Genomic DNA, 230686 nt, shown 5'->3' on the forward strand with positions numbered 1-230686 from the left:
GTGTTCCGCGGCGTCTGTGTGGGTCTTTGTTGGGCGGTGGGGGGGGCCCGGGGTGGGGTGGGGCGGGGTTGGTGTGGCCCCGCGCCCCCCCCCCCGGCCCCCCCCCCCGCCGCGGGGGGGGGGCCCTTCTCCGTCAGCTGCTCCGGACGCTCTCCGTCAACTCCGGGCCGGGCTCCGGGCCGCTACGCGCCACCGTTGTGCACGCTGAACGCGCTGCGGCGGGCCGCCCGCGCCACCACCGGGTCCGGGTGGACCGAGGCGACGGCGGTCAGCACCGAGGCCGCCCTCGGGTGGCCCGACTGCCGGGCCCGGTGGAACAGCCGGACCGGCTCGCCGGCCGAGGCGCCCTCTACGTGGCCGACCAGCAGGCTGGTCTCCCCGTGGTCCAGCACCGCCGCGGCGGTGTCCACCCAGAGCCAGGCCGCGTCCTCCGCGGTCAGCACGTCCGAGGGCAGCACCCCCGCCTCGTCCGACTGCTCGGCCAGCCAGAGCAGCGCGTACGGGCGCAGCACGGGCTCGTCCACGGCCGCCCGGACCGCCTGCTCGGCGGTGCCGCCGGCCACCCGGAGCGCCTCGAAGGCCAGGCCGCGCAGCAGCGCGTCCTCGCCGCGGGCGGCGTCCAGCAGCTCGGCCACCGCGCGGTCCACCGGCCGGGCCGCGACCCAGGCCCGGTACTCGGCGCGGGCCGGGCCCGGCGAGTAGTTGGCGCAGGCGTCCAGCAGCTCCAGGGCGCTCTGCTCGATGTGCCCGGCGGCGGTCTGCGCGACGGTGCAGATCTCCTCCAGCTTGGCCCGCACCGCCCAGTGCCCCAGCGGGGAGAGCTCGGCCGCCTCGTCGTGCCGGGAGAGGGCGCCGACGGCCGCCAGGCCGTCCAGCATCCAGTCCAGCACCGCCGCGACCTCGGCCGGGGCGTGCGGGGTGTCGATCTGCGGCTCGCGGCAGGTGCCGCGGACCGCCGAGACGGCGGAGGCGGCGTGCGGCACCGGCGAGAGCGGGCTGGTGCCCGCCGCCACCCGGCGCTCGTCCAGGCCCCGGCGGAGCAGCTCCAGCAGCTCGCTGTCGGGGACCGGGCCGTCCACCAGGTGCAGGAAGGAGAGCAGCTGCGGGGCCTGGTCCACGGCCTGGCCGGCCAGCACCGCGAAGACGCCGCGCATCGCGGCGGGCGGCATCGGGGCGACCAGCGTCCAGGCGTCGAACAGCGCCGACCAGCCGCGGATCACGGCCTCGTCGTCGTGCTCCCAGGCGTGCAGCCGCCAGCCGGGTGCGGCGCCGCCCTCGCGGGCCTCCACCAGGCCGACCAGCAGCGCCTGGCCCCAGGCCCGGGCGGCCGCCCCCACGGTCATCGCGAGGGCCTTGCCGGCGGCACGGGCGTCCTCGGGGAGGAGCTCGCCGCGCTTGTCCACGTGCTCCAGCTCGCCCGCCCAGCGGGCGATCCGGACCGCGTCGGCGAGCATCCGCCGGGCCAGCGGGGCCAGCTCGGAGGGGGCCGGGAGGCCGTCCGGAACCGGCACCCGGCCCCGGCCGGGCTTGGGTGCGGGCGTGCGGCGGCGCGGGGCGCCCGGCTGCACTGTGTCGGGCCGACGGGCCGAACCGGGGAGACGGGTCACCGTCGCACCGGTACCGGTCTTCGGCGGGAGCGGGGCATCACGGTCGCGCGGATTCCGAGACGTCACGCCGTGCAGTCTTCCCCGTGTGTGGGCCTCCTGTCACATCGGCTTTTCGCGCGAGCGGTGCAAACCCGACCGAGAAGGTCATTTCCTCGGTCATTCCTGGGCACTGAAGGCAGGCGGACCGGTAGGGCAGCGACCCAGGGGCGCGGGGAACTGCGCGAAATCGGAAGGCGGCTCACCTGCAGCTTGACCGCCGTCAGCCAGTTGCACGTGCTCCCGTTCCCCCGCGCGCAGTTCCTCGCGCCCCTGGGTCGCTGCCCTGCCGGGCCGCCTGCCTCGTCCGCCTCAGAGGAGCGGGGTGAGCCAGCGGCGGAGGGTTTCGGTGTAGGGGGTGGGGGCGGCGTTCCAGAGGGCGGCGTGTTCGGCGTGGGGGACGGGGTGGAGGCTGACCAGGTCGCCGCGGAGGTCGGCCAGGCGGGCGGCGGCGGACCAGGGGGCGATGGAGTCGTCGGGGCTGTGCAGCAGCAGGGTGGGGACGTGCAGGTCGGTGCCGGAGGCGAGGCGGGCGAAGCCGGCCAGGTCGACGCCGGTGCGGCCCTCGGCGGCGAGGGCGCCGAGTTCGGCGACGGCGGCCGGGACGCCGGCCAGGGCGCGTTCGCGGCGGACCGTACGGGACCAGTCGAGCACCGGTGAGTCCAGCACCAGCCCGGCGATCGACTCCCGCCAGGCGGAGCGGGCGGCGGCCTGGAGCACCATGGTGGCGCCGGTCGACCAGCCGTAGAGGATCACCCGGCCCGCGCCGCTCTCCAGGGCCAGCCGGATCGCCGCCTCGACGTCCTCCCACTCGGTCTCGCCGAAGTGGCTGAGGCCGTCCGGCGGCTCGGGGGCGCCCTGGTCGCCGCGGTAGGTGACGGTGAGGGTGGGGAGTTCCAGCGCGCGCAGGGTCGGGATGACCGGCAGGGCCTGGGTGCGGTCGGCGCCGGGGCCGTGGACCAGCAGGACCCAGGTGCCGCGCTTGCCCGGGGTGTACCAGGCCGGGAGGTCGCCGTACTCGCCGACCGCGATGGTGTCGGTGTGGTCGATGCCGAGGGCACTGCGCGGGTCACCGGTGAGCACCCGCGGGGTGAGCTCGACCTTGGTGCCGGGGTCGAGGGAGCCGCCGTCCACGCCCTCCAGGCGGCGGGTGACGGTCTGCGGCCCGGTGGCCAGCACCTCGCCGACCACGGCGTGGCCGCCGTTCGGCCACTCCAGGGCGTAGCGGCCGGGCAGGGAGGTGGAGGTGCTGCGGGTGATCACCACCCCGCCGGGGGCCAGGTCGTGCACCCGCAGTTCGGGGGCGCTGCCGGGTTCGGGCCGGCCGGGCCGCACCACGCCCTGGGAGGCGCGGCGGCCGATCAGCAGGACGGCCGCGCCACCGGCTCCGACGACGGCGGCGGCCACCATGGCCGCGGTTCCCCAACGCATGGTGCTCCCGGGTGTGTGGGCGGGTCTCGGACGTTGCCGTCCATTCGACCGGGGGCGGGGGCGGGGTGCCACCGGAGTGCCGCCGTACGGGAGCCGGGAGGGCCGCGAGGGCTGGACGGGCCGGACCGGAGCGGACGGACCGTCAGACCGGGATGTCGGTGGGGCGGGAGGCGAGCAGCTGCCAGAACCGCTGGAGGGGCGGGACATCGGGCTGCTGCTGTTCGGCGGCGGCGGGGGCGGCGCCCCAGTGCATCGGGACGACGTGGTCCTGCTGGAGCTCGGCGAGGACGGTCTCCAGGACGGGGCGGGGCACCGGCAGGAGCTTGGCGACCGGCTTCACCTGGCTCTGCCAGCGGCCGTCCACGCACTGGCGCAGGCACTTCTCCAGGGCGTCCTGACGGTTGGTCACCAGGACGAAGGCGCGGAGGGTGAGGCCGAGCACCTGGGCGAGTTCCCAGGACTGCTCGGGGTCACCGGGCCAACTGCCGGTCAGTTCGGCCTGCTCGTAGGTGCGCGGGGCGACGCCGATCCGGCGGGCGGCCTGCTCCTGGGTGAGCTCCCGGGCCACCCGGAAGTCGCGCAGGCTCGACGGGGCGGTGCCCATCAGCTGGACGGGCGGGCACCAGAGGGCGCGGGCCAGGGCGATGAACTCGGTCTCGTCCGGGCGGTACTCCCCGCTCTCCCAGCCGATCACGTGGGTGGGCAGCAGCCGCACGCCGTGGGCGGCCATGCCGGCCGCGACCTGCTCGGGCGTCAGCCCGAGGCCCACCCGGTGGGCCCTCGCGGCGGCGGGTGAGAACGGGACCGGCGTGGGGGTGGGCGGTCTTCGGCGCATGCCCAGACCGTAGGTGCGGGTCGGCTGCCGCCTGCACCCGCTGAACGCACGAACCGGCTTCCCGGGCCCGCCCGTCCGCCTGGAGGTTCCTACCACTACTGACGGATGATCACCCAGGACCGGTAGGAGGTAACGACGGCGAGGAGCGACGCCGGGGCGCGGGGAACTGCGCGCTTCGGGAGGCGGTCCACCGGCAACTGAACCGCCGTCAGCCGGTTGCAGGTGCTGCCGTTCCCCTGCGCGCAGTTCCTCGCGCCCCTGAGGTCGCTGCCCTGCCGCGCCGGTTGCCTCAGTGCATCTTGCCGAAGAGTTCCTCGATGGTGGCCGGGGTGGGGAGTTCGCCGTTGGGGGTGAGGCGGTCGACCGTGGTGGGGAGGTGGGTGGCGAGGGTGTCGGCGGCCTGGTCGGGGGTGATGCCGGCGTTGCGGGCGAGCATCTCGAGTTCGCCGGGTGGGAGGGCGGCGGCGAGTTCGGGACCGGTGACGGGGTGGTTGTCGCCGGTGCCGACCCAGGAGCGGGCCTGGGAGCCGAGGCCGCCCTCCGTCAGCTGTTGGAGCAGGGCGCCGAGCCCGTTGCCCCGCCCGGCGCCGTTCGCGGCGAGCGAGCCGAGCAGGATGGAGAGGAGGTTCCCCGCACTGCCGTTCCCGCCGCCGCTGCCGCCGAGCAGACCGCTGAGGAGTTTGCCGAGATCGGTCATCGCCGTCCCTCTGTTCTTCCGGGTCCGGTGCGGCAGCACTGCCGCGCCACGGCCAGCCTCGCCCTGCCGGGGGTACGCCGCACGGTGGGGCGGACAACCGTGTGACCAAGCCCTCCGCGCCCGTTGTTGACGGCCGGTCGAGGGGCGTGGTGGGATCTTTCAGCCAATCGGAGGCAAGGAGAGGAAGCCGGTGCGAATCCGGCGCGGTCCCGCCACTGTCACCGGGGAGCACGCTCGATCCATGGTCACGACGGCCCGCCCAGGCGGCTGTTGGAAGGCCCGAGGGTGTGTCCGACCCGGAAGCCAGGAGACTCTCGCCCCCGCTACGTCGATCCAGGGCGCGGACCCTGAGTGAGGACACGCACTGATGCCGCCTGCCCGGAGCCACGCCGACTCGCCCGCACCGTGCGCCGTCTGACCCCCTTTCTGCTGGGCGCCGCCGCCGGCTACCTGGCGGACGCCCGCTTCGGCGATCCCCGGCGCGGCCATCCGGTGGCGCTGTTCGGCTCGGCCGCGACGGGGCTGGAGCGCCGGATCTGGCGCGACGACCGGGCGGTGGGGGCCGCGTACACCGCCGCCTGTGTGGGGACGGTCGCCGCCGGGGCCGCGCTGGCCGGGCGTGCCGTGCGCCGCAGCCCCGTCGCCACCGCCGCACTGGCTGCGGCCGCCACCTTCACCGTGCTGGGCGGGAGTTCGCTGGCCCGGGAGGCCCGGACCATCGGGGCCTCGCTGGAGGCCGGGGACCTGACGGCGGCCCGGGAGCGGCTGCCGCACCTGTGCGGGCGGGACCCGAGCGGGCTGGACGGGCAGCAGATCGCCCGGGCCGTGGTGGAGTCGGTGGCGGAGAACACCGCCGACGCGGTGGTGAACGCGCTCACCTGGGGGGCCCTGGCCGGGACGCCCGGGCTGCTGGCGTTCCGGGCGGTGAACACCCTGGACGCGATGGTGGGGCACCGCTCGGCGCGGTACCTGCGGTTCGGCTGGGCCTCGGCGCGGCTGGACGACGTGGCGGGCTGGCCCGGGGCGCGGCTGACCGCGCTGCTGACGGTGGCGGCCGCGCCGGAGCCGGGGACGGCCTGGCGGGTGTGGCGGCGTGACGGTTCGTCACACCCGAGCCCGAACGCCGGGCAGGCGGAGTCGGCCTTCGCGGGCGCCCTGGGGGTGCGCCTCGGGGGCACGCTGCAGTACGGGGAGCGCGTGGAGCACCGACCGGTGCTCGGGGCCGAGTTGCGCCCCGTGGGCGTGCGGGACATCGAACGGGCCTGCGCCCTGTCGCGCCGGGTCGGCGCGCTGGCGCTGGGCGTCGCGCTGGTCGGACGGGCCGTCATCTCCGGTGCGGGCCGGAAGAGCCGTAAGGGGAGGACAACGTGAGCAACGCGCTGCTGGTGGCCGGGACCACCTCGGACGCCGGGAAGAGCGTCGTGACCGCGGGCATCTGCCGCTGGCTGGCCCGGCAGGGGGTGCGGGTCGCCCCGTTCAAGGCGCAGAACATGTCGCTGAACTCCTTCGTCACCGCCGACGGCGCCGAGATCGGCCGGGCCCAGGCGATGCAGGCGCAGGCCGCCCGGGTGGAGCCGGAGGCGGCGATGAACCCGGTGCTGCTCAAGCCGGGGGCGGACGCGCGCAGCCAGGTGGTGCTGCTGGGCAAGCCGGTGGCCGAGGTCGGCGCGCTGGACTACCGGGAGCGCAAGCCGTACCTGCTGGAGCGCTCGCTGGAGTGCCTGGCGGACCTGCGCAGCCGGTACGAGGTGGTGGTCTGCGAGGGCGCCGGCTCGCCGGCCGAGATCAACCTGCGGGACCGGGACATCGCCAACATGGGCCTGGCCACGGCGGCGAAGCTGCCGGTGGTGGTGGTCGGCGACATCGACCGGGGCGGGGTCTTCGCCGCGATGTACGGGACCCTGGCGCTGCTCTCGGCCGAGGACCAGGCGCTGGTGGCGGGCTGGTTCGTCAACAAGTTCCGCGGCGACGCGCGGCTGCTGGAGCCGGGGCTGAGGATGCTGCACGACCTGACGGGCCGTCCGGTGCTGGGCACCCTGCCGATGCTGCCGGGCCTGTGGCTGGACGCCGAGGACTCGCTGGACCTGACCACGGTGGTGGACCGGGGCGCGGTGCGCGGGCCGGTCGGCCGGGACGTGCTGCGGGTGGCCGTGGTGCGCTTCCCGCGGCTGTCGAACTTCACCGACCTGGACGCGCTGGCCCAGGAGCCGGGCGTGCTGGTGCGCTGGGCGACCCGGGCCGAGGAGCTGGCCGACGCGGACCTGGTGGTGCTGCCCGGTACCCGGGCCACCGTGGCGGACCTGGCCTGGCTGCGCGAGCGGGGCCTGGAGCCGGTGCTGCGCGAGCGGGTGGCGGCGGGCCTGCCGGTGCTCGGGGTCTGCGGCGGGTACCAGATGCTCGGCCGGGAGATCGAGGACGAGGTGGAGTCCAAGGCCGGGCGGGTGGACGGCCTGGGACTGCTGCCGACCCGGGTGGTGTTCGGCCGGGAGAAGGTGCTGGCCCGGCCGGTCGGCGAGGCCTTCGGCGAGCGGGTGGAGGGGTACGAGATCCACCACGGCGTGGTGACCGTGGAGGACAACGCCGAGCCCTTCCTGGACGGCTGCCGGGTCGGGCCGGTGTACGGCACCACCTGGCACGGGGCGCTGGAGAACGACGGCTTCCGCCGTGAACTGCTGCGGATGGTCGCGAAGTTGGCGGGCCGGGCGTTCGTGCCCGCGCCGGACACCTCCTTCGCGGCCGCCCGCGAGGAGCGGCTGGACCGGCTCGGCGACCTGATTGAGGAACACGCCGACACCGAGGCCCTGTGGAGAATGATCGAATCCGGCGCACCCGTCGGCCTGCCCTTCGTCCCGCCGGGGGCGCCGCACACCGTGGAGACCGAGCGATGACCGACGTGCGTTACCCCTTCACCGCGATCGTCGGGATGCCCGACCTGCGGCTCGGGCTGCTGCTGAACGCGGTCTCCCCCGCCGTCGGCGGGGTGCTGGTGCGCGGCGAGAAGGGCACCGCGAAGTCGACGATGGTCCGTGCGCTGGCGGGGCTGCTGCCCTCGATCGCCACCGTGCCGGGCTGCCGCTTCGCCTGCGACCCGGCGGGCCCGGACCCGCAGTGCCCGGACGGCCCGCACGCCGAGCCGGCGGGTGACGAACGGGCCGCGTACCTGGTCGAGTTGCCGGTCGGCGTCTCGGAGGACCGGATCGTCGGCTCGCTGGACCTGGAGCGGGCGCTGGCCGAGGGCGTGAAGGCGTACGAGCCCGGTCTGCTGGCCAAGGCGCACCGGGGCGTGCTCTACATCGACGAGGTGAACCTCCTCCAGGACCACGTGGTGGACCTGCTGCTGGACGCCGCCGCGATGGGCCGCTCGTACGTGGAGCGCGAGGGCGTCTCGGTGCGGCACGCGGCCCGCTTCCTGCTGGTCGGCACCATGAACCCGGAGGAGGGCGAGCTGCGCCCGCAGCTGCTCGACCGCTTCGGGCTGACCGTGGAGATCGCCGCCACCCGGGACCCGGAGGAGCGGGCCGAGGTGGTCCGCCGCCGGCTGGCCTACGACGCGGACCCGGCCGGCTTCGCGGCGCGGTTCGCGGCCGAGGAGGACGCGCTGGCCGAACGGATCACCACCGCGCGGGAGTTGCTGCCGCGGGTGGAGCTGACCGATCTGGCGCTGCGTCAGATCACGGCCGTCTGCGCCGCGTTCGAGGTGGACGGCCTGCGGGCGGACATCGTGATGGCCCGCACCGCCGTCGCGCTGGCCGCCTGGGAGGGCCGGACGGAGGTGCTGGAGGAGGACGTCCGCAAGGCCGCCCAGCTGGCCCTGCCGCACCGGCGCCGCCGCAACCCCTTCGACGCGCCCGGCCTGGACGAGGAGCAGCTGGACCGGACCCTGGACGAGCACCGCGACGAGCCGGAGCCGCCGGAGGGCGACGGGCCGGACGACAGCGGCGGCGGCCCGGACGGCGGCGGTGCCCCCGAGCCGCAGGGGGACGCACCGGACGGCAGTGCGGCCTCGGAGGAGCCGTCGGAGGAGCCGAACGTGCCGTCCCAGGGCGGGAGTTCGAACGCGCCGGTGGCCTCCGCCGGGGAGCCGTACCGGACCAGGCTGTTCAAGGTGCCCGGCACCGGGAAGGGCGCCCAGGGGCGTCGCTCCCCCGCCGAGACCGACGGCGGGCACACCATCCGGGCCCGGCGGCCGCAGGGTCTGCTCTCCCGGCTGCACCTGAGCGCCACCCTGCAGGCCGCCGCGCCGCACCAGGTGGCCCGGGGCCGGGACTCGCGGGCGCTGCGGCTGCGCAAGGACGACTTCCGCGAGCAGGTGCGCCAGGGCCGGGAGTCCAACCTGGTGCTGTTCGTGGTGGACGCCTCCGGCTCGATGGCGGCCCGGCAGCGGATGACCGCCGTCAAGGGCGCCGTGCTCTCCCTGCTGATGGACGCCTACCAGCGCCGGGACAAGATCGGCATGGTGACCTTCCGGGGCGCCGGCGCCGAGTTGGCGCTGCCGCCCACCTCCTCGGTGGAGGTCGGCGCGGCCCGGCTGGAGCAGCTGCCGACCGGCGGGCGGACCCCGCTGGCCGCCGGGCTGCTGCGGGCCCACGAGACCCTGCGGATCGAGCGGATGCGCGACCCGCACCGCCGCCCGCTGCTGGTGGTGGTCACCGACGGCCGGGCCACCGGCGGCCGGGACGCGCTGGCCCAGGCCGGTCGGGCGGCCGGGCTGCTGGCCGCGCAGGGCACCGCCAGCGTGGTGCTGGACTGCGAGTCGGGCCACGTCCGGCTCGGCCTGGCCCGCACCCTGGCGGGCCAGCTCGGCGGCCCCGCCGTCACCCTGGACGAACTCCGCGCCGAGGGCGTCGCCGCCCTGGTGCACGCGCACCGCCCCTCCTCCTCCCTGCGAAAGGCAGCCTGAACCATGCCCAAGGGCCAGCCCGAGACCGTCCCCGACGACGGTCTGACCACCCGTCAGCGCCGCACCCTGCCGATCACCGCGGTGCACACCGGCCCCGGCAAGGGCAAGTCCACCGCCGCCTTCGGGATGGCGCTGCGGGCCTGGAACCAGGGCTGGCCGGTCGGGGTGTTCCAGTTCGTCAAGTCGGCCAAGTGGAAGGTCGGCGAGGAGAACGCGCTCAAGGTGCTCGGCGCCTCCGGCGAGGGCGGCACGGTGGACTGGCACAAGATGGGCGAGGGCTGGTCCTGGGTCCAGCGCGACATCGAGTCCTCCGAGGAGGCCGCCAAGGAGGGCTGGGAGCAGGTCAAGCGCGACCTGGCGGCGGAGAAGTACCGCTTCTACGTGCTGGACGAGTTCACCTACCCGATGCACTGGGGCTGGGTGGACGTGGCCGAGGTGGTGGACGTGCTGAAGAACCGTCCGGGCAACCAGCACGTGGTGATCACCGGCCGCTACGCCAAGGACGAGCTCCTCGAACTCGCCGACCTGGTCACCGAGATGACCAAGGTGAAGCACCCCATGGACGCCGGCCGCAAGGGCCAGCGCGGCATCGAGTGGTAGTAGGAAGCACCGAGCTGTGAACATCCCCCGCCTGGTCGTGGCCGCCCCCTCCTCGGGGGCGGGCAAGACCACCGTCGCCACCGGCCTGATCGCCGCGCTCGCCGCGCGGGGCCTGCAGGTCTCCCCGCACAAGGTCGGCCCCGACTACATCGACCCCGGCTACCACGCCCTGGCCGCCGGGCGGCCAGGGCGCAACCTGGACGCCTTCATGTGCGGACCGGAGCGGATCGCCCCGCTCTTCCTGCACGGCGCCGCCGGGGCCGACGTGGCGGTGGTCGAGGGCGTCATGGGCCTGCACGACGGCGCGGCCGGGCGCGGGGAGCTGGCCTCCACCGCGCACGTGGCCAAGCTGCTGCGGGCGCCCGTGGTGCTGGTGGTCGACGCCTCCTCGCAGTCCCGCTCGGTGGCCGCGCTGGTGCACGGCTTCGCCTCCTGGGACCCGGAGGTCCGGCTGGCCGGGGTGATCCTCAACCGGGTCGCCTCCGACCGGCACGAGCAGCTGCTCCGGGAGGCCCTGGAGGAGGGCGGGGGCGTGCCGGTGCTCGGCTCCGTCCGGCGCTCGGCCTCGGTCGCCACCCCGTCCCGGCACCTGGGCCTGATCCCGGCCGTGGAGCGCTCGGAGGCCGCCCTGGCGGCCGTCCGGGACATGGGCGAGCTGATCGCCGCCTCGGTGGACCTGGACGCGGTGCTGGAGCTGGCGCGGACCGCGCCGGAGCTCACGGACGCGCCGTGGTCGGCCGCGGAGGAGGTCGAGGTGGTGCCCGGGCGGCCGCGGATCGCCCTGGCGGGCGGGGCGGCGTTCTCCTTCTCGTACGCGGAGAACGCCGAGCTGCTGGCGGCGGCCGGGGCCGAGGTGGTCCCGTTCGACCCGCTGCGGGACGCCGAACTCCCGGAGGGCACGGACGGGTTGGTGATCGGGGGCGGCTTCCCGGAGATGTACGTCGGCGAGCTGAGCGCCAACGAGGGGCTGCGGAAGGCGATCGCCGAGCTGGCCGCCTCGGGGGCGCCGGTGGCGGCGGAGTGCGCCGGACTGCTGTACCTGGGAAGGGAGTTGGACGGCGTCGCGATGTGCGGGGTGGTGGACACCACCTCCCGGATGACGCAGCGCCTGACCCTCGGCTACCGGGAGGCGGTGGCCCTGACGGACAGCGTGCTGGCCCCGGCCGGGACCCGGCTGCGGGGGCACGAGTTCCACCGCACGGTCTGCGAACCGGGGGCGGGACCGGCTCCGGCGTGGGGCTGGCGGGGGCCTGCGGGGGCGCAGACCGAGGGCTTCGTCGAGGGCTCGGTCCACGCGTCGTACCTGCACCTGCACTGGGCGGGGGCACCGGAGTTGGCGGTCCGCTTCGTCCGGGCAGCAGCCGAACGGGTTTAGGGGCGCGAGGAACTGCGCGAGACGGGAGAGACCGACCCGTGTGCCGGGTACGGACACTCACTTGCAAGTGAATCTCCGTACCCGGCACACGGATCGGTGCCTTCCACAGCGCGCAGTTCCTCGCGCCCCCGAAGCATCACCTTTTCCCGAAGGGGCGCTACCGGAGCGGGAGTTCGTAGATGAGTTCCAGGCCGTCCTCGTCGTCCCACTGTTCGCCGACGTGGGTGAAGCCGAAGGCGGCGACGGTGGCGAGGGAGGCCTCGTTGTCGGGGCTGATGGTGGCGCGGACGACGGTGACGTCGGGTTCGGCGGCGGCCCGGCGGATCATCGCGGCGAGGATCGCCTTGGCGTAGCCGCGGCGGCGGTGGGCGGGGTCGACGCCGTAGCCGACCTCGACCATGCCGCGCTCGTCGGGCGGGCCGTGGAAGCCGGCCGCGCCGATCGGCACGTCGCCGGAGACCACCGCCCGGGTGACCCAGTCGGCGCTGGTGGGGTCCTCGGCGATCTGGTGGTAGCGGCGGCGCCAGGTGCCCCGCATCTTCTCGACGACGGCGTACCCGGCCAGCGGCAGGCCCAGCTCGGCCGTGGCGGCGGTGAGGTCACCGGCCATCAGGAGGCCCATCACGGGGCGGGGCACCTTCACCAGGGTGACCTGGAGCGGGGCGTCGGGGGCGGAGGTCCACGGAGCTGATCGTTCTGTCACGCACGGATGCTCGCCCACCCCGTGGGGACTGTCCAGCGATTATGGGCCGGACAGCCCCCTCCTGAGGGTGCGTCAGTAGGGCTTCACCAGGACGTGGGCGGCGCCGGGGATGCCGATCTTGAGGAGCTCGTCCTCCTCGGGGGTGGTGGGCGTGCCGGTCTCCTGCTTGAGGACGGCGCGGGAGAGCGACTGGACGAACATCGCGCGCGGGCGGCGGCGGGCCTCCCAGGCGGCCAGGGCGGCGGGCACCGACTCGGCGGCGTCCAGCTCCTGGGCGAGCACCAGGGCGTCCTCGACGGCCATCGCGGCGCCCTGGGCGAGGTGCGGGGTGGAGGCGTGCGCGGCGTCGCCGGCCAGCACCACCCGGCCGACGTGCCAGGGCTCGTCCACGGTGACCTGGGAGATCCGGGAGTAGACCACGGCGGCCGGGTCGGTGACGTGGCGGAGCGCCTCGGCGACCGGGCCGGAGAAGCCGGCCAGCCGCTCGGCGAGCTGCTCGTGGGCCCGCTCCGGGTCCGGGCGGAAGTCCTCGGCCTCGGCGAACACGGCGCCCAGGTACATGAGTTCGTCCGTGATGGGGGTGAGCAGCGCCTTGGCGGCCTGGTTCCCGGTGCTCATCACCACGCCCTGGACCTCGGGCTGCCTGGGCACGGTGACCCGCCAGTTGGCGAAGCCGGTGTACTCGGGGCGGTGGCGGTCGCCGTAGAGGCGGGTGCGCAGCGGGGAGCCGATGCCGTCGAAGCCGACCACCAGGTCGTAGCGGGCGGCGGTGCCGTCGGAGAGGGTGACGTCCACGCCCTCGCCGTCGTCGGTGAGGTCGGCGAGGGTGGTGGAGAAGCGCACCGTGGCGCCGGCCTCGGCGGCGGCCCGGCCGAGCAGCTCGGCGAGGGCCGGGCGGGGTATGCCGTTGTTGGCGGGGGCGTCGTCCATCCGGGGCTGCGGGATCTTGGCCAGGGTGGCGCCGGCCGGGTCGCAGATGGTCAGCACCTCCCACGCGAAGCCGGCCTTCAGGCAGTCGTCCAGGACGCCGAGTTCGCGCATCACGTGCAGGGCGTTGGAGGGCTGGATGATGCCGACGCCGAGGGCGTCGAGCTCGTCGCGCAGCTCCACCACCTCGACGGTGTGGCCGCGGCGGGCGAGGGCGACGGCGAGGCTCAGGCCGCCGATGCCGCCACCGTGGACGAGGACGCGCAGGGGTTGTGCCATGGGGTGTCTCCGGGGGGAGTCGGGAGCTGGGGGAAGGGGTCGGTCAGCCGACCGGGAGGGCCATCAGGTGGTCGACCAGGGCGAGCAGCACGTCCCGGCCGAAGGGCCGTTCGCGGATGTCGCCGACCAGCATCGGCACGTGCGGGTCGAGGTCGAGCGCGGCCCGGATCTCGTCCGGGGTGCGGGTGTTGACGCCGTGGAAGCAGTTGATCGCCACCACGAACGGGATGCCCCGGCTCTCGAAGAAGTCGATCGAGGCGAAGCTGGACTCCAGCCGGCGGGTGTCGGCGATGACCACCCCGCCGAGCGCCCCGTTGACCAGGTCGTTCCACATGAACCAGAACCGCTCCTGGCCCGGGGTGCCGAACAGGTACACCACCAGCTCGGGGCTGACGGTGATCCGGCCGAAGTCCAGGGCGACGGTGGTGGTCTCCTTCTGGTCGACCCCGGACAGGTCGTCCACGCCGACGCTGGCGGTGGTGAGGTACTCCTCGGTGCGCAGCGGGGCGACCTCGCTGACGGCGCCGACCATGGTGGTCTTGCCGACGCCGAAGCCGCCGGCGATCAGGATCTTGACGGCGTTGGCGCCCGCCTGGGTGGTCGTCATCTCAGAGCCTCCTCAGTCCCTCGCGTACGGCGGCCAGCAGGCTGCGGTCGGCCCCTCCGGCGGCCCGGGCCACCGAGATCGGGGCGCGGGCGGTCAGCAGGCCCTGCTCGACCAGGTCGCCGAGCAGGATCTTGGTCACCGAGACCGGCAGGTCCAGGTCGGCGGCGACCTCGGCCACCGCGGCGGGGCGGCGGCAGCGGTCCAGGATCATCCGGTGCTCCGGCTGGAGCCGGCCGGGCCGGGCCGGCGCGCCGTGGGCGTCGACCGGCTCCGGCACGCTGGTGAGCAGGGTGATCAGGGTGAGGTCGTCCCGCTCGGGCACGGTGCGGCCGGAGGTGATGGTGTACGGGCGGACCATGCTGTCCGCGCCGTCGTCGCCCTCCTCCTCGTCCCAGTAGGAGTTCACCCGCGCTGCCCGCTCCGGGCGGCGAACGCGTCGAACTCGCCGCGCTGGGCGGTGCCGAGCTTCTGGCCGACCTGCTGCACCAGGTTGTGCATGGCCAGCGACATCACCTCGGCGTCGACGTCCTGGGAGGCGACCACGGCCAGGTGGGTGCCCTGGCCGGCGGCGATGACGAACAGCCAGAGCTCGGCCAGCTCGACGATCACCTGGTGCACCGGGCCGCCGGCGAACAACTGGCCGACGCCGCGGGCCAGGCTCTGCTGGCCGGTGGCGACGGCGGCCAGGCGCTCGGCGTCGGAGCGGTCGATGGTGCGGGAGTGGCTGACCACCAGGCCGTCGTCGGAGAGCAGGACGGCGTTCCTCGTTCCGGCCACCTGGTCCACCAGGCCGTCCAGCAGCCAGTCGAGGTCCTGGTGGGTGGCGGTTGTACGCGTCGTCATGTCCGGTCTTCTCTCGTCGGGATGGTGGTGTGGTGGTTTCCGGTGTCGCCCGAGCGCGCCTCCCGGGACCGCCGCTGGAACGCACCGATGGCTGCTCCGGCCCGTCGGGGGGCCGGTCGGAACAGCGGGTTCTCGTCCCAGCGGGGCGGCACGGGGGCGGTCGGCGGGATGTCGGGGTCGATCCGCAGTTCGTCCACCAGGCTGGCCTGGCGGACCCGGCGGGGCAGCGGCGGTTCGCCGTCCGGCAGGGCGGGCGACGGCGGGGCCGTCGGCTCGGGGCGGTAGGGCTCCGGGTCGGGGCGGTACGACTCCTGGTACGGCGGCTCGGGCCGGTAGGGCTCCGGCCGGTAGGGCTCGGGCTGGTAGGGCTCCGGCCGGTAGGGCTCGGGGGTCCCGTACGGCGCGGGCAGCGCCGGGAAGTCGTGACGGGCCGTCACCGGCTCCCCGACCGGGGCCGCGGGCGCCCCGCCGTGCTGCGGGAGCGGCTCGACGGTGGGGTACCGGTCGTCGTAGGGGACGTACGGGGCCTCCGCCGACAGCGGGGGCAGGGCCGCGGGGACGGGCTCCCGCGCGGGGGTGCCGCCGATCGCGGTGACGCCGGCCAGGGCCTGGCCGCGCGAGCGGGTGGGCAGGCCGCCGGACTGCTGCGGGGCGGCGGCGACCGGACGGACCGTCGGGTCCGGGACGATCAGCTCCTCCGGGACCAGCACCACGACCCGGGTGCCGCCGAAGGCGGACTGGCGGAACTCGACCCGCAGGCCGTGCTGGGCGGCCAGGCGGGCCACCACGTAGAAGCCGAGCCGGATGTCGTCGCCGCGGGCCAGCACGTCGGTGCGGGGCGGACGGGTCATCAGGCGGTTGGCCTCGTCGATCTGTTCCTCGTCCATGCCGAGGCCGCGGTCCTCGACCTCGATCGCCACGCCCCGGCTGACCCGGCCGGCCCGGAGCTCGACCGGGTTCGGCGGGCGGGAGAAGCTGAGCGCGTTCTCGATCAGCTCGGCGAGCACGTGGGCCACCGGGCCGACGGCGCGCTCGGAGATCCAGGGGCTGCCGTCCAGGTCGATGACGACCCGGCGGTAGTCCTGCACCTCGCCCTGGGCGGCGCGCATCACGTCCAGCAGCGGGACCGGCTTGCGCCAGCGGCGGTGCGGGGTGCCGCCGGCCAGGATCACCAGGTTCTCCTCGTACCGGCGCAGGCGTGCGGTGAGGTGGTCGAGGTCGAAGAGTCCCTCCAGCACCTCCGGGTCCTCGTGCCGGCGCTCCAACTCGTCCAGCTTCTTCAGCTGCTGACCGATCAGCAACTGGGTGCGGCGGGCGATCCGCTGGAGCAGCCGCTCGAAGCCGCGGTGCTGGTCGGCCTGGGCGACGGCGGCCTGGACGGCACTGGCGCGGGCCAGGTTGAAGGCCTCGGCCAGCTTGGCCAGTTCGTCCTCGGTGCGGGCCCACGGGTCGGGCTCGATCGCCCGGGCCAGCTCCTCGGGGTCGATCTGCTCGCCGTTGCCGAGCCGCTCGACCACCTCGGGCAGGGCGTTCTCCAGCTCCTCGGCCTGCTCCTGGAGCCGGCCGATCCGGCGGCGCAGGGTGCGGGTGAGCCGCCAGCTGGTGACGGCGACCGCGACCACCGCGATCAGGCCGACCACGGTGGTCAGCAGCAGCCGCAGGGCCAGGCTCATGATGCTGCCCTTGCCCTCCTCGACCACCAGCCCGGTGCGGTGCTCCAGCAGCGCGACCAGCTGCGGGGTGATGGCGTCGACCGACTGGCGCCAGACCTCCTTGTCCACGCCGAGGGCGATCCGGCCGTCCCGGCCGGGGGCGGCCTGCTTCAGCAGCTCCTGCTCGGCGCGGGTCTTGGCCTGCCAGGCCTGGCCGGTGGCGATCTGCTGCCACATCGCGGCCTCGTCGGCGGGCAGGTAGGGCGCGACCTGGGTGGTGAACTGGAAGGTCTGCTCGGCGACGGCCTGCCGGAGCTGCTGGTGGTCGTCGGGGGCGAGCGAGCCGCTCGGCCAGCCCCGGGCCAGCAGGGCGTCCGAGCGGGAGATCATCTCCTTGGCCCAGAACAGGTTCACCAGCGGCTGGGAGATGGTGGTGATCCGGCCGTTGTCGACGTGGCTGAGCGCGGAGAACAGCTTGAGGTCCACCGCGATCAGGTCGGTGTAGTAGCCGTAGACGGCGGCCTGCTGCTGCTCGCTGCCGCTGTTCACCAGGGCCCGCTGGGCGGGCAGCTGGTTGATCGCCTGCCGGGCCTGCCGGACGGCCTCGCGGACCTCCTCGGGCGCGTCGTCGGCCGACACGCCCGAGAGCTTCTGGAAGTCGCCGATCGCCTGGTCGGTCCTGGCCCGCTGCACCCGCAGCGCCTCGGTGACCCCGCTGTGGGTGGCGAGGACGTCGGCGCTCAGGCGCCGCTCCTCCTGGAGGTTGTAGTACACGATGTTGGACGGCTGGCCCGCCTCCTGCGCGAGCAGGCCCTGGGCGGCCTGGCGCTGGAAGTCGAAGAGGAGCTGTCCGCTGGTGACCGCCCAGAGCGCGGCCAGCGCCAGCCCTGGGACGATGGCCAGCACGAGCAGGGTCGCGCGGAGCGACAGTCGGCCCGTGGCGATCCGCCTGGAAGCGCGCGTGCGCAGGGCTGGCTCCTTCGGATATGACACCAGTCGTTCACAACTGGTCGGATCTGATAGGACTCTGACGGATGGATATTAGTCGCACCGCATATCGACGGGTGAAACCACCATGACAGTCGGATGAACGACAGACCGTCACACCCCCGCTGAACTGCCGTTCCGTGCAACCGAACTGATGCCCCACGCGGCACCGACTGGTCCAGACCTCAGTACCGCACCGCACCCACCGGAGACGTGATGAGCCGCCAGCACACCTACACCCTCGCCGTGACCTGGACCGGGAACACCGGCGCCGGCACCGCGAACTACCGCGCCTACGAGCGCTCCCACGAGGTCGCGGCCGAGGGCCTGCCGACCATCGTCGGCAGCTCCGACCCGCTCTTCCGGGGCGACCCGTCCCGCTGGAACCCGGAGCAGCTGCTGCTCGCCGCGCTCTCCCAGTGCCACCTGCTCTCCTACCTGCACCTGTGCGCGGTGAACAAGGTGGTGGTCACCGCCTACGTCGACGAGCCGGTCGGCACCATGGTCGAGGGCGCCGGGGACGGCCGCTTCACCGAGGCGGAGCTGCGGCCCCGGGTGGTGGTGACCGAGCCCGGCATGGTGGAGAAGGCCATCGCCCTGCACGCGGACGCCAACCGGGCCTGCTTCATCGCCAACTCGGTCAACTTCCCGGTGCACCACCGGCCCGAGGTGACGGTCGCCACCGCCGACTGACCGGCATTGACCGCCTCTGGCCAGGCGTGATGGGATTCCGGCGGTTCGTTGGTCGTCCCAGGAGTCCGGAGAAACCCCCGTGCAGCAGCCCTCCCTGGTCATCGGCGTCGGCGGCGGCAGCGGGGTGCAGGGCACCGAGGTGCTGGCCCTGATCGACGCCGCCCTGGCCGGGCTCGGCCGCGACCGCCAGGACGTCGCCGGCCTGGCCACCGTCGCCGCGAAGACCGCCGAGGCCGGCCTGCTGGCCGCCGCCGCCGCCCTCGACGTCCCCCTGGCCGGCTACCCCGCCGAGGCCCTGGCCGCCGTCCCGGTCCCCCGCCCCTCGGGGACGGTGGCGGCGGCCGTCGGCACCCCGAGCGTGGCCGAGGCCGCCGCCCTGCTCGCCGCGGGGGCCGGCGGCCGGCTGCTCACCCCCAAGCGGAAGTCGGCCCGGGCCACGGTGGCGGTCGCGACGGCGAGCCCCGGAGCCGGCGCTGCGGAGCGCGGCCCGGCAGAGCACGGCGCAGCGGAGCACGGCGCGGCCGGGGAGCCGGACCTGCGGCACCACGGGGACGTGGAGGTGCGGGCGGCCGGGCTGGTGGACCTCGCGGTGAACGTGCGGACCGGGACGCCGCCGCAGTGGCTGCGGGAGCACCTGGCCGCGACCCTGGGCGACCTGGCGGCGTACCCCGAGGGGAGCCGGGCCCGGGCCGCCGTCGCGGCGCGGCACGGACGGCCGGTGGAGGAGGTGCTGCTGACCTCCGGGGCGGCGGAGGCCTTCGTGCTGCTGGCCCGGGTGCTGGCGCCCCGTCACGCCGTGGTGGTGCACCCGCAGTTCACCGAGCCGGAGGCGGCGCTGCGCGACGCCGGGCACCGGGTCGGCCGGGTGCTGCTCTCCCCCGCCGACGGCTTCCGCCTGGACCTCGGTGCCGTCCCCGAGGAGGCCGACCTGGTGGTGGTCGGCAACCCGACCAACCCCACCTCGGTCCTGCACCCCGCCGCCACCCTCTCCGCCCTCGCCCGCCCCGGCCGGACCCTGGTGGTGGACGAGGCCTTCGTCGACACCGTCCCCGGCGAGCGGGAGAGCCTGGCCGGCCTGCGCGGTCTGCCCGGCGAGGTGGTGGTGCTGCGCAGCCTCACCAAGACCTGGGGCCTGGCGGGGCTGCGGATCGGCTACGTGCTCGGCCCCGCCGGCCTGATCGCCCGCCTGGCCGCCGCCCAGCCGCTCTGGCCGGTCTCCACCCCCGCGCTGGCCGCCGCGGAGGCGTGCAGCACGCCCGCCGCACTGGCCGAGGCGGAGGCCGCCGCCCACACCATCGCCGCCCAGCGCGCCCACCTGCTGGCCCGGTTGGCGGAGTTCCCGGCCGTCACGGTGCACGGGGAGCCGGCCGCCTCCTTCCTCCTGGTGCACGTCCCCGGCGCGGCCGCGCTGCGCGAGCGCCTGCGCGGGGCCGGTTACGCGCTCCGCCGGGGCGACACCTTCCCGGGCCTGGGCCCGGACTGGCTGCGGATCGCGGTCCGGGACGAGGCCACCACGGACGCGTTCGTCGCCGTCCTGGCGGAGTTGCTGCCCTGACGGAGCCGCTGTCCTGACGGGCGGTCAGCGCCCTGACGGACGGTCAGTGCCCGCCCTTGGGTTCGAGGCAGCCGCCCTCCATGTAGACGCCGTGCACCTCGGCGCTGCCCTTCGGTCCGAAGTGCACCGTCACGCAGGGACCGACACCCGGGACGAAGAGGGCCAGCAGGCCCGGGGCGTAGTCCAGTTGGAGCTGGACGCTCTCCCTCGGGTAGCCGAGGTTCTCCGCCGTGGCCCGGACCGAGGCCTCCCCCGCCGCCATCCCGTCGCGCGGCAGCGCCGCCATCAGCCGGGCGGCGTGCGCCTCGCCCCGGCAGCGGGCCGGGGCGCCGAGCGCGAGAGTGGTCTTGAAGGCCCTGTTCTCCGCGTGCTTGGGGTTCTCCGGCGCGGGGCCGTCCCCGCTGCCGGGGGCCGGAGCGGGCGTCGCGGTCGCGTCGGTGACGGCGGCGCAGCGCAGCGCCACGTCCGGGAAGCGCGCGTCGTGCGCGGCCAGGGCCTCGGTGGTCCGCTGCGCGGCGGAGGCCTGGACCGAGGGCACCATCGCCCCGGACTCGGTCGAGGCCGGCCGGCTGCCGCAGGCGGCCGTGGTCAGGAGCAGCGCGGCGGCGACGGCCGGCAGCAGGAGGCGTCTCACGATGGGGCTCCGGTGGGCTGGGTGCGACAGGGGGCGGCAGGGGCGGCTGGGTGCGGCAGGGACCCGCCGATCATGCCGCACCCGCCGTCCGGCGGTCCTGGGTACCCCTGCTCACCTCACGCCCGGCGCACGATCCCCTGCGCGGTGGCCTCGGCCAGCCAGCGGGGGTACTCCTCCAGCAGGGCGTCGTAGAGCGCGTCCTCCTGCCAGCTGCGCGGGTCGTCGCCGACCGCGAAGAAGTCGGCGTTGTCCACCTTGCGGCCGTCCAGGTCGTCCAACCCGGCCAGGAAGCCGAGCTGTTCGCGGCGGCCGAAGCCGACGAACTTCCAGAACAGCGGCTGCTTGGAGGCCGACTTCAGGGCGCGCCGGGTGGCGCCGCCGTCCGCGGGGTCGCCGTCGGTCTGGAAGACCACCAGCGCCGGGGTGCCGGGGGCGCGGCGTTCGTGCAGCTTGGTCACGGCCTTGATGGCCGGCGCGTAGTTGGTGCCGCCCATGTAGAGGCCGCGCCGGACCTCGTTGATCCGCCCCTGGTGGGTGGCGAGTTCGAGCTCGGTGGTCTTGGCGACGTTGTGGGAGAAGAGCACCAGCGGGACGGTGCCGTCGTCGTCCAGGTTGGCCGCCAGGCCGAGCACCTGCTCGGCGAAGACCTGCACGTCGCCCCGGTCGTAGAAGTGCTCCATGCTGGCCGAGTAGTCCAGCACCAGGTAGACGGCGGCCCGTTGGCCGGAGAGGCCGCGCTTGTGGAGGGAGGCCCCGGCGCTCTGGTACTTCGTCAGCAGTGCGGGGGCGACGGCGGCCACCTTCTCGAAGCTGATCGCGGCACCGCCGGTGACCGGGGCGGGGGCGGCGACGGGAGCGACGGGCGCCGGGGCGGGCGGAGCGACGGGAGCGGGGGTGGGAGTGGGGGCGGGAGCCACGACGGGCGCGGGCACCGGCTCCGGCTGCTCGCCCTCGACGGTCACGCCGTAGTCGGTGGCCAGGGCGGCCAGCCCGCCCGCGTAGCCCTGGCCGACGGCCCAGGCCTTCCAGAGCGTGCCGCGCCGGTAGAGCTCGGCCAGCACCAGGATCGTCTCGCCGTCCGCCATCCCCGGCGGGACGAACTCCAGCGCCGCCGCCGTGCCGTCGCCGATCAGCACCGAGGGCGTGGTCTCCGGCCGGAAGGTGGTGCCGGGCAGCTCCACGTCCACGCTGGCGACCACCACCACGGAGGCCACCTCGGCCGGGATCTCGGTGAGCCGGGCGGTGATCCGGGCCCCGTCGAGGCGCACCCCGTCGCGGTCCGGATTGTTGAAGAAGACCAGGTCCTCGTCGGTCCTGACCTTGCCCCGCCCGTCCACCAGGAGCGCCGAGACGTCCACCGCCACCCCGCCGGAGGTGACCGTGACGGTCACCTCCGGTCCGGTGAGCGTGGCGTTGGCGCCCTTGGCGAGGCTGCTGGTACCCGGCATCTGCGTCCCCCGTGTCGTTCTCGCGGAGATCACAGGGTCACGGCCGGGCGGACGACCCGTCAAGGGAGGTGACGCGCCCGGGGGTTCAGGGGGCGATCGGGAGGCGGCGCTTGTGGTCGGTCAGCCGGTAGCGGTTGACGATCTTCTCGAAGGAGGCGGTGTCGACCGGCTTGCCCTCCAGGAAGTCGTCGATCTCGTCGTAGGTGACGCCGAGCGCGTCCTCGTCGGCCTTGCCCGGGGCGAGGTTCTCCAGGTCGGCGGTCGGCACCTTCCAGACCAGCTCGGTGGGGGCGCCGAGGGCGTCCGCGACGGCGCGCACCCGGCGCTTGGTCAGACCGGTCAGCGGCACCAGGTCGGCGGCGCCGTCACCGAACTTGGTGAAGAAGCCGGAGACCGCCTCGGCCGCGTGGTCGGTGCCGACCACCAGGCCGTCGTGGGCACCGGCCACCGCGTACTGGGCGATCATGCGCTGGCGGGCCTTGACGTTGCCGAGCAGGAAGTCCTGGTGGTGGGCGTCCCGGAAGGTGGTGCCGGAGTCCAGCACGGCGGCCAGCATGGCGTCGCTGGCGGGCTTCACGTCCACGGTCAGCACGTGGTCGGCCTTGATGAAGGAGAGCGCCAACTGCGCGTCCTTCTCGTCCGCCTGCACCCCGTACGGCAGCCGCATCGCGTAGAACTCCGCCCGGTGCCCGGCCGCCCGGGCCCGCTCCACGGCCAGCTGGCAGAGCCGGCCGGCGGTGGTGGAGTCCACCCCGCCGCTGATCCCCAGCACCAGCGACCGCAGCCCGGTGGAGGTCAGCCGCTCGGCCAGGAAGGCCACCCGCCGCTCGATCTCCGCCTCGGCCTCGAACACCTCCGCCACCTCGAGGTCCCGGGCGATCTCCTGCTGGAGGGCACTGGCGGCCGGCTCACTCACGTCTGCTCCTACTGCTGTCACGGCACTCTGTCCCACCCACCCTACTCAGCCCCGTCGCGGAGCCCTCCGGCCCACTCCGCCAGCAGCGCGAAGTGGGCCTCCGTCAGCCCGTACCGGTGGTCCACCCACACCGTCAGCGCGGGCCCCGGATGGTGGGCGGCGATCCACGCGGCGTCCTGCGGCTCCAGCTCGTCGTCCACCCAGGCGAACGGCCGGCCGGCGGCCCACTCGACCACCCGCCGGGTCTTCCAGTGCAGCCCGTCCGGATCGCCGCCGTGCGCGGACGGCCAGTCCACGTACGGGAGCCGGGGCAGCCCGAGCAGCGGCGCGATCCAGGTGTCCGCCTCCCCCTCCCAACTGCTGCACCAGACCGGCTCGTACGGCAGGGCGAGCAGCGCGGGGCCGTGCGCCGGGTTCAGCCGCACCGTCCGGGGCAGCCGCGCGGCGGCGGGGCGGACCGGGTGCGGGGCGTAGCCCTCGGGGCAGTGGGCGGGGTCGGCGGTGTAGGGGCTCAGCGGGCCGTCGACGTCGAGGAGGAGCAGGGGGGTGTCCGTCACGGAGCCGAGTGTGAGGCTTCGGGGGATCGGCCGGGTGACGCGCGGCCCGCGCCACTTGCCGGGCTGGTGGGTCAGTGAAGGCCGCCGGAGGTCCACCGTACGGGTGAGACCGGGTCACCCCTGACGGGGAAGTCGGGCCGGGAGGGCCGGACTTCGGGGATCGGGGGGTGCGGCGGGCGGGATGATCGGGGGCGACCACGACCCGTTTCCGAGAGGTTCCTCCGATGATCCGTAAGGCCGCGACCGCCGTGACCGCCGCCACCCTGGCCGCGCTGGCCTTCGCTCCCGCCACCGCCCAGGCCGTCGAGGGGGAGGACGGGGTGCAGGGCGCGCTGGACACCTCCTGCGAGGAGGTCGGCAAGCTCGGCACCCAGCAGGGGCTGGCGATGACCGCCTTCCTGGCGCAGGACCTGCCGGGCGGCCGGGTGGTGGGGAACTGCACCGCGCACGCCCTCTCCGAGGGCGACGGTCAGCTGGCCTCGCTGCTGAACTCCACCCCGATCCGCTCGGTGGACCTGCGCTGACCGCAGGGGCCGCTACGCCGCCGCCCAGGCCCGGGCGGCGGCGATCCGGGCGGTGGTGGTGGGGTGGGTGGCGAAGAGCAGGACGACCCAGCGCGGCGGGTCGACGTCGGCGACGTTGGTGACCGCGAGACGGCGCTGCATGGCGATGAACTGCTCCGGGTCGCCGGTGAGTTCGAGGGCGTGGCGGTCGGCCCGGGTCTCGATCCGGCGGCTGGCGGCGCACTGCGCGGGCCCGGCCAGGGCGGAGAGCAGGGCCCCGCAGGCGGCGAACAGGAAGAGCGAGCGCGGGTCGGCCGCCGAGGTGGCGCCGGCGGCCGAGAGCAGCGGCTGCCAGGAGGTCAGCAGGCCGAGCAGGACGACCGCGAGGGCGGCGCCGAGGGCGCCGAGGGCGGTGCCGGTGAGGACGTCCCGGTGCTTCACGTGGCCGAGTTCGTGGGCGACCACCAGCTCGGTCTCGCGCGGGTCGGCGGTGGCCAGCAGGGTGTCGTAGCAGACGATCCGCCGGGTGGCGCCGAAGCCGGAGACGTAGGCGTTGAGCGCGGTGGTCCGCCGGGAGGCGTCGGCGACCAGCACCTCGCGCACCCGGATGCCGTCCCGGCGCGCCAACTCCAGGAGGGCGGTGCGCAGTTCGCCCTCGGGCAGCGGGGCGAAGCGGTTGAAGAGCGGCTCCACCACCAGCGGGAAGAGGAAGGAGAGCAGCACCACCAGCACCGCCGCCGCCCCGGCGGCGGGCAGCCACCAGCCGTGCGGGGAGCGGTCGGTGAGGGCGTACAGCCCGTACCCGAGCGGCAGGCCGAGCAGCAGGCTCAGGGCCAGGCCGCGCAGCTGGTCGGCCGCCCAGCCGCCCCAGCCCTGGGTGACCAGGCCGTACCCGCGGCGGATCTCCCGCAGCCGCGCCCCGAACGGGAGCCCGGCGAGCTGGGAGAGCACCACCAGGACGGCCACCCCGGCCAGCACCTCGGCGGTGCGCGAGCCGCCGAACAGGCCGCCGGCCCGGGAGACCAGCCCGGCCCCGGCCGGGGTCAGGCCGAGCGCGAGCGGGAGCAGCAGGCCGGCCGCGCGGGCGCCGAGCGCCCAGGGCAGCTGGGCCCGGCGCAACGCCCGGCCGCGGGCGAGCTGTTCGGGGGTGAAGTCGTCCATGCCGGTAAGAATGCCCGAAGGCCCGCCCTCCCCCGGCGGGGTGGGCGGGCCTTCGGTGACGTTTCGTCAGCCGTGCGGCCGGATCAGACCTGGCCGGCCTTCTCCAGGGCCTCGCAGCAGGTGTTGATCAGGAGACGGGTCACCACGTACGGGTCGACGTTGGCGTTCGGGCGACGGTCCTCGATGTAGCCCTTCTGCTCGACCTCGACCTGCCACGGGATGCGGACCGAGGCGCCGCGGTCGGAGACGCCGTAGGAGTAGACGTTCCACGGGGCGGTCTCGTGCTTGCCGGTCAGGCGGGACTGGATGTCGTCACCGTACTGGTTGACGTGCTCCAGGACGATCTCCTGCGAGGCGCCGAGCGACTCGCAGGCGGTGATGATGGCGTCGTAGCCCTCACGCATCGCCTTGGTGGAGAAGTTGGTGTGGGCACCCGCACCGTTCCAGTCGCCGCGGGCCGGCTTGGCGTCCAGGGTGGCGTCGATGCCGAACTCCTCGGCGGTGCGGTAGAGCAGGTAGCGGGCGATCCACATGTCGTCCGACACGGTCAGCGCGTCGACGGGGCCGATCTGGAACTCCCACTGGCCGGGCATGACCTCGGCGTTGATGCCGCAGATCGCCAGGCCGGCGTCCAGGCAGCGGTCCAGGTGCAGCTCGACGATCTCGCGGCCGAAGACCTCCTCGGCGCCGACACCGCAGTAGTAGCCGCCCTGCGGGGCCGGGTAGCCGCCCTCCGGGAAGCCGAGCGGGCGGGAGCCCTTGAAGAAGGTGTACTCCTGCTCGATGCCGAAGATCGACTCCTGAGCGGCGTACTTCTCGGCGACCTCGCGCAGCGCGGCGCGGGTGTTGGACTCGTGGGCGTCGCCGTTGGTCTCCAGCACCTCGCAGAGGACCAGGATGTTGTCACCGCCGCGGATCGGGTCCTTGACGACCTTCACCGGGTCGAGCACGCGGTCCGAGGCGTGGCCCTCGGCCTGGTTGGTCGAGGAACCGTCGAAGCCCCAGGTCGGGATCTTGTCGGCGTTCGGCAGGACGCGAGTCTTGGAACGGAGCTTCGCGGTCGGCTTGGTGCCGTCGATCCAGATGTACTCGGCCTTGATCGCCATTGCGGTGAACCTCACTGCTTGGGTGGTGGGTGCCCGCGTAGCGTCGCAAGCCGCCGTTTCCCGGTTGTTCCTCCTATGTAACGCCCATGTGAACCAACCGTCCGCAGCGGCACCGGCACCCTCCGACAGTGTCAGGTCCGGAATGCGGGACGGCGATCCCGCCAGGCGGGACGCCTCAGCGCCTGCGGGCGTGGGCCCGGCGGCGGCGGGCGAGGCGGAGCGCGGCGACGCCGACCACCAGCAGCGCACCGGCGGCGGCCAGCAGGGTGCCGGTGCCGCTGCTGCCGGTGGCGGCCAGCTGCTCGCCGCTCCTCGACGCGCTCGGGGACGGGCTCTGGCTCGCCACCGCAGGGACGGCGCGGTTGGCCCTGCTCGGCTCGGCGCCGGGCGAGGCGCTGGACGAGGCGCTCGCGGACGGGCGCGGGGCGGGCACCGGCTTCTCGCAGCTGACCGAGGCGACGGTGATCTTCCCGGTGACCTTGGCGACGTTCAGCTGGAGCGGGTTGAGGTCCAGCCGCACCTCCAGGGCGGAGGCGGCCGCGGTGCCGGTCGTGGTGGCGCGCTTGGAGAAGCCGACGTCCACGGTGCCGACCCCGGGGACGTCCACCCGGGTCGGCCCCTCGACCTTCAGCGTGACCGGCTTGCCGAGCACGGTGATCCGCGCCGGGGAGTCCACCCTGGCGGTGGGCTGCCCGTCCACCGGGCAGGTCGCCTCGGCGGTGAGCGCCTCCAGCGCCAGCAGCGGGGCACCGATCAGACCGGGCGCCCCCAGGTCGGCCCTGGTCAGCTGCACGCGCGCGGAGGAGCCGGTCTCGTCCGCCCTGGTGGTCGAACGGCCCACCTCGGCCCGCACCAGGTTGACCGGCCGGCCCTGGTCCACGCCGGCCACGGTGGTGGTGAGCACCGCGCCGTCCTTGCTGGCCGGGGACTGCACCTTGTTCAGCGAGATGTTCACCGGCACCGCGGCCGTGCGGCCCAGCACGCTGACGTCCAGGTCGAGTTCGGCCGTGACGGCGGAGGCCTTGCCGGGGCTCGGCTCGGCGGCGTGGGCGGTGGGCACCACCAGGAACGCGACGAGGGCGGTGGCGGCGGCGGTGCGGAGGACGGTGCTGTGCGCGGGCATGACGAACGAGACCCCTGTGGAGTTGGCCGGACTGGACGAGTCGCCCAGTCTGGTCCGAACAGTCCGTCACATCAGTAACACTGTCGGTTAGTTCACTCGTTAGGGTTGTTTATGGGGGACCGCCCTATGGGAGGCGCCAGTCGACCGGGGCGGCGCCCTGCTCGGCCAGCATCTGGTTGGCACGGCTGAAGGGGCGGGAGCCGAAGAAGCCGCGGTCGGCGGACATCGGGCTGGGGTGGGCGGACTCCACCGCGGGGACGGGCCCCAGGAGCGGGCGGAGGTTGCGGGCGTCGCGGCCCCAGAGGATGGCGACCAGCGGGCCGCCGCGGGCGACCAGGGCGCGGATGGCCTGCTCGGTGACCTCCTCCCAGCCCTTGCCGCGGTGGGCGGCGGGCTTGCCCGGGGCGGTGGTGAGGGCGCGGTTGAGGAGGAGGACGCCCTGCTGCGTCCACGGCGTCAGGTCGCCGTTGGCGGGCGGCGGGAAGCCGAGGTCGCGGCCGTACTCCTGGTAGATGTTGACCAGGCTGCCCGGGATCGGCCGCACGTGCGGCGCCACCGAGAAGCTGAGGCCCACCGCGTGGCCCGGCGTGGGGTACGGGTCCTGACCGACGATCAGGACCCGTACGGAGTCGAAGGGTTGCTGGAAGGCCCGCAGCACGTCCGGCCCGGCCGGCAGGTACGTCCGCCCGGCGGCGAGCTCGCCGCGCAGGAAGTCCCCCATCCCGGCGACCCGGCCGGCCACCGGCTCCAGTGCCCTGGCCCAGCCAGGTTCGACGATCTCGTTCAGCGGACGTGCACCCATACGGCCCAGCCTATCCGCACCGGCGGACAGCGCTCAGCGCACGATCCGCCCGCGCAGCACCACGAGCTGAGGGTCCGCCAGCACCCGGACGTCCGCCCGCGGGTCCTCGGCGTAGACCACCAGGTCGGCGGGGGCGCCCTCGTCCAGGCCGGGGCGGCCGAGCCACTCCCGCGCGCCCCAGGTGGTGGCGGAGAGCGCCTCGACGGCGCTCAGCCCGGCCCTGGTCAGCTCGGCCACCTCGTCGGCGACCAGGCCGTGCGCCAGCGAACCGCCCGCGTCGGTGCCGACGTAGACCGGCACGCCCGCGTCGTGCGCGGCCGCCACGGTGTCGTAGCGGCGCTCGTGCAGCCGCCGCATGTGGGCCGACCAGGCGGGGAACTTGCTCTCGCCGCCGGCCGCGAGCTTGGGGAAGGTGGCGATGTTGACCAGGGTCGGCACGATCGCCACGCCCCGTTCGGCGAAGGCCGGGATCAACTCCTCGGTCAGGCCGGTGGCGTGCTCCACGCAGTCGATCCCGGCGGCCAGCAGGTCGGGCAGCGACTCGGCCGCGAAGCAGTGCGCGGTGACCCGCGCGCCCTCCTCGTGCGCCGCCGCGATCGCCTCCTCCAACGCGTCGCCGGGCCAGCAGGCGGCCAGGTCGCCGCGGTCGCGGTCGATCCAGTCGCCGACCAGCTTGACCCAGCCGTCCCCGCGCCGGGCCTCCTCGCGGACGTAGGCGGCCAGGTCGCCGGGCTCGATCTCGTGGGCGTAGTTGCGGATGTAACGCCGCGTCCGGGCGATGTGGCGGCCGGCCCGGATGATCCGCGGCAGGTCCTCCCGGTCGTCGATCCACCGGGTGTCGGCGGCCGAACCGGCGTCCCGGATCAGCAGGGTGCCGGCATCCCGGTCGGTGACGGCCTGGCGCTCGCTGGTCTCCGCGTCCACCGCGCCGTGCGCGTCCAGGCCGACGTGGCAGTGCGCGTCCACCAGGCCGGGCAGTACCCAGCCGCGCACCGTCCGGGCCTCCGCGGCGGGCCGGTGGTACGTCACCCGGCCGTCCACCACCCAGAGTTCGTCCCGGACGTCCTCCGGGCCCACCAGCACCCGCCCCTTGACGTGCAGCACCGCACCATCGCTCATGCCCGCACTCTACCGACGGGGAAAGCCGCTGCCGAGGGGACGGAGAGGGCAGACTGTTCGCGAACGTCCCTCCTGCGAAAGGCAGTCCCCCGTGAGCCCCTTCCTCGACCTCCCGCCGCTCGGCGCGGCCCGGTTCGCCGCGATCGAGGACCGGGTCGCGGCGCTGCTGCACACCCGGGCCGACGTGATCGTCATGCAGGGCGAGGCCCTGCTGCCGCTGGAGGCGGCGATCCGCGGCGCGGTCCGGCCGGGCTCCACCGCGCTCAACGTGGTCACCGGGCCGTACGGGCAGACCTTCGGCGGATGGCTGCGCAGCTGCGGCGCCGAGGTGGTGGACCTGGCGGTGCCGTTCACCGGCGCGGTCTCGGCGGCGCAGGTGGCCGAGGCGCTGACGGCCCGTCCGGAGATCGACTTCGTCTCGCTGGTGCACGCCGAGGCCGCCACCGGCAACACCAACCCGGTGGCGGAGATCGCCGAGGTGGTGCGGGACCACGGGGCGCTGCTGATGCTGGACGCCGTCGCCTCGGTGGCGGCCGAGCCGCTGCCCACCGACGCCTGGGGCGTGGACCTCTGCGTGATCGGCGGCCAGAAGGCGATGGGCGGCCCGGCCGGGGTCTCGGCCGTCTCGGTCAGCGACCGGGCCTGGGCGCGGATCACCGCCAACCCGGCCGCGCCGCGCCGCTCCTACCTCTCGCTGCTGGACTGGAAGGAGCGCTGGACGGACGCCGGGCGCACCGTACTCCCGCACGCCCCGGCCCAGTTGGAGATGCTCGCCCTGGAGGCCTGCCTCGACCGGATCGAGGCCGACACCCTGGACGCCACCGTCGCCCGCCACCGAGCCGCCTCGGCCGCCCTGCGCGCGGGCGTCCGCGCCCTCGGCACCCTCACCCCCTACGTCGTCGAGGACCGCGCCGCCGCCCCCGTCGCCACCACCCTGCTCACCCCGCCCGGCCTGGACGCCACCACCCTGGCCACCACCCTCGACCCGGCCCTCCCCGTCCAGTCCGGCGGCGGCGCCCTGGCCGCGACCGTGCTCCGCGTGAACCACTACGGCCCGCACGCCTCACTGGACACCGTGCTGGCCGTCCTGACCGCCCTGGCCGACCACGTCCCGGGCGGCGACGGCCACCTGGAGACGGCCGAGAAGGCCTGGTCCGAGGCGCTCGCGGACTGACCTCCCGTCGGCTCCCAGGGGAAGACGCCGAGGTCGCGGCCGTCGGGGACGGCCGCGTCGTCCAGGGCGGCCCGGAGGTCGCCCAGCGGGCCGCGCCGACAGGCGTGAGCGTCGGTTTTCGGACAGCATGGCGGATTGCGGGCGGGTAACAACTGGCGGCACGGGGCCTGCCAGCAGGGAAGATCTGCGGTGAACTGATGGTCTATCAGAATATTTTACGGCCGGAACAGGTCTGACACGTTCACGCCGAGGCTGCGTAGCCTCTCTGCACGGCGGCCCCTCACCGCCCCACCCCCACCGGTCACCAGGAGCAGCAATGCGTCTTCCTGTCCGTTCCCTCTCCCTCACCTCCAGCCGGGTCCTCGGCGTCGCCGCGCTGGCGGGCCTGCTGACCGCGGGCCAGTTCGTCGCGCCGGGTTCGTTCGGGGCGCTGGCCGCGCCGGACGCCGCCGCCTGTACGTCGGACTCCGGGAACGCCGCCGCCCGTCAGGCCAAGGGCGCGGCCGGCCACGCGGCCGAGCCGAACGCGGTCACCGACGCGCAGGCCAAGGCGATGGACGCCGACCTGAGCGCCCGGGTGGCGCACCTCAAGGCCAGTGCCAACGGCCAGAACCTGCTGGCGGGCAGCGGCGCGCTGGCCGCCACCTCGATCCCGGTCTACTTCCACGTCGTGCACGCCGGGACCACCGGCAAGCTGACCTCGACCGACATCGGCAAGCAGATCGCGGTGCTGAACGCGGCGTACGGCGGCCAGGGCACCGGCAACACGGCGACGCCGTTCACCTTCCAGCTGGTCGCCACCGACTACACCGACAACGCGACCTGGTACAACGGGATCACCCCGGGCTCCACCGCCGAGAAGTCGATGAAGAGCTCGCTGCGCAAGGGCGGCGCCAACGCCCTCAACATCTACACCGCCAAGCTCGGCCAGTCCCTGCTGGGCTGGGCCACCTTCCCGAGCTCCTACAACTCCAACCCGACGGACGACGGCGTCGTGATGCTGGACGCCTCGCTGCCGGGCGGCTCGGCCGCCAACTACAACGAGGGCGACACCGCCACCCACGAGGTCGGCCACTGGCTCGGGCTCTACCACACCTTCCAGGGCGGCTGTAACGGCAACGGCGACTACGTCAGCGACACCCCGGCCGAGAAGAGCGCCGCGTACGAGTGCCCGACCGGCCGTGACTCCTGCGCCAGCAAGCCGGGCGTGGACCCGATCAAGAACTTCATGGACTACACCTACGACTCCTGCATGACCCAGTTCACCGCGGGCCAGGTCACCCGGATGACCAACGCCTGGGCCTCCTACCGCGCCTGACCGACCGTCGGGGCCCCCGTCCGCACCGTGCGGACGGGGGCCCCTGCGCGTCGTCCGCCGTTCGCGGTCCGGACAGCCGTCGGCCGTCTGGATCTCACCCGGGCCGCCGAGGGTTGTCTGTACAACTTGACCCCGGAGGGTGAGATGGAAACGTCCCTGTACTGGCTGCGCGACAACTGCCCCTGCGCCGACTGCCGCGATCCGCGCACCGGCCAGAAGCTGTTCCAGGTGAACGACCTGCCGGAGGAACTGACGATCCGCCGGGAGTCCGAGCAGGACGGCCTGCGCTCCGTCGAGTGGTCGGACGGGCACCTGTCGCCCTACCCGCCCGGCTTCACCGCCGGGGGCGCCCCCGGCGACGACGGCCGCACCGAGCAGGGCCGCCCGCTCTGGGAGGCCGCCGACTTCGCGGCCGGCCCGCCCGAGGCCGACTGGTCCGCCTACCTGGCCGACCCCGCCGAGCGGGCCGCCCTGCTGGGCGCGGTGCGGCGCTCCGGCTTCGCGCTGCTGCGCGGGGTGCCGGTGGCGGAGGGCCGGGTGCTGGAGGTGGCGCGCAGCTTCGGCTACGTCCGGGAGACCAACTACGGCGAGCTGTTCGACGTCCGGGTGGAGCCGGACCCGAACAACCTGGCCTTCACCGACGCGGCCATCGCCCCGCACACCGACAACCCCTACCGCGACCCGGTGCCCACCCTCCAGCTGCTGCACTGCCTGCGCAACGAGGCCGAGGGCGGCGACTCCGGCCTGGTGGACGGCTTCCGGGCCGCGGCGCTGCTGCGCGAGGAGCACCCGGAGGACTTCGCGGTGCTCACCCGCACCCCGGTGCCCTTCGTCTTCCGGGACCGGCGCACCGAGCTGCGCGCCGACCGGCCGCTGATCGGGACCGACCCGCTGGGCCGGATCCGCGAGGTGCGGTTCAACAACCGCTCGATCTCCACCCTGCGCGGGTACTCCGGGCCGGAGCTGGACGCCTTCTACACCGCCTACCGCCGGTTCGCCGCGATCACCCTGCGGCCGGAACTGCGGCTGGAGTTCCGGCTCGGCCCCGGTGACTGCCTGGTCTTCGACAACACCCGCCTGCTGCACTCCCGGACGGCCTTCGCGGCGGACGGCGCCCGCCACCTCCAGGGCTGCTACGCCGACCTGGACTCGCTCGCCTCCACCCTGGCCCTGCTGCACCGTCAGGAGGAGGCGCTGGACCGGATCGCCGGGCTGTTCGCCGGCGAGGGCGCCGGGGAGTACCTCGGCGAGGAGGTCACCATGGCCGAGCACATGCTGCAGGCGGGCGCGCTGGCCGAGGCGGCCGGGGCACCGGACCACCTGGTGGCCGCCGCCCTGCTGCACGACGTGGGCCACTTCGGCGGCACCGGGACGGAGTTGATGGAGGGCCGGGACAACCACCACAGCTCCGCCGGAGCCGACTGGCTGGCGCGGTGGTTCGGCCCCGAGGTCACCGAACCCGTCCGGCTGCACGTGGCCGCCAAGCGCTACCTGTGCGCCGTCGAGCCCGGCTACCGGGAACGCCTCTCCCCCGCCTCGGAGTTCACCCTCCAGGTGCAGGGCGGCCCGATGACCGAGGAGCAGGCCGCCGCGTTCGCCGCCCGGCCCGGCGCGGTGGACGCGGTGACGGTGCGGCGCTGGGACGAGCGGGCGAAGGACGCCGGTGCCGAGGTGCCCGGCTTCGAGCACTACCGCCCGCTGCTGGCGCGGCTGATGGGCTGACGCGGCCGGCGCAGCTGACGGGTTGACGGGCTGAGCGGATTCGGCGGTCGGCCCTGGCTGTCGAGGACAGTCGATCGGCACCGCGCCCCGCCGGCAGACCTGGGAGACCGGCGCGGTGGTCGCACCCCGGGTGAGCGGGCGCGGGGAGAGTGGGTGAGGCCTACCTACTCTCGCCGGCCGTTCCGCCGGTCCGGGGCCGCCCCGCCGGGATCACTCGCCCGCCAGCAGCCTGCGGATCCGCTCGGCGGTGGCCGCGTCCCGGGCCGCCGTGAACGGCAGCGCGTTCCCGCCCGCCAGGCGGAACGGTTCGCCGCTCACCGTGGCCTGGGCGCCGCCCGCCTCGGTGACCAGCAGCAGCCCGGCCGCGTGGTCCCAGGCGTTCTCCCAGTCGAAGGCGGTGGCGTCGAACGCGCCCCGGGCCAGCGCGAGGTACTCCAGACCGGCCGAGCCCCCGGTCGGCCGCAGCCGCACACCCGGCACCCGCAGGCCGAGCAGGGCACGCCTGCGCTCGGGGGTGGTGTACTCGTGGTGCGAGGAGGCGATCTCCAACTCCGCGCCGGGCTCGGCCGCTCCGGTGCTCAGCCGGACACCGTCCAGCCAGGCCCCGCCGCCCAGCACCGCGGTGGCGAGCTCGCCGAGCGCCGGGGCGTAGGTCCAGGAGGCGAGGGTCTCGCCGTGGTGGGCGAGGGCCACCAGGGTGCAGAAGCCGGTCTTGCCGTGGACGAACGGCCGGGTGCCGTCCACCGGGTCGACAATCCACACCGGGGCGTCACCGGCCAGCGCCGCGTAGCGCGCGGGATCGGCGTGCACGCCCTCCTCGCCGACCACCGCCGAGCCCGGCAGGATCGCGGTCAGCGCCCGGGTCAGGTACGCCTCCGCCTCCCGGTCGGCGGCGGTCACCAGGTCGTACGGGCCCTTCTTCTCGGACACCTCGTCAGGGGCGAGGTGCCGGAAGCGCGGCATGATCTCGGTGGCGGCGGCCTCCCGGACCGCCTCCTCGACACGGGGGAGCAGGGCGGCGAGAGTGCTGTCGTCGATCACCGGACCATCAGACCACACGGAGGGCGGCGAACGGACGCACTGCGGGCAACCGTCCGAGGGCCATGCCAGGGGCGCGGGGCGGGAGGCCACCGCCCGGGAACCGCACGCACGAGGGTCGGTCGCACCTGCCGCGATCTGGCCGGTGGGAGGTGGTTGCCCGCGCAGTTCCCCGCGCCCCTGGCTGCTTGCCCTGCCGCGCCTCTCAGTCGTTCTGTCGGGTGTGTCGCGAAAGCGCCGACGAGGCCAGCGAGTTGTGGATGCTGAAGGCGACCGTCCCCGGCAGGTAGCGGTCCTGGGACCACTCCACCGGGGTGCCGGTCGGGTCGGTGGTGCGCCGCTTCTCGCGCAGCAGCGGCGACCCGCGGCGGCAGCCGAGCAGCCGGGCGTCGTCCGCGTTGGCGGCCACCACGTCGATGGTGTGGTCGGCGTCGGTGAAGAGGATGCCGTGCTCGCGCAGCGGTTCGGTGTGGGAGACCACGTCCGGCGGGAGTTGGGCGACCAGCTCGCCGACCCGGGGCGGGTAGACCGTCCGTTCGACCATCACCGGTGTGCCGGAGAGGGTGCGCAGACGGAGCGTCACGTACACCTCGGTGCCGGGCTCCAGCCGCAGTTGCTCGCGCTCGGCCGCGTCGGCCGGCCGCCGGGTGAAGGACTCCAGCCGGCCGCCGGGCTCCTCGCCCATGGAGCGGGCCCAGTGGGTGAAGGAGAGGAGTTCGGAGAAGCTCTGCACCCGGGCGGTGCCGAGCACCACTCGGCGGGTGCCGCGGCGGGAGGTGACCAGGCCGTCGGCGCGCAGCACGGCGAGGGCCTGCCGGACGGTGCCGCGGGAGACGCCGTACTGTGCGGCCAGGGCTCCCTCGGCGGGCAGCCGGCCGGAGTCGCCGTACGAACCGGAGGTGATCGCCTCCCGCAGGTCGGCGGCCACCTTGCGGTAGAGCGAGCCGGCCGTGCTGTCCTGGTCGAGTGCCACGTGCGTCAAAGTCCTTCCCCGCGTTGGGTCCTGGACCGCTGACCGCGTCCGGACGTAGCCGACTGTAGCCGCTGTGGATCACCCCGCAGCGGGCCGTGGTCACCGTTCCCGCATCCGCCCCCTGTACTGGGCCATCCGTTCACCTTCCCGTCACCGTACTCGGGCGTACTTACCCCCGGCAGCCAAGTTGGCTGGCCAACTTGGCGCAGCGTCAGCTACGCCCCCTCCTTCGCTCGTGAACTCCCCTTCCTCAGGAGATCCACCCGTGATCGTGCACCGCTCCCGTGCCGCCGCCCTCGCGGCCGTGCTCACCGCCGCCGCGCTCTCCCTGACCGCCTGCGGCTCGGCCGGCTCGACCGCCAAGTCCGGTGACACCGCTGCCAAGGGCGGCGCCGCCAAGGAGGCCAAGGACGCCACCTCGGCCGCCGACTTCGGCGGCATGGACGCCCTGGTCGCCGCCGCCAAGAAGGAGGGGAAGCTGCACGTCATCACGCTCCCCCGGGACTGGGCGAACTACGGCAAGATCCTCGACGGTTTCAAGGCCAAGTACGGCATCGAGATCGAGGAGGAGAACCCGGACGGCTCCAGCCAGGACGAGATCAACGCGATCAACTCCCGCAAGGGCCAGGACCGTGCCCCCGACGTGGTCGACCTGGGCAGCGCCTTCGCGCTCCAGGCGGTCAAGGACGGCCTGCTCGCCCCCTACAAGGTGGCCACCTTCGAGAAGGTGCCGGACACCATGAAGGACGCCGCCGGCGCCCGGGTGAACGACTACGGCGGCTACATCTCGATCGGCTGCGACGCCAAGAAGATCGGCACCTGCCCGAAGACCTTCGCCGACCTGCTCAAGCCCGAGTACAAGGGCAAGGTCGCGCTCAACGGCAACCCGACCAAGTCGGGCTCGGCCTTCGGTGGCGTCTACGCCGCCGCGCTGGCCAACGGCGGTTCGCTGGACAACATCCAGCCCGGCATCGACTTCTTCGGCAAGCTGAAGCAGTCCGGCAACTTCAACCCGGTCGAGTCCACCCCGGCCACCATCGAGAAGGGCGAGACCCCGATCTCGATCGACTGGTCGTACCTGAACGCGGGTTACACCGACAAGTTCAAGTCGAAGGGCATCGACTGGCAGGTCTCCATCCCGGCCGACGGCTCCTACGCCCAGTACTACAACCAGGGCATCAACAAGTGGGCGCCGCACCCGGCCGCCGCCCGCCTGTGGCAGGAGTACCTGTTCAGCACCGAGGGCCAGAACCTCTTCATGGGCGGCTACGCCACCCCCTCCACCTTCGAGGCCATGAAGAAGGACGGCACCCTCGACGCCGCCGCCGCTGCCAAGCTGCCGACCGTCGAGAAGCCCTTCACCACCTTCCCGACCCAGGACCAGATCACGGCGGCCAAGAAGGTCATCACCGAGAACTGGACCAAGGCGATCGCGGGCTGATCACCGACATGACCACGGCTCCCACCCCGGTGCCGACCCCCGCCGCCACCGAGAACGGTGGCGGCGCGGGGGTCCTCACCGCCGCAACCCCTGCCCCCCGCAAGCGAGTCAGCGCCCGCCGCCCGCGCGGCGGCGCCTGGCTGGCCACCCTGCCGCTGCTGCTGTTCTTCGTGATCTCCTTCGGCCTGCCGGCCGTGGCGATCGTCAGCGGCGCGTTCACCACCTCCAGCGACGCCGAGTCCGGTGCCGGTGCGTTCACCACCGCCAACCTCACCGACTCGGTCCAGGGCGCCTACCGGACCGCCCTGCTGAGCAGCCTCGAGCTCTCCGCGCTGACCGCCCTGCTGGGCACCCTGATCGGCCTGCCGATCGCCCAGGCGGTCGTCACCTCCCGGTTCCGCGCGCTGCGCGAGGCGGTGCTCACCGCCTCGGGCGTGCTGGCCAACTTCGGCGGCCTGCCGCTGGCCTTCGCCTTCGTCGCCACCCTCGGCAACGCCGGCGAGATCACCAAGCTGTTCAACCTGACCGACCACGGCTGGACGCTCTACTCGTTCACCGGTCTCACCATCGTGTACCTCTACTTCCTGGTGCCGCTGATGGTGCTCACCATCACCCCGGCCCTGGACGGCCTGCGGGTGCAGTGGCGGGAGGCGGCGCAGAACAACCGCGCCACCGCCTTCCAGTACTGGCGGCACGTCGCGCTGCCGATCCTGCTCCCCTCGCTGCTGGGCGGCTTCGTGCTGCTCTTCGGGAGCGCCTTCGCCGCGTACGCCACCGCCGCCGCGATGGTCGGCGCCACCGTCCCGCTGGTCAGCCGCTCGATCGCCGACGCGCTCTCCGGCAACGTGCTGGTCGGCCAGGGCAACCTGGCGCTGGCACTCAGCCTGGACATGATCCTGGTCGCCGTCCTGGTGATGGCCGTCTACCTGCCCCTCCAGCGCCGGAGTGCAAAGTGGCTCAGCTGATCTCTCGCCTCCGGATCTGGCGCGGACTGGTCCTGCTGGTCGCCGGGATCTACTTCCTGGTGCCGATGGCCGCCTCGCTCTGGTTCTCCGTCGACACCAACGAGGGCATCGACTTCGCCGCCTACACCGGCCTGTTGAGCGCCCCCGGCTTCACCGAGAGCCTGGTGCTCACCCTGGAGCTGGCCGCGGTCACCGTGGTGGTGCTGCTGCTCCTGCTGGTGCCCGCGCTGATCGCGGTCCGGCTGGGTGCGCCCAAGCTGCGGCCGGTGCTCGAAGTGGTCTGCACCCTCCCGCTGGTGGTGCCGCCGGTGGCGCTGACGGCGGGTCTGATCGGCGTGCTGCGCTGGGGCCCGGACCACCTGATGGACACGCCGTTCTTCCAGACCTTCGTGTTCATCCAGGACCCGGCCTTCCCGCTGGTGCTGGTCATCGCGTACGTGCTGATGTCCCTGCCGCTGGCCTACCGGGCGCTGGACGCCGGCCTGCGTGCGGTGGACGTGCGCACCCTGGTCGAGGCCGCCCGCAACTGCGGGGCGAGCTGGCCGCGCGCCGTGGTCACGGTCGTCCTGCCGAACCTGCGCGGGGCGCTGCTGAACGCCTCCTTCCTCACCCTGGCCCTGGTCCTGGGCGAGTTCACCGCCTCCTCCATCCTCGGCTACCAGCCCTTCGCGGTGTGGATCTACACCGTCGGCAACAGCGAGGGCCAGATGTCGGTCGCGGTCTCGATCCTGAGCCTGCTGATCACCTGGGTCCTGCTGCTCCTGCTCGCCTCCGCGGGCCGCGAGCGACGCGCCAAGACCGCCGCCACCTCCTGACACGTCGTTGGAGACAACCCCCATGAGCACCACCGCAGTCACCACCGGCGCCACCGTCGAGTTCCGCGGCCTGCGCCGGGCCTTCGGCCCCACCACGGCGCTGGACGGCCTGGACCTCACCATCAACCCGGGCGAGCTGCTCGCCCTGCTCGGCCCCTCGGGCTGCGGCAAGACCACCGCGCTGCGCATCCTGGCCGGCTTCGAGACCCACGACTCCGGCCAGGTGCTGGTGGACGGCCAGGACATCACCGAGGTGCCCGCCCACCGCCGCGACGCCGGCATGGTGTTCCAGTCCTACAGCCTCTTCCCGCACCTGACCGCCGCCGACAACGTCGCCTTCGGCCTGCGGATGCGCGGCACCGGCAAGGCCGAACGCCGCAACCGTGCCCAGGAGTTGCTGGAGCTGGTCGGCCTGCCGCAGCACGCCGGCCGCTACCCGCACCAGCTCTCCGGCGGCCAGCAGCAGCGCATCGCGCTGGCCCGCGCGCTGGCCCTGCAGCCGCGCGTGCTGCTGCTGGACGAGCCGCTCTCCGCGCTGGACGCCAAGGTCCGGCTCAACCTCCGGGACGAGATCCGGCGCCTGCAGCAGGAGTTGGGCATCACCACCCTGTTCGTCACGCACGACCAGGAGGAGGCCCTCTCGATGGCCGACCGGGTCGCCGTGCTGCGGGCCGGCAAGCTGGAGCAGTGCGCGGCCCCCGCCGAGCTGTACTCCCGCCCGGCCACCGCCTTCGTCGCGGAGTTCGTCGGCACCATGAGCCGCATCCCGTGCACCCGCGCGGGCTCCTCCGTGGAGCTGCTCGGCCGGACCTTCCCGGTCGACGGCGAGCTGCCCGCGGACGGTGAACTCGACGTCCTGGTCCGGCCGGAGAACGTCGGCCTGGTCCCCTCCGGCACGGGCGCGGCGGTCGTGGTCGGCGCCTCGTTCCTGGGCAGCGCGACCCGGATCACCGTACGGTTGTCCGACGGCACCGAGATCAAGGCCGACCTGCCGACGGAGGCCGCCGCGGCCCTGCCGGTCGGCAGCGACGCCGACGTCACGCTGCCCGACCGCCCGGTGCTGGTCGACCGCCGCACCGCCTGATCCGTTCCTGCCGAAGGTACCGCCATGCCTGCCCTCTCCACCGACAACTCACCCTCCGACGACGGGAGTTCACCGCAGACCGAGCCGACGCCCCGCCCCGCCGCCGTCCTGTTCGACATGGACGGGACACTGGTCGACACCGAGGAACTCTGGTGGCAGGCCGCCGTCGAGTGCGCCGCCGAGATCGGCCTCGTCCTCACCGAGGAGGACCTGCCGGAGGTGCTCGGCCAGGCCATCGAGCACACCGCCGCCCACCTGCACCGCCGGGCCCCCGGCTCCACCGACGAGGCCGCGCTGACGGCCCGTCTGGACGAGGCCTTCGCCACCCGGGTGGCCGCCGAGGTGGTGCCCCGCCCCGGTGCGCTCGACCTGCTGGGCCGCCTGCGCGCGGCCGAGGTCCCGATGGCCCTGGTCTCGGCCTCGCCGCGCCGGGTGATCGACCTGGTGCTGGCCACCCTGGGCCGGGACTGGTTCAGCGCCGTGCTGGCCGCCGAGGACACCCCCCGCACCAAGCCCGCGCCGGACCCGTACCTGGCCGCCGCGGCCCGCCTGGGCCTGGCCCCGGCCGCCTGCGTCGCCGTCGAGGACACCCCGACCGGCGTCGCCTCCGCCCACGCGGCGGGCTGCGCGGTGCTGGCCGTCCCGTCCGCCGTGCCGATCCTGGCCGGCGAACGGATCACCGTGCTGGACAGCCTGGTGCACGCGGACCTGCCGCTGCTGGCCTCGCTCACCGCCGCCGCCACCGGCGCGCGCTGATGCCGTACCTGCTGCTGGCACTCGCCATCATCAGTGAGGTCGCGGCCACCAGCTGCCTCAAACTGACCGAGGGCTTCAGCAGGTTCTGGCCGAGCCTGGGCGTCGGGATCGGCTACGTGCTCTCCTTCGCCCTGCTCGGCCGGGCCCTGAAGCACATACCGGTCTCGGTCGCCTACGCCGTCTGGTCCGGCGCCGGCACCGCCGCCGTGGCGGGCATCGGCGTGGTCGCCTTCGGCGAGCACCTGGGCAAGGCCCAGTGGGCCGGACTGGTGCTGATCATCGTCGGCGTGGTGGTGCTCAACCTGCGCGGCAGCCACTGACGCCACGGCCCCGCAGGCCACCGGACCGCTGCCCTTCCGGCCCCGGTGATGAAGCGTGACCATGCACCTTCTCCCCGGCACGCACGACTCGCCCTCCCTGCGCGTACCTCTGGTGAGGTATTTCAACTCACTTTCCTTGCAAGGGAACTGACGGTCCGTCACGCTCTGGGGACGGGGTGCCGGGGGCACGGAGCCCCCGCCCGGACGAGGGGGGTTCGGATGTACGGACGGGTTCAGGCCTGCCGGTCGGCGGCGGCCGCGCTGCTGCTGGTGGGCGTCGTGGCGGGCGGTTCGCCCGCCCTGGCGGCCGAGCGGGAGGGCGTGGTCCGGCACGCCGGGGCGGCCGACGCGGTGCCGGGCAGCTACCTGGTGGTGCTCAAGGAGGGCACGTTCAAGGGGACTTCGGCCCCGGCACTGGCCGGCCGCTACGGCGGGCAGGTCAAGCGCGGCTTCGACTCCGCGCTGCACGGCTTCTCCGCGCGGCTCACCGAGCGCCAGGCCCGCCGGCTGGCGGCCGACCCGGCGGTGGCGAGCGTGACGCAGGACCGGCGGGTGAAGCTGGACGCCACCCAGACCGAGCCGCCGTCCTGGGGGCTGGACCGGATCGACCGGCACCGGCGGCCGCTCGACAACCGCTACGTCTCCCCCGACACGGGCGGACGCGGAGTGACGATCTACGTGATCGACACCGGGGTGAACATCGAGCACCAGGACTTCGGCGGCCGGGCCCGGTACGGCTTCAACGCGATCGACGGCTCCGCGGTGGCCGAGGACGGCAACGGCCACGGCTCCCACGTCGCGGCCACCGCGGCCGGCACCAGCTACGGGGTGGCCAAGCAGGCCTCGGTGGTCGCCGTCCAGGTGCTGGACGACAGCGGCGAGGGGACGTACGAGCAGGTGATCGCCGGCGTGGACTGGGTGACCAGGAACGCGGTCAAGCCCGCCGTGGTGAACATGAGCCTCGGCGGCGAACCCGACGAGGTGCTGGACGCCGCCGTCCGCGCCTCCATCGCCTCCGGCCTGACCTACACCGTCGCGGCGGGCAACCAGGGCATCGACGCCGACGAGCACTCCCCCGCCCGGGTGTCCACCGCCATCACCGTCGGGGCGAGCGACATCGACGACCGGGCCGCCTGGTACTCCAACCACGGCCCGCTGGTGGACCTCTACGCCCCGGGCGACGAGATCGTCTCGGCCTCCGACGGCTGGGAGGCGGCGGAGGCGACGCTCTCCGGCACCTCGATGGCCGCCCCGCACGCGGCGGGCGCGGCCGCCCTCCACCTGGCCGGCCACCGCACCGCCACCCCGGCCCAGGTGGCGGCCGCCCTCATCGCCACGGCGACCGCCGGCTCCCTGCGCGACCTGGTGGAGGGCACGCCCGACCGCCTGCTCTACCTCGGCCCGCCGCCCGCCACCGGCCCCCACCCGCGCTTCGCCAACCCCGCCGTCCAGCCGGTCCCCGACCCGGGCGTCCTCGACTCCACCATCACCGTGACCGGCGTCCCGGGCCGGGCCCCCACCGAACTGGACGTCGAACTCGACGTCACCCACGACTTCATGGGCGACCTGCTGATCGACCTCATCGCCCCGGACGGCACCGCCTACCGCCTCAAGGACGGGGACTTCGCCTGGGGCGACGACGCCATCAGGACCACCCTCGGCGCCGACACCTCCTCCGAGACCGCCAACGGCGTCTGGACCCTGCGCATCACCGACCCCTGGGAGTACCTCGAAGGCCAACTGAACGGCTGGGCGCTGAAGTTCTGACGCCCTGACGCCCCGGCTCCCTACGGCGCCGCGTCCCCCGGCCCGGCAGCGGTCAGCAGCTCTCCCACCGCCTGCCCGAGCCGGGGTCGCACCCACGCCCCGTCCCGCTCGATGCCCAGCACGCCCCCGAGGAAGACCATCCGGCCCGTACCGCCCGGGTACCGCCACTCGACGGGCACCTTCGAGACGTGCGCCGGGAACTCCTCCTCCGCCGTCGTCCCGGGCCCGAAGTCCCGTTTGGGGCAAGGCCCTTCCGCCGGGTACCGGTGCGCGAAGAAGGCGTTCACCCAGCCGGTGACCTGGTCGCCGCCGGACTCGCTCTCCCACTTGTAGAACGATGACCAGAACTCCCGGTCCACCGGCTGCCCGGCCGCCGTGTCGGCGATCCGGTCGAGCAGCGGGACCAGCCGCAGCAGCCACATCCGCAGGCCCCGGAAGCGCGGCTTCAACTGCCGCGCCCGGGAGGCCAGCAGGCGCCAGTCCGCCTCGGTCCCCTCCAGTCTGATCCGCGGGATGGCGCAGGACGAGACCCAGCGGAACGCGAAGTACGGGCTCACCACGTCCATCAGGGCCACCAGCACCGCCGCCGAGTCCGCCCGGGTCGTGGTCGAGAACTCCGGCTGGAACAGGTCCGCCAGGCGTTCCCCGACGGCCTCCCGCAACGGCTCCCGCACCAGAGCGATCGACCGTTCCCAGTCCGACGAGGGCTCGTCGTCGTGCACCTCGATCGTCCGCCGCTCACCGGGCTCCGCACCGAAGACCCCGGCGTACCGGTCCGCGTCCAGCCGCACGTGGGTGGCCACCTCGTGCACCAGCACGTACCAGAGCACGTCCGGCGAGAGGCTCAGCGGCAGGTGCGCCGTGAAGCAGAGGTGCGCGGCCCGCAGCAGCAGGCTGGAGGTCGGCTCGGCGGTTCCGGCCCGGCGGTCCTGCGGGAACCCCAACTGCCCGGCCGTACTGCGGTGGTGGAACTCCACCGGCTCCCCCACCACCGCCCGCAGGAACGGCTCGTTCCCCACCTCGGCCACCTGCGCGGCCAGCCGGACCGCCCTCGGGTCCTCGGGGACGGGCAGGTCGATCTCGATGGCCATGCTCGTCCTCGGGGCTCGGGGCTCGGGCGGATGCGCGCCGCGATCCTACGCACCGGGCTCAGGCGGAGGCGCGGGATTTCCGGCGGCGGAGGACGAAGGCCGTGGTCCCGGTGACGGCGAGCAGGGCGCCGGCGCCCGCGGTGACGGCGAGGGGGAGGGTCCTGTCTCCGCCCGGGGCGGGGGCGGGGTTGTCGGCCATCGTGGTGCGGATCCAGGAGGCGTACGCGGGCGCGCTGGTGTAGAGACCGGGTCCGTCCTCGCAGGGGACCTTCGGGGCGCCGGGGCCGGAGGTGACGCCGACCAGCTCCCAGCGGTCGTCGCGGCCCTTCTGGAGCTGGGGGCCGCCGGAGTCACCGGAGCAGGCCATGGCCTTGGGCTTGGTGGTGACGGTGCAGAGCCGGGTCGGGCCGGCGTAGCCGGGGGCGCACTCGGACTCGGCGCCCAGGCGGGTGTCCAACTCCTGGAGGCGGTCCGGGAAGCGCCACTCGCCGAAGACCGTGGTGCCGAAGCCGAGCAGCCTGGTCGGGGTGCCGGCCGGGCCCGCCGCGTCGGCGATCCCGACGGGCCGTTCGCCGACCGGCCGGTCCAGCCGGACCAGGGCGATGTCGTCCTGGTTGGCCCCCTGGCCCTCGCCGTTGCGGTAGCCGGGGTGGACGAAGCTGCGGTCGATCCTCCGCACCGTGCCGCCCTCCTTGCGCCGGTCGCCGCCGATCCGCACCGTGCCCTCCAGGACGAGGCCCTCGCCGGTCACGCAGTGGGCCGCCGTCAGCACCCACTGGCGGTCGATCAGCGAGGCCCCGCAGTTCCCGTCGACCAGGCCGAGCGTCGGAGCGGACTCCGGGATGGTGGCCATGAAGGGGTAACGCTCCTCGGCGTCCTGTCCGTTGACGACGGCTCCGGCGGTGCCCGCCAGGGCGGTGGCGCAGGCCAGGGCGGCGACGGCGCCCACGACGGCGGTGCGGACGGTACGGCGGCGGGAGGGGGTCGGGCTGGGCACGAATCGTTCCTTCTGTCCGGGAATCGGTACGTGCCCAGCCTCTCCGTCCGGGATCCACCGGACCACGGGGCCAGCCGGTGTACCCGTACTCCGGGTAGCGGCCCGGAGTGCGGTGGGGCTGTCCCCCGGGTCGTCAGGAGGCCAGCCGGACCAGCATCTTGCCGGTGTTGGCGCCGTTCATCATGCCGAGGAAGGCGGCCGGGGCGTTCTCGATGCCGTCGACCACGGTCTCGCGGCTGGTGAGGGTGCCGTCGGCCAGCCAGGCGGCGGCGCGCGGCACGTAGTCCGCGAAGCGGTCGAACCAGTGGCTGACCAGCATGCCCCGCAGGGTGGCCTGCTGGGTGGCGGCGCGGAAGAGGTTGGCGGGGCCGGGTTGGGGGGTGGTGGCGTTGTAGGTGCTGACGGCGCCGACCAGGGCGATCCGGCCGTCGAGGCGGATCGAGGCGAGGGCGGCTTCGAGGTGGTCACCGCCGACGTTGTCGAGGTAGACGTCGATGCCCTCGGGGGCCGCCTCGGCGAGCTGGGCGGCCACGGAGCCGGCCCGGTAGTCGATGGCGGCGTCGTAGCCGAACTCGGTGGTCAGCTTCTCCGCCTTGACCGGGCCGCCGGCCGAGCCGATCACCCGGGAGGCGCCCAGCGCCCGGGCCAGCCGGCCGGCCACGCTGCCGACCGCACCCGCCGCCCCGGAGACGAAGACCACGTCGCCGGGACGGACCGGGGCGGTCTCGGTGAGCGCGATGTAGGCGGTCAGACCGGTGGTGCCGAGCACGCCCAAGTACGCCTGGACCGGCGCGAGTCCGGGGTCGACGACGGTGGCCGAGGCGGCGTCCAGCACCGCGTGCTCGCGCCAGCCGAGGAAGTGCGACACGGTGGCGCCGACCGGCACCGCCGCCGAACGGGAGGCGATCACCTCACCGACCGCGCCGCCTTCGAGGGCGGCGCCGAGGGCGAACGGCGGGAGGTAGGACTCGACGTCGTCCATCCGGCCGCGCATGTACGGGTCGACCGACATCCAGGTGTTGCGGACCAGGACCTGACCCTCCGCCAGGTCGACGGGGAGCTCGACGGTGGCGAGGGAGAAGTGCTCGGGGCCGGGGGCTCCGACCGGACGGGCGGCGAGGCGGATCTCACGGCTGGTGACGGTGTTGGCCTTGGCCGACATGGGGTGCTCCTCGGGGTTCGCAAGGTTTCCTGCTGACGGGGAACACTCTGCGGGCGGGGTGTTCGGGAACCGTTCGGGCCGGGTTCGGGCCGTTCGGGTCCGGTCCGGAAGCCCAGGCGGTGATGATCGTCTGCATTACGGTGGGGACATGCGATTCGGGGTGCTGGGCGGGGTCGAGGTGCACACGGACGGCGGGAGGCCCGTCGCCGTCCCGGAGGCGAAGGTCCGCACCCTGCTGGCCGCGCTGCTCGCCGCCGCCGGCCGTCCGGCCTCCGCGGAGCGGCTGATCGACGCGCTCTGGCCGGAGGAGCCGCTGCCCGGCAACCCCGGGCGGGCGCTCCAGGCCAAGGTCTCCCAGCTGCGCCGCGCGCTGGAGGAGGCCGAGCCGGGCGCCCGTGCCCTGGTCGAGGCCGTCCCCGCGGGCTACCGGCTGGCGGTGCCGGCCTCGGACGCCACCCGCTTCGGCGAACTCGTCGGGCGGGCACGGGAGTCGGGCCGTCCGGCGGAGCGGCGGACCCTGCTGGCCGAGGCGCTGGACCTCTGGCGCGGCCCGGCCTTCGCTGGCTTCGAGGACCACCCGTTCGCCCGCACCGCCGTCGCCCGGCTGACCGAGCAGTGGCTCTCCGCGCGGGAGGAGCTGGCCGAGGCGCGGCTCGCCCTCGGCGAGTTCGCCGAACTGATCGCCGAAACGGCCGGGTTGGTCGCGGACCACCCGTACCGGGAGCGGCTGCGCGCGGTGCACTGGCGGGCCCTCCACCGCACCGGACGGACGACCGAGGCGCTGGACGGGTACCAGGAGTTCCGGGAGCTGCTGGCCGACCGGCTGGGCACCGACCCCGGCGCCGAACTGGCATCGCTGCACCAGGAGTTGCTGCGGGATAACCATGCGCCGCCGGCGGACCCCCGGCGGCGGGACGGCCTCCCCGCCCCGGTCACCGCACTGCTCGGGCGGGACTCCGACCTCGCCGCGATCCACCGGCTGCTCGACGGCGGACGGCTGGTGACCCTGACCGGCACCGGCGGCGTCGGCAAGACCCGGCTCGCGCTGGCCGCCGCCGAGCAGGCCGGACCCCGGTACCCGGACGGGGTCCGGCTGGTGGAGCTGGCCGGGCACGGGCCCGGCTCCGACCCGGCCGAGCTGGTCTGCGCCGCCCTGGGCATCCGCGACGACGGCAGTTGGGGCCCCGCGCCGGGCCGCGGCACCACGCCGGCCGAACGGCTCGCCGGAGCGTTGCGCGGGCGGCACCTGCTCCTGGTGCTGGACAACTGCGAGCACCTGGTGGAGCCGGTCGCCCTCCTGGTCGGCGCCCTGCTGCGGGCCGCCCCCGGCCTGGTGGTGCTGACCACCAGTCAGGAGCCGCTGGCGGTGGACGGCGAGGCGCTCTGGCCGGTCGGGCCGCTGGACGAGGCGGACGCCGTGACGCTGTTCACCAGCCGGGCCGCCGCCTCCGCCCCGGGCTTCGCCCCCGACGAGTCCGAGCGCACCACCGTGGCGGCGATCTGCCGACGGCTGGACGGCCTGCCGCTGGCCCTGGAACTGGCCGCCACCCGGGTCCGCTCGCTCGGCACGGCGGAATTGCTGGCCCGGCTGGACGACCGCTTCCGCCTGCTCACGGCCGGACGGCGCGACGCGCCCGCCCGCCAACAGACCCTGCGGGCCGTGATCGACTGGAGCTGGGGGCTGCTCACCGAGCCGGAGCGGACCGTGCTGCGCCGCCTCGCCGTGCACGCGGAGGGCTGCACCCTGGACGCGGCCGAACGGATCTGTGCCGGGGGCGCGGTGGCGCGGGCCGAGGTGGTCGACGTGCTGGCCCGGCTGGTCGACCGCTCCCTGCTCACCGTCCGCCCCGGCCCTGACGGCGCGCTGCGCTACCGGCCGTACGAGTCGGTGACCGCCTACGCCCTGGAACAGCTGGAGCTGGCCGGGGAGTCGCAGGACGTGCGGGCGCTGCACCGCGCGCACTACACCGAGCTGGCGGTTCGGGCCTCGGCCCGGCTGCGCGGCCCGGAACAGCGCCACTGGCTGGACCGGCTCAGCTCGGAGAGCGCCAATCTGACGGGCAGTCTGGACGAGGCCGTCCGGGCCGGGGACGCCGGCCAGGCGCTGCGGCTGGTCGACTCCCTGGCCTGGTGCTGGGTGCTGCGCGGTCGGCTCGGCGAGCTGCGGCGGGCGCTGGACTCGGCCCTCGCCCTGCCCGGCGGCCCGCCGCTCGACCGGGCCCGGGCCACCGCCTGGCAGGCCGGGACGGCGGTGCTCAGCGGTGCCGCCACCGACCGGGCCGGTCGCTACGCCGCCGCGCTGGCCGCGCACCGCCCGGCGCGGGCCGCGGATGCCGGCGGGACGGACGAGGCCGGCGGGGTGGTCAGGGCCGGCGGGACGGACGAGGCCGGCGGGACGGACGGTGGTCCGGCGCTGGCCGAGGCACGGTGGTTCCTCGGGCACGCGGTGAGCAGCATCGGCGACCTGGCCTCCGGCGAGGAGCTGACCACCCGGGCCCTGGCCGACTTCGAACGGCTCGGCCACCGCTGGGGCACCGCTGCCGCGCTCGGTGACCGGGCGGTCCAACTGCTGGCCCGCGGCGATCTGGAGGGCGTCCGGCTGCACGGCGAGCGCAGCGCCGCCACCTTCCGCGAACTCGGCGACCGCTGGGGCGAGTTGCGCACCGTCTACCCGCTGGCCGCCCGGGCCGAGATCCTCGGCGACTACCGGCAGGCCGCCGAACGGCTGCGGGACGGCCTGGGGATGGCGGAGGAGCTCGGGCTGGCCACCACCGCCGGGGACCTGCTGGCCGGGCTCGGCCGGATCGCCCTGCTGACGGGTGACCTCGCCGGGGCCCGCGAGCTGCACCGGCAGGCACTGCGCCGCAGCACCGAGCACGACTTCCGGGCCGGCGAGGTGAACGCACAGCTCGGCCTCGCCCTCGGCGCCCGCCGCGAGGGCGACCTGGCCACCGCCGAGGCCCACCTGCAGGACGTGCTGGCCTGGCACCGGGAGGCCGGGCTGGAGAGCGCCAACGCGCTGGTGCTCGCCGAGTTGGGCTTCGTCGCCGAACTGCGCGGGGACGCCGAAGCGGCCCACGCCCACCACCTGGCCGGCCTGGCCGCCGCCCGCACCACCGGCGACCCGCGGGCCCTGGCCCTCGCCCTGGAGGGTCTGGCCGGGGCGGAGGCGCTCTCGGCCGCCTCGGGCACCCCTTCGCACTCGTACCGCCGGGCGGCCGTGCTGCTCGGCGCCGCGGCGGCCGCCCGCGCGGGCACCGGGGCCCCGCTGCCGGCCGCCGAACGCGCCGACGTCGACCGGATCACGGCCGTCGTCCGCACCGGGCTCGGCGCCGAGGCCTTCACCGACGCCTTCGCGGAGGGCACCGGCCTGACACCGGATCAGGCGTTGGCGGGCTGATCCGGCGGCAGGGCGGCGAGGACCCGGGCCAGGTTGTGCTCGACGACGGCGAGCATGAAGGCACGGTCCGGGAAGTCGCCGTCGAGGAGGCGGAGCGGACCGGCCACCAGGGAGAGGCTCATGGCCAGGTCGTAGAAGGCCAGGCGGCGTGGGTCGAGGCCCTCGGCCCGCAGGTGGTGGTAGTGCTCCGCGAAGCGCAGGCGCAGGAAGACGTGCTCCCACTCCGGGTCGAAGAACATCAGGCCCTCGATGTCGATGAGCACCGGCTGCCCCTGACGGTCCACCAGGACGTGGTCGGGGCCGAGTTCGCCGTGGACCAGTGCGTACTCCGAGCGCGGGCGGACCTCGGCGGCCCGCGCGTGCAGCTCCGCCTCCACCCGGTCGCGGACGGCGGCCAGGCGCGGGTCACGGTCAGCGGCCTCGGCCAGGTCGGCGAGGGCGCGGTCGAGGACCAGCTGCTCGCAGGAACTGCCCAGGGAGACACCGCCGTTGTCGATCAGGGCGGTCTTCCCGAAGGCCGGGGCGGTCTGCTGCCGCATCAGGCGGAGGGTACCCGCGAGGCGGGCCAGGACGGGCGCGGCGGACCCCGGGTCCCGTTCGAGGAAGGCCTCCAGGCTCTCGCCGGGGACGTCCTCGACCACGGCGAGGTCCGCCGGGTGGTGGGCGTGGGTGCGGTCGGCCAGCAGCAGGCGGGGCGTGCGGACGCCCAGGGCGCTCAGCCGGCGGTGGGCGGCCAGGAAGAGGCCGAGGCCGGAGGCGTGCGAGAACGGGTCCGCGTGGTCGTCCTCGGTGGCGGTGGCCACGGCGGGCCAGTAGTTCTCGGAGGCGGCCCAGAGGTACACGACGGCGGTGCCGCCGTCGTCGAGCAGGAGCCGGTAGACGCCCTTCTTGCTGCCGCCGCGCAGACGCTCGACGGCGACCGGGCTCCGCCCCGGCCCGAGCGCGGCCCGGGCCACCCCCGCCAACTGACCGACCGTCACGTCCACGAGCACGCTCCTCCGCTGGGCAAAGGCGCGATTCTAGGGGAATCCCGGCTCCGGAAAAGGGGATTTTCCGGCCGGGCCCGGCCGCTACGCTCCCTCGGATGAGCGATGACGCACAGCTTCTGAACGTGGTCGACGTCGAGGCGACCTGCTGGGACGAGCAGCCGCCGCCCGGGGCGGTGAGCGAGATCATCGAGATCGGGCTGACGGTGGTGGACCTGGCCGCCGGGCGGCGGGTGGCGAAGCACCGGATCCTGGTGCGGCCCGCCCGGTCCACGGTGAGCGCGTTCTGCACCCAACTGACCGGGCTGACCCAGGCGGAAGTCATGCGCGGGGTCGAATTCGCCGAGGCCTGCCGCCTGTTGGCGGCCGAGCACCTCGGCGGGCAGCGGGTGTGGGCCAGTTGGGGCGACTACGACCGGCACCAGTTCACCCGGCAGTGCCAGGCCACCCGGGTGCGGTACCCCTTCGGACACCGCCACGTGAACGCCAAGGCCGCCTTCACCGAGACGTACGGCCTGCGCAAGCGCCCCGGGATGGCACGGGCCCTGCAGCTGGCCGCCCTCCCACTGGAGGGACGGCACCACCGGGGCGAGGACGACGCCTGGAACATCGGTGCGCTGGTCCTGGACGTAGCGGCACGCGGCGGCTGGCCCGACGCGCCGCCGTTCGCGGCTCCCGGACCTGTCGGTGGCGCTGGCTAGCATCCGCTCCATGAGAGCTGACGCGACGTTCACCGTGAAGTCCTTCGTCCCGGCCGAGATCACCCCGGCCTTCGAGGTCACCACCGGCGCCCCGGTCGGCGTCGCCACCATGGAGAAGCTCTTCGAGGGCGAGGCCGCCGGCCGCTCCGCGACCGTCTTCACCGCCGCCTTCGACCACGCCACCGGCGTGGGCACCTACATCGCGATGGAGTCCTTCGAGGGCACCCTGCACGGCCGCGCGGGCACCTTCAACTTCGCCCACTCCGCCACCACCACCGGCAGCGACCGCCTCTCCCCCTCCTTCGTCATCGTCCCCGGCAGCGGCACCGCCGCCCTCACCGGCATCACCGGCGCCGGCTCCCTCACCGTCGACCAGGACGGCACCCACCGCATCACCTTCGAGTACGAGCTCGCCGACCGGACCGGCTGAGGGCGGGCTACTCCGGGACGACGGCGTAGGCCTCGATCTCCAGGAGGAGGCCGGGGCGGAAGAGGGCGGCGACCTGGACGGCGGAGGAGGCCGGGGCGTGGGCGGGGTCGAGGTGCTCGTCCCAGGCGGTGCGGACGGCGTCCAGGTGGGCGATGTCGGTGACGAAGATCGTGAGCTTGACCAGGTGGTCGAAGGTGGCATCGGCGGCGGCCAGGCAGTGGCCGATGTTGGCGAAGACCTGGCGGGCCTGGGCCAGGGCGTCGCCCTCGCCGACCAGGTCGCCCTTCTCGTCGAGGGGGACCTGGCCGGACACGTGGACCTGGCGGCCGGTGGCGCTGACCACGTGGCTGTAGCGCGGGCTGGGGTGGACGCCGGGCGGGGTGGTGGTGCGGAAGGTCACGGGGGTTCCTCTCGGGGCGGACGGGCTGTGCGGCCCATCCTGCCCTGAGGGCGTGTCAGTTCCGCCAGTGGGAGAGGGATTCCTTGACGGCGGCGAGCACCGGGGAGTCGGCCGGCAGGATCGCGGAGGCCAGGGCGGCCAGTGGCTGGAGCAGGGCGAGGGCGGCCTCCCGGCCCTCGGTGGTGCCGACGGCGTGGGCGTGGGCGTTGCGGAGCTGGAGGGTGAGCAGGTCGGCCGGGCCGAGCACCGCGGCGGCGTCGGCGGCGATGGCGGCGAGCCGGGCGGTGGCCTGCGGCTGGTGCCACGGGCGGCGGTGCTGGCGGACGGCGAACTGCCGGTAGGCGAACCCGGCCCGGGTGCGCAGGCCGGTCACGGTGAGCGCGGTGCCGTGGGCCGGGTTGCGGGCCAGTGCGAGGTGCCCGCTGCCGTCCACCGCGCGCTGCATCGGCACGGGGGCCTGGTAGCGGCGCGGCAGCGGGTCGGGCACCTGGGCCAGTTCGACCGCCAGGTGGTGGTGGATCAGGTCCAGCGGGAGGTCGGCGGGCCCGTCCGGGACGCCCTCGCGCAGCAGCCGCAGCAGCTCCTCGGCGAAGCGGGTGAGCCCGAGCTCCTTGTTGAGCAGGGCCTTGCGGGCCCGGTCCACGGCGGTGAGCAGGTGCAGGTCGGCGGCGGCCGGCTCGTCGAGGGCCAGCCCGGCGAAGCAGCAGTCCAGCACCGCGATCCGGTGCGCCGCCGTCTGTCCGAGCGCGGCCAGCGCCGCCTCGGCGGAGAGCGCGGTGCGGGGCACCTGCTCCGGGTCGTCCTCGGTGCCGGGCAGCGCCAGGTGCAGGCGCCCGGCCGCGCTGGTCACGCCGTGCCCGGCGTAGTAGAGCAGCACCGTGGAGCGGGCCCGGCCGGCCGCGTCGGCGATCCGGTCCAGCACCTCGCGGGCGCTCTGCGGATCGGCCAGCCGGACCACCCGCTCCGGCGCGAAGGTGCCGTCCGGGCCGGAGAGGTGGTCGGCGAGCAGCTCCATCGAGGCCACCGCCTCGGGCATCGGGGGCAGCCCGGCGTACGTGCCGACGGCGACCAGCACCGCCCAGGAGTCGGCGCGGTCCGGGGCCAGGGTCCAGGAGGTCATCGGGAGCTCACTCGGCGAGGAAGTCCTCGACCTGGTTGAGGAGTTCGGCGGTGTCGGTGGTGGAGTCGCCGGAGATCCGCAGCTCGGTGCCGTCCGGGCGGCGCAGCTCCAGCGAGACGCCGCCGCGGCGCAGCCGGGCCTCCAGCCAGACGCAGAGCGGGCCGATCACCAGCGGGCCGAGCTCGGCGGCGTACTGCACGGCGTCCGCGATGCCGCCCTGCTCGTCCGGGCGGGGCGGGCGGATCCGGTTGCTGGTCAGGCCGCGCAGCTCGGAGTCCCGGTGCAGGTGCTGCTGGAGGCCCTCGGCGTCGTCGCGGACGTCGTCGTCCGTGCCGTCGAAGGCGATGGTGAACTGGGGCATGGTGGCGCCTTTCACTCGGTTCTCACTCGGTTTTCGCTCGGTGGGGGTCGGTCGTGCGTCAGATCAGCGGCGGGAGGCCCGCCGGCCGGACCGGGGACGGCGGCGGCAACGGCGTCTCCACGGGCGGGAGTTGCTCGAAGAGGCGGGCGGTGCGGCCGGTGAACTCGTACGGCAGCCGGACGGCAGCCGCGGCCTCGTCCTGGTCCGCCAGGCCGACCAACTCGTGCTCCAGCAGCGACCAGTTGGCGTCCGGGAGGGCCGGAGGACGGTGGGTGGCGGGCAGCGGATCGGCGCCGAGGGCGGTGAAGTCGGCCCGGGCGCGGGCGTGTTGCTCCGGCGGCAGCGGGACGACGACCCCGCCGACCTGGGCGGCCACCGACTCCGGCAGGCCGGGGTCGACCGGGCCGGCCGAGGCCAGCAGGATCCGCAGGCGGTAGGCCGGGCCGAGGTAGCGGCGGAGCGCGTCGTCGAAGAAGTCCCGGCCGGCCTCGGCCGAGGGGTCGGCCCGGCGGGCCCCCTGCCAGAGCGGACTGCCGGTGCCGGGCAGGGCCAGGACGGCGTAGCTCTCGGCGAACCGGCGCATCGCCGGACCGGCCTCGGCCGGGAGCCGGGCCGGGGCCAGGGTGACGGCCAGGCAGGTGGGGTGCGGCTGCCTGGCCAGGGTGGTCCAGAGCAGCTCCCGGGTCGCCCCGGCCGGGGCGAACGGCGCGGCGGTCACGGCGTCGGCCCGCTGGGCGGTGGGGCGGGCCAGCGGGCGGACCTCGACGCGCTTGCGGATCTCGTACAGGACGGGGGCCGCGGCGCCTTCGCCGACCGGGTCCAACTCGGCCAGCAGGGCGGCGTGTTCGCGCACCGGGGCGGTGGCGACGTGGGCCGGCGGCCGGACGGCGAGCAGGGCCCGGACGGCCGCGGCGGCCACCTCCGGGGTCGGACCCGGGGCGCGGGCCAGCAGGGTGGCGCGGAGCGGGGCGCCGGTGGTCCCGTCCGGGCCGCCGAGACCACCGGTGATCCGCAGTTCGAGGTGGCCGGCGGCGGGCGGGGTGTGGCAGAGCGCGGTGAGCCAGGCGAGTTCGGCCGCCCCGGCCTCCGCCCAGCGGCGGTCCTCGGGGAGGGCGGCGTACCCCCGGTGGTCCGCCAGCCCCGGGGCGGGGGCCAGCCGCACCGCCGCCCAGCCGACGTGGCCGCCGACCCCGTCGGGGCCGGTCAGCACACCGTCCTGAGCGATCGTCACGACCGGTCGGTGGGCGGCGCGGGCAGGACGGGCGGGACCGGCTGCGCGGGGAGGCCGGGCTGCGCGGGAGGCGTCGGCGGCACCGGGCCGAGCGGCGGCGTGACGGGACGCGGCGGCTGGGGGGCGGCCGGCGGAACGGGTGCGGCCGGGGGCACCGGTGCGGTCGGCGGGACCGGCGCAGACGGCGGGACCGGCGCAGTCGGCGGGACGGGCACCACGGGCGGGACGGGTGCGACCGGCGGCACCGGCGCGGACGGCGGGACCGGCGCGGTCGGCGGGGTGACGGTCTTGGTGAGCGGCGGGCCGCCCGGGAACTGGACCAGCGGCACCGAGCGGCCCTCGATCGCCACCACCAGGCCCTCGCGGCAGGCGGCGTGCACCGCCTCGCGCATCGCCCGCACCTGCGCCGTCCTGGCCATCGCCGACTTGATGTCGTCGGTGCCGCGCAGGGCGTCCCGCAGGTACTGGCCCAGCAGGCGGGCCTTGCCGCGGGTGCGCCACATCTGCCAGCCGAGGTAGAGGCCGTTGCCGTAGGTGAAGACCGAGACGTGCGCGGCGCAGTCCCCCTGGGTGAGCGTCAGCCGCCGGGCGATGCCGCCCTGCCCGTTGGGGCCGGAGTCGTCCACCGGGGCGAGCGGGTAGCCGCGCTCCAGCACCACGTTGCGGATCTGCGCGTAGGCGGAGTCCACGTCGGCCCGGGCGTGCAGCAGCACCCGCCACTCGGCGATCGGCTCGGTGAGCCTGCCGAGCAGCATCAGCGCCAGGAAGACCACCACCGAGGCCAGCATCGGGAAGACCACCAGGCCGACCAAGGAGTCCAGGCCGGAGCTGCTGCTGCTCCCGTACGAGGAGTACGGCGAGGGCGCGCCCGAGTCACCGGAGAACGCGATCGGCAGGGCCAGCAGGAAGATCACCAGCCCGGCCGCCCAGGCCAGCACCGCCGACTGCATCCAGAGGCCGAGGATCGCCCGCCCGCTGACCCGGTCGTCGAGCACGGTCTCCACCGGCTCGTGCCGCAGGGTCTTGTCGAGGTAGGCGGCGTTCCCGTCGGCGCCGTCCCATCCGGGTACGGGCACGGCACTGCCGTACGTCATGCGATGTCCCCCTGGCTGTCCGTCAGATCGCTTGCGCGGTGCACATGTTGGCATACCCGCAGGTACTTGTCAGGGGCCCGGGCGAACCGGGCCCTCCGGACGGGACCGGCCGGTGACGCCTGCCCCAGGCGTCCGGGACAGCGGGCCGCCCAGCATGGAGGCCGGGACCGAAGCGCGTCCCGAGGACCCGACGGAGGAGGAGAGGCATGCTGGCGAACCGGACCACCCCGGCCACCGGGTACTCCGACGAACTGATCGTCGCCGACCCCGGCGGCGCCGCCGACGTGCACGCGATGCACGGCGGCAGGAACGTCGCCCGGTGGAAGTGCCTGGCCCGCCGACGCGGCCTGTCCGGCACCTGGGAGGCGATCGAGATCTCCACCCTGCCGCCCGCCACCGAGTGCGGCGTGCACCACCACAGCCGGACCGAGGAGCTCTACTTCGTGGTCTCCGGCGAGGGCGAACTGCTGCTGGACGGCGTCCTGCACACCGTCGGCCCCGGCACCCTGATCACCAATCCGGTCGGCACCCGGCACCGGCTGAACAACCCCGGCTCCGTGGACCTGGACTGGATCGTCATCGAAGTCATCAGCCCACCGGTCGCCGCCGCGCTCACCGGCGACCCCAGCCACACCGGAAGGCCCCTCATGCGCACCGCCACCATCATCGACCTCGCGGCGGACGGCTCCGCCGACCTCACCACCCTGCTCAGCGGACCGCTCCGCGACGCCCGGCTGGTCACCCTCGGGCCCGGCGAGCAGGAGGAGCTCCGCTCGGACGACCGGGAGCACACCCTGTACGTGCTGGCCGGCACCGGACGGGCGGTGGCCGGGACCACCGACGTGCGGCTCGCCCCCGGGACGGCGGTGACGCTGCCGCTCGGCAGCGCGGTGACGCTGCGCTCGGACGGGCAGCCGCTGCGGTACTTCACCGCGAGCCTGGCGGTGCCGAACGCCAAGGACGGGCGACGGGTGACCGAGCGGGGTGCGGCATGATCGTCTCGCGACCGGGGAACGCACCCCGGACCCTTCGGGGCAACACCGTACGGAGCACCGGGCGCTCGCTGGCCCGGCGGGGCTTCTTCCACAGCGAGACCGAGTCGGTGGACCACCTCGACCTGGCACCCGGCAGCCGGATCGACGCCCGGGGACGGGAGGGCACGGAGGAGATCTGGTTCGTCGTCAGCGGCGGCGGCCGCCTCGTCGGCCCGGACGGCTCCACCCTCCCCCTGCGCCGCCACACCCTCGCCGTCTGCCCCCTCGACAGCGGCACCACCCTCCACGCCGGGCCCGACGGCCTCTCCGCCGTCCTGATCGCCGTGGTGCCCCCGGGGCTCACCGACGCCATGCCCATCCGCTACCCCGCCGGCGGCTAGCCCGGCCCGGGTCGTTCGGCAGGGCAGCGGCCCAGGGGCGCGAGGAACTGCGCGGGGCGGAAGACCACTACCGTCGATCGCTCCGATGCGGGCCAGTTGCACGTGCCGCGACCTGAACGGCGGCGATGGCTGGTCGCGCAGTTCCTCGCGCCCCTGAGGTCGCTGCCCCGCCGAGCGACCTGCCTTGACGAACCGTCAGCGCAGGACCCTGGCGGAGAGGTAGTTGCGGCGGCCGAAGCGGGGCTCGTCGACGGCGGTGAGTTCGTCGACCTGGAAGCGGTAGAGGGCTGCGGCTCCGGCGCCGCTCAGGTACTGGCGGCGTAGGTCGGGGTCCTGTCCGAAGGACGGGTAGCGGCCCTGGTAGGCGGCGAACGCCGCCTCTGCGTGGTGGCCCCAGGCCTCGCCGGCCCGGCCGGTGAACTGGATGCCGCGCAGCTGCTCGCCGAAGACCGGCGGGGGGAGGAAGACGGTGGCGGCGGCCCGGGCCTCCTCGGTGAGGTGGAGGCTGTGCCGGGTCGAGCGCTCGCTGACGAAGTAGAGGACCAGGTCCTCGTCGTAGGCGAAGAAGGCGAGGTTGGCGTGCGGTCCGCGCTCGGGGCCGGCGGTGGCCAGGGTGAGCACCATGCTCTCCGCCAGCAACCCCTCGACCCCCTTGGTGAACTCGGCCGCCGGCCAGTCCCCCTGGGTCATCTCCAACCGGAACGCCACGGTTCTCCCCCTCCGCCGTGCTGTACGTGGACCGAGCCGGCCGCGGGGCCTTCCCCGGGGCCGGCTCACATGCTCTCCCCGTGGCCGCGGGCACACAAGGGGCCTGTCAGGGCGCTCACGAGGGGATGGCGTGCGCCCCCGGGCCCGCGCCGAGGACGGGCGCGAGCGCCCCCGCGCGGGCGCGGTCGACCAGCGGGGCGGCGCGGGCGGCGAGCAGGGCGAGCGGGGCGGCCAGCAGGAGGCCGGCGAGGGCCCCGGCCAGGACGTCGTGGGGGTAGTGGACGCCGACCCAGACCCGGGAGGCGGCCATCAGCAGGGCGGCCACCAGGCAGAGCCGGCCGAGCCCGCGCCAGACGGACCAGAGGGCGGCGGCCGAGGCGAAGGCGATCACCGTGTGGCTGCTCGGGAAGGACCAGTCGCCGGGCGGCGGGCAGGCCTCCAGGGTCGGCGGCCCGGGGAGCTGCCGGCAGGGGCGGACCTCCTCGACCAGGCCCTTGAGGACCAGGTTCGCCAGGTACGCGGCCACCACCACGAGCGGGGCCGCCAGTACCCGGGCCATCACCACCGGCCCGCGGTCGCGGGCCCACCACCAGGCGCCGAGCATCAGGAGCCCGAAGAGGGCGAGGCCGTACCCGGACCAGATCCGCACCAGTTGGTCCAGCCAGGGAGGGGCGGCGTGCGCCCAGCCGGTCACCGTGGAGTAGAGGCCCCCGTCGATCGTGCTGCCGTCGAACGCGAGCGGTCCGGCGGTCATCTGAACATCCTTCGAACAAAGCGGATCACACGGACAACTACTACCAGAACGGAGATGAAGACCGGATAACCAGCAAATCACCCAGTTCCGGCAGATGGGGCCGGTCGAAAGATTTCCCAACCCGACCAACGCCCCGGCTCCCGGCCTTAACCTGTCTCCGGTACACCATGTGGACCGACGTGGACCCGACGGGGGAGGCACCGGTTGCAGGAGAGTCATCGAGTGGTCCCGCAGCCCCGCCGAGCCCCTGAGCAGGCGGACCTGCCCGAGCGCTACGAGCGGGCCATGGCCTCCTCCACCTCCCCGCCGGAGGAGTCCGAGGGCGGGCCGAGACCCGAGATCGGTGACTCCTGGGACCGGCTGCGCCGGCTCGGCCTGGACCCGGACCGCGGCCGGGAGGCCCGGCGGATCGGCCCCGCCGAGCTGGAGCACCGCCGCCGCGAGACCCACCTCTCCGAGATCCTCCCGGTGCTCCGGGCCACCCTGCTGCTGCCCACCAGCACCACCCCGCTGATCCTGGCCATCGCCGACGGCGAGGGCCACGTGCTCTGGCACGAGGGCGAGCGCCCGCTGCTGCGCACCGCCGACTCGATCGGCTTCGAGACCGGCGCCCGCTGGGTCGAGGACGAGGTCGGCACCAACGGGATCGGCCTGGCCCTGCGGGTCCGCCGCCCGGTCCAGGTGCACTCCGCCGAGCACTACCTGCGCAGCCACCACAGCTGGACCTGCGTGGCCGCCCCGGTGCACGACCCGCGCACCGGCCGGCTGCTCGGCGCCGTCAACCTCAGCGGCCCGGCCCGCTCGATGGCCCCCTACCTGCTCCAACTCGCCGCCACCGGTGCCCGGCTGGCCGAGGCCGAACTGAGGGCCCGTCAGCTGGAGGCACTGCACCGGCTGCGCACCGTGGCCACCCCGCTGCTGGCCCGGGTGGACCGGCCGGCCGTGGTGGTGGACAACGAGGGCTGGACGGCGGCCACCGTCGGCCTGCCCCCGGTGCCCCGGCTGCGGCTGCCCGCCGAGGGGCTCGGCGGCTCACCGCGGGTCTGGCTGCCCACCCTGGGCGAGTGCGCGGTGGAGCCGCTGGCCGAGGGCTGGCTGATCCGCCCCACCGGCAGCCCCGGCCCGGACGGCCCGGACGGTCCCGGCGACGGCTCGCTGATCACCCTGGACCTGCGCCACGCGGCCCGGCCCGAGCTCACCGTGGAGGGCGCGGTCGGCCGCTGGTCCCACGGGCTCAGCCCGCGCCACGCGGAACTGCTGCTGCTGCTGGCCGTGCACCGGGAGGGGCTCAGCGCGGCCCGGCTCTCCGAGGCGCTCTTCGGCGACCCCTCGCGCACCGTCACCGTCCGGGCCGAGGTCTCCCGGCTGCGCCGCTACCTCGGCGGGCTGCTGGACCACCGCCCCTACCGGCTGACCCCCGCGGCCCGGGTGACGGTGCTGCGCCCGACCGACCCGTACGACCTGCTGCCGACCTCCTCGGCCCCGGCCGTGCGCGAGGTCCGGTCCGGACTGCTGCGCGGGACGCTGCGGCTGCCCGGCGAGGGGATCGGCGGGGATCGTCAGAACCCGTTGAGCAGCTCGCTGAGCTGACCGTCCGTCGGCCCGGCGAGCGCCTCCTCCTCGGCCGACACCACGGCGTAGGTGCGCTCCAGCCAGGCCTGCACCCGGGGCTTGGGCGCCTCCAACAGCGCCCGCCCGTGCGGCGATTCGAGGGCCAGGTGCAGGGTCGAGCCGTGACAGGGGCAGTACGCGGGCCAGAGCTTGACGTCACCCTGCCCGCTCAGACCGGTCAGGCCGTCGCGGAGCAGTTCGCGGGAGAACACCCAGTCCGCCTCGTCGGAGCGGCCGAGGTGGAAGGTGAGCAGCACCTCGTAGGGCCTCTCCGGGTCGTACCGGAAGCGGGTGCGCACCTCTCCCACCGAGTCCTCGTCGAGCGCGATCCGCAGCGTCAGGACCTCCTCCACCGGCCCCGGCACGACGTCGGGTCCGGCCGCCTCGTCGCCCGTGGGGGTGGCGGCGAACGGCGGGTTCGAGGCGGCTGACAGCGGGTCGCGCGGCATGACGATCTCTCCGAGGCGGCTGGGGTTCCGCCCAGACTGCGGCAGCGCCGCTGCCCTTGCAACCGTTGCAAAGGGGTTGCAACACCCGCCCCCGGGCCCCCGATCATCCTGCCGTTCACCGGGTCTGGCGGTCCGTCAGGTGCGCACTGGTAGTCTCAGCTGGCCTCCCCCGTACCCGGACCGCGCACTCCGGCCGCAGCGCGGCAGCGACGACGGCGGGTCCGGTGGGTCGTTCGGTGGGTCGTTCGCTCGGGTCGGAAGTTCGGAAGTCGGGAAGGAGGCGGGCCGGTGCTCCGGGAGCTCCGCGAGAAGGACGGGACGGCGACCGCCGCCCGGCACGACGGGCCGTCACGGCAGGCGCGGCACGGGCGGCCGAAGCCGGTCGGTGCGCGGTTCCGGCTGCCGGGCTTCCGCTTCTCCGGCGCCGCGATGGCGATGTCCACCGTGGTCGGCATCAGCGTGGCCACCACCTGGCTGGTCAGTGAACAGCAGAGCGTCGGACGGCTGCCCGGGGTCACCAACGTCGGCGCCAGCCCGCCGGTGCCCAGCCCCGACGCGGCCCCCGCGCCGTCCGGGCAGAGCACCACCCCGCCGCAGCCCGCCCCCTCCACGGTGGCGCCCGGCCCGCGGGCACTCGGCACCCCCACGCCACCGGTCGCCAACCGGCTCGGCCTCGGCCCGGTCCGGACCGTCACGACCCCGCCGGCGGCGTCGCCGTCCGTCCCGCCGACTCCCCCCACTGCCTCCGCGCCCGGGCCCTCCCCGAGCCCCTCCCCGTCCGCTCCGGCACCGTCGGCGTCGCCGTCACCCTCGCCCTCGCCCAGCGGCAGCAAGACCAGTCCCCCCGGACCGGTCGGGCCCCCGCCGTCGCTGGCACCGACCGGAAGCCCGACGGCGGTCCAGCCGCTGGCCGGGGTGGCCGAGCGCTCCCCGCTCGGGCAGGCCGGGACCAGGCACACCCTGGAACTGACCGTCGGCGAGGAACTCACCGCCCTGCAGGTCGAGTTCCAGCTGGCCCGCCCGGAGGCACTGCCCGGCACGCTGCCGTGGAGCACGCTGCCCGGTGCGGTGCTGACGGTGCTCCAGGAGCGCGGCACCGTCATCTACCGCTTCACCCTGCCGCCCGGGCTGGACGTCGCCCCGGGCAGCTACCTCTTCGCCGTCCACGCCGTCGACCCCTCCCCCACCGCGAGCCCGCTCCCCACCCGGCCCGCCGAGGAGACCTGGTCCGCCTCCGCCTTCAGCCTCCGCCACTCCGCCGCCACCACCACCCGCGGCACCTTCCGCTGAAGGCCCCCGCAGGGCAATCGGCCCGGAGGGCAGCACGCCAGGGGCGCGAGGAACTGCGCGAACCGGAAGGCGGCCCACCGGCAACTGAGGCTCCGTCAGCCAGTTGCACGTGCTGCCGTTCCCCGCGCCCCCGGGGTAGCCAACTCCCCCCAGCAGGGCAAGCGCCCGGGGGCGCGAGGAACTGCGCGAGTACGGAAGGCGACCCACCGGCAACTGACCCACCATCAGCCAGTTGCCGGTGCTGCCTTCCCACCCCGCGCAGTTCCCCGCGCCCCCGGGGTAACCACTTACGTCCCACGCGCCCCTGGGTTCCCCGGAGGGTCAGCCGCGGATGCGGGTGGCGCGGCGGAGGTCGTCGACCTGGTCGGCCAGGGTGCGGCGCAGGCCCGGGGTGAGGGTGTCGTCGGCGAGGACGGCCTCGGCGAGGGCGAGGGTCTCCGGGGTGGACCAGCCGGCCGGGAAGAGGGCGGCGCCGAGGGCGCGGGAGACGATGTCGCCCCGCTCTCCCGCCGCCGGGACCTCGGCGAAGTAGCGCTCCACGTACGGGAGTTGCAGCTCCTCGCCGCCGGACTGCCAGAACCCCTGCGCGACCGCGGTGAGCAGCGCGTTGGACAGCCCGCTCCCGTCGCCGAACAGCAGCCCCCAGGCGGCTTCCTTGGCCTCGGCCGTCGGCAGCGCGGCCCGCGCCCGGGCGGCCCCCTCGGAGGCGGTGGACCCGGGCTCGGCGGCCAGCTCGGCCGCGATGCGGTCCTCGCCGATCACGCCGAGCGCGGCCAGCCGCACCAGCGCGGCCCAGCGCAGCTCCGCGCTGAGCTCGATGCCGAACGCCCCGCCGCCGAGCCACTCCTCCAGTTCGGCCGCCTCCCGCTCGCCGGTGGCGTTGTCGACCGCGGCCCGCAGCGCGGCCAGCCGCAGGCCCTGCTCGGTGTCCTGACGGGCCAGCAGCTCCCGTGCGGCGCCGGCCAGGCGGGCCTGGGCGGCGGTGCGCTCCCGCGGCGCCAGGTAGGGCAGCATCTTGGTGCGGGCGAAGGTGAAGACCGCGTCCACGATGGTGTCCACCGTCTCGCCGGGCAGGTGCGCGGCGACCAGGTCGAGGTACCCGGAGGGCGGCAGCTCGCCGTCCCGGACCAGGTCGCGGGCGTGCTCCCAGAGCACCGCCCGGGTCAGCTGGTCCTCGAAGAGCGAGAGCTTCTCGGTGACGGTCCGCCAGGAGGCCTCGTCCAGGCGGATCTTGGCCCAGGAGAGGTCCCCGTGGTTGGGCAGCAGCAGGGCCGCGCGGGGTGCCCCGGCGAGCTGCGGCAGCGGGGCGGGGGTGCCGGGCTCCAACTCGACCCGGAAGGAGTCCCGGAGCACCGGCTTCCCGTCCGCGTCCAGGTCGAAGACGCCCAGGCCGACCAGGTGCGGGCGGCTGCCGTCCGGCACCAGCTCCGCGGCGGTGATGGTGTCCCCGTCGTGGGTCACGGCGAGCCGCAGGGTGTCCACGCCGGAGGTGCGCAGCCAGCGCTCGGCCCAGCCGCGGACGTCCCGGCCGCTGGTGGCGGTCAGCACGTCGAGGAACTCGCCGAGCTCGGCGTTGCCGAAGCGGTGCCGGGCGAAGTGCTCGTTGATCCCGGCGAAGAAGGCCTCGTCGCCGAGCCAGGCGACCAGCTGGCGCAGCGCGGCGGCGCCCTTGGCGTAGGAGATGCCGTCGAAGTTGCCCATCGCCTCGGCGACGCTCTCCAGGCCCTCGGCGGCGATCGGGTGGGTGGTGGCGCGCTGGTCGGCGTCGTAGCCCCAGCCCTTGCGCTTGATCGCGAAGCCGCTCCAGGCGCTGCGGAAGCGGGTCACCTCGTCGGTGATCCGGAAGCCCAGGTACTCGGCGAAGGACTCGTTCAGCCAGATGTCGTCCCACCAGCGCAGGGTGACCAGGTCGCCGAACCACATGTGCGACATCTCGTGCGCGACCACCATGGCGCGGAAGGTGCGCTCGGCCTCGGTGGGGGCGGAGTGGAAGAGCATCTGCTCGGCGAAGACCACGCAGCCCGGGTTCTCCATCGCGCCCCAGTTGAACTCGGGCACGAACGCCTGGTCGTAGCCGCCGAACGGGTAGCGCTCGTCGAAGAGTTCGTGCAGCCGGTCGAAGGACTGCCGGGTGACCTCGAACAGCTCCTCGGCCTCGCGGTCCAGGTCGGCGGCGAGCGACCTGCGGCCGTGCAGGCCCAGCGGGATGCCGTCGTGCTCGGAGTGGACCGAGTGCAGCGGGCCGGCCACCACGGTGAACAGGTAGGTGGAGAACGGCTTGGTCGGCTCGAACTCCCAGCGGCCCTCGGCCACCTGCTTGCCGGTGCCGTTGCCGAGCACGGTCCAGTCGGCCGGGGCGGTGGCGGAGAGGGTGAAGGTGCCCTTGAGGTCGGGCTGGTCGAAGCAGGGGAAGGCGAGCGGCGCGAGGTCGGGGCCGCAGGTCGCGTAGAGGTAGACCGAGCCGTCGGCCGGGTCGACGTAGCGGTGCAGGCCCTCGCCGGTGGAGGAGTAGCGCTGGTCGGTCACCAGCAGCAGCTCGTTCTCGGCGAGCAGGCCGGTCAGCGGCAGGCGGTGGTCGGCGAGGGTGGCCGGGTCCAGTTCGGTGCCGTTGAGCACCGCGCGGTGCAGGGTCTCCGGCCGGAGGTCGAGGAAGGTCCCGGCGCCCGGCTCGGCGCAGGCGAAGCGGATCGTGGTCGTGCAGCCGAAGACCGTCTCGCCGCGGGTCAGGTCGAGGTCGAGGGTGTAGCCGTGGACCTTGAGCAGGCGGGCACGGGTGCGTGCCTCGGAGCGTTGTAGAGCTGGCATGTCCTGCATGCTTTCCCAGCGGCCGGGGCGGGACAAGCGGCTTTCCGTGCCGACTCGCCGATTCAGCTGAGAGCTTGGCTACGCTGGGCCTTCGCAGCAGCCAGAGTTGATTGTGCATCAGGGATGCGCGTGGAGAAGGAGCAGCCAGTGACGACGGTCCTGACCCAGGGCGGCAACGCGCCGCTCGCCTCGGCCCGGGTGACGGTCGAGGTGACGGCCCCCAAGGCGCTGGACGTCTCGGGGCTGCTGCTCACCGAGGCCGGCAAGGTCCGCTCGGACGACGACTTCGTCTTCTTCAACGCCCCGCACGGCCCCGGGGTGACGCACCGTCCGGCCTCCGGCTCGACCCCCGACGCGATCACCGTGGACACCGCCGCGCTGCCCGCCGGGATCGAGAAGGTGGTGGTCACCGCCAGCCTGGACGACGCGGGCGCCACCTTCGCCGGCACCGAGCCCACCGCCACGATCCGCAACGCCGACACCGGGGAGGTGCTGGTCACCTTCACCCCGCCCCGGCTCACCCGGGAGACCGCCCTGGTGGTGGTCGAGGTCTACCGCCGCGGCGGCGCCTGGAAGGTCCGCGCCGTCGGCCAGGGCTACGCCAACGGGCTGGCCGGCATCGCCACCGACTTCGGCGTCACGGTGGACGACTCGCCCGCCCCGCCGCCGGCTCCCCCGCAGACCGCCGGGTTCGCCGCCCCGGCCCCGCCCAAGCCGGTCACCCCTCCGGCCGTCCCGGCCTCGCTCACCAAGGTCACCCTGGACAAGGGCCGGGTCAGCCTCACCAAGGGCGGCTCCGTCTCGCTGGAGAAGAACGGCAAGCCCTTCCTCTCCGCCGTCCGGATGGGCCTCGGCTGGGAGCCCGCCGGCCAGGGCCGCAGCATCGACCTGGACGCCTCCTGCATCGCCTTCGACGCCAAGCGCAACAAGGTCGAGACCGCCTGGTTCATGAAGCTCTCGGTCTTCGACGGCGCCATCGCCCACTCCGGCGACAGCCTCACCGGCGAGGGCGCCGGCGACGACGAGTCCATCACCGTCCACCTGGACGGCCTGCCCGCCGAGGTCTGCGGCCTGGTCTTCGTCGTCAACTCCTTCTCCGGCCAGAAGTTCACCGACGTCAAGAACGCCTACTGCCGCCTGCTGGACGCCGGCTCCGGCCAGGAGCTGGTCCGCTTCGACCTCACCACCTCCGAGGCCAGCACCGGCGTGGTGATGTGCAAGCTGGTCCGCCAGTACTCCGGCGAGTGGGTGATGACCGCCATCGGCGAGTACGTCGACGCCAAGACCGCCCGCGCCATGGTCAAGCCCGCGGGTGCCATGCTCTGACGGGAATTCAGACATTTCGACTTGAGCGAAACCACCCGATCGTAGGGACTCGACCCCCTTTCCTCCCGGTGGCCACGCCGTTCCTCATAGCGTGGCCACCACCCACTGGAAGGGGGCATCATGAGTGCCATGGCACAAGAGCATCCGGTGCAGGCCGGGCCCTCCGAGGCGGACATCCTCCTCGCGGGCTTCCTGGACCTGGCCACCCCCGAGGGCTTCCGAGCTGAGCTCATCGAGGGAGAGATCGTCGTGACTCCACCGGCAGACGGCGACCACGAGGACTACATCGGCCTGCTGATCGACCAGGTCGGCCAGCACGCGACCGTGCGCATGCAGGTCTCGGGCAACAAGGGCCTGCGGCTGTCGAGCGGCGGTCGCTGCCCGAAGGACCACGCCATTCCCGACGCCACGTTCGCGCCGCTGGAGCGGCGGCTTTTCCGGGGTGCCCCGCCGTGGATGGACCCGGGCGGGGTGGCGATGGTCGCGGAGATCACCTCGTCGAAGGCGATGCAGGACCGGATCGCCAAGCGGCACTGCTACGCCCGGGCGCAGATCCCGCTGTACCTGCTGGTCGACCGCGAGGAGTCGCGGGTGACCGTGTTCGCAAAGCCCGAAGGAGACGAGTACACCGAGGTGCACCTCGCCTCCTTCGGGAAGCCGCTCGCCCTGCCCGAGCCGTTCGGCTTCGAGCTGGACACCGCGGTCTTTCTCTGACCTTGACGACCCGTCAGCCCCGGGTGGCCATGGCGCGGAGGAAGAACGTGAGGTTGGCCGGGCGCTCCGCGAGGCGGCGCATGAAGTAGCCGTACCACTCCTGGCCGTACGGGAGGTAGACCCGCATGGTGTTGCCGGCCTCGGCGAGGCGCAGCTGCTCCTCGGGGCGGATGCCGAGCAGCATCTGGTACTCGAAGCTGTCGCGCTTGCGGCCGTTCCAGTCGGCCAGCTGGCCGGCGATCTTGATCATGTTCGGGTCGTGCGAGGCGATCATCGGGTAGCCCTCGCCGGCCATCAGGATCTTCAGGGCGCGGACGTAGGCCAGGTCGACCTCGTGCTTGCCCTGGAAGGCGACCGACTCGGGCTCCTTGTAGGCGCCCTTGCAGATCCGGACCCGGGAACCGGCGGTGGCCAGGTCGCGGCAGTCGGACTCGGTGCGGCGCAGGTAGGCCTGGAGGACGACGCCCAGCCACGGGAAGTCCGCGCGCAGCTCGCGGGCGATGGCCAGGGTGGAGTCGGTGGTGGTGTGGTCCTCCATGTCGAGGGTCACCGTGGTGCCGGCGTCGGCGGCGGCCGCGCAGATCCGGCGGGCGTTCTCCAGGGCGATCTTCTCGCCGTCCACCGGGAGGAACTGCCCGACGGCGGAGAGCTTGACGGAGACCTCGGCGTCGGCGGCCAGGCCGGTCTCCTTGAGGGCGGCGAGCAGGTGCTCGTAGGCCTCGGCGGTGCCGGCGGCCTGCTCCGCGTCCTTGGTGTCCTCGCCCAGGTGGTCAAGGGTGACCTTGCGGCCGGTGGCGATGAGCTCGTCGGTGGCGGTGACGGCCTGGTCGAGGCGCTCGCCGGCGACGAAGCGCTCGACTATCGCGTGGGTGGGCGGGAACTTCTCGACCACGGTGCGCACCTGCGGGGAGCGGGACGCGGCGAGGAGGGCGGAACGGAGCATCGTGAACTCCTGGAGAAGGTTCAGCAGGTGGGGAGGGGTGAGGGCGGCGGCGTGGGGTTCCGCCGCCGCCCTCAGGGGGGAGTGACGACTCAGACCGGCTGGCGGTCGGGGGGCGGGAGAAGGAGCGGCGTCGGGGTGCGTAGCTCGGCGGCGCCGAGAAGGGGGCCCCTCCCGGCCGAAGGCTGGGGGAGAGTCCATGCGGAGCATCGGCGACCGACGAGAAGCCGGCGAGGTGCGTGCCCCGGCGGCGCGACGCTGCCCCCCGACCGCCGGCCGGTCCTAGCCCATGTGGGGGTAGCGGTAGTCGGTCGGCGGGACGAAGGTCTCCTTGACCGAGCGGGTCGAGGTCCACCGCATGAGGTTCTGCTTGGCACCGGCCTTGTCGTTGGTGCCGGAGGCGCGGCCGCCGCCGAAGGGCTGCTGGCCGACGACGGCGCCGGTGGGCTTGTCGTTGATGTAGAAGTTGCCCGCCGCGTGACGGAGCTTCAGCATCGCGGCCTGGATGGCCTCGCGGTCCTGGGCGATCACGGCGCCGGTCAGGCCGTAGGAGGAGACCGACTCCATCTGGGTCAGCATCTCCTCGTACTTCTCGTCCTCGTAGACGTGCACGGCCAGGATCGGGCCGAAGTACTCGTCCTTGAAGTACTCGGAGGCCGGGTCCTCGCAGACCAGGACGGTCGGGCGGACGAAGTAGCCGACCGAGTCGTCGTAGGTGCCGCCGGCCAGGACCTCGACCTTCGGGTCGGCCTGGGCGCGGTCGATCGCGGCCTTGTTCTTGGCGAACGAGCGGGCGTCGATGACGGCCGACATGAAGTTCGACAGGTCGGTGACGTCGCCCATGGTCAGGCCGTCGACCTCGTCGCGGAACTCGTCCTTGAGCTCGGCCCAGATCGAGGCCGGGACGTAGGCGCGGGAGAGCGCCGAACACTTCTGGCCCTGGAACTCGAAGGCGCCGCGGGTCATCGCGGTCTTCAGCACGGCCTTGTCGGCGGACGGGTGGGCGACCAGGAAGTCCTTGCCGCCGGTCTCGCCGACGATCCGCGGGTAGGTGCGGTAGTTGGCGATGTTGGTGCCGACCTCGCGCCACAGGTGCTGGAAGGTGGCGGTGGAGCCGGTGAAGTGGATGCCGGCCAGCTCGGGGTGGTTGAGCGCGACCTCGGAGACGGCCAGGCCGTCGCCGGTGACCATGTTGATGACGCCCTTGGGCAGGCCGGCCGCCTCCAGCAGGCGCATCAGCAGGTGCGCGGAGAACTGCTGGGTGGGGGACGGCTTCCAGATCACCACGTTGCCCATCAGGGCGGGGGCGGTCGGGAGGTTGAGGGCGATCGCGGTGAAGTTGAAGGGGGTGATCGCGTAGACGAAGCCCTCCAGCGCGCGGTGGTCGCTGCGGTTCCAGACGCCGTCCGAGGAGATCGGCTGCTCGGCGATGATCTGGCGGGCGAAGTGCACGTTGAAGCGCAGGAAGTCGACCAGCTCGCAGGGGGTGTCGATCTCGGCCTGCTGCGCGGTCTTGGACTGGCCGAGCATGGTGGCGGCGGCCAGGGTCTCGCGCCAGGGGCCGGCCAGCAGGTCGGCGGCCTTGAGGAAGATCGCGGCGCGGGAGTCGAAGGAGAGCGCCTGCCAGGCGGGGGCCGCGGCCAGGGCGGCGTCGATCGCGTCGCGCGCGTCGTCCTGGGTGGCGTTGCGCAGGGTGCCGAGGCGGGCCGCGTGGTTGTGCGGCTGGACGACGTGGATCTCCTCGCCGCCACCCATCCGCTGCTCGCCGGCGATGGTCATGGTGAGCTGGATCGGCTCCTGGCCGCCCAGCTCCTTCAGCTTGGCCTCCAGCCGGGCCCGCTCGGGGGTGCCGGGGGCGTAGCTGTGGACCGGCTCGTTCACCGGCGCGGGGACCTGGGTCACAGCATCCATGAGCGCGCGATCTCCTTCTCGTCATGGGGGAAGGCCGGGCGGGGGTCACACGCCGGCCATGAAGAAACGCTAAGCCGCCGGGACCACCGCTTTGCTTGGCCTGGCAGCCAAAGTCGGCCCCTCACCCTTGTACGGGTGAACGAAGCCGCCCGACCGGGCTAACCGACCGGCACTTGGGAGAGTGCCCCGCAGGGGCGCGAGGAACTGCGCGCAGGGGAACGGCAGCACGTGCAACTGGCTCGCGTGCCCCGATCTAGCTCTGGGCCGCCTTCCGAACTCGCGCAGTTCCTCGCGCCCCCGGCATCACCACTCACGCCAGCCCACCGTGAGCTCACCGCCACAGGACGGCGATCACGCCGAGCACCAGGAAGATCAGGCCGTGCACCGTGAGCACGGTGCGCAGCACGTAGGTGGTGTCCACCTTCTCGGCGGTCGCGGTCTCGGTCAGCACCGCCACACCGCCTGACGGAACCTCAGTCCCCGCGGGCCCGGACGGGCCGGGGGCGTTCTCGGCCAGCTGGGCGGCCAGCACCACGCGGGCCACCGCGCCGCCGGAGGCCAGTGCGGCGCTGACGTTCTGCACCGCGACCAGCTGGGCGGCCGGGTAGTGGAGCAGCTGGGCGGTGGCCGCCTGGCTGGAGGCGAACATCGCGTTGGCCCCGGTGTTGGAGCCCGCCAGGAAGCCGCCGACGGCGCCGATCCAGGGGGCCAGCAGCAGGTAGCCGGAGCCCAGCGCGGCCCCGGCGTCGGCCAGCGCCCGGCTCATCCCGCTGGCCGCCAGCAGGGTGCCCAGGGCCAGGAAGACCACGGTGGTCAGGGTGACCTGCCACCAGCGTCCGAAGGTGGCCGAGGTGGCCGGGGGCAGCACCGCGCCGTCGGTGCCGAGCAGCCCGGGGGTGAGCGCCGCGGTCAGCAGCAGCCAGCCGGCCGGGCCGGCCAGCACCGCCCACCAGCCCTCCTCGATCCCGGCCAGGCCGAGCGCGAGCCGGCTCACCAGCAGGCCGGCGACCAGGAAGGCGTACGGGAGCAGCGCCCGGCCGAGCGGGGTGCGGGCCGCGGCGACCGCGGCGGAGCCGCCCAGCCGGGAGACCAGCAGCAGCACCACGACGGTGGTGATGCCGCCGAGCACGCCGGCCAGCGGCATGCCGATGAAGTAGTCCACCGCCCAGACGGTCAGCCAGAGGGTGCCGGCCGCGAGCACCAGCTCGCCGGCCGCGGCCAGCGCCCGGCGCGGGCCGAAGGAGACCACCAGGGCGGCGGCCCCGGCGATCAGGAAGACCGGGGCGGAGAGCAGCGCGGAGTTGATGCCCAGCTCCTGGAAGCCGACCCCGCCGAGTTCGGCGGCGACCAGGCTGCCGGGGGCCAGCGAGCCCCAGGGCACGGTGACCAGGCCGAGCAGGCCGACCACGGCGGCCTTCGGTGCGGACAGGCCCAGCTGGCGCAGCAGCGGGATCGCCACCACCACGCCGATGCCGAAGCCGGTCAGCGACTCGGCGAACGGGGTCACGCCCAGCTGGACCAGCAGCACCGCGCGGGCGGCGGTGCCGGCCGAGCCGCCGATCCAGTCGCCCAGGCGCTTCTGGGTGCCGGTGCGGCTCATCAGCTCGCTGAGCAGGATGCCGCCGAACAGGATGGCGGCCAGCTCCACGATGGTGGGGAGCATGTGCAGCTCAGCCCGGAACAGCTCGCCGGCCGGGTGGCGGAAGGAGGTGAGGGTGACCACCACCGCCGTGGCCAGGGCGGCCAGTGCGGCGTACAGGGCTCGCACCCGGGCGGCCAGCAGCCCTAAGGTGACCAGGATCGGCAGGGTCGCCAGCGCGGCGTTCATCGCGGTCCTCCAGGGACGTTTCGGCGTGGTGGTGGCGCTCGGCGGTCACGGCCACCCCGGGCCGAGAATAGGAACGGCTCGCATCGCCGACGCACGATCGCCCCGAAGCCCGGACAGTCCGGCCGGGACTAGGTCAGGTTGGGGCACTGTGACGGGCCGTCAGGCCGAGCGGTCCTTACCGCGCCGGGCACGAGGATGGGAGACGAGGATGGCCGCCGCCGGGCTGCCGCTGCGCCAGCTGCTGATGTCGCTGGGCGAACCGCTGGTCGAGCTCCAGGCGGCCCCGGCCGGGCTGGACGTGCCGGTGCGGGACGTGGCGATCCTCGACCCGGAGGACCCGGCCACCGCCTCGGCCGGGGAGCTGGTGCTGGCGATCGGGGCCCGCGGCCGGGCGGCGCTGCCGGCCCTGCGGGCGGCCGGACGGGCCGGGGCGGCGGCGGTGGCGGTGAAGCTGGACGCGCCGGGGCAGGCGGACGCGCTGCGCGAGGCGGCCACCGAGGCCGGGGTGGCGCTGCTGAGCGTGCGGCGGGAGACCCGCTGGGAGCACCTGGACTCGCTGGCCCGGGCGATCATCGCCGGGCCGGACGCCCCGGAGACCCCGGAGCACAACGCCGGGGACCTGTTCTCGCTGGCGCAGACCGTCGCGGTGCTGACTAACGGCATCGTCTCGATCGAGGACACCTCCAGCCGGGTGCTGGCCTACTCGCGCTCCTCGGACAGCGACGAGGTGGACGACCTGCGGCGGCTCTCCATCCTGGGCTGGCAGGGCCCGGAGCCGTACCTGTCCAAGCTCCGCGAGTGGGGCATCTTCCAGCACCTGCGCTCCTCCGACACGGTGATCGGCATCGACCCGCACCCGGAGCTGGGCATCCGGCGCCGGCTGGCGATCGGCATCCGGGCCGGGGCGCAGCCGCTGGGCACCATCTGGGTGCAGGAGGGCGCGCAGCCGCTGGCCCCGCTGGCGGACCAGGCGCTGGTCGGTGCGGCCCGGGTGGCGGCGGCCCAACTGGTGCGCCGCAGGCGGGAGTTGTCCGCCGACGTCCGGCTGACCAGGACCCTGCTGACCGGCCTGCTGGAGGGCTCCACCGGCCCGCAGACGCTGGCCACCCACCTCGGCCTGGACCTGCGGCGGCCCGCCACCGTGCTGGCCTACGCGGCCGGTTCGCCCTCCGAGGGCTCCGACCTGGAGCTCACCCGGGCCGAGGTGACCGGCCTGATCTCGGTGCACACCGCCGCCCGGCACCGCTCGGCGCTGCTCGCCCCGATCGACTCCCGGGTCTACGTGCTGCTGCCCGAACTCCCGGCCGGGCTGCCGATGTCCACCGTCCGGGCCTGGGCCCAGGAGGTGGTGGAGGCGGCCAGGGAGCACCTGGGCGTGCCGCTGCGGGCCGCGGTCGGCGCCACCGTGGACGGGCTGGCGGCGGTCCCCGAGTCCCGGGCGCAGGCGGACCGGATCCTGGACGCGATGGGCCGCGGCGGGGTGGCGCTGGAGGTGGCCGCGCTGATCGACGTGCAGGCCGAGGTGCTGGTGAGCGAGGTGCTGGCGCTGCTCCAGGAGCGCGGCGGGCTGCGGGACCCGCGGCTGACCGCGCTGACCGCGTACGACCGGCGGCACGGCACCCGGCTGGCCGAGTCGGTGCTGGCCTGGCTGGACGCGCTGGGCGAGGTGCGGGTGGCCGCCGACGCGCTGCACATCCACCCCAACACCCTGCGGTACCGGGTGCGCCGGGCCGAGCAGCTCACCGGGATCGACCTGGCCCAGCCGCAGCAGCGGCTGCTGGCGATGCTGCAACTGCGGCTGCCCGCCGACGAGGTCTGACACCTCGTCGGCGGGCAGCCGGTACGGCTCTCGCGGATCAGTCGTTGTAGCCGTGGCCGCCGCGGTGGCGCAGACGCCACCACGGGCCGGTGATGGCGACCAGGATGCCGGGCGACTGGATGTTGGCGAACAGGGTCTCGCCGTCCTCGGAGAAGTTCACGCCGGTGAACTCGCTGAACTCCGGCGCCTCGGCGGTGCCGATGTTCAGGTCGTTGCGGGCGATCGGGTAGGTCTTGCCGTCCTCGGTGGTGCCGAAGAGGTGCGAGACGCCCTCGCCGTCCTCGGCGATCACCAGGCCGCCGTACGGCGAGACGGTGATGTTGTCCGGGCCGTCGTAGTTGCCGTGGTCGCCCATGACGTCGGTGTTGACGCCCAGCAGCAGCTTGAGGGTGATGGTGCGGCGCTTCGGGTCGTAGAACCAGACCTGGCCGTCGTGCGCGGCGCCCGGGCTCTCGGTGCGGGCGTAGCTGGAGACGAAGTAGAAGCCGCTGTCCCCCCACCACATGCCCTCCAGCTTGCGGGCCCGGGTGACCTCACCGGCCGCGAACTGCTTGCGGACCGAGGTGGTCTTCGCGTCGCGGTCCTTGACCGTGACCCAGTCCACGCCGTAGACGGTGCCGACCTTGGTGGCGCGGGACAGGTCGTCGACGAAGCCGCCCTTGGAGTCGAAGACCTTGAAGGCCTCCAGCACGCCGGCGTCGGCGGCCAGGGTGCGCAGCTTGCCCTTGCCGTGCTTGAAGCCGGCCGGCGGGGTCCAGCGGAAGAGCAGGCCGTTCGGGTTGGAGGCGTCCTCGGTCAGGTAGAGGTGGCCGCGCTTCTGGTCCACCACGACCGCCTCGTGGGCGTACCGGCCCAGCGCCTTGATCGGCTGCGGGTCGCGGTTGGCCGCCTGGTCGTACGGGTCGACCTCGAAGATGTAGCCGTGGTCCTTGGTGAAGCCGTTCTTGCCGGCCTTGTCCTCGGTCTCCTCGCCGGACAGCCAGGTGCCCCACGGGGTCGCGCCACCGGCGCAGTTGGTGGCGGTGCCGGCGATGCCGACCCACTCGCGGACCTGCTTGCCGCCGTTCTTCACCTCGACGACGGTGCAGCCGCCGGCCGCGCCCGGGTCGTAGACGTGGCCCTCCAGCAGCGGCACCGGGTGCGGCCAGTTGGCGCGGGCGCCGCCCAGTTCGTGGTTGACCACCAGCAGGGTGGCGCCGTGCCGGCCCTCGAAGGAGGCGGTGCCGTCGTGGTTGCTCGGGGTGAACTCGCCGGTGACCAGCTTGGTCTCGCCGGTGCGGGTGATGACGCGGTACTTGAACCCGCGCGGCAGCGCCAGGATCCCCTTCGGGTCGGCGATCAGCTCGCCGTAGCCGACGGCGCGGCGGGCCGCGGCCGGGGCGGTCTCCGCCTCGGCGACGCCCTCGCCGCCGACCGGGGCCGCGATGGCTCCGGGCGCGGTGGCCAGCACCTCGGCGCTGCCGGCGATGAGGACACCGGCACCGATGGCGGTCGAACGGTTGACGAAGTCCCGGCGGGACAGCGACATGTTCACTCCTGTGAGTGTGGGAGGGCGCGACGCCCAGCAGACTCGGCTCCCCCGGTGAACCGGAGGTGAACCCGACGCCTCGTCAGAGTGGTGATTTGCCTACCGTATTCGAACAAACGGAAGCGTGACCACCCGTTCACTCACCGTCCGACCCGCTCGATCCGCCACTGCTCCCAGGCCGTCAGCCAGGCCTCCTCGGCGGCCGGCGCCGCTCCCCGGACCCGCGGGGCACCGCCCAACCAGAGCCGCTCCCAGGCCCGTTGGGCCGGAAGGCTGGGCACCTCGCTGGCGAACACGGTGTACCGGACGACCTCCTCCACCGCGGCCGAGCCCTCCGGGGTACCGACCGCCCAGTCGGTGTTCTGGGCCAGCCGGGTGAGGTGGTTGACCATCGCGGTGACGGCGTCCCCGGCCTCCTCCCTGGTCTCCGAGGCCAGCCGCATCTGCTGCCGCACGGCCGCCTCCCAGCGCACCGCCCCGGCCTCCCCGCGCAGCCGCCGGGGCAGCCGCGGCGCCGTCCGGGCCCGGGCCTGCGCCGCCAGCGCCACCGCCTCCTGCACCGCGTGCTCGATCACCGCCCGGTGCGCCTCCAGCCCGGCCACCGGCGGGAGCTCCCGCTCCTCCAGCACGGCCAGCCGCTCCTGACGCAGCGCCAGCCGGCGCAGCAGGTCGGTGCGGCCCAGCACGTACCGCTCGAAGTCCTCGATCCGGCGCAGCTCCACCCCGCCCGGCGGCACCCCGCGGCCGGTCACCTGGACGGTCACGCCGTCCACCCGCAGACGCCCGGCCCAGACCGGCGGGGCGGGCGGCTCGGCGTCCGGGCGGCGGTCCTCGTGGATCTGCAGCGCCCTGGGCTCGCCCTCGACGGTGATCCACTCGCGCAGCGCGCGGACGGCGCCGGGCCCGTCGCCCTCGTCGACCTCCAACTGCTCGTAGACCCGGTCGCGCTCGTCCTCGACCAGGTCCTCCAGCTCGGGCAGCGAGCGGTGCTCCGCGCCGGGGCGGTAGGTGCGGACGGTCACGTACGGGCCCTCGACCGAACTCCAGTCCCCGGAGCGCACCTCGACCCAGCCGAGCCGGCCGTTGCTGACCTCGTACTCGGCGAGCACGTCACCGTCCCCGGCCGGCCCGCCCTCCTCGGCCGGCCCGCCGTCGGGCCCCTCCCGGTGCAGGCCGTGGGCGTGCTCGGAGCGGTCCACGCCGTAGACCGGGAAGTCGGCGTCCGCGAGCACCCGCCGGCTGTGCTCCTCGTGGTCGGCGTAGAAGTCCTCGGGCTCCTGGGGCCTGGTCGCGTCCTGCCTCTTCATCCTCTGCCGCACCCCCGCGTGCTCGCCTCGCCGTCGCTCGCCGCCGACCCCGCCCCAGGGGAGGCGAGGTCAGAACCCGCCCCACCTTACGGGCCCCGGACCTGCCGGGCCATCAGCTTCCCCCGTACGGTTGGCAGCTCGCGGCTCCGGCCCCGTACGCCCGGAAATGTCAGTAGCCTTGCCTACCCTGGGCGGCATGACCGCAGCCACGCCGTTCCCCGCCCGGATCAGCATCGTCACGCTCGGAGTGAGCGACCTCGCCGCCTCCGAGGCCTTCTACCAGGCCCTCGGCTGGCAGCGCTCCGGCGCCTCCAACGACTCCATCGTCTGGTTCCGCACCGCCGACTCGGCACTCGGCCTCTTCCCCTCCGAGGAGCTGGCCGCCGACGCGGGCGTCCCCGCCACCGGCGAGCCCTCCTTCCGCGGCGTCACCCTGGCGGTCAACCTGGAGTCCCGCGAGCAGGTGGACGCCGCCATGACGCACGCCGTCGAGGCCGCCGGCGCCACCGTGGTCAAGCCCCCGACCGCCACCGAGTGGGGCGGCTACTCCGGCTACTTCGAGGACCCGGACGGCCACCTCTGGGAGCTGGCCCACAACCCCTTCTTCCCCTTCACCGAGGCCGGCCAGCTCGACCTCCCCTGAGCGTGCGGGCCCGCCCCGCGGCGGGCACCACTCCCGGAGGAGACCGCCGCGCCGCTCGGGAGGGCACCGGACCATGGACGCCAACCACTACCGCCTGACCTCGGCCTGGGCCCTGCCCGCCGCCCCGGCCCGGGTCTACGCGGCACTCCGGGACGTCGAGCACTACCCCGACTGGTGGCCGCAGATCCGCACCGTCCGCCGCCTCGACGACCACACCGGCGAACTCCTGATCCGCTCCGTCCTCCCCTACTCCCTGCTCCTGACGGCCCGTGAGCAGCTCCAGGACGAGGCCGCCGGCCTGCTGGCCGCCGAGCTCACCGGCGACCTGGTCGGCTGGTCCCGCTGGACGGTCCGCCCCGACGGCCCCGGCACCCGCGCGGTCTTCGAGGAGGAGGTCCGCCCCGCCAAACCCCTGATGCGCCGTCTGGCCCCCGTCGCCCGCCCCCTCTTCCTGGCCAACCACGCCGCCATGATGCGCGCCGGCCACCGCGGCCTGCTGCGCCACCTGACGGCCTGACACCTCCGGCGGGAGGAGGGGCGAGCAGCCGGGGCCGCCCCTCCCCGACCGACCCGGTGTCAGCCCTTCTGCTGGGAGCGGGCCTTGAAGGCCGCCTTGCGGGCCTCCTTGGCCACCGTGCGGTCGAGGTGGAGCTCGCCGATGGCCTCCAGGACGTCGGCCGTGTACGGGTGGTCGATCCGCCAGAGCTCGCCGAAGAAGCTCGCCGGGTTGGCGGTCACCGGCAGCTCGGCGACCAGCCGCCGCAGCACCTCCGCCTCGCCCTCGCTGGTGAGCAGCTGCGCGGCGAAGCCGTCCACCGTGGTCCAGAGCACCATCGAGCGCTCCGGCGCCACCACCTGCTCGCCCTGCGCCTGCAGCCAGGCCCGGGCGGCGCCGCCCAGCTCCGGGTCGTCCTGCACCTCGGCCGCCGCCGGGCGGGCCGGCTCCCCGATCATCTCCAGCGTCTGCACCACCAGCAGCCGCCGCACCGGCGAGAACGCGTCCGCGCCCCGCGCCGCCGCCAGCAGCTCCCGCGCGGCCGCCGCCGGGTCCTTGCCCGCCAGCCAGATCAGCAGCTCCCGCTCGGGCAGCACGTTGGCGGTCTCGGTGACGGCGCGCAGCACCGTCTCGGCGTCGCCCTGGGCCAGCTCGCCGACCAGCGGGGCGTCGTAGCCCTCCTCCAGCAGCCACTGCCGCACGCCGTACTGGCCCAGCGGGGTCAGCCGGACCAGGCCGAAGCGGGCCGACTCCTCCTCGCTGAGCTCCTCGTCGCCGGCCGCCGGGGAGTCCTCCTCCTCGAACAGCTCGGGGTCGATCGGCCGGTGCTCCAGCAGACCGAGCTCGGCCAGGTCGGCCAGCATCGGGTCGAGGGTGACCATCAGATCGGTGATGTCGCCGAGCAGTTCCTCGTCCGGCTCCTCGCCCTCGGGCACCACCAGCAGCGCGGCCAGCACCCCGAGCGGCACCGTCTCCTCGCCGGGCTCGGCGAAGGCGGTGGTCTCGTAGAGCACCTGGAGCGCCTCGTCCAGCAGCTCGGCCGCCGCCTTGCGGGACTCCTCGACCGCCGAGAGCCGGTCCTCGTCGTCGTCGTCCGCGCCGCCGTCCTCGTCCTCCAGGTCCAGCGAGTCGGCCTCGGCGGCCAGCTCGCGGACGATCCCGGCGGCGGTCAGCCAGAGTTCGAGGACGGTCTCCTCGTCGCCCTGCTCGGCGGCCTCCAGGTCGGGGCCGGGGATGGCCACGTGGGCGCCGGCCTCGGTGGTGCCGATCTCCACCAGGTCCAGGTCGCAGGCGAGCGACCAGGCCCGGACGGCCTCCACCTCGGCCTCCTCGCCCTCGCCGAGCCCGATCAGCCGGGCGGCGGGCGCCCGGTCGGCCGCCGGGAGGTCGCCGAACTCGTCCACCGGCCGGTGCGGGGCGGCCCAGCGGGCCAGCTTCAGCGCCTGGCCGATCAGCGGCACCGCGAGCGCCGCGTCGGCCAGCTCCCGGTCCGAGGGCAGTTCGACCGGCGGCACCAGCACCGCGGCGTCGTCCTCGTCCGGGCGGCCGTGCGCGGCGAACGCCCCGTAGAGGTCGGCCAGGTCGTAGTCGGCGGGCAGCAGGCTCTCGGCGGCCGGGCTGTCCGACGGGTTGTCAGGGGTGCTGCGTCGTCCGGCCATCGTGCTGCGCTCTCCCGGTGTGGCGGTGGTCACTGCCGACCGGATGGTGCCGGTCCGTCAACTCAGCGTAGCCGTCCGAGCCCCCGCCCGCCCGGGCCGCACGCCGAGCGCCACCGCTCCGACCTCGGCACTCGCCCCGGAGGGCCCGCACCTGACGCAGTCCGGACCAGGACTTGCAGAAGTGGCGCAGACGACACCCCGGAGGGCGATTTGCCACCCTTTCGAACACGTATCCTTCACCAGGCGCGCGGTACCACAACCCACGGACCGCACCCAGGGCAACGTCGCCCACCCCCCTCGTTTTCCCCGCCCCACCAGGGCTCCGCCGGCAGGCCACCACCCCAGGCCCGGGCCGCCCTCGGTGGTGCCCGGCCACAGGAGACCCCTGCCATGGCGGACCTCTCCCCCGCCGGCGCCGGACTGGGCACCGCCCAGTTCGAAGGACGCCGGCTCTCGGAGGCCCTGCTCCCCCTGGAGCTCGCACCACGCACGCAGCTCCAGCTCTCCGCGATCAGCCGCTGGAACGCGCTGCGCGGCGTCCGCGTCGGCCTGGTGGCCACGGCCCTGCTGCTCCTGCTGATCGGCGCCAACCTGGCCACCCCGATCTACCCGGTACTGCAGCGTCAGCTCGGCCTCACCGCGCTCGACACCACCATCCTCTTCACCGTCTACGTCTTCGCCCTGGTCCCCGTGCTGGCCGCCGTCGGCCACTGGTCCGACCACCTCGGACGCCGGGCGATGATCCTCCCCGCCGTGGCGCTGGCCGCCGCCGGCGACGCGCTCTTCGCCACCGCCGGCAGCTTCTGGCAGCTGGCCGCCGGCCGGGCCGTCCAGGGCGTCGCCGTCGCCCTGGCCACCGGCGCCGCCGGAGCCGCCCTCGGCGACCTGCTCCCCGACCACCAGACCCTGGCCGCCAAGCTCACCCTGGCCTGCTCGGCCGGCGGCGTCGCCATCGGCCCGGTGGTCGGCTCGCTGCTCTCCTCCGGCGAGCACCCACTGCTGACGCCCTTCCTGGTGCACGCGATCCTGCTGCTGGTGCTCTGCGTCCCGCTCGCCCTGGTCCACCCCCGGATGCCCGGCGGCCGCCGCCCGGCCGCCGCCCCGCCGCGCGTCACCACCCCGGCCCACCTGCGGCCGCGGCGGCTGCGGCTGCCGCGCACCGGGCGCCGCGAGTTCCTGCTCGCCGCCGGGGCCGGCTTCGCCTCCTACGCGGTCTTCGGCGTCTACCTCAGCCTGGCCCCCGCGTTCTCCGCCAAGCTGCTCGGCTCCAGCTCCTCGCTGATCGGCGCGGTGGTGGCCGCCCTGCTGCTCGGCTCCTCCGCGGTGGCCCAGCTGCTCATCCCGCCCACCACCGACCGGGTCGTCATCGCCGTCGGCATGGCCGGCCTGGCCCTCGGCCTCGGCCTGGTCGTCACCGCCGCCTGGACCGGCACCGCCGCGCTCCTCTTCCTCGGCAGCGTCCTCGGCGGCGCCTGCCAGGGCGTGGCCTTCCGCTCCCTCTTCACCACCGCCGTCGCCGCGATGGACCCCGAACGGAGGGGCTCCGAACTCTCCGCCCTCTGGGTCATCGTCTACCTCGGCTCCTCCCTCCCCATCGTCGGCGTGGGCGCCGCGGTCCAGGCCTACGGCCTCCTCCCCGCCGTCTCCGTCTTCGTCGGCCTGGTGGCGGTCGCCTGCCTCGGCCTCGCAGGAGCGGTCCTCAGCGGAAAGAGGTGATGCCTCCGGGGGCGCGGGGAACTGCGCGGGTCGGAAGGCGGCTCACCTGCAACTGACCCACCGTCAGCCAGTTGCAGGTGCTGCCTTTCCACAGCGCGCAGTTCCCCGCGCCCCCGGGGTAACCACCTTCCGCCCGGCGTGACCCCGTGTCGCTAGGGTGCCCTGTCGTGCGATCACTTCACGTCAAGGCAGCCGTCCTGCTGTCAGCCCTGTTCACCGCCCTGATACCCGGCCACGCCTCCGCTGCCGCCGCCGAGCCGCCGCTCAAGGTGGTCACCTACAACATCTGCGGCCAGTCCTCCTGCCAGTCCCCGCTGGCCCCCGCCGACTGGACCGCCGCCATGAAGGCGGCCCTCACCTCCTCCGACCCGGACGTCGTCAACCTCCAGGAGGTCTGCGCCGGCCAGGCGGACCTGCTCCGCGCCGCCCTCCCCGCGTACACGCTCTCGTACCTCAAGGGCCTCGACCTGAGCACCGGTCAGCGCGGCTGCCAGAAGTGGGGCGGCGTCACCACCTCCTTCGGGGCCGCCCTCCTGGTCAAGACCGTCCACCAGCCGGTCTTCCGCAGCCTGGTGATGAAGCCGCTCGACCCGGCCCGCGAGCCGCGCCCGCTGATCTGCGCCAACGCCACCGTCGGCACCCACCCCGTCCAGGCCTGCGACGTCCACCTGGACGGCGGCCTCGGCGGCCTGCGGGCCCAGGGCCTCCCGGTGGTGCTGGACCGCATCCAGGAGTGGGGCCAGGGCCGTCCGACCGTGCTCTCCGGCGACTTCAACGCCGACCCGACCGACCCGAACCTCGGGCTGCTCTACCAGGCGCAGGACGGCAACGGCACCTTCATCGAGGCCGACCAGCGGGACCGGCTGTACTTCCCGCCCGCCTGCCGCCACCTGGCGGACTGCCGCTCCGGCCGGACCACCACCTTCGACAGCGCCCCGAACACCGTGCCGATCGGCGACACCCGCAAGTTCGACTACGTCTTCGGCAGCGCCGCCGCCTTCACCTCCCCGAAGGCCTGGACCGACCCGGCCGGCGGCCTCTCCGACCACCTGCTCTACCGGGCCGAGCTGACCTGGGGTCAGGACACCACCGCCCCGTCGGCCCCGCTGGCCTTCAACTCCCCCGGCCTGATCGGCTCCGGCAACGACTGGGTCAACGCGGTGGACCGCACCGCCGGGGACTTCACCGGCGACGGTGCGCCCGACCTGGTGCTGCGCTACGCCACCGGCACCGTCGTGCTCCACCCCGGCGACGGCAAGGGCGGCTTCGGCGCCGCCCGCCAGCTGGCCTCCGGCTGGACCGGCGTCCGCTCCCTCACCGCCGGGTACTTCGACGAGGACGCCCTCGCCGACCTGTTGGTCCAGTACGACGACGGCACCGCCGCCATCACCGAGGGCCGGGCCGACGGCACCCTCTCCGCCCCGTACCCGCTGCCCGTCCCGGGCGGCCTGCTGAACGCGGTGGACCTGGCGTACGGGCACCTGCTCTCCCCCACCAGCCGCGACCTGCTGGTGCGCTGGGCGGACGACCACGTCAGCGCCCGGCCCGTCGTCAAGACCGGTGGCGCGTACACCGTCTCGGGGGCCGTCACCGTCCGCCCCGGCGGCGCCGACAAGCTGCCCGGCACGGCCGACCTGCTCGCCGGGGACTTCACCGGCAGCGGCTCCACCTCCCTGCTGATCCGCGACACCACCGGGGCGACGGCGCTCTACCCGGCCACCGGCCAGGGCCTGTACGCCACCAAGGTCCCGGTCTCCGACGGCCGCGGCTGGCAGGCGGTCGAGGACCTGGTCGCCGCCGACTTCACCAAGGACGGCAAGGACGACCTGGTGCTGCACTGGGCAAACCAGTACAGCTCCACCGCCCCCGGCAAGGGCCAGACCGAGTTCCTGCCCTCCACCGGCACCACCCCGGCCCTGTTCGGCGCCCCGGCCGTGCTCAAGTGGGCCTCCGTCAGCCCCTGGGGCAACGCCTCCGACGTGCTGACCGCCGACTTCGACGGCGACGGCAACGCCGACCTGCTGACCCGCCGCCCGCGCTCCCCGCTCCGGCTCAACCTGGGCGTGGGCACCGGCGGCTTCGGCGGCTCCCGCCCCGTCCTCGCGGCCGGCTCGCTCTCCGACCTCACCGAGCTCGGCCAGGGCAAGGTGTACGCCACCCAGTCACCGGTCAACCTCTACCGCTGGTCCGACGGCACCCTGCTGGTCGACCGCAAGCGCACCGCCGACCTGACCACCCCCGCCGCCGTGAAGGCCGCCACCAGCCTGCTGGTCCGCTCCTCCGACGACCACGGCCGGGTGGCCGCCTACGAGTACTCCTTCGACGGCGCCCCGCCCACCACCCTGGACGCCTTCCACAACACCCTCTCCGTCCCCCTGGACGGCCTCGGCACCGGCCCCCACCGCCTCACCGTGACCGCCCTCGACCCCAGCGGCAACCGCTCCGCCCCGACCGCCTTCGACTTCACCCGCTCCTGAGCCAACGCCGAAGGCCCGGCTCCCCCTGGAGGGGAGCCGGGCCTTCCTGACGTCGGGTCAGACGTTGAAGCCGAGCGCGCGGAGCTGGTCGCGGCCGTCGTCGGTGATCTTGTCCGGGCCCCACGGCGGCATCCAGACCCAGTTGATCCGGAGGTCCTTGACCAGGCCGTCGGTGGCGGTCTTGGCCTGGTCCTCGATCACGTCGGTGAGCGGGCAGGCGGCCGAGGTGAGGGTCATGTCGATGGTGGCGACGTCGCCCTCGTCGATGTGGATGCCGTAGATCAGGCCCAGGTTGACGACGTCGATGCCCAGCTCGGGGTCGACCACGTCCATCAGGGCCTCGGTGAGGTCCTCGACCGAGACCGTGCCGGCGGTGGTGCCGACGATCTGGACGGGGCCCTCGGCCGGGGTGCCGGCCTCGGTGTCGCTCATGGGTGATTCCTCATCACGTAGTTCAGTCGTTGACGACGGGGTGCTCGGAGAGCGCCTGGGCGGTGGCGTCCTTCCAGGCCATCCAGCTCAGCAGCGCGCACTTCACCCGGGCGGGGAACTTGGAGACCCCGGCGAACGCGACCGCGTCCTCCAGGACCTCCTCGTCGCCCTCGGCCTTGCCCTTGCTCTGCATCAGCTCCAGGAAGGCCTCCTGGATCGCCTGGGCCTCGCCGACCGTCTTGCCGACGACGAGCTCGTTCAGCACCGAGGCGCTGGCCTGGCTGATCGAACAGCCCTGCGAGTCGTAGGAGACGTCCGCGACCACCGGGCCGTCGAGCTTCACCCGGAGGGTGATCTCGTCGCCGCAGGTCGGGTTGACGTGGTGCACCTCGGCGTCGCCGTCGCGCAGACCCTTGCCGTGCGGGTTCTTGTAGTGCTCCAGGATGATCTCCTGGTACATCGAGTCCAGCTTCATGCCGCGCTCACCCCTCAGGCGAAGAAGTTGCGGACGTGGTGCAGACCGTCGACCAGCGCGTCGACCTCACCCGGAGTCGAGTAGAGGTAGAACGAGGCCCGGGTGGTGGCCGGCACGCCGAAGCGCAGGCAGACCGGCCGCGCGCAGTGGTGGCCGACCCGGACCGCGATGCCCTGCTCGTCGAGCACCTGGCCGACGTCGTGCGGGTGGATGTCGCCGAGCGTGAAGGAGATCGCGGCGGCCCGGTCCACGGCACTGCGCGGACCGATGATCCGCAGGTCCGGGACCTCCAGCAGGCGCTCGACCGCGTACTCGGTGATCGCGTGCTCGTGGGCGGCGATCTTCTCCATGCCGATGTTCGACAGGTAGTCGATGGCCGCACCGAGACCGACCGCCTGGGCGATCGGCGGGGTGCCGGCCTCGAACTTGTGCGGGGCCGGGGCGTAGGTCGAGGCGCCCATGGTGACGGTCTCGATCATCTCGCCGCCACCGAGGAACGGCGGGAGGTCCTCCAGCAGCTCCTGACGGCCCCACAGCACGCCGATGCCGGTCGGGCCGAGCATCTTGTGGCCGGTGAAGGCGACGAAGTCGGCCTCCAGCGCCTGGACGTCCAGCACCATGTGCGGGGCGGCCTGCGAGGCGTCGATCAGCACCAGGGCGCCGACCGCCTGGGCCTTGCGGACGATGGTCTCGACCGGGTTGACGGTGCCGAGCAGGTTGGAGACCAGCGTGAAGGAGACGATCTTCGTCTTCTCGGTGATCAGCTCGTCGATGTTGGAGAGGTCGAGACGGCCCTCGTCGGTGAGGCCGAACCACTTCAGCTTCGCGCCGGTGCGCTGCGAGAGCAGCTGCCACGGCACGATGTTGGAGTGGTGCTCCATCTCGGTGATGACGATCTCCGAGTCGGCGTCCACCTTGTACGGCTCGTCGGCCCAACCCAGCATGTTCGCAACGAGGTTGAGGGACTCCGAGGCGTTCTTGGTGAAGATCACCTCATCCCGGCTCGGCGCGTTGATGAACGCCGCGACCTTGTCGCGGGCACCCTCGTAGAGCGCCGTGGCCTCTTCGGCCAGCACGTGCACACCACGGTGCACGTTGGCGTTGTGCCGCTCGTAGTACGCGTTCAGCGCGTCCAGCACCTGGCGCGGCTTCTGCGAGGTGGCCGCGTTGTCCAGGTAGACCAGCTGCTTGTCGTCGTGCAGCAGCCGCTGGAGGACCGGGAAGTCCTTGCGGATCGCGTCAGTGTCCAGGAGCCCGGTCAGCGCCGAGCCGGGATGATGAATCGTCACTCGGAAGCGCCGCCCTTCACGTAAGACTCGTAGCCCTCGTTCTCCAGCTTGTCGGCCAGCTCCGCACCGCCGGACTCGACGATGCGGCCGCCCGCGAAGACGTGGACGTGGTCGGGCTTGATGTACCGCAGGATGCGGGTGTAGTGGGTGACCAGCAGGGTGCCGACCTCGCCGGTCGAGCGGACCCGGTTGATGCCCTCGGAGACGATCCGCAGCGCGTCGACGTCCAGGCCGGAGTCGGTCTCGTCGAGGATCGCGATCTTCGGCTTGAGCAGCTCCAGCTGGAGGATCTCGTGGCGCTTCTTCTCACCGCCGGAGAAGCCCTCGTTGACGTTGCGCTCGGCGAAGGCCGGGTCCATCTGGAGCGCGGCCATGGCCTCCTTGACCTCCTTCACCCAGGTGCGCAGCTTGGGGGCCTCGCCGCGGACGGCGGTGGCGGCGGTGCGCAGGAAGTTGGAGACCGAGACGCCGGGGACCTCGACCGGGTACTGCATGGCGAGGAAGACGCCGGCCCGGGCGCGCTCGTCGACCGACATCTCCAGCACGTCCTCGCCGTCCAGCAGGACGGAGCCGCCGGTGACGGTGTACTTGGGGTGGCCGGCCAGCGAGTAGGCCAGGGTGGACTTGCCGGAGCCGTTGGGGCCCATGATCGCGTGCGTCTCGCCCTGCTTGACCGTCAGGTCGACGCCCTTCAGGATCTCGCGGGGGCCGTTCTCGGCCTCGACGGAGACGTGCAGGTCACGGATTTCAAGCGTTGCCATGTGTACTCAGGACTCCTGGTTGACGGAGACGAGCACATCGTCCCCTTCGATCTTCACGGGATAGACGGCGACCGGCTTGGTGGCGGGCAGACCGTTGGGCTTGCCGGTGCGCAGGTCGAAGCTGGAGCCGTGCAGCCAGCACTCGATCATGCAGTCCTCGACCTCGCCCTCGGAGAGCGACACGTTCGCGTGCGAGCAGATGTCGTTGATCGCGAACACCTCGCCCTCGGTGCGGACGACGGCGACCGGCACGCCGTTCAGCTCGACGCGCTTGGGGGTGTCCTCGGCGAGGTCGTTCAGCGCGCAGGCACGGAGAAAGCTCATCAGACCGCCGCTTCCAGCTCGGCCTCGATCTTCTCCATCAGGTGGTCCTGGATCTCCGGGACGCCGATCTGCTGGACCAGCTCGGCGAAGAAGCCGCGGACCACCAGGCGCCGGGCCTCGTCGGCCGGGATGCCACGGGCCATCAGGTAGAAGAGCTGCTCGTCGTCGAAGCGGCCGGTGGCGGAGGCGTGGCCGGCGCCGACGATCTCGCCGGTCTCGATCTCCAGGTTCGGGATCGAGTCCACCCGGGCGCCGTCGGTGAGCACCAGGTTGCGGTTGTGCTCGTAGGTGTCGGTGCCCTCGGCGGCGGCGCGGATCAGCACGTCGCCGACCCAGACCGCGTGCGCGTCCTGGCCCTGGAGGGCGCCCTTGTAGACCACGTTGGACCGGCAGTGCGGGGTGTCGTGGTCGATCACCAGGCGGTGCTCCAGGTGCTGGCCGGCGTCCGCGAAGTACAGGCCGTACAGCTCGGCCTCGCCGCCGGGGGCGGCGTAGGTGACGCGCGGGTGCAGCCGGACCAGGTCGCCGCCGAAGGTCACCACGACCGACTTGAGCGAGGCGTCCCGGCCGACCAGGGCGGTGTGCTGCGCGGCGTGCACCGCGTCCCGCTCCCAGTCCTGGACGGAGACGAAGGTGAGCTTGGCGCCGTCGCCGAGCAGCAGCTCGACGTTGGCCGCCCGGACGCCGGTGCCGGTGTGGTTGATCACCACGACCGCCTCGGCGAAGGGCTTGACCTCGACCAGCACGTGCGCGAAGGCGGTGCCGCCCTCGCCGTGCACGTCGATCTTGACCGGCTCGGTGAGCACCGTCTCCTTGGGGACGGTGACGACCAGGGCCTGCTGGAAGGCGGAGAACGCCTGCGCGGCGACCCGGTCCACCGGCTTGCCGGCCTTGCCCAGGCGGGCGTCGTCGCGGCCGACGGTCTCGGCGGTGACGCCCTCGGGCAGGCTCAGCTCGATCTTGTCCTGGCCCTGCGCGCCCTCGGCGGCGGTGCCGTCGTGCAGACCGCCGAGGCGGTGCAGCGGGGTGAACCGCCAGTCCTCCTCGCGGCCGTGCGGCACCGGGAAGTCGTTGACGTCGTACGAGGGCTTGACCGCGACGCGGGCGTCGATCGGCTGCTTGACGGTGGCCCGGCCGGTGCCGGGGCCCGCCAGCTGGGCGCCGGCGCCGGCGGTGCCGACCTCGATCGAACCGGCGGTGGTGGAGCCGGAAGTGTTCTGCTCAGCCATGGCTGTTCGTGGTGCTCTCTTCCTCAATCTGTGGGCGGGTGACGGGGGCTGACGAAGGGTCAGCCGACCGAACCCTCCATCTGCAGCTCGATCAGCCGGTTGAGCTCCAGCGCGTACTCCATCGGCAGCTCGCGGGCGATCGGCTCCACGAAGCCGCGGACGATCATCGCCATCGCCTCGAACTCGGTCATGCCACGGCTCATCAGGTAGAACAGCTGGTCCTCGGAGACCTTGGAGACCGTCGCCTCGTGGCCCATGGACACGTCGTCCTCGCGGACGTCCACGTAGGGGTAGGTGTCCGAGCGGGAGATGGTGTCCACCAGCAGCGCGTCGCAGAGCACGTTGGACTTGGCGCCCTTGGAGCCCTCGCCGATCTCGATCAGACCGCGGTACGAGGTCCGGCCACCGCCGCGGGCCACCGACTTGGAGACGATGTTCGACGAGGTGTTCGGGGCCATGTGGACCATCTTGGCGCCGGCGTCCTGGTGCTGGCCCTCGCCCGCGAAGGCGATCGACAGGGTCTCGCCCTTGGCGTGCTCGCCCATCAGGTAGACGGCCGGGTACTTCATGGTGACCTTGGAGCCGATGTTGCCGTCGACCCACTCCATGGTGGCGCCCTCGTACGCGACGGCGCGCTTGGTCACCAGGTTGTAGACGTTGTTCGACCAGTTCTGGATGGTCGTGTAACGGCAGCGGCCGCCCTTCTTGACGATGATCTCGACCACGGCGCTGTGCAGCGAGTCCGAGGAGTAGATCGGGGCGGTGCAGCCCTCGACGTAGTGGACGTAGGCGTCCTCGTCGACGATGATCAGCGTCCGCTCGAACTGGCCCATGTTCTCGGTGTTGATCCGGAAGTAGGCCTGCAGCGGGATGTCCACGTGCACGCCCTTCGGCACGTAGATGAACGAGCCGCCGGACCACACCGCCGTGTTCAGCGCGGCGAACTTGTTGTCGCCGGCCGGGATCACGGTGCCGAAGTACTCCTTGAAGAGCTCCGGGTGCTCCTTGAGCGCGGTGTCGGTGTCCAGGAAGATGACGCCCTGCTCCTCCAGGTCCTCGCGGATCTGGTGGTAGACGACCTCGGACTCGTACTGCGCGGCGACACCGGCGACCAGGCGCTGCTTCTCCGCCTCCGGGATGCCGAGCTTGTCGTACGTCGCCTTGATGTCGGCGGGCAGGTCCTCCCAGGACTCGGCCTGCTTCTCGGTGGAGCGGACGAAGTACTTGATGTTGTCGAAGTCGATGCCGGTCAGGTCGGAGCCCCAGGTCGGCATGGGCTTCTTGCCGAAGAGCTTCAGGCCCTTCAGGCGGAGGTTGAGCATCCACTCCGACTCGGACTTCTTGGCCGAGATGTCGCGGACGACCTCCTCGCTGAGGCCGCGCTTGGCGGCGGCACCGGCGGCGTCCGGGTCGGACCAGCCGTACTCGTAGGTACCGAGGCCCTCGAGCTCCGGGTGCGAAACGGTGTCAGTCATGCGAGGTTCCTCCGCGCGGACGCAGGTACTGGTGGAGTGGACGTACCGGCAGTCGGCACGGCACCGGGCAGCTGGCGTGAAGCAGCCGACGGTGCGGCACCGGGTGCCGGCACATAGGTGGTGCAGACCCCGTCGCCGTGGGCGATGGTGGCCAGCCGTTGCACGTGGGTGCCCAGCAGCTGGGAGAAGACTTCCGTCTCCGCCTCGCAGAGCTGGGGGAACTGCTCGGCGATGTGCGCGACCGGGCAGTGGTGCTGGCAGAGCTGGGCGCCGGCCGGGGCCTTGGGGGTGGCCGCCGACGGCACTCGCCGCACCGTGGCAGCGTACCCGTCGGCGCTGAGCGCCCTCGCCAGGGCCTCGGCCCGCTGGTCGGAACCGGCCAGCTCCAGCTCGGCGCGGTAGCGCTCGCCCTGGCGGCCGAAGCGGGCCCGGGCGAAGGCGGCGACCGCCTCCTCGCCCGCCTTGCCGCCGCCCACCGACTCGGAGATCCAGCGCAGCGCGTCGGCCGCGAGCTGGTCGTAGGCCTGGTAGAAGGCCGAACGGCCGGCGTCGGTGAGGGCGAAGACCTTGGCCGGGCGGCCGCGGCCGCGGCTGCCGTAGACCCGCTGCTCGCGCGCGTCGACCAGCCCGGCGGCGGCGAGGCCGTCCAGGTGGCGGCGGACGGCGGCGGCGGTCAGGCCCAGGCGGCTGGCCAGGTCGGCGGCGGAGGACGGGCCGTGGTCCAGGATCGAACGGGCGACCCTGTCCCGGGTGGCCGGATGGCCGTCCGTCTCCGGGGACGCGGGCACGGCGCAGTCGGGGGCCGCGTGGGCCTCCGGCAGCTGGGTGTGCTCGCGCATGTTTTTCACAACACGATTGTTGCGTAATTCGTTCCGGCTGTTCAAGCCGTGATCCACACCTCACCGATGACATCTGTCACGCAGGTAAGCCTTACCTGACCGGGGAATTGTGATCATCGAGGCCCGGTCCGGGGGCGGGTGTGAGCCCTCTTAGACTCAGCCGCATGCATAGCGAACCAGCGGTCCAGGTCACCGGCCTGGTGAAGCGGTACGGCGCCAAGACCGCTGTGGACGGGCTCGACCTGACCATCGCGCGGGGCAGTGTCACCGCGGTGCTCGGGCCGAACGGCGCCGGGAAGACCACCACCATCGAGACCTGCGAGGGATACCGCCGCCCGGACGCCGGGACGGTCCGGGTGCTGGGCCTCGACCCGGTCACCGAGGCGGCCGCGCTGCGGCCCCGGATCGGCGTGATGCTGCAGTCCGGCGGCGTCTACGCCGGGGCCCGCGCGGTCGAGATGCTCCGGCACACCGCCAAGCTGCACGCCCACCCGCTGGACGTGGACGCGCTGGTCGGGCGGCTGGGCCTCGGCTCCTGCGGCCGGACGACCTACCGGCGGCTCTCCGGCGGGCAGCAGCAGCGGCTGGCGCTGGCGATGGCCGTGGTCGGCCGCCCCGAGCTGGTCTTCCTGGACGAGCCCACCGGCGGGCTCGACCCGCAGGCCCGCCGGGCCACCTGGGAGCTGGTCCGCGACCTGCGCCGGGACGGCGTGACCGTGGTGCTGACCACCCATCACCTGGACGAGGCCGAGGAGCTGGCCGACCGGGTGGCGGTCGTGGACGCCGGCAAGGTGATCGCGGACGGCACCGTGGAGGAGCTCTGCCGCGGCGGCTCCGAGTCCGCCCTGCACTTCGAGGCCCCGGCCGGCCTCGACCTCGGCGGCCTGCGCAAGGCCCTGCCGGACGGCGCCCACGCCACCGAGACCTCCCCGGGCTCCTACCGGGTGGAGGCCCCGCTCGACCCGGCGCTGCCCGCCGCCGTGACCGCCTGGTGCGCCTCGGTGGGCGTGCTGCCCGAGCGGCTGACGGTGCGTCGGCGCAGCCTCGAAGACGTCTTCCTCGAACTGACCGGACGGGAACTGCGATGACCACCTACGAGCCGATGCCGGGCGCCGCCCCGGTCGGGCGGATGCTGCTGGCGCAGACCGCGTTCGAGACGAAGATGCTGCTGCGCAACGGCGAGCAGCTGCTGCTCACCGTGGTCATCCCGACCGTGCTGCTGGTGCTGTTCTCCGCCGTGGACGTGGTGGACGTGGAGGGCCCGGGCAAGCGGGTGGACTTCCTGGCTCCGGGCCTGCTGGCGCTCGCGGTGATGTCCACCGCCTTCACCGGCCAGGCCATCGCCACCGGCTTCGAGCGGCGCTACGGGGTGCTCAAGCGGCTCGGCGCCAGCCCGCTGCCGCGCTGGGCGCTGATGGCCGCCAAGACCGGCTGCGTGCTGGTCACCGAGGTGCTCCAGGTGGCCCTGCTCTCGGTGATCGCGCTGGCACTCGGCTGGTCCCCGCAGGGGAACCCGCTCGCGGTGGCCGCCCTGCTGCTGCTCGGCACCGCCGCCTTCTCCGGCCTCGGCCTGCTGATGGCCGGCACGCTGCGCGCGGAGGCCACCCTGGCGGCGGCCAACCTGGTCTTCGTCCTGCTGCTGCTGGCCGGCGGGGTGGTCGTCCCGCTGGCGAAGTTCCCCGAGGCCGTCCGGCCGGTGCTGGAGCTGCTGCCGATCAGCGCGCTCTCGGACGGGCTGCGCGGGGTGCTCCAGCACGGCGCCGGGATGCCCTGGGCGGACCTGGGCATCCTCGGCGCCTGGGCGGTGCTGGGGCTGGGCCTGGCGGCCCGCTTCTTCCGCTGGGAGTGACCGGCTAGCGCGAGCGGCGGCGTCCGACCAGGACCAGGGCGCCGCCGACCAGCAGCACGCCCGCGCCGGCCAGCGCGATCGGGACGGCGCTGCTGCCGCCGCCGGTCTCGGCCAGCTGCGGGGCGCTCGGCTTGGGGCTGGGCTTCTTGGACGGCGTCGCGCTGGGCGTGGCGGTCGGGGTCGGGGTGGCGCTCGGGGTGGGCGTCGGGGTCGGCGTGGGCGTCGGGGTGGGCTTCGGGCAGGGGGCGCTGGTCGCCGTCTTGATGACCGGGGCCTTGGGGTCCGCGTCGGTGGTCACCGTGAGGGTGACGGTGAGGTCCTCGGTGTGCGCCGCGACCGGGAACTCCTTGCTGTACTCGGTGGAGAACTTCTCCTCCGTCACGACGGCCTTGCCGCCGATCTCCAGCGAGACCCGGTTGGTGAACTGCTCGCCGTAGCCGGACAGCCGGACGCTGACCTTGTCGCAGCCGACCGTCCACTCCACCCCGCGCTCCGCCGTCGCGGCCGTCGCACTCCCGGTCAGCAGCAGCGGGGCCAGAACCCCCGCCGCCAGTACCGCGCCGAACACCCCACGCTGCCGTGCCATCCGCTGTTCCCTCCCGAACGACCTTGTCCGGCAAGGGCCTTGACTCCCCGCACGGACCTTCGAGCGGACTCTACCGGCGGACGGGCACGCCGTCGGCGGCCTTGGCGAAAAAAGCACGCACCCGCCGTTCGGTCCCGAACGGCGGGTGCGTGCTGTGCGGACGGTGCGTCAGGCGCGGCGGCCCGCCCGGCGGCGGGTCGCCACCACGACGGCGGCGCCGGCGCCGACGATCACCACGCCGCCGATGGTCAGCGGCAGCAGGCCGCTGGCACCGGTGAAGGCCAGGCCGCCCCCGGGCGAGGAGGGCGAGGCGCTCGGCGCGGTGCCGCCCGGGGTGCTCGCGGTCGCGGACGGGGTGCCGCTGGTGGAGCCCGAGGGGGTGCCGGAGCCGCTGGGCTTCGGGGAGGTGCTGCCGCCCGGGGTGCTCGGCGACGGGGAGGCGGACGGGCTGCCCGAGGTGCTCGCGGACGGCGACGGGGAGGCCGAGGGGCTCGGCGACGGGCTGCCCGAGGGAGTGACCGGGGGGACCACCGGCAGGCAGCCGGTGAAGGGGTAGTGGTGGGTCTCCGCGCCGCCGGTGCCGACCAGCGACTTGGCGATGACGGAGCCGTTGACCGGGCCGCCCTTGCCGAGGTCGAAGTGGGCGTTCGGGGCGAGCACGCTGCCCGGCCAGGCGTTGCCGCTGTTCTTGGTGACCTTGGTGGCGGTCGGGAAGTTCCAGAGCAGCTTCTCGCGGACGGCACCGCCGGCGAAGCTCTGCAGCTTGTCGTCCAGCATGCCGTTGAGGAAGAAGCCGGTGGTGGCGGCCTTGGCCTGGTCGTAGGAGCCGCCGGTCACCGTGATGACGGTGACGGCGCCGACCGGAACGGTCAGGAAGACCTCCTTGGCCTTCTCCAACTGCTCGGCGGAGACCGAGAAGTGGTTGAGCTTCTGGTCGGTGCCGGTGAGGCGCAGCGCGTTGCCGTCGGTCACGGCCTTGCCGTTGGCGGGCGCGGCGGCCAGCTGGGTCGAGGCGGCCCGCAGCTTGGTGAACTCGGCGGCGAAGTCGATCGGGGACGGGCCCTTGGCGATCTTGCCCTGGTGCGCCTCCAGCTTGCCCGTCAGGGTGCCGCCGTAGACGCCGTTGCCCTTCATGACCTGGACGTTGCCGGAGACGTTCCCGGCCACCACGAAGGCGTTCTTGCCGGGGAGCTTGTCGACCTGGGCGGCGGTCAGCTCGTTGCCGACCGAGAAGGTGCCGCTGAAGTTGCCGCCGACCGCGACCGCGCCCTCGGCGTCGGGGCTGTGCGAGTCGTCGCCCTCGATGAACTCGCCGTAGAGGTTGGCGACACCGAGGCCGGCGCACTGCTCCCCGTTCGGGGTGGCGGTGGCCACCGGGGCCGTCAGGGCGGTGAGGGCGAGGGAGCTGCCGAGCAGGAGAGCGGCGGCGGGGACGGATATGCGCATGTGCAGGTACTCCGCGGTGGGTGCGGCCAAGGTGAGGGAGGTCAAGGCGCACTCTGTCGAGCGGGTGTACCAAAGGTCAAGACCAATGACCGGTTTGGAATCTTTGTCCGGAAAAAGAAAAACTGACGGCCCGTCGGGTGTCCGACGGGCCGTCAGCGGCCTAGCTCAGCGCGGTCAGGCGCGGTGCGCGGCCTTGCGGCGACGGCTGATCACCAGCGCCGCGCCGCCGGCCACCAGGACGGTGCCGATGGTGGCGGTGGTCAGCAGACCGGTGGTGCCGGTGAAGGCGAGCGAGTCGCCGGGGGCGCCCGGGGTGGCCGAGGCGCCCGGGGCGACGACCGCCGGGGAGGAGGAGCCGGCCGACGGCGAGACCGAACCGGACGGGCTCACCGAGGTGGACGGCGAGGCCGAACCGGACGGGCTCACCGAGGTGGACGGCGACGGCGACGGCGAGGTCGAACCGGACGGGGACGGCGACGGCGAGGTCGAGCCCGACGGGGACGGCGACGGCGACGGCTTCGGCGAGTTGGACGGCGAAGGCGACGGCGAGGGCGACGGCTTGCTGGTGGCCGGGCAGGTGTGCGACAGGTTGAACCAGCTCACCTCGCCGCCCTTGACCGTGGCGGACGCGGAGACCAGCTTGGCGCCCGCGGCCGAGGCCACGTACGCGTGCTTGTTGGTCGGCGGGCCGAAGGTGGTGACGACCTTCTCGCCACCGGGCTCGAACTTCACGGTGAGCTTGACGAAGTCCGTGCTGTTGCCCGGGAGGACGAAGTGCCAGCCGTCCTGGGTCGGGCCGACGCCCGCGCACTCGGCTTCCTTGTTCCCGTAGCCGGAGGCCGTGATCGGGAGGTCCTTCTCCTGGTGGAGCGGGATGTTGTACGTGCTGCCGCCGGAGGCGAACGCCGGGCCGGCGGTCGGCAGGGCGAGCAGCCCGGTGGCGGCCACCAGGGCAGCCGCACGGAGCGGGGAGGTTATGCGCATGGGTTACCAATTCGCTGTGGCGTGACGGAGCGCAAAGGCCCCGAAATGGTGGCTCAGCCTGCTGGATTGTGCTATCAGCGGTCAAGCTGCGGAACGGCTCCCCAGACAACGATCCGGACACGCCCACCGGGGCAAGGGCACTCCCCCCACGAACGACCGCACACGGTGGGCCCGGCACCCGGATGCGGGTGCGGCCCGTAAGGCCGCTTACAGTGATTGACGTGCTTACTCCCTCCGCCCTGCTCGCCGAGCGCTGGCACCCGACCGCCGAGACCGTCCGCCGGGCCGCGCTGGCCGCCCTGGTGATGAGCGTGGTCATCGTGGTGACCGGCGGCGCCGTCCGGCTGACCGCCTCCGGGCTGGGCTGCTCGACCTGGCCGCGCTGCACCGACGAGAGCCTGACGCCCACCGCCGAGATGGGCGTGCACGGGGTCATCGAGTTCACCAACCGGATGCTCACCTACGTGCTCTGCGCGGCGGTCGCCTGGGTCACCCTGGCCGCCCGCTGCACCGAGCCCTGGCGACGGAGCGTCAGCAAGCTGGGCTGGCTGCAGTTCTGGCTGGTGATGAGCAACGCGGTGCTCGGCGGCATCACCGTGCTGACCGGCCTCAACCCCTACATCGTCGGCGCGCACCTGATCGCCGCGATGGGCCTGGTCTGGGTCGCGGTGCTGACCTGGGAGCGGGCCAAGGAGGGCGACGGGGAGCCGGAGCTCCTGGTGCCCCGCCCGGTCCGGCAGCTGGCCGACGTGCTGGTGGTGGCGATGGGCCTGCTGGTCGCGGCCGGCACCCTGGTCACCGGCGCGGGCCACCACCCCGGCGCCTCCAGCTCGGACGGCAAGCCGGTCGCCCGGATCCCGGTCGACTACGACCGGCTCGCCCAACTGCACACCGACTTCGTCTTCCTGGCCCTCGGCCTGACCATCGCGGTGATCTTCACGCTGGCCGCGGTCAAGGCCCCGCAGGCCGCCCGCCGCCGGGCCGTCGAGCTGCTGGTGCTGCTGCTCGCCCAGGGCCTGATCGGCTTCGTCCAGTACTTCACCGACGCCCCGGAGGTCCTGGTCGGCCTGCACATGTTCGGCGCCGCGCTGGTCTGGATCGCCGCGCTGCGGGTGCCGCTCTCGCTGCGCCGCCGCCCGGTGGTGGCCGTCCCCGCCCAGGCTCCCGCCAAGGCGCTGCAGGACGCCTGACGACACGTCGAGAGGCCCGGACCCCCACAGCGGGTCCGGGCCTCTCGACGTACGCTCCGTCAGCCGCCCAGCTGGACGCCCGCCATGCGCTTCCACTCGTAGCTGCCGGTGCGCACCTTGAGGGCCAGCTCGCCCTCGAAGTCCTCGTGCAGCTTCACGCCGGCCAGCTCGGCGGCGCGCAGGCCGACGGCCTGGCTGGGCGCGACCTGGTCGCCCCAGGAACCGTCCGCACCGACCAGCACGATCCGGGTGGCGATGCCGCTGACGTGCTCGACCACGCCCTCGACGGAGCCGCCGTGCTGCTTGGCGAAGCTCTGGATGTTCTTGGCGATGCGCTTGGCACGGCGCTCGGCGCGGGCGTCCGGCGCGGCGGTGGTGGCGGTCTCTGCGCTGCTCATGGACCGCATGCTACCGACGGGTAGTCGATCTGGCGACGGAAGCGGCGTGTGCGGCCCGACACACCGGCGGAGTGCATAGGCTGGCCGGGTGACCTTCCAAGGCTGGCCCGCCGAGGCCTTCGAGTTCTACGAGCAGCTGGAGACCGACAACTCCAAGTCCTTCTGGCAGGCCCACAAGGCCCGCTACGAGCAGGACGTCCGCGCCCCGATGCTCGCCCTGCTGGACGCGCTGGAGCCCGAGTTCGGGCCCGGCAAGGTGTTCCGGCCGTTCCGGGACGTCCGGTTCAGCAAGGACAAGACCCCGTACAAGACCCACATCGGCGGCTGGCTGGACAGCGGCGGCTACATCCAGCTCTCCGCCGACCACCTGGCCTGCGGCAACGGGATGTACCGCCTCGCCACCGACCAACTCGCCCGCTACCGGGCCGCGGTGGCCGAGGACGTCAGCGGCGCCGAGCTGGAGCGGGTGATCGCGGCCGTCGAGGCCCACCCGGGCATCGCGGTGCACGGGCAGGAGCCGCTGAGGACCGCCCCGCGCGGCTTCACCAAGGACCACCCGAGGATCGGGCTGCTGCGCAACAAAGGCCTGGTCGCCTGGCGCGAGTGGGAGCCCGCCGCCTGGATGGGCACCCCGGAGGCGGCGGAGACGATCGCGGAGTTCATCCGCGCGACCCAGCCCCTGATGGCCTGGCTCGACGACCACGTCGGCCCCACCGAACTCCCCGGCCGCTGACACGCGAGAGGCCCCCTGCCGGAGCATGGGGCCTCTCTGACGTCGGATCAGCCGATGAACGGGTCCACGGCGATGACCACGAAGAGCAGGGTCAGGTAGGTGATCGACCAGTGGAACAGCCGCATCTCCTTCAGCTTCGCCCCGACCACCCCGGCCTTGGCCCGGGCGTGCAGCCCGTGCGCCTCCTTCAGCCAGAAGGCACCGAGCACCGCCGCCGAGACGGGGTACAGCCAGCTGGTGTGCGCCAGCGGCCAGAGCAGCATCGACACGCCGACCATCACCCAGGAGTAGGCGACGATCTGACGGGCCACCGCGAGGTTGCCCTTGAGCACCGGCAGCATCGGCACGCCGGCCTTGGCGTAGTCCTCCCGGACCTTCATCGACAGCGGCCAGTAGTGCGGCGGCGTCCAGAAGAAGATGACCAGGAAGAGCACCAGCGCCGACCAGGACAGCGAGTCGGTCACCGCCGCCCAGCCGACGAAGACCGGCATGCAGCCGGCGATGCCGCCCCAGACGATGTTCTGCGCGGTGCGCCGCTTCAGGCCCAGCGTGTAGACGAAGACGTAGAAGAGGAGCGCGGCCAGTGCCAGCCCGGAGGCTAGCGGGTTGACCAGCAGCCAGAGCCAGGCGGTGGAGAGCACGGCCAGCGAGATGCCGAAGACCAGTGCCTCGCGCGGCGAGACCATGCCGGTCACCAGCGGGCGGCGCTCGGTCCGGGACATCACGGCGTCGATGTCCCGGTCGATGTACATGTTGAGCGCGTTGGCGCCGCCGGCGGAGAGGTACCCGCCGACCACCACCCAGACGACCAGCAGCGGATCGGGCACGCCGCGCTGTGCCAGGAACATCACCGGCACGGTGGTGATCAGCAGCAGTTCGATGATCCGGGGCTTCGTCAGCGCGACGAACGCCCCGACGCGGGCCCCGAACGGCCTGCGGGCAGGGGAAGTCCCCAGCACCCCGGCAGGACGGGATTCAACGGCGGTCACGGACACCCCAACTCACGGTGAATCTTCACAGGCGTCCCCGGAACCAGAACGTGCCGAATCCGTCCGCACTGCGCGTACCACGCCACCTTAGACGCTCCATATACCGGGACCGGCGCCGGGGTCCTCCGGCGAGGCGGAACCGCACACCGCCGGGTGAATCGTGGCAAAGCGGCCGGGTCCCCCGTCCTGCCCGTCTGACGGGCCGTCGGCGGCGCCCGGGGGGAAGGCGGGGCGTGCGCAGGTGACACGGTCCACGGGAATCACGGGAGGTACGTCCGGGATGTCCTGCCACGCAGGGTGAAGGCCCGCCCGGGCGGTAGGCTCGCACAGAGAAGCGGGATCAACCCTCCGTGACCGGAACCGACGAGACGTCAGGTCCACAGCGCCGTGGCCGGCCCGGTCCCTCACGGGGTCACTCTTCACATGGAAGGAGCCCTGAGAAAGGGTGAGCACCACGCCGAACGCATTCGAGTGGACCGAGCTGGACCAGCGGACCGTCGACACCGCCCGAGTCCTGGCCATGGACGCCGTCCAGAAGGTCGGCAACGGGCACCCGGGGACGGCCATGTCGCTGGCCCCCGCCGCGTACGTGATCTTCCAGCGCTTCCTGCGCCACGACCCGACCGACCCCGCGTGGGCCGGCCGCGACCGCTTCGTGCTCTCCCCCGGGCACACCTCGCTGACGCTCTACACCCAGCTCTACCTGTCGGGTTACGGGCTCTCGCTGGACGACCTGAAGGCCTTCCGGGTCGCGGGCAGCCGCACCCCGGGCCACCCGGAGCACGGCCACACCGCCGGGGTCGAGACCACCACCGGCCCGCTGGGCCAGGGCATCGCCAACGCGGTGGGCATGGCGATGGCCGCCCGCTACGAGCGCGGCCTGTTCGACCCGGAGGCGGCCGCGGGCACCTCCCCGTTCGACCACACCATCTGGGCCATCGTCAGCGACGGCGACCTGGAGGAGGGCATCTCGGCCGAGGCCTCCTCCCTGGCGGGCCACCAGAAGCTGGGCAACCTGGTCGCGCTGTACGACGACAACCACATCTCGATCGAGGGCGACACCGAGACCGCCTTCTCCGAGGACGTGCTCGCGCGCTACGAGGCGTACGGCTGGCACGTGCAGCGGATCACCCAGAAGGCCGACGGCGACGTGGACGTCCACGCGCTGGCCGCCGCGCTGGCCGCCGCCAAGGCCGAGACCGAGCGCCCGTCGATCATCGCGATGCGCACCATCATCGCCTGGCCGGCCCCGGACGCCCAGAACACCGCCAAGGCGCACGGCTCCGCGCTCGGCGACGCCGAGATCGCCGCCACCAAGAAGGTGCTGGGCTTCGACCCGACCAAGACCTTCGAGGTCTCGGAGACCGTGATCAACCACGCCCGCGAGGTCGTCCAGCGCGGCAAGGCCGGCCGGGCCGAGTGGGAGAAGTCGTTCCACGCCTGGCGCGAGGCCAACCCGGAGCGGGCCGCCGAGTTCGACCGGATCTCGGGCGGCGAACTGCCGGACGGCTGGGAGAAGGCCGTCCCGGTCTTCGAGGCCGGCAAGGAGGTCGCCACCCGCAAGGCCTCCGGCGACACCCTCAAGGCGCTCGGCGCGGTCATCCCCGAGCTCTGGGGCGGCTCGGCCGACCTGGCCGAGTCCAACCTGACCACGATCGACGAGCACAGCTCCTTCCTGCCGGAGGGGAACCCGCTCAAGTCGGCCTCCCCGTACGGCCGGACGATCCACTTCGGGATCCGCGAGCACGCCATGGGCTCGACCATGAACGGCATCGCGCTGCACGGGAAGACCCGCGTCTTCGGCGGCACCTTCCTGGTCTTCGCCGACTACATGCGCCCGGCGGTCCGCCTGGCCGCGCTGATGAAGCTGCCGGTCACCTACGTCTGGACGCACGACTCGATCGGCCTCGGCGAGGACGGCCCGACCCACCAGCCGGTGGAGCACCTGGCCTCGCTGCGCGCCATCCCGGGCCTGGCCATGGTCCGCCCGGCCGACGCCAACGAGACCGCCGTCGCCTGGCGCACCGTGCTGGAGCGCCAGACCAGCCACCCCGGCCCGGTCGGCCTGGCCCTCACCCGCCAGAACGTGCCCACCTGGGACCGCGAGGTCTTCGGCTCCGCCGAGGGCACCGCCAAGGGCGGCTACGTGCTGGCCGAGGCCTCCGACGCGGCGCCCAAGGTGATCCTGATCGCCACCGGCTCCGAGGTGCAGCTCGCGGTCACCGCCCGCGAGGAGCTGGAGGCCGACGGCATCCCGACCCGGGTCGTCTCGATGCCCTCGATCGAGTGGTTCAACGAGCAGGACCAGGCCTACCGGGACAGCGTGCTGCCGCCGAACGTCAAGGCCCGGGTCTCGGTCGAGGCGGGCATCGCCCAGGGCTGGCGCGAGCTGGTCGGCGACGCCGGCCGGATCATCAGCCTGGAGCACTTCGGCGCCTCCGCCGACTACAAGGTCCTCTTCCGCGAGTTCGGCCTGACCGCCGACGCCGTGGCCAACGCCGCCCGCGCCTCGCTGCGCACCGTCGAGGCCGTCTCGCGCTAGTCGCACCCGGGGGTGGGTGCCCTCCACGGGCACCCACCCCTTCCTGACTTCTCATCAGAACAAAAGAGGAATGAGCACCATGACTGACGCACTGAAGCGCCTCAGCGACGAGGGCGTGGCGATCTGGCTGGACGACCTCAGCCGTGACCGGCTGAACTCCGGGAACCTGGCCGAGCTGGTGCAGAGCAAGCACGTGGTCGGCGTCACCACCAACCCGACCATCTTCCAGAAGGCCATCGGCGGCGGCAGCGCGGCCTACAACGGCCAGCTGCGCGACCTGGCGGTCCGCAAGGTCACCACCGACGAGGCGATCCGCATGATCACCACCTCGGACGTGCGCGACGCCGCCGACGTGCTGCGCCCGGTCTACGACGCCAGCAACGGCCGTGACGGCCGGGTCTCCATCGAGGTCGACCCGCGGCTGGCGCACGAGACCGCGGCCACCGTGGCCGAGGCCAAGCAGCTGTGGTGGCTGGTGGACCGCCCCAACGTGCTGATCAAGATCCCCGCCACCAAGGCCGGCCTGCCCGCCATCACCGAGGTGCTCGGCAAGGGCATCAGCGTCAACGTCACGCTGATCTTCTCGCTGGAGCGCTACCGCGCCGTGATGGACGCCTACCTGGCGGGTCTGGAGAAGGCCAAGGCCACCGGCCTGGACCTGTCGCAGATCGAGTCGGTCGCCTCCTTCTTCGTCTCCCGCGTGGACACCGAGATCGACAAGCGCCTGGACAAGATCGGCGGCGAGGCCAAGGAGCTGCGCTCCAAGGCCGCGCTGGCCAACGCCCGGCTCGCCTACCAGGCGTACGAGGAGGTGTTCGGCAGCGAGCGCTGGAAGGCGCTGGAGGCGGCCGGCGCCAAGCCGCAGCGTCCGCTCTGGGCCTCCACCGGCGTCAAGGACCCGAACCTCCCGGACACCCTGTACGTGACCGAGCTGGTCGCCCCGGGCACCGTCAACACCATGCCCGAGGCCACCCTGGACGCCACCGGCGACCACGGCGTGGTCACCGGCGACACCATCACCCCCAACTACGCCGACGCCAAGGCCGTGATGGACGCCATCGCCGCGGCCGGCGTGGACTACGACGACGTGGTCCAGGTGCTGGAGGACGAGGGCGTGCAGAAGTTCGAGCAGTCCTGGAACGAGCTGCTGGACACCGTCACCGCCTCGCTCGCCTCCTTCGCCGACGAGAACTGACACCCGCTCACACCGACGTTCACGAAGCGGAGTTCACCACCAGTGAGCACTGAAACCTTCCCCGACCTCTCCGGGGCCGAGGGCGAGCAGGGCGACCCCCCGCTCGTGCCCTCGAATCCGCTGCGTGACCCCGCAGACCGACGGCTCCCGCGCATCGCGGGGCCGTCGGGCCTGGTCATCTTCGGGGTCACCGGCGACCTGTCGCGCAAGAAGCTGATGCCGGCCATCTACGACCTGGCCAACCGCGGCCTGCTGCCGCCGGGCTTCTCGCTCGTCGGCTTCGCCCGCCGCGAGTGGGAGAACGAGGACTTCGCCAAGGAGGTCCACGACGCGGTCAAGCAGCACGCCCGCACCCCCTTCCGCGAGGAGGTCTGGCAGCAGCTGGCCAAGGGCATGCGCTTCGTGCAGGGCACCTTCGACGACGACGAGGCGTTCGAGACCCTGCGCAAGACCATCGCGGACCTGGACGAGGCGCAGGGCACCGGGGGCAACTTCGCCTTCTACCTGTCCGTCCCGCCCGGCGCCTTCCCGATCGTGGTCAAGCAGCTCAAGAAGCACGGGCTGGCCGACCCGCCGAAGGGCTCCTGGCGCCGCGCGGTGATCGAGAAGCCGTTCGGTCACGACCTGGCCAGCGCCCAGGAGCTGAACCGGATCGTCCACGAGGTCTTCCCCCGTGACGAGGTCTTCCGGATCGACCACTACCTCGGCAAGGAGACGGTCCAGAACATCCTGGCGCTCCGCTTCGCCAACTCGATGTTCGAGCCGATCTGGAACCGGTCCTACGTGGACCACGTGCAGATCACCATGGCCGAGGACATCGGCATCGGCGGCCGGGCCGGGTACTACGACGGCATCGGCTCCGCCCGCGACGTCATCCAGAACCACCTGCTCCAGCTGATGGCGCTCACCGCCATCGAGGAGCCGGCCTCCTTCCACCCCAAGGCGCTGGTCGCCGAGAAGCTCAAGGTGCTCAGCGCCGTCAAGCTCCCGGCCGACCTGGGCAACCACACCGTGCGCGGCCAGTACGCGGCCGGCTGGCAGGGCGGCGAGGAGGTGGTCGGCTACCTGGACGAGGACGGCATCGACCCCGAGTCCAAGACCGACACCTACGCGGCCATCAAGCTGGAGATCAACAACCGCCGCTGGGCCGGGGTGCCGTTCTACCTGCGCACCGGCAAGCGGCTGGGCCGCCGGGTCACCGAGATCGCGGTGGTCTTCCAGCGCGCCCCGTACCTGCCGTTCGACTCCTACGCGACCGAGGAGCTGGGGCAGAACGCCCTGGTCATCCGGGTCCAGCCGGACGAGGGCGTCACCGTGCGCTTCGGCTCCAAGGTGCCGGGCACCTCCTTCGAGGTCCGCGACGTCACGATGGACTTCGCCTACGGCGAGTCCTTCACCGAGTCGAGCCCTGAGGCGTACGAGCGGCTCATCCTGGACGTGCTGCTCGGCGACGCCAACCTCTTCCCGCGCCACCAGGAGGTCGAGCTCTCCTGGCAGATCCTCGACCCGATCGAGCAGTACTGGGACACCCACGGCAAGCCCGCCCAGTACGCCTCCGGCACCTGGGGCCCCGCTGAGGCGGACGAGATGCTCGCACGAGACGGCAGGAGCTGGCGCCGGCCATGAAGACCGACCTCACCAACACCACCTCCAGCAAGATCAACGCGGCGCTGATGGACGCCCGCCGGGAGAGCGGCTCCACTGCGGCCGGCATGGTCCTCACCCTGGTGATCGTGACCGACGAGGGCAGCGCGTACGACGCCCTCAAGGCCGCCAACGACGCCTCCCGCGAGCACCCCTCGCGCATCCTGGCCGTCATCAAGCGGGCCGGCCGCTCGCCGCGCGCCCGGGCCGAGACCCGGCTGGACGCCGAGATCCTGGTCGGCACCGACGCCGGCTCGGGCGAGACCGTCATCCTCCGGATGCACGGCGAACTCGCCTCGCACGCCCAGTCGGTGGTCCTCCCGCTGCTGCTGCCGGACGCCCCCGTGGTGCTCTGGTGGCCGGACAACGCCCCGCTGCACCCCGCCCAGGACCCGCTCGGCGCGCTGGCCCAGCGTCGGATCACCGACGCCGTCACCGCCGAGTCCCCGGTCGGCCAGCTGGCCCAGCGGGCCGCCAGCTACACCCCCGGCGACACCGACCTGGCCTGGACCCGGATCACCGGCTGGCGCTCCATGCTGGCCGCCGCGCTGGACCAGCGCCCGGTGACGATCACCTCCGCGGTGGTCGAGGGCGAGTCGTACAACCCGAGCGTCGAGCTGCTCGGCCTCTGGCTGACGACCCGTCTGCGGGTCCCGGTGGAGCGGGTGGTGACGGCCGGTCCGGGCATCACCTCGGTGACCCTGCGGACCGCGGACGGCGACATCGTCCTGGACCGCCCGGACGGCCTGATGGGCACCCTGTCGATGCCCGGTGCGCCGGACCGTCAGGTCGCCCTGAAGCGGCGGGAGACGGCCGAGCTGATCGCCGAGGAGCTGCGCCGGCTCGACCCGGACGACATCTACGCGGCCGCCGTGAAGACGCCGATCGAGCGCCTCAAGGAGCCCAGGTCGGAGCAGGTGACGGCTGCTCCGGTGGTCGAGGCCGCCGTCGCCGCCCCGCCCCGGGTCACCGCCCGGGTCGAGGAGGAGGCACCGGCCGCGACGGCTCCCGCGAAGAAGGCGCCCGCGAAGAGGACGGCCACCGCCAAGAAGGCCGCCCCGGCCAAGAAGGCGGCGCCGGCCAAGAAGACCGCCACCCGGAAGAAGGCCGGCTCGTGAGCACGGCCTCCACCCCCCAACTGGTGGTCCACGCCGACAAGGAGCTGATGGCCCAGGCCGCCGCGGCCCGGCTGATCACCCGGATCGTGGACGCCCAGGCCGCCCGCGGCACCGCCTCGGTGGTGCTCACCGGCGGCCGCAACGGCAACGCGCTGCTGGCCGCCATCGCCGCCTCCCCGGCCCGGGACGCGGTGGACTGGGCCCGGCTGGACATCTGGTGGGGCGACGAGCGCTACCTCCCCGCCGGGGACCCGGAGCGCAACGCCACCCAGGCCCGGGCCGAGCTGCTCGACGCCCTGCCGCTCGACCCGGCCCGGGTGCACGAGATGCCCGCCTCGGACGGCCCGGACGGTTCGGACGTGGAGTCCGCCGCCGCCCGGTACGCCGAGGAGCTGGCGAAGGCGGCCGGGCGCGGCGAGGTGCCCGAGTTCGACGTGCTGCTGCTCGGCGTCGGGCCGGACACCCACGTCGCCTCGCTCTTCCCCGAGCACCCCGGTGTGCGGGAGACCGAGCTGACCGTGGTCGGGGTCCGGGGCGCGCCCAAGCCCCCGCCCACCCGGGTCTCGCTGACCCTGCCCGCCATCCGCTCGGCCCGCGAGGTCTGGCTGCTGGCGGCCGGCGAGGACAAGGCCGGCGCCGTGGCGCTGGCCCTCTCCGGCCCGGGCGAGCTGCTGGCCCCGGCCTCGGCCGCGCGGGGCACCGTCCGCACCCTCTGGCTGCTGGACCGGGCGGCGGCGGCGAAGATCCCGCCGCAGCTGTACCCGCCGGCCTCGGCCTGAGAACGCGTCAGGGCCCGGCCTCCTTCGTGGAGGCCGGGCCCTGCTGCGTACCCGCTGTGGTTGACGCGTGCTCAGATCTCGCCGCGGAGCTTCGCCAGCGCCTCGGCCAGGATCGCCTCGCCGTCGGCGTCGGTGCGCCGCTCGCGGACGTAGGCGAGGTGGGTCTTGTAGGGCTCGTTGCGCGAGGGCGCGGGCGGGTTGTGCTCGTCCTGGCCGGCCGGGAAGCCGCAGCGCGGGCAGTCCCAGGTGTCCGGGATGACCGCCTCGGCGGCGAAGCTCGGCTTGGTCTCGTGCTTGTTCGCACACCAGAAGGAGATCCGGTTGCGGGGGGCGGACTCGCCGCGCTCCGCCTCGCCCATCGGGCCGGCGCCGACTCTGCTGCCACGGATGGCGTTGCCACTTGCCACGGTCTGACTCCCTGCGAAGGCTTACTGGTGCGTTGCGATCTCGGCCGCTGCCCGGGAAAGGGGCTGGAACGCCCACGCCCGGTGGCGAAGTCGTCCTAGTGTAAGCAGCGGTTAAGGATCTGTCCGCACCACTCCTGGCACTTCACCGCTTTCGAGCATAAGCCGCGATGCGACGTCGCGTCAGGAGTCCGGCGGGACCGGCAAGACCCGAAGTACGGTGTCAGCTCTTGTACTTGAGCACCAGGCCGAGCACCACGATGCTGGCGAACCAGCCGATGCCGACGATGATGGTGATCCGGTCGAGGTTGCGCTCGGCCACCGCGGAGCCGCCACCGGTGGACATCGCGCCACCACCGAACATGTCGGAGAGACCGCCGCCCTTGCCCTTGTGCAGCAGCACCAGGAGGACCATCAGCAGGCTGAAGACGATCAGGGCAATCGTGAACCCGAGAACCACAGCGGGACCAATCTCTCGTATCTTCGGCGAAGGGGCCGGGCCGCTGACGGCGGTCCCGGCCCCAAAGCCTACGTTGCTGGAGCGGCGTTAGCCTACTGCCTGCTCACGGTAGCGCACGATCTTGACGAACTCCTCGGCGTCCAGCGAGGCACCACCGATCAGCGCGCCGTCCACGTCGGGCTTGGCCATCAGGCCGGCCGCACTGGAGGACTTCACCGAACCGCCGTACAGCACGCGGACCTTGTCGGCCAGCTCGGCCGAGTACAGCTCGCCGAGGCGGACCCGGATCGCGGCGCAGACCTCCTGCGCGTCCTCCGGGGTGGCCACCTCGCCGGTGCCGATCGCCCAGACCGGCTCGTACGCGACCACGATCGACTCGGCGTCCGAGGCCGGGACGCCGTCCAGCGCACCGTCCAGCTGGGCCAGGGTGTACTCGACGTGGGTGCCGGCCTTGCGGATGTCCAGCGGCTCGCCGACGCAGAGGATCGGGGTGATCCCGTTCCGGTAGGCGGCCTTGACCTTGGCGTTGACGATCTCCTCGTTCTCGCCGTGGTACTGGCGGCGCTCCGAGTGGCCGATGGCCACGAAGGTGCACTTGAGCTTGGAGAGCATCGGGCCGGAGACCTCGCCGGTGTACGCACCGGAGTCGTGCGCCGAGAGGTCCTGGGCGCCGTACTTGATCTTCAGCTTGTCGCCGTCCACCAGGGTCTGCACGGAGCGCAGGTCGGTGAAGGGCACCAGGACGGCGACCTCGACGGCCTCGAAGTCCTTGTCGGCCAGCGAGAACGCCAGCTTCTGGGTGTGGTGGATGGCCTCGAAGTGGTCGAGGTTCATCTTCCAGTTGCCCGCCATCAGCGGGAGACGGTCCGTCATGTCTCAGTCCTCCAGGGCGGCGAGACCGGGGAGGGTCTTGCCCTCCAGGTACTCGAGGCTGGCGCCACCGCCGGTCGAAATGTGCCCGAACTCGTTCTCGTCGAAGCCCAGGATGCGGACGGCCGCGGCGGAGTCGCCGCCACCGACCACGGTGAACGCGTCGCTGTCCAGCAGTGCCTGCGCGACGGCCTTGGTGCCCTCGGCGAAGGCCGGGTGCTCGAAGACGCCGACCGGGCCGTTCCAGAACACGGTCTTGGCGTCGGCCAGCTTCTCGGCGAAGAGCTGCTGGGTCTTCGGGCCGATGTCCAGGCCCTCCTTGTCGGCGGGGATCCCGTCCGCGTCGACGACCTCGAAGTCCTCCACCGGCTTGTGGGTCTTGGTGTCCGGGAAGGTCGCCGAGATGGCCACGTCGACCGGCAGCACGAACTCGACGCCGTTGGCCCTGCCCCGCTCCAGGTACTCCAGGACGGTCGGGATCTGGTCCTTCTGCAGCAGCGAGATGCCGACCTCGTGGCCCAGGGCCGCGAGGAAGGTGTACGCCATGCCGCCGCCGATCAGGATGCGGTCGGCCTTGCCCAGCAGGTTGTCGATGACGCCGACCTTGTCGGAGACCTTGGAGCCGCCGAGCACCACCACGTACGGACGCTCGACCTCCTCGGTCAGGCGCTTGAGCACGCCGACCTCGGTGGCGATCAGGTCGCCGACCGCGTGCGGCAGGCGCTTGGGCAGGTCGTACACCGAGGCGTGCTTGCGGTGCACCGCACCGAAGCCGTCGCCCACGTAGAGGTCGGCCAGGGCGGCCAGCTCGTCGGCGAAGGCGCCGCGCTCGGCGTCGTCCTTGGCGGTCTCGCCGGCGTTGAAGCGCAGGTTCTCCAGCAGCGTGACCTCGCCGTCGCCCAGGGCGGCGACGGTGGCCTTCGCGCTCTCGCCCACGGTGTCGGTGGCGAAGGCCACCGGCTTGCCGAGGATCTCGCCGAGGCGGACGGCGACCGGGGCGAGCGAGAACTGCGGGTCGGGCTCGCCCTTGGGGCGGCCCAGGTGGGAAGCGACGATCACCTTGGCACCGGCCGCGACCAGCTTGGCGATGGTCGGGGCGACGGCGCGGATGCGGCCGTCGTCGGTGATGGCACCGTTGGACAGCGGCACGTTGAGGTCGGCGCGGACGAACACCCGCTGGCCGTTGACCTGGAGGTCTTCGATCTTCTTCACGGTGGACGGATCTCCTGGGAAGAGGAGGTGGAAGCGGCACGACGGCGGACCGCTCGGCAGTGGCTACCCGGGGGTCCCGACCCGGGTGAGGGACAGAGCAGGGACCCGAACGCGAGGCGTCCGGGCCCTTGCTCACATCACATCAGCTTCCGCTGGATCAGAGCTGGCCACCGACGAGGGTGGTGAGGTTGACCAGACGGTTCGAGTAACCCCACTCGTTGTCGTACCAGCCGAGCACCTTGACCTGGTTGCCCTGGACCATGGTGAGCTGGGAGTCGAAGATCGTGGAGAACGGCGAGTTCACGATGTCGGAGGAGACGATCGGGTCCTCGGTGTACTGCAGGATGCCCTTGAGGGAGCCCTCGGAGGCCTTCTGGAAGGCCTCGTTGACCTCCTCGATCGTGACGTCGCGCTCGAGGGTGACCACGAGGTCGGTGATCGAACCGGTCGGGACCGGGACGCGCAGCGAGGTGCCGTCCAGCTTGCCCTTCAGCTCGGGCAGGACCAGGGCGGTGGCCTTGGCGGCACCCGTCGAGGTCGGAATGATGTTGATGGACGCCGCGCGCGCACGACGCAGGTCCTTGTGCGGGAAGTCCAGGGTGACCTGGTCGTTGGTGAACGCGTGCACCGTGGTCATCAGGCCCTTGACGATGCCGAAGTTCTCGTGGAGGACCTTCGCCATCGGCGCCACGCAGTTGGTGGTGCAGGAGGCGTTGGAGATGACGGTGTGGTTCGCCGCGTCGTACTTCTCGTCGTTGACGCCCATGACGATGGTGACGTCCTCGTCGGTCGCCGGCGCCGAGATGATGACCTTCTTCGCACCCGCGGTGACGTGCTTCTTCGCAGCCTCCGCCTTGGTGAAGATGCCGGTGGACTCGATCACGATGTCCACGCCCAGCTCGCCCCACGGAAGGTTCGCCGGGTCACGCTCGGCGATCACCTTGAAGGTGTGGCCGTCGACGGTGATGCTGTCGGCGGTGTGCGACACCTCGGCCTGGAGGGTTCCGAGGATGGAGTCGTACTTGAGGAGGTGAGCGAGGGTCTTGGTGTCGGTCAGGTCGTTCACACCGACGATCTCGATGTCCGCGCCCTGGGACTTAACCGCACGGAAGAAGTTGCGGCCGATGCGGCCGAACCCGTTGATGCCTACCCGGATCGTCACGAACCGATCTCCTTATTGGGTAACGCCGGTCGCCCGACGATGGCGCCGGTTGCCCGACGCGATGGAAATGGGATGTCCCCGACCACCTATGACCCTACCCCTCCACGGCCTGCGTGGGCACATCGCCTCACCGCCGCAGGCCTGCCCTGACGGGCCCGTGGGACCTTCTCGTGCCCTACGTCCCGACCCCGCTGGGCAGTTGGGCCCGGGCCCTTCCGGCACCTGACGGGGCGTCGGGTGACACGAAGGCCGGTGTCCACGATGTGGACACCGGCCGTTCGGTGCGTGGGCCGTCTGAGACCCCGTCAGTTCATCGCCATCTCGTCGGTGAGGCTGGCCTCGGTGCTCGGCAGGCCGAGCTCGGAGGCGCGCTTGTCGGCCATCGCCAGCAGCCGGCGGATCCGGCCGGCCACCGCGTCCTTGGTGAGCGGCGGGTCGGCGAGCGCGCCGAGCTCCTCCAGCGAGGCCTGCTTGTGCTGCATCCGCAGCTGGCCGGCGGCCGCCAGGTGCTCGGGCACCTCCTCGCCGAGGATCTCCAGCGCGCGCTGCACCCGGGCGCCGGCCGCCACCGCGGCCCGGGCCGAGCGGCGCAGGTTGGCGTCGTCGAAGTTGGCCAGCCGGTTGGCGGTGGCGCGCACCTCGCGCCGCATCCGGCGCTCCTCCCAGGCCAGCACCGACTCGTGCGCGCCGAGCCGGGTGAGCAGCGCGCCGATCGCGTCGCCGTCCCGGATCACCACCCGGTCCACCCCGCGCACCTCGCGGGCCTTGGCCGGGATGCCCAGCCGGCGGGCCGCGCCGACCAGGGCGAGCGCCGCCTCGGAGCCGGGGCAGGTGATCTCCAGGGAGGAGGAGCGGCCCGGCTCGGTCAGCGAGCCGTGCGCCAGGAAGGCGCCGCGCCAGGCGGCCTCCGCGTCACAGGTCGCGCCCGAGACCACCGCCGGGGGCAGGCCCCGGATCGGGCGCCCGCGCCCGTCCACCAGCCCGGTCTGCCGGGCCAGCAACTCACCGTCCTTCACCACCCGCACCACGTACCGGCTGCCGCGGCGCAGCCCGCCGGGGGCCATCACCACCAGGTCCGAGGAGTGTCCGAAGATCTCCAACAGGTCCTTGCGCAGCCTGCGGGCCGCAATGCCGGTGTCCAGCTCCGCCTCGATCACGATCCGGCCGCTCACGATGTGGAGCCCGCCCGCGAACCGGAGGATCGCCGAGACCTCTGCCTTGCGGCAGCAGGCCCGGGTGACGGGGAGCCGGCTGATTTCGTCCTTGACCGCTGCCGTCATCGCCATGGGCCGATCCTTCCATGTGTCCGGAAAATCCGGTCGTACGCAGCCGCCAACAGCTCCCGGTCGTGTCGCGGCGTGCCGTCCGCGGCGGCGACCCGGTCGAGCACCAGTGCGGCACCCATCCGTCCGGCGGCCTTCTCCAGTCCGGCCAGGTCCGCCTGGCCGAAGGCGCCGCCGGTGACGGCGCGCTCGTCGACAAGGATCGCATCCACCGAGAGCCCCGGAGCGTGGTCGGCGAAGACCTCCAGGTGGCGCTGCGGGGTGAAGCCCTCGGTCTCGCCCGGCTGCGGGGCCAGGTTGAGGGTGAGCAGGCGGCGGGCCCGGGTCTCGGAGAGCGCCGCGGCCAGCTCCGGGACCAGCAGGTGCGGCAGCACGCTGGTGAACCAGGAGCCGGGGCCGAGCACCACCCAGTCCGCGTCCAGCACCGCCTTGACCGCCTCCGGGACGGCCGGGGGCTCCTCGGGCAGCAGCCGGATCGACTCCACCGTGCCGGGGGTGACGGCCACGTGGGCCTGGCCGCGGACGGCGGTCAGCTCGGCGGGGCGGGCCGGGTCGTGCCCGCGCACGTCGGCCTCGATGTCCAGCGGCACCGCCGACATCGGCAGCACCCGGCCCTGCACGTTGAGCAGCTTGCCGACCCACTCCAGGGCGGCCACCGGATCGCCGAGCTTCTCCCAGAGGGCGACGATCAGCAGGTTGCCCACCGCGTGGCCGCCCAGCTCGCCGTCCCCGGTGAAGCGCTGCTGGATCACCTCGGACCAGGTCCGGCCCCACTCGTCGTCCCCGCAGAGCGCGGCCAGCGCCTTGCGCAGGTCGCCCGGCGGGAGCACGCCCAGCTCGGCCCGGAGCCGGCCGCTGGAGCCCCCGTCGTCGGCGACGGTGACCACGGCGGTCAGCTCGGTGGTGAGCCGGCGCAGCGCGGAGAGCGAGGCGGACAGCCCCTGGCCACCACCGAGCGCGGTGATTCTGGGCGCACGCCGCTGTCGTGCCGGTGCCTGCCCCGCCACCGAGTGCCCCACCACTGCCACGCCGACCCCAGTCCGTCGTTCCACCATGTCTGTACGAGCGACAGCGGAGCCGGATCCGTCACTCCCCGGTGGTGGGACTCCCCAGCATCACCTCGGCGACGGTCACTCCCGGCCCATGTCGCGGTGGACCAGCACCGTCTCGACGCCGTCCGCGATCAGACGCTTCGTCAGACGCTCGGACATCGCCACGCTGCGATGCTTCCCACCGGTGCAGCCTACGGCAAGGGTCATGTACCGCTTGCCCTCCCGGCGGTAGCCCTCCGTGACGATCTTGAGGAGCTCGGCGTAGCCGTTGAGGAACTCGTTCGACCCCGGCTGCTGGAAGACGTAGTCGGCCACGTCCGGGTCGGTGCCGGTGCGGGCCCGCAGCTCGGGGACCCAGTGCGGGTTCGGCAGGAAGCGGCAGTCCACCACCAGGTCGGCGTCGACCGGCAGGCCGTACTTGAAGCCGAAGGACATCACGGTGGCGCGCAGCTCGGGCTCGTCGTGGTCGGCGAACTGGGCGTCCAGCTTGGCGCGGAGCTGGTGGACGTTCAGGTCGGAGGTGTCGATCACCAGGTCGGCCTCGCCGCGCAGCTCGCGCAGCAGGTCGCGCTCGCGCTCGATGCCGTCCACGATCCGCCCGTCGGCCTGCAGCGGGTGCGGGCGGCGGACCGACTCGAAGCGGCGGACCAGGGCGTCCTCGGAGGACTCCAGGAAGACCACCCGGAGCCGGACCCCGCGCTTCTCCAGCTCCTCCAGCGAGGTGAGCAGGTCGTCGAAGAACTTCCGCCCGCGGACGTCCACCACCACGCCGATCCGGGGCACCGCGCCCTGGGAACGGGCGCCGAGGTCCACCATGGTCGGGATGAGGGCCGGGGGGAGGTTGTCCACCACGAACCAGCCCAGGTCCTCCAGGCACTTGGCGGCGGTGCTCCGCCCCGCTCCGGACATGCCGGAGATGATCACCAGCTCGGGGGAGTTCTCTCCGCCACCCGTCTTCTGGGTGGTGCCCCCGTGGTCTGCCGCAGTCACTTCTGGTCCCCGCTCTCGGTACTGCCGTACTCGCTGCTGTCGTCCATGCTGTCGTCAATGATCTCGCCGGTGGCGGTGTTCACCGCCGGAGCGGCCGGTGTACGGACGGCCAACGCCGCCACAACAGTCTCCGCCGTGCGCCTGCCGATGCCCGGCACCTCGCAGATCTCCGCCACGGTGGCGGCCCGCAGCTTCTTCAACGAGCCGAAGTGCTTGAGCAGCGCCTGGCGGCGAGTCTCGCCGAGGCCGGGGACGGAGTCCAGCTCCCCCGCCGTGAGCCGCTTGGCACGCTTGGTCCGCTGGTAGGAGATGGCGAAGCGGTGCGCCTCGTCGCGGACCCGCTGGAGCAGGTAGAGGCCCTCGCTGGAGCGCGGCAGCACCACCGGGTCGTCCTCCCCCGGCAGCCAGACCTCCTCCAGCCGCTTGGCCAGCCCGCAGACCGCCACGTCGTCGATGCCCAGCTCCTCCAACGCCCGCTGCGCGGCGGCCACCTGGGGCTGCCCGCCGTCGACCACCACCAGCTGCGGCGGGTAGGCGAAGCGCTTGGGGCGGCCGTCCTCGGTGCGCGGGCCCGCCACCGGCTCCTCCTCCTCGGGAACCGCCCACTCCCCCGTCTGCTCGCGCTCCTGGAGGTAGCGGCGGAACCGACGGGTGATCACCTCGTGCATCGAGCGGACGTCGTCCTGGCCCTCGAAGCCCTTGATCTGGAAGCGCCGGTACTCGCTCTTGCGGACCAGGCCGTCCTCGAAGACCACCATCGAGGCCACCACGTCCTGGCCCTGGAGGTGGGAGATGTCGAAGCACTCGATGCGCAGCGGCACCGAGTCCAGCTCCAGTGCCTCGGCGATCTCCTGGAGCGCCCGGCTACGGGTCGTCAGGTCCGAGGCGCGCTTGGTCTTGTGCAGCACCAGCGACTGCTGGGCGTTCTTCCGCACGGTGGCCATCAGGTCCTTCTTGTCCCCGCGCTGGGGCACCCGCAGGTCCACCTGGCTGCCGCGCAGGCCGGTCAGCCACTCCTGCACCGGCCCGACCGGCTCGGGCAGCGCGGGCACCAGCACCTCGCGCGGCACCGTCTCCGAGCCGCCGCCGTAGAGCTGCTGGAGCGCGTGCTCCACCAGGCCCGCGGTGTCCACGTCCTCGACCTTGTCGGTGACCCAGCCGCGCTGGCCGCGGACCCGGCCGCCGCGGACGTGGAAGATCTGGACGGCGGCCTCCAGCTCGTCCTCGGCCAGCGCCAGCAGGTCGGCGTCGGTGCCGTCGCCGAGCACCACCGCGTTCTTCTCCATCGCGCGCTGGAGCGCGCCGAGGTCGTCGCGCAGCCGGGCGGCCTTCTCGTACTCCATCGCGGCGGCCGCGTCCCGCATCTCCTGCTCCAGCCGGCGCAGGTGGTTGCCCGTCCGGCCGGCCATGAAGTCGCAGAACTCCTCGGCCAGTTCGGCGTGGTCCTCGGCGGAGATCCGGCCGACGCAGGGGGCCGCGCACTTGCCGATGTAGCCGAGCAGGCAGGGGCGGCCGATCTGCTTCGCCCGCTTGAACACCCCGTTGGAGCACGTCCGCACCGGGAAGACCCGGAGCATCAGGTCGACCGTCTCGCGGATCGCCCAGGCGTGGCCGTAGGGCCCGAAGTACCGCACGCCCTTCTTGTGCGCCCCGCGCATCACCTGGACCCGCGGGTACTCCTCGTTCAGCGTGACCGCGAGCTCCGGATAGCTCTTGTCGTCGCGGTACTTGACGTTGAACCGGGGGTCGAACTCCTTGATCCAGGAGTACTCCAGCTGCAGCGCCTCGACCTCGGTGGCCACCACCGTCCACTCCACCGAGGCGGCCGTGGTGACCATCGTCGCGGTGCGCGGGTGCAGGTTGGCCACGTCCTGGAAGTACGAGGAGAGCCGGGGCCGCAGGCTCTTGGCCTTCCCCACGTAGATGACCCGGCCGTGCCCGTCACGGAACTTGTACACACCGGGCGAGGTCGGGATGGCCCCGGGGGCGGGCCGGTACGTGGAGGGGTCTGCCATAGTCCCCTACCGTACCGACCCGGACCGACACCCCGGGGCACCGTCCGTCAGCTAGGCACCGGGCCCGGGCCTCACGCCCCGATCGCGGCCAGCACCTCCCGGGCGGCCCGGGCCCCCTCCTGGGCACCGCCCTCCATGTAGCCCTGGAAGTCGTACGAGGTGTGCTCGCCGGCGAAGTGCAGACGGCCCTGGGCGGTGCCCTCGTAGCCCGCGCAGGTGGTGAGGTAGCCGACCGGCCAGCAGGAGTAGGCGCCCAGGGTGGTGGGGTTGAGGTGCCAGGCGGAGAGGGTGGCCCTCCCCGTCCAGGCGGCCTTGGTGCCGGGCCAGAGCCGGTCGATCTGGGTGAGCCGGTCGGTGGCCATGGCCCGGGTGTAGGCGGTGGCGGCGTCGGTGAAGGGGGCTCCCGGGGCGAGGGCCCTGGCCGGGGTGCCGCCGTGGTACTGGACCAGGATTCCGCCCGCTCCGGGCTGGCCCTTCGTCACGTCCCAGGCCTGCTGGAAGGGCTGGTCGCTGAAGCACTCGCCGCTGGAGACCCCGGGCCAGGGGCCGGTGCCGGTCCACGGGCGGCTGCTGGTCTGCATGTTGAGCTTGGTGCAGTACCCCATGGTCATGTCGGTGAGCACCCGCCGCATCAGCGGGTCGAGGCCCGCTCCGCCGAGGTCCACCCGCTGCTGGAGCACCGGGAGCGGCAGGGCGAGGATCGTGTGGTCGGCGGTGACGGTCTTCGTCCCGCCGCCGTCCAGCCTGAAGGTCAGGGTCTGGCTGCCGTCCGCGTTGCGGGTGACCGCGAGCAGGGTGTGCCCGGGCTGGACGGTGCCCGCCGGGAGGGCGGCCCGGATCGCCTTCGGCACCTGGTCGTTGCCGCCGGTGACGTGGTAGCGCTCGTCGCTGCCGCCCCAGATGTTGAAGCTGCCGGGGTTGGCCTGCCAGGAGAGCATCAGCAGCAGCGCGTAGGAGGACTGCGCGGTGGTGTCGGCGCCGTACTCGACCGCGTAGGCGACGTCCAGCAGGGCGCCGAGGCGGCTGGCGGTGCCGCCGGGCACCCGGGTCTCGATCCACTCCCGCACCGACATCCGGTCCAGGGCCACGGCGGCCTGGTTGTGGTCGGCCCAGGTCGGGCCGGAGCCGCCGGCCTGGATGTCGCTCTTGATGGTCTGCCAGATCTGCTTGAACTCGGCGTTCGCGGTCTCCCTCGGGTAGTAACCGCCCTGGAACTGCAGGGTCTGCTCGCCCTCCGAGAAGTGCCGGATCGAGGTGGTGGCCAGGCCGAAGCGCTGGCAGAGCTGGAGCATCGCGTGGTGCCCGGTGTCGATCAACTCGGCGCCGTACTCGGAGACCTGGCCACCGGCCCAGTCGGTCTTGGAGTACATCCGGCCGCCGACCCGGGAGGTCTCGGCCTCGTAGACGGTGGCCGGGATGCCCTTGTCGGCCAGGGTGAGGGCGGCGTTCAGGCCGGAGATCCCGGCACCGATGATCGCGATCCGGGGCGGGGTGCCCTTGTACTTGGCGCTGTCGGCCGCGGTGGCGGCGCGGGCCTTCGGCGCGACGGCGACACCGGCGGCGCCCAGGCCGAGCGCGGCGGCGCGGGCCAGCAGGGCGCGGCGGGACGGGCCGTCGGGCTCGGCCAGGGCCTCGTCGCGGAAGCCGGCGTACTCGTCGGCGGGCAGTCGCAGCCGCTCGGCGGCGGCGCGGTCGGCGAGGGCGGAGCGGAGCAGGCGGGCGTACGGGGTGCGGGCCATGTGGGGGTTCCCTCCTGGTGGGGATCGGCCTTCGAGGTGCCCGGGCCGTGGGGGTGGCCCGGGCGGGCGGTGACGGGGGCTCAGACGGTGACGGGGGCTCAGACGGTGACGGGCTCGTCCTCGGTGCGCTCCTGGGCGTCCTCGACCACCAGCCGGCCCATCACCTCGTAGCGCTGCGGGTGCCGGGCCCGCATGTAGAGCGCGAGGCCGAGGCCGCCCAGGAAGACGGCGCCGACGATCCACGGGATCAGCTTGAAGAGCAGGGTCTGCGAGGCGGCCCCGGCGGCGGTGTCCAGGTTGGCCACCAGCAGGCCGATGGCGGCGAGCATGCCGAGCCCGCCGAGCAGCGGGGCGGTGAAGGTGCGGAACCAGTGCCGGCTCTCGGGGTGGTTGCGGCGGAAGTAGGCGATCACCGCGAAGGAGCAGAGCGTCTGCACCACCAGCAGGGCCAGCGTGCCGAGGATGGCCATCAGGGTGTAGAGCCCGGCGTACGGGTCCTGCCCGGCGATCCAGAAGCCGCCGACCACGGCCAGCGCGATCCCGGTCTGGGTGAAGGAGGCGACGTAGGGCGAGTTGTGCCTGGGGTGGGTGCGGCCCAGCGCCGGGTGCAGGAAGCCCTCGCGGCCGATCGCGTAGAGGTAGCGGGAGGCGCACTGGTGGAAGGCCATGCCGCAGGCGAACGCGCTGGTGACCATCAGCCACTGGAAGGCGGTGACGGCCCAGCTGCCCAGGTAGGTACGGGCGGGAGCCAGGAAGAGGTCCAGCGGGCTGCTGGAGGTGGCCAGGCCGACGGCGGCCTCCGGGGTGTCGGCGGCCAGCACCATCCAGGTGACGAAGGTGTACAGCACGCCGAGCGCCAGCACCGCGACCAGGGTGGCGCGCGGGATGATCCGGCGCGGGTCGCGGGACTCCTCGCCGTACATCGCGGTGGACTCGAAGCCGATCCAGGACCAGAAGCAGAAGAACAGGCCGACGCCCGCGTTCACCCCGGCGAAGGCGCCGGTCGGGTTGAGGGTGCCGAAGTGCAGCCCGTCCGGGCCGCCGCCGTGCGCCAGGATCGAGGCGGCCAGCAGCACCAGCATCAGCACCTCGCCGACCAGGAACACCCCGAGCAGCTTGGAGGCCACCTCCAGGTCGAAGTAGGAGAGCAGCGCGGTGACCGCCAGCATCGCCAGCGCGTAGACCTGCCACGGGAGTTCGATGCCGAACTGGGCCTCGACGGTCTGCTGCCCGAAGTAGGCGAAGATGCCGACGATGGAGGCCTCGAAGACCACGTAGGCGAGCACCGCGAGCAGTCCGGAGGCCATCCCGGCGATCCGGCCGAGGCCGTGCGAGACGAAGCCGTAGAACGCCCCGGCGGTGGTGATGTGCCGGGCCATCGCGACGTACCCGACGGTGAAGACGGTCAGCACCACCGTCACGAAGACGAAGCCGGCGGGGGCGTGCACGCCGTTCCCGCCGCCGACCACCACCGGGAGGTTGCCGGTCATCGCGGTGATCGGCGCGGCGGTGGCCAGCGCCATGAAGACCACACCCGCCAGGCCCACCGAATTGGCTCTGAGCCGCTGCACGGTGGGCGGCGCGGCCTGTTGCTCGACTGCGGACACGGTGAACTCCCGGAAGGCGAAGGGGGGATGGGCCCGCCCAGTGTGAGGGCGATCACGCCCAGGGGGGGATGGTCAGGTTGTAGCCGGGACTGTTAAAGGATTGACGGCCTGTCACCTGTACGGGGGCGCCGATGGCCGCCCCATTGACGTGGACGCCCCGGGCCACCACTCTTGTCAGCCGCCCGGGCACCCTTCGTCAACAGGAGGCGTACGCATGCGCGTTCCGTTCGACCGGCTCAGAACCCTCGGCACCACGGCGGCCCTGCTGGCCGCCGCCCTCGTCCCCGCCGCCCCGCCCGCCGCGGCCTCGGCCGCCTCGGCGGCCGTCACCCCCATGGAGGTGTACGGCGCCTGGCACTGCAGCGACGACGCCTGCACCTGGGCGACGGTGCGGAACATGACCCGGTTCGACCAGGCCAACCACTGGCTGGTGGACCGGGGCGACGGCCGCCCCTCGGTCAACCTGGTGGTGCTCAGCTTCGTCCACCCGCTCCGCCTGCTCGACGGGGTGAACGACGCCCAGCACGCGGACGGCGTGCCCGTCGGCATCAACCAGGCGGTGGTGGACTACTTCACCTCGCGCGGCATCCGGGTGATGCTCTCCATCGGCGGCATCACCTACACCGACGCCTGGAACCAGGCGCTGGCCGAGAACCCGGTACTGCTGGGCCAGCGGGCCGCCGCGCTGGCCACCCGGCTCGGGGTCGGCATCGAGATCGACTACGAGGAGAACACCAACCCGAACCTGCCCGCCCTGCAGTCCTTCGTGGACGCCTACCGGGCCGTCCACCCCTACGACGCGACCGGCGCCCGCCCCGCCGCCCGCCTCACCATCGACGTGGCCGCCGGGGACCGCTGGCTGATCGGCATCAACCAGTACGCCACCGCCAACTGGCTGCGCACCGACCGGCCGGTGCTCGACTACGCCAACGCGATGGTGCCCGCCCGGCAGCCCTCCCCCTCGACCGCCACCGCCAACTGGCAGGAGCACCTGACCGGCAAGCCCACCTACGACCCGCCGGTCGGCCCGCTCGCCCCGGCCAAGTTCACCGCCGGACTGTACGTGGCCGAGGGGTCCAAGGTCCGGCCCGAGTGCACCGACTTCACGGCCTCGCTGCAGAACACCACCGCCTCCTGGGTCCGCAGCGCCGCCCCCGCCGGGGCCGGCACCAGCTCCGGGCTGCTCGGCTACATGTTCTGGGCCGCCGAACGCCCGTCCGTCCGCGGCGTCACCACCGTGCCGCCCAACAGCTGCGAACGCGGCGTCGGCGCGGGCGCCACCGCCCACGCGGTGCCGATCCCGATGCCGGCCCTGCGCCAGAGCTGACGGCACTCCGGCACGACGGCCCCGCCCGACCCGGGGTCCGTCCGGCCCGCCTCACGGCCCCGTCCGGTTCAGCGGTCCGTCACAGCCCCGTCCGGTTCAGCAGGTCCGCCCCCAGCGGCGTGATCGTGTGCAGCACCGCCCCGCCCCGCCGCTGCGTGGTGATCAGGTTCGCGTTGCGCAGCACCGTCGCGTGCTGGCTGGCCGAGGCCGCCGAGACGTTCAGGCGGCGGGCCAGCTCGGTGGTGGTGCAGCCGTCCGTCACCACGTCCAGCGCGGCCGCCCGGGTGCGGCCGAGCAGCGCCGTGAGGGAGTGACGGGCCGTCGGGTCCGGGCTGAACAGCCCCGCCCCGGTCAGCGGGTCCCGCACCGTCGGGAAGGCCAGCACGTGGGGTGCGTCCGGGTCCATCGAGTCGGTCAGCAGCACCGGCGGGTCCGCCAGGAAGACCATCGGCGCCAGCACCAGCCCCCGCCCGCCCAGCGGGATGTCCAGGTCCCTCGGGTAGGTGACCTCCAGGACGGGGGCGCGCCAGCGGATGAGCGGGGCGCAGAAGGTGTCGAGCAGCTGCTCCACCCCGCCGTCCAGCAGGGTGCGGGCCAGGTCGGCCCGGACGGCGTCCAGGTGGGCGCGGATCCGGCCCCAGTACGGGCCGACGGTGGCGTCGTGGGTGGCCAGCAGCGAGTCGGCCAGCCGCTGACGGGCGCTCAGGTCGCCCTCCAGCAGGGCCCGGACCCACCGCCGGTCGGCCTGCGGGGTGGCGACGTGCCCGAGTTCGAGCCGGAACAACTCGTCCGGGGCGGAGAGCAGCCGCTCGATCCCGATCTCCACCGAGGGGTCGCTGCCGGTGAGCGCCCCGAGGTCCAGCCGGGGCCCGGGGCCGTTGACCAGCGAGGCCAGCGGCCGCAGCTCCTCGGCCAGCCGGCCGCCGAACTGCCGCCGCCAGGGCCGGAACTGGGCACAGCTGGTGACCCCGGTGAGCTTGGCCAGCCCGTGGAAGGTCTCCGCCAGCGGGCCCGCCGTCGGCGCCACCCGCACGCGCGCCAGGTCGTCCGCCGTCAGATGGATACGCAGCACCTTTAAGCCACCCCCGAAACCCCTGGTCAGTACCCCCGCCGACCCCGCAGGATCGTCCTCGTCGCCGCTGCCCGGTACGGGGGTACGGACAGCGGAGCGGCCCGGTCACGCCGACCCCACCGGCGCGGCCGGGCCCCAGCCGCGGTGCTCGCTACTTGGTGACCTGGAAGGCCCCGTCCTTGACCGCGACCTGGTACTGCGGCAGCGGGCTCGTCGCCGGGCCGTCCTTGACCGCGCCGTCGGCGATCGTGAACCTGCTGTAGTGGCAGGGGCAGTTGACGGTGCCGTCCTTGACCTCGTCCACCACGCAGCCCGCGTGGGTGCACTTGGCGCTGAAGGCCTTGTACTGACCCTCGACCGGCTGGGTCACCACGATCTTCTGCTCGCGGTAGACCTTGCCGCCGCCCACCGGCACGTCGGCCACCGCGCCGACCTGCACCGGCCCGCTCGCGGCCGGCTGCTCGGCGGCCGAGGAGCCGCAGGCCGTCACGGCACCCGCTCCCCCGGCGGCGAGCACGGCACCGCAGAGCAGGGTGCGGCGGCTGGGCCCGGCGGGCGTGGCCCCGGTCGTCTCGGTCATCGGTGGTGCTCCCTCGGCGAAGTCGGCTCGGCCTGGCTCGGCTCGCCGCAGTCTATGCCGGGACGCCGGAAGGGCCGCCCCCTCGGGGCGGCCCTTCTCGTACCGCTGCGACTGCTTCCCGCCGCGGCTACTTCTTCGCCGCGACCCGCTTCCTGGGTGCGGCGGCCTTCTTGGCCGTGGCCTTGGTGGCCTGGGCCGGCACCGGGGCGGCCGGGAGCAGGATGTCCCGGAGGAACTTGCCGGTGTGACTGGCCGTCACGGCGGCCACCTCCTCGGGGGTGCCCTCGGCGACCACGGTGCCGCCGCCGGAGCCGCCCTCGGGGCCCATGTCGACCAGCCAGTCGGCGGTCTTGATGACGTCGAGGTTGTGCTCGATGACGATGACCGTGTTCCCCTTCTCCACCAGACCGTCGAGGACCTTGATCAGCTTGCTGATGTCCTCGAAGTGCAGGCCGGTGGTGGGCTCGTCGAGCACGTAGACCGTCCGGCCGGTGGAGCGCTTCTGCAGCTCGGAGGCGAGCTTGACGCGCTGCGCCTCACCGCCGGAGAGGGTCGGCGCGGACTGGCCGAGCCGGACGTAGCCGAGGCCGACGTCGTTGAGCGTGCGCAGGTGGCGGGCGATCGAGGGGACGGCCTCGAAGAAGTGCATGGCCTCCTCGATCGGCATGTCCAGCACCTCGGCGATGGACTTCCCCTTGTAGTGCACCTCCAGCGTCTCCCGGTTGTACCGGGCGCCGTGGCAGACCTCGCACGGCACGTAGACGTCGGGCAGGAAGTTCATCTCGATCTTGATGGTGCCGTCGCCGGAGCAGTGCTCGCAGCGGCCGCCCTTGACGTTGAAGGAGAACCGGCCCTGGAGGTAGCCCCGGACCTTGGCCTCCTGGGTCTCCGCGAAGAGCTTGCGGATGTTGTCGAACACGCCGGTGTAGGTGGCCGGGTTGGACCGCGGGGTGCGGCCGATCGGCGACTGGTCGACGTGCACCACCTTGTCCACCAGCTCGGTGCCGGTGATCCGGGTGTGCCGGCCGGGGACGCTGCGCGCCCCGTTCAGCTCCCGGGCGAGGTGGGTGTAGAGGATGTCGTTGACCAGGGTGGACTTGCCGGAGCCGGAGACACCGGTGATCGCGGTGAAGGTGCCGAGCGGGAAGCCGACCGTGACGTCCTGCAGGTTGTGCTCGCGGGCGCCGTGCACGATCAGCTGGCGCTTCTTGTCCCGCGGGCGGCGGACCGCCGGGGTCGGGATCGAGCGGCGGCCGGACAGGTACTGCCCGGTCATCGACTCCTCGTTGTCCAGCAGCTCCTTGAGCGAGCCGGAGTGCACCACCTTGCCGCCGTGCTCACCGGCGCCGGGGCCGATGTCGACCACCCAGTCGGCGGTCTTGATGGTGTCCTCGTCGTGCTCGACGACGATCAGCGTGTTCCCGATGTCGCGCAGCCGGACCAGGGTCTCGATCAGGCGGTGGTTGTCCCGCTGGTGCAGGCCGATGGAGGGCTCGTCCAGCACGTAGAGCACGCCGACCAGGCCGGAGCCGATCTGGGTGGCCAGCCGGATGCGCTGGGCCTCGCCGCCGGAGAGGGTGCCGGCCGCGCGGTTGAGCGAGAGGTAGTCCAGGCCGACGTCGACCAGGAAGCGGAGCCGCTCGTTGACCTCCTTCAGCACCCGCTCGGCGATCTGCTTGTCACGGTCCGTCAGCTTCATGCCACCGAGGAACTCGGCGCAGTCGGCGATCGACATCGCGGAGACGTCCGCGATCGACTTGCCGAGGACGGTGACGGCCAGGATCACCGGCTTGAGCCGGGTGCCGCGGCAGGTCGGGCAGGGCACCTCGCGCATGTAGCCCTCGAAGCGCTCGCGGCTGCTGTCGCTCTCCGACTCGGAGTGACGGCGCGTCACGAACGGGATGGCGCCCTCGAACGGCGCGGTGTACGAACGCTCGCGCCCGTAGCGGTTGTTGTACCGGACCTCGACCTGGGTCTTGTGGCCGTACAGCAGCGCCTTGCGGGCCCGCTGCGGCAGCCCGGCCCACGGGATGTCGGTGCGGAAGCCGAGCTCGCCGGCCAGCGCGTCGGTCAGCCGGGAGAAGTACTCCTTGGTGTGGCCCTGGGACCACGGGTGGATGGCGCCCTCGTCGAGCGACTTCTCCTCGTCCGGGACCACCAGCTCCGGGTCGACCTCCATCCGGCTGCCCAGGCCAGAGCAGTCGGGGCAGGCGCCGAACGGCGAGTTGAAGGAGAACGAGCGGGGCTCCAGCTCCTCGAACGACACGTCGTCGTACGGGCAGTAGAGGTGCTCGGAGTACATCCGCTCGCGCTCCGGGTCGTCCTCCGCGAGGTCGACGAAGTCGAGCACCACCATGCCGCCGCCGAGCCGCAGCGCCGTCTCCACCGAGTCGGTCAGCCGGCGCTTGGCGGTGGACTTCACGGTGAGGCGGTCGACGACCACCTCGATGGTGTGCTTCTCCTGCTTCTTGAGCGTCGGCGGCTCGGTGAGCTGGACGGTGGCGCCGTCCACCCGGGCGCGGGCGTAGCCCTTGGACTGCAGGTCGGCGAAGAGGTCGACGAACTCGCCCTTGCGCTCCCGGACCACCGGGCTGAGCACCTGGAAGCGGGTGCCCTCGGGCAGCTCCAGCACGCGGTCGACGATGGCCTGCGGGGACTGCTTGGCGATCGGGCGCGCGCAGTGCGGGCAGTGCGGCTTGCCGATCCGGGCGAACAGCAGGCGGAGGTAGTCGTACACCTCGGTGATGGTGCCGACGGTCGACCGCGGGTTCCGGTTCGTCGACTTCTGGTCGATCGAGACGGCCGGGGAGAGGCCCTCGATGAAGTCCACGTCGGGCTTGTCCATCTGGCCCAGGAACTGGCGGGCGTAGGAGGAGAGCGACTCGACGTAGCGCCGCTGGCCCTCGGCGAAGATCGTGTCGAAGGCCAGCGAGGACTTGCCGGAGCCGGAGAGGCCGGTGAAGACGATGAGCGAGTCCCGCGGCAGGTCGAGCGAGACGTTCTTGAGGTTGTGCTCGCGAGCACCGCGGACGATGAGGCGGTCGGCCACTGCTTCTGGCGCCTTTCTCCGAGGAGGGTGGCTGGGAAGGGCTGCGTGGCCCACTGCTTGGGACCAACAAGCGCAATCGGGTGAATTCTTCCAGTGTGCGCCCGTCAGCCTACTAGCTCAGGCGTTCGAATAACGACCATGTCCAGCCCGGTCCACCCGAACGAGTGACGGCCCGGCGGGGCCCCGGGCGCGGCATCGCGGAAAACCCGCTGCTCAAGCCCGTGGGCGCCGGTAGCGTCCACCGTGTCAACGAGGCGCGGCCCTCCGGGCAACGCCCGCGGCCCTCGGAACCGGGAGTGCTCACCCCACCATGACCGACACCACTGACAACGCCGCCGCGGCCGCCGCCCGGGCCGCACGGGACCTCAAGGCCGTCGAGGAGTCCACCGCGACCCTGCTCCGGGTCGCCGCCGAGCTCTCCCCCGAGCAGGTCCCCCAGCCGTCCGCCCTGCCCGGCTGGACCAGGGGCCACGTGCTGGCCCACCTCTCGCGCAACGCCGACTCCCTGGTCAACCTGCTGGACAACGCCTCCACCGGCAGCGACACCCCGCAGTACCCCTCCTCCGAGGCCCGGGAACAGGGCATCGAGAACGACGCCCCGCGCCCGCTGGCCGAGCAGTGGGACGACCTGCGGGCCAGCCACCGGCGCTTCGCCGAGGCCGCCGCCCGGCTCACCGAGCAGGACTGGAGCGCCCCGCTCAAGCACCGCTTCGGCTACGTCTTCCCGGCCCACGAGCTGCCCTGGAAGCGGCTGATGGAGGTCGAGTACCACCTGGTCGACCTGGCCGCCGGCTACACCCCGGCGGACTGGCCGCTCGCCTTCGCCACGGCCGAACTCCCGCGCCTCGCCGCCCAGTTCGAGAAGTCCGACGGGCTCCCGGAGCTCCGGCTGACCGCCACCGACACCGGCGCGGCCGTCGTCCTGGCCGGGGACGCCGACGCACCCGTCACCGTCGAGGGCCCGGTCCGCGAACTGGTCGCCTGGCTCTCCGGGCGCGGCGACGGTTCGACGCTGTCCGCCTCGGCCCCGCTGCCCACCCTCCCGGCGATGGGCTGAGAAGGCATGATGGTCCTCCGGACGGCCACCGAGGAACGAGGAGCGGCAGCAGCATGACGTACCACGGAGCGGTGAAGGTCGGCGGCCCGCCGGACGTGCGGGAGCTGGCCCACCTGATCATCACCAAGATCGCGGTCGGGCCCCACGACAACAACGCCTACCTGCTGCGCTGCCGGGCCACCGACGAGCAGCTGCTGATCGACGCGGCGGCCGACGCCCCCGTCCTGCTGGAGACCGTCGGCCCCCAGCTGGCCACCGTCGTCACCACCCACCGCCACCACGACCACTGGGGCGCCCTGGCCGCCGTCGTCGAGGCCACCGGCGCCCGCACCGCGGCGGGCAGGATCGACGCCGAGGCCGTCGACGTCCCCACCGCCCTCCCCCTCGACGACGGCGACGTCCTGAAGGTCGGCCAGGTCGAACTGACCGTCCGTCAGCTCACCGGCCACACCCCCGGCGCCATCGTCCTCGTCTACGACGACCCCCAGGGCCACCCCCACGTCTTCACCGGCGACTGCCTCTTCCCCGGCGGCGTCGGCAACACCTGGGGCGACCCCGCCGCCTTCGACACCCTCTACCGCGACGTCACCGAGAAGCTCTTCGACGTCCTCCCCGACGAGACCTGGATCTACCCCGGCCACGGCAACGACACCACCCTCGGCGCCGAACGCCCCCACCTCCCGGAGTGGCGCGCCCGCGGCTGGTGACCCCGCCCCGGCCACGGGCCCCGACCCCCGTCCGGGGGCCGGGGCCCGTGCCGTTCCCCGCCCGGAAACCGGCTGCGGGCGCGGGGCGGGCGCTGCCAGGATGCCGGGATGGATGCGATTCTGCGGGCGGGCGGGGAGGTGCTCGGGGCCAGGCTCTCCGAGCCGGTGGACCTGGGCGGATCCCGGCGGAGCACGGTGGTGCGGTGCCGGACCGACGGGGGCGGGACGGTGGTGGTGAAGGCGTTCGCGGACGGGGACGACGGGCTGCGGGGGTTCACGGCGGAGGCGGCCGGGCTGTCGCTCGGACTGGCCGGGCCGGGGCTGCTGGGAGTGCACGAGGAGCTGCCGCTGCTGGTGATGGAGGACCTCGGGGAGGCGCCGACGCTGGCGGACGTGCTGCTGGGGGACGACCCGCGGGCCGCCGAGGACGGGCTGCTGGCGTGGGCCCGCGGCCTGGGGCGGCTGGCCGCCGGGTCGGTGGAGCGGCGGGGCGAACTGGCGCCGCTGGCGGCCCGGTACGGGCGGGGGCGGCCGCCGTGGGAGGACCTGCCGTGGCTGGCCGGGCAGACCGAGGCACTGCCTGCGCTGCTCGACGGTCTGGGGCTGCCCGTACCGCCCGGCCTGGCCGGGGAGTTGGCCGCGCTCGCGGCGGCGGGCGCCGACGCCTACCCCGCCTTCACGCCCGGCGACACCTGCCCGGACAACAACCTGCTGACGCCGGACGGTCTGCGGCTGATCGACTTCGAGGGCGCCTGCTACCAGTCGGTCTTCCTGACCGCCGCGTACTGCCGGATGCCGTTCTCCACCTGCTGGTGCGTCTTCCGGCTGCCGGACGGACTGGCCGCCGAGGCCGAACGGACCTTCCGCGCCGAGGTGGTGACGGTCTACCCGGAACTGGCCGAGGAGGAGCGCTGGCAGGCGGGGATGGCGCGGGCCGTCGCGGTCTGGACGGTGGACGCCACGGTGCGGATGCTGGCGGGCACCGTGGAGCAGGACGGCCCGCTGCACCGCACCCGCCGCCCGGTGGCGACCAAGCGCCAGCTGCTGCGGCACCGCTGGGAGGCGGCGAGCACCCTGGACGGCCTGCCGGCCGTCGGGCGGACGATGCGGCTGCTGCTGGACGCGTACGCCTGGGACGTGCCGCCGCTGCCCGGGTACCCGGCGTTCGCGGGGCGGTGAGCCCCGACACCTCCGTCATCGGCCGGAGGTGTCGGGGATCAAGGAGTCGCGGCCGCCAGCAGCGCGTGCCCGAGGTGGTCGTCGCCGCCCGGGGTGACGCCCGGGAGGGTGTAGTAGTAGCCGCCGCCGAACGGCAGTACGTACCGCTCCAACGCCTCGCCGGCGAGCCGCCGTTGGATGGTGGCGAAGCCCTGTTCGAGGTCGTTCTGGTAGCAGACGAAGACCAGGCCGGCGTTCTCGTGACCGGCGGCGTCCGGCGGCAGCCGGTAGGAGTAGCTGCGGCGCAGGATGCGGTGCGCCTCGCTCCCGGGGGTGCGCGGGTCGGCGCGGCGGATGTGCGAGTCGAGCGAGATGATCCGGCCGTCGGGATCGTTCGCGTAGTCCGGGACGTCGGTCTCGCGGGCACCGCCGAGCGGCGCGGCACTGTCCTTCCGGCGGCCGAAGACGGCCTCCTGCTTGGGTACGGCGTCGGCGTCCCACAGGGGCATCGCGAACCGGATGAGCCGGACGACCTGGTAACTGCCGCCGGCCGTCCAGGCGGGCTCGTCCGAGCCCGCCCGCACCCAGACCTGACGGTCCATCAACGCCGTGTCCTCGGCCTCCAGGTTCCCGGCTCCCTCGCGGAAGCCGAAGAGGTTGGTGGCGAAGGCCCGGCCTCCCCGGCCGATCTCGTTGCCCTGGCGGAACCCGGGCATCCGCCAGACCTGCTCCAGGCCGCCCGCCCCGGCCACCCGGCCTGCGAGCTCCGCCGCCCGCTCGGGGCTGGCCGCGCACACCTGTACGGCGAGGTCGCCGTGGCACCAGGCGGGATCGAGGACGTCACTGGGGAACGCGGGCATCGCGGTCAGCCGGCGAGGACGCACCGCGGCGAGCCCGAAGCGCCCGTCGAAGAGCGAGGCGCCGGCCGAGACGGTGATGCTCTCGCCCAGCCCGGTCCGCGCCGCCTCGGTCCCGAGGAGACGCAGCACCTCGGCGAGTGCGGCCCGGTCGCCGCCGGTCACCCGGTACGCCGCCAACTCGGCGGCGGACGGCGGCGGGGTGACGACGCCGGGCTGGTGGGCGACGGGGGCGGACGGCCCGCCCGCCGCCTCCGCGGCGGGCGGGCGGACGTCGCCTTCGGGACCGCAGGCCGTCGCGGCGAACGCTCCCGCCAGTCCGGCCAGACCGGCCAGGACCGGGCGCCGGCCCAGCGCCCGGTTCTTGCCTTGCATCGGTGCTACCCCCCGTGGGTCGTGCGGTGTCGGTCTAGGCGTCGGGTTCGAGGAAGGCCACGAGGCGCTCCAGGATGTCCTCGAACTCCCGCACCGCCATGTCGCAGTCCTCGAACTGCCCGTACCAGTCCACGATGGTGACGGTGTCCGGGCCGGTACGACGGGCCGCCCCCGCAGCGGTGCTGAGGCTGTACCCGGTGCCGAACTCCGCCTCCATCTTGCGCCACTCACCGAGGTAGGTACGGGTGAGTTCGTCATTGAGCCCGAACGGGAGGACGAGCGTCTCGACCGCCCTCCTGGTGTTCTCGGGCACTCCCGGCGGCGCGTGGACGACGAGGTCGTCGTCCTCGTCGATCTCGAACGACCACGTCACCTCTTCCTCCCCTGCGGGAAGAAGGTTGACGGGGTGTAGCTCCCGTCGGGCTGCTTCTCCAGGAAACCGGTCATCTTCACTCCGTTGTACGTGCCGGTGACCGTGGTGGGGTACTTGTACTTGCCGTTGTTGAAGAGGTGGTCACCGGCCTCCATGATCATCTCCTCTGTCCAGTCCTCGGGGAAGAAGGTGTGCCCCGCCTTCGCGTCCTTCTGACCGTAGACCGAGTTGTCGGGATTCCTCATCCCCACCTTGCCCTCGACGACACTGACGGTGCCATCGGGGTTGGTGACCAGCTTTCCGCCTATGTACCGGTTGTCCGGGACCCCGTTGCTCTGCTTCGGGTGGAGGTGCCAACCGGCGAGCTGGCCGTCCTTGTTGGGGACGCCGTTGATGACGTGCTCGCGGGCCTCGTCGGAGATGGTGACCCGAGGAGTGGACGCAGGCTTGAGCCCGGTGGGGTCGGTGAGGTTGGTGGGGCGGTTGCCGGCGTAGCCGTAGAGGTTGATGCCGCCGTTGAAGCCGGACGGGTCCTCGCTGACGAACCTCTGCAGCGCGGGGCTGTAGTAACGGGCCCGGTTGTAGTACAGACCGGTGCCGTCGTCCTCGCGGCCGGCGAACCTGCGACTGTTGCCCTGGTCGTCGCCGCTGACCGTGGTCGTTCCGTACGGGCCGTACAGGTAACGGGACTTGACCGTTCCTGCTTCGTCGGCCAGGGCGACGGTGCTGCCCAGCGGATCGGTCAGGTACCGGGTGGTGACACCGCCGCGCTCGCGCAGCAGCAGGTGGTCGCCGCCCGCGCCGACGGTGGTGGTGACGGTGCTCCCGGTCTTCTCCTGGAGCGGGTTGGTGCCGTCGTTGAGGTAGCTCGTGGTGACGCCGGCGACGGTGCGGCTGGTGCGGCGGCCCTGGGCGTCGTAGCCGAAGGTGGCCGTCGTGCCGGGGCCGTTGACGGCGGTCAGCTGGCCCCGGGCGTTCCAGGTGTAGCTGTTGGCGCCGTCGTTGGTGAGGTTGCCGTCCGCGTCGTGGCCGACGGCGGTGGCGCCGACGGCCGTGAGGCGGTTGGCGGCGTCGAACGTGGAGACCGGAGTGGTCGCGGGCAGGGCGGTGCGGGCGTAGCTGCCGCCGATCCTGACGGGGCGCCCGGCGGCGTCGTAGGTGTAGGTGAGGTTGCCGAGGTCGGTGTCGGCCTTGCGGTAGGTCACCGAGGCGACCCGGCCGGCGGGGTCGTACTGCTGGACCTGGTGGACCCCGGCACCGGGGGCACCGGAGCGGGTGATGCGGCCGGCGTCGTCGTGGACGACGGTGGCGACCTCGGTACCGTTCCGCTTGACGGAGGCGAGGGCGCCGGTGGCGTCGCTGAGGTGTTCGGTCAGCGGCTGTCCGCCGACCAGGACCTGGCGGGTGCGGCTGGCGGTGCCGTAGGCGAAGCCGACGGTGCCCTGCGGAGTGGCCTCCTTGGTACGGCGGTTCAGGCCGTCGTAGGTGAAGTCGCTGGTTCCGTTGGCCGTGTCGACGGTGCGGACGAGCCGGTCGGCGTCGTCGTAGGTGGCGGTGACGCTGCTCTGCTCGGTGGTGCCGTTGACGCCGTAACGGGTCTTGGAGGGACGGTCGAGCTGGTCGTAGTCGACCGTGCTGACCAGGCCGCTGCGGGCGGTGCCGATGGTCGGGTTGCCGTTGCGGTCGTACTCCTGCCGGGTGACGCGGTTCAGCGGGTCGGTGACGGTGGTGCGGTGGTCCATCGGGTCGTAGCCGTAGGCGGTGACCCCGCCGCGCGGGTCGGTGACCTTGGTGGTGTTGCCGTTGGCGTCGTAGTCGTAGCCGGTGCCGCGGCCGAGCGGGTCGGTGGTGGCACGGACCTGGCCGAGGACGTCGTAGCGGATGGTGCTGGTGCCGCCGAGCGGATCGGTGGCCTCGACGGGGCGGCCGGCGTTGTCGAAGAGGGTGCGGCTGACGCCGCCGAACGGGTCGGTGACAGCGGCGAGGTCGCCGAACTCGTAGGTGTAGGTGGTCTTCCGGTTGGTGGGGTCGGTCTCCGAGGTCGTGAGGCCGGCGTCGTCGGAGGTGTAGGTGGTCGTCCGGCCCAGTTCGTCGGTGCTGCTGAGGAGCGCGCCCCGGGCGTCGTACTGGTTGGTGCTGGTCTTGCCGTACGCGTCGGTGTGCGAGGTGATCTCGCCGAACGGGCCCCCGCGCTCCACGCTCTCGGTGCGGGCGTCGGCGGTGCCGGCGAGCACGGTCGTACGGTTGACCTGGCCGTTGGCGTCGTACCCGAGTTCGGTGCGACGGCCGAGGGCGTCCACGGTGGCGACGGGGCGGCCGCCGGTGGGGTCGTACTCGGTGCGGCTGGTCCGCTCGACCGGGGTGCCGAGGGCCTCGGTGTGACTGAGGGTCAGGCCCTGGGCGTTGAAGGTGAACCGCTGCACGTTGCCGCGCGCGTCCGTCATCCGGGTCTCGGTGATCTTGCCGTCGGTGCCCGTGACGTAGTCGAACTTGGTGACGCCGCCGTCCGCCGCGGTCTGCTGCAGGACCCGGCCGAGGCCGTCGTAGGTGTTGGTGAGGTAGGTGGTGCCGCGCGGGTCGGTGATGGTCTTCATCCGGCCCGACTCGTACGTGTACCTGGTGATGCCGCCGGCCGGGTTGGTGACCGTCTCCAGGTGGCCGTCGGCCGTGTAGGTGTAGGTGACGGTCCGTCCGAGGTTGTCCTCGGCCTTGATGATCCGGGGCGGCGTGGCGGTGTCGTAGTCGAACTTGATCCACTTGCCGTTGGGCGAGGTCACCTGGGTGACCGGGCCGCGGAGCCGGACCTTGCCGTCGCTGTCCGCCGGCGCGGGGGCTCGGGTGATGGTGGTGGTGTTGCCGAACTTGTCGCGGATCGCCTGCAGCGGCGCCTCGTCGCCGAGCACGTAGGTGGTGCCGTCACGGAGCTTGACGTCCCAGCCGTTGCCGTTCCAGCCCATGGTGGCGCCGGAGTACTCGGTGGGCGTGGGGTCGGCGAGGAACAGCGCGTCCTCGTAGGTCTTCTCACCGGGCGTGATCCGCCGGAAGTGGATCCGGCTGCCGTCCGGCTGGATGAGGTCGACCTCGAGGTAGCGGTAGTAGCCGATGTTCCCGGTCGACCACGGGAAGTGGCCGAAGTTGAAGCTCATCCCGACGCCGAAGGCACGGGAGTCCTGGTCTCCCTGCTGGTAGGTGCGGCGCAGGGTGAGCGGTGTGACGTCGTCGAGCGAGAGGTCGATGTTCTCGTCGACCAGCAGACCGGTGGCCGGATCGACCGGGTCACCGACCCGCGGGCCGGGCTTGGGGGCGACCGGCGGCGGGTTGTGGCCGGGCACGGCGGTCATCGCACCGGTGAAGCGGTAGACCTTGACCTCGGGGTCCGGGACCACCTGCTTGCCGTCCGGGGTGACGGTGCCCTTCCCGTAGATGTGCCAGCCCTGGCCGTCCGGGTCGTAGTTCCAGAAGATCATCCGCGTGCCCGGGGCCTCGCGGGTGTAGTTCGGGTAGACGATCTGGGCGCCGTCGGGGAACAGGTAGCCGCTGCCCGGCTGGACGGTGAAGTAGATCGGGACCTGGGTCGGCGGCAGCGGGAAGGGGGTGCGGTCGATCGGGATCGGGGTGATGGACAGTTCGCCGGCAAGCTTGCCGTCGCTGTCGCGGACCACCGCGCCGACCGGGATGTGCACCTCCAGGCCGGGGATCGCGGGAGTCCTGAGGACCGTCTTCTCGGTGGTCGGGGAGGCGATCCTGACGGTGGTGGAGGTGTCGGTCTGCGGCACGAACACGGTGTTCGGCACCCGCAGCGTCTTGCCGACCGGTACGTCGACGCCGATGTCGAAGACGCCGTAGGTGCGGTCACCGCTGCTCGCGGTGCGGCCGTCGACGCGCAGCACCCGGTGGCCGGCCTCGGTGCCGCTGACCAGGAAGCGGCCCTGGCCGTCGGTCCGGGCAGTGGCCTTGCCGACCGTGACGGTCGCACCGGCCAGCGGGGTGCCCGCCACGGTGAGGATCTGGCCGGAGACCGCGGTGGTGCCCTTGGGCGCGTCGGCCGGGTACACCGGCGCGGCGGGCGCGCCGTACCGGGTGTACCAGCCCTTGCCCGCCAGGTTGTCGGCGTCGGGCTTCCAGACGGTGTCGACCGGCTTCGCGGTCACGGCCTGGTTCTCGCGCGGGAAGCCGCAGGCGGCCCAGCCGGCCGACGGGGCGCCCGGGTGCGGCGTCTTCTTCCTCTTCGACACCGTCGGCACAGGCTGGGCGGAGCCCGCCTGCTCTGCCGACGGGGTGTCGCAGCGCGCTGCGACGGGGTCGGTCGCGGCCGACCCGGTGGGCGTGGCCGACCCGGTGTCCGGTGCGGCGAGCACGGTGCGGGCTGCGGCGGCCGGAGCGGCGGCCACCACCCGGGCGACCGCGATGGTGGTCGAGCCGGTGGCGGCGACACGGGGGTCGACGACCACCCGGTAGGTACCGGTGACCGGCAGTACGGGCAGCTTGAGCGGACTCTGGTCGAACCGGGTGACGGGGGTGACCAGTGACGTGCCGTCAGGCCTGAGCACGCTGATCCGGAGACCGGTGCCGAGGTACGTGGTGCCGGAGAGGTTGAGCTGCAGGGCGTCGCCGACCGTGCCGGCGAACGAGAGCACGCCGTTCTGGCCGGCCCGACCGACGGTGACCGTGACGCCCGGGCCGTCGATGGCGGCCGTACCGGCGTCGACGGTGCTGGACAGGGTGAGCGTGACGGTCCCGGTGGCGGCGCCGTCGGGGTCCAGGACCAGTTCGTAGCTACCGGTGACCGGCAGTACGGGCAGCGTGAAACTGTCGTCGGCGTTCAGCCAGGTGCTGATGCCGAGCTGGGTGCCGTCGGGCTTGTAGAGGCGGACGTTCTGGGCGCGGAAGCCGGCGGACGCACCGGTGACGGCCAGGTCGAGCTGCTGGCCGGCCGTTCCGGCGAACCGGAGACCGACGTTCTGTGCCGTACGGCCGACGGTGACGGTCGCGGCCGCCCCGTCCACGGCGAGCGTGCCGGCGTCGACCGTCTGGGACAGTTGCAGGGTGTAGGTGCCGAGTCCGGGGGCATTGGGGCTGGCGACGATCTCGTAGGTCCCCGTGGCCGGGAGGGCCGGCAGGTCGAGGCCACCGCTCCGGGAGGCGAGCTCCTTGCCGTCGGGTCCGTTGACGGCGAGGGTCAGGGTGCCGGTGTAGCCGTTGGCCGCGGCGGGCTGGCCGATGCTCAGCTTCTGCCCGGCGGTTCCCTGGAACGTGACGCGGTTGTTCTGCGAGGGCCGGGTGATGGTGAGCGGCTTGTCCCCGCCGACCGCGACGGAGCCGGCGTCGACGTCGGTGGAGAGCCAGAGGGTGACCGATCCGGTGGCCGGGCCGGCTCCGACGACCAGGTCGTACCGGTCGGTGGTGGCGATCACCGGCAGATTGGCGCCGGATCCGGATCCGCTGAGGGTGCTGCGGGTGCGGTCCGGGCGGATCAGGGCCGTACCGGGCAGGTAGGAGGTGGCGCCCGCCTTGAGGGTGACGTCGCTGTAGCCGAGCCGCAGGCGCTGACCGGCGACCCCGTCGAAGCCCAACCGGGCCTGCTGGGCGGGGCGGTTGAGGGCGACCGTCCTGGACGCACCGTCCTGGGCGATGGCGCCGGCGTCGATCTCGTCGGACAGCCAGAGCTTCGCACCGCCCACGCTGGCGTCGGTGAACCCGACGACCAGCCGGTAGGTGCCGGGCGAGAAGGTCCTGAACCGCAGGTAGTTGTCCAGGCCGACGCTGGGCCAGGTGCCGAACTTGGCGCCGCCCGGCTCGTAGAGGGTGACGGACACCCGCTTGCCCTGTGCCGTGGCTGTCGCCTCACTGAACCCGAGGTCGTACCAGGACTCCTTCGCACCGTTGAAGGACGCTTCGAGGAACTGGCCGGGCTTGCCGAGGTCGAACTGGAACCCCTGGTCGGTGGTGGTGGCCACCCCGGTGACGTTGCGGGTCAGCGTGGCGGTGATCGCCCCGGCGCCGGCCGCGTCGGGATCGACCACGATCTGGTGGACGCCGGTGGTCGTCAGCGCGGGCAGCGGGACGTTGCGCCCGGCCCTCGGGTCGAGCGGCCACGGGGTGTCGTACTGGTCGGCGGCGAAGGAACGGCCGAACGGGTCGTAGATCCGGAGGGCGGACTTGGTGCTGATGGTGCTGGCCGACAGGCCGAGGCCCAGCCGGTCGCCGGCCTTGCCCTCGAAGCGCAGCACCAGGACCTTGCCGGAGGGCACGGTCGAGGTGACGGCGGTGCCGTCGACGGCGAGCAGTCCGCCGTCGAGCAGGTCGCCGGGCGCGGTGCCGGTGGGCGGGACGACGAAGTCGGCCGCGCTGGTGGCGGTGCCGCCCGGAGTCCGGACGGTGATCCGGCCGGAGGAGACCGCGCCGGGCACCACCACGGTGAGGCTGGTGGGCGTGGCGCCGACGACCTTGGCGAGCGTGCGGTGGAACAGCACCGAGTCGCGGGCCGGATCCGGATCGAAGCCGCTGCCGGAGATGGTGACGGTCGTGCCGGGCACGCCGAGGGCGGGCGAGACGCCGCTGAGGGTGGGGGCCGGACGGGCGGCACCGATCCGGAACCTCTCGGTACCGGTGGCGCTCGACGTGCCGACCGTCACGGTGACGGGGCCGTCGGTGGCACCCGCCGGGACGAGGACGGTGAGCCGGTTGCGGTCCGCGCCGACGACCTGGGCAGGGGTGGCGGTCCCGGTGAACGTCACCAGGTTCGCTGCCGGATCGGAGGCGAAAGCGGTACCGCTGATCTCCACCTTGGCGCCGGCCGGGGCCTGGTTGGGCACGGCCGCGAGGACCGACAGCTGGGAGGACGGGTACTTCTTGGTGGAGAGCGCGTTGCCCGCGGCGTCGTACTCGTACCGGGCGCTCTCGCCGTTCGGCTGGGAGACGCCGACGAGCTGTCCGGCGGCGTCGTAGAAGAGGTCGTGCGGGTCGCCCGAGGCGAAGGCGTCGACGACGAAGCCGTACGCGGCGGGGGTGGAGGCGTTGCCCACGGCGTCGACCGCGCGGACCGTCAGGGTCCGCCGCCCGGCCGAGATCGGCGTGAGCGTCACCGTGGTGTCGCCGGACGGGGCCGCCGGGACCTCGGTGGCCTGGGCCTCGGTGTCGAGCTGGTAGCGGTACTTGGCGATCTGCTCGGAGCCGCCCGGCTTGAAGGTGAACGTCCCGGCCCGGCCGATACCGCCGTACGGCTGGTCGTCGGCGGGGTACTCGGCGGAGGAGACCAGCGGGGTGGCCGGCAGCTGGACCGCGTCCTCGTAGGAGACGGTGAGCAGCGGGTTGTTGGCGAAGCGGGCGAACTGGAGCTTGTCCGCCTCGTTGGCGCTGCGTAGCCCGAAGGTGAGGTTCGGCCGGTTCTCCGTGGCGGCCTGGGCGACCTGGGCGGTCACCGCGAAGGAGCCCGTCACGGGGCTGCTTCCGCCGCAGGGACCTTGGTAGACCCGGGAGGCGACGGCCTGGCCGGGGGGCGGCTGGTTGTTCCAGCTGGTGGACGGGCCGATCGGCCCGGAGGTCCAGAGCTGGACGGTGTTCTGCCCGCACGCGGAGGCGAAGGTCTCGGTCGCCGTCAGGTCGGCGCTCAGGATCCGCTTGCCCACCAGCCCGCTCGGGACGGCCAGTTGGAAGTACGTGCGGTGGATGCCGGTCGGCGCGGTCCAGCCCTGGTACCCGACGCCCAGCCCGCTCGGGCTGCTCGTGGTGTTGTAGTAGGAAGCGGTGGGGGTCGCCTGCTTGACCTCTGCGTAGGCCTCCGTGGTGCCGGAGGCGAACGACGGGTCGATGTACACCGGGTAGGTGGTGGCGGCGGACTTCAGCAGCTCCTGGTCGGGGCTGATGTCGATCGTGCCGTCGTGCACCCGGGTGGCGACCTTGGCCTCCCGTGCCCCGGCCCCGGGCCCGTCGGGGCCCGACCTGGTGCGCTCGGGGTCCGGCGACGTTTCGGCCGTGGCACCCGCAGGGTTCGCCGCCGAGCCCTTGGAAGCGGCGGGGACCGCCGGGGACGAGTCCCACATCCGGGCGGCCGGGGACGAGAACACCACCCGCCCTGCGGCGTCCTTCACCGCCAGGCCCTCACCGGACTCGGCACCGAGGGCGAGGCCCGCACTGGTGCGGGTGACCAGCTTCAGCGCCGCGAGCCCGGGGTCGGCGGCCGCCTTGGCGTTCTTGACGACCAGGACCTCCTGGACGCCGCCCGCCGGTGTGACGGTGACCCGCAGGTCGACCCCGCTGGGCAGCACGTCCGGGTAGGTCAGGCTCGCGCCGTCGGCGACCGGGGCGGGAAGCTTCTCCGGCCAGAGGAGTTCGAGCCGGTGCCCGCCTTCGACGGTCAGCGTGGCCAGGGCGCCGGAGCCTCCGCCGGAGAGCTCGACGCCCGCCGAGGTGGCCTCGGGGGCGTACGTCCCGCCGGAGGTACGGCGGAGCGTCGGGTCGAGGGCGATCCAGCGGCCGTCCCGCCTGGTCCACCGGGGTTGTGCGGAGATCTCGGCGGTGAACGTGCCGTCGGGGTTGGCAAAGGTCTGCGCGGCCGCGGTACGGGCTGCGGCGACCTCGACCCGGCCGTGCTGGCGGCGGGCCGCCTTGGCCGCGGACGCGGCGTCGGGCGCCGACTCGACGTGGTCGGCCTTGGGCACGGCCGCCCGGGCCGGCTGCTCCCCGTGGGCCATCGTCAGGACGAGGGACAGGGTGACCCCCACCGCCCCGGCGATCCTCGGCAACCGCCCCCGCCCACCTGGCGGGCGGGCCTTTCCGGCGAATCGGTCGCCGAAGAACGGCGAATCGGACACCCCTGCTGTGTTCCTACGAAACGCAGACATGGCTAGGGAAAGCCCCCGTCTCATCCCCCGGGGCGGGCCTCCGAAGCGCCGCCCTTGATCAGCGGTCACCATTCCCCGCGGGCTGACGGGCTGTCAATCACCTTTTCTTCACGCTGGCTTGATCCCTTCGCAGACCAATCGAGCAATCTCCACCAACCGTGACAAGGAGGCTGGGCCGACCCCCCTGACGGAGAACCCGAGGAGAGCGAACTGGCTCGATTCCGACCGCCGGGCACGGAGCAGGGCCCCGGCCTGAGGTGGGGTGGCCGGGGCCCTGCTGTTCATGGGGTGGTGGAGCGTCAGGCGTCGATCTCGGCCTTGGACTCCGCCTGCTCGGCCTTCTCCTGCTTCCGGGAGGCCAGCAGCGAGGTGATGGTGGTGATCACCAGGACGCCGCAGATGACGCCGAGGGAGACCGGGATGCTGATCTCGGGGACGTGGACGCCGCTCTCGTGGAGGGCGTGCAGCACCAGCTTGACGCCGATGAAGCCGAGGATCACCGAGAGGCCGTAGCTGAGGTGGACCAGCTTCTTGAGCAGGCCGCCGATCAGGAAGTAGAGCTGGCGCAGGCCCATCAGGGCGAAGGCGTTGGCGGTGAAGACGATGTACGGGTCCTGGGTCAGGCCGAAGATGGCCGGGATCGAGTCCAGGGCGAACAGGACGTCGGTGGTGCCGATCGCGAGCATCACGATCAGCATCGGCGTCATCAGCCGCTTGCCGTTCTCACGGATCGTCAGCTTGGTGCCGTGGTACTTGTCGGTCGAGGGGAAGCGCTTCTCGATCGACTTGAGCAGGCGGTTCTCCTCGAACTCCTCCTCCTCGTCGTCACCCATCGCCTCCTTGACCAGCTTGTACGCGGTCCAGATGAGGAAGGCGCCGAAGATGTAGAAGACCCAGGAGAACTCGGAGACCAGGGCGGCGCCGCCGGCGATGAAGACCGCCCGGAGCACCAGCGCGATGATCACGCCGACCATCAGCACGCGCTGCTGGTAGATCCGCGGCACCGCGAACTTGCCCATGATCAGGATGAAGACGAAGAGGTTGTCGACGCTCAGCGACTTCTCGGTGATGTACCCGGCGAAGAACTCGCCGGCCGGCTGCGAGCCGCCGTACCACCAGAGGAAACCGCCGAACAGCACGGCCAGCACGATCCAGACGGTGGTCCAGATCCCGGCCTCCTTGATGGAGACCTCGTGCGGCTTGCGGCCGCCGATGAAGAAGTCGGCCACGATCAGGGCGACGAGCACCCCGATCGTGCCGACCCACAGACCCACGGAAACGTCCACTTAGCTGCTCCTCCGGCAGGTAGGCGAGAGACAGTCATCGTCACTGCCGGAGGTCTCTTCCGCCCGTCGGGCCGGCTCCGCCTGGCCCACGGACCAGCGCCCCGGGGTGCCGTCGGACGGCGCCCGTGATGACGGGGTCACTGCGGGGGAATACTCCCCTCCGTTACCAGCCAGGCTAACAGAAGAACCAAGGAAAGGTAAAGAAGGTAAAGAACTCCCCCTGACGGGCCGTCAGAGGAAGGGCTCGATGGCGGGCAGCATGTCCTGGAAGGTGCGCGCCTTGGCGGGGGCGCCGATCGCCTGCATGCCCCAGCCCCCGCCGCCGTCCCGGTAGACCTTGGCCATGATCTGGCCGGTGTGCGGGCCGCCGCCGGTCAGCTCGTAGCGGGCCAGCTCCTGGCCGGTGGACTCGTCGACCAGGCGGCAGTGCGCCTGCTGCACCTCGGCGAAGCTCTGGCCGGTGTAGGAGGAGACGGTGAAGATCACCTGGGTGATGTGCACCGGGACCTGGGCGAGGTCGACCAGGATCGACTCGTCGTCCTCCGAGCCGACGCCGCCGACCAGGTTGTCGCCGGTGTGGCGGACGGAGCCGTCGTTGCTCACCAGGTGGTGGAAGAAGACCACGTCGGACGGGGTGCGCTCGGCGTACAGCAGCGCGGAGGCGTCCAGGTCGATCTGGCGGGTGCGGCTGCCGAACAGTCCGCGCTTGGGGGCGGCCTTCCACCCCAGGCCCATCCGGACCACCGTCAGCGACTCGCCCGAGCTCTTCTGCAGGGTCACCCGTTGGCCCTTGGCCAGGTTCACCGACACGGCAATGCCCTCTCTCATCGGCCCGGCCCACCCACCGGACCGGTGCAACGGCGGAACACCCCCTTGCCGTCCCCCGGCCGAGGCCCCCTGCGCGGGCACGCGGCCCACGGCCCCCAACCCTATGGCCTGCGGGCATCCGCCCCGTGCAAGGGGCGTACCCCGTGGCGCCGCCGCCGACGCGACGCGTTCCGGTCAGCCGCGCTTGAACTCCACCGGGCCCGCGTCCATCAGCACCGTCCCGTCGGTGTGCAGCACCGGCCGGCGCTCGGTGCGCCGGCGGCCGTACCGCTCGACGTGACCGATCGTCACCCCTTGCGGGTCGGTGAAGTCCACGAAGGCGATGGCCACCCAGTAGGAGGTGGCCGCGTCCTCGTAGAGCGGCACCGTCACCGTCGAACCCCGGCCGTCCGAGACCTCCACCCGGGCCCCGTAGCTGCGGAAGCTCCCGGAGCCGTTGCCCACCGCGCTGTACGCGCAGATCAGCGCGTACCCCTGGCGGTCGGGGCGGACGATCCAGATGGTCTCCTCGCCCGGCACCTTCGCGTCACCGTCGAGCAGCAGGTACGGCTCCCCCGCCAGCGAGCCGAGGTCCTTCCAGTAGACCGCCCGGCCGGAGTCCGTCCGGCGCTCCAGCTCCGCCTTCTGGGCGGCGGCCGCCGCCTTGTCCTTCGCCCCGAACAGGCCGCGCTCCAGCTGCGGGAAGACGTACCCGGGCGGGTGCTCCCCGGCCGGTTCGACGGCGTCGGCCGGGACGTACAGGGCGTAGAGGTCCAGGTCCGCGCCCTTGGCCCGGCGGGCGTCGCTGCCCCCGTCCCAGCGGAGCGAGGCGGTGACGGTCAGCTCGCGGTCGCCCTTGTCCAGGGAGATCCGGGCCCGGTCGCCCTTGGCCAGGCTGACGGGGCGGGGGCCTGCGGTGTCGGAGTCCATTCCGGGATTCAAACACCGCAGGCCGCACGGGGCGAGCCCCCGGGAGAGGCACTAGGCCATGCCGGCCTCGCGCATCTGGCGGAGCTCCTTCTTGAGTTCGCCGATCTCGTCGCGCAGGCGGGCGGCCAGCTCGAACTGGAGGTCGGCGGCGGCGGCGTGCATGCGGTCGGTGAACTGCTGGATGAGGTCGGCGAGTTCGGCTGCGGGCAGGCTCTTGGCGGGCTTGCGGTCGGCACCCAGGGCGGGGACCGGGGCCTTGCCCTTGCCGGACTGGCGGTACCCGGTGGAGAGCAGCTCCTCGGTGTCCAGGTCCTCGCGGGAGAGGGTGTCCAGGATGTCGCCGATCTTCTTGCGGAGCGGCTGCGGGTCGATGCCGTGCTCGGTGTTGTAGGCCTGCTGGACCTCGCGGCGGCGGTTGGTCTCCTCGATCGCCAGCTCCATCGAGGGGGTGATCCGGTCCGCGTACATGTGGACCTGGCCGGAGACGTTGCGGGCGGCGCGGCCGATGGTCTGGATCAGCGAGGTGCCGGAGCGCAGGAAGCCCTCCTTGTCGGCGTCCAGGATGGCCACCAGGGAGACCTCGGGGAGGTCGAGGCCCTCGCGGAGCAGGTTGATGCCGACCAGGACGTCGAACTTGCCGGCCCGCAGCTCGCGGAGCAGCTCGACCCGGCGCAGGGTGTCGACGTCGCTGTGCAGGTACTGCACGCGGATGTCGAGACCGAGCAGGTAGTCCGTCAGGTCCTCGGACATCTTCTTGGTGAGGGTGGTGACCAGGGTCCGCTCGTCCTTCTCGATCCGCTTGCGGATCTCGTGCACCAGGTCGTCGATCTGACCCTCCGTCGGCTTGACGATCACCTCGGGGTCGATCAGGCCGGTCGGGCGGATGATCTGCTCCACCGCGCCGTCGCCCCGGGCCAGCTCGTACTTGCCGGGGGTGGCGGAGAGGTAGACCGTCTGCCCGATCCGCTCCTGGAACTCCTCCCACTTGAGCGGGCGGTTGTCCAGCGCGGAGGGCAGCCGGAAGCCGTGGTCGACCAGCGAGCGCTTGCGCGAGGCGTCGCCCTCGTACATCGCGCCGATCTGCGGGACCGTCACGTGCGACTCGTCGATGACCAGCAGGAAGTCGTCGGGGAAGTAGTCGAGCAGCGTGTTCGGCGGGGAGCCGGGCTCGCGGCCGTCGAAGTGCATCGAGTAGTTCTCGACGCCGGAGCAGCTGCCGATCTGACGGAGCATCTCGATGTCGTAGGTGGTGCGCATCCGCAGCCGCTGGGCCTCCAGCAGCTTGCCCTGCTTCTCCAGCACGGCGAGCCGCTCCTCCAGCTCCTTCTCGATGTCGTTCACCGCGCGCTCCAGGCGCTCGGGGCCGGCCACGTAGTGCGAGGCGGGGAAGACGTACATCGACTCGTTCTGGCTGATGATCTCGCCGGTCAGCGGGTGCAGCGTGTAGAGCGCCTCGATCTCGTCCCCGAACATCTCGATCCGGAGCGCCAGCTCCTCGTAGACCGGGAAGATCTCGATGGTGTCGCCGCGGACCCGGAAGGTGCCCCGGGTGAAGGCGAGGTCGTTGCGGGTGTACTGCATCTCGACGAAGCGGCGCAGCAGCGCGTCCCGGTCGACCTCCTCGCCGACCCGCAGCTGCGCCATCCGGTCCACGTACTCCTGCGGCGTGCCGAGGCCGTAGATGCAGGAGACCGAGGCGACCACGACCACGTCGCGGCGGGTGAGCAGCGAGTTGGTCGCCGAGTGCCGCAGGCGCTCGACCTCCTCGTTGATCGAGGAGTCCTTCTCGATGTAGGTGTCCGTCTGCGGGACGTAGGCCTCGGGCTGGTAGTAGTCGTAGTACGAGACGAAGTACTCGACCGCGTTGTTCGGCAGGAGCTCGCGGAACTCGTTGGCCAGCTGGGCGGCGAGCGTCTTGTTCGGCGCCATCACCAGGGTGGGGCGCTGGAGCTTCTCGATCATCCACGCGGTGGTCGCGGACTTGCCGGTGCCGGTGGCACCGAGCAGCACGACGTCCTTCTCGCCCGCGCGGATGCGGCGCTCCAGCTCGGCGATGGCCGTCGGCTGGTCACCGCTGGGCTGGTAGGGGCTGACGACCTCGAAGGGCGTCACGGAACGCTCGATCTTCGTGATGGGACGCACGCCCCCACCGTACGACCAGCCGCCGACAATCCCCGAGCGCCCCTGGTCAGGGCTCGGCGGTCAGGGCTTGACGGCCAGGGCGTTGCGGACCAGGAGGCGGCCGGCCCGGCGGAAGGAGCGGGCGCTGGAGTCGACCTCGTGGACGCGGAGCCGGCGGAGCACCACCGTGACGGCGGGGTCCAGCTCCAGCGCGGCCAGCTCCTCGCGGACGCCCTCGGCGACCGCCCCGTACAACTCCTCCAGCGACCAGCCGTCCGGCACCTCCAGGTCCGCGGCGGTCTCGAGGACCAGGCCCGGCTCCCAGGGCTCGAAGTCCACGGTGACGTCCGCGAAGTCCGAGGGGCAGCTCCGCTGCCAGGCGTGGACCGCGCGGACCTCGCGGAGCGGGCGGTGCGGAAAGGTCTCGGTCATCCCGACACCCTAGGGCCGGGAGCTGACGCCCGGTCAGGCCATCCAGAAGAAGACCGCGGTCATCCGCTTCTCCTCCAGGGTGGTGCCCCAGTACCCGGTGGCGGTGTGGATCAGGTTGGCGGTGTAGAGCAGCAGCCGGTTGTGGCGGTGCGGCACGGCGAGGTCCTCGGTGAAGGAGTCGGCCGGGACGTAGCGGGTGCCGAGGGCGTCGACCAGGCTGTTGTGCGGGGCGGTGACCTGGTTGCCGCCGAGGCGGCCGCCGGGGAGGCTCTGGCGGTGGAAGCTGGTGCCGCAGCGGGCGGGCACGGTGGGGTTGAGGTAGAGCACGGCGGCGTACCGGCAGAGCGCGCGCGAGTCGGTGTGCGGCCGCGGTTCGCTCTCCCCCGCGCCGACCACCTGGACGCAGTTGTGGTTGAAGGTGCCGCCCTCGGCCTCGCTCAGGGCCCAGATCCGGGCGGCGCCGGTGGCCCTGCGGACCTTCGCCTCGACCAGGGCCAGTTCGTCCGGCAACAGGGCGGGCATGGCGCGCATCCCGGGCCAGGCCTCGGGCTTGTGCGGGTAGCCCTCCTCCCACTCCTCGACGGCCAGGGCACGGGCGCGGACCTCGTCCGCGTTGGGCAGCACGTCGTCCAGGACCCAGTAGTCGCGGCCCCGGGTGGGCTTGCGGTACGGGAGGACGGGCAGCACGGGGTGGCCGGGCACGGGCCGGCGCAGCAGCTCAGGGGGCATGGGGCCGACCCTAGGAGCGGCCCGCCCCACGCTTCTCCCGCAGACCGGTCAACTCTTGGCCACGGATCGTCAACTTTTGGTCTGGTCCCGTTCGTTCACGACCGAGGGTTGTGTGGTCCGCTCGGCGCACTCGGGTCGTACGCCCGTTGCCCGCTCCCTAAGCTGGCCGCGATGAACGCCGACCGCCGCACCGTGCTGCGCTCCGCCGCAGGGCTGGCCACCACCGCCGCCCTCGGAGCCCTCTCCGCCTGCTCCGGCTCCGAGCCCCCGGTCGCCGAGGGCCCCGCCTCCCCGCCGCCCGCACCGTCACCCACGCCGTCGGTGCCGCCACCGCCCTCCCCCGCAGCCAGCCGGCCGCCGGTGGCCCCCGCCTTCGCCCCGCTCGCACCCGGCACCCCGGTCGAGGTGGTGAACGGGCCGCGCAACCGCTCCGAGATCGCCCTCACCTTCCACGGGGAGGGCGACCCGGCCCAGGCCACCGCCCTGCTGGAACGGGCCGAACAGCACGGCGTGAAACTGACCGTCCTGGCCGTGGGCCGCTGGCTGGACCAGCAGCCCCAGATGGCCGAACGGGTGCTGCGGGGCGGGCACGAACTCGGCAACCACACCCAGAACCACCGGGACCTCAACGCGCTGACGCCGGATCAGGTGCACGCGGAGATCGCCGAGTGCGCGGAACGGCTGCGCCGGCTGACCGGCTCGATCGGGCGGTGGTTCCGGCCCTCCGCCACGCAGTACGCCAGCCCGGTGGTGCGGGAGCAGGCGCGGCTGGTCGGCTACGAGCACTGCCTGTCCTTCGACGTCGACCCGCACGACTACACCGACCCCGGCGCGGACCTGCTCCAACGGCGTCTGCTCCGCTCCGTCCGCGGCGGCTCCGTCGTCGCCCTCCACATGGGCCACCAGGGCACCGTCGACGCCCTCCCCGGCGTCCTCGACGGCCTCCACCGCCTCGGCCTCCAACCGGTGACGGCCAGTCAGCTCTGTGCCTGACCGTCCGGCGGAAATCGGTGAGGCCGGGGGCGCGGGGAACTGCGCGAGCACGGAAGGCGGCCCAGCGCCAGGTCGGGGCAGGCGAGCCAGTTGCAGGTGTTGCCGTTCCCCCGCGCGCAGTTCCCCGCGCCCCTGAGGTCGTCGCCTACCGAGCCACCGCTGCTCTCCGCGCCGCCTGCCTACGCGGCGCTGTCGCGGGCCAGGGCGACCAGGCGGGAGATGGCCCGGAGGTACTTCTTGCGGTAGCCGCCGCGGAGGAGCTCCTCCGGGAAGACCTGGTCGAACGGCAGGCCGGAGGCCGTGATCGGCAGCTCGCGGTCGTACATGCGGTCGGCGAGGACCACCAGCCGCAGGGCGGTGGACTGGTCGTCGACCTGGTGGACGCCGCGCAGGAAGACCGCCTGGACGTCGTCGAGCAGTGCGCCGTAGCGGCTGGGGTGGACGGCCTTCAGGTGCTCCAGCAGTGCGTCGAAGTCGTCCAGCGCGGCGCCCGGCGTCTCCGCGGCGCGCGCGCTGACGGCCTCGTCGGTGTAGGGCGGCGGGGCGTCCGGGAGGCCGCGGTGGCGGTAGTCCTGGCCGTCGATCCGCAGGGGGCGGAAGTGGGAGGAGAGGCCCTGGATCTCGCGGAGGAAGTCGGCGGCGGCGAAGCGGCCCTCGCCGAGCTTCTCGGGGAGGGTGTTGGAGGTGGCGCAGAGCTTGACGCCGTTCTCGACCAGGCGGCTGAGCAGGGTGGAGACCAGCACCGTGTCGCCCGGGTCGTCGAGCTCGAACTCGTCGATGCAGAGCAGCCGGTGGCCGGAGAGGGTCTGGACGGCGGTCTGGAAGCCGAGCGCGCCGACCAGGTTGGTCAGCTCGACGAAGGTGCCGAAGGCCTTGGGGCCGGGGGTGGCGTGCCAGAGCGAGGCGAGCAGGTGGGTCTTGCCGACGCCGTAGCCGCCGTCGAGGTAGACGCCGGCGGGGCCGGTGGGGGCGGGGGCGGAGCGGCGGAACCAGCCCTTCTTGGCCGGGGTGCTCGCCGCCTGGATGCCTGCCGCGAACTCCTCCAGGACCTGGACGGCCTCGTACTGGCTGGGCTGCGTCGGGTCCGGGTTGTAGCTGCCGAAGCTCACGCCGGCGAAGCGCGGCGGCGGCACCATCTCGGCGACCAGGCGCTCGGCCGGGACGACCGGCCGGCGGGAGGTGAGCGCGATCGGGGCGGCGGTCGCTATGGCATCGGGGCGGGAGGCTGCGGGCACGTTAGTAGAGGGTACCGGCCGTGGAAGACTCGACCTCATGCAGCAGCTGATCAGTCCGAACGGCGTCAGGTACGAGGACCTCCACTCGCTGGAGGCGCTCGCCGAGGTCTACGCGTACCCCGACCAGGTGAACCACGGCCGCCCCTGGCTGCGGGCCAACATGGTCTCCGGGCTGGACGGCGGGGCCAAGCTGGACGGCCTCTCCGAGGGGCTGTCCGGGGACGCGGACAAGCGGATCTTCGGAGTGCTGCGGGCGCTCAGCGACGTGGTGCTGGTGGGGGCCGAGACGGTCCGCTCGGAGGGGTACCGTCCGGCGCGGGCCCGCAAGGAGTTCGCGGCGGCCCGGGCGGCGGCCGGGCAGGCGCCGGCCCCGGTGATCGCGATCGTCAGCCGGAGCCTGGACCTGGAGCTCTCCTCCCCGCTGTTCACCGAACCGCTGGTCCGCACGGTGGTGATCACCACCGAGGACGCGCCCGCCGGAGCCTGCGCGGCGGTGGCCGGGGTGGCCGAGCTGATCGTGGCCGGGAAGGGCGACGTGGACCTGACGCTGGCTCAGCGGGAGCTGGTGGAGCGGGGCTGGACCAGGCAGCTCACCGAGGGCGGCCCGCGGTTGCTCGGGCAGCTCACGGCGGCCGGCCTGCTGGACGAACTCTGCCTCTCGATCGCCCCCCTGCTGACCGGAGGCGACGCGCCACGAATCCTCCACAATGCGGAAATGTCTGACACGCAGTCGATGCGGCTGCTCTCATTGATCGAGGAGAAAGGTTTCCTCTTCAGCCGCTACCTGCGACTGGAAGGCCCCGCCCCCACCCCGCAGTGATCCGACTCGCACCGTGGCCCATGTGGCGCGTGTGCAGCGTGAGGAAAGCATCCTCCGGGCACTATGGGAGTCGGGAAGGGACACCGCCCGGGGGCCTGCACCTGCGAAGGGACGCACGTGTTCAAGACCGTACTGATGATCGAAAAGGCGCTCTCCGACGCCGACGTGGAGCTGGTCACCACGCTCCACGGCGAGGAGGAGGTCTCCTTCGTCGTCCTGATCCAGCCGCGCGGCAAGCAGGGCGAACTGCTCCGCGCCCTCGACGACGTGGCCCTCGGCCATCTCGACAAGGCGGTGCACGAGCGCGAGGAGCAGGAGGCCCCCACCCTGGCGGGCGAATCGCTCCAGCACAGCCTGCGCCACCTCCAGCAGGCCGGGGCCGAGGCAGTCGGCGAGGTGGTCGAGGAGCACCCGCTGGACCGGCTGCGCGAGGTGGTCGAGGAGCACGGCGCCGACGAGGTGCTGGTCCTGACCTCGCCCCACTTCGTGGAGGAGTTCTTCCACCGCGACTGGGCCTCGCAGGCCCGGCACAAGGTCGGCGTGCCGGTGCTCAAGCTGTTCGCCAGCGACTCCTGAGGCCGGGCGGCCCGGCCCGCGCGGTAGGGCAGAATCGTCCTTGCCCCTGACAGCACCGAGGTACGACGGAGCACTCCTTGAACGACGCCGCGCACGACCTGCACGCCCCGCACTTCATCGGCATCGGTGGCGCGGGGATGTCCGGCCTGGCGAAGATCCTCGCGGTGCGCGGCGCCCGGGTCTCCGGCAGCGATTCCAAGGACTCCGAGACCGTGCAGGCGCTGCGCGCGCTCGGCGCCGCCGTGGCCGTCGGCCACGCGGCCGAGAACCTGCCCGCCGGGGTGAGCAGCGTGGTGGTCTCCAGCGCGATCCGGGCCGACAACCCGGAGCTGGCGGCCGCCCGCGAGCGCGGCATCCCGGTGGTGCACCGCTCCGACGCGCTGGCCGCCCTGATGGGCGGCCGCCGCGCGCTGGCGGTGGCCGGCACCCACGGCAAGACCACCACCACCTCGATGCTCGCCGTCTCGCTCGGCGAACTCGGCCTGGAGCCCTCGTACGCGATCGGCGGCGACCTGGACGCCCCGGGCTCCAACGCCCACCACGGCGCCGGCGAGATCTTCGTCGCCGAGGCCGACGAGAGCGACCGCAGCTTCCACAAGTACGCGCCCGAGGTGGCGATCGTCCTCAACGTGGAGCTGGACCACCACGCCAACTACGCCTCGATGGACGAGATCCACGAGTCCTTCGAGACCTTCGTCGGCCGGATCGTGCCCGGCGGCACCCTGGTGGTCTCGGCCGACCAGGAGGGCGCCCGCGAGCTCACCTCCCGGGTCCGCGGCCGCGACGGCCTGCGGGTGGTCACCTACGGCGAGGCCGAGGACGCCGACGTCCGGGTGCTGGCCGTCAAGCCGCACGGCATGACCAGCGAGGTGACGGTCCGTCTGGACGGCACCGAGCTGACCTTCACCGTCTCCGTCCCCGGCCGCCACTACGCGCACAACGCGGTGGCCGCGCTGGCCGCCGGGGTCGCGCTCGGCGTCCCGGCCGCCGACCTGGCCAAGGCGCTCGGCGCCTACACCGGCGTGAAGCGCCGCCTCCAGCTCAAGGGCGAGGCCGGCGGCGTGCAGGTGATCGACTCCTACGCGCACCACCCGACCGAGATGACCGCCGACCTGGAGGCCATCCGGGAGGCCGCCGAGGGCCGGGTCCTGGTGGTCTTCCAGCCGCACCTGTTCTCCCGCACCCAGCAGCTCTCCGAGGAGATGGGGCAGGCGCTGGCGCTGGCCGACGCCTCCGTCGTCCTCGACATCTACCCCGCCCGCGAGGACCCGGTCCCCGGCGTCACCAGCGAGCTGATCATCGACGCGGCGCGGCGGGCCGGCGCGGACGTCCGGGCCGAGCACGTGTTCGCGGACGCGCCGGCCGTGCTCGCCGCACTGGCGCGGCCGGGCGACCTGGTGCTCACCATGGGCGCGGGCGACGTGACCAACCTCGGGCCGGAGATCGTCTCGCGGCTCGCCGGTGTTGCACCCTCTGCCTGAACCTTCCAGGAGGAGAGACCCGTGAGCTACGAGATCGAGAAGACCGAGGCCGAGTGGCGCGAGCAGCTCAGCCCCGAGGAGTACCACGTGCTCCGCGAGGCGGGCACCGAGCGCCCGTACGTCGGCGAGTACACCGACACCAAGACGGTCGGCGTGTACTCCTGCCGCGCCTGCGGAGCCGAGCTCTTCAGCAGCGAGACCAAGTTCGACAGCCACTGCGGCTGGCCGTCCTACTACGCTCCGCTCGCCGAGGACCGGGTCCAGTACATCGAGGACAACACCCTCGGCATGAAGCGGGTCGAGGTCCGCTGCGCCCGCTGCGGCGGCCACCTCGGCCACGTCTTCGAGGGCGAGGGCTACGGCACCCCGACCGACCAGCGCTACTGCATCAACAGCATCTCCCTGACGCTGCGTCCGACGGAGTAGCCCCCGGCGGAACGTGGCCACCCCGGGGGCGCGGGGAACTGCGCGAAACGGAAGGCGGACCAGCGTGAGGTCGGGGCAGGCGAGCCGGTCGCACGTGGTGCCGTTCCCCCGCGCGCAGTTCCTCGCGCCCCCGAAGGCGTAGCCACTTTCGCAGGGGTCGGATGGGCCTGCCACGTGCCAGACTTGATCGTTCGGGTCGGTGGGAGGGGACGGGAATGGCCAGGCGAGGCGGCTCCGGGATGTTGGCGATGATCGCGGAGGCGCAGCGGCAGCAGGCCCGCCGGCAGGAGGAGCAGCGGCGGGCGGCGCTGGCGGCGCAGCGGCGGTTCGAGCGGGAGCAGCGGGAGGCGCAGCGGGCCGCCGCGCAGGGGGAGCGGGAGGCGCTCAAGGCGTACCAGCAGGGCCGGGAGGCGGACGCGGCGCGGCGGACGGCCGAGCTGGACGAGCGGGTGGCGGAGCTGCGCGGGGTGCTGGCGCGGGGGTTGTCGGGGCGGGCGTTCCGGTTGACGGAGGCCCAGGGGGCGTTCCGGCCGCCGCCGTTCGATCCGGGGCCGTTGGGGCGGCCGGTGCCGATGCCGGACCAGAACCACTACCTGGTGCCTCCGCTGACCGGGCCGCAGGCGTTCGACCCGGCGGCCCGCGCGCAGTGGGACGCGCAGGCCGCGCACGCCCGGGCCCGGTTCGAGTACGACTGGCACGCCGCGCAGCGGGCGGAGGGCGAGCGGCTGCACCACCTGGCGGCGTACCGGGCGCAGTACGACGCCTGGGTGGCGGAGAACCACCGGCTGGCCGCGGACCGGGCGGGCCAGGCGGCCCGGCTGGTGGCGGAGTTGGACGCGGGGGCGCCGGCAGCGGTGGCGGACCTGTTCGAGACGGCGCTGCGGAGCCGGTCGGACTGGCCGGAGGAGTTCCCGCTGGGCTGCGAGGTGGCCTGGGACGCGGCGGCCCGCGAGCTGGTGGTGGAGTGGGAGCTGCCGGGCTTCGAGGTGGTGCCCGCGGTGGCCCGGGTGCGGTACGTGAAGAGCGACGACCGGGAGTCCGAGGTGGCCCGTTCGGCCTCCGAACGGAAGGCGCTGTACCGGGAGTTGCTGGCGCAGTGCGTGCTGCGGGTGCTGGCCGAGGTGTACGGGGCGGACCAGCGGGGGCTGCTGGCCTCGGTGGTGGTGAACGGCTACGTGGAGGGCACCGATCCGGCCAGCGGCCGGGAGGAGCTGCGGTACCTGGCCTCGGTGACGGTCCGCCAGGAGGAGTTCCGGGCGGTCGCGCTGGACCGGGTGGCGCCGGTGGACTGCCTGGTGGACGGGCTGCGCGGGCGGCTGTCGGCCCGGCCGGAGAAGCTGGAGCAGGTGCGCACCGGGCGGCAGGCGGAGCAGGTCGGCGGGTACGCGGTGCCGTCCGCCGGGGCGGCGGGGCCGGACCTGTTCACGATGGACCCGCTGGAGTTCGAGGAGCTGGTCGCCGAGCTGTTCCGGCGGCGGGGCCTGATCACCCGGACCACCGCGCGCAGCGGGGACCAGGGCGTGGACGTGCTCGCCGAGGACCCGGATCCGGTGACGGGCGGTCTGATCGTGATCCAGGCCAAGCGCTACCGCCGCACGGTGGACCCGACGGCCGTCCGGGACCTGGACGCGACCCGGGTCCACCACGGGGCGAAGAAGGGGATCCTGGTCACCACGGCCGGGTTCGGCCCGGACTCGCACCGCTGGGTGGAGGGCAAGCCGCTGACCCTGGTGGACGGGCCGATGCTGCTCGCGCTGCTGCACGAGCAGGGCCTGCCCGGCCGCCTCGGCGGCGGGCCCGAAGCTCCCGCGGCTCCGGCGGTCCCGCCCTGGCCGACGCACCCGCCGGCCACCGCCGCCAGCGAGGACGCCACCCAGGTGCTGCCGCGCGAGGAGCTGGACCGGCCGCTGCCGCGCGAGGACCGGACCCGGGTGCTGCCCGCGCCGCAGGCGGCCGCCCTGACCCCGGGTCAGAACGTGGTGCTGCCCGCCGCCGGGCTCTCCGAGCTCTCGGTGCGTTTCGCCTCCACCGGCCCGGAGGCGGACCTGACGCTGCTGCTGCTCACCGAGGACGGCACCGTCCGCACCGACGAGGACTTCGTCTTCTACCACCAGCCCACCGCCGGGGGCGGCGCGGTGACGCTCCGGCCGAAGGAGCGGCGGGCGGGCGGGCCGCTGACCGAGACGGCGCTGGTGCGGCTGCCGGAGCTGCCGCGGGCGGTGCAGCGGGTCGCGGTCTCGGTGAACATGGACGCCGACTCCACCGCCACCTGCGCCGAGCTGGGCCGGGCCGAGTTGGAGGTGCGGGCGGCGGACGGCAACTCCTGGTCCTTCGAGCCGCCGGCCGAGCCGGGCGTCTCGGCGATGCTGGTCGCCGAGTTCTACCGTCACCGGGGCGAGTGGAAGCTGCGCGCCGTGGGGCAGGGCTGGTCCGACGGACTGGCCGGACTGGCCCGGGCCCACGGCGTGGACGTGGGCTGACGGGGGCTCAGACGTCCTTGGTGTACGACCACTCGCCGGCGCAACGCCGGTACCCGAGGCGCTCGTTGACGGCCAGCATCGGCACGTTGGTGGTGTCGTTGCTGGTGTAGGCGTCGGTGAGCCCCCGGGCCAGCGCGCGGTGCAGCGAGTCGGTCTTGGCCAGGGTGGCCAGGCCCCGGCCCCGGTGGGCGGCGGCGGTGGTGGTGAAGGCCGACCAGTAGCGGGTGCCGCCGTCGGTCTGCACGGCGCTGAACGCGGCCGGGACGCCGTCCACCAGCACGACCGTGGTGAGGTCGCGGTCCAGGTCGGGACGCTCCCAGACCTCGGCCAGCCAGTCCTCGTAGGAGTAGTCGTCCAGGTCCACGTCACCGGGCTCGTCCAGGGTGCCGTCCACGTCCACCCGGTAGAGCGGGTACGGGTCGTCCAGGAAGTCGGCGGCGGTGGCCAGCTCGACGCCCTCGGGCACGGCGGGCACCGGCGGCAGCCCGGCGGTCAGCGCGAGGTGGGCGAACTGGCCGCTGCGGCCCCGTCGGTAGCCGCGCTTCTCGGCGAAGGCCATGGCCGAGGGCTCGTCGTCCACCCAGGCCCGGATCACGGTGGCCCCGTGCTCGGCCAGGTGCCGTTCCGCGACGGCCAGCATCGCGGTGGCGACGCCCCGGCCGCGGGCCTCGGGCAGCACGCTGATGTTGGCGAACCCCTGGCCCTTGGTCGAGGAGGCGGCGTGCAGGCCGACCCGGCCGGTGGCCACCACCCGGCCGTCCGCCTCGCCCACCAGCAGGCGGTAGTGCTGCTCCGGCGAGGCGGTCTCCACCAGGTGGCGGACGGCGGCGGGGGACATCACCAGGTGCGGGCGGCCGGCGCTGTAGGAGGCGGCTGCGGCCTCGGCGTCGGAGGGGCGGAAGTCACGGATGATCATCGTCATAGACTGCCGACGCTAGCCTTCCGTCCATCCGGGGTCCACTGAAATTCCCCCCGGCGGCGGAAAGCTCAAGTTCAGCTCTGAGAATGCCGGGTGCGGGTTGGCAGCCGCCCCGGGGGGATACATCCTCTGGCAGCGGGACGGTGCGCGAAGGAGCCGCCGGACCGACCGAATCCACCACGACGCCGGCTCTCGGCGCGGCCCTCCGAAGGGGGCGGATCAGATGACTTCCACCGCAGCGGCGCTCCCCCGGCTCGGGGTCGGCGTGGGCTGGCGCCCCGAGATCGACACCGTGGTCGAGCGGCTGCCCGGCCTGGACTGGGTCGAGGTGGTGGCGGAGAACCTCTGCCCGGACGAGCTCCGGGCCGGGGAACTGCCGCCCTCCCTCACCGCGCTGCGCGAGCGCGGCGTCCGGGTGGTGCCGCACGGCGTGGCGCTGGGCCTGGGCGGGGCCGACCTGCCGGACCGCGCCCGGCTGGAGCGGCTGGCGCTGACCGCCGGGGCGCTCGGCTCGCCGCTGGTCACCGAGCACCTGGCGTTCGTCCGGGCCGGTGGCCGGGAGGCCGGGCACCTGCTGCCGGTGCCGCGCTCGCGGGACACGCTGCGGGTGATCGCGGAGAACGTCCGGATCGCCCAGCAGGAGCTGCCGGTGCCGCTGGCACTGGAGAACATCGCGGCCCATCTGGCCTGGCCGGACGACGAGTTGAGCGAGGGCGAGTTCCTGGCCGAGCTGGTCGAGCGGACCGGGGTGCGGCTGCTGGTCGACGTGGCCAACCTGCACACCAACCGGGTCAACCTGGGCCTGGACGTGGCCGCCGAACTCGACCGGCTGCCGCTGGAGGCGCTGGCCTACGTGCACGTGGCGGGCGGGATCGAGCGGGACGGGGTCTGGCACGACACCCACGCCCACCCGGTGACCGCCCCGGTGCTGGAGGTGCTGGCCGAGCTGCGGGCCCGGGCGGTGCCGCCGGGCGTGCTGCTGGAGCGGGACGAGAACTTCCCGCCGCCCGCCGAGCTGGCGGGCGAACTCGACGCGATCCGTAGGGTGTTGGAGGGGGAACCGCACCATGTCTGAGCACTACGAGTACCTGGTCCGGCCCGGGGGCGCCCCGGAGCCCGACGCCGACCCCGCCCTGGTGCTGGCCCGGGCCGAGCTCGCCCGGAGGCAGGCGTCCCTGCTGGACGCGCTGCTGGCGGGCGGGCCGGTCCCGGCCGGCTTCGACCACGGCCAGGTCCGCACCCAGGCCCGGGGCCTGCTGCACAAGCGGCGGGACACCGTGGCCCGGGTGGAGCCGGAGCTGGAGCGGGTGCTCGGCCACGAGTACGGCCGGCTCTTCCTCCGCTACGCCGAGGGCCGCCCGATGACCGGCGGCTACCGGGCCGACGCCCTGGCCTTCGCCGAGTGGGCACTGGCCGCCGAACCGCAGGCCGCCTGGCGGCCCGCACTGGAACGCCTGGTCCGGCCCGCCGGACCGTCCCGCCGCCGCTGGTGGCGCTGATCAACTCCCTTGCCCGGCAAGGACCGTAGGACCCAACGAACCGGCCGGCCCCACACCCGGCCGGCGCAGCCCGCCGCCCCGAGTGCGGCCGCTGCCCGCCACACGCACGACTTCACGTACGGGGGACCCCACCATGTGGTACGCCGAGTTCGGCATCGCCGCCGCAGCCCAGGTGCTCGCGGGATGCAACGCCCAGAACGCCCTGCGCCGGATGCGCCGGGTGCCGCAGCCCCAGGGCCTGCCCGGCCGGGGCCAGCCGCTGCTGGACGCCGCCTTCCTGGCCGGCGGCCCGACCCGGGTGGTCGACACCGTGATCGTCCGGATGCAGCAGGAGGGACGGCTGATCGTCTCCCGGGCCGGCCGGGTCACGGTCACCGACCGGAACGCCCGGGACGCGGTCGAGGCCGTCCTGATCACCGTGGCCGGGGCCTCCGGCCGCACCGACCTCTCGACGGTGCGCCGCGAGCTGAGCCGGAGCGAGCACGTCCAGCGGATCGGCGACGGCCTGGCCGCCCGGGGCCTGATGCGGCGGCCCGACCTGTTCCGCAAGGCGATGAACGCGCGGCGGCTGTTCTGGTTCGTCCAGCTGGCGGTGATCGCCCTCGGCGTGCTGGCCGCGATCGACTGGTTCGGGCTGTCGGCGGCCGAGCAGGGCGCGCGCTCGGCACCGTTCTTCCCCTTCCTCGGCCTGCTGCTGGTGGGCCTGTTCTGGCTGGCCGTCAGCAAGCCCGAGCGGGCCAGGATCACCCCGGCCGGGGTCCGCCAGCTGGAGCTGATCCGCACCGGCAGCCCCTGGCAGCCGCACGACGCCGCCGTGTTCGGCGGGGCGGTGCTGCTCGGCGCGGTCGCGGTGGACGGCCTGGACTCGCTGGAGGACCTGCAGCTCCGTCAGGCCCTGGCGGCCCAGCAGACGATGACCAGGACCTCGTCCACCCCCTCGGGCTCCTCCTCCGACTCCGGCGGCTACGTCTGGTGCTCCGGCTCCTCCCCGGACACCTCCTCGTCGAGCTGCGGCTCCTCCTCGTCCAGCTGCGGGTCCTCCTCGTCCAGCAGCTGCGGCTCCTCCTCCGGGAGCAGCTGCGGGTCCTCGTCCTCGTCGAGCAGCTGCGGCTCCTCCAGCAGCTGCGGCGGCGGTGGCGGGTGCGGCGGCAGCTGAGGTGTCCGGGCCGCTGCCGTACGCCGAACCGCTCCTGGTCCGGCCACGGTGGTGACCACGACGGCGGCCCCCGGGGAGGGGGCGGCGACTGAGGGAGCGTCATCACACAGCGGTGACCTGCGGTTGCTCCGTGCAGGCGGTGTGCGCGGGTGGTGAAACGGGCCGAGTGTCACAGTTCGGTATCGCGATCCGGAAACCCGTTCCGTCGGCGGCGCGGCGAGGTCTAGAACGAAAGCCATGTGGTTGCTCCTGCTCCTCCCAGCCCTGCTCGCGGCCGTGCTCTCCTGCCTGCGGCTGGTCCGGGCCGCAGCCACCGCCGACTCGCTGGCCGGGCCCGCCCGGCCGCACGCCGCGGAGCCCCTCGGGGTCGGCCTGTACGAGACCGCGTACCTGGCCGGCGGCCCGACCCGGGTGGTCGAGCTGGCCCTGGTGCTGATGGCCGCCCGCGGGCGGCTGCACCTGGCGCACACCGGCTGGACCTCGGTGGCCGACCCGCACGGACGGACCCGGCTGGAGCGGGCGCTGATCGAGGAGATCGGCCCGGAGGGGCAGTGCCCCACCGGGCGGCTGCGCGACGGGCTGGCCCGCCACCCCGCGGTGCTGGAGATCGGCGGCAGGCTGGTGCAGGCGGGCCTGGCCACCCCGGCGGTGGTGCGGGACAGCACCACGCTGGCGGTGCGTCAGGTGCGGCAGGCGCTGGTGCTCTCGGTGGTGCTGCTGGGCGGCGCACTGGCACTGGCCGCCCCCGGCACCGGGGACGCCGGTTCGGCGGTGGCCTGGTTCTCGCTGCCGCTGATCCTCACCAGCGGCACCCTGCTGATGGCCCGGGTCGACGTCCACCCGTACACCCGCTGGGCCACCCCGGCCGGGCAGGACGTGCTGGACGCGGTGCACATCCCGCGCCAGTCGCTGGGCGCCTCCCCCACCGACGACGCGGTGCTCACCGCCGTCGCGGTGGTCGGCCCGGCCGCCCTGCCGGACGCCCGGCTGCGGGCGGCGCTGCGGTACTGACGGAACGTCGAAGGGCCCGGGGCGGTCGCCCCGGGCCCTTCTCCGCGCCACGGCTCAGGCCAGGCCGCCCAGCAGCTCCGCGATCGGCTTGCGGCGGCCGGTGAAGAACGGCACCTCCTCGCGGACGTGCAGCCGGGCCCGGGACGGGCGCAGGTCGCGCATCAGGTCCACGATCCGGTGCAGCTCGTCCGCCTCGAAGGCGAGCAGCCACTCGTAGTCGCCGAGGGCGAAGGAGGCCACCGTGTTGGCCCGGACGTCCGGGTAGCCGCGGGCCATCATGCCGTGCTCGGCCAGCATCGCCCGGCGCTCCTCGTCGGGGAGCAGGTACCACTCGTAGGAGCGGACGAACGGGTAGACGCAGACGTAGTCGCGCGGCCGCTCGTCGGCCAGGAAGGCCGGGATGTGCGACTTGTTGAACTCGGCCGGGCGGTGCAGCGCCATGTTCGACCAGACCGGCTCCAGGTGGCGGCCCAGGCCGGTGCGGCGGAAGCGGTTGTACGCCTCCTGGAGGTCGTCCGAGTCCTCGGCGTGCCACCAGATCATGACGTCCGCGTCGGCGCGCAGGCCCGAGACGTCGTAACTGCCGCGCACCGTCACGTCCTTGGCGTCGAGCTGGTCGAACAGCTCCTGCACCTCGGCGGCCAGCGCGGCGCGGTCCTGGGGCAGCTCGCTCTTGAGCTTGAACACCGACCACATGGTGTAGCGGATGACCTGGTTGAGGTCGCGGGCCTTCTTCTTCACGGGCTGTTCGGTCGACTCACTCATGCGCCCATTCTCCCTTCCCTGACGGACGCCCCGGCGCCCGGGGTCAACATCTCGTTGACGGCGCGGCGGGCACTGGCGATGCAGGCCGGGATGCCGACGCCGTCGTAGGCCGCACCGCAGACGGCCAGGCCGCCGAGGCCCGCCACCGCGCTGCGGATCCGGGCCACCCGGTCCAGGTGCCCGACCGGGTACTGCGGCAGCCCGCCGCGCCAGCGGGTCACCGCCGTGTCGTACGGGCGGGCCCGCAGGCCCACCGCCTCGGCCAGGTCGGCCAGCGAACGGGCCACCAGCTCCTCGTCCGGGAGGTCCAGCGCCGCCTCCTCGCGGTGCCGGCCCAGCGAGGTGCGCAGCAGGAACTCCTCCGGGGCCGAACGCTCCAGCCAGCCCCACTTGTTGGACGAGAAGGTCGACGCCTTGATCCGGCGGCCGTCGACCGGCGGCACCAGGAAGCCGCTGCCGGTCAGCGCCGTCCCCGCCAGGTCGGCGCGGCGGAAGGCCATGGTGACCAGGGCCATCCCGGCGTACTCGACCTGCGCCAGCTCGGCGGCGGCCCCCGGCAGCTCGGCCGCCAGCAGCTTCGCCGCGACCGGGGCCGGGACGGCCAGCACCACCCTGTCGGCGTGCAGCACCTCACCGTTGCTGACGATCCGCCAGCCCTCCGGGGTGCGGCGCAGCTCCTCCACCGGGCTGTCGGCGCGCAGCTCGGCACCGTTCCTCCGGGCCGCCTCCGCCACCGCCCCCGGCAGGGTGCCGAGACCGCCGCGCAGCCCCTGGAAGACCGGGCCGCCACTGCTCGGACGGGACGTCAGCTCGCGCACGCCCTCGGCCAGCGGACCACCGCGCTGGGCGATCGGCAGCAGGGCCGGGACGGCGGCGCGCAGCGAGATCTCGTCGGCGTGCCCGGCGTAGACCCCGCCGAGCAGCGGCTCCACCAGCCGGTCCACCACCTCGCGGCCCAGCTTGGCCGCCACGTACTCCCCGATCGAGACGTCCGCCCCGACCTCCCCGACCGCGCCGTCCAGCCCGGCCCGGCGCAGCCCCTCCTCGGTCAGCACCCCGGACTCCGCCAACGCGGCCAAGTCCCCCGGCACGCCCATCAACTGCCCGGCCGGCAGCGGCCGCAGCTCCCCCCTGGTCCAGATCCCGGCCTTCGCCGTGGTCGGCGGCTCCAACTCCCCCGCCAGCCCCACCTCCCGGGCCAGCTCCACCGCCTCCGGCCGCCTGGCCAGCATCGACTCGGCCCCCAGGTCCACCCGGACCCCGCCGACCTCTCCCCCGTACAACTTCCCGCCGAACCGCCCGCCCGCCTCCAACAACGTGACCCGAGCCGCCCCGCTCGCCAACCACGCCGCCGTCAGCCCGGCGATCCCGCCACCGACCACCACGACCCGAAGCTCTGCCATGCCCGCATCCTCGCAGAGCCCGCCCAAAACCCATCAATCAGGGCGTCGCCCGGTCGGCAGCGCATCGAGGTCGAGCGTGATCGGGAACGGCACCGGCCGGGTGAGCGCGCCCCGGAAGATCCCGCCGGACACGTAGGTGCCGGTGGGCCCGTCGAGCTCGTAGGCGTGCACCACGGGCCGGCCGTCCTCCTCCTCGACCAACCAGTAGTGGCCGATGCCCGCCTCGGCGTACTTGCGCATCTTCACGGTGCGGTCGCGGTGGGCCGACTCCGGGGAGACCACCTCGGCCACCAGCACCACGTCGGACGGCGCGAACCAGGTCCGGTCCGGGTCGAACTCGGCGGTGGTGGCGAGGAGGTCCGGTTCCGGGCGGTTGCGCCTGTCCAGGCGGATCGTCATCTCCCGCTCGACGCTCAACCCGTTCGGAGCCAGGGCGTCGAGCGTCCCCGTGAGGGCCGTGACGACCCGACTGTGCCAGGCCCGCTGCGGAGACGTCACGAAGACCAGCGCTCCATCGATCAGCTCGGTGTGCCGGGGTGCCTCGGCGATGCCGTCGAGGTCGTCCGCAAACCAACCTTCTTCCCGTGGTGGGTACATCCACTCGGGCAGCACGCTCATGCCCGAAGGCTGTCACATTCCGAGGAGCTGCGTCGTCCCCCTCCCGAAGGAATCCGAGGCAGGAGGCAGTGATGGCCGACGTGGTGCTGGTGACCGGGGCGAGCGGGGTGCTGGGGCGGGAGGTGGTGGCCCGGCTGAAGGCGCGTGGGGTGGCGGTACGGGGCTTGAGCCGGCGGGCCCGGGACGGCGAGGGCTGGGTGGTGGCGGACCTGGCCACCGGGGAAGGGGTGGGGGCGGCGGTGGCGGGGGTGCGCGCGATCGTGCACTGCGCGAGCGACATCCGGCACCCGAAGAACGACCTGCCGGGGTGGCGGCACCTGCTGGCGGCGGCCCGGGCGGCCGGGGTGGAGCACGTGGTCAACATCTCGATCGTCGGGGTGGACCGGATCCCGTACCCCTACTACCGGATCAAGTGGCAGGGCGAGCGCCTGCTGGAGGAGAGCGGCCTCGGCTGGACCAACCTGCGGGCCACCCAGTTCCCGTCCCTGCTGACCATGGCCTTCGGGGCGCTGGCCAAGCTGCCGGTCATGCTGCTCCCCTCGGGGACCGCCTGCCAGCCGGTGGACCAGGGTGAAGTGGCCGAGCGGCTGGTGGAGTTGGCGCTGGGTGCTCCGGCCGGGCGGGTGCCGGACCTGGGCGGGCCGCAGGTGCTGGGGGCGCGGGAGCTGGCGGAGGACTGGCTGCGGGCGACCGGGCGGCGCAAGCGGGTGGTGGAGGTGCGGCTGCCGGGGAAGGCGGCGGCCGCGTACCGGGCCGGCGAGCACACCACCCCGAACGCGGACGGCGTCCGCACCTGGGCCCAGTACCTGGCCGCCGGGCAGACCCCGGCCCCGGTCCGCTGACCACAACGAGACTTTTCCGTAACGGAGTTGCGATCACCGGACGGGATCCCACCGGGCCCCCGCCACGTCCAAGGCGTACGAGGACGAGACCGGGAGGGGCAACAGGGATGACGACGGTACGGCACGGGGGCGGACGGGCGGCACTGGCCGTGGCGGGGGCGGCCACCGCGGCGGTGGTGCTGCTCGGCGGGTGCAGCGCCTCGGACAGCGGCGGGGGCAAGGCGACCGTCGCGGACATGGCCGCGCCCGCGGCGGCACCGGGCAGCGGCGCGGAGAAGGCGGCCGGGGCTCCGGCCGACTCCAAGCCGGGCGCCGGCGGGGCCTCGGCCGCGCCGAGCGCCGGAGCCACGGGGCAGGGTTCGGAGCCGCAGGCTCCCCGCCTGATCGCCTACACCGCCCAACTCTCGCTCCGCACGAAGGAGTTGGGCAAGGTCCTGGACGAGGCGCGCACCATGGCGACCGCCGGCGGCGGCTACGTGGCCGGGGAGCAGCTGGGCAGCGTCAAGTCCGCCGACGGCACCCCGACCGACGCCCGGCTGACCCTCAAGGTGCCCTCGTCCACGTACCAGCAGACGCTGGACCGGCTGGCCGGGCTGGGCGAGGTGGTCTCGCGCAGCAGCCAGGCCGACGACCTCACCCAGCAGGTGGTGGACGTGGAGAGCCGGATCAAGACCCAGCAGGCCAGCGTGGACCGGGTGCGCAAGCTGATGGCCGACGCCAAGACGCTGGCCGAGATCGTCTCGCTGGAGAGCGAGCTCAACCGCCGCGAGGCCGATCTGGAGTCGCTCCAGCGCCGCCAGCAGGAACTCTCGGCCCGCACCTCGCTCTCCACCATCACGCTCCAGGTCTCCGTGCCGACGAAGGCTCCGGAACCGGTGAAGGCGGCGGAGGAGGAGGGGTTCTGGAGCAGCGTCGGCGGCGCGCTGGGCGGCGGCTGGGACGCCCTGGTGGCGGTGGTGAAGGGCCTGCTGATGGTGCTGGCGGCGCTGGCGCCGTTCCTGCTGGTGCTGGGCCCGCTCGGCTACCTCGGCTGGCGACTGCGGCGGAAGCTCGCCGGACGCCGGCCCGCCGTCCGACCCTCCGCCCTGCCGCCGCGGCCGGAGCAGGACCCCTGGGAGGCTCCGTCGGCGGAGGAACCGACCGGGGAGTGAGCTCCCGCCTGACGGCCCGTCACGGGGGTCGGGCCGTCAGGCGGGTCACACCGCACGGAGGGTCACACCGTGCAGAGGGTCAGCGCGCGCTGGTCTCGTGCACGAAGGCGACCAGGCGGGTCAGCGCGTCCGGGTCCATGCTCGGCATCACGCCGTGGCCCAGGTTGAAGATGTGGCCGGTGTCGCCGCCGATGGCCTGGGCGGCGTGCAGCACCTCGCGGGCCTTGGTCTCCACCACGGAGGTCGGGGCGTAGAGCACCGCCGGGTCGAGGTTGCCCTGCAGCGCCTTGCCGGGGCCGACCCGCTCGGCGGCCACGTTCAGCGGCACCCGCCAGTCGACGCCGACCACGTCCGCGCCGGCCTGGCCGAGCAGGCCGAGCAGCTCGCCGGTGCCGACACCGAAGTGGATCCGCGGCACGCCGTAGCCGGCCACCGCGTCGAACACCTTGGTGCTGGCGGGCATCACCGAGCGGCGGTAGTCGTCCGGGGCCAGCGCGCCGACCCAGGAGTCGAAGAGCTGGACGGCCGAGGCGCCGGCCTCGATCTGGATCTTCAGGAAGGCGGCGGTGATGTCCGCGAGGCGGTCGACCAGCCCGGCCCACAGCTCCGGGGCGCCGTACATCATGGCCTTGGTCTTCTCGTGGCTCTTCGACGGGCCGCCCTCGACCAGGTAGCTGGCCAGGGTGAACGGCGCACCGGCGAAGCCGATCAGCGGGGTGGAGCCCAGCTCGTCCACCAGCAGGCCGACCGCCTCGGTGATGTACGGCATGTCGTCCGACTCCAGCGGGCGCAGCCGGTCCAGGTCCGCGACGGTGCGGATCGGGTCGGCGATCACCGGGCCGACGCCGGGCTTGATGTCCACGTCGATGCCGACCGCCTTGAGCGGCACCACGATGTCGCTGAAGAAGATCGCCGCGTCCACCTTGTGACGGCGCACGGGCTGGAGGGTGATCTCCTTGACCAGCTCGGGGCGCATGCAGGAGTCGAGCATCGGGATGCCCTCGCGCACCTTCAGGTACTCGGGCAGCGAGCGCCCGGCCTGGCGCATGAACCAGACCGGCGTGTGCGGCACCGGCTCGCGGCGGGCGGCGCGGAGGAAGGCGGAGTCGTACGCGGCGCCTCGGTGCGCGGCGGCCTGACCGGACTGGGCAGCGGTTGTCTCACTCACACCCCGAATCTTCGCACGCTGCCCGGGCCCGGCCGCCCGCCGGAGGTCGTCGGTTCGTACGAATCGGACACCACCGGACACCTCACCACGTGTCAGCTGACGAACAGTCCGACAACCGTCACGCCACACCGGACGAAATGACTCGGCTTCCGGGCCCGCCCGACCTAGGCTCTCGGTCATGGCAGCGGTCGGCGGGCACCCAGCGCAGGGTGGCGGTACAGGCAAGGAGTCGGCTCCGGTGGAGTTCCGCGCTGCGGTGGAGGCCCTCGCGGGCGCGCGGCTGCGACCCGAGGTCCAGCTCTCCCCCGCGCCGGCACCGAAGCGGATGGCCCCGTTCGCGTACGCGCTGACCGCGACCGTCGAGGTGGACGGCGAGGAGCTGGCCGACGGCCGGCTGGTGCTGCTGTACGACCCCGCCGGGCAGGAAGCCTGGCGCGGCGAGTTCCGCCTGGTCTCGCTGACCAGGGCCGAGCTCGAACCCGAGATGGCCGACGACCCGATGCTCTCCGAGGTCGGCTGGGCCTGGCTGACCGACGCGCTGTACGCCCACGGCGCCGCCCACGCCGAGGCCGGCGGCACCGTGACCCGGGGCATCTCCCAGTACTTCGGCGCGCTCGCCGACCGGGAGACCTCCACCGAGATCGAGGTCCGGGCCTCCTGGACCCCGTCCGACGGCCGCTTCGAGCGGCACCTCGCGGCCTGGGCCGACCTGCTCTGCGGCTGCGCCGGCCTGCCCCCGGCCTCGCCCGCGCCGCTGCCGCTGCCCGACGCCCCGTCACTCGGCGGAGTGGTCCCGATGCCCGCACGGCGACGCCCGCGCTCCCACTGAGGGCTGACCGTCCGTTCGTTCCCGCAGCACCACCCCCAGGGCTGACGCAGCGTGAACAGCCTGGCGCTCGGCGTCAATTGACCGTCCGAATCCGCCCGGACAGGTCCCGAACATGACGCGTTCTGTGCGATTCCGGGGCATGTCGCATCAGTCACCTGCGCGATTTGTCCGTATTGTTACTCACTAGATCGTGATCTTTCGCTAAAGCCGGGCACGGTTGATGCCGAAGGTGTCTGTGACCCTTTCCAAACGCGGAACACTCCGAGCGCCCCCATCGGCCAGAGGCGGCGACGAGGAGTTGGCGTCCGCCACTCCCTCAGGAGGCACGGTGTCGGTCCTTCTCGAACACCCCGCAAGCGTGGTCGCCTACCGTCCGACCAAGCCCACCGCCATGGTGGTCATCGCCGACCCCCGCGTCCGGAACACCGTCACCCGGCACCTGTGGGCGCTCGGTGTCCGTGACGTCATCGAGGTCTCCTCGATCGCCGAGGCCCGGCCCCGGGTCTCCACCCCCCGCGACATCTGCGTCGCCGACGTCCACCTCCCCGACGGCTCCGGCCTCACCATCCTCGCCGAGACCCGCGCCGCCGGCTGGCCCAACGGCCTGGCCCTCTCCGCCGCGGACGACATCGGCGCGGTCCGCTCCGCCCTCGCGGGCGGCGTGAAGGGCTACGTGGTCACCGGCACCCGCACCAACCTCGCCATGCCGGGCCGTCCCGGGCTGCCGATCGGCGCCGGCGGGCTGGCCGGGCGGATGCGGCGGCCGGGGATGCCCGGCATGCCAGGTGCGGCGGGGGCGCCGCACGGGGCGCCGGGTGCTCCCGGTGCGCCGGGCGTGCCGCCGACCACCTACCGGGAGCTGTCCGGGCGCGAGGTCGAGGTGCTGCGGCTCGTCGCCGAGGGCCAGTCCAACAAGGCGATCGGCGTCGCGATGGGCCTGTCCGCCCTCACCGTGAAGAGCCACCTGGCCCGGATCGCCCGCAAGCTCGGCACCGGCGACCGGGCCGGCATGGTCGCCGTCGCCCTCCGCACCGGCATCATCCACTGACACCCCGTCACCCACATCACCCCAGCTCGGGGCCCGGAGGAACGTTTCCCCTCCGGGCCCCTCTCGTTGTTCAGGGGAGCCAAGAAGCGCCCCGCAGGGGCGCGGGGAACTGCGCGCAGTGGAAAGGCAGCACCTGCAACTGGCTGACGTGCCTTCAGTTGCAGGTGAGCCGCCTTCCGATTCGCGCCCCGCGGCGGAGCCGCACATCGGCGGAGCCCCGCGCCCCCAGAGGCATCACCTTGGTCCTCACCACCTCCGGGTATGCGGAGGGCGTCGTACCCTTGGTGGGTGACCGACGCCGTAGCCACCCCAGAAGAGACAGCCCCGGTCCCGCTCCTCGAACCGAGGGAGGGGCTCCCACCCGTGGTGGCCGACGAGACCGCGCTCGCCGCGACCGTCGCCGCCTTCGCGGCGGGCACCGGCCCGGTCGCCGTCGACGCCGAGCGGGCCTCCGGCTACCGCTACGGCCAGCGCGCGTACCTGATCCAGCTCCGCCGCGCGGGCTCCGGCACGGCCCTGATCGACCCGATCGCCTGCCCCGACCTCTCCGCGCTCGGCGAGGCCCTCGCCGACACCGAGTGGGTCGTGCACGCGGCCACCCAGGACCTGCCCTGCCTGGCCGAGGTCGGCATGACGCCGAAGGTGCTGTTCGACACCGAGCTGGCCGGCCGGATCGCCGGGTTCCCCCGGGTGGGCCTCGGCCCGATGACGGAGAGCGTGCTCGGGCTGTCGCTGGCCAAGGAGCACTCCGCGGTGGACTGGTCCACCCGCCCGCTGCCCGAGCCGTGGCTGCGGTACGCCGCTCTGGACGTCGAGGTGCTGGTCGAGCTGCGCGACGCACTCGAACGGGAGCTGGACGGCCAGGGCAAGCTCGGCTGGGCCCGCGAGGAGTTCGCCGCGATCGCCGCCGCGCCGCGGCCCGCACCGCGCACCGACCCCTGGCGCCGCACCTCCCAGCTGCACAAGGTCCGCCGCCGCCGGCAGCTGGCCGCCGTCCGCGAGCTCTGGCTGGCCCGCGACCAGGCCGCCCGCGACCGGGACGTCTCCCCGGGCCGGGTGCTCTCCGACGTGGCGATCGTCAACGCCGCGCTCGCCATGCCGCTGAACGCCCCGGCGCTGCAGGCCGTCCAGGGCTTCGGCCCCCGGGTGAACCGTCGTCAGCTGGACCTCTGGCTGGCCGCGCTGCAGCGCGCCCGGGAGATCCCGGAGAACGAGCTGCCGCCGGCCACCGCCCCGCACGACGGGCCGCCGCCGCCGCGCGCCTGGGCGGAGAAGGACCCGCTGGCCGCCGCCCGGCTCTCCGGCGCGCGGGCCGCCGTCACGGCGCTGGCCGAGCAGCACCACCTACCGGCCGAGAACCTGATCACCCCGGACCTGGTCCGCCGCGTCTCCTGGGACCCGCCGGTCCCGGCCGACACCGACTCGGTCATCGCCGCCTTCCGCCGCCTCGGCGCCCGCCAGTGGCAGACCGAGGTGATCGGCGCGGCCGTCGCCAAGGCCTTCGCCGAGGCCAAGGTGGCAGCTCCCGAGGCCTAGACACGAGGACCAGTTGCAAGCGCTCAGGGGCGCGAGGAACTGCGCGCAGGGGAACGGCAGCACGTGCAACCGGCTGACAGCGGGTCAGTTGCAGGTGAGCCGCCTCCCGATTCGCGCAGTTCCTCGCGCCCCTAAGCGTCTGCGCATGACCGTGAGCGAGGACACATGGCGTGGGGCTATGGGCAAGGTAGTTACCGGCGGGTAGCATGGCCGGTGAAGCAGCGCCGCCTCCCCGTCGTGGGTCGAGGTCTGCACCCACCTGTCGTGTCCCCTGGAGGAGAGCCCCGTGCCTCGTACCTCGAGGGACGTCGTCTTCGTCGATGGCGTCCGCACCCCGTTCGGCAAGGCCGGCCCGAAGGGCATCTACCACGAGACCCGCGCCGACGACCTGGTCGTCAAGTGCATCCGTGAGCTGGTGCGCCGCAACCCGAACCTGCCGACCGAGCGGATCGACGAGGTCGCCATCGCGGCCACGACCCAGATCGGCGACCAGGGCCTGACCATCGGCCGCACCGCCGCGCTGCTCGCCGGCCTGCCGAAGTCCGTCCCGGGCTACGCGATCGACCGCATGTGCGCCGGTGCGCTGACCGCCGTCACCACCACCGCGGGCGGCATCGCCTTCGGCGCGTACGACATCGTCGTCGCCGGTGGCGTGGAGCACATGGGCCGGCACCCGATGGGCGAGGGCGTGGACCCGAACCCGCGCTTCGTCTCGGAGAAGCTGGTCGACGAGTCGGCGCTCTTCATGGGGATGACGGCGGAGAACCTGCACGACCGGTTCCCGCACATCACCAAGGAGCGTTGCGACGCCTACGCCGTCCGCTCGCAGGAGAAGGCCGCCAAGGCGTACGTCAACGGCGACATCCAGCCGGACCTGGTGCCGATCGCGATCCGCAACACCAACTCCGAGGTCGGCGAGACCGGTTGGGGCCTGGCCACCACCGACGAGCCGATGCGTCCGGGCACCACCATGGAGAGCCTGGCCGGTCTGAAGACCCCGTTCCGTCCGCACGGCAACATCACCGCGGGCAACTCGGCCGGTCTGAACGACGGTGCCACCGCCTCCCTGCTGGCGGCCGAGGACGTCGCCGAGGAGCTCGGCCTGCCGGTCAAGATGCGCCTGGTGAGCTTCGCCTTCGCGGGCGTCGAGCCCGAGGTGATGGGCATCGGCCCCGTCCCGGCGACCGAGAAGGCGCTGGCCAAGGCCGGTCTGACCATCGACGACATCCAGGCCTTCGAGGTCAACGAGGCCTTCGCCGTCCAGGTGCTGGCCTTCCTGGACCACTACGGCATCGCGGACGACGACGAGCGGGTCAACCCGTACGGCGGCGCCATCGCGTTCGGCCACCCGCTGGCCTCCTCGGGCGTGCGCCTGATGAACCAGCTGGCCCGCCGCTTCGAGCAGCGCCCGGACGTCCGGTACGGCCTGACCACCATGTGCATCGGCTTCGGCATGGGCGGCACCATCATCTGGGAGAACCCGCACTTCGAGGGTGGTAAGTGACCATGAGCACCACTGAGCTGCTGAAGCGCGCCGCCGAGCTGTTCCCCGGCGAGGTCGTCACCACCGCCCACGTCCGCCACCTGGAGCTGCCGTACGGCGCCGGGCGGATCGCGCTGATCACCCTGGACAACGGCTTCGACCACACCAAGCCGACCACCTTCGGCCCGGGCTCGCTGGCCAAGCTGTCCGAGGCGCTGGACCAGGTCGAGGCGGAGGCCGCCGAGGGCGCGGTCAAGGCCGTCGCGATCACCGGCAAGCCGTTCATCTTCGCGGTCGGCGCCGACCTCAAGGGCGTCGAGGTGCTCAAGGAGCACGGCGACGCGCTGGCCATCGGCAAGGGCGGCCACGACGTCTTCAAGCGGATCGCCGCGCTGCCCGTCCCGACCTTCGCGTTCTACAACGGCGCGGCCATGGGCGGCGGCGTGGAGGTCGGCCTGCACGCCACCTACCGCACCGTCAGCTCGGGCGTCCCGGCGTTCTCGCTGCCCGAGGTCTTCCTCGGCCTGGTCCCCGGCTGGGGCGGCTGCACCATCCTGCCGAACCTGATCGGCCCGCAGAAGGCCGTCAAGGTCATCGTCGAGAACTCGATGGCGCAGAACAAGCAGCTCAAGGGCAAGGAGGTGTTCGAGCTCGGCATCGCGGACGCGATCTTCGAGCCGGCCGACTTCCTGGAGCAGTCCCTGGGCTGGGCCGCCAAGGTCCTCAACGGCGACGTGGTCGTCGAGCGCGAGGAGTTCGACCGGGGCAAGGCCTGGGACGACGCCGTCACCTGGGGCCGCTGGGTCGCCGACGCCAAGGTGAGCGGCGCCGCGCCGGCCGCCTACAAGGCGCTGGACATCATCCAGCAGGTCAAGGACGGCGACCTGCAGGCGGGCTTCGACGCCGAGGACCAGGCGCTGGCCGACCTGATCATGAGCGGCGAGCTGCGCAGCGGCCTGTACGCCTTCAACCTGGTGCAGCGCCGGGCCAAGCGCCCGTTCGGTGCGCCGGACAAGTCGCTGGCCCGCCCGGTCTCCAAGATCGGTGTCGTCGGCGCCGGTCTGATGGCCTCCCAGCTGGCCCTGCTGTTCGCCCGCCGGATGGAGGTGCCGGTCGTCCTGACCGACATCGACCAGGAGCGGATCGACAAGGGCGTCGGCTACGTCCACGCCGAGATCGACAAGCTGCTCGGCAAGGGCCGGATCGGCAACGACAAGGCCAACAAGCTCAAGGGCCTGGTCTCCGGTCACCTGGACAAGGCCGTGGCCTTCGGCGACGCGGACTTCGTGATCGAGGCCGTGTTCGAGGAGATGGGCGTCAAGCAGAACGTCCTGGCGGAGCTGGAGGCGGTGGTCTCGCCGACCACCATCCTGGCCACCAACACCTCCTCGCTCTCGGTCACCGAGATGGCGTCCAAGCTCCAGCACCCGGAGCGCGTGGTCGGCTTCCACTTCTTCAACCCGGTCGCGATCCTCCCGCTGCTGGAGATCGTCCGGGCCGAGAAGACCGACGACGGCTCGCTGGCCACCGCCTTCGCGGTCGCCAAGAAGCTGAAGAAGACCGCGGTGCTCACCAAGGACGCCCCGGCGTTCGTGGTGAACCGCATCCTGACCCGCTTCATGGGCGAGATCCAGGCCGTCATCGACGAGGGCACCTCGTTCGAGACGGTCGAGGCCGCGGTCAAGCCGCTCGGCCTGCCGATGTCCCCGATCGCGCTGCTGGAGCTGGTCGGCCCGGCCATCGCCCTGCACGTGTCGGAGACCCTGCACGGCGCCTTCCCGGAGCGGTTCTCGGTCTCCGAGAACCTCGGCAAGGTGGTCAAGGCCGGCAAGCGCGGCTTCTACGTCTGGGAGGACGGCAAGCAGGTCCTCGACCCCGAGGTCCTGGAGCTGCTGACCTTCGGCGACTCGGTGCTGACGGAGGAGCAGGTGCGCGCCCGCGCCCTGGACGCCGTCGCGCAGGAGATCGGCCTGATGCTGGACGAGGGCGTGGTCGGCGAGGCGCAGGACATCGACCTGTGCATGATCACCGGTGCCGGCTGGCCGTTCCACCTGGGCGGGATCACCCCGTACCTGGACCGCGAGGGCGTCTCCGAGCGGGTCAACGGCAAGAAGTTCCTGGCCCCCGGCCTGGCCTCCGTTCCGGAGTAGTCGGCAGGTCTGACGCACCGTCGGGCGGCACCCCTGTGCGGGGGTGCCGCCCTTCGGCGTTCCTAGCCGGCCACCACGTGGCGGAACTCGGCCCGGGCGTCCTCGGTGTAGAGGCCGTACCTGCCTTCCGGGTAGGGGCGTTCGGTGTCGGTGAAGGTGACCAGCCGGTGGCGGTCGACCAGCACGGTGACGGTGGCGCCGCGCTGGCGGATCTCCACGGCGTGCCAGCGGCCGACCGGGAAGTGCGGCGGGCCGGTGGCCAGGAAGCGCTGGTGGCCGGGGTAGGCCGGGTCCTCCTTGCCCAGCTCCCAGCCGGTGGGTTTGAGGGCCAGGTAGTAGAAGTGCCGGGGGTCGGTGTAGTGCCAGACCACCCAGGCGGTCTCCCAGGTGTTGGGGGTCGGGGTGCGCAGCTGCTCGGCGGTGCGCACGCCCAGGCTCAGGGTGAGGTCGGAGCGGGTCTCGGCGGAGACCACCAGGGCGGCGTGCGTCTCGTCGGCGGCGGTGGCCGGGCGCGGGGCCAGGACCAGCAGGTCGCCCCGGGCCCCGACGGCGCCCTCCCCGTTGAAGACCGCCACCCACGGCCCGTGCGCCGAGCCCTCCGGCCAGGTGACGAAGCCCGGCCGGGACGGGCCGGCCAGTACGGCGGTGGCGACGGCGGCCAGCGCGAGCAGCACGGCGATCAGGGCCGTCCGCAGGCCCCGCGGCCACCCGGGCGGGGCGGGGCCGGGGGCGCGGACCGGCGGTCGGCCGGTGGTCACGGTCACCAGTCCACCAGCGAGACGTCGGGCTGCAGTTGGTGGTGCAGCGGTCCGACGCAGTCCTGGGCCAGCCGCTCGACGATCCGCCGGGCGGCGAAGCCGTCGCCGAAGGGGCTGGGGGCGGCGGCCATGCCCTGGTAGTCGGCCGGGTCGTCCAGCAGCGCGTTGGCGGCGGCGTGGATGACCTCGGGGTCGACGCCGACCAGCCGGGCCGCGCCGGCCGTGACCACCTCGGGGCGCTCGGTGGTGGTGCGCAGGACCAGGACCGGCTTGTCCAGGCTGGGCGCCTCCTCCTGGACCCCGCCGGAGTCGGTGAGCACCAGTTCGCAGGCGGCCAGCGAGGCGGTGAAGTCGAAGTAGTCCAGCGGCCCGGTGAGGGTGATGTGCGGCTCGCGGCCGAGCGCGGACTCCAGCACGTCCCGGACGGCGGGGCTGCGGTGCACCGGGAGCAGGATCTCCACGTCGCCGCGCCGGGCCAGCCGCTGCAGGGTGGCGGCCATCATCCGCATCCGGTCGCCCTGGTTCTCCCGGCGGTGCAGGGTGACCAGCACGCCGCGCCGGCCGGTGCGGAAGGCCGAGCGGCCGACGTGCCGGCTGCGCACCCAGAGCAGGTTGTCGATCACGGTGTTGCCGGTGACGTGCACCGCGTCGGGCGGCACGCCCTCGGCGCGCAGCCGGTGGGCGGCCCGCTCGGTGGGGGCGAAGTGCCAGCGGGTCATGGTGGAGACCAGGCGCCGGTTGAGCTCCTCGGGGAAGGGGTCATCCAGCACGCCGCTGCGCAGCCCGGCCTCCACGTGGGCGACCGGGATCCGTTCGTAGAAGGCGGCCAGCGCGCCGCAGAGGGTGCTGGAGGTGTCGCCCTGCACGATCACCAGGTCGGGCTCCTCGTGGCGCAGCACCTCGCCGAGGCCTTCGACCAGGCGGGCGGTGAGCGCCGAGAGCTGCTGTCTGTCCCGCATCACGTCGAGGTTGTGACGGGCCGTCAGGTGCAGCCGGTGGAGCATGGGTTCGAGCATCTCGCGGTGCTGGCCGGTGTTGACCAGCACCGGTTCGAAGTGCGGCGAGGCGTCCAGGGCCCGGACCACCGGGGCGAGCTTGACGGCCTCGGGCCGGGTGCCGAGCACCACGGCGACGCGCAGCCGCCGGGAGCCGTTGGGGCGGGAGGAGCCGTTGACGTGCAGCGGTTCGGACATGACGACCTTCTTGGGCAGCGGAAGGTACGGGCCGGCCGGCTCCGGAGGGAGCACGGCGCGACGCGTCGGACAGAGGGGTGCCCGGAGGGACCTGCCGCTGACGCGGGGTCAGGTCCGGGCGGTCTTCAACCAGCCGGTGCGGCCTCGGACGGTGCGGCCGACGGCCCACCAGCCGGCGGCGAACCAGAGGTAGCCGTAGCCGACGAACAGGTGGGCCAGCACCAGGCAGTGCCACCGGCCGAGTTCGCCCTCCCGCTGCCGGTACACGTAGGCGTAGGCGTAGGCGGGGGCGAAGGCCAGCAGGTACAGCGGGATCAGCCAGTACGGCGAGAAGGTGCTGTGGCCCGCCGCGAGGGAGTCGGTGAGGAAGCCGACGGCTCCGGCGACGAAGGCCAGCGGGAGCAGCGAGGTGAGCAGCAACAGGGCCGGGCTGGAGAGGTGGTACACCAGGTCGGCGGCGGCCCGGCCGGGGATCTCCCGGAGCACCATCGGGACCAGCCGGGTGGCCTGGATGTGGCCCTGGAACCAGCGGGAGCGCTGGCGGACCAGCGGGCGGACCGCGAGCACGGCCTGCTGGTGCACGGCGGCGGTGGCGCAGTACTCGTTGCGCCAGCCGGCCGCGAGCAGCCGGATGCCCAGGTCGAGGTCCTCGGTGAGGCGGTCGCTCCAGGGCTCGGGGCCGAGCGAGCGCAGCGCGCTGAGGCGCATGAACTGCCCGTTCCCGCCCATCCCGACGCTGCCGATGTGGCGGCGGCCGGACTGGAAGACGTCGGTGTAGACGACGAACTCCATGTCCTGCATCCGGCAGAGCAGCCGGTCCTCGCGGTTGTACATCCGCACGCCGATCTGGACGGCGCCGGTGGCCGGGTCGTCGAAGAACCGGTCGGCCTGGTCGACCGCGCCGGGCTCCAGCCGGCCGTCGGCGTCCAGCACGCAGACCACCACGTCCTCGGGGTCGGTGCCGGCCAGCAGGCCGGACGAACCCAGTTGCCGCAGGCCGTCGTTGAGCGCGGCCCCCTTGCCGCGGCGGGCGTTCGGGAGGTGCCGCTGGTGCAGCAGCACCCGGGACGGGTCCGCGGCGCGGACGATCTCGGCGGTGCGGTCGTCCGAGGCGTCGTCGACCACCAGGACCAGCACGTCCTGCCGGGGCAGCGACATCAGCCGGCGCAGGCTCTCGGCGAGCACCCGCTCCTCGTTGAGGCAGGCGAGCAGGAAGACGTACCGCCGGCGGTGCGGGTCGTCCGTCGCTGTGGGCCGGACGACCCGCCGGGACAGGACGAACATCCCGGTGTTGTACGCCAGCGCCGTCACGATGACGGCGGTGGAGAGTCCGAGCAGGACGGCCGTCAGCACGACGCACCCCGTCGGACGGCGGTGGCCCCGGCGACCTCGGACGGCACCGCGTGGGGCTCGGCCGGGCCCTTCCGGGCACGGCGGTGGCGGACCACCAGGCCGTAGAGCAGCAGGAACAGGCCGGTCACGACGTAGAGGCCGAAGCCCGCGCCGGCGATCTCCAGCAACAGCCGGGCCAGTTCGGACCCGGAGGCGCCGGAGGGCAGCACGGACGCCGCACTGAAGCAGACTCCGCTGCTGGCTCCGCAGTTCACGTACATGGGAGATCAACCCTGAACGGAATGCGACCGGATGCCGGCCGATGACACGGCTCTCGCGCTCGCGGTGGAGGGGGCCGGTCTCGCCATTCACTCCCCGAGCCGGGAAAGGCGACCGTCTGCCGACTCGGATCCTCGCGCGCCCCATGGGGACTTTCACGAACAATTTAACACGGGTGGGGTGGCCCTTCAATGAAGCCCGCACTCCGCTTTTCGAGAAGGGGCCACATTTTGCTACTCGCGGGAAGGGATTGACACTCCCCCGCCCCGGTGCCACTGTCGGTTGTATCGCCTGTGCTGCGGCTGGTCGGCGTTGACGTCCCGTCAGTGCCATGCCCCCGCGACTCCAGGCCGGCTTTCGGGTGCCTCTCCGAGCACCGCCCGGCCTTCTGTGTCGAGACGCCGGGAAAAGGCCGCCGGGCCATTCCCGTATCCATGGCTTGAACACACATCGCCAGGGGCTGTCATGCCTTTGCATCCAGTGAGCCGCAATCGGTACCGGACGACGATCGTGGGCGCAATCGCCCTCGTCCTCAGCGTGGGATTCCTCCCGGTCGACTCCGCCACCGCGAAACCGCCTCCTGACCAGAAGAAGGTCCAGGAGACCGCCAAGCAGGGCCGGTCGCCGGGCGACCTCGGCCCGGCCTTCGGCGCCGAGCAGAAGAAGGCCGACAAGGCACGGAAGCTGAACCCCCATCAGAAGCTCAAGCAGGCCGCCGACCTCCAGGTCCTCCCGCAGGCCCTGAACAACCCGGCGCCGGCGACCGGGAAGAGCACGCTGGTGCTCTACGACACCGCCGGCCCGTACGGGCACCTCGGCGAGCTGTACGCGATGACCACCGCCAACCTGGCCGGCCACTTCGGCGCCGTGACGCCGAAGCCGGTCTCGCAGTACCAGGCCGGCGAGGTCAACAACTACACGGCCACCATCTACTTCGGCTCCACCTACTACGGGGCCCCCGACACCAACGGCCAGCCGATCCCCGACGGCATCCCCACGTCCTTCTACACGGACGTGACCAGCACGACCAAGCCGGTGGTCTGGCTGTACGACAACATCTGGAACCTGGCCAACCAGGTCGGCCCCGCGAACTTCTCGGCCGCCTACGGCTGGGACCCGACCAACTCGTACTTCAACTACAACCCGATCACCTCGGTCGGCTACAAGGGCCAGCAGCTCACCCGCGACCCGCTGAACGGCGGCGGCGTGCTCGGCGAGACCATCACCGACCCGTCGAAGGTGACCGTGCTCGCCTCCTCCACCGACTCCACCGGGGCCACCGTCCCGTGGGCGGTCCGCTCGAACAACCTCACCTACATCGGTGACGTCCCGTTCTCCTACGTGAGCTCCAACGACCGGGTGATGATCTTCAGCGACCTGCTCTTCGACGCCCTCGCGCCGCAGACCGCCGAGCGGCACCGGGCGATGGTGCGGCTGGAGGACATCAGCCCCGCCGACGACCCGGTCGCGCTGACCGCGATGGGCCAGTGGCTGAAGTCGCAGAACATCCCGTTCAGCTTCGGCGTCATCCCGGTCTACACCGACCCGAAGGGCACCTACAACAACGGCCGCGCGGAGACCGTCCGGCTCTCCCGGACGCCCGCGATGATCACGGCCCTCCGGTCGCTGATCAACAACGGCGGCACCATGCTGATGCACGGTTACACGCACCAGTACTCGAACATCGCCAACCCCTACAACGGCGTCAGCGGTGACGACTTCGAGTTCTACCGGGCCCAGTGCTCGGTGACCCAGTACCCGCCGTACCAGTTCCGGGCCCCGTGCCAGAACACCGACTGGGTCATCCACCAGGGCCCCGTCCCGACCGACTCCAGCACCTACGCGCTGAGCCGGGTCAACTCCGCCACCCTGGAGTTCGTGCTCTCCGGCCTGCCGGTGCCGACCATCTTCGAGTTCCCGCACTACGCCGGCTCCGCCGTCGACTACCGGGCCCTCGAACCGAAGTTCGCCGCCCGCTACGAGCGCTCGCTGTACTTCGGCGGCGTGCTCAGCGGCAAGCCGATCGACTACTCGATGCTGATCGGCCAGTTCTTCCCCTACCCCGTGCGGGACGTCTACAGCGAGACCGTGCTGCCCGAGAACCTCGGCAACTACGAGCCCGACTGGTCCAACAACAACCCGCCCCGGCTGCCCGCCGACATGATCCACTCGGCCCAGCTGAACCTCGTGGTGCGGGACGGCTACGCCAGCTTCTTCTACCACCCGTCCTACGGTCTGAGTGCCCTTCAGCAGACCGTCAACGGGATCAAGGCGCTCGGCTACACCTTCGCCTCCCCCGCCACCGTCCTCGCTCCCTGACGGAGCACCAGCCCGGTTGCCGGCCCGCTCGTCCGGGCCGGCAGCCGGGACCCTTTTACCGAGAGGCTCTGGTTCCGATGTGCGGAATCGTGGGTTACACAGGGGGACGCGCGGCCCTGGACGTCGTCCTCGCGGGGCTGGAGCGGCTGGAGTACCGGGGGTACGACTCGGCCGGGATCACCGTCCAGGCCGCGGGCGGGCTGGCCACCGGCAAGCGGGCCGGGAAGCTGGTCAACCTGGAGAAGGCGTTGGCCGAGAGTCCGCTTCCGGCCGGGACGGTCGGGATCGGTCACACGCGGTGGGCGACGCACGGGGGGCCGACGGACGCGAACGCGCATCCGCACCTGGACGACCACCGGCGGGTGGCGGTGGTGCACAACGGGATCATCGAGAACTTCGCCGCCCTCCGCTCCGAACTGACCGCCCGGGGGCACGTGTTGCGGTCGGAGACGGACACGGAGGTGGTGGCGCATCTGCTGGGGGAGGTGTTCGCGGGGGACCTGGCGGAGGCGATGCGGGTGGTGTGCCGGCGTCTGGAGGGTGCGTTCACCCTGGTGGCGGTGCACGCGGACCAGCCGGGTGTGGTGGTGGGGGCGCGGCGGAACTCGCCGTTGGTGGTGGGGCGTGGGGTGGGAGAGAACTTCCTGGCCTCGGACGTGGCGGCGTTCATCGCGTTCACCCGGGAGGCGGTGGAGCTGGGGCAGGACCAGGTGGTGGAGCTGCGCCCTGACGGGGTGTCGGTGACGGACTTCGACGGCGCGCCGGCGGTGGTGCGGGAGTACCACGTGGACTGGGACGCCTCGGCGGCGGAGAAGGGCGGCTACGACTACTTCATGCTGAAGGAGATCGCCGAGCAGCCGAAGGCGGTGGCCGACACCCTGCTGGGGCGGATCGGCGCCGACGGGCAGCTGCGGATGGACGAACTCGACCTGGACGTGCGGGAGTTCCGGAAGGTGGTGATCGTCGCCTGCGGCACCGCGTACCACGCCGGCGCCGTCGCCAAGTACGCGATCGAACACTGGACCCGCCTGCCCTGCGAGGTGGAGGTCGCGTCCGAGTTCCGCTACCGGGACCCCATCGTGGACCGGCGCACCCTGGTCATCGCGATCTCCCAGTCGGGGGAGACGATGGACACCCTGATGGCGCTGCGGCACGCGCGGGAGCAGGGCGCGAAGGTGCTGGCGATCTGCAACACCAACGGCTCCACCATCCCGCGCGAGTCCGACGCGGTGCTCTACACCCATGCCGGGCCGGAGGTGGCGGTCGCCTCGACCAAGGCCTTCCTCACCCAGCTGGTCGCCTGCTACCTGGTCGCGCTCCACCTCGGCCAGGCCCGGGGCAGCACGCCGGAGAGCGCCGAGCTGATCGGCCGGCTCGGCGAGACCCCCGCGCAGGTCGGCCGGGTGCTGCACACCATGGAGCCGGTCCGGGCGCTGGCCCGTTCGCTGGTCGACGCGCACGCGGTGCTCTTCCTCGGGCGGCACGTCGGGTACCCGGTGGCGCTCGAAGGGGCGCTGAAGCTCAAGGAGTTGGCGTACATGCACGCCGAGGGCTTCGCGGCCGGCGAGCTCAAGCACGGCCCGATCGCGCTGATCGAGGAGGGCCTGCCCGTCATCGTGGTGGTGCCCTCGCCGCGCGGCCGGTCGGTGCTGCACGACAAGATCGTCTCCAACATCCAGGAGATCCGGGCCCGCGGCGCCCGCACCATCGTCATCGCCGAGGAGGGCGACGAGAGCGTCACCCCCTTCGCCGACCACCTGATCCGCATCCCCGCCACCCACGACCTGTTCCAGCCCCTGGTGGCCACCGTCCCGCTCCAGGTCTTCGCCTGCGAGCTGGCCACCGCCAAGGGCCACGAGGTCGACCAGCCCCGCAACCTCGCCAAGTCCGTCACGGTCGAGTAGGGAGCTCCCACCATGCGTGCCGCCCGCACCCGCTCCGCCCTCCCGGCGGCCTGCCTGTGCCTGCTGCTCGCCTGCTCCCCGCCGGCCGCCTCGCCGGCCGGGAGCACTCCCGCTCCCCCGGACCGCGCACTGCCCGACACCCTGTACGGGGTCACCCTCGACGACCTCACCGGACTGCCCGCCCTGGTCGCCTCCCTGACGGCCCTTCCGCAGCGCCCGACCTCACGGATCGTCTTCGACGCCGGCGCCGACCCGGCCGACTACACCGAGGCGGTGGCCGCCCTGCACCCCGTCAGCTACCTGATGGGCCTGCCGGTGGACTCCAGCGCCGTGGCCGGCACCTCCCTGACGGAGTACCACGACCGCACCGCCGGGCTGCTGGCCGCGTTCGGCGGGCGGATCGACCTCTGGGAGGTCGGCAACGAGGTCAACGGCGGCTGGCTCGGCCCCGCCGAGGAGGTCACCGCCAAGGTGACCGACGCCTACCGGCAGGTGGTCGCGGCGGGCGGGCGGACCGCCCTCACCCTCTACTACAACCCCGGCTGCGCCGAGGACCCCGAGCACGAGATGCTGCCGTGGGCCCGGGCCGAGCTGCCGCAGGAGCTCCGGGACGGCCTGGACCACCTGCTGGTCTCCTACTACGAGGACGAGTGCGACGGCTACCGGCCGCCGCTCGCCGAGTGGGACTCCGTCTTCACCGAACTGGCCGGCCTCTTCCCGCACGCGCGGGTGGGCTTCGGCGAGAACGGCCTCGCCGACCGGCGGGCCGCGGCGGAGCAGAAGGCCGAGCAGCTCACCCACTACTACACCCTGCCGGTCACCGCACCGCGCTACCTGGGCGGTCACTTCTGGTGGTACTACGCCGAGGACATGCTGCCGTACCCACCGGCCAACTCCCTCTGGACGGCCCTGGCCCGGGCGATCACACCGCCGGACGGGACCCCGCACACGCAAGGACCAGAACGATGAGCACCGTCACCGCCCCCACCGAACCGGCCCCGCTGGACGATGCCTCCTTCGCGGCGATCCGGGCCGTCATCACCTCCGTCGCCCCCTACCGCCTGCTGGAGCTGGAACGCGAACGCGACCTGGCCTTCACCCAGGCCCTCGGCACCGACAGCCTGGTCCCGGTGCACACCTTCCTCACCCGCTGGCGCGCCGTGGCCGCCGTCGAACGCGACCTGGCCACCGCCGCCCGGCTGCACCTCGCCGAGGTCGCAGCCCGCTCCGGCCAGGACCCGGACGAACGCCGCGAGAGCGCCCTGGAGATCGCCGCCGTCCTGCTCACCGTGGCCGCCGAACTGACCGCGCCTCAGCGCGCTTCGAGCGCCGCCAGAAGCCCGTCGGCCGTGGGCTCGGTGACGACCGCGCCGTCCCGGAGCGCCTCGGGCAGGTGAGCGCGCCGCTCCTCGTGGAAGAGCACCGTCGGACCGTCCTGGGGGACGATCGACGCCCCGAGGGCCACCGCCAGCCGGGCGATCACCCCGAGCACCGCGCCCTTCTCGACGTGGGTGAAGGTCAGGCCTTCGCGTCCGTCCCCGTAGAGCTCGGTGCTGCTCCCGTCCTCCGCGAGCAGCTGGGAGAACTCCTCGCCCGGGCCGCCGACCACGGCGTACGGCTCCGTCAGCCGTCGGAACCGCTCGTGGTCCAGGGGGACGGTGCCGCCGTCCTCGAACCGGAGCAGGAAGATGCCGTAGCTCACCGCTTGAGGCGGTAGATCACGGTGTCGGCGTTGACGCCGACCACCTCGTAGCGGGTGTCGAGCAGGTTCTCGATCCGGGGGATGTGGACGGGCTGGTACGGGGAGCGGCCGGAGTCGTCGACCACGATCTCCGGGAGGCCCTTGGTGGCGAGCTCCTCGTCGAAGGTCTGCCAGGCGTCGGCCATGCTGTACTGCTCGCCGACGTCCTTGCCGTCCTTGCCGCCGCTGAAGTTGGTCAGGAAACCGGCCGTCAGGTAGCGGGTGACGGGGCGTCGGTCGGCCAGCCAGTAGAGCTCGGGGTGCATGCCCCAGACCAGCACGGTGTCCTTGGCCGTGGTCTGCTCGGCGATGGTGCTGGCGACCTGGGAGGTGTGGTCCATCCGCTGGCCGGGCCAGAAGACGGCCAGCGAGCAGAAGGCGAAGGACGCGACCGCGCTGTAGAGCAGGACGGGCTTCCAGCGGATCTTCGAGGTGGCCACCGCACCGGTGCCGAGCAGCACCAGCGGGGGCATCAGCTGGAGGTAGTAGTGGCCGAAGAAGTGGAAGCCGGTGGAGACCGCGACCACCGAGGAGAGCAGCCACACCCAGAGGTCCGAGGTGGAGCCGTACTCCTCGCCCCGGGGCGAGGGCAGCGCGCGGTGACGCAGCCTCAGCCAGAGCCGGTGGCCGACCGGGGCCAGGAAGCCGAGGCCGGCCGCCAGCAGGATGGCCGAGTTGCCGAGCGCGCGGCCGGTCATCTGGAGCCAGGCACCGCCCAGCGAGGCGTAGTCGCCGCTGCCGGTGACCACCCAGAACAGGAAGCCCTTGGGGTTGGTGAGGATCACCGCGACCAGCGTTATCGGCAGCGCGAAGCCGAAACAGATCTTGAACAGGGCCGGCTGCCAGCGCACCCCGCGCAGCCGGGCGTCCTGGAGCAGCATCCAGAGCACCGGGAGCATCACCGCCCCGCCGGTCTGCTTGGTCAGCGAGCAGAGCGCCACCGCGATCCCGGCCGCCAGCCAGCGGCGGCGCTCGGCGTACCGGAACGCCGCCACCATCGCGGGCAGCATGAAGACCTCGAAGGTGGCGGCCTGGGTGTCCTCGGGCGACAGGCCGATCGAGACCAGCAGGTAGAGCGCGCCGGCCGCGCCGCCGGCCCGGTTGCCCCAGCGGCCGCGGGCGATCGAGGCCAGCAGGATCGCGGTGGCCAGGTGGGCGACGATGGCCAGGGTGCGGAGCGGCCAGAGCGAGGCCGAGCCGAAGAGCGCGAAGCAGGCCTCGTACAGCCAGGGCAGCAGCGGCGGCTTGCGGTCCACCACGGTGTCGTAGAGCACGCCGCCGTCCGCCAGCATGCGGGCCTGGGTGGCGAGGTAGCCCTCGTCCGGGCTCCACACCGGGCGGAGGAAGGACGGGATGTGAGTGACCGTCGCCAGGACGGCGAGCACCGGGACCAGTCTGGTCCAGTAGCCCGTCCGGACGCGCTCGGGCAGCCGCCCGGTCAGGGCGGCGAACTGGCGGGCCAGGGCATCGGACACGAGGGACAACCTACCGGGCAGCTCTGCCGGCGGTGGCGCCGGTCCGGCCATTCGATGTGACGATCTGACAGAAGTGTGACGCGTGGCACTGCGCGGGGGCGACGGATTATTTTCGGACAGTACGCACGCGGAGCGCCGCGCTCGGGAGCGCCCCGCAGGGGCGCGGGGAACTGCGCGCAGGGGAACGGCAGCACCTGCAACTGGCTGACGGAGCCTCAGTTGCAGGTGAGCCGCCTCCCGACTCGCGCAGTTCCCCGCGCCCCCGGGGTGACCACTTGCCTCAGACGGAGACGCCCGAGCGGGCCAGGGTGTCGGCGACCTTGGTGGCGATGGCCGGGGCGGTGAGGCCGATCTCGGCGAGGATCTGGTCGCGGGTGGCGTGGTCGAGGAACTCCTGCGGGATGCCGAAGTCGCGGAGCGGGACGTCCACCTCGGCGTCGCGCAGGGCCTGGGCGATCATCGAGCCGACGCCGCCGGCCCGGCCGTTGTCCTCGACCGTGACCACCAGGCGGTGCTCGGCGGCCAGGCCGGGCAGGGCCGGGTCGACCGGCTTGACCCAGCGCGGGTCCACCACGGTGGTGGGGATGCCGCGCTCGGCGAGCAGCTCGGCCGCGGCCAGGCAGGTGGTGGCCATCGCGCCGACCGAGACGATCAGCACCTCGGCGTCCTCGTCGCGGCGGAGCACGTCCATGCCGCCGACGGTGCCGACTGCCGGGACGGCGGGGCCGACGGTGCCCTTGGAGTAGCGGACCACGGTCGGGGCGTCGTCCACCTCGACCGCCTCGCGCAGCTGGGCGCGGAGCTGGTCGGCGTCGCGCGGGGCGGCGAGCCGCAGCCCGGGCACCACCTGACAGATCGACATGTCCCACATGCCGTTGTGGGAGGCGCCGTCGGTGCCGGTGACGCCGGCCCGGTCGAGGACGAAGGTGACGCCCAGCTTGTGCAGGGCGACGTCCATCAGGACCTGGTCGAAGGCCCGGTTGAGGAAGGTCGCGTACACCGCGAAGACCGGGTGCAGGCCGCCGGTGGCCAGGCCGGCCGCGGAGACGGCGGCGTGCTGCTCGGCGATGCCGACGTCGAAGATCCGGTCCGGGAAGGCCTCGGCGAACGGGGCCAGGCCGACCGGGTGGAGCATGGCGGCGGTGATGCCGACGATGTCCTCGCGCTCGCGGCCGAGCTCGACCATCTCCTCGGCGAAGACCGAGGTCCAGTCCTTGCCGGCGCTCTTGATCGGCAGGCCGGTCTCGGGGTGGATCACGCCGACCGCGTGGAAGCGGTCCTCGTCGTTGTTCTCGGCGGCGTGGTAGCCGCGGCCCTTCTCGGTGAGGCAGTGCACGATCACCGGGCCGCCGAAGCCGCGCGCCTTGGTGAGGGCGGACTCCAGGGCGTTCAGGTCGTGGCCGTCGATCGGGCCGATGTACTTGAGGCCGAGGTCCTCGAACATGCCCTGCGGGGCGATGAAGTCCTTGAGGCCCTTCTTGGCGCCGTGCAGGGTCTCGAAGACCGGCCGGCCGACCACGGGGGTGCGCTGCAGCGCCTCCTTGCCCCAGGTCAGGAAGCGCTCGTAGCCCTGGGTGGTGCGCAGGGTGGCGAGGTGGTTGGCCAGGCCGCCGATGGTCGGGGAGTACGACCGCTCGTTGTCGTTGACGACGATGACGACCGGGCGGTCCTTGGCGTCGGCGATGTTGTTCAGCGCCTCCCAGGCCATGCCGCCGGTGAGCGCGCCGTCGCCGATCACGGCGACCACCGGGCGGTCGCCGTGGCCCTGGAGCTGGTTGGCCTTGGCCAGGCCGTCGGCGTAGCCGAGCACGGTGGAGGCGTGCGAGTTCTCGATCACGTCGTGCTCGGACTCGGCGCGGGACGGGTAGCCGGAGAGGCCGCCCTTCATCCGCAGCTCGGAGAAGTCCTGACGGCCGGTGAGCAGCTTGTGCACGTAGCTCTGGTGGCCGGTGTCGAACATGATCCGGTCGCGCGGGGAGTCGAAGACCCGGTGCAGCGCGATGGTGAGCTCCACCACGCCCAGGTTCGGCCCGAGGTGTCCGCCGGTCTTGGAGACCTCCTCGACCAGGAACGTCCGGATCTCTCCGGCCAGCTCGGCCAGCTGGGCGGGCGTGAGCCGGTCGAGATCGCGCGGTCCCCGAATGCGGGTCAGCAGGGCCACCCGTTCCTCCTCGTTCCGATTTTTTCTCGGGCCGCGTACGGCCGGACTGCCCGAGTCTAATGTCCGCCTGGCGGACGCTTGTCAGTGCGCCTGGGGTTGACCGGTGTTGACCGACATGACGAGGCTCGGCACCCGAACGGTTCGGGTGCCGAGCCTCACATGATCGGATTTACGGTCAACCTCGACCGGACGACTTCTGGGTCCGCCGGGAGACGGAGTCCAGGACCACCGCGGCCAGCAGCACCGCGCCGGTGATCATGTACTGGATCGACTGGTTGACGTGCACCAGGTCCAGGCCGGTGATGATCGACTGGATCACCAGGATGCCCAGCAGCGCCGACCAGGTCTTGCCCCGGCCGCCGAACAGGCTGGTGCCGCCGATGACGGCCGCGGCGATCGAGTTCATCAGCACGTTGCCGCCGCCGAGCGCCTTGTCGGCCGAACCCTGCTGGCTCATGATGAACAGCCCGCCGAGGGCGGCCATCCCGGCCGAGATCATGAAGACCGAGATCCGCACCCAGGCGACGTTGATGCCGGCCCGGCGGGCCGCCTCGATGCCGCCGCCGACCGCGAAGATCTGCCGGCCGTAGGTGGTACGGCGGAGCACGAAGTCGGTCAGCACCACGATGCCGAGGAAGATCACCAGCGGCAGCGGCAGGCCCTGGCTCTGGTTGAGCGTGTAGGCGGCGGCGACCGCGATCACCGCGATCAGGCCGGTGCGCAGGCCGATCTCGCTCATCGGGCGGGACGGCAGGTTCGCGGCCGCCCGGCGGCGGGCGTCCAGCACCTGGCCGGCCGCGAACAGCGCGACGCCGAGGATCGCGAAGATCCAGGTGGCGGCGATGTCGCCGTCGCCGATGAAGTAGTGGTCCAGGTCGGCGATCACGCCGTCGTTGACCACGTTGGCGGTGCCCTTGTCGCCGAGCACGTACTGCTGGAGACCGCTCCAGGCGAGCAGGCCGGCCAGGGTGACCACGAAGGCCGGGACGCCGATCTTGGCGAAGAAGAAGCCGTGCAGCGCGCCCATGGCGACGCCGGCGGCCAGCGCGATCAGGATCGCCAGGTACTCGTTCACGCCCTGACGGGCCGACAGCACGCCGGCGATCGCGGCCGAGACGCCGGCCACCGAGCCGAGCGAGAGGTCGATCTCGCCGAGCAGCAGGACGAACACGATGCCGACCGCGATCAGGCCGGGGCCCGCGATCCAGAGCGTGATGTTGGTGAGGTTGTCGGCGTTCAGGAAGTCGCCGGTCAGGCCCTGGAAGATGGCCGCGATCAGGATCAGGCCGAGCACGACCGGGACGGAGCCCAGTTCGCCACTCTTCATCTTCCGCTTGAACTCGTCCAGGTAGCCGGCGAAGCCCTGCTGACGGACCAGCAGGCGCGGGTCGACGGGTGCGGCCGGGGTGGTGGAGTCGGTGGTGCTCACTTGGCGTCCTCCGCGATGCGTGCCTGACGCCGCGTCACGGCGTTCTCGGTGGCTCCGGTGATGGCGGAGATGATCTCCTCGTGGGTGGTGGTGGCGACCGGGAAGGAGCCGTTGTTGCGGCCCAGCCGGAGCACCGCCACGGTGTCCGCGACCGCCTTGACGTCCGCCATGTTGTGGCTGATCAGGATGACCCCGAGGCCGCGGTCGCGGAGCCGCTCGACCAGGTCGAGCACCTGGGCGGTCTGCTCGACGCCGAGCGCGGCGGTGGGCTCGTCCAGGATGACGATCTTCGGGTCGCCGACCAGGGCGCGGGCGATCGCGACCACCTGGCGCTGGCCGCCGGAGAGCGCGGCGATCGGGATGCGCACGCTGGGGATGCGGATGGAGAGCGTGTCGAGCAGCTCCTTGGCCCGCTTCTCCATCGCGACCTCGTCCAGGGTGCCGAACTTCTTCAGCTCGCGGCCGAGGAAGAGGTTGCCCACCACGTCGAGGTTGTCGCAGAGCGCGAGGTCCTGGTAGACGGTGGCGACACCGAGGGCCTGGGCGTCCTGCGGGCGGTTGATCCGGACCTCGCGGCCCTCCCACTCGATCGAACCCTCGTCGATCGGGTGGACGCCGGCGATGGTCTTCACCAGCGTCGACTTGCCGGCGCCGTTGTCGCCGACCAGCGCGACGACCTCTCCGGCGTGGACCTCCAGGTGGACGTCGGTGAGCGCCTGGACGGCACCGAAGCGCTTGGAGACCCCGCGCAACGCCAGTACGGGTGCGCCTGTCACGTGAACCATCTCCAGGGGGTAGTACGAGAGAACGTCGAAGGGGCGCGGCGGTCGGACGTCACGCCGCGCGGGGGGCCGGCGCCCCGTCAGGAGCGCCGGCCCGTACCGGACTTACTTCAGGCCCGCGGCCGCGCAGGCGGCGGCGTAGTCGGCGGTGCAGATGTCCGCCACCTGGTAGAGCTTGTCGGCGATCACGGTGTCGTTGATGTTCGCCTTGGTGACGACCTTCGGGGTCAGCAGCTTCGCCGGGATGCCCTTGTCGGTCGGGCTGTCCACGGTGGAGGAGGCGACGCCCTTGATGTCCTTGCCCTGGAGCAGGTTGACGGCCAGCTCGGCGGCCGAGTCGGCCAGCGGCTTGTACGCCTTGTAGATGGTGTACGCCTGGTCGCCCGCGACGATGCGCTGGATGGCGTCGATGCCCGCGTCCTGGCCGCCGACCGGGACGGTGATCCCGGCGGCCTTCAGCTGGGTGATGATGGCAGAGGCCATGCCGTCGTTCGCCGAGTAGACGGCCTGGAAGCCGTCCTTGCCCAGCGAGGTGATCGCGGTGCCGATCTTCTGGCCGGCCACGGTCGGCTTCCACTCGCCGGAGGCCTCGTAGACGATCTTCTTGACCTTGCCGTCGAGCGCCTTCTTGGCACCGGACTTGAAGTAGGCCGCGTTCGGGTCGGCCTCGTCACCGTTGATCATCACCACGTTGGCGTCGGCGGCCTTGGCACCCAGCGCCTCGATCAGCGCCTCGCCCTGGAGCTGGCCGACCTTCTCGTTGTCGAAGGAGACGTAGGCGGAGACCGGGCCGGTGGCCAGACGGTCGTACGCCACGACCTTGACGCCCTTCGCAGCGGCCTCCTTGACCCAGGACTGGGTGGAGGTGGCGTCGAAGGCGTCGAGGATGATCACCTTCACGCCCTGCGCGATCAGGGTGTCGAACTGCTGCTTCTGCTTCGAGGCGGAACCCTCGGCGTTGCTGTACTTGACGGTGCAGTCCCCGCACAGCGCCTTGACCTTGGCCTCGATGAACGGCTTGTCGAAGGACTCGTAGCGGGTGGAGGACGCGTTCTCCGGGAGCAGCAGGCCGATCGACTTGGTGTCGCCCGACGAAGCGCTGTCCTTCTTGTCGTCACCGGCCTTGCCACAGGCGGCCATGCCGAGGGCCATCGAGACGGCGGCGGTGCCTATGACGACGCGACGCATCATTGCGTTCATGTGGGGGGTGCCTCCCTGACGGAGCCGCAACGTTGCGGCGAGGTGAGACGGAGTCAACCCCTGACGGTCGCTTGTCGTCAATAAGTAAAACCAAGCGGTCGGCGATCCAAACCCTTTCGTTATCTTCATGAAGGCGAAGCCGAGACCAAACGGACATGTTCGGCCCCGGCTTCACCACAAGCGGACGCGGGAGAGCGATTTCCGGAGTCAGGACCCCGCAGTGGTGATCTGCCGGATTGCGCCCGATTCGCCCATCTCGCTCATCACCAGCGCGAGCGCCCCGAGCACCTCGGCCCGGCCACCCAGCGTGCCCGGGACGACCGAGAGCTGACGCGCCGCGGAGGGGATCGCGTACCGCGCGACCGAGTCCCGGATCGGGGAAAGCACCAGGTCACCGGCCTCGGCGAGGTCACCGCCGAGGATCACCCGGCGGGGGTTGAGCAGGTTGCACAGGGTGGCCACGCCGGTGCCGATCTGCCGGCCGGCGTCGGCGATCACCCGGCGGCAGCCGAGGTCGCCCTGCTGGGCCAGCTGCACCACCTTGGTGAGCGTCAACTCCCCCGGGTGGTTGGCGTTCAAGAGATTGAGCAGGTACCGGGAGCCGACGAAGGTCTCCAGGCAGCCGCGGTTGCCGCAGCGGCAGACCGGGCCGGACTCGTCCAGGGTGATGTGGCCGATCTCGCCGGCCGTACCGCCCGGGCCGCGGTAGATCTGACCGTTGATCACCAGGCCGGAGCCGACGCCGCTGGCCACCTTGATGTACGCCAGGTCGGTCAGGCCGCGGCCCGCCCCCCAGACCAGCTCGCCCAGCGCGCCCAGGTTGGCGTCGTTGTCGACGTGCACCTCCATGCCCAGGCGCTGCGCCAGCTCCCGGCCGGGCGCGATGCCCGTCCAGCCCGGCAGGATCGCGGTGGAGCCCAGCGCCCCGGTCTCCTGGTCGATCGGGCCCGGCACGCCGAGGCCGACCCCGATCACCTTCTCGGCCTTGAAGCCGGCCTGCTCCAGCAGCCGGGCCACCAGCGCCTCGGCCCGGTCGAAGCCCTGCTGGGCCGAGACGTCCACGTCGATCGGCTCGCTCTCCTCGGCCAGCACCCGGTGCGCCAGGTTGCCGACCGCGACCCGCAGGTGGGTGTGGCCGAAGTCCACGCCCACCACGATGCCGGCGTCCCCGCTGAGCGAGACGGAGCGCGCCCGGCGGCCGCCCGAGGAGGTGTCGGCCACCACGACGGTGCCGCTCTCCTTGAGCTCCCGGACGATGTTGGACACCGTGGCCGCGGAGAGTCCGGTGGACCGGGCGATCTCCGCCTGGGTCAGCGAGCCCGCCATCCGGACCGCCCGCAGCACCCGTTCGAGATTGGCCCGGTGCAGCGAGGACTGCGATCCCGGTGTGTCCAGCGACATGATTCACCCTCCTTGGGCACGGCGGCCCGACGGCCTCCGCACCAGCCGCGCCGTTGCGGCGGAGCTCCGGATATTCACCTTCAACTTCTGAAGCCTATGCTCGGCCACCCGCCCGACGCCCCGTCAAGAGCGAACCCGGCCTGAACGCAGATCGAACACGGATCGTTGCCTGGGAGATGCCCCCGTGGTGTCGGCCGGATACTCCGGGGCGGGCCGGGAGGGCGACGTGGAAGGATGGCGGCACCCATGCCTGACAAAGGAGTCCTACGAGTGCCTGGCACCAACTTGACCCGTGAGGAGGCCCGCACCCGGGCCGCGCTCCTGCACGTGGAGTCGTACGACATCGACCTCGACCTGAGCTCGGCCCGTGAGGGCGGCACCTTCCGCTCCACCACCACGGTCCGGTTCACCGCCACCACCCCGGGCGCCGAGAGCTTCATCGACCTGGTGGCGCCGAGCGTCTCCGAGATCGTCCTGAACGGGCGGGCACTGCCGCTGGACTCGTTCGCCGACAGCCGGATCGCGCTGCCGGGCCTGGCCGCCGAGAACGAGCTGAAGGTCGTCGCGGACTGCGCCTTCACCAACACCGGTGAGGGCCTGCACCGCTTCGTCGACCCGGTCGACGGCGAGACCTACCTCTACACCCAGTTCGAGGTGCCGGACGCCCGCCGGGTGTTCGCCTCCTTCGAGCAGCCCGACCTGAAGGCGAGCTTCACCTTCACGGTGACCGCGCCGAACGGCTGGGCCGTCATCTCCAACTCGCCCACCCCGCAGCCCGAGGGCGAGGGCGACACCCGGGTCTGGAGGTTCAGCCCCACCGGCCGGATCTCGACCTACATCACCGCGCTGATCGCCGGCCCGTACGTCGGCGTCTTCGACGAGTACCGCAACGGCGACCAGGTCGTGCCGCTCGGCGTCTACTGCCGCCCCTCGCTGCGCGAGTTCCTGGACGCCGACGCGATCTTCACGGTCACCCGGCAGGGCTTCGACTACTTCCAGGAGAAGTTCGACTGCCCGTACCCGTTCGAGAAGTACGACCAGCTGTTCGTGCCGGAGTTCAACGCCGGCGCGATGGAGAACGCGGGCGCGGTCACCTTCCGGGACCAGTACGTCTTCCGCTCGAAGGTCACCGACGCCGCCTACGAGGCCCGGGCGTCCACGATCCTGCACGAGCTGGCCCACATGTGGTTCGGCAACCTGGTCACCATGGAGTGGTGGAACGACCTCTGGCTGAACGAGTCGTTCGCGACCTTCGCCGAGTCGGTCTGCCAGGCCGAGGCGGCCGGCTCGCAGTGGCCGGACTCCTGGACCACCTTCGCCAACGAGATGAAGACCTGGGCCTACCGGCAGGACCAGCTCCCCTCGACCCACCCGATCATGGCCGAGATCAACGATCTCGAGGACGTCATGGTCAACTTCGACGGCATCACCTACGCCAAGGGCGCCTCGGTGCTCAAGCAGCTGGTGGCGTACGTCGGCCAGGACGAGTTCTTCAAGGGCGTGCAGGCCTACTTCAAGGCGCACTCCTGGGGGAACACCCGCCTGAGCGACCTGCTCGGCGCCCTGGAGCAGACCAGCGGCCGTGACCTCAAGGCCTGGTCCAAGTCCTGGCTGGAGACGGCCGGCATCAACGTGCTGCGCCCGAAGCTGGAGACCGACGCGGCCGGCGTCATCACCTCCTTCTCGGTGCTCCAGGAGGCCCCGGCCCTGCCGGCCGGCGCCAAGGGCGAGGCCGTGCTGCGCCCGCACCGGATCGCCATCGGCGCGTACGAGCTGAAGGACGGACAGCTGGTCCGCACCGAGCGGATCGAACTGGACGTGGACGGCGCCGAGACCGCCGTGCCGCAGCTGGTCGGCAAGGTCCGCCCGACCGTGCTGCTGCTCAACGACGACGACCTCTCCTACGCCAAGGTCCGGCTCGACGCCGACTCGCTGGCCGCCGTCACCGAGCACCTGGGCACCTTCGCCACCTCGCTCCCCCGCGCGCTCTGCTGGGCCTCCGCCTGGGACATGACCCGCGACGGCGAGCTGGCCACCCGCGACTACCTGGAGCTGGCCCTCTCCGGCCTGGCCCGGGAGACCGACATCGGCGTGGTCCAGTCGGTGCAGCGCCAGGTCAAGCTGGCCCTGGACATGTACGCCGACCCGGCCTGGCGCGAGCAGGGCCTGGCCCGCTGGGCCGCCGCCGCCGAGGAGCAGCTGCGCGCCGCCGCCCCGGGCGGCGACCACCAGCTGGCCTGGGCCCGCACGCTCGCCGCCGTCGCCCGGACGGAGGGTCAGCTCGGCCTGCTGGCCGGTCTGCTGGACGGCTCGCAGGAGCTGGACGGCCTGGCCGTGGACACCGAGCTGCGCTGGGTCCTGCTCCACCGCCTGGTCGCCACCGGCCGCGCCGACGAGGCCGCGGTCGCCGCCGAGCTGGAGCGCGACTCCACCGCGGCCGGCCAGGAGCGCGCCGCCTCCTGCCGCGCCGCCCGCCCGACCGCCGAGGCCAAGGCCGAGGCCTGGGCCTCCGTGGTGGAGCACGACGACCTGACCAACTACGTGCAGGACGCGGTGATCGGCGGCTTCGGCCAGGCCGACCAGCGCGAGCTGCTCGCCCCGTACGTGGAGAAGTACTTCGCCGCGATCAAGGGCGTCTACGAGACCCGTAGCCACGAGATCTCGCAGCAGATCGTGGTCGGCCTCTACCCGGCCCTCCAGGTCTCGCAGTCCACCCTGGACACCACCGACGCCTGGCTGGCCTCGGCCGAGCCCGCCCCGGCCCTGCGCCGGATGGTGGTCGAGTCCCGCGCCGCCGTCGAGCGCGCGCTCAGGGCCCAGGCCGCCGACCACGCGGCCGGCGCCCGGGAGCTCGGCCACTGACGGTCCGTCACACGCAGAAGGACCGCCATCCGGGTTCGCCCGGGTGGCGGTCCTTCGCTTGGTGCGGGTGCTGCGGGTGGTGCGGGTCCTGCGGGATTACTTCTTGCCCTTGCCCAGGGACGGGATCATCACCAGGCCCGCGATGACCGCGAAGGCGACCAGCGGGAGGGCCACGAACAGGCCGAGGGTCTGGGCCACACTGATGCCAGAACCCGGGTCGTCACCGTCGTCCCGGGTCAGCGCCAGGGCGGCGGGCGACGTCAGCAGCATCATCAGCGTCGCCGTGGCGGTGACCGCACCGGCTCGCAAAGCGTTCCTCTTGTCCACGTTTCCCAAGGTACCGGCCGCTTATCGGCCGCCGCTCGCCGGGGTGCGCCTTCCGAGCGCCTCCACCAACCGGGCGGCGGAGGCGGAGGCCGCCAGCTGCTCCAGGGTGACGGGGCGTCCGCTCCGGTCGGCCACCGGCAGCCGCCAGTTCGGGTACTGGTCCCAGGTGCCGGGCAGGTTCTGCGGGCGCGGGTCCCCCACCAGGTCCGGCAGCCAGACGCCGACCAGCTCGGCCGGGGTGGCCAGCAGGAAGGCGTAGAGCGCCTCGGCGGTCGGCTCCGCCCCCTCGGCGAGCAGGCCCAGCCGGGTCAGTTCGGCCTGCCAGTCGGCCAGTTCGGCGGCGGCCTCGGCCTGCTCCTCCGCGAGTGGCCGGGCCAGCAGGCCGAGCCGGTGGCGCAGCTCCACGTGCTCGCCGGAGAGCCGGGCCGCGGTGCTCGGCAGGTCGTGGGTGGTCAGGGTGGCCAGGCAGGCCGCCCGCCAGCGCTCGGGCGGCAGGATCGCCCCGTCCGCCCGCCAGTCCCGCTCGAACCAGAGCACCGAGGTGCCCAGCACCCCACGGGCCGTCAACTCCTCCCGCACCCCCGGCTCCACCGTGCCCAGGTCCTCGCCGATCACGTACGTCCCGGCCCGGTGCGCCTCCAGCGCCAGCACCCCGAGCATCGCCTCCGCGTCGTAGCGCACGTACGCGCCCTGGGTCGGCGGCAGCCCGGCCGGCACCCACCAGAGCCGGAACAGCCCCATCACGTGGTCGATCCGCACCGCCCCCGCGTGCCGCACCGCCGCCCGCAGCAGCTCCGCGTACGGGGCGTACCCGGCGGCGGCCAGCGCGTCCGGCCGCCAGGGCGGCAGACCCCAGTCCTGGCCGTGCGCGTTGAAGGCGTCCGGCGGGGCGCCGACCGAGATGCCCGCCGCCAGCACGTCCTGGAGCACCCAGGCGTCCGCGCCGTCCGGGTGCACGCCGACCGCCAGGTCGTGCACCAGGCCCACCGGCATGCCCGCCTCCTCGGCGGCCCGCTGCGCCTCGCCCAGCTGGTGGTCCGTCAGCCAGGCCAGCCAGCGGTGGAACTCGACCCGGTCCTCCAGGTCCTGGGCCGCCTTGGTGACGTGCGGACTGTCCGGGTGGCGCAGGCCCTTCGGCCAGTGGTGCCAGTCGTCGCCGTGCACCTCGGCCAGCGCGCACCAGAGCGCGTACCGCTCCAGCCAGCTGCCCTCCCGCGCCACGTAGGCCCGGTAGGCGGCCTCCCGGCCGGGGGCGCGGGGGACTCCGTGGAGGAGTTCGAGGGCCTGGTACTTGACGGCGCGCACCGCGTCGCGGTCGACCAGGCCGTCGTGGGCCAGCACCTCCTGGCTCAACCTCCGCCCCCGCTCGGCGAGTTGGGCGAGCTGGTGCTGGTCGGCGTACGGGTACTCGGGGACCGCCTCGATCCGCAGGTGCACCGGATCGGTGAAGCGGCGGGAGGACGGACGGTACGGGGACGGGTCGGAGGGGGCGCCGGGCAGGGCGGCGTGCAGCGGGTTGAGCTGCACGAAGCCGGCCCCGAGGGCGTGGCCGGACCAGGCGGCCAGCTCCGCCAGGTCACCCAGGTCGCCCATGCCCCAGGACCGTTCGGAGAGCACCGAGTAGAGCTGGGCCAGGAAGCCCCAGGACCGGCGGCCGATCTCCGGCAGGCGCTGCGGCGCCACGATCAGCGGAGTGGAGTCCGCGCGGCCGTCCGTGGTGCGGACGGTCAGCCGGTGCCGGCCCAGCGGGAGGTCGGCGGGCAGCCAGTGCGAACGGGACGGCGGCAGGGTCCAGGTGCCGCCGCTCTCCAGCTCCACCGCGAGGCGGGCGCCGGCCGGGACGTCCAGCGCGGTGCGGCGTCCCGCCCGGACCACCACGCAGGGCGGCAGCAGGCGGGCGGCGAGCCCGGCGCGGTGGCGCTCGGCCGCCTCGCGGACGGCGGCCGGGGTGGCGGCGTCGACACCGAGGGCGGCGAGGACCGCGATCAGGGTGTGCGGCGCGACCGGCACCGGGCCGGCGCCGACGTCGTACGTGGTGTCCACTCCGTGCGCGTGCGCCAGGGCGACCAACTCCGGTGAGGGCGGCGGCTCCTGGGCCGGGGCCTGCTGCGGGTCGGCGGCGTCACGGTCGAGATAAGCGGCCACTTCAGGGCTCCTGCGCTCGGTGTAACCGTACGGACACCCCCAGTCCTACCCGTGCCCGACCCGCCCGACCCGACCCGACACGCTGGACGGTGCCCAACCCGTGAGGGGTCAGGGGCGCGGGGAACTGCGCGAAGCGGAAGACACAGACCGTGTGCCGGGTACGGAGAATCACCTGCACGTGAACGTCCGTACCCGGCACACGGGCTTCCTTCTTCCGCTTCGCGCAGTTCCCCGCGCCCCCGGTGTGACCACGTACGTCCTCGCGCCCACGCGGCGGCCGGGCTGTGGGTTGACACCGTTTCGGGTTGCTGATGGGCTGTGCCGCCGGGGGCTGGGCTGGGGCGACGTCGGCGAGGAGGGTTCTGTGCAGGCTCGGGTTTCGGTGGCGGCCGGGAGGCTGCTGCGGCAGCAGATCGAGCAGAGTTCGGCCCTCCGGGACGTGCTGTGCCACCCGGCCGCGTTGGCGGCCCGGAGGGCGACGGCGCGGACGGCCCGTCAGCTCGCGCCGAAGACGGCGGACCGCCTGATCGCCGATCTCAAGGGGACCCCGCCGCTGCTGGCGTCCGTACGGGCGGAGCGGCGGCACCGGCCGGGCCCGCGGCGGGCGACGCTGCAGCTGGCCGCGACGCTGTCGGCGGCTGCCGTGGTGGGCGGGCTGCTGGTGGCGGCGCCGGGCACGGCGTACGCGGAGCCGTCCCCCGGGCGGCCCGTGAGCGCGGCGGCCCGCACGCCGCTGGGGAGCCTGGCGGATCCTCAGCTCTTCCCGCGTCCGCAGCAGTTGACCGCCGCCGGGCAGCCGGTGGCGGTGCCGGCCGCGGTGCAGCTGGTGGTGGCGGAGAAGGCGGACGGCCCGGCGGTGGACCTGGTCCGGGACCTGCTGACCTCGGCCGGGGCGGCGGAGATCACCCCGCTGCCGGGCCCGCCGGAGCGTCCGGCGCCGGGGAGCCTGACGGTGTACGTGGGCGGCCCGGCCGAGCTGGCCGGCGGGGCGGCCGACCGGGCGCTGCGGGAGCTGGCGCAGGCGGCCGGGCGCAAGGACACCGAGGGGCTCTCGTTCGACGGACTGCCCGCCGGGGGTTACCTGCTGGCGGCGGGTCAGGCGCCGGGCGAGGGCGGCCCGCACGGCACGGTGGTGCTGGCCGGGGTGGACGCGCAGGGCACGTACCACGCGGCGCAGAGCCTGCGTCAGCTGCTGGCCCCGGCGCCGGACGGCAGGGGCTTCGCGTTCCCGGGCGTGACGGTGCGGGACTGGCCCTCGGGCGCGCCGGTCCGCGGCCTGGCCGAGTCCTTCCACGGCACCCCGTGGACCACCGACCAGCGGATCGCGCAGCTGGAGTTCCTCGGCCGGACCAAGCAGAACTTCTACCTGTACGCGCCCGGCGCCGACCGGTACCGGCTCTCCCGCTGGCGTGACCCGTACCCGGAGGCGGAGGCCGAGGGACTGCGCCGGCTGGCCGAGGCCGCCCGGCAGAACCACGTGACGCTGGGGTACTCGATCGACCCCGGGCAGTCCTTCTGCTACAGCTCGGGCCGGGACGTGGACGCGCTGCTGGCCAAGCTGGACGGGCTGCGCAGGCTGGGCTTCGAGGCGTTCCAACTCGAGTTCCTGGACGTCTCCTTCGACGAGTGGCACTGCGGCACCGACCGGCGCAGCTTCGGCACCGGGCCGGAGGCCGCCGCCAAGGCGCAGGCTGCGCTGGTGGGCAAGGTCCGGGAGCGGCTGACCAGGGGGAAGCTGCCGCTGACCGTGGTGCCGACGGACTACCAGAAGGCGGCCGTCTCGCCGTACCGCAAGGCGCTGACCGCCGCGCTGCCCGCCGACGTCGGGGTGGCGTGGAGCGGCGGTGCGGTGATCCCGGCGAAGATCTCGGCGGACGCCACCGCGGAGGCGGCGAGGGCGGCCGGGCGGCCGCTGGTCACCCTGGACGGCTATCCGGCCAACGACTCGGCGCCGGAGCGGCTCTACCTGGGCGCGTACCAGGGCCGGGAGGCCGGGGTGGCGACCGGTTCGGCCGCGCTGCTGACCGCCGCTATGGAGCAGCCGGTGGCCTCCCGGGTGCCGCTGGCCACCGCCGGCGACTTCGGCTGGAACCCGGAGGGCTACCGGCCGGCCGACTCCTGGCGGGCCGCGCTGCGGCCACTGGCCGGCTCGGCGGAGGGCCTGGCGGCGCTCACCGCGCTGGCCGGGCACAGCTCCTCCTCGGTGCTGGCCAAGGGCGAGTCGGGCTACCTGACCCCGTTGGCCGAGCGGTTCTGGGCGGCCCTGGAGCCGACCGGCGGGGCCGCGCCGGACCGGGCGAGGCTGGCCGAGGCGGCCGCCCCGCTGCGGGACGCCTTCGCCACCATGGCCGGGGCCCGGCAGGCGCTGGCCACCGAGCAGGTCGGGGTGGAGGCGGACCCGTGGCTGGCCGAGCTGGCCGGGTACGGCCGGGCCGGGCTGGCCGCGGTGGACATGCTGCTGGCCCAGCGCGGCGGGGACGGCTCGGCGGCCTGGCAGCAGCGGGTCACCCTGCGCGGCGAGCGGGAGCAGCTCGGCCAGGGCGGCGCCACCGTCGGCGCCGGGGTGCTGGACCCGTTCCTGGACCGGGCGGTGCGGGCCGCCGACAGCTGGTCGGGGGTGAGCACCGGGCCGGTCTCGGCGACCACCACCCTGGGCACCGCGCACGACCACCGGCCCTCGCTGATGACCGACGACTCGGCCGACACCTTCTACTGGACCGCCTCCCCGCCGCAGACCGGCGACACCATCGGCCTGGACCTCGGCCCGGGCCGCCCGGTGGGCAGCGTCACGGTGCTGATGGGCAGTTGGGGCCAGGGGCCGGACGCCCGCAGCGCGGCCGGCGACTTCCTGCGCGAGGGCGTGCTGGAGTACACCACCGGCGAGGGCGGCTGGCGGCCGCTGGCCGACCTGAACGGCCGTCAGGACCTCACCGTCGCGGTGCCCCCCGGGGTGGTGGCCAAGGCCGTCCGGCTGCGCGCCACCGCCGGGCAGAAGACCGCCGTGGCGGTGCGCGAGTTCAGCGTGGCGGCGCCCGGCGAGACCCCGGCCACGGTGACCGGCGGCCCGGTGGCCGAGCCCGGTTCCCCGGCCTCGGCGGTGCTGGACGGCAACCCGGACACCGCCTACCGGGCGGCCGGCGCCCCGGCCGCCGGGGACGCCCCGCTCACCGTGGAGCTCGGCGCGGCCCGTCCGCTGGACCGGGTCACCGTGCTGACCGACCCGACCGTGAAGGCCTCGGGCACCGTCGAGCTGGAGCAGCCGGACGGCAGCTGGGTGGCGGTCGGCACCGTCCGCCCCGGCTGGAACGAACTGCCCGCCGGCGGGCGGCAGGTGACGGCCATCCGGCTGGTCTGGGCGCCGGGCGGCGAGCCGCCGGTGGTCAACCAGATCGTGCCCTGGTACCAGGACACCCCGGCCGCCCGGCTCTCGCTCTCCGTCCCGGTGCTGGACGTGGTGGCCGGCGCCGCCGCCCCGGCGCAGACCGGCGCGGTGGTCGAGTCCGGCCGCCCGGACGTGGTGACCGGACGGCTCACCGCCGAGGTGCCGGGCGTGGCCCAGGGCCTGACGGTGGCTCCGGTGCCCGAGCTGGCGGTGCCGCGCGGCGGACGGATCGCCGCCCCGCTCCGGCTGACGGCGGCGGCCGGCACGCCCACCGGGACGTACGAGGTGCCGGTGGTCTTCACCGCCCAGGGCCTGACGGTGCGCCAGACCCTGCGGGTGCGGGTGGTGCCGCCGTCCGGCGGCCCCGACCTGGCGCTGCGCGCGGTGGCCTCCTCCTCCGGCGACGACTCCGCGAAAACGCCCGCCTCGGCGGTCAACGACGGGGCCCCGGCGACCAGGTGGTCCGCTCCGGCCAAGGACGACGCCTGGGTGCAGCTGGAGCTCCCGGAGCCGGTCCGGCTGGGTTCGGCGGTGCTGGCCTGGGAGGCCGCGTACGCCTCCGCCTACCGGCTGCAGGCCTCGCCGGACGGGGCCGTGTGGACCACGGTGGCCACCGTGGCGGACGGCCGGGGCGGCACCGAGACGGTGCGCTTCGACGCGCCGGGCGCCAAGTACCTGCGGGTGCAGGGCGTCACCCGGGCCACCCGGTACGGCTACGCGCTCAGCTCCGTGCAGCTGTACGGCGTCACCGGACCGTGAGCGGAAACGGAGCCGCGCCGCCCCCTGGTGGGAGGTCGGCGCGGCTCCGTGGTGGTGCGTGGTGCGTCGTGCGTGGTGCGGTGTCCGTCGTCAGTTGGCCACCGCCAGGTCGGCCAGCAGGTGCTCCTGGTGGCCCAGGGTCTGCAGGGTGCGGAGCTCGGCGCGCCGGATCTTGCCGGAGATGGTGGTCGGCATCCCGGGGACGAACTCCAGGACCTTGACCCACTTCTCGGCCGGCAGCTCGGCCCGGACCCGCTGGAAGAGCAGCTCGGCGGCGTCCTCGCGCCCGGCCCACTCGGGGGCGAGCAGCACGAAGGCCTTGGGGATCCACATGCCGACCGGGTCCGGCACCGGCACCACGGCGGCCTGCTCGACGGCCGGGTGGCCCAGCAGCACCCGCTCCAGCTCCAGCGGGGAGATGCGGTAGTCGAAGGACTTGAACATGTCGTCGTCGCGGCCGACGTAGCTCAGCTCGCCGTCCTCGCCCAGCCGGACCAGGTCGCCGGTGTGGTAGTAGCCGCCGGCGAAGGCCGCCTCGGTCTTCTTCTGGTCACCGGCGTAGCCGACCATGATGCCGGTCGGACGGACCGTCAGGTCCAGGCAGAGCTCGCCGACGCCGCCGGGGGCGACCGGGCGGCCGGTCTTCGGGTCCACCACGACCGGGCGGTAGCCGGGGAGCGGACGGCCCATCACGCCGGCCTGCGGGCGGCGGCCCGGGGTGTGGCCGATCTGGCCGGTGGTCTCGGTCTGGCCGTAGCCGTCCCGGACGTAGACGCCCCAGGTCTCCTCGACCGTGGAGATCAGGGTGGCCTCCAGCGGCTCGCCGGCGCAGGTCGCCTCGCGGAGGGTGGCGGGGGCCTCGCCGAGGCCCTCGGCCAGCAGGCCGCGCCAGACGGTCGGCGGGGCGCAGAAGGTGGTGATGCCCTGCTCCCGGAGGGTCTCCAGGACGGCGGTCGGGGTGGAGAGGGCGGAGTCCAGGACCACGATGGTGGCCTCGGCGTTGAAGGGGACGAAGAAGGAGCTCCAGGCGTGCTTGGCCCAGCCCGGGGCCGAGATGTTCAGGTGGACGTCGCCGGGGCGGACCCCGTTCCAGTACATCCCGGAGAGGTGGCCGACCGGGTAGCTGGTGTGGGTGTGCAGGACCATCTTGGGGCGGGAGGTGGTGCCGGAGGTGAAGTAGACGAACAGCGGGTCGTCGCCGCGGGTGGTGCCCTGCGGGTCGAAGGCCTCGGGGGCGGTCTCGGAGTCCGCGTAGTTGGCCCAACCCTCGACCCGGGCACCGGTGTTGATGCGGGTCCAGCCGCCCGGCAGGTCGGCGAAGCGCTCGACCAGCGAGTCCTCGGTGAGCACGTGGCGCACCTTGGCCCGGTCCAGCCGGTCCGCCAGGTCGTCGGTGGTGGCGGTGGCGTAGGTGGGGACGACCACGGCGCCCAGCTTGATCGCGGCAAGCATGGTCTCGTAGAGCGGGAGGCGGTTGTGCAGGGCCATCAGGAGCCGGTCACCGCGCCGCACGCCCACCGAGCGGAGCCAGTTGGCGACCTGGTCGGAGCGGCGGGAGAGCTCGGCGTAGCTGACCTCGCGGGCCGGGCCCTCGCCCAGCAGGCGGAGCGCGGTGCGCTCGCCGTTCTCGGCGGCGATCACGTCGAACCAGTCCAGCGCCCAGTTGAACTGGGGCAGTTGGGGCCACTGGAACTGCTCGCGGGCGGCGTCCAGGTCGTGCGCGTTGTCCAGCAGGACGTTGCGGGCGGTACGGAAGGCGGCGGTGGCGTTGGGGTTGCGGCCGGCGGTGTTCACGCGGCTCCTCCGGCGGTGATGGTGGCGGTCTGGGGGGCGGTGGTGGTCAGTGCGCGGTCGAGCATGGCGGCGGCGATCGAGTCGGCGTCGCGGCGGAACAGGGTGTTGAGGCCCGGCTTGCCGCTGCCGACCTGGGTGAACCAGCGGGTGTGCTCGGTCGGGATGCCCAGGGCGTAGAGGTCGCAGCGGATGCGGCCGTCGGCGTCGATCACCCGGAACGGGGCCTCGGTGACGTTCAGGCCGCCGGTGGCGTGGGCCGCGCCGGTCGTCGGGTCGGTCATCACGTACTCGCCGATCAGGCCGTCGGCCAGCAGCGAGGTGGTGAGCGGGGAGGTGTCCTTGTGCAGGTCCGGGGTGGGGATCCGGGCGTCGACCAGCACCTCGGCGTGGTGCACCGAGCCGGCCACCTGCGGGGAGGAGATCCGGAACTTCCCGGCCGCCTCGTCGGCCTCGAACTCGGTGGCGGGGCCCGCGACCTCGACCACGCCGGCCTCGATCAGCGCCACCAGCTGCTCCACCCGCTCGATCGGAGGTCCGGCGGAGAGGAGGGAGTTGACGGGGAGGAACTTCTTCTGGAACTCCTCCACGTAGGAGTCGGGCTGGAGGCCGCCGTAGTCGACCGCCTCGCGCACCACGTTGCGGATGTCGCGGAGGACGTCGAGGGCGGACTTGAGCGGACCGTCCGCGTTGCCGAGCTGGGCCGCATCGAGGTCCTCCCGCATGATGTCCAGCAGTTCGGCGCGGAACTGCTCCGGGCCGGCGTACTCCTTGCCGCGGAACGGGCGGGCCAGCGCGTCCAGGTCGAGCGGGGCCAGCGGGGCGCCGCCGGCGCGGGCCTGGGAGTCGGCGCGGACCGCCTCCACCTCCTGCATCAGCAGCGGGAGGACGTCCTCGTCGAAGCGGAGGAGGCCGCTGCCGCCGGCCTCGATCCGGCGCTTGCGGGCGTCGGCCACCGCGGCCGAGGTGAGGAAGCGCGGCTTGTGGCTGTGGTTCGGGTTCTTCTGGTTCCGGCCGCGGGCCGGGATCGGCAGGCCGCTGCGCGAACCGGTGACGATCTTCGGCTCCAGGCCGCTGGCCAGGTAGCGCAGGGTGCCGTCCGCGTCGGTGGCGAAGGTGCCGCCGCGGCCGACGGTCAGGCTGAGCATCACGTCGTAGAAGGAGAGGCCCAGGCCCCGGATGGCGACCGTGGAGCCGGGGCGGACGGTCCGCTGGTCCAGCGCCATGTCGGCGGCGGAGTCGCCGGCCAGGTAGGCCAGGCCCGGGTGGCGGTCGGCGAAGGCGAACATGCCGCGCTCGAAGGCGTCCGCCTTGTTGGTCGGGTGGCCGGTGGCCAGCAGGAGCTGGTCGACCTCCACCAGGTAGGGGGCGGCGTCCAGTTCGAGCACGTAGCCGCCCTCGGCGGCCGGCCTGGCCTGGGTGACCCGGGCCTTGACGGGTACTAACTCGACCCGCTCCGGGAGGTTGTCGGCGATCGAGCGGTAGACGGCCTGCTGGTACTGGCCGTAGCGCTGCCGGGAGGCGTAGTCGTCCGGGCCGAGCAGCGGCTCGCCGTGGGTTCTGGCCCGCTCGGCGATCCACTGGCCCAGCGAGGGGCCGGCACCGGGCCGGGCCGGGCCGCCGTCCGGGTCACCGGAGTACATCGTCACCTGGCCGACCACCGTGTTCATCGTGAACCAGTCGTCCTGGTCCGTGCGCCACACCCGCCCGGAGCCGACCTCCACCGCGTCGATCAGGTGGATGCGGACCTGACGGCCGCTCAGTTCGCCGTCGTTCAGCCGGGCCGCGAGGCGCTCCAAGACCGAGAGGCCGCGCGGGCCGGAGCCGATGATGCCGAGGGAGAGCGGGGCCTGGGGGTTGCGGTCGGTGGTCACTTGGCGTCCTTGGCGGTCGAGGCGGTCGAGGTGAGGGCGGTGGGGCGGCGGTAGTCGGTCTCCAGGGCGGCGAGGTCGAAGCCGCGCTGCACGTGGGAGAGCATCCCGAGGAAGTCGTCGGCGCCGAGCCGGGCGGAGCCGGCGGGCTTGGTCGCCGCGATCGGCATGCGGCCGGTGGAGAGCCACTGGAGCCGGCCGTCACCGTCGATGTAGCTGCGGGCCCGCTGGGCGTTGTCGGCGTGCAGGCAGAAGGGGACGTCCAGGTAGCCCTTCTCGAAGGCCTTGCGCAGCGCCTGGCCGATGTCGGGGTCGAGCTCCAGGACGGCCTCGACCAGCAGGCGGGCCTCGGCGTAGACCGGGTTGTCGGTGATCGAGCCGGGCTGCGGGACGACGCCCTCGGAGGCCCGGGCCGCCTCGCCCAGGGCGAGGATGTTGTCGGCGACGGTGGGGATGCGGTGGGCCTCGGCCGGGGTCTTGACGATCAGGCGCTCGGCACCGGTGGTGCGGGCCAGCGTCGCGCTGCCGCGGAGGAGTTCGAGCGCCCCGGCCTCGGTGCGGGGGAAGACGCCCATGTAGGAGTAGAGGACGACGTGCCACTGGGTGTCGCCGAGGTACTGGCCGGCCAGGTGGCGCAGCGCCGCGATGGCGTCCACGTCCTGGTCGAAGCTGGTGCCCTGGGCGTAGCTGAGCGAGATGCTGGTCAGGCCGCGCTGGCGGAAGAACATGCCCTCCAGGGCGGAGATCGCCACCAGCAGGCTGGGCGGGCAGAGCTGGCCGAGCATGCAGCCGCCGAAGCTCTCCAGGTGGGCGCCCTGCACCCGCTCGGCGAGCATCTCGCAGCTGGCGGCCCAGGCGTCCACCGCCTGGGCGAGCGGGGTGCGGGAGTAGGGGAGGCAGTAGGAGACCGGGCCGCCCTCGGTGGCGTCCAGGCCGGCGTCCAGCAGGGCCTGCACGATGCCGAGCGGCAGCGGGGAGCCGTGCCGGACCTGGATCGCGAAGTCCGGGGCGCCGATCTGGGCCAGCATGTCGCGGGTGACCTCGGCGCCGTGCGCCACGATCGGGAAGCCGTTGAGGTCCGAGCCCTCGCGGAGGGCCTTGCGGGCCGAGTCGTGGTCGCCGACCCGGGTGTAGCTGTCGAGGGTGATGGTGCCGACCGTGGTGGCGTCGGCGGCGGCGACCGCCTGGAGGCCGCCGAGCATCACCGGGACGCTGGGCATGCCCATCCGGGGCTGGACCACCAGGCGGCCGGCGGCCGCGGCGGCGGCGACGGTGTCGCCGAAGGGGGCGGTGGACAGCAGGCGGCGGACGCCGCCCGCGGGGCTGAGGGTGGCCAGGGTGCTCATGCTGCTGCTCCTCCGACGATCGCTACGGGCTTGGGGCTCTCCAGGTAGCGGCGGAAGTCCGCCACACCCTCTCCGTCCTCGAACACCGCGGTGAAGCCCGCGGCCATCAACTCGGCGCCGTACCCGCCGCCTTCACCACCGCGGATGCCGAGCTTCCCGCCGATCACGACCGGCAGGTCGGCCAGGTCGGCCTCGTCGCGCAGCCGGCCGATCATCCGGCGGCCGTCCAGGAACCCGTGGCCGTTGACGCTGCTCACCACGACCATGTCGGGGTTGTGCCGGCGGCACTCGGAGATCAGCAGCTCGTCGGGGACGCAGGCGCCGATGTTGACGACCTCGTGGCCCATCTCCTCCAACAGGAGCTGCAGGAAGACGAGGTTCCAGGTGTGGGAGTCGGAGGAGACGCTGGAGACCAGGACCCGGCGGCCGCTGCTCTGGCGCTGGGCCGGCAGGTTCGCCCCGGTCGGGGTAAGCGATGACATGGGCTTCTCTCTGACGATCTGCGGGGTGGGATGGGGTGGCCGGCCCGGGGGGACTCCCCGGGCCGGGCCGGCCGGGCCGGTCAGGAGGCCACTGCGGCGGCGACCGGCCGGATCGGGTGCTGCGGGGTGCGCGGCGAGGCCGGGCGGGTGCGGATCGCCAGCACCGTGCAGCCGGAGGCGCTGGACATCTGGTGCTGGGTGCCCGGGCCCTCGACGATCAGGTCGCCCTTGACGTACGAGTCGCCGTCGCTGTGGTCCAGCTGGCCGTCCAGGACGAGCATCAGTTCGTAGCCGAGGTGCTCGTGGAAGTCGCCGTGGGCGGTGGGCGGGAAGCGGAGCAGCAGGCCCACCGACTCCTCGCCGGTCTCCGCGTTCGGAGCCCACAGGACGTGGTGCTCGACGCCCGCGCGGCCCGGCTCGGCCCAGGTGGTCCACTCGATGTCGGTGAGGTCGAAACCGCTGCGGAAGACATTCTGGATGAACTCGATCTCGGCCATGGGAATCCCCTTCTAGGATTTATCTGGATTGTGGCCGGGGCTTTTCTTTTTCCCGTTCCCCTTGCCTGTAATAAATGTATGGCCCGGGGAGACCCCTGGCCCCCCGGCCTTCCCGATGGGGAGGCACGCGAGAAGCCGATGGCAGGTGACACAGTCAGATGTCGTCACTGGGGAGGCGCTGTGCGCTCGCGCAGGATGAAGGGAACTCGATAGCGAGAGGAGGCGCAGTGGACATAGCCATGTACCAGCTGCGGACTTTCTGGGAGGTCTCGCGCCTGCAGAGCATCACCAAGGCGGGCCGCAAGCTCGGATACTCGCAGTCCACCATCACCGCGCACGTCCGGGTACTGGAGGCCCAGGTGGGCACCCCGCTGTTCCAGCGGCTGCCGCACGGGGTCAGGCTCACCGAGGCCGGCCAGATCTTCCACGGGTACGCGGCCCGGATGCTCTCGGCGGTCGACGAGCTGTCGGCCGCGCTCGCCGAGAACGGCGAGGTCACCGGCCAGGTGTCGGTCGGCGCGACCGGCTCGCTGGTGGACCGTGAGGTGTCCCGGCTGATCTGGGAGGCCCGCTACCGGTACCCGCGGGTGACCGTCTCCCCGCTCAGCATGCTCTCCACCCGCATCCCGGAGGAGGTCGCGGCCGGCCGCCTCGACCTCGGCCTGATGATGACCAGCACCGCCGAACCCTCCGAGCCGCCACCGGCCGGCGTGGTCCGGGAGCGGCTGCACGAGCTGGACCTGGTCTGCATCGGCTCGCTGGGCCTGCCGGGCGCCGAGGGCGATCCGGTCGGCCGCCTGCGGGAGGCCCGGATCCTCCAGGTGGACCACGGCTGCCCGTCCCAGGAGCAGGTGCAGAACGCCCTGCAGGACCAGTACGGCTTCACCCTGGAGGTGATGTCGGCCGGTTCGGTGGGCAGCGCCCTCGGGCTGATGCGCAGCGGCCCGTTCATCGCGGTGCTCCCGGAGCAGTCGGTGGCCCGCGAGGTGGAGCTCGGCTCGGTGGTGCTCCAGGAGCAGCTGCCGCGGATGCGGCGGGCGGTCTGGATGCTCTGGCGCGACCAGGCCTGGCAGCCCGCCGCCATGGTGGCCCTGCTGGAGCTGGCCCGGCGGGTCGGACAGCTCACCACGGAGCCGGTGGGCTCGGCCTGACGGTCCGTCGGCGCCCGACGGGCGCCGACGCCGCTCCGGCCCGGAACGCCGAAGAGCCCTCCTGCCCGATGACGGGCAGGAGGGCTCTCTCGTCGCTGTGGTGCCCCCGTGCGGGGCCGGCCGGTGGCCGGCCCCGCCGAACGACTACCGGGCGGAGGCCAGTTCGGCCTTGAGTCGGGCGTTCTCCCGCTCCAGCTCCTGGAGACGGGTGGTCAGCGGCTCGACCGCCGTCTCGATCTCCTCCTTGGTGAACCGCGGCGTGATGTGCTGGCTGCAGTTCCAGTCGAAGGCCTCGACCTCGATCACCATCACCCGCTCGGGCACACCCGGGTAGTCCTTGTCCCGGACCGCCTCCACCAGGGCCTCGTCCGTGGTGACGTCCACCGCCCGGGCCCGGCCGAACACCTTCAGCCGGGCACGGTGCGGGTAGTCGACCAGGAAGAGCGAGACCCGGCTGTCGTGGTCCAGGTTCCCCGTGGTGATGTACTGCTTGTTGCCGCGGTAGTCCGCGAAGGCGATGTGGTGCTCGTCCAGCACCTTGACGAAGCCCTTGGGCCCGCCCCGGTGCTGCACGTACGGCCAGCCCGTCGCGCTGGCGCTGGCCAGGTAGAAGCTGTCGCGCTCCTGGATGAACCAGGCTTCGTCCGGACCCAGCTGGTCCGCACCCTCCGCCCCGGCGGCCATCCGCTCGTAGCTGCGCGCGCTCCCGTGCGCCTGCTGATGGCGCTTGGTCTCCGTGGTGAAGGCGATCTGAGCGTACCGGCTGGTCACGGCTCACTCCTCGTCAGGTGGATTACAGGACGTTCTTGTTGACCTCGGTGGCGATCTTGTAGCCCATCTCCAGGGCCGCCTCGTTGTCCCACCGGAAGTGCACGCCGGCGTAGAGGCGGCTGTTGGCCTTCTCCTGCGCGGCCTGGCTGAAGCTGCTGAAGCTGCGGACCACGCCGACCGCGTTCGGGTCGTCGGTGCCGCTGCTGAACGGCAGGTTGTCGGTGCCGAAGAAGTTCTTCATCGCGCCGGCCCAGGCCGCCACGATGCCGGAGTGGCCCGAGACGAAGGTCGGGAACGGCGGGGCGAAGTGCACGCCGGCCGGGGTCATCGAGGCCGGGCGCCAGTTCGGGTCGGCCGTGGTCAGCGGGTTGTTGTCGGTGTCCGCGAGGTTGATCGCGGACTCCGGGCGCCACAGGTCGTTGTCGGTGTCGAACTTGGAGTCCCAGATCGCGATCGCGGCGTCCTCCATCGCCACCGAGATCATCGCGAACAGGCGGGCGCTCTGGGTCGAGTCGACCCAGGGGTGGTACGTGTTGTAGACGGCCATCGACTGGACGTACTGGTGGCCGATCGGCTTGTAGGTGCCGTTGACGTCGTTGGCCCAGTAGCGGGCCTGCTGGGTCTGGTCGGCCGTGCGCTCGGTCGAGGTGGCGCCACCGAGGCGGCGGACCTCGTCCACGCCGGCCGCGTACTCCGGGCTGGCGATGAAGGCGGGGATGTTGGTGTAGCCGAAGGGCAGCGAGGTCGGGCGGAACTGGCTGCCGGAGAGCAGGCCGAAGGGCTTGACCTTGCCCCAGTTCGGCGAGTGCGGGACCGGGGCGCTGCCCGGGGTGGGCCGCCAGTAGCCGGGCGCGTAGTTGACCACGTAGGGGGTGTTGTCGTCCGAGCCGTCGTTGACCCGGTCGGCGATGATGCCGTTGGCGGCGGCGGTGCCGATGGTGATGCCGCGGTTGATGTTGATCGAGTTGGTCGGGCGGCGCAGCGAGACGGCGGTGTTGAACTCGTCGTCGAAGTTGATCGCCGGGAAGGCCGCCTTCAGCGCGTTGTACGCGGCCTGGTCGATGGCCGCCTCCATCGAGCCGTTGTAGCCCCGCATGTTCGGGACCAGGGTGCGGTACGGACGGCCGATCTGCTGGATCGAGTTGACGGCGTCGTAGATGGCGAGGTTCATCATCGCGCCGCCGCGGCCCAGCGGGCCGGGGGTGCCACCGGTGGTGCGGAAGGCGTCCATCAGGACGTTGTTCCAGTAGAGGACGTGGTCGGTGCGGAAGGCTGCCGACGTCTCGGCGTCCTCCACCGCGTTCGCGCTCTGCGGGACGAGCGAGACCAGGCCGCCGAGGGCCAGGACCGAACAGGCGGCCTTGAGCGCGGAGCGGCGAGTCCACGTGGTGCGGTTCATCTGGGCGGTTCCTTTTCGCTAGGAGGCTTGCGAGAAGGAATCTAGGGCCTGGTCGGCAGGTTTAGACAGTGTTATTCCGGAAATCAGCCATCGGCATTTCCGATACCGGACCGGAGCAGCGTTCCTGGGAATTCCCCGGGACCTGACATACGTATACGATAAGCCTTGATGTGTCTTCGGCAAGACCTCTAGCGTCCCTGCCGTCGGAAATTCCTCCGGCCGACTCCCCCGCACGTTGATCCCCCTGGAGTTACAGACGTGAACATCACGCGTACTCGCCGTGGCCGTCGCACTGTGGTCGCCGCCGCTCTGATCGCCGGTCTCCTCGGCGCCGGTGGCGTCGCCTCCGCCAGCCCGGGCACCAAGATCACGGCGCAGACCACCGCCGAGGGCCGCTTCGTGAAGCCCCAGAACGTCAAGGTCAAGAACGTCACCCGGGTCGTCGAGCAGACCCTCACCATCCAGCCCGGTGGCTCCACCGGCTGGCACGTGCACCCGGGCATCGTCTTCCTGACCGTGGCCAAGGGCACCATCACCCGCCGCAGCGCCGACTGCAAGGTCGAGACCTTCCCGGCCGGCAGCTCGTTCATCAAGCAGGGCGACCTCCCGCTGGACGGCGTCAACCTGGGCACCGAGCCGATCGAGCTCCACCTGACCTACCTCCTGCCCGAGGGCGCCCCGCTCCGCTACGAGCGTTCCGCGCCGACCTGGTGCAAGTTCTGATCCCTGGTGCACCGTCCGCCCGGACGGCACACCTGAGGTGACGGGCTGCTCGGTGCGGTCACCCAGCCGCACCGAGCAGCACCTCCTGGAGCTCCCGCCGGTACCCCGCCAGCCTGCCCACCCGGTTGACGGTCAGTGCGCCGACCAGCGCGCCCGCCCGGTGGTACGAGACCTCCAACCGCCGCCCCGGCAGGTCGTGTTCGACCACCCGGGCCTCGTCGGCGAAGGCCGGCAGGCCGACCGAGCGGACCTTGACCCCGTGCAGGTCCGACCAGAACGACGGCACCCCCGTGAAGGGCTCCGGCTCCCCCGGACGCAGCAGGGTGTGCGCGGCGGCGGCCGCCTGCTCCACCGCGTTGGTCCAGTGCCCGAGCGCCACCCGCGCGCCACCGGCCAGCGGGTGCGGCCAACGCACCACGTCGCCCGCCGCGACCACGCCGGGCAGCACCGAACCGTCGGCGCGCAGCACCCGCAGGGCGGCGTCGCAGCCGACCTCGCCGTCCAGTGCCAGGCCCGAACCCTCCAGCCACCCGGTGTTCGGCACCGCGCCGAGCGCCAACACCGCCGCGTCCAGCGGGAGTTCGGTACCGTCGGAGAGCACCGCCCCGGTCAGCCCGGGGTCGCCGCGGAAGGCCGTGACGGTGACGCCGGTGCGCAGCTCGATCCCCGACGCGCGGTGCAGCTCGGCCAGGTAGCCGCCCGCCTCGGCGCCGACCGCCCGGGCCAGCGGCTGCTCGGCGGCCTCCACCAGGGTGACCTCCAGCCCGCGGGAGCGGGCGGTGGCCGCGATCTCACCGCCGAGGAAGCCCGCCCCGACCACCAACAACCGCCGCCCGGGCCTGAGTTCGGCCCGCAGCGCAAGGGCGTCGTCCCGGCCGCGCAGGGTGTGCACCCCGGCCGGCACCGGGCCGTGCCAGCCCCGGGCCGACGAGCCGGTGGCGATCACCAGGCCGTCCCAGCCCAGCTCCTGACCGTCCGCCAGCTTCACGGTGCGGCCGTCCGGGTCCAGCGCCACGGCCGGGGTGCCGAGCAGCCACTCGGCGCCGAGCCCCGCCGGGACGGGCAGGTCGGTGGAGCCGGCCGGGTCCTCCGACGCCAACTGCTGCTTGGAGAGCGGCGGCCGGTCGTACGGCGGGTGCGGCTCGGCGCCGACCAGGGTCAGCTCACCGCCGAAGCCGCCGGCCCGCAGCGCCTCGGCGGCCCGCAGCCCGGCCAGCGAGGCGCCGACCACGACCACCCGGCGCGGCTCCCCGCCCGCCGCGCCCGTTCCGGCTCCGCCTGCGGCCCCGCTCATGGGGCCGCTCATGGGGCCGGGGTGACGGTGATGGCGCGGACCGGGCAGACGGCGGCGGCCTTCTCCACCGCGTCGCGCAACCCGTCCGAGGGCTGGGCCTCGAAGACCAGGTAGTCGTCCTCGTCGAAGGAGAACACCTCGGGCGCGGCGTAGACGCACTGCCCGTGGCTCTCGCACAGGTTCAGGTCGACGGTGATCCGCATGTCCGTACTCCTCGGGCAGTCAGCTGACGGGGGCGACAGGGGGGTTGAAGCGGGAGGCCTCGGGGGCGCTCCAGCGCAGCGGCGCCGCGTCGGAGACCTCCCGGACGGCGGTGACCTCGAACTCCACCAGGCGCTGCGCGCCGGGGACCTCGGCGATCGGCTCGGCGTCCCAGACGGTGCGGGCGGTGCCGGTGAGGTGGAGCGAGGAGCCGGACTCCCAGCCGGGGACGACGATCCCGGCGGCCGGGTTGAGCTCCAGGTTGCCCAGGGTCAGGAACATCGCGTTCCCGACGTAATCCGGCCAGCGCAGCCGGGTGGGCGAGAGCACCCGGAGGAAGCCGGGGTTGCCGCCGCGGTGCGAGGCGTCGGCGTCCCCGCGGTCCGAGGCGGTGGCCACGAAGAAGGTGTCGGCCCCGCGGATCCACCGCTGCTGGGCCTCGGTCAGCTCCGCCGAGTCGACCGCGCGGGGCGCCCGGCCACTGCCCTCCTCGCCGGGGAGCAGCGGGCGGTGGTCGCGCTTCTGGATGTACTTGGGGCAGTTGGCGATGACCTGGTCGAGGTCGACCCGCAGGCCGTCGCCGTCCGGGACGGAGCGGCCGTTGATCCGCATCCGTCGCCGGGTGGCGGGCTCGATGGCGATCATGCCGATCCGGGCGGGCCCCGCCAGCACCTCGGCCAGCGGGTCCTGCGGCCCCGGACGGGCGGCGACGCTCAGCGTCCGCTCGTCCGGGGCCCGGAGGAACCCGGGGGCGCCGCTCAGCTGGGTGGCCCAGACCCGGCCGTCCCGGTCGGTGCCGCCGATGACGACCATCGGCTGGGCGGCCAGGAACTCCGCGGCCACGGGCGGGATGACCGTGCCGATCCCGCCGAGGGAGAACCCGGCCTGCCGGCTGAGCTCGGCCCGGTCCTGAACGGCGAGTTCCCCACGGTGGTAGGCGGTCGTCACGGTCCCTGTCCTCTCTCGGAGTCGGCGGCTTAGAAGAAGCCGCAGGTCGGGGCGCCGGCGGTGGGGGCCTGGTGGGCCTCGGCGCCGGACGGGCTGTAGATCTCCAGGCGGATGCCGTCGGGGTCGGTGAAGAAGATGCCGCCGGAGGAGGCCCCCTCGCCGTGCGGGACGACGCCGTCGTAGGCGAACTCCGCCCCCAGGTCGCGCAGCACGGCCTCGGCGTCCTTCACCTCGTCGACCGTCTCCACCTGGAAGGACAGGTGGTGCAGGCCGGCCGAGGCGGTCGGGAAGGCGGCGGCGCTCTGCTGCCAGAGGGTGACCTGCAGCTTGCCGTCGCGGCCCAGGAAGGCGAACCGGCGGTCCGTCTCCCCGCCCTCGCCGAGCACCTCGAAGTCGAAGACCTTCCCGTAGAAGTCCATCGAGCGGTCCAGGTCGGTGACGTTCAGACCCACGTGGCCGGTCTGCAGCGACTTGAAGTTACCCATCGTCATCACGTGCCTTCACAGAGGTGGTTCGGATACGTTCCCGAACCGTTGAAAGCGACTTTAGTGGTTAGATTCGAGGGCCGCAAACCGGCTAACTTCCGTTTACCGGTTAGTATTGCTAGTCTGTCGCTTTTCACTGCCCGCACCGCACACGCGAGGAGGAGCCCGATGCCCCTGCCGACCGCGGCCGACCCGCGCCCCCTGGCCGGCGAACCGCTCTCGATCGACCTGCTGAACACCCGCTGGACCACCCAGGCCGGGCCGCAGGACCTGCTCGACGGCACCGGGGGCCTGGCCCGCTGGCTCGACTCCCCGACGGTCCGTCAGGCCTTCGGCGCCACCGCGCCCGAGGCCTCCCCCGAGACCCTGGAACGGCTGCGGCAGGCCCGCGAGGCGATCGCGGCGGCCGTACGCTCCCCCGGGGACCCGGCCGCCCTCGCCGGGCTGAACGAGGTCCTCGCCCACGGCCGGACCCGCCACCTGCTCACCGCCGACGGCCCCGCCACCGCGGTGGAGACCGACGCGCCGGAGTGGCTGCCCGCCTGGACGGCGGCGGAGGACTACCTGCGCCTGCTCGGCGACCGGCCGGAGCGGATCCGCCCCTGCGCCAACCCCGGCTGCGTGCTGCACTTCTACGACGTCTCGAAGAACGGCACCCGCCGCTGGTGCTCGATGTCCGGCTGCGGGAACCGCGCCAAGGCCTCCCGGCACTACGCCCGGCACGGCAGCGGCTCCTGAGCGTCCCGGTGGGTCGGGGGTCATGCCGGAAACGCTAGGGAGGCCCGCTCCGGGCCTGCCAATCCTGCGCCGATACTCCGTCAGATCGCCTCACCCGCACGGGTGAGGGCATACGGCGGGCCGCCGTACCGCCCGCGCTGCGGGTGGTCCGGCGGCCCATGAGGCGTACCGAGGGGTGGCCCTGGTGGTGTCGGTGGTGGTCGGGTACGGGGCTCAGGCGGAGAGCGGCTCGGGCTCGCCGCGCGGGTGACTATGGTCGTGGTGCTCGTACTCGCGGAACTGCTCGGTGGCCCCGTACGGCTCCAGGTAGGGCCGCCATCTCGGGTCCTTGATGCCGGTGCCGATGATCCGCCAGGCCAGACCGGTGGGCGGGGCCGGCGGACGCCTCATCCGCCAGCCGAGCTCGGTCAGGTGACGGTCGGCCTTGGTGTGGTTGCAGCGGCGGCAGGCCGCCACCACGTTGTCCCACCGGTGCTGGCCGCCCCGGCTGCGCGGGATGACGTGGTCGACGCTGGTGGCGGCGGCCCCGCAGTAGACGCAGCGACCGTGGTCGCGGGCGAACAGGGCCCGGCGGGTGAGCGGGACCGGGCCGCAGAAGGGGACCCGGACGAAGCGGGTCAGACGGACGACGGACGGCGCCGGAACGGCGCTGGTGGCGCTGTGCAGAGTGATCCCGGAGTCCTCCAGGCAGACCGCCTTGTGATTGAGGACCAGGATGAGAGCGCGTCGCATCGAGACCACACCCAGCGGTTCGTACGACGCGTTGAGGACCAGGACATGTGGCACGGAGGCCTCCTTGGACGCCTGCGGCGCGTGGCTCGCGCCGGGACGAGCGGTCGACCGCGCGCGGGTGGCCGCCGCGATCTCCACAAGTGTCGCCTCACGCCGTCGTGGGGCGCCACCACTCCTGCGAAACGGATCCGCTGTGGATTCCGTCATACCCGGTATGCCCACCCACCCCCCGCATCCCACCCCACGACCAGCCCCTCGGCGTAAGAGTGGTCACCCCGGGGGCGCGGGGAACTGCGCGAGGCGGAAGGAACGCGCCCGTGTGCCGGGTGCGGACGCTCACGTGCAAGTGATTCTCCGCACCCGGCACACGGGCTTCCTTCTTCCGCAGCGCGCAGTTCCCCGCGCCCCCGGCCTCACCTCCTTCCGCGCAGGTGGTACCTGCGGGCCGGGCTAGGCTGGCGTTTCGCCCAGCCGTAGCACCGAGTAAGGAAGGACTCCGCCCGTGACCGTTTCCGGCACGCTCGGCCTCCTCGCCGACGCCTCCCCCTCCCCCGGCCCGACCGCCGACCCGCTCACGAACCTGCCGACCTCGCCGGCCGAGGCGGCGGAGGCCACCAAGCAGGCCACCGAGTGGGTCGGCCGCAGCTGGCAGGGCTGGTTGGAGGGCGGCCTGCGGATCGTGCTGATCGTGCTGCTGGCCCTGGTCCTCCGTGCGGTGCTGCAGAAGATCATCACCAAGTTCATAGCGCGGATGGTGCGCCCCACCGAGAGCGAGGCCGAGCTCGGCCGGTTCAGCGGGCTGCTGGCCAACAGCGGGGTGGTCAACACCGAGCGGCGCCAGCAGCGCTCGGAGGCGATCGGCTCGGTGCTGCGCAGCGTGACCTCGTTCACCATCCTGGGGACCGCCGCGCTGATGGTGCTCTCCGCGCTCGGGGTGAACCTGGCGCCGCTGCTGGCCAGTGCCGGTGTGGCCGGTGTGGCCATCGGTTTCGGCGCGCGGAACCTGGTGACCGACTTCCTGTCCGGGGTCTTCATGATCCTGGAGGACCAGTACGGCGTCGGCGACGAGATCGACACCGGCGTGGCCACCGGGACCGTGCTGGAGGTGGGCCTGCGGGTGACCAAGCTGCGCGGGGCCAACGGCGAGATCTGGTACATCCGCAACGGCGAGGTGAAGCGGATCGCCAACATGAGCCAGGGCTGGGCCACCGCCACGGTGGACGTCCAGGTCGGCTACAAGGAGGACCTGGCGAAGGTCGAGGAGCTGATCAAGGACACGGCGGAGCGGCTCTCCAAGGAGACCCCGTTCGACGAACTGATCTGGGGTCAGGTCAAGGTGCTGGGGCTGGAGTCGGTGGCCTTCGACTCGGTGGTGCTCCGGGTCGAGGCCCGCACCTCGCCGGGCGACGCGCTGCTGGTCTCCCGCACCCTGCGCCACCGTCTGAAGACGGCGCTGGACGGGGCCGGGGTGAAGGTCAAGGAGGAGACCGTGACGGCCGCCGCCGCGGCCGCGGCAGCCGCCGCCAAGTCGGCCGAGACCACCGCGGCCACCACCGCCGCCGCGGCCGGCACCGCCCCCTCCGCGCTGGCCGACCCGACCTCCCCGGCCTCGCTGGCGACCAAGCCGATCCCCGCCCAGGGCACGGACTAGCAGGGCCCGACCAGGACCCCGCCACCCTCCCGGGAGGCGGGGTCCTGGCGTGCGTCGGGTAACGCTTCGGCAACCTGCGGGCGACGCCCCGTTGACACCCCCTGGCCCGGGCGAATAGCTTCCTCCCAGGGATTGGAAACTTTCCTAACAGTCCAACGGGAGGCCCCGATCCGCACGGCCGGGGCCAGAGCAGGGAGGATTCTGGCTGTGACCGACAACACCCGCACCCCCCTGGCCGGCACCCCGAGCCTGCTGCGCGCGATCAACGACCGTGCGGCACTGGAACTGCTGCTGGCCCACGGCCCGCTCTCCCGGACCCAGATCGGCACCCTGACCGGCCTGTCCAAGCCCACCGCCTCGCAGTTGCTCGGCCGGCTGGAGAACGCCGGCCTGGTGATGCCGGTCGGCACCACGGCCGGCGGCCCGGGGCCGAACGCGCAGCTGTACCAGGTGAACCCGGCCGCCGGGTACGTGGCCGGGCTGGACGTGACGACCACGCACGTGCGCGCCGCCGTGGCCGACATCACCGGCTCCACGCTGGCCGAGCGGGTCACCCCGACCAAGGGCTGGCCGGCCGCCGAGGCGGTGGCCCGCACCGCCGGGGTGCTGGCCGAGACCGTCCGGGAGGCCGGGCTGCCGCCGGGCCGCCTGCTGGAGACGGTGGTCGGCGTGCCCGGGGCGCTCGACCCGGGGAGCGGGCGGCTGCGGTACGCCTCGCACCTGCCCGGCTGGCACTCGCCCCGGCTGCTGGAGGAGCTGACCGAGGCGCTCGGCTCCCGCGTCACCGTGGAGAACGACGTCAACCTGGCCGCCATGGCCGAGCAGGCCTTCGGCGCCGCGCGGGGCAGCGAGGACTTCGTGCTGCTCTGGGCCGAGGAGGGCCTGGGCGCGGCGATCGTGATCGCCGGTCGGCTGCACCGGGGCTTCACCGGCGGTGCCGGCGAGATCGGCTACATGCCGGTGCCGGGCTCGCCGGTGGTGCACCACCCGCGGAAGAACACCGGCGGCTTCCAGGACCTGGCCGGCGCCGACGCGGTGATCGCGCTGGCCCGCGAGCACGGCCTGGAGGTGACCGCCGCCGACTCCACCGTCGAGGCCCTCGCCGAGGCGGCCGTGGAGGCGGCACTGCGGACCGCGGGCGCCGGCGACGACTTCCTCGACACCCTGGCCGCCCGGCTGGCGGTCGGCCTGGCCGCGGTGGTCGCGGTGGTCGACCCCGAGCTGGTGGTGCTGGCCGGGCGCACCGTGGCGGCCGGCGGCGACCGGCTCTGCGAACTGGTCCAGGCCGAGCTGGGCCGGACCTCCGTCCCCCGCCCCGAGGTGCGCTCCAGCACCGTCCCGGGCTCCCCCGTCCTCCAGGGCGCACTGCAACGCGCGCTCGCCACCGCCCGGGAGACGGTCTTCACCACGCACTGACCGCCTCCCCCCGCACGCCCCTGCACCGCCCGCTCCACCGTCACCTCGCCACCGCCCGCCCACAGGGCGGTCCGGCCTGCCCGGATTCCCCCAGGAGGACCTTCGATGCGCTCCCCCCGCAGACCGTCCCGCGTACTCGCCGCCGTCACCGGCAGCGCCGTCCTGGCCCTGCTCGCCACCGCCTGCACCGGCACCGACTCCGGTGGCGGCCAGGACGACTCGGCCTCCGGCAAGGACGTCACCATCACCTTCTGGCACGGCTGGAGCCAGGAGAGCGAGACCAAGGCGATCGACGAGAACCTCGCCGCCTTCCAGAAGGCCCACCCGAACATCAAGGTCAAGGTCGTCCCGCGGATCGAGGACGACAAGGTCGAGCAGGCGCTGCGGGCCGGCGGCCCGGACGCGCCGGACGTGGTCTCCTCCTTCACCACCGACAACGTCGGGAAGTTCTGCTCCTCCAAGGCCTGGGTGGACCTCAACCCGCTGCTGAAGAAGGACGGCATCGACCCGGCCAAGACCTTCCCGGCCGCGATGCTCAAGTACAGCCAGTTCGAGGGCAACCAGTGCTCGCTGCCGCTGCTCGGCGACGCCTACGGCCTGTACTGGAACAAGACCGCCTTCGCGGCCGCCGGGATCTCCGGGCCGCCGAAGACCTTCAGCGAGTTCGAGGCCGCCGCCGTCAAGCTGACCCAGGCCGAGGGCGACTCGTTCAAGCAGCTCGGCTTCATGCCGAACTACCACGGCTACGAGACCGCGCTGCCGCACTACCTGAGCCAGTACGGCGTGGAGTACTTCGACGCCCAGGGCAAGTCCACCGTGCACACCGACCCGAAGGTGGCCCAGGCGCTGACCTGGCAGAAGGGCATGGTGGAGAAGCTCGGCGGCTTCGAGAAGCTGGAGAAGTACCGCACCGGCTTCGGCGACGAGTTCAGCTCCAAGAACCCCTTCCACACCGGCCAGGTGGCGATGGCGCTGGACGGCGAGTGGCGGACCGCCGCGCTGGCCGAGGAGAAGCTGCCCTTCGAGTGGGCCACCGCGCCGTTCCCGGTGCCGGACGACCAGGCCGCCAGCTACGGCAAGGGCTACCAGACCGGCACCATCATCGGCATCGCGCGGACCAGCCAGAAGCAGGCCGCCGCTTGGGAGTTGGTGAAGTACCTGACCACCGACACCGAGGCCGTGGTGAACTTCGCCAACGCGATCCACAACGTGCCGAGCACCTTCGCCGCGCTGGACTCGCCGAAGCTGACCTCGGACGCCAACTTCAAGACCTTCCTGGACATCGCCAAGAACCCGGCCTCCAACGGCGCCCCCGCCTCCGTCAACGGCGGTGCCTTCCAGGTCAGCCTGCAGAACTTCTCCTTCGAGGTGGAGGCCGGCCGGGCCACCGACCTCAAGGCCGGGCTCGCCGCCACGGCCAAGGAGATCGACGCGGCCGTCGCCCAGGCCAAGTGACATGGCACTTCCCGTCACCCCCCTCCCGGCGGCGCTGCGTCGCAAGCGCCGCCGGGAGGGCCTGCGCACCCTGGCCTTCCTGAGCCCCTGGCTGATCGGCTTCGGCGTCTTCTTCGCCTACCCGCTGGTGTCCACCGCCTACTTCTCGCTGATGAAGTACAACGGCTTCGGCGCCCCGAGCTTCCGCGGGCTGCAGAACTGGACCTACGTCCTCCAGCACTACCCCTCGTTCTGGCAGGGGATCGGCAACACCCTCTGGCTGGTGATCGTCATGGTCACCCTCCGGGTGGCCTTCGGCCTCGGCATCGGCCTGCTGATCACCCGGGTGAAGACCGGCGCGGGCCTGTTCCGCACCCTGTTCTACCTGCCGTACCTGGCCCCGCCGGTGGCCGCCACGATGGCGTTCGCCTTCATGCTCAATCCCGGCACCGGCCCGGTGAACGAACTGCTCGGCGACCTCGGCCTGCCGCAGCCCGGCTGGTTCACCGACCCGGAGTGGTCCAAGCCCGCGCTCACCATGCTGGCCATGTGGGGCATCGGCGACCTGATGGTGATCTTCATGGCCGCCCTGCTGGACGTGCCCAGGGAGCAGTACGAGGCGGCCGAGCTGGACGGCGCCGGCCCCTGGCAGAAGTTCCGCTTCGTCACCTTCCCGAACATCACCCCGATCGTGCTGTTCGCGGTGGTCACCGGGGTCATCCAGACCATGCAGTACTACACCCAGGCGATCGTGGCCGGGAAGGTCGCCAGCGGCGTGATCGGCGGCTCCGGCCAGCAGTTCGAGCCCGGCTACCCGAACGGCTCCACCTGGACGCTGCCGCAGATGGTCTACAACCTCGGCTTCCAGCAGGGCGACTACGGCTCCGCCTGCGTGGTCGCCCTGGTGCTGTTCGCCCTCTCGATGGCGTTCACCGCCGTACTGATGCGCCGGAAGTCCGGGCTGCTCGGAAGTGAGGACTGATGGCCGCGACCGTCTCCGTACCGCTGACCCGCAGGAGCGCCGAGCTCCGGGTGGCCCGCCGCCGGGCCGCGCTGCACTGGGTGGCCGTCCACACCACGGCGATCGCCGCCGGGCTGTTCTTCGTGCTGCCCTTCGTCTTCGTGCTGCTCACCTCGCTGATGACGGACCACCAGGCACTCACCTCGGACCTCTGGCCGCACGAGTGGGTCTGGAGCAACTACGCCGAGGTGTTCCGCACCCCCGGCTTCCTCACCTGGTGGCGCAACACCCTGCTGTACGCCGGGCTGGGCACCCTGCTGACGATCCTGTCCAGCGTGCCGGTCGCCTACGCGCTGGCCCGGTTCCGCTTCCGCGGCCGGCGCCTGGCCCTGCTCGCGGTGATCTCGATGATGATGCTGCCGCCGCAGGTGGTGATCATCCCGATGTACCTGTTCTGGGCCAAGCAGCTGCACCTGGGCGGGACGCTCTGGCCGGTGATCGTCCCGATGGCCTTCGGTGACGCGTTCTCGATCTTCCTGCTGCGGCAGTTCCTGCTGACCATCCCCAAGGAGTACGTGGAGGCCGCCCGGATCGACGGCTGCGGCGAACTGCGCACCCTGCTGCGGGTGGTGCTGCCGATGGCCAAGCCGGCCATCGCCGCGGTCGCGCTGTTCCAGTTCTTCTACTGCTGGAACGACTACTTCGGCCCGCAGATCTACGCCAGCGAGAACCCGGACGCCTGGACCCTCAGCTACGGCCTGGCCTCCTTCAAGGCGGCCCACCACACCAACTGGAACCTCACCATGGCCGCCACCCTGCTGGTGATGGCCCCGGTGATCGTCCTCTTCTTCTTCGCACAGAAAGCCTTCATCGAAGGCGTGACACTGACAGGGGTCAAGGGCTGATGTCCGCACTCAAGTTGGCGATCGTCGGTGGCGGTTCCACCTACACGCCCGAACTCATCGACGGGTTCGCCCGGCTCCGCGACACCCTGCCGATCGGCGAGTTGGTGCTCGTCGACCCGGCCGCCGACCGGCTGGAGCTGATCGGCGGGCTGGCCCGCCGGATCTTCGCCAAGCAGGGCCACGACGCGGTGGTCACCACCTCCACCGACGTGGCCGCGGGCGTCCAGGGCGCGGACGCGGTGCTGCTCCAGCTCCGGGTCGGCGGCCAGGCCGCGCGCAACCAGGACGAGACCTGGCCGCTGGAGTGCGGCTGCGTCGGCCAGGAGACCACCGGCGCGGGCGGGCTGGCCAAGGCGCTGCGCACCGTCCCGGTGGTGCTGGACATCGCCGAGCAGGTCCGCCGGGCCAACCCCGACGCCTGGATCGTGGACTTCACCAACCCGGTCGGCATCGTCACCCGGGCCCTCCAGCAGGCCGGCCACAAGGCCGTCGGCCTGTGCAACGTGGCGATCGGCTTCCAGCGCAAGTTCGCCGCCCACCTCGGGGTGGCCCCCGAACTGGTCCGCCTCGACCACGTCGGCCTCAACCACCTCACCTGGGAGCGCGGCGTCACCCTGCTCGACTCCCCCGACGCGGCCACCGGCCGCGAGGTGCTGCCCGAGCTGCTGGCCGGCTTCGGCAAGGAGATCTCCGAGGACCTGCACCTGCCGCTGCCGGTGATCCAGCGGCTCGGCGTGGTGCCCTCCTACTACCTGCGCTACTTCTACCAGCACGACCAGGTGGTCGAGGAGCTGAAGGTCCAGGGCTCCCGGGCCGCGGCCGTCTCCGCGATCGAGGCCGAGCTGCTGGAGATGTACGCCGACCCGACCCTGGACACCAAGCCCGAACTGCTGAGCAAGCGCGGCGGGGCGTTCTACTCCGAGGCGGCCGTCCAGCTGATCGCCTCGCTGCTGGGCACCGACGGCCGCACCACGGTCCAGGTGGTCAACACCCGCAACGACGGCGTGCTGCCCTTCCTCCCCGACGACGCCGTGATCGAGGTCCCGGCCGAGGTGGACGCGGCGGGCGTCCGGCCGCTCCCGCAGCGGCCGGTCGAACCGCTGTACGCGGGCCTGATCGCCGGGGTCACCGCGTACGAGCAGCTGGCCCTGGACGCCGCGCTGCGCGGCGGCCGGGACCGGGTCTTCGACGCGCTGCTGGCCCACCCGCTGGTCGGCCAGATCGAGCTGGCGGACCAGCTGACGGACCGTCTGATCGCCCACAACCGGGCCCACCTGACATGGGCGTGAACGTTCCGGTGGGCGTGAGCATCCCGAGGCAGGCCGGGCCGGGGCAGTCGGTCCGGAACGCCCACAGCAGTGAGGATCCGATGGAGCAGCAGGCACAGCTCGCGGGCGTCCTGGCGGTCGACGCCGGGAACAGCAAGACCGACGTGGCCCTGGTCGGCGCCGACGGCACCGTGCTCGGCCGGGCCCGGGGCGGCGGCTTCCAGCCCCAGAGCATCGGCGCCGAGGCCGCCATCGAGGGCCTGGCCCCGCTGGTCGCCTCGGTGGCCGAGCAGGCCGGTCTCGACCCCACCACCGGGGTGCTGACCAGCCACGTCAGCGCCTGCCTCGCCAACGCCGACCTGCCGGTCGAGGAGGAGGCCCTGCTCACCGCCCTCTCCGCCCGCACCTGGGGGCTGACCAACCACGTCGCCAACGACACCTTCGGCCTGCTCCGGGCCGGCACCGACGGCCCGCTCGGGGTCGCGGTGGTCTGCGGCGCCGGCATCAACTGCGTCGGCCTGCTGCCGGACGGGCGCACCGCGCGGTTCCCCGCGCTCGGCAAGCTCACCGGCGACTGGGGCGGCGGCGGCGGCCTCTCCCAGGAGGCCCTCTGGCACGCCGTCCGGGCCGAGGACGGCCGGGGCCGGCCGACCGCCCTCGCCCCCGCCATCGCCGCCCACTTCGGGCTGCCGACCGCCGGGGACGTCGCCGAGGCCATCCACCTCGGCGACCTGGACCACGGGCGGCTGCACGAGCTGGTCCCGGTGCTGTTCGCCGTCGCCGGCCAGGACGACCCGGTCGCCCTCGAACTGATCGACCGTCAGGCCGACGAGATCGTCCGCCTCGCGGCGGTCGCCCTGCGCCGGCTCGACCTGCTCGCCCAGGCCGCCCCCGTGGTCCTCGGCGGCGGCGTCCTCGCCGCCCGCCACCCGCTCCTCCTCGACAACGTCATCGCCCGCCTCGCCGCCACCGCCCCCCTCGCCGAACCCCGCGTCGTCGTCGCCCCGCCCGTCCTCGGCGCCGCCCTCCTCGGCCTCGACCACCTCGCCGCCGGCGCCACGGCCCAACAACGCCTCCGCGGCGCCTTCCCCACCCCCACCCTGGCCGCCTGAGGTCGGGGGCCACACCCGCGCAAGTGGTCACCCCAGGGGCGCGGGGAACTGCGCGAAGCGGGAGAAGGAGGCCCGTGTGCCGGGTACGGACGTTCACGTGCAAGTGGTTGTCCGTACCCGGCAGACGGGTCAGCGCCTTCCGCCGCGCGCAGTTCCCCGCGCCCCCGGCCTCACCATCCGGCGTGCCCCCGGCATCGCGTTCTGCCGTGCCCCGGGCTCACTCCCTGAAGGTCCGCCGGTAGTCCCGCGGGGCGACCCCGACGCGGCGGGTGAAGGCCGGCCGGAGCGAGACCGCCGAGCCGAAGCCGCAGCGGACGGCGATCTGCTCGACCGTCAGGTCCGTCTCCTCCAGGAGGCGCTGGGCCGCCAGTACCCGCTGCTCCGACAGCCACCGCAGCGGCGGCACCCCCACCGCCTCCGCGAACCGCCGCGCGAACGACCGCTCGGACATCACCGCCATCCGCGCCAACTCCCCCACCGTCCACGGCCGCTCCAGCGCACCGAGCACGGCCGCCCGCACCCCCGCCAACGGATCCTCCCCCGCCACCGGCACCGGCGAGGGGATGAACTGCGCCTGCCCTCCCGCGCGGAACGGCGCCGTCACCATCCCCCGGGCGATCGCGGCCGCCGCCCCCTGCCCGTGCGCGGCCCGGACCAGGTGGAGGCAGAGGTCGATCCCGGCCGCCACGCCCGCCGAGGTCCAGATCAGGCCGTCGCCGGTGAAGAGCACCTCCGGATCGACCGTCACCGCCGGGTGCCGACGCGCCAGTTCGCCGGCCAGGTGCCAGTGGGTGGTGGCCCGCCGCCCGTCCAGCAGGCCCGCCTCGGCGAGCAGGAAGGCCCCGGCGCAGAGCGAGGCGAGCGGGACCCCGGCCCGGTGGGCGGCGCGCAGCGCGTCCAGGACGGGGCCGGGGGTGGCCGCGTACGGGTCCTCGACGCCGGGGACCACCACCAGGTCGCAGCCGGCCAGCGCGTCCAGCCCGAAGTCGGGGCGTCGCTCCAGCCCGCCGCCCAGCCGCGCGGGCCGTCCGTCCGGGCCGCCCCCGTCCGGCCCGCAGACCCGGAGCTCGAACTCCGGCAGTCCGGGGCGGCTGCCGCCCCGCGACGCCCAGATCTCGTTCACCACCGCGTAGTCGAAGGCCCGTACACCGTCCAGGACCAGGCAGCCCACCGTTCGCATGGCAGGAATCTATCGACCACCGGCGGTCCGCTCCCTCACCGCCCTCGGGCGGCCGGCCGGAGGATGGAGCCATGACGAACACCAGCGCCTTCGACGCCCCGCTCGCCCTCGCCCCCGACGCCGTGCTGATCGTGATCGACGTCCAACAGGGTTTCGAGGACGAGGAGTTCTGGGGCCCCCGGGACAACCCGGACGCCGAGCGGCGGATCGCCGAGCTGCTCGACGCCTGGCAGCGCACCGGCCGCCCGGTGGTGACGGTCCAGCACGGCTCGCCGCGCGGCCCGCTGGCCATGGACTCCCCCGGCTACGCCTTCAAGCCCTTCGTGGCCGCCGTCTCCCCCGAGCTGCACGTCACCAAGACCGTGAACAGCGCCTTCTACGGCACTCCCGACCTGCACGAGTGGCTCCAGCGGCGCGGCGCCACCCAACTGGTGGTGGTCGGGATCATGACCAACGTCTGCAACGAGACCACTGCACGGATGGGCGGCAACCTCGGCTACGACGTCGTCTTCCCGACCGACGCCATGCACACCTTCGCGATGACCGGCCCGGACGGCGTGAGCGTCCCGGCCGAGGTGATGGCCCGGAGCACGGCGGCGGTGCTGCACGCGATGCGGTTCGCCAAGGTGGTCCGCACCGAGGAGGTGCTGAAGGCGGCCTGACGCGTCGTCAGTGGCGGCCTCGGCCCAGGTGGTCGCGGACCCAGGCCGCCAGCAGTTGGGCGCAGCCGTCCACCGACTCGCGCCAGGTGCGGTCGGCGCCCGCGCCCGCCTCGTCGCTGACGTGCTTGACCAGCCGCACCGGCACTCCGGCCCGCCGGGCGGCGGTGGCCACCGCGTAGCCCTCCATGTCGACCAGGTCGGCCCGGGCGGCCAGCCGGTCGCGGGCACCGGCGTCGGAGACGAAGAGGTCTCCGGTGGCCAGCACCGGGCCGCCGTCCGCGCCGTCGAGGGTGAGGTCGGCCCCGTAGGTGCGGCCGGTGAGGGAGTGCAGGACGGGGGTGTCCAGATCGTGCTGGACCACCCGGGAGACCAGGTGGGTGCCCTCCAGGCCGGGGCGCAGGGCTCCGGCGGTGCCCAGGTTGACGATCTCGGAGGGCCGCTCGCCCCGGGCCAGCACGGTGGCCAGCGCCACCGAGGCGTTGACCTTGCCGATGCCGGTGAGCAGGACGGGGAGCTCGCCGCCGAGGTGGGCGGCCTCCTCCTCGACCGCGATCACGAGCAGCGGGCGGTCCGGGGCGATGGTTCCGATCAGGCGCATGGCCCCCATCGTAGGGCCGTGCCACGCCCACCCCCCATGGCCTTGATCGCCAGGAACCGCATAGGGTGCGTCCGGCGTCGCCCGTACAGCGGGGGCCGTCGAAGCTCAAGAGCGGCGCAACTCGCGTGTGGCGGCCGGACCCGGCGGCCATACTGCTCGCGGGGGGACGGTCCCGAGGCGGGACGGTCCCGGGGGGAGGTTGGGGCAGGTGGCGACACCGGTGGTGCACGGCGGGCGTCCGCCGATACCGAGATCACCCGGCGGCGAGGTCACGCCCGGGGGCGGGGCCTCCGGCGGCGAGGTCGCGGGCGGCGGGGCCTCCGGCGGCCTGGCGCGGCTGCTGGACCCGGAGCGGCTCAGACGGCTGACCGGCACCGCGCCGGGGCGGCTGAGGGCCGCAATGACGGTGCTGACCGTCCTGGTGCTGTTCTTCGGCGCGCTGACGGCCTGGCAGGTGAGCGTCCGGGCCCGGGCCGCGGGGCAGGTGGTGACGCACGGTCAGCCGCTGAGCCAGGACGCCGCCGAGGTGTACCGCTCGCTGGCCGACGCCGACACCACGGCCGCCGCCGTCTTCCTGCTCGCCTCCGACGCCCCGCCGGAGCTGCGCGCCCGGTACGAGAAGGACCTGGCCACCGCCGCCGAGCTGCTCACCCGGGCCGCCGCCCGCACCGGCACCGGCGCCGGCAGCGGGGACCCGACCCAGCAGTGGGTCGCCGAGCTGAACCGGCAACTGCCGGTCTACGCGGGCCTGGTGGAGACCGCCCGGGCCAACGACCGCCAGGGCCTCCCGCTGGGCGGGGCCTACCTGCGGTACGCCTCGAAGCAGATGCAGACCGAGCTGCTGCCGGTCGCCCAGAAGCTGGTGGAGGCGGAGAACCGGCGGCTCGACGACGGCTACGACGACGCCCGGGCGATCCCGTGGGCCGGGGCGGTGGTCGGCCTGCTGGTGCTGGCCGCGCTGGTCTGGTGCCAGGTGCAGCTGCTGCGCCGGACCAACCGGGTCTTCAACCCCGGCCTGCTGGCCGCCACGGCGGCGGTGCTGGCCGCGCTGGTCTGGCTCACCGGCGGCACCACCCTGGCCCAGGCCCACCTGAGCGAGAGCCAGGGGTCGGGCGCGGCACCGCTGCGGGTGCTGAACCAGGCCCGGATCGAAGCGCTCCAGGCCCGCGCGGCGGAGAACCTGGACCTGGTCTCCCGGGGCGGTTCGGACGGCTACGACAAGGACTGGGCCCGCTACACCGCCGCCCTGGCCGGATCGCCCACGGGTGACGGCAAGTCCCGGACGGCCGGTCAGGGCACCCTGTCCCGGGCCCTCGCGGACGCCCCGCGCGAGGCATCGGCCACGATCCAGGAGGCCGTGCGCCAGTTCGGGCTCTGGGACGACCTGCACCGCAAGTCCGAGAGCGGCGACGACTACGGCACCTCGCTGCGGATCGTGGTCGGTGGCGGCGGCGGGGGCGGGGCGGAGAGCTCCGCGGCCGTCTTCGCCGAGCTGGACCGGAAGTTGGGGAGCGCCGCGGCCGCCGAGCAGACCGCCTTCGACCGCGCGGCCCGCGGAGTGGACGGCGATCTGGCCGCGCTGGCCTGGGGCCTCGGCGTGCTGACGCTGCTGGCAGCGGCGGGGGTCGTGGTGGGCCTGGGCCGCCGCCTGGCGGAGTACCGGTAAAGGGGGAGTTGACGGTGCGTACGGAACGAACGGTTCGTGGATCCGCCCTCGCGGCCGGCGCGGGCGGCATCGCGGTGGCACTGGCCGCCGCCGGTCTGACGGTCGGCCTGCGGGCGGCCCCGGCGGGGCCGGTGGCTCCGGACGCGGTGCCCGCGGCGGCCGCCGCGGCACTCGCCGCGCCCGCTGCTCCGGCCGCTCCGGCTGCTCCCGTGACCGGGGACTGCGCGGAGAGGACGGTGGCGCCCAGCTCCTCGCTGACGGGCCGGAAGGTCCAGGAGATCAGGAGCCGCGGCACCCTGCTCGTCGGCGTGGACCAGAACAGCTTCAACTGGGGCTACCGGAACCCGCAGACCGGCCGGATCGAGGGCTTCGACATCGACCTGGCCAGGGCCGTCGCCAAGGCGGTGCTGGGCGATCCGGAGAAGATCACCTACCGGACGGTGCAGACCCCGAAGCGGATCGAGGCGATCCGCAGCGGTCAGGTGGACCTGATCGTCCGCACCATGACCATCAACTGCGAGCGCTGGAACGACATCGCCTTCTCCGCGCCCTACTTCGCCAACGGCCAGCGGCTGGTGGTGCCGAAGGCGGTGCAGGTGAGGACGGTGGCCGAGGGCCTGAAGGGCAAGCGCGCCTGCGCGGCCCAGCAGTCCTCCTCCGACACCGAGTTGAAGAAGCCCCAGTACGGCACCGCCTCGGTGACCCTGGTGGAGAACCAGCTGGACTGCCTGGTGCTGATGCAGCTCGGGAAGGTCGACGCCACCCTGACGGACGGTTCGCTGGCCGCCGCCCAGGTGGCCCAGGACCCGACCGCCAGAATGGTCGAGGAGAACCTCGGCTCGACCCGGATGGGGATCGGCATGAAGCAGGAGGACACCGACCTGGTGGCGCTGGTCAACCAGGTGCTGGTGGACTACCGGGCGAACGGCGGCTGGCAGGCCTCCTACGACCACTGGCTGGCGGCGAGCATGGGTGCCTCCTCGGCGCCCTACCTGCCGTAGCCTCGCCGACCCCGGGCCCGTGGTCCGTGGTCCGTGGTCCGTGCTCTGTGGTTCGTTCGGTGACGTGGTCGTGGTCGTGGACGTGGTCGTGGTCGAGAGAGGGATGACGTGGCGTTGGCAGGAGCTGCCGGGCCGGCGATGAGCCGGGACGAGGTGGACCGCGAGCTGGGCCGGCTGGGCGCCGAGCGCGACGCGGTCGAAGCCGCGCTGCTCGCCCTCCAGGAGCACCAGGGCCGGCGGCTGCTGGAGGGTGCCGCCCTGAGCGGGCGGACCCAGGAGCGCTGGGCGCTGGCCGAGCCCGGGCTGGCGCTGCTCTGGGCGCTGTTCGACCGCTACGCCGAGGCGCTGGCCTCGGCCCGGGCGGTCCGGGCCCGGCGCAACCGCCCCGGCGGGGCGGAGCTCGCCGAGCTCACCGAGCTGCTGAGCGGCCCGGCCGTGACCGTCTCCGGCGGTCAACTGCCGGAGGCCGCCGGGCCGGTGCCGGTCCGCCTGGTGGAGCAGATCAGCCTGGCCGAGCTGCTGCGGCGGATGAACGCCTGGTACGCCACGGTCTACGAGGTGGTGGCCCCGGCGGACGCGGTCTGGACGGCACTGCCGGCCCGGATCGACCTGCTGCTGGCCGAGCTGGGCCGGGTCCGGATGCTCTCCGGCTCGGTCGGGGTGCGCAGCGGTGCACACCCGCTGGCCGACGACCTGGACGGTCTGGAGCGGGAGTTGACGGACCTTCGGGCCGAGGTGCGGTCCGACCCGCTGGCGTTCTGGCGGCCGGGGCGGGTGCCCTCGCAGCGCACCGGGGCGCTCTCGCCCGAGGCGGCGATGGCCGGGGTGCTGGCGGGGGCGGCGGACACCGAACGGTTCGACCGGGCCGGCCGGGCGCTGGACGGGCTCCGGCTGGAACTGGACGGGCTGCTGCGGCTGCGCGACGAGGCCCAGGACCGCCTCCAGCAGGTCGGCGACCTGCTGCGCCGGGCCGACGCCACGCTGGCCGAGGCCCGCCGGGCCCGGGGCGAGGTGCTGGCCAAGATCGCCGCCACCGAGGTCCCGCAGGTGCCCGGGCCGGCCTCGGCGCTGCGCGAACGGGTCACGCTGGCGGTCGAGTTGCAGCAGAGTGGGCAGTGGCACCGGCTGGCGCCGCTGCTGGACGCCCTGGAGGACGTGGCGGTCAAGGAGCTGGCCCGGGCCCGGCAGTCGCTCACCGAGGTGGCCCAGCCGCTGGCCGTGCGGGCCGAACTGCGCGGCCGCCTGGAGGCGTACAAGGCGATGGCCGCCCGGCTGGGGCTGGCCGAGGACCCGGTGGTGGTGGAGCGCTTCGAGAAGGCGCGCTGGCTGCTGTGGAGCGCGCCCTGCGACCTGCGCGCGGCGGCGGAGGCGGTGGTCCGCTTCCAGCAGGCGCTGCGGCCGACCGGGCCCGCGCCCGCCGATCCGGCGGCCGCCGGGCCGGCCGCCACCACCGAACAACCGCAGGACCGGATACCGGACGGACAGGGGGATGGCGTCGATGGGTGAGAACTGCGTCCGACCGGACTGCTCCGACGGGACGATCGACCAGGACGGCTACTGCGACAACTGCGGCCTGGCGCCGCTCGGTTCGACCACCACGGCGTCCACCGCGTCCTCTTCCGTCTCCTCCTCGGCCGGCACGCCCGTCCGCGGCCTGCCGGCCACCGGGGACCCCTGCGCCCACGGCTGCGGCGGGACCATCGACCCGGACGGCTACTGCGACGAGTGCGGCCTGGCCGCCGAGACCGGCCGGGTGGCCGCCGTCCCGTCGGCCCGGACCGAGCCGTACTCCGGCACCACCTCCTCCCGCTCCTCCCGGACCATGTCCGGCCGTTCCCGCTCGCACCGCTCCACCCGGACCGGCAGCGGCCGTTCGGTCTCGGTGCGCAGCGGCACCGGCAGCGGCTCCGCCGGGACGGCGCGGCGGGGCAACCTGGGCGCGGGCCTGGTGAACGTCCCCGTGGTGCCCAGCGCCGATCCGGCCTCGGCGGTGCTGACCGACCCCCAGGTGCCGGAGCGCAAGCGCTTCTGCAGCAACTGCGACGCCGAGGTCGGGCGGGAGAAGAACGGCCGGCCCGGCCGGGCCGACGGCTTCTGCACCAAGTGCGGCACCCCGTACTCCTTCACCCCCAAGCTCACCCGGGGCGACCTGGTGGGCGGCCAGTACGAGGTGATGGGCTGCCTGGCGCACGGCGGCCTGGGCTGGATCTACCTGGCGGCCGACCGCCGGGTGAACGACCGCTGGGTGGTGCTCAAGGGCCTGCTCGACACCGGGGACCAGGACGCCCTGGCGGTGGCCATCGCCGAGCGCCGCTTCCTGGCCGAGGTGGACCACCCGAACATCGTCCGCATCATCAACTTCGTCGAGCACCCCGACCTGCGCACCGGCTCCACCGACGGCTACATCGTGATGGAGTACGTCGGCGGCCTGTCGCTCAAGGACATCGCCAACGACCGCCGCACCCTGGAGGGACGGCGCGACCCGCTCCCGGTCGAGCAGGCCATCGCGTACGCGCTGGAGGCGCTGCCCGCGCTGGGCTACCTGCACGCGCGGGGGCTGGTGTACTGCGACTTCAAGATCGACAACGTGATCCAGAGCGAGGACTCGCTCAAGATCATCGACCTCGGCGCGGTCTGCCGGATCGGCGAGGACGGCCCGATCTACGGCACCCTCGGCTACCAGGCCCCGGAGATCGCCACCGACGGCCCCTCGGTCGCCTCGGACCTGTACACCGTGGCCCGCACCCTGGCCGTGCTGACCTTCGACTTCCAGGGCTACAACACCCGCTTCCGGTACGAGCTGCCCGGCCCCGAGCAGGTGGAGCTGTTCTCCCGGTACGAGTCGTACTACCGGCTGCTGGTGCGGGCCACCGACCCGGACCCGGCCCGCCGCTTCGGCTCCGCCGAGGAGATGGCCGGTCAGCTCACCGGCGTGCTGCGCGAACTGCTCAGCCTCCAGGACGGCCGCCCCCGGCCCGCGCTCTCCACCCTCTTCGGGCCGGAACTGCGGGTGGTGGACCGCGAGCTGACGCCCGCTCCGCCCGCCGCCGCGGCCGCCGCGCTGGCCCTGCCGGTACCGCTGGTGGACCCGTCCGACCCCGCCGCGGGCCTGCTGGCCACCCTCGGCGCGAGCGGCCCCGACGAGGCGCTCGCCGCCCTGGCCACCGCCCCGTCCCCGTCGGTGGAGCTGCGGCTGCGCGCCCTGCGCGCCCACCTCGAGAGGATCGCCGGGGACCCGCGGGCCCCCGAGCCCGTCCCCGTCGTCATGGTCCCCGGCGCACCGCCGGTGCTGATCCCCGCGCCCGGCTCGCGGGAGACCGCCGCAACGGTCGCCGCCGAGCACGAACTGCTCGCGCTGGAGCAGGACCACGGGGACGACTGGCGGGTGGTCTGGCACCGGGGCCTGTTCGAGCTGGTGGCCGGGCAGGCCGCGACCGCCGCCGAGTCCTTCGACGCGGTCTACGACGCCTTCCCGGGCGAGCCCGCGCCCAAGCTGGCCCTCGCGGTCTGCGCCGAGCTGCTCGGCAACGGCGAGGACGCCGCCGAGTTCTACCGCCTGGTCGGGACCACCGACCGCGGCTACGTCAGCGCCGCCTTCGGCCTGGCCCGGGTCCTGCTGGCCGCCGGTGACCGGGAGGGGGCGGTGCGGGCCCTGGAGAGCGTGCCGGACTCCTCGGCGCACTGGACCTCCGCCCGGGTCGCCACCCTGCGGGCCCGGCTGCGCGGCCGGCCCGCGACCGACCCGCTCGGCCCGGAACTGGCGCGCTGCTCCGAGCAGCTGACGGCGCTTCCGCTGGACGCCCGACACGCCGGGGAGCTCTCGGTGGAACTCCTGGAGGCCGCCCTCGGCTGGGTGCTGGCCGGCTCCCCCGGCGGCGCCGGCGGCGGGACCGGCTCGGGAACCGGTCCCGGGGCCGGTCACGGGGCCGGGACCGGCGCCGGTGACGAGGCCGGAAACGCGGCCGGCGACGGGCCCGCGAGCAAGGGTGCGGGAGCCGCCGCCGGCACCCTCGAGGTGCTCGGCCGACCCGCCGTTGAACGGGAACTGCGCTTCGCCCTGGAACACTCCTATCGAGTACTGGCACGGTTGACCGACCGCGCCGAGATCAGGATCGAGATGGTGGAGCGGGCCAACCGTGCCCGCCCCCGGACGTGGGTGTGAACCGATGCCGCAGCAGACCGTGTGCCCGAGCTGTGCCGAGCCGCTGGACCCCGAGGACGACTACTGCGGCGCCTGCGGCGTCGGCGTGACCGAGGCCACCGCCCCCGGCCCGGTCGGCTCCGGCCGGACCCCGGACGGACCGTCAGCGGCCGCGCCCTGCGTGCACTGCGGCGCGGCCGAGCTGACCGCCGACGGCTACTGCGAGGCCTGCGGCGGCGCGCAGCCGCGTCCGCGCGACCACCAGGAGCGGGAGGTGGAGGGCGTCGCCGGGGTGACCGACCGGGGGCTGCGGCACCACCGGAACGAGGACGCCTTCACGGTGGCGGCCACCCGGCTGCCCAGCGGCGAGCCCGTCGCGCTCGCGGTGGTCTGCGACGGGGTGTCCTCCTCGGCCCGGCCCGACGAGGCCTCCGAGACCGCCGTCCGGGCCGCCTCGGCGCACCTGCTCGCGGCACTGGAGCGCGGCCAGCGGCCCGACCAGGCGATGCGGGAGGCGATCGGCGAGGCCGCGAAGGCGGTGAGCGAGCTGGCGAAGGACGGTGTCCGCACTCCCGGCGGCAGCCTCAACGCCCCGGCCTGCACCTACGTCAGCGCGGTCTCGGCCGCGGGCCTGGTCACCATCGGCTGGGTGGGCGACACCCGGGCGTACTGGATCCCGGACGACCGCGAGTCGGCCGTCCCGTACCGGCTGACGGAGGACGACTCCTGGGCGGCCCGGGTGGTGGCGATCGGCCTGATGGACGAGGCCGAGGCGTACGCCGACCCGCGCGCGCACGCGATCACCGGCTGGCTCGGCGCCGACGCCGAGGACCTGGAGCCGCACACGGTGAGCTTCACCCCGCACGTCCCCGGCGTGCTGCTGGTCTGCAGCGACGGCCTGTGGAACTACGCCGAGGCGGCCGAGGCCCTGGCCGAGCGGGTCCGCCCGGACGCCCGGACCGAACCGCTCGCGGCCGCCCGGAGCCTGGTGGAGTTCGCGGTGGCCGCCGGCGGGCACGACAACATCACCGTCGCGGTGCTGCCGATCAGCCCGCCGCCGGAGTCCTCGCTCCAGACCGTCCCGCTCCAGGCCGGCGCCGCCACCGGGGCCGCCCCGCTCCACTCCGACCCGACCATCCAGCTCCACCGGCCCGCCGACCACACCCTCCAGCTCCAGCTGTCGGCCGACCCGGCCTGACGACCGGTCACCCCGGCCACGGCTCCGGCCGACGGCCGCGGGCCCCGACCACCAGCTCCACCGCTCCCCCGCGCCCGTGACCGTGCCCCACCACCGACCCAGCGATCCCCGCGATCACCCGATCCGCACGACAGGAGCAACGATGGCCGTTCTGTCCCGGTCCGAGCCGAGTTTCAGCGTCGACGTCTTCCAGAACGAGTACCTCGCCGAGGGCGCCCGCGAGGTGAACGCGATCGTCACCGTGACCACGACCGGCGGCGGCACCACCGGCGGGCGGCCGGTCTCCCGGGACGCGGACGGCGGGGCGGGCGGCGCGGCCGGCGCCCAGGCCGCCGTGGTGATCATGGTCGACTGCTCCGGCTCGATGGACTACCCGGCGGAGAAGCTGCGCAACGCCCGCGCCGCCACCGCCGTCGCGGTGGACACCATCCGGGACGGCGTCGCCTTCGCCGTGG

At 73.3% G+C, this 230686-nt stretch carries 192 protein-coding genes, 1 pseudogene and 1 riboswitch (1 of these 194 only partly in view); of the genes and pseudogenes, 84 read left to right on the top strand and 109 right to left on the bottom strand.

Annotated features, from left to right (window positions below; translation table 11 throughout):
• Nucleotides 1-182 precede the first annotated feature (182 nt).
• The 4 genes from ACIA8O_RS31755 to ACIA8O_RS31770 all read right to left on the bottom strand — a co-directional run bounded on the left by ACIA8O_RS31755 (nt 183) and on the right by ACIA8O_RS31770 (nt 4645).
• A complete protein-coding gene (locus ACIA8O_RS31755; RefSeq protein ID WP_396297457.1) occupies nt 183-1673 on the bottom strand; it encodes a hypothetical protein in 1491 nt (496 codons plus the stop codon).
• Between the two features lie 282 nt (nt 1674-1955).
• On the bottom strand, nt 1956-3074 hold the full coding sequence (locus tag ACIA8O_RS31760) for an alpha/beta hydrolase family protein (RefSeq protein ID WP_396297458.1): 1119 nt from the start codon (nt 3072-3074) through the stop codon (nt 1956-1958).
• Nucleotides 3075-3216: 142 nt separating this feature from the next.
• Nucleotides 3217-3909 (bottom strand): helix-turn-helix domain-containing protein, encoded by a 693-nt coding sequence (locus ACIA8O_RS31765; protein WP_396297459.1) that lies wholly within the window; start codon nt 3907-3909, stop codon nt 3217-3219.
• A gap of 289 nt (nt 3910-4198) precedes the next feature.
• On the bottom strand, nt 4199-4645 hold the full coding sequence (locus ACIA8O_RS31770; protein ID WP_396297460.1) for a YidB family protein: 447 nt from the start codon (nt 4643-4645) through the stop codon (nt 4199-4201).
• 140 nt (nt 4646-4785) lie between these two features.
• Nucleotides 4786-4920, top strand: a riboswitch (cobalamin riboswitch).
• Between the two features lie 91 nt (nt 4921-5011).
• Here ACIA8O_RS31770 and ACIA8O_RS31775 point away from each other — a divergent pair.
• From ACIA8O_RS31775 to ACIA8O_RS31795, 5 genes are read left to right on the top strand one after another with little or no spacing between them, the layout of a single operon-like run.
• On the top strand, nt 5012-5977 hold the full coding sequence (locus ACIA8O_RS31775; RefSeq protein ID WP_396297461.1) for a cobalamin biosynthesis protein: 966 nt from the start codon (nt 5012-5014) through the stop codon (nt 5975-5977).
• Nucleotides 5974-7494, top strand: coding sequence for a cobyric acid synthase (locus tag ACIA8O_RS31780; RefSeq protein WP_396297462.1), 1521 nt, complete (start codon nt 5974-5976; stop codon nt 7492-7494). The genes ACIA8O_RS31775 and ACIA8O_RS31780 overlap by 4 nt, the downstream gene beginning before the upstream one ends.
• Nucleotides 7491-9506: a putative cobaltochelatase gene (locus tag ACIA8O_RS31785; protein WP_396297463.1), complete on the top strand. Its 2016-nt coding sequence runs from the start codon at nt 7491-7493 to the stop codon at nt 9504-9506. The genes ACIA8O_RS31780 and ACIA8O_RS31785 overlap by 4 nt, the downstream gene beginning before the upstream one ends.
• A 3-nt stretch (nt 9507-9509) precedes the next feature.
• On the top strand, nt 9510-10106 hold the full coding sequence (gene cobO, locus ACIA8O_RS31790) for a cob(I)yrinic acid a,c-diamide adenosyltransferase (RefSeq protein WP_396297464.1): 597 nt from the start codon (nt 9510-9512) through the stop codon (nt 10104-10106).
• A 16-nt stretch (nt 10107-10122) separates the two neighbouring features.
• Nucleotides 10123-11481 carry a cobyrinate a,c-diamide synthase gene (locus ACIA8O_RS31795; RefSeq protein WP_396297465.1) on the top strand — a complete coding sequence of 453 codons (1359 nt, stop codon included), beginning with the start codon at nt 10123-10125 and terminating at the stop codon, nt 11479-11481.
• A gap of 157 nt (nt 11482-11638) precedes the next feature.
• On the opposite strand, the gene ACIA8O_RS31800 is transcribed toward ACIA8O_RS31795, so the two are convergent.
• The 6 genes from ACIA8O_RS31800 to ACIA8O_RS31825 all read right to left on the bottom strand — a co-directional run bounded on the left by ACIA8O_RS31800 (nt 11639) and on the right by ACIA8O_RS31825 (nt 17398).
• Entirely contained in the window at nt 11639-12184 is a 546-nt protein-coding gene (locus tag ACIA8O_RS31800; protein WP_396297466.1) for a GNAT family N-acetyltransferase, read from the bottom strand.
• 72 nt (nt 12185-12256) lie between these two features.
• Nucleotides 12257-13390, bottom strand: coding sequence for an FAD-dependent monooxygenase (locus tag ACIA8O_RS31805; protein WP_396297467.1), 1134 nt, complete (start codon nt 13388-13390; stop codon nt 12257-12259).
• Between the two features lie 43 nt (nt 13391-13433).
• A complete protein-coding gene (locus ACIA8O_RS31810) occupies nt 13434-13997 on the bottom strand; it encodes a GTP-binding protein (RefSeq protein WP_396297468.1) in 564 nt (187 codons plus the stop codon).
• Nucleotide 13998: 1 nt separating this feature from the next.
• Complete coding sequence (locus ACIA8O_RS31815) at nt 13999-14355, bottom strand: DUF742 domain-containing protein (protein ID WP_396297661.1); 357 nt, start codon at nt 14353-14355, stop codon at nt 13999-14001.
• A gap of 44 nt (nt 14356-14399) precedes the next feature.
• Nucleotides 14400-14840 carry a roadblock/LC7 domain-containing protein gene (locus ACIA8O_RS31820; RefSeq protein WP_396297469.1) on the bottom strand — a complete coding sequence of 147 codons (441 nt, stop codon included), beginning with the start codon at nt 14838-14840 and terminating at the stop codon, nt 14400-14402.
• A complete protein-coding gene (locus tag ACIA8O_RS31825) occupies nt 14837-17398 on the bottom strand; it encodes a nitrate- and nitrite sensing domain-containing protein (RefSeq protein ID WP_396297470.1) in 2562 nt (853 codons plus the stop codon). Before ACIA8O_RS31825 ends, ACIA8O_RS31820 begins: the two co-directional genes overlap by 4 nt.
• A gap of 297 nt (nt 17399-17695) precedes the next feature.
• On the opposite strand from ACIA8O_RS31825, the gene ACIA8O_RS31830 reads away from it, so the two are divergent.
• Entirely contained in the window at nt 17696-18172 is a 477-nt protein-coding gene (locus ACIA8O_RS31830; protein WP_396297471.1) for an OsmC family protein, read from the top strand.
• Nucleotides 18173-18251: 79 nt separating this feature from the next.
• A complete protein-coding gene (gene cobC / locus ACIA8O_RS31835; protein ID WP_396297472.1) occupies nt 18252-19727 on the top strand; it encodes an Rv2231c family pyridoxal phosphate-dependent protein CobC in 1476 nt (491 codons plus the stop codon).
• 43 nt (nt 19728-19770) lie between these two features.
• Here cobC and ACIA8O_RS31840 read toward each other — a convergent pair whose 3' ends face one another.
• The 4 genes from ACIA8O_RS31840 to ACIA8O_RS31855 all read right to left on the bottom strand — a co-directional run bounded on the left by ACIA8O_RS31840 (nt 19771) and on the right by ACIA8O_RS31855 (nt 23282).
• Entirely contained in the window at nt 19771-20361 is a 591-nt protein-coding gene (locus ACIA8O_RS31840) for a hypothetical protein (RefSeq protein ID WP_396297473.1), read from the bottom strand.
• A 116-nt stretch (nt 20362-20477) separates the two neighbouring features.
• Entirely contained in the window at nt 20478-21809 is a 1332-nt protein-coding gene (locus tag ACIA8O_RS31845) for a VWA domain-containing protein (RefSeq protein ID WP_396297474.1), read from the bottom strand.
• A gap of 85 nt (nt 21810-21894) precedes the next feature.
• On the bottom strand, nt 21895-22725 hold the full coding sequence (gene nadE / locus ACIA8O_RS31850; RefSeq protein ID WP_396297475.1) for an ammonia-dependent NAD(+) synthetase: 831 nt from the start codon (nt 22723-22725) through the stop codon (nt 21895-21897).
• A gap of 41 nt (nt 22726-22766) precedes the next feature.
• Entirely contained in the window at nt 22767-23282 is a 516-nt protein-coding gene (locus ACIA8O_RS31855; protein ID WP_396297476.1) for a hypothetical protein, read from the bottom strand.
• 224 nt (nt 23283-23506) lie between these two features.
• Here ACIA8O_RS31855 and ACIA8O_RS31860 point away from each other — a divergent pair, with 224 nt between their 5' ends.
• Nucleotides 23507-23806, top strand: a complete 300-nt coding sequence (locus tag ACIA8O_RS31860) for a hypothetical protein (RefSeq protein ID WP_396297477.1) — start codon at nt 23507-23509, stop codon at nt 23804-23806.
• A 12-nt stretch (nt 23807-23818) separates the two neighbouring features.
• Here the strand turns inward: ACIA8O_RS31860 and ACIA8O_RS31865 are convergent, their stop codons facing one another.
• The 5 genes from ACIA8O_RS31865 to ACIA8O_RS31885 form a co-directional block, all read right to left on the bottom strand.
• A complete protein-coding gene (locus ACIA8O_RS31865; RefSeq protein ID WP_396297478.1) occupies nt 23819-24946 on the bottom strand; it encodes a M48 family metalloprotease in 1128 nt (375 codons plus the stop codon).
• 83 nt (nt 24947-25029) lie between these two features.
• Nucleotides 25030-26052, bottom strand: coding sequence for a glutamine synthetase GlnII (glnII, locus tag ACIA8O_RS31870; RefSeq protein ID WP_396297479.1), 1023 nt, complete (start codon nt 26050-26052; stop codon nt 25030-25032).
• 175 nt (nt 26053-26227) lie between these two features.
• A complete protein-coding gene (locus ACIA8O_RS31875) occupies nt 26228-27175 on the bottom strand; it encodes an SCO1860 family LAETG-anchored protein (protein WP_396297480.1) in 948 nt (315 codons plus the stop codon).
• A gap of 124 nt (nt 27176-27299) precedes the next feature.
• Nucleotides 27300-27977 (bottom strand): uracil-DNA glycosylase, encoded by a 678-nt coding sequence (locus ACIA8O_RS31880; protein WP_396297481.1) that lies wholly within the window; start codon nt 27975-27977, stop codon nt 27300-27302.
• A gap of 33 nt (nt 27978-28010) precedes the next feature.
• Nucleotides 28011-29096, bottom strand: a complete 1086-nt coding sequence (locus tag ACIA8O_RS31885) for an amidohydrolase family protein (RefSeq protein WP_396297482.1) — start codon at nt 29094-29096, stop codon at nt 28011-28013.
• A 91-nt stretch (nt 29097-29187) separates the two neighbouring features.
• Here ACIA8O_RS31885 and ACIA8O_RS31890 point away from each other — a divergent pair, with 91 nt between their 5' ends.
• From ACIA8O_RS31890 to ACIA8O_RS31900, 3 genes are all read left to right on the top strand, one after another.
• On the top strand, nt 29188-30270 hold the full coding sequence (locus ACIA8O_RS31890) for a pyridoxal-phosphate-dependent aminotransferase family protein (protein WP_396297483.1): 1083 nt from the start codon (nt 29188-29190) through the stop codon (nt 30268-30270).
• A 316-nt stretch (nt 30271-30586) separates the two neighbouring features.
• Complete coding sequence (locus ACIA8O_RS31895; protein ID WP_396297484.1) at nt 30587-31588, top strand: zinc metalloprotease; 1002 nt, start codon at nt 30587-30589, stop codon at nt 31586-31588.
• 144 nt (nt 31589-31732) lie between these two features.
• Nucleotides 31733-33310: a phosphonate degradation HD-domain oxygenase gene (locus tag ACIA8O_RS31900; RefSeq protein WP_396297485.1), complete on the top strand. Its 1578-nt coding sequence runs from the start codon at nt 31733-31735 to the stop codon at nt 33308-33310.
• A gap of 210 nt (nt 33311-33520) precedes the next feature.
• On the opposite strand, the gene ACIA8O_RS31905 is transcribed toward ACIA8O_RS31900, so the two are convergent.
• Together ACIA8O_RS31905 and ACIA8O_RS31910 are read right to left on the bottom strand one after the other, a co-directional pair.
• Nucleotides 33521-34348, bottom strand: a complete 828-nt coding sequence (locus tag ACIA8O_RS31905; protein WP_396297662.1) for an inositol monophosphatase family protein — start codon at nt 34346-34348, stop codon at nt 33521-33523.
• Between the two features lie 205 nt (nt 34349-34553).
• Nucleotides 34554-35321 carry a GntR family transcriptional regulator gene (locus tag ACIA8O_RS31910; RefSeq protein ID WP_396297486.1) on the bottom strand — a complete coding sequence of 256 codons (768 nt, stop codon included), beginning with the start codon at nt 35319-35321 and terminating at the stop codon, nt 34554-34556.
• A gap of 265 nt (nt 35322-35586) precedes the next feature.
• Here ACIA8O_RS31910 and ACIA8O_RS31915 point away from each other — a divergent pair, with 265 nt between their 5' ends.
• From ACIA8O_RS31915 to ACIA8O_RS31945, 7 genes are all read left to right on the top strand, one after another.
• The gene (locus ACIA8O_RS31915; protein ID WP_396297487.1) at nt 35587-36762 is read left to right on the top strand and encodes an ABC transporter substrate-binding protein; all 1176 of its coding nucleotides are present in this window, start codon (nt 35587-35589) and stop codon (nt 36760-36762) included.
• 8 nt (nt 36763-36770) lie between these two features.
• On the top strand, nt 36771-37727 hold the full coding sequence (locus tag ACIA8O_RS31920; RefSeq protein ID WP_396297488.1) for an ABC transporter permease: 957 nt from the start codon (nt 36771-36773) through the stop codon (nt 37725-37727).
• Nucleotides 37727-38542, top strand: coding sequence for an ABC transporter permease (locus ACIA8O_RS31925; RefSeq protein WP_396297663.1), 816 nt, complete (start codon nt 37727-37729; stop codon nt 38540-38542). The genes ACIA8O_RS31920 and ACIA8O_RS31925 overlap by 1 nt, the downstream gene beginning before the upstream one ends.
• A 22-nt stretch (nt 38543-38564) precedes the next feature.
• Nucleotides 38565-39626, top strand: a complete 1062-nt coding sequence (locus ACIA8O_RS31930) for an ABC transporter ATP-binding protein (protein WP_396297489.1) — start codon at nt 38565-38567, stop codon at nt 39624-39626.
• A gap of 24 nt (nt 39627-39650) precedes the next feature.
• Entirely contained in the window at nt 39651-40382 is a 732-nt protein-coding gene (locus ACIA8O_RS31935; RefSeq protein ID WP_396297490.1) for an HAD family hydrolase, read from the top strand.
• Entirely contained in the window at nt 40382-40702 is a 321-nt protein-coding gene (locus ACIA8O_RS31940; protein ID WP_396297491.1) for a DMT family transporter, read from the top strand. The genes ACIA8O_RS31935 and ACIA8O_RS31940 overlap by 1 nt, the downstream gene beginning before the upstream one ends.
• 219 nt (nt 40703-40921) lie before the next feature.
• Nucleotides 40922-42469, top strand: a complete 1548-nt coding sequence (locus tag ACIA8O_RS31945) for a S8 family serine peptidase (protein WP_396297492.1) — start codon at nt 40922-40924, stop codon at nt 42467-42469.
• A gap of 20 nt (nt 42470-42489) precedes the next feature.
• On the opposite strand, the gene ACIA8O_RS31950 is transcribed toward ACIA8O_RS31945, so the two are convergent.
• The 3 genes from ACIA8O_RS31950 to ACIA8O_RS31960 all read right to left on the bottom strand — a co-directional run bounded on the left by ACIA8O_RS31950 (nt 42490) and on the right by ACIA8O_RS31960 (nt 45719).
• Nucleotides 42490-43560 carry a DUF4419 domain-containing protein gene (locus ACIA8O_RS31950; protein ID WP_396297493.1) on the bottom strand — a complete coding sequence of 357 codons (1071 nt, stop codon included), beginning with the start codon at nt 43558-43560 and terminating at the stop codon, nt 42490-42492.
• A 58-nt stretch (nt 43561-43618) separates the two neighbouring features.
• Nucleotides 43619-44557 (bottom strand): S1 family peptidase, encoded by a 939-nt coding sequence (locus ACIA8O_RS31955; protein ID WP_396297494.1) that lies wholly within the window; start codon nt 44555-44557, stop codon nt 43619-43621.
• Between the two features lie 133 nt (nt 44558-44690).
• The gene (locus tag ACIA8O_RS31960) at nt 44691-45719 is read right to left on the bottom strand and encodes an NADP-dependent oxidoreductase (protein ID WP_396297495.1); all 1029 of its coding nucleotides are present in this window, start codon (nt 45717-45719) and stop codon (nt 44691-44693) included.
• Between the two features lie 148 nt (nt 45720-45867).
• Here ACIA8O_RS31960 and ACIA8O_RS31965 point away from each other — a divergent pair, with 148 nt between their 5' ends.
• A complete protein-coding gene (locus ACIA8O_RS31965; protein WP_396297496.1) occupies nt 45868-49119 on the top strand; it encodes a BTAD domain-containing putative transcriptional regulator in 3252 nt (1083 codons plus the stop codon).
• On the opposite strand, the gene ACIA8O_RS31970 is transcribed toward ACIA8O_RS31965, so the two are convergent.
• Entirely contained in the window at nt 49101-50099 is a 999-nt protein-coding gene (locus ACIA8O_RS31970; RefSeq protein ID WP_396297664.1) for a phosphotransferase family protein, read from the bottom strand. The two genes, ACIA8O_RS31965 and ACIA8O_RS31970, sit on opposite strands and share 19 nt — an antisense overlap.
• A 104-nt stretch (nt 50100-50203) precedes the next feature.
• Between ACIA8O_RS31970 and ACIA8O_RS31975 the strand changes: the two genes are divergently transcribed.
• Nucleotides 50204-50806, top strand: a complete 603-nt coding sequence (locus ACIA8O_RS31975) for an exonuclease domain-containing protein (RefSeq protein ID WP_396297497.1) — start codon at nt 50204-50206, stop codon at nt 50804-50806.
• A 10-nt stretch (nt 50807-50816) separates the two neighbouring features.
• Complete coding sequence (locus ACIA8O_RS31980; protein ID WP_396297498.1) at nt 50817-51236, top strand: DUF3224 domain-containing protein; 420 nt, start codon at nt 50817-50819, stop codon at nt 51234-51236.
• A gap of 7 nt (nt 51237-51243) precedes the next feature.
• On the opposite strand, the gene ACIA8O_RS31985 is transcribed toward ACIA8O_RS31980, so the two are convergent.
• From ACIA8O_RS31985 to ACIA8O_RS32005, 5 genes are read right to left on the bottom strand one after another with little or no spacing between them, the layout of a single operon-like run.
• Nucleotides 51244-51636 carry a RidA family protein gene (locus ACIA8O_RS31985; protein ID WP_396297499.1) on the bottom strand — a complete coding sequence of 131 codons (393 nt, stop codon included), beginning with the start codon at nt 51634-51636 and terminating at the stop codon, nt 51244-51246.
• A 55-nt stretch (nt 51637-51691) separates the two neighbouring features.
• Entirely contained in the window at nt 51692-52756 is a 1065-nt protein-coding gene (locus ACIA8O_RS31990) for a caspase family protein (RefSeq protein WP_396297500.1), read from the bottom strand.
• A gap of 7 nt (nt 52757-52763) precedes the next feature.
• Nucleotides 52764-53117 carry a hypothetical protein gene (locus tag ACIA8O_RS31995; protein WP_396297501.1) on the bottom strand — a complete coding sequence of 118 codons (354 nt, stop codon included), beginning with the start codon at nt 53115-53117 and terminating at the stop codon, nt 52764-52766.
• Nucleotides 53118-53175: 58 nt separating this feature from the next.
• Nucleotides 53176-54348, bottom strand: coding sequence for a hypothetical protein (locus ACIA8O_RS32000; RefSeq protein WP_396297502.1), 1173 nt, complete (start codon nt 54346-54348; stop codon nt 53176-53178).
• Nucleotides 54345-55442: a hypothetical protein gene (locus ACIA8O_RS32005; RefSeq protein WP_396297503.1), complete on the bottom strand. Its 1098-nt coding sequence runs from the start codon at nt 55440-55442 to the stop codon at nt 54345-54347. Before ACIA8O_RS32005 ends, ACIA8O_RS32000 begins: the two co-directional genes overlap by 4 nt.
• A gap of 206 nt (nt 55443-55648) precedes the next feature.
• On the opposite strand from ACIA8O_RS32005, the gene ACIA8O_RS32010 reads away from it, so the two are divergent.
• Together ACIA8O_RS32010 and ACIA8O_RS32015 are read left to right on the top strand one after the other, a co-directional pair.
• Nucleotides 55649-56437 (top strand): cupin domain-containing protein, encoded by a 789-nt coding sequence (locus tag ACIA8O_RS32010; protein WP_396297504.1) that lies wholly within the window; start codon nt 55649-55651, stop codon nt 56435-56437.
• Nucleotides 56434-56817, top strand: a complete 384-nt coding sequence (locus tag ACIA8O_RS32015) for a hypothetical protein (RefSeq protein WP_396297505.1) — start codon at nt 56434-56436, stop codon at nt 56815-56817. Before ACIA8O_RS32010 ends, ACIA8O_RS32015 begins: the two co-directional genes overlap by 4 nt.
• A gap of 195 nt (nt 56818-57012) precedes the next feature.
• On the opposite strand, the gene ACIA8O_RS32020 is transcribed toward ACIA8O_RS32015, so the two are convergent.
• Both ACIA8O_RS32020 and ACIA8O_RS32025 read right to left on the bottom strand, forming a co-directional pair.
• A complete protein-coding gene (locus ACIA8O_RS32020) occupies nt 57013-57525 on the bottom strand; it encodes a pyridoxamine 5'-phosphate oxidase family protein (RefSeq protein WP_396297506.1) in 513 nt (170 codons plus the stop codon).
• 115 nt (nt 57526-57640) lie between these two features.
• Nucleotides 57641-58279 (bottom strand): phosphatase PAP2 family protein, encoded by a 639-nt coding sequence (locus ACIA8O_RS32025; protein WP_396297507.1) that lies wholly within the window; start codon nt 58277-58279, stop codon nt 57641-57643.
• Between the two features lie 222 nt (nt 58280-58501).
• Here ACIA8O_RS32025 and ACIA8O_RS32030 point away from each other — a divergent pair, with 222 nt between their 5' ends.
• The gene (locus ACIA8O_RS32030) at nt 58502-59869 is read left to right on the top strand and encodes a GAF domain-containing protein (protein WP_396297508.1); all 1368 of its coding nucleotides are present in this window, start codon (nt 58502-58504) and stop codon (nt 59867-59869) included.
• Here the strand turns inward: ACIA8O_RS32030 and ACIA8O_RS32035 are convergent.
• Nucleotides 59839-60339 (bottom strand): SsgA family sporulation/cell division regulator, encoded by a 501-nt coding sequence (locus ACIA8O_RS32035; protein ID WP_396297509.1) that lies wholly within the window; start codon nt 60337-60339, stop codon nt 59839-59841. The two genes, ACIA8O_RS32030 and ACIA8O_RS32035, sit on opposite strands and share 31 nt — an antisense overlap.
• Nucleotides 60340-60627: 288 nt before the next feature.
• On the opposite strand from ACIA8O_RS32035, the gene ACIA8O_RS32040 reads away from it, so the two are divergent.
• Entirely contained in the window at nt 60628-61629 is a 1002-nt protein-coding gene (locus tag ACIA8O_RS32040) for a hypothetical protein (protein ID WP_396297510.1), read from the top strand.
• Between the two features lie 321 nt (nt 61630-61950).
• Here the strand turns inward: ACIA8O_RS32040 and pepN (ACIA8O_RS32045) are convergent, their stop codons facing one another.
• Nucleotides 61951-64434, bottom strand: coding sequence for an aminopeptidase N (gene pepN, locus ACIA8O_RS32045; RefSeq protein ID WP_396297511.1), 2484 nt, complete (start codon nt 64432-64434; stop codon nt 61951-61953).
• A 159-nt stretch (nt 64435-64593) separates the two neighbouring features.
• Between pepN (ACIA8O_RS32045) and ACIA8O_RS32050 the strand changes: the two genes are divergently transcribed.
• Both ACIA8O_RS32050 and ACIA8O_RS32055 read left to right on the top strand, forming a co-directional pair.
• Nucleotides 64594-65760: a TerD family protein gene (locus ACIA8O_RS32050; RefSeq protein WP_396297665.1), complete on the top strand. Its 1167-nt coding sequence runs from the start codon at nt 64594-64596 to the stop codon at nt 65758-65760.
• 120 nt (nt 65761-65880) lie between these two features.
• Nucleotides 65881-66474, top strand: coding sequence for a Uma2 family endonuclease (locus ACIA8O_RS32055; protein ID WP_396297512.1), 594 nt, complete (start codon nt 65881-65883; stop codon nt 66472-66474).
• Between the two features lie 13 nt (nt 66475-66487).
• On the opposite strand, the gene ACIA8O_RS32060 is transcribed toward ACIA8O_RS32055, so the two are convergent.
• The 3 genes from ACIA8O_RS32060 to ACIA8O_RS32070 all read right to left on the bottom strand — a co-directional run bounded on the left by ACIA8O_RS32060 (nt 66488) and on the right by ACIA8O_RS32070 (nt 71153).
• Nucleotides 66488-67417, bottom strand: coding sequence for a proline dehydrogenase family protein (locus ACIA8O_RS32060; protein WP_396297513.1), 930 nt, complete (start codon nt 67415-67417; stop codon nt 66488-66490).
• 279 nt (nt 67418-67696) lie between these two features.
• Entirely contained in the window at nt 67697-69325 is a 1629-nt protein-coding gene (gene pruA / locus ACIA8O_RS32065) for an L-glutamate gamma-semialdehyde dehydrogenase (RefSeq protein WP_396297514.1), read from the bottom strand.
• Between the two features lie 331 nt (nt 69326-69656).
• A complete protein-coding gene (locus ACIA8O_RS32070; RefSeq protein WP_396297515.1) occupies nt 69657-71153 on the bottom strand; it encodes an L-lactate permease in 1497 nt (498 codons plus the stop codon).
• Between the two features lie 208 nt (nt 71154-71361).
• Here ACIA8O_RS32070 and ACIA8O_RS32075 point away from each other — a divergent pair, with 208 nt between their 5' ends.
• Nucleotides 71362-72972 (top strand): PucR family transcriptional regulator, encoded by a 1611-nt coding sequence (locus ACIA8O_RS32075; RefSeq protein WP_396297516.1) that lies wholly within the window; start codon nt 71362-71364, stop codon nt 72970-72972.
• Between the two features lie 37 nt (nt 72973-73009).
• Here ACIA8O_RS32075 and ACIA8O_RS32080 read toward each other — a convergent pair whose 3' ends face one another.
• Complete coding sequence (locus ACIA8O_RS32080) at nt 73010-74500, bottom strand: alkaline phosphatase PhoX (protein WP_396297517.1); 1491 nt, start codon at nt 74498-74500, stop codon at nt 73010-73012.
• Nucleotides 74501-74640: 140 nt separating this feature from the next.
• The gene (locus ACIA8O_RS32085) at nt 74641-75807 is read right to left on the bottom strand and encodes a hypothetical protein (RefSeq protein ID WP_396297518.1); all 1167 of its coding nucleotides are present in this window, start codon (nt 75805-75807) and stop codon (nt 74641-74643) included.
• Nucleotides 75808-76003: 196 nt separating this feature from the next.
• Here ACIA8O_RS32085 and ACIA8O_RS32090 point away from each other — a divergent pair, with 196 nt between their 5' ends.
• The gene (locus ACIA8O_RS32090) at nt 76004-76450 is read left to right on the top strand and encodes a VOC family protein (RefSeq protein WP_396297519.1); all 447 of its coding nucleotides are present in this window, start codon (nt 76004-76006) and stop codon (nt 76448-76450) included.
• Nucleotides 76451-76523: 73 nt separating this feature from the next.
• Entirely contained in the window at nt 76524-76967 is a 444-nt protein-coding gene (locus tag ACIA8O_RS32095; RefSeq protein ID WP_396297520.1) for an SRPBCC family protein, read from the top strand.
• 59 nt (nt 76968-77026) lie between these two features.
• Here ACIA8O_RS32095 and ACIA8O_RS32100 read toward each other — a convergent pair whose 3' ends face one another.
• The gene (locus ACIA8O_RS32100; protein WP_396297521.1) at nt 77027-78637 is read right to left on the bottom strand and encodes a hypothetical protein; all 1611 of its coding nucleotides are present in this window, start codon (nt 78635-78637) and stop codon (nt 77027-77029) included.
• Nucleotides 78638-78994: 357 nt separating this feature from the next.
• Between ACIA8O_RS32100 and ACIA8O_RS32105 the strand changes: the two genes are divergently transcribed.
• On the top strand, nt 78995-80320 hold the full coding sequence (locus tag ACIA8O_RS32105; RefSeq protein WP_396297522.1) for an MFS transporter: 1326 nt from the start codon (nt 78995-78997) through the stop codon (nt 80318-80320).
• A gap of 167 nt (nt 80321-80487) precedes the next feature.
• Nucleotides 80488-82797 carry an FG-GAP-like repeat-containing protein gene (locus ACIA8O_RS32110; protein ID WP_396297523.1) on the top strand — a complete coding sequence of 770 codons (2310 nt, stop codon included), beginning with the start codon at nt 80488-80490 and terminating at the stop codon, nt 82795-82797.
• Nucleotides 82798-82854: 57 nt separating this feature from the next.
• On the opposite strand, the gene ACIA8O_RS32115 is transcribed toward ACIA8O_RS32110, so the two are convergent.
• The 8 genes from ACIA8O_RS32115 to ACIA8O_RS32150 are packed head-to-tail and all read right to left on the bottom strand — an operon-like array spanning nt 82855 to nt 89621.
• Entirely contained in the window at nt 82855-83229 is a 375-nt protein-coding gene (locus ACIA8O_RS32115; protein WP_396297524.1) for a metal-sulfur cluster assembly factor, read from the bottom strand.
• Nucleotides 83230-83251: 22 nt separating this feature from the next.
• Complete coding sequence (sufU, locus tag ACIA8O_RS32120; RefSeq protein WP_396297525.1) at nt 83252-83704, bottom strand: Fe-S cluster assembly sulfur transfer protein SufU; 453 nt, start codon at nt 83702-83704, stop codon at nt 83252-83254.
• A 14-nt stretch (nt 83705-83718) separates the two neighbouring features.
• Nucleotides 83719-84987, bottom strand: coding sequence for a cysteine desulfurase (locus ACIA8O_RS32125; RefSeq protein WP_396297666.1), 1269 nt, complete (start codon nt 84985-84987; stop codon nt 83719-83721).
• 2 nt (nt 84988-84989) lie between these two features.
• On the bottom strand, nt 84990-85754 hold the full coding sequence (gene sufC, locus ACIA8O_RS32130; RefSeq protein WP_396297526.1) for a Fe-S cluster assembly ATPase SufC: 765 nt from the start codon (nt 85752-85754) through the stop codon (nt 84990-84992).
• 6 nt (nt 85755-85760) lie between these two features.
• Entirely contained in the window at nt 85761-86078 is a 318-nt protein-coding gene (locus ACIA8O_RS32135) for a bifunctional 3-phenylpropionate/cinnamic acid dioxygenase ferredoxin subunit (protein ID WP_396297527.1), read from the bottom strand.
• Nucleotides 86078-87307 (bottom strand): Fe-S cluster assembly protein SufD, encoded by a 1230-nt coding sequence (gene sufD / locus ACIA8O_RS32140; RefSeq protein WP_396297528.1) that lies wholly within the window; start codon nt 87305-87307, stop codon nt 86078-86080. The genes ACIA8O_RS32135 and sufD overlap by 1 nt, the downstream gene beginning before the upstream one ends.
• Nucleotides 87308-87366: 59 nt before the next feature.
• The gene (gene sufB / locus ACIA8O_RS32145) at nt 87367-88782 is read right to left on the bottom strand and encodes a Fe-S cluster assembly protein SufB (protein ID WP_396297529.1); all 1416 of its coding nucleotides are present in this window, start codon (nt 88780-88782) and stop codon (nt 87367-87369) included.
• Nucleotides 88779-89621, bottom strand: coding sequence for a helix-turn-helix transcriptional regulator (locus ACIA8O_RS32150; RefSeq protein WP_396297530.1), 843 nt, complete (start codon nt 89619-89621; stop codon nt 88779-88781). The genes sufB and ACIA8O_RS32150 overlap by 4 nt, the downstream gene beginning before the upstream one ends.
• A gap of 164 nt (nt 89622-89785) precedes the next feature.
• Here ACIA8O_RS32150 and ACIA8O_RS32155 point away from each other — a divergent pair, with 164 nt between their 5' ends.
• Both ACIA8O_RS32155 and ACIA8O_RS32160 read left to right on the top strand, forming a co-directional pair.
• The gene (locus ACIA8O_RS32155) at nt 89786-90709 is read left to right on the top strand and encodes an ABC transporter ATP-binding protein (protein WP_396297531.1); all 924 of its coding nucleotides are present in this window, start codon (nt 89786-89788) and stop codon (nt 90707-90709) included.
• Nucleotides 90706-91470: an ABC transporter permease gene (locus tag ACIA8O_RS32160; RefSeq protein ID WP_396297532.1), complete on the top strand. Its 765-nt coding sequence runs from the start codon at nt 90706-90708 to the stop codon at nt 91468-91470. The genes ACIA8O_RS32155 and ACIA8O_RS32160 overlap by 4 nt, the downstream gene beginning before the upstream one ends.
• 4 nt (nt 91471-91474) lie before the next feature.
• Here the strand turns inward: ACIA8O_RS32160 and ACIA8O_RS32165 are convergent, their stop codons facing one another.
• From ACIA8O_RS32165 to ACIA8O_RS32175, 3 genes are all read right to left on the bottom strand, one after another.
• Nucleotides 91475-92056, bottom strand: a complete 582-nt coding sequence (locus tag ACIA8O_RS32165; protein WP_396297533.1) for an LPXTG cell wall anchor domain-containing protein — start codon at nt 92054-92056, stop codon at nt 91475-91477.
• A 168-nt stretch (nt 92057-92224) separates the two neighbouring features.
• The gene (locus ACIA8O_RS32170; protein WP_396297534.1) at nt 92225-93547 is read right to left on the bottom strand and encodes a choice-of-anchor A family protein; all 1323 of its coding nucleotides are present in this window, start codon (nt 93545-93547) and stop codon (nt 92225-92227) included.
• 129 nt (nt 93548-93676) lie between these two features.
• Complete coding sequence (locus ACIA8O_RS32175; RefSeq protein WP_396297535.1) at nt 93677-94486, bottom strand: hypothetical protein; 810 nt, start codon at nt 94484-94486, stop codon at nt 93677-93679.
• Nucleotides 94487-94668: 182 nt separating this feature from the next.
• Here ACIA8O_RS32175 and ACIA8O_RS32180 point away from each other — a divergent pair, with 182 nt between their 5' ends.
• Nucleotides 94669-95676 (top strand): heme A synthase, encoded by a 1008-nt coding sequence (locus tag ACIA8O_RS32180; protein WP_396297536.1) that lies wholly within the window; start codon nt 94669-94671, stop codon nt 95674-95676.
• Between the two features lie 59 nt (nt 95677-95735).
• Here ACIA8O_RS32180 and ACIA8O_RS32185 read toward each other — a convergent pair whose 3' ends face one another.
• On the bottom strand, nt 95736-96074 hold the full coding sequence (locus ACIA8O_RS32185; RefSeq protein WP_396297537.1) for a hypothetical protein: 339 nt from the start codon (nt 96072-96074) through the stop codon (nt 95736-95738).
• Nucleotides 96075-96162: 88 nt separating this feature from the next.
• Here ACIA8O_RS32185 and ACIA8O_RS32190 point away from each other — a divergent pair, with 88 nt between their 5' ends.
• Nucleotides 96163-96807, top strand: a complete 645-nt coding sequence (locus ACIA8O_RS32190; RefSeq protein ID WP_396297538.1) for a DUF2461 domain-containing protein — start codon at nt 96163-96165, stop codon at nt 96805-96807.
• Nucleotides 96808-96854: 47 nt separating this feature from the next.
• On the opposite strand, the gene ACIA8O_RS32195 is transcribed toward ACIA8O_RS32190, so the two are convergent.
• Nucleotides 96855-97796, bottom strand: coding sequence for a heme o synthase (locus ACIA8O_RS32195; protein ID WP_396297539.1), 942 nt, complete (start codon nt 97794-97796; stop codon nt 96855-96857).
• A gap of 445 nt (nt 97797-98241) precedes the next feature.
• Between ACIA8O_RS32195 and tkt the strand changes: the two genes are divergently transcribed.
• From tkt to pgl, 5 genes are all read left to right on the top strand, one after another.
• Nucleotides 98242-100338, top strand: coding sequence for a transketolase (tkt, locus tag ACIA8O_RS32200; RefSeq protein ID WP_396297540.1), 2097 nt, complete (start codon nt 98242-98244; stop codon nt 100336-100338).
• A gap of 79 nt (nt 100339-100417) precedes the next feature.
• Nucleotides 100418-101533: a transaldolase gene (gene tal / locus ACIA8O_RS32205; protein WP_396297541.1), complete on the top strand. Its 1116-nt coding sequence runs from the start codon at nt 100418-100420 to the stop codon at nt 101531-101533.
• 105 nt (nt 101534-101638) lie between these two features.
• Nucleotides 101639-103159 carry a glucose-6-phosphate dehydrogenase gene (zwf, locus tag ACIA8O_RS32210; protein ID WP_396297667.1) on the top strand — a complete coding sequence of 507 codons (1521 nt, stop codon included), beginning with the start codon at nt 101639-101641 and terminating at the stop codon, nt 103157-103159.
• Entirely contained in the window at nt 103156-104295 is a 1140-nt protein-coding gene (gene opcA / locus ACIA8O_RS32215) for a glucose-6-phosphate dehydrogenase assembly protein OpcA (protein WP_396297542.1), read from the top strand. The genes zwf and opcA overlap by 4 nt, the downstream gene beginning before the upstream one ends.
• A 47-nt stretch (nt 104296-104342) precedes the next feature.
• Nucleotides 104343-105074, top strand: coding sequence for a 6-phosphogluconolactonase (gene pgl / locus ACIA8O_RS32220; protein WP_396297668.1), 732 nt, complete (start codon nt 104343-104345; stop codon nt 105072-105074).
• 71 nt (nt 105075-105145) lie between these two features.
• Here pgl and ACIA8O_RS32225 read toward each other — a convergent pair whose 3' ends face one another.
• The 11 genes from ACIA8O_RS32225 to ACIA8O_RS32275 form a co-directional block, all read right to left on the bottom strand.
• On the bottom strand, nt 105146-105481 hold the full coding sequence (locus ACIA8O_RS32225) for an RNA polymerase-binding protein RbpA (protein WP_082598926.1): 336 nt from the start codon (nt 105479-105481) through the stop codon (nt 105146-105148).
• Nucleotides 105482-105701: 220 nt separating this feature from the next.
• Nucleotides 105702-105938, bottom strand: coding sequence for a preprotein translocase subunit SecG (secG, locus tag ACIA8O_RS32230; RefSeq protein ID WP_396297543.1), 237 nt, complete (start codon nt 105936-105938; stop codon nt 105702-105704).
• Between the two features lie 87 nt (nt 105939-106025).
• Complete coding sequence (gene tpiA, locus ACIA8O_RS32235; RefSeq protein ID WP_396297544.1) at nt 106026-106811, bottom strand: triose-phosphate isomerase; 786 nt, start codon at nt 106809-106811, stop codon at nt 106026-106028.
• A gap of 3 nt (nt 106812-106814) precedes the next feature.
• The gene (locus ACIA8O_RS32240) at nt 106815-108020 is read right to left on the bottom strand and encodes a phosphoglycerate kinase (protein WP_396297545.1); all 1206 of its coding nucleotides are present in this window, start codon (nt 108018-108020) and stop codon (nt 106815-106817) included.
• 157 nt (nt 108021-108177) lie between these two features.
• On the bottom strand, nt 108178-109182 hold the full coding sequence (gap, locus tag ACIA8O_RS32245) for a type I glyceraldehyde-3-phosphate dehydrogenase (protein ID WP_396297546.1): 1005 nt from the start codon (nt 109180-109182) through the stop codon (nt 108178-108180).
• Nucleotides 109183-109487: 305 nt separating this feature from the next.
• The gene (gene whiA, locus ACIA8O_RS32250) at nt 109488-110468 is read right to left on the bottom strand and encodes a DNA-binding protein WhiA (protein ID WP_345288653.1); all 981 of its coding nucleotides are present in this window, start codon (nt 110466-110468) and stop codon (nt 109488-109490) included.
• Nucleotides 110459-111520, bottom strand: a complete 1062-nt coding sequence (gene yvcK / locus ACIA8O_RS32255) for a uridine diphosphate-N-acetylglucosamine-binding protein YvcK (protein WP_396297547.1) — start codon at nt 111518-111520, stop codon at nt 110459-110461. Before yvcK ends, whiA begins: the two co-directional genes overlap by 10 nt.
• 75 nt (nt 111521-111595) lie before the next feature.
• Entirely contained in the window at nt 111596-112507 is a 912-nt protein-coding gene (rapZ, locus tag ACIA8O_RS32260; RefSeq protein ID WP_345288651.1) for an RNase adapter RapZ, read from the bottom strand.
• Entirely contained in the window at nt 112504-114522 is a 2019-nt protein-coding gene (gene uvrC, locus ACIA8O_RS32265; protein ID WP_396297548.1) for an excinuclease ABC subunit UvrC, read from the bottom strand. Before uvrC ends, rapZ begins: the two co-directional genes overlap by 4 nt.
• Nucleotides 114523-114593: 71 nt before the next feature.
• The gene (locus tag ACIA8O_RS32270; protein ID WP_396297549.1) at nt 114594-116261 is read right to left on the bottom strand and encodes a flavin monoamine oxidase family protein; all 1668 of its coding nucleotides are present in this window, start codon (nt 116259-116261) and stop codon (nt 114594-114596) included.
• A gap of 98 nt (nt 116262-116359) precedes the next feature.
• Nucleotides 116360-117784, bottom strand: coding sequence for an APC family permease (locus ACIA8O_RS32275; RefSeq protein ID WP_396297669.1), 1425 nt, complete (start codon nt 117782-117784; stop codon nt 116360-116362).
• Nucleotides 117785-118082: 298 nt separating this feature from the next.
• Between ACIA8O_RS32275 and ACIA8O_RS32280 the strand changes: the two genes are divergently transcribed.
• Nucleotides 118083-119195: a hypothetical protein gene (locus tag ACIA8O_RS32280; protein WP_396297550.1), complete on the top strand. Its 1113-nt coding sequence runs from the start codon at nt 118083-118085 to the stop codon at nt 119193-119195.
• A 79-nt stretch (nt 119196-119274) separates the two neighbouring features.
• On the opposite strand, the gene ACIA8O_RS32285 is transcribed toward ACIA8O_RS32280, so the two are convergent.
• The 3 genes from ACIA8O_RS32285 to uvrA form a co-directional block, all read right to left on the bottom strand.
• Nucleotides 119275-120267, bottom strand: a complete 993-nt coding sequence (locus tag ACIA8O_RS32285) for an ArsR/SmtB family transcription factor (protein ID WP_396297551.1) — start codon at nt 120265-120267, stop codon at nt 119275-119277.
• Between the two features lie 151 nt (nt 120268-120418).
• Entirely contained in the window at nt 120419-120847 is a 429-nt protein-coding gene (locus ACIA8O_RS32290) for a Rieske (2Fe-2S) protein (protein WP_396297552.1), read from the bottom strand.
• Nucleotides 120848-120974: 127 nt separating this feature from the next.
• Entirely contained in the window at nt 120975-123896 is a 2922-nt protein-coding gene (gene uvrA / locus ACIA8O_RS32295; protein WP_396297553.1) for an excinuclease ABC subunit UvrA, read from the bottom strand.
• 310 nt (nt 123897-124206) lie between these two features.
• Between uvrA and ACIA8O_RS32300 the strand changes: the two genes are divergently transcribed.
• The 3 genes from ACIA8O_RS32300 (at nt 124207) to ACIA8O_RS32310 (ending at nt 126839) form a co-directional block, all read left to right on the top strand.
• Nucleotides 124207-124953: a maleylpyruvate isomerase family mycothiol-dependent enzyme gene (locus tag ACIA8O_RS32300; RefSeq protein ID WP_396297554.1), complete on the top strand. Its 747-nt coding sequence runs from the start codon at nt 124207-124209 to the stop codon at nt 124951-124953.
• 53 nt (nt 124954-125006) lie between these two features.
• The gene (locus ACIA8O_RS32305; protein ID WP_396297555.1) at nt 125007-125660 is read left to right on the top strand and encodes an MBL fold metallo-hydrolase; all 654 of its coding nucleotides are present in this window, start codon (nt 125007-125009) and stop codon (nt 125658-125660) included.
• A 108-nt stretch (nt 125661-125768) separates the two neighbouring features.
• Nucleotides 125769-126839 (top strand): hypothetical protein, encoded by a 1071-nt coding sequence (locus ACIA8O_RS32310; protein WP_396297556.1) that lies wholly within the window; start codon nt 125769-125771, stop codon nt 126837-126839.
• 38 nt (nt 126840-126877) lie between these two features.
• On the opposite strand, the gene ACIA8O_RS32315 is transcribed toward ACIA8O_RS32310, so the two are convergent.
• From ACIA8O_RS32315 to ACIA8O_RS32355, 9 genes are all read right to left on the bottom strand, one after another.
• Entirely contained in the window at nt 126878-128050 is a 1173-nt protein-coding gene (locus tag ACIA8O_RS32315; RefSeq protein ID WP_396297557.1) for a Dyp-type peroxidase, read from the bottom strand.
• 34 nt (nt 128051-128084) lie between these two features.
• Entirely contained in the window at nt 128085-128423 is a 339-nt protein-coding gene (locus ACIA8O_RS32320; RefSeq protein WP_396297558.1) for a hypothetical protein, read from the bottom strand.
• A complete protein-coding gene (locus ACIA8O_RS32325; RefSeq protein WP_396297559.1) occupies nt 128420-137146 on the bottom strand; it encodes an RHS repeat-associated core domain-containing protein in 8727 nt (2908 codons plus the stop codon). The genes ACIA8O_RS32320 and ACIA8O_RS32325 overlap by 4 nt, the downstream gene beginning before the upstream one ends.
• A gap of 419 nt (nt 137147-137565) precedes the next feature.
• On the bottom strand, nt 137566-138552 hold the full coding sequence (locus tag ACIA8O_RS32330; protein WP_396297560.1) for a TerC family protein: 987 nt from the start codon (nt 138550-138552) through the stop codon (nt 137566-137568).
• 231 nt (nt 138553-138783) lie between these two features.
• Complete coding sequence (locus tag ACIA8O_RS32335; protein ID WP_396297670.1) at nt 138784-139362, bottom strand: TerD family protein; 579 nt, start codon at nt 139360-139362, stop codon at nt 138784-138786.
• Between the two features lie 192 nt (nt 139363-139554).
• Complete coding sequence (locus tag ACIA8O_RS32340) at nt 139555-140289, bottom strand: hypothetical protein (protein ID WP_396297561.1); 735 nt, start codon at nt 140287-140289, stop codon at nt 139555-139557.
• A 51-nt stretch (nt 140290-140340) separates the two neighbouring features.
• The gene (gene uvrB / locus ACIA8O_RS32345) at nt 140341-142431 is read right to left on the bottom strand and encodes an excinuclease ABC subunit UvrB (protein WP_396297562.1); all 2091 of its coding nucleotides are present in this window, start codon (nt 142429-142431) and stop codon (nt 140341-140343) included.
• A 60-nt stretch (nt 142432-142491) separates the two neighbouring features.
• The gene (locus ACIA8O_RS32350; RefSeq protein ID WP_396297563.1) at nt 142492-142842 is read right to left on the bottom strand and encodes a hypothetical protein; all 351 of its coding nucleotides are present in this window, start codon (nt 142840-142842) and stop codon (nt 142492-142494) included.
• A gap of 33 nt (nt 142843-142875) precedes the next feature.
• Nucleotides 142876-143571, bottom strand: a complete 696-nt coding sequence (locus ACIA8O_RS32355) for a DUF6445 family protein (protein WP_396297564.1) — start codon at nt 143569-143571, stop codon at nt 142876-142878.
• Between the two features lie 171 nt (nt 143572-143742).
• On the opposite strand from ACIA8O_RS32355, the gene ACIA8O_RS32360 reads away from it, so the two are divergent.
• Complete coding sequence (locus tag ACIA8O_RS32360; protein ID WP_396297565.1) at nt 143743-144564, top strand: polysaccharide deacetylase family protein; 822 nt, start codon at nt 143743-143745, stop codon at nt 144562-144564.
• Nucleotides 144565-144743: 179 nt separating this feature from the next.
• On the opposite strand, the gene zapE is transcribed toward ACIA8O_RS32360, so the two are convergent.
• On the bottom strand, nt 144744-145838 hold the full coding sequence (gene zapE, locus ACIA8O_RS32365) for a cell division protein ZapE (protein WP_396297566.1): 1095 nt from the start codon (nt 145836-145838) through the stop codon (nt 144744-144746).
• Here zapE and ACIA8O_RS32370 point away from each other — a divergent pair.
• The 5 genes from ACIA8O_RS32370 to ACIA8O_RS32390 all read left to right on the top strand — a co-directional run bounded on the left by ACIA8O_RS32370 (nt 145837) and on the right by ACIA8O_RS32390 (nt 151582).
• Nucleotides 145837-146619 (top strand): pyrimidine reductase family protein, encoded by a 783-nt coding sequence (locus tag ACIA8O_RS32370; protein ID WP_396297567.1) that lies wholly within the window; start codon nt 145837-145839, stop codon nt 146617-146619. The genes zapE and ACIA8O_RS32370 overlap by 2 nt on opposite strands.
• 117 nt (nt 146620-146736) lie before the next feature.
• A complete protein-coding gene (locus ACIA8O_RS32375; protein ID WP_396297568.1) occupies nt 146737-147195 on the top strand; it encodes an indole-3-glycerol phosphate synthase in 459 nt (152 codons plus the stop codon).
• 98 nt (nt 147196-147293) lie between these two features.
• Entirely contained in the window at nt 147294-148676 is a 1383-nt protein-coding gene (murC, locus tag ACIA8O_RS32380; RefSeq protein ID WP_396297671.1) for a UDP-N-acetylmuramate--L-alanine ligase, read from the top strand.
• Nucleotides 148677-148697: 21 nt separating this feature from the next.
• Nucleotides 148698-149102, top strand: a complete 405-nt coding sequence (gene msrB, locus ACIA8O_RS32385) for a peptide-methionine (R)-S-oxide reductase MsrB (RefSeq protein WP_396297569.1) — start codon at nt 148698-148700, stop codon at nt 149100-149102.
• A 215-nt stretch (nt 149103-149317) separates the two neighbouring features.
• The gene (locus ACIA8O_RS32390) at nt 149318-151582 is read left to right on the top strand and encodes a restriction endonuclease (RefSeq protein ID WP_396297570.1); all 2265 of its coding nucleotides are present in this window, start codon (nt 149318-149320) and stop codon (nt 151580-151582) included.
• Between the two features lie 7 nt (nt 151583-151589).
• Here the strand turns inward: ACIA8O_RS32390 and ACIA8O_RS32395 are convergent, their stop codons facing one another.
• Nucleotides 151590-152504, bottom strand: coding sequence for a GNAT family N-acetyltransferase (locus ACIA8O_RS32395; RefSeq protein WP_396297571.1), 915 nt, complete (start codon nt 152502-152504; stop codon nt 151590-151592).
• 220 nt (nt 152505-152724) lie between these two features.
• Between ACIA8O_RS32395 and ACIA8O_RS32400 the strand changes: the two are divergent.
• The 3 genes and pseudogenes from ACIA8O_RS32400 to ACIA8O_RS32410 all read left to right on the top strand — a co-directional run.
• Nucleotides 152725-153997, top strand: a pseudogene (locus tag ACIA8O_RS32400) (DUF692 domain-containing protein); the annotation flags it as partial.
• A 136-nt stretch (nt 153998-154133) separates the two neighbouring features.
• On the top strand, nt 154134-155156 hold the full coding sequence (locus ACIA8O_RS32405) for a TIGR04222 domain-containing membrane protein (protein ID WP_396297572.1): 1023 nt from the start codon (nt 154134-154136) through the stop codon (nt 155154-155156).
• 237 nt (nt 155157-155393) lie between these two features.
• Nucleotides 155394-156167, top strand: coding sequence for a TIGR04222 domain-containing membrane protein (locus ACIA8O_RS32410; RefSeq protein ID WP_396297573.1), 774 nt, complete (start codon nt 155394-155396; stop codon nt 156165-156167).
• A gap of 54 nt (nt 156168-156221) precedes the next feature.
• On the opposite strand, the gene hemQ is transcribed toward ACIA8O_RS32410, so the two are convergent.
• From hemQ to ACIA8O_RS32425, 3 genes are read right to left on the bottom strand one after another with little or no spacing between them, the layout of a single operon-like run.
• Nucleotides 156222-156932 (bottom strand): hydrogen peroxide-dependent heme synthase, encoded by a 711-nt coding sequence (gene hemQ, locus ACIA8O_RS32415; RefSeq protein WP_396297574.1) that lies wholly within the window; start codon nt 156930-156932, stop codon nt 156222-156224.
• Nucleotides 156929-158335 (bottom strand): protoporphyrinogen oxidase, encoded by a 1407-nt coding sequence (hemG, locus tag ACIA8O_RS32420; RefSeq protein ID WP_396297575.1) that lies wholly within the window; start codon nt 158333-158335, stop codon nt 156929-156931. Before hemG ends, hemQ begins: the two co-directional genes overlap by 4 nt.
• Before the next feature lie 33 nt (nt 158336-158368).
• On the bottom strand, nt 158369-158953 hold the full coding sequence (locus ACIA8O_RS32425; RefSeq protein ID WP_396297576.1) for a Uma2 family endonuclease: 585 nt from the start codon (nt 158951-158953) through the stop codon (nt 158369-158371).
• A 71-nt stretch (nt 158954-159024) separates the two neighbouring features.
• Between ACIA8O_RS32425 and ACIA8O_RS32430 the strand changes: the two genes are divergently transcribed.
• Nucleotides 159025-159795: an SDR family oxidoreductase gene (locus ACIA8O_RS32430; RefSeq protein ID WP_396297577.1), complete on the top strand. Its 771-nt coding sequence runs from the start codon at nt 159025-159027 to the stop codon at nt 159793-159795.
• A gap of 107 nt (nt 159796-159902) precedes the next feature.
• Entirely contained in the window at nt 159903-160946 is a 1044-nt protein-coding gene (locus ACIA8O_RS32435) for a DUF4349 domain-containing protein (RefSeq protein WP_396297578.1), read from the top strand.
• Between the two features lie 79 nt (nt 160947-161025).
• On the opposite strand, the gene hemE is transcribed toward ACIA8O_RS32435, so the two are convergent.
• Nucleotides 161026-162114 (bottom strand): uroporphyrinogen decarboxylase, encoded by a 1089-nt coding sequence (gene hemE, locus ACIA8O_RS32440; RefSeq protein ID WP_396297579.1) that lies wholly within the window; start codon nt 162112-162114, stop codon nt 161026-161028.
• Nucleotides 162115-162292: 178 nt separating this feature from the next.
• Here hemE and ACIA8O_RS32445 point away from each other — a divergent pair, with 178 nt between their 5' ends.
• The 5 genes from ACIA8O_RS32445 to ACIA8O_RS32465 all read left to right on the top strand — a co-directional run bounded on the left by ACIA8O_RS32445 (nt 162293) and on the right by ACIA8O_RS32465 (nt 169160).
• A complete protein-coding gene (locus ACIA8O_RS32445) occupies nt 162293-162943 on the top strand; it encodes a DUF3000 domain-containing protein (protein ID WP_396297580.1) in 651 nt (216 codons plus the stop codon).
• A 328-nt stretch (nt 162944-163271) separates the two neighbouring features.
• Nucleotides 163272-163991, top strand: a complete 720-nt coding sequence (locus ACIA8O_RS32450; RefSeq protein WP_396297581.1) for a LuxR C-terminal-related transcriptional regulator — start codon at nt 163272-163274, stop codon at nt 163989-163991.
• 288 nt (nt 163992-164279) lie between these two features.
• On the top strand, nt 164280-165527 hold the full coding sequence (locus tag ACIA8O_RS32455) for an HRDC domain-containing protein (RefSeq protein WP_396297582.1): 1248 nt from the start codon (nt 164280-164282) through the stop codon (nt 165525-165527).
• A 286-nt stretch (nt 165528-165813) separates the two neighbouring features.
• A complete protein-coding gene (locus ACIA8O_RS32460) occupies nt 165814-167031 on the top strand; it encodes a thiolase family protein (protein WP_396297583.1) in 1218 nt (405 codons plus the stop codon).
• A gap of 2 nt (nt 167032-167033) precedes the next feature.
• The gene (locus tag ACIA8O_RS32465; RefSeq protein ID WP_396297584.1) at nt 167034-169160 is read left to right on the top strand and encodes a 3-hydroxyacyl-CoA dehydrogenase NAD-binding domain-containing protein; all 2127 of its coding nucleotides are present in this window, start codon (nt 167034-167036) and stop codon (nt 169158-169160) included.
• Nucleotides 169161-169222: 62 nt separating this feature from the next.
• Here ACIA8O_RS32465 and ACIA8O_RS32470 read toward each other — a convergent pair whose 3' ends face one another.
• The 4 genes from ACIA8O_RS32470 to ACIA8O_RS32485 form a co-directional block, all read right to left on the bottom strand.
• Nucleotides 169223-169918, bottom strand: a complete 696-nt coding sequence (locus tag ACIA8O_RS32470) for a family 16 glycoside hydrolase (RefSeq protein ID WP_396297585.1) — start codon at nt 169916-169918, stop codon at nt 169223-169225.
• Nucleotides 169919-169920: 2 nt separating this feature from the next.
• A complete protein-coding gene (wecB, locus tag ACIA8O_RS32475; RefSeq protein ID WP_396297586.1) occupies nt 169921-171111 on the bottom strand; it encodes a non-hydrolyzing UDP-N-acetylglucosamine 2-epimerase in 1191 nt (396 codons plus the stop codon).
• A gap of 108 nt (nt 171112-171219) precedes the next feature.
• Entirely contained in the window at nt 171220-172464 is a 1245-nt protein-coding gene (locus tag ACIA8O_RS32480) for a glycosyltransferase family 2 protein (protein ID WP_396297587.1), read from the bottom strand.
• Entirely contained in the window at nt 172458-172724 is a 267-nt protein-coding gene (locus ACIA8O_RS32485; RefSeq protein WP_396297588.1) for a hypothetical protein, read from the bottom strand. The genes ACIA8O_RS32480 and ACIA8O_RS32485 overlap by 7 nt, the downstream gene beginning before the upstream one ends.
• A gap of 508 nt (nt 172725-173232) precedes the next feature.
• On the opposite strand from ACIA8O_RS32485, the gene ACIA8O_RS32490 reads away from it, so the two are divergent.
• From ACIA8O_RS32490 to ACIA8O_RS32505, 4 genes are all read left to right on the top strand, one after another.
• The gene (locus tag ACIA8O_RS32490) at nt 173233-175041 is read left to right on the top strand and encodes a DUF2334 domain-containing protein (RefSeq protein WP_396297589.1); all 1809 of its coding nucleotides are present in this window, start codon (nt 173233-173235) and stop codon (nt 175039-175041) included.
• A gap of 77 nt (nt 175042-175118) precedes the next feature.
• Nucleotides 175119-176945, top strand: a complete 1827-nt coding sequence (glmS, locus tag ACIA8O_RS32495) for a glutamine--fructose-6-phosphate transaminase (isomerizing) (RefSeq protein ID WP_396297590.1) — start codon at nt 175119-175121, stop codon at nt 176943-176945.
• Nucleotides 176946-176957: 12 nt separating this feature from the next.
• A complete protein-coding gene (locus ACIA8O_RS32500) occupies nt 176958-177914 on the top strand; it encodes a hypothetical protein (RefSeq protein ID WP_396297591.1) in 957 nt (318 codons plus the stop codon).
• Nucleotides 177911-178342, top strand: a complete 432-nt coding sequence (locus tag ACIA8O_RS32505) for a DUF6247 family protein (protein ID WP_396297592.1) — start codon at nt 177911-177913, stop codon at nt 178340-178342. Before ACIA8O_RS32500 ends, ACIA8O_RS32505 begins: the two co-directional genes overlap by 4 nt.
• On the opposite strand, the gene ACIA8O_RS32510 is transcribed toward ACIA8O_RS32505, so the two are convergent.
• The 7 genes from ACIA8O_RS32510 to ACIA8O_RS32540 form a co-directional block, all read right to left on the bottom strand.
• Nucleotides 178258-178647 carry a hypothetical protein gene (locus tag ACIA8O_RS32510; RefSeq protein WP_396297593.1) on the bottom strand — a complete coding sequence of 130 codons (390 nt, stop codon included), beginning with the start codon at nt 178645-178647 and terminating at the stop codon, nt 178258-178260. The genes ACIA8O_RS32505 and ACIA8O_RS32510 overlap by 85 nt on opposite strands.
• Nucleotides 178644-180212, bottom strand: a complete 1569-nt coding sequence (locus tag ACIA8O_RS32515; protein ID WP_396297594.1) for an ArnT family glycosyltransferase — start codon at nt 180210-180212, stop codon at nt 178644-178646. The genes ACIA8O_RS32510 and ACIA8O_RS32515 overlap by 4 nt, the downstream gene beginning before the upstream one ends.
• 229 nt (nt 180213-180441) lie before the next feature.
• Nucleotides 180442-182322, bottom strand: a complete 1881-nt coding sequence (gene dxs, locus ACIA8O_RS32520; RefSeq protein WP_396297595.1) for a 1-deoxy-D-xylulose-5-phosphate synthase — start codon at nt 182320-182322, stop codon at nt 180442-180444.
• A gap of 175 nt (nt 182323-182497) precedes the next feature.
• Complete coding sequence (locus ACIA8O_RS32525) at nt 182498-183751, bottom strand: sugar ABC transporter permease (RefSeq protein ID WP_396297596.1); 1254 nt, start codon at nt 183749-183751, stop codon at nt 182498-182500.
• Nucleotides 183748-184536, bottom strand: coding sequence for an ATP-binding cassette domain-containing protein (locus ACIA8O_RS32530; protein ID WP_396297597.1), 789 nt, complete (start codon nt 184534-184536; stop codon nt 183748-183750). Before ACIA8O_RS32530 ends, ACIA8O_RS32525 begins: the two co-directional genes overlap by 4 nt.
• Nucleotides 184537-184638: 102 nt before the next feature.
• Nucleotides 184639-185733 (bottom strand): sugar ABC transporter substrate-binding protein, encoded by a 1095-nt coding sequence (locus ACIA8O_RS32535; RefSeq protein ID WP_396297598.1) that lies wholly within the window; start codon nt 185731-185733, stop codon nt 184639-184641.
• 207 nt (nt 185734-185940) lie between these two features.
• Complete coding sequence (locus ACIA8O_RS32540) at nt 185941-187128, bottom strand: ROK family protein (protein ID WP_396297672.1); 1188 nt, start codon at nt 187126-187128, stop codon at nt 185941-185943.
• A 276-nt stretch (nt 187129-187404) separates the two neighbouring features.
• Here ACIA8O_RS32540 and pepN (ACIA8O_RS32545) point away from each other — a divergent pair, with 276 nt between their 5' ends.
• Complete coding sequence (gene pepN, locus ACIA8O_RS32545) at nt 187405-189996, top strand: aminopeptidase N (protein ID WP_396297599.1); 2592 nt, start codon at nt 187405-187407, stop codon at nt 189994-189996.
• A gap of 96 nt (nt 189997-190092) precedes the next feature.
• Here the strand turns inward: pepN (ACIA8O_RS32545) and ACIA8O_RS32550 are convergent, their stop codons facing one another.
• Both ACIA8O_RS32550 and malQ read right to left on the bottom strand, forming a co-directional pair.
• On the bottom strand, nt 190093-190323 hold the full coding sequence (locus tag ACIA8O_RS32550) for a hypothetical protein (protein WP_396297600.1): 231 nt from the start codon (nt 190321-190323) through the stop codon (nt 190093-190095).
• Between the two features lie 21 nt (nt 190324-190344).
• The gene (gene malQ, locus ACIA8O_RS32555) at nt 190345-192468 is read right to left on the bottom strand and encodes a 4-alpha-glucanotransferase (RefSeq protein WP_396297601.1); all 2124 of its coding nucleotides are present in this window, start codon (nt 192466-192468) and stop codon (nt 190345-190347) included.
• A 364-nt stretch (nt 192469-192832) separates the two neighbouring features.
• On the opposite strand from malQ, the gene ACIA8O_RS32560 reads away from it, so the two are divergent.
• A complete protein-coding gene (locus ACIA8O_RS32560; RefSeq protein WP_396297602.1) occupies nt 192833-196609 on the top strand; it encodes a beta-N-acetylglucosaminidase domain-containing protein in 3777 nt (1258 codons plus the stop codon).
• Between the two features lie 90 nt (nt 196610-196699).
• Here ACIA8O_RS32560 and ACIA8O_RS32565 read toward each other — a convergent pair whose 3' ends face one another.
• The 5 genes from ACIA8O_RS32565 to ACIA8O_RS32585 form a co-directional block, all read right to left on the bottom strand.
• A complete protein-coding gene (locus ACIA8O_RS32565; protein ID WP_396297603.1) occupies nt 196700-198403 on the bottom strand; it encodes an AMP-binding protein in 1704 nt (567 codons plus the stop codon).
• A complete protein-coding gene (locus tag ACIA8O_RS32570; protein WP_396297604.1) occupies nt 198400-200274 on the bottom strand; it encodes an FAD/NAD(P)-binding protein in 1875 nt (624 codons plus the stop codon). Before ACIA8O_RS32570 ends, ACIA8O_RS32565 begins: the two co-directional genes overlap by 4 nt.
• Nucleotides 200271-201617, bottom strand: coding sequence for a methylaspartate mutase (locus ACIA8O_RS32575; RefSeq protein ID WP_396297605.1), 1347 nt, complete (start codon nt 201615-201617; stop codon nt 200271-200273). Before ACIA8O_RS32575 ends, ACIA8O_RS32570 begins: the two co-directional genes overlap by 4 nt.
• Nucleotides 201614-202099, bottom strand: a complete 486-nt coding sequence (locus ACIA8O_RS32580) for a cobalamin B12-binding domain-containing protein (RefSeq protein ID WP_396297606.1) — start codon at nt 202097-202099, stop codon at nt 201614-201616. Before ACIA8O_RS32580 ends, ACIA8O_RS32575 begins: the two co-directional genes overlap by 4 nt.
• Before the next feature lie 80 nt (nt 202100-202179).
• On the bottom strand, nt 202180-202596 hold the full coding sequence (locus ACIA8O_RS32585) for a cupin domain-containing protein (protein WP_396297607.1): 417 nt from the start codon (nt 202594-202596) through the stop codon (nt 202180-202182).
• Between the two features lie 227 nt (nt 202597-202823).
• Here ACIA8O_RS32585 and ACIA8O_RS32590 point away from each other — a divergent pair, with 227 nt between their 5' ends.
• Nucleotides 202824-203747: a LysR family transcriptional regulator gene (locus tag ACIA8O_RS32590; protein ID WP_396297608.1), complete on the top strand. Its 924-nt coding sequence runs from the start codon at nt 202824-202826 to the stop codon at nt 203745-203747.
• 144 nt (nt 203748-203891) lie between these two features.
• Here ACIA8O_RS32590 and ACIA8O_RS32595 read toward each other — a convergent pair whose 3' ends face one another.
• Both ACIA8O_RS32595 and ACIA8O_RS32600 read right to left on the bottom strand, forming a co-directional pair.
• Nucleotides 203892-204518, bottom strand: a complete 627-nt coding sequence (locus ACIA8O_RS32595) for a pyridoxamine 5'-phosphate oxidase family protein (protein WP_396297609.1) — start codon at nt 204516-204518, stop codon at nt 203892-203894.
• A gap of 22 nt (nt 204519-204540) precedes the next feature.
• Nucleotides 204541-205917 carry a vanadium-dependent haloperoxidase gene (locus ACIA8O_RS32600; RefSeq protein ID WP_396297610.1) on the bottom strand — a complete coding sequence of 459 codons (1377 nt, stop codon included), beginning with the start codon at nt 205915-205917 and terminating at the stop codon, nt 204541-204543.
• 294 nt (nt 205918-206211) lie between these two features.
• Between ACIA8O_RS32600 and ACIA8O_RS32605 the strand changes: the two genes are divergently transcribed.
• Nucleotides 206212-206640, top strand: coding sequence for a cupin domain-containing protein (locus ACIA8O_RS32605; protein ID WP_396297611.1), 429 nt, complete (start codon nt 206212-206214; stop codon nt 206638-206640).
• 58 nt (nt 206641-206698) lie between these two features.
• Here ACIA8O_RS32605 and ACIA8O_RS32610 read toward each other — a convergent pair whose 3' ends face one another.
• The 4 genes from ACIA8O_RS32610 to ACIA8O_RS32625 are packed head-to-tail and all read right to left on the bottom strand — an operon-like array spanning nt 206699 to nt 209568.
• Nucleotides 206699-207934 (bottom strand): NAD(P)/FAD-dependent oxidoreductase, encoded by a 1236-nt coding sequence (locus ACIA8O_RS32610; protein WP_396297612.1) that lies wholly within the window; start codon nt 207932-207934, stop codon nt 206699-206701.
• Nucleotides 207935-207942: 8 nt separating this feature from the next.
• The gene (locus ACIA8O_RS32615; protein WP_396297613.1) at nt 207943-208137 is read right to left on the bottom strand and encodes a ferredoxin; all 195 of its coding nucleotides are present in this window, start codon (nt 208135-208137) and stop codon (nt 207943-207945) included.
• A gap of 19 nt (nt 208138-208156) precedes the next feature.
• Nucleotides 208157-209083 (bottom strand): pyridoxamine 5'-phosphate oxidase family protein, encoded by a 927-nt coding sequence (locus tag ACIA8O_RS32620; protein ID WP_396297614.1) that lies wholly within the window; start codon nt 209081-209083, stop codon nt 208157-208159.
• A gap of 29 nt (nt 209084-209112) precedes the next feature.
• Nucleotides 209113-209568, bottom strand: a complete 456-nt coding sequence (locus ACIA8O_RS32625; protein ID WP_396297673.1) for a VOC family protein — start codon at nt 209566-209568, stop codon at nt 209113-209115.
• 168 nt (nt 209569-209736) lie between these two features.
• On the opposite strand from ACIA8O_RS32625, the gene ACIA8O_RS32630 reads away from it, so the two are divergent.
• Entirely contained in the window at nt 209737-210306 is a 570-nt protein-coding gene (locus ACIA8O_RS32630) for a CGNR zinc finger domain-containing protein (RefSeq protein ID WP_396297615.1), read from the top strand.
• 213 nt (nt 210307-210519) lie between these two features.
• Here the strand turns inward: ACIA8O_RS32630 and ACIA8O_RS32635 are convergent, their stop codons facing one another.
• A complete protein-coding gene (locus tag ACIA8O_RS32635; protein WP_396297616.1) occupies nt 210520-211092 on the bottom strand; it encodes an HNH endonuclease in 573 nt (190 codons plus the stop codon).
• 448 nt (nt 211093-211540) lie between these two features.
• Here ACIA8O_RS32635 and ACIA8O_RS32640 point away from each other — a divergent pair, with 448 nt between their 5' ends.
• From ACIA8O_RS32640 to ACIA8O_RS32670, 7 genes are all read left to right on the top strand, one after another.
• Nucleotides 211541-212689, top strand: a complete 1149-nt coding sequence (locus ACIA8O_RS32640) for a mechanosensitive ion channel family protein (protein ID WP_396297617.1) — start codon at nt 211541-211543, stop codon at nt 212687-212689.
• 201 nt (nt 212690-212890) lie between these two features.
• Nucleotides 212891-214105 carry an ROK family transcriptional regulator gene (locus ACIA8O_RS32645; RefSeq protein WP_396297674.1) on the top strand — a complete coding sequence of 405 codons (1215 nt, stop codon included), beginning with the start codon at nt 212891-212893 and terminating at the stop codon, nt 214103-214105.
• A gap of 105 nt (nt 214106-214210) precedes the next feature.
• Complete coding sequence (locus ACIA8O_RS32650; RefSeq protein WP_396297618.1) at nt 214211-215560, top strand: ABC transporter substrate-binding protein; 1350 nt, start codon at nt 214211-214213, stop codon at nt 215558-215560.
• Between the two features lies 1 nt (nt 215561).
• Nucleotides 215562-216521, top strand: coding sequence for a carbohydrate ABC transporter permease (locus tag ACIA8O_RS32655; RefSeq protein WP_396297619.1), 960 nt, complete (start codon nt 215562-215564; stop codon nt 216519-216521).
• Nucleotides 216521-217405, top strand: coding sequence for a carbohydrate ABC transporter permease (locus ACIA8O_RS32660; RefSeq protein ID WP_396297620.1), 885 nt, complete (start codon nt 216521-216523; stop codon nt 217403-217405). The genes ACIA8O_RS32655 and ACIA8O_RS32660 overlap by 1 nt, the downstream gene beginning before the upstream one ends.
• Nucleotides 217405-218694, top strand: a complete 1290-nt coding sequence (locus tag ACIA8O_RS32665) for a 6-phospho-beta-glucosidase (RefSeq protein ID WP_396297621.1) — start codon at nt 217405-217407, stop codon at nt 218692-218694. Before ACIA8O_RS32660 ends, ACIA8O_RS32665 begins: the two co-directional genes overlap by 1 nt.
• 80 nt (nt 218695-218774) lie before the next feature.
• Nucleotides 218775-219785 (top strand): N-acetylglucosamine kinase, encoded by a 1011-nt coding sequence (locus ACIA8O_RS32670; RefSeq protein WP_396297622.1) that lies wholly within the window; start codon nt 218775-218777, stop codon nt 219783-219785.
• A 217-nt stretch (nt 219786-220002) separates the two neighbouring features.
• On the opposite strand, the gene ACIA8O_RS32675 is transcribed toward ACIA8O_RS32670, so the two are convergent.
• Nucleotides 220003-220965, bottom strand: coding sequence for a GlxA family transcriptional regulator (locus ACIA8O_RS32675; protein ID WP_396297623.1), 963 nt, complete (start codon nt 220963-220965; stop codon nt 220003-220005).
• A gap of 71 nt (nt 220966-221036) precedes the next feature.
• On the opposite strand from ACIA8O_RS32675, the gene ACIA8O_RS32680 reads away from it, so the two are divergent.
• Complete coding sequence (locus ACIA8O_RS32680) at nt 221037-221627, top strand: cysteine hydrolase family protein (RefSeq protein ID WP_396297624.1); 591 nt, start codon at nt 221037-221039, stop codon at nt 221625-221627.
• Nucleotides 221628-221634: 7 nt separating this feature from the next.
• Here the strand turns inward: ACIA8O_RS32680 and ACIA8O_RS32685 are convergent, their stop codons facing one another.
• Complete coding sequence (locus tag ACIA8O_RS32685) at nt 221635-222225, bottom strand: nucleosidase (protein ID WP_396297625.1); 591 nt, start codon at nt 222223-222225, stop codon at nt 221635-221637.
• Nucleotides 222226-222433: 208 nt separating this feature from the next.
• Between ACIA8O_RS32685 and ACIA8O_RS32690 the strand changes: the two genes are divergently transcribed.
• The 6 genes from ACIA8O_RS32690 to ACIA8O_RS32715 form a co-directional block, all read left to right on the top strand.
• On the top strand, nt 222434-223891 hold the full coding sequence (locus ACIA8O_RS32690; RefSeq protein ID WP_396297626.1) for a hypothetical protein: 1458 nt from the start codon (nt 222434-222436) through the stop codon (nt 223889-223891).
• Between the two features lie 14 nt (nt 223892-223905).
• Nucleotides 223906-224892 (top strand): glutamate ABC transporter substrate-binding protein, encoded by a 987-nt coding sequence (locus ACIA8O_RS32695; RefSeq protein ID WP_396297627.1) that lies wholly within the window; start codon nt 223906-223908, stop codon nt 224890-224892.
• Between the two features lie 138 nt (nt 224893-225030).
• Nucleotides 225031-226398: a hypothetical protein gene (locus tag ACIA8O_RS32700; RefSeq protein ID WP_396297628.1), complete on the top strand. Its 1368-nt coding sequence runs from the start codon at nt 225031-225033 to the stop codon at nt 226396-226398.
• Complete coding sequence (locus ACIA8O_RS32705; RefSeq protein WP_396297629.1) at nt 226391-229054, top strand: tetratricopeptide repeat protein; 2664 nt, start codon at nt 226391-226393, stop codon at nt 229052-229054. The genes ACIA8O_RS32700 and ACIA8O_RS32705 overlap by 8 nt, the downstream gene beginning before the upstream one ends.
• 4 nt (nt 229055-229058) lie before the next feature.
• Nucleotides 229059-230231, top strand: coding sequence for a PP2C family protein-serine/threonine phosphatase (locus ACIA8O_RS32710; protein ID WP_396297630.1), 1173 nt, complete (start codon nt 229059-229061; stop codon nt 230229-230231).
• 142 nt (nt 230232-230373) lie between these two features.
• Nucleotides 230374-230686, top strand: the 5' end (the start) of a protein-coding gene (locus ACIA8O_RS32715; RefSeq protein WP_396297631.1) for a VWA domain-containing protein. The gene runs 1040 nt beyond the window's last position; only the first 313 of its 1353 coding nucleotides appear in the window; the start codon lies at nt 230374-230376; its stop codon lies beyond the right edge, outside the window.

Source organism: Kitasatospora sp. NPDC051853 (genome assembly GCF_044452665.1).
GTDB lineage: Bacteria > Actinomycetota > Actinomycetes > Streptomycetales > Streptomycetaceae > Kitasatospora.

What these genes read in the sequence shown, in the direction of transcription:
- ACIA8O_RS31760 (WP_396297458.1), bottom strand. Translation starts at nt 3,074, where the DNA reads ATGCGTTGGGGAACCGCGGCCATGGTGGCCGCCGCCGTCGTCGGAGCC.
- ACIA8O_RS31765 (WP_396297459.1), bottom strand. Translation starts at nt 3,909, where the DNA reads ATGCGCCGAAGACCGCCCACCCCCACGCCGGTCCCGTTCTCACCCGCC.
- ACIA8O_RS31785 (WP_396297463.1), top strand. Translation starts at nt 7,491, where the DNA reads ATGACCGACGTGCGTTACCCCTTCACCGCGATCGTCGGGATGCCCGAC.
- cobO (WP_396297464.1), top strand. Translation starts at nt 9,510, where the DNA reads ATGCCCAAGGGCCAGCCCGAGACCGTCCCCGACGACGGTCTGACCACC.
- ACIA8O_RS31805 (WP_396297467.1), bottom strand. Translation starts at nt 13,390, where the DNA reads ATGGCACAACCCCTGCGCGTCCTCGTCCACGGTGGCGGCATCGGCGGC.
- ACIA8O_RS31810 (WP_396297468.1), bottom strand. Translation starts at nt 13,997, where the DNA reads ATGACGACCACCCAGGCGGGCGCCAACGCCGTCAAGATCCTGATCGCC.
- ACIA8O_RS31815 (WP_396297661.1), bottom strand. Translation starts at nt 14,355, where the DNA reads ATGGTCCGCCCGTACACCATCACCTCCGGCCGCACCGTGCCCGAGCGG.
- ACIA8O_RS31820 (WP_396297469.1), bottom strand. Translation starts at nt 14,840, where the DNA reads ATGACGACGCGTACAACCGCCACCCACCAGGACCTCGACTGGCTGCTG.
- ACIA8O_RS31830 (WP_396297471.1), top strand. Translation starts at nt 17,696, where the DNA reads ATGAGCCGCCAGCACACCTACACCCTCGCCGTGACCTGGACCGGGAAC.
- ACIA8O_RS31845 (WP_396297474.1), bottom strand. Translation starts at nt 21,809, where the DNA reads ATGCCGGGTACCAGCAGCCTCGCCAAGGGCGCCAACGCCACGCTCACC.
- ACIA8O_RS31860 (WP_396297477.1), top strand. Translation starts at nt 23,507, where the DNA reads ATGATCCGTAAGGCCGCGACCGCCGTGACCGCCGCCACCCTGGCCGCG.
- ACIA8O_RS31865 (WP_396297478.1), bottom strand. Translation starts at nt 24,946, where the DNA reads ATGGACGACTTCACCCCCGAACAGCTCGCCCGCGGCCGGGCGTTGCGC.
- glnII (WP_396297479.1), bottom strand. Translation starts at nt 26,052, where the DNA reads ATGGCGATCAAGGCCGAGTACATCTGGATCGACGGCACCAAGCCGACC.
- ACIA8O_RS31875 (WP_396297480.1), bottom strand. Translation starts at nt 27,175, where the DNA reads ATGCCCGCGCACAGCACCGTCCTCCGCACCGCCGCCGCCACCGCCCTC.
- ACIA8O_RS31880 (WP_396297481.1), bottom strand. Translation starts at nt 27,977, where the DNA reads ATGGGTGCACGTCCGCTGAACGAGATCGTCGAACCTGGCTGGGCCAGG.
- ACIA8O_RS31885 (WP_396297482.1), bottom strand. Translation starts at nt 29,096, where the DNA reads ATGAGCGATGGTGCGGTGCTGCACGTCAAGGGGCGGGTGCTGGTGGGC.
- ACIA8O_RS31895 (WP_396297484.1), top strand. Translation starts at nt 30,587, where the DNA reads ATGCGTCTTCCTGTCCGTTCCCTCTCCCTCACCTCCAGCCGGGTCCTC.
- ACIA8O_RS31900 (WP_396297485.1), top strand. Translation starts at nt 31,733, where the DNA reads ATGGAAACGTCCCTGTACTGGCTGCGCGACAACTGCCCCTGCGCCGAC.
- ACIA8O_RS31920 (WP_396297488.1), top strand. Translation starts at nt 36,771, where the DNA reads ATGACCACGGCTCCCACCCCGGTGCCGACCCCCGCCGCCACCGAGAAC.
- ACIA8O_RS31930 (WP_396297489.1), top strand. Translation starts at nt 38,565, where the DNA reads ATGAGCACCACCGCAGTCACCACCGGCGCCACCGTCGAGTTCCGCGGC.
- ACIA8O_RS31935 (WP_396297490.1), top strand. Translation starts at nt 39,651, where the DNA reads ATGCCTGCCCTCTCCACCGACAACTCACCCTCCGACGACGGGAGTTCA.
- ACIA8O_RS31940 (WP_396297491.1), top strand. Translation starts at nt 40,382, where the DNA reads ATGCCGTACCTGCTGCTGGCACTCGCCATCATCAGTGAGGTCGCGGCC.
- ACIA8O_RS31945 (WP_396297492.1), top strand. Translation starts at nt 40,922, where the DNA reads ATGTACGGACGGGTTCAGGCCTGCCGGTCGGCGGCGGCCGCGCTGCTG.
- ACIA8O_RS31950 (WP_396297493.1), bottom strand. Translation starts at nt 43,560, where the DNA reads ATGGCCATCGAGATCGACCTGCCCGTCCCCGAGGACCCGAGGGCGGTC.
- ACIA8O_RS31960 (WP_396297495.1), bottom strand. Translation starts at nt 45,719, where the DNA reads ATGTCGGCCAAGGCCAACACCGTCACCAGCCGTGAGATCCGCCTCGCC.
- ACIA8O_RS31965 (WP_396297496.1), top strand. Translation starts at nt 45,868, where the DNA reads ATGCGATTCGGGGTGCTGGGCGGGGTCGAGGTGCACACGGACGGCGGG.
- ACIA8O_RS31975 (WP_396297497.1), top strand. Translation starts at nt 50,204, where the DNA reads ATGAGCGATGACGCACAGCTTCTGAACGTGGTCGACGTCGAGGCGACC.
- ACIA8O_RS31980 (WP_396297498.1), top strand. Translation starts at nt 50,817, where the DNA reads ATGAGAGCTGACGCGACGTTCACCGTGAAGTCCTTCGTCCCGGCCGAG.
- ACIA8O_RS31990 (WP_396297500.1), bottom strand. Translation starts at nt 52,756, where the DNA reads ATGACCTCCTGGACCCTGGCCCCGGACCGCGCCGACTCCTGGGCGGTG.
- ACIA8O_RS31995 (WP_396297501.1), bottom strand. Translation starts at nt 53,117, where the DNA reads ATGCCCCAGTTCACCATCGCCTTCGACGGCACGGACGACGACGTCCGC.
- ACIA8O_RS32005 (WP_396297503.1), bottom strand. Translation starts at nt 55,442, where the DNA reads ATGACGTACGGCAGTGCCGTGCCCGTACCCGGATGGGACGGCGCCGAC.
- ACIA8O_RS32010 (WP_396297504.1), top strand. Translation starts at nt 55,649, where the DNA reads ATGCTGGCGAACCGGACCACCCCGGCCACCGGGTACTCCGACGAACTG.
- ACIA8O_RS32015 (WP_396297505.1), top strand. Translation starts at nt 56,434, where the DNA reads ATGATCGTCTCGCGACCGGGGAACGCACCCCGGACCCTTCGGGGCAAC.
- ACIA8O_RS32025 (WP_396297507.1), bottom strand. Translation starts at nt 58,279, where the DNA reads ATGACCGCCGGACCGCTCGCGTTCGACGGCAGCACGATCGACGGGGGC.
- ACIA8O_RS32035 (WP_396297509.1), bottom strand. Translation starts at nt 60,339, where the DNA reads ATGCCGCGCGACCCGCTGTCAGCCGCCTCGAACCCGCCGTTCGCCGCC.
- pepN (WP_396297511.1), bottom strand. Translation starts at nt 64,434, where the DNA reads ATGCCAGCTCTACAACGCTCCGAGGCACGCACCCGTGCCCGCCTGCTC.
- ACIA8O_RS32055 (WP_396297512.1), top strand. Translation starts at nt 65,881, where the DNA reads ATGAGTGCCATGGCACAAGAGCATCCGGTGCAGGCCGGGCCCTCCGAG.
- ACIA8O_RS32060 (WP_396297513.1), bottom strand. Translation starts at nt 67,417, where the DNA reads ATGCTCCGTTCCGCCCTCCTCGCCGCGTCCCGCTCCCCGCAGGTGCGC.
- pruA (WP_396297514.1), bottom strand. Translation starts at nt 69,325, where the DNA reads ATGGATGCTGTGACCCAGGTCCCCGCGCCGGTGAACGAGCCGGTCCAC.
- ACIA8O_RS32070 (WP_396297515.1), bottom strand. Translation starts at nt 71,153, where the DNA reads ATGAACGCCGCGCTGGCGACCCTGCCGATCCTGGTCACCTTAGGGCTG.
- ACIA8O_RS32075 (WP_396297516.1), top strand. Translation starts at nt 71,362, where the DNA reads ATGGCCGCCGCCGGGCTGCCGCTGCGCCAGCTGCTGATGTCGCTGGGC.
- ACIA8O_RS32080 (WP_396297517.1), bottom strand. Translation starts at nt 74,500, where the DNA reads ATGTCGCTGTCCCGCCGGGACTTCGTCAACCGTTCGACCGCCATCGGT.
- ACIA8O_RS32085 (WP_396297518.1), bottom strand. Translation starts at nt 75,807, where the DNA reads ATGAAGAGGCAGGACGCGACCAGGCCCCAGGAGCCCGAGGACTTCTAC.
- ACIA8O_RS32090 (WP_396297519.1), top strand. Translation starts at nt 76,004, where the DNA reads ATGACCGCAGCCACGCCGTTCCCCGCCCGGATCAGCATCGTCACGCTC.
- ACIA8O_RS32095 (WP_396297520.1), top strand. Translation starts at nt 76,524, where the DNA reads ATGGACGCCAACCACTACCGCCTGACCTCGGCCTGGGCCCTGCCCGCC.
- ACIA8O_RS32105 (WP_396297522.1), top strand. Translation starts at nt 78,995, where the DNA reads ATGGCGGACCTCTCCCCCGCCGGCGCCGGACTGGGCACCGCCCAGTTC.
- ACIA8O_RS32115 (WP_396297524.1), bottom strand. Translation starts at nt 83,229, where the DNA reads ATGAGCGACACCGAGGCCGGCACCCCGGCCGAGGGCCCCGTCCAGATC.
- sufU (WP_396297525.1), bottom strand. Translation starts at nt 83,704, where the DNA reads ATGAAGCTGGACTCGATGTACCAGGAGATCATCCTGGAGCACTACAAG.
- sufC (WP_396297526.1), bottom strand. Translation starts at nt 85,754, where the DNA reads ATGGCAACGCTTGAAATCCGTGACCTGCACGTCTCCGTCGAGGCCGAG.
- ACIA8O_RS32135 (WP_396297527.1), bottom strand. Translation starts at nt 86,078, where the DNA reads ATGAGCTTTCTCCGTGCCTGCGCGCTGAACGACCTCGCCGAGGACACC.
- sufD (WP_396297528.1), bottom strand. Translation starts at nt 87,307, where the DNA reads ATGGCTGAGCAGAACACTTCCGGCTCCACCACCGCCGGTTCGATCGAG.
- sufB (WP_396297529.1), bottom strand. Translation starts at nt 88,782, where the DNA reads ATGACTGACACCGTTTCGCACCCGGAGCTCGAGGGCCTCGGTACCTAC.
- ACIA8O_RS32150 (WP_396297530.1), bottom strand. Translation starts at nt 89,621, where the DNA reads ATGCGCGAGCACACCCAGCTGCCGGAGGCCCACGCGGCCCCCGACTGC.
- ACIA8O_RS32155 (WP_396297531.1), top strand. Translation starts at nt 89,786, where the DNA reads ATGCATAGCGAACCAGCGGTCCAGGTCACCGGCCTGGTGAAGCGGTAC.
- ACIA8O_RS32160 (WP_396297532.1), top strand. Translation starts at nt 90,706, where the DNA reads ATGACCACCTACGAGCCGATGCCGGGCGCCGCCCCGGTCGGGCGGATG.
- ACIA8O_RS32165 (WP_396297533.1), bottom strand. Translation starts at nt 92,056, where the DNA reads ATGGCACGGCAGCGTGGGGTGTTCGGCGCGGTACTGGCGGCGGGGGTT.
- ACIA8O_RS32175 (WP_396297535.1), bottom strand. Translation starts at nt 94,486, where the DNA reads ATGCGCATAACCTCCCCGCTCCGTGCGGCTGCCCTGGTGGCCGCCACC.
- ACIA8O_RS32180 (WP_396297536.1), top strand. Translation starts at nt 94,669, where the DNA reads ATGCGGGTGCGGCCCGTAAGGCCGCTTACAGTGATTGACGTGCTTACT.
- ACIA8O_RS32185 (WP_396297537.1), bottom strand. Translation starts at nt 96,074, where the DNA reads ATGAGCAGCGCAGAGACCGCCACCACCGCCGCGCCGGACGCCCGCGCC.
- tal (WP_396297541.1), top strand. Translation starts at nt 100,418, where the DNA reads ATGACTGACGCACTGAAGCGCCTCAGCGACGAGGGCGTGGCGATCTGG.
- opcA (WP_396297542.1), top strand. Translation starts at nt 103,156, where the DNA reads ATGAAGACCGACCTCACCAACACCACCTCCAGCAAGATCAACGCGGCG.
- pgl (WP_396297668.1), top strand. Translation starts at nt 104,343, where the DNA reads ATGGCCCAGGCCGCCGCGGCCCGGCTGATCACCCGGATCGTGGACGCC.
- tpiA (WP_396297544.1), bottom strand. Translation starts at nt 106,811, where the DNA reads ATGACGGACCGTCTCCCGCTGATGGCGGGCAACTGGAAGATGAACCTC.
- whiA (WP_345288653.1), bottom strand. Translation starts at nt 110,468, where the DNA reads ATGGCGATGACGGCAGCGGTCAAGGACGAAATCAGCCGGCTCCCCGTC.
- yvcK (WP_396297547.1), bottom strand. Translation starts at nt 111,520, where the DNA reads ATGGTGGAACGACGGACTGGGGTCGGCGTGGCAGTGGTGGGGCACTCG.
- uvrC (WP_396297548.1), bottom strand. Translation starts at nt 114,522, where the DNA reads ATGGCAGACCCCTCCACGTACCGGCCCGCCCCCGGGGCCATCCCGACC.
- ACIA8O_RS32270 (WP_396297549.1), bottom strand. Translation starts at nt 116,261, where the DNA reads ATGGCCCGCACCCCGTACGCCCGCCTGCTCCGCTCCGCCCTCGCCGAC.
- ACIA8O_RS32275 (WP_396297669.1), bottom strand. Translation starts at nt 117,784, where the DNA reads ATGGCGCTGGCCACCGCCGCGCCGATCACCGCGATGACCGGCAACCTC.
- ACIA8O_RS32280 (WP_396297550.1), top strand. Translation starts at nt 118,083, where the DNA reads ATGCGCGTTCCGTTCGACCGGCTCAGAACCCTCGGCACCACGGCGGCC.
- ACIA8O_RS32290 (WP_396297552.1), bottom strand. Translation starts at nt 120,847, where the DNA reads ATGACCGAGACGACCGGGGCCACGCCCGCCGGGCCCAGCCGCCGCACC.
- ACIA8O_RS32300 (WP_396297554.1), top strand. Translation starts at nt 124,207, where the DNA reads ATGACCGACACCACTGACAACGCCGCCGCGGCCGCCGCCCGGGCCGCA.
- ACIA8O_RS32305 (WP_396297555.1), top strand. Translation starts at nt 125,007, where the DNA reads ATGACGTACCACGGAGCGGTGAAGGTCGGCGGCCCGCCGGACGTGCGG.
- ACIA8O_RS32310 (WP_396297556.1), top strand. Translation starts at nt 125,769, where the DNA reads ATGGATGCGATTCTGCGGGCGGGCGGGGAGGTGCTCGGGGCCAGGCTC.
- ACIA8O_RS32315 (WP_396297557.1), bottom strand. Translation starts at nt 128,050, where the DNA reads ATGCAAGGCAAGAACCGGGCGCTGGGCCGGCGCCCGGTCCTGGCCGGT.
- ACIA8O_RS32340 (WP_396297561.1), bottom strand. Translation starts at nt 140,289, where the DNA reads ATGGACTCCGACACCGCAGGCCCCCGCCCCGTCAGCCTGGCCAAGGGC.
- ACIA8O_RS32350 (WP_396297563.1), bottom strand. Translation starts at nt 142,842, where the DNA reads ATGACCGAGACCTTTCCGCACCGCCCGCTCCGCGAGGTCCGCGCGGTC.
- ACIA8O_RS32355 (WP_396297564.1), bottom strand. Translation starts at nt 143,571, where the DNA reads ATGCCCCCTGAGCTGCTGCGCCGGCCCGTGCCCGGCCACCCCGTGCTG.
- ACIA8O_RS32360 (WP_396297565.1), top strand. Translation starts at nt 143,743, where the DNA reads ATGAACGCCGACCGCCGCACCGTGCTGCGCTCCGCCGCAGGGCTGGCC.
- ACIA8O_RS32370 (WP_396297567.1), top strand. Translation starts at nt 145,837, where the DNA reads ATGCAGCAGCTGATCAGTCCGAACGGCGTCAGGTACGAGGACCTCCAC.
- zapE (WP_396297566.1), bottom strand. Translation starts at nt 145,838, where the DNA reads ATGAGGTCGAGTCTTCCACGGCCGGTACCCTCTACTAACGTGCCCGCA.
- ACIA8O_RS32390 (WP_396297570.1), top strand. Translation starts at nt 149,318, where the DNA reads ATGGCCAGGCGAGGCGGCTCCGGGATGTTGGCGATGATCGCGGAGGCG.
- ACIA8O_RS32395 (WP_396297571.1), bottom strand. Translation starts at nt 152,504, where the DNA reads ATGACGATGATCATCCGTGACTTCCGCCCCTCCGACGCCGAGGCCGCA.
- ACIA8O_RS32405 (WP_396297572.1), top strand. Translation starts at nt 154,134, where the DNA reads ATGTGGTACGCCGAGTTCGGCATCGCCGCCGCAGCCCAGGTGCTCGCG.
- ACIA8O_RS32410 (WP_396297573.1), top strand. Translation starts at nt 155,394, where the DNA reads ATGTGGTTGCTCCTGCTCCTCCCAGCCCTGCTCGCGGCCGTGCTCTCC.
- hemQ (WP_396297574.1), bottom strand. Translation starts at nt 156,932, where the DNA reads ATGAGTGAGTCGACCGAACAGCCCGTGAAGAAGAAGGCCCGCGACCTC.
- hemG (WP_396297575.1), bottom strand. Translation starts at nt 158,335, where the DNA reads ATGGCAGAGCTTCGGGTCGTGGTGGTCGGTGGCGGGATCGCCGGGCTG.
- ACIA8O_RS32425 (WP_396297576.1), bottom strand. Translation starts at nt 158,953, where the DNA reads ATGAGCGTGCTGCCCGAGTGGATGTACCCACCACGGGAAGAAGGTTGG.
- ACIA8O_RS32430 (WP_396297577.1), top strand. Translation starts at nt 159,025, where the DNA reads ATGGCCGACGTGGTGCTGGTGACCGGGGCGAGCGGGGTGCTGGGGCGG.
- ACIA8O_RS32435 (WP_396297578.1), top strand. Translation starts at nt 159,903, where the DNA reads ATGACGACGGTACGGCACGGGGGCGGACGGGCGGCACTGGCCGTGGCG.
- ACIA8O_RS32445 (WP_396297580.1), top strand. Translation starts at nt 162,293, where the DNA reads ATGGCAGCGGTCGGCGGGCACCCAGCGCAGGGTGGCGGTACAGGCAAG.
- ACIA8O_RS32465 (WP_396297584.1), top strand. Translation starts at nt 167,034, where the DNA reads ATGAGCACCACTGAGCTGCTGAAGCGCGCCGCCGAGCTGTTCCCCGGC.
- wecB (WP_396297586.1), bottom strand. Translation starts at nt 171,111, where the DNA reads ATGTCCGAACCGCTGCACGTCAACGGCTCCTCCCGCCCCAACGGCTCC.
- ACIA8O_RS32485 (WP_396297588.1), bottom strand. Translation starts at nt 172,724, where the DNA reads ATGTACGTGAACTGCGGAGCCAGCAGCGGAGTCTGCTTCAGTGCGGCG.
- glmS (WP_396297590.1), top strand. Translation starts at nt 175,119, where the DNA reads ATGTGCGGAATCGTGGGTTACACAGGGGGACGCGCGGCCCTGGACGTC.
- ACIA8O_RS32500 (WP_396297591.1), top strand. Translation starts at nt 176,958, where the DNA reads ATGCGTGCCGCCCGCACCCGCTCCGCCCTCCCGGCGGCCTGCCTGTGC.
- ACIA8O_RS32505 (WP_396297592.1), top strand. Translation starts at nt 177,911, where the DNA reads ATGAGCACCGTCACCGCCCCCACCGAACCGGCCCCGCTGGACGATGCC.
- ACIA8O_RS32515 (WP_396297594.1), bottom strand. Translation starts at nt 180,212, where the DNA reads ATGGCCGGACCGGCGCCACCGCCGGCAGAGCTGCCCGGTAGGTTGTCC.
- ACIA8O_RS32530 (WP_396297597.1), bottom strand. Translation starts at nt 184,536, where the DNA reads ATGGTTCACGTGACAGGCGCACCCGTACTGGCGTTGCGCGGGGTCTCC.
- ACIA8O_RS32535 (WP_396297598.1), bottom strand. Translation starts at nt 185,733, where the DNA reads ATGAACGCAATGATGCGTCGCGTCGTCATAGGCACCGCCGCCGTCTCG.
- ACIA8O_RS32575 (WP_396297605.1), bottom strand. Translation starts at nt 201,617, where the DNA reads ATGAGCACCCTGGCCACCCTCAGCCCCGCGGGCGGCGTCCGCCGCCTG.
- ACIA8O_RS32580 (WP_396297606.1), bottom strand. Translation starts at nt 202,099, where the DNA reads ATGTCATCGCTTACCCCGACCGGGGCGAACCTGCCGGCCCAGCGCCAG.
- ACIA8O_RS32585 (WP_396297607.1), bottom strand. Translation starts at nt 202,596, where the DNA reads ATGGCCGAGATCGAGTTCATCCAGAATGTCTTCCGCAGCGGTTTCGAC.
- ACIA8O_RS32600 (WP_396297610.1), bottom strand. Translation starts at nt 205,917, where the DNA reads ATGAACCGCACCACGTGGACTCGCCGCTCCGCGCTCAAGGCCGCCTGT.
- ACIA8O_RS32610 (WP_396297612.1), bottom strand. Translation starts at nt 207,934, where the DNA reads ATGAGCGGGGCCGCAGGCGGAGCCGGAACGGGCGCGGCGGGCGGGGAG.
- ACIA8O_RS32615 (WP_396297613.1), bottom strand. Translation starts at nt 208,137, where the DNA reads ATGCGGATCACCGTCGACCTGAACCTGTGCGAGAGCCACGGGCAGTGC.
- ACIA8O_RS32625 (WP_396297673.1), bottom strand. Translation starts at nt 209,568, where the DNA reads ATGGGTAACTTCAAGTCGCTGCAGACCGGCCACGTGGGTCTGAACGTC.
- ACIA8O_RS32630 (WP_396297615.1), top strand. Translation starts at nt 209,737, where the DNA reads ATGCCCCTGCCGACCGCGGCCGACCCGCGCCCCCTGGCCGGCGAACCG.
- ACIA8O_RS32650 (WP_396297618.1), top strand. Translation starts at nt 214,211, where the DNA reads ATGCGCTCCCCCCGCAGACCGTCCCGCGTACTCGCCGCCGTCACCGGC.
- ACIA8O_RS32655 (WP_396297619.1), top strand. Translation starts at nt 215,562, where the DNA reads ATGGCACTTCCCGTCACCCCCCTCCCGGCGGCGCTGCGTCGCAAGCGC.
- ACIA8O_RS32660 (WP_396297620.1), top strand. Translation starts at nt 216,521, where the DNA reads ATGGCCGCGACCGTCTCCGTACCGCTGACCCGCAGGAGCGCCGAGCTC.
- ACIA8O_RS32665 (WP_396297621.1), top strand. Translation starts at nt 217,405, where the DNA reads ATGTCCGCACTCAAGTTGGCGATCGTCGGTGGCGGTTCCACCTACACG.
- ACIA8O_RS32670 (WP_396297622.1), top strand. Translation starts at nt 218,775, where the DNA reads ATGGAGCAGCAGGCACAGCTCGCGGGCGTCCTGGCGGTCGACGCCGGG.
- ACIA8O_RS32675 (WP_396297623.1), bottom strand. Translation starts at nt 220,965, where the DNA reads ATGCGAACGGTGGGCTGCCTGGTCCTGGACGGTGTACGGGCCTTCGAC.
- ACIA8O_RS32680 (WP_396297624.1), top strand. Translation starts at nt 221,037, where the DNA reads ATGACGAACACCAGCGCCTTCGACGCCCCGCTCGCCCTCGCCCCCGAC.
- ACIA8O_RS32685 (WP_396297625.1), bottom strand. Translation starts at nt 222,225, where the DNA reads ATGCGCCTGATCGGAACCATCGCCCCGGACCGCCCGCTGCTCGTGATC.
- ACIA8O_RS32700 (WP_396297628.1), top strand. Translation starts at nt 225,031, where the DNA reads ATGAGCCGGGACGAGGTGGACCGCGAGCTGGGCCGGCTGGGCGCCGAG.
- ACIA8O_RS32705 (WP_396297629.1), top strand. Translation starts at nt 226,391, where the DNA reads ATGGGTGAGAACTGCGTCCGACCGGACTGCTCCGACGGGACGATCGAC.
- ACIA8O_RS32710 (WP_396297630.1), top strand. Translation starts at nt 229,059, where the DNA reads ATGCCGCAGCAGACCGTGTGCCCGAGCTGTGCCGAGCCGCTGGACCCC.